The sequence below is a fragment of the Streptomyces sp. NPDC001108 genome (genome assembly GCF_053598535.1).
On record NZ_JBSFKL010000011.1, the window covers coordinates 1 to 229,276 of the forward strand.

At 72.0% G+C, this 229,276-nt stretch carries 202 protein-coding genes, 5 tRNA genes and 3 pseudogenes (1 of these 210 cut by a window edge); 140 read left to right on the top strand and 70 right to left on the bottom strand.

Annotated elements, in window-relative coordinates; all coding sequences use genetic code 11:
* The 3 genes and pseudogenes from ACWC97_RS23410 to ACWC97_RS23420 all read left to right on the top strand — a co-directional run.
* Window positions 1-132, top strand: a pseudogene (locus tag ACWC97_RS23410) (ketol-acid reductoisomerase); the annotation flags it as partial.
* Between the two features lie 272 nt (window positions 133-404).
* Window positions 405-1,997, top strand: a complete 1,593-nt coding sequence (gene serA, locus ACWC97_RS23415) for a phosphoglycerate dehydrogenase (protein WP_352276172.1) — start codon at window positions 405-407, stop codon at window positions 1,995-1,997.
* A gap of 78 nt (window positions 1,998-2,075) precedes the next feature.
* Window positions 2,076-2,705, top strand: a complete 630-nt coding sequence (locus tag ACWC97_RS23420; RefSeq protein ID WP_352276173.1) for a TetR/AcrR family transcriptional regulator — start codon at window positions 2,076-2,078, stop codon at window positions 2,703-2,705.
* 6 nt (window positions 2,706-2,711) lie between these two features.
* On the opposite strand, the pseudogene ACWC97_RS23425 reads toward ACWC97_RS23420, so the two are convergent.
* Window positions 2,712-2,921: pseudogene (locus ACWC97_RS23425) on the bottom strand (nuclear transport factor 2 family protein); the annotation flags it as partial.
* Window positions 2,922-3,012: 91 nt separating this feature from the next.
* Here ACWC97_RS23425 and ACWC97_RS23430 point away from each other — a divergent pair.
* Window positions 3,013-3,930, top strand: coding sequence for a LysR family transcriptional regulator (locus ACWC97_RS23430; protein WP_450651380.1), 918 nt, complete (start codon window positions 3,013-3,015; stop codon window positions 3,928-3,930).
* On the opposite strand, the gene ACWC97_RS23435 is transcribed toward ACWC97_RS23430, so the two are convergent.
* A complete protein-coding gene (locus tag ACWC97_RS23435; RefSeq protein WP_352276176.1) occupies window positions 3,905-5,047 on the bottom strand; it encodes a PucR family transcriptional regulator in 1,143 nt (380 codons plus the stop codon). The two genes, ACWC97_RS23430 and ACWC97_RS23435, sit on opposite strands and share 26 nt — an antisense overlap.
* A gap of 179 nt (window positions 5,048-5,226) precedes the next feature.
* On the opposite strand from ACWC97_RS23435, the gene ACWC97_RS23440 reads away from it, so the two are divergent.
* Window positions 5,227-6,153, top strand: a complete 927-nt coding sequence (locus tag ACWC97_RS23440; RefSeq protein WP_352276178.1) for a proline dehydrogenase family protein — start codon at window positions 5,227-5,229, stop codon at window positions 6,151-6,153.
* Between the two features lie 47 nt (window positions 6,154-6,200).
* Window positions 6,201-7,832, top strand: coding sequence for an L-glutamate gamma-semialdehyde dehydrogenase (gene pruA, locus ACWC97_RS23445; protein ID WP_352276180.1), 1,632 nt, complete (start codon window positions 6,201-6,203; stop codon window positions 7,830-7,832).
* 112 nt (window positions 7,833-7,944) lie between these two features.
* On the opposite strand, the gene ACWC97_RS23450 is transcribed toward pruA, so the two are convergent.
* Entirely contained in the window at window positions 7,945-8,673 is a 729-nt protein-coding gene (locus ACWC97_RS23450) for a nitroreductase family protein (RefSeq protein WP_352276181.1), read from the bottom strand.
* Between the two features lie 486 nt (window positions 8,674-9,159).
* Between ACWC97_RS23450 and ACWC97_RS23455 the strand changes: the two genes are divergently transcribed.
* A complete protein-coding gene (locus ACWC97_RS23455) occupies window positions 9,160-9,288 on the top strand; it encodes a hypothetical protein (protein WP_352276183.1) in 129 nt (42 codons plus the stop codon).
* A 13-nt stretch (window positions 9,289-9,301) separates the two neighbouring features.
* On the opposite strand, the gene ACWC97_RS23460 is transcribed toward ACWC97_RS23455, so the two are convergent.
* Window positions 9,302-10,864, bottom strand: a complete 1,563-nt coding sequence (locus ACWC97_RS23460; RefSeq protein ID WP_450651381.1) for a purple acid phosphatase family protein — start codon at window positions 10,862-10,864, stop codon at window positions 9,302-9,304.
* Between the two features lie 128 nt (window positions 10,865-10,992).
* Here ACWC97_RS23460 and ACWC97_RS23465 point away from each other — a divergent pair, with 128 nt between their 5' ends.
* The 8 genes from ACWC97_RS23465 (at window position 10,993) to cimA (ending at window position 20,900) form a co-directional block, all read left to right on the top strand.
* On the top strand, window positions 10,993-12,033 hold the full coding sequence (locus tag ACWC97_RS23465; protein ID WP_352276187.1) for a 3-isopropylmalate dehydrogenase: 1,041 nt from the start codon (window positions 10,993-10,995) through the stop codon (window positions 12,031-12,033).
* Window positions 12,034-12,274: 241 nt separating this feature from the next.
* Window positions 12,275-13,363 (top strand): branched-chain amino acid aminotransferase, encoded by a 1,089-nt coding sequence (locus tag ACWC97_RS23470; protein WP_450651384.1) that lies wholly within the window; start codon window positions 12,275-12,277, stop codon window positions 13,361-13,363.
* Window positions 13,364-13,543: 180 nt separating this feature from the next.
* Window positions 13,544-14,224 carry an urease subunit gamma gene (gene ureA, locus ACWC97_RS23475; protein WP_450651386.1) on the top strand — a complete coding sequence of 227 codons (681 nt, stop codon included), beginning with the start codon at window positions 13,544-13,546 and terminating at the stop codon, window positions 14,222-14,224.
* Window positions 14,221-15,909, top strand: a complete 1,689-nt coding sequence (locus ACWC97_RS23480) for an urease subunit alpha (protein ID WP_385211761.1) — start codon at window positions 14,221-14,223, stop codon at window positions 15,907-15,909. Before ureA ends, ACWC97_RS23480 begins: the two co-directional genes overlap by 4 nt.
* Before the next feature lie 47 nt (window positions 15,910-15,956).
* Window positions 15,957-16,958 (top strand): agmatine deiminase family protein, encoded by a 1,002-nt coding sequence (locus ACWC97_RS23485; RefSeq protein WP_450651538.1) that lies wholly within the window; start codon window positions 15,957-15,959, stop codon window positions 16,956-16,958.
* A 4-nt stretch (window positions 16,959-16,962) separates the two neighbouring features.
* Complete coding sequence (locus ACWC97_RS23490; RefSeq protein ID WP_352276194.1) at window positions 16,963-17,568, top strand: TetR/AcrR family transcriptional regulator; 606 nt, start codon at window positions 16,963-16,965, stop codon at window positions 17,566-17,568.
* A 110-nt stretch (window positions 17,569-17,678) separates the two neighbouring features.
* Window positions 17,679-19,013, top strand: a complete 1,335-nt coding sequence (locus ACWC97_RS23495; protein WP_352276196.1) for an MFS transporter — start codon at window positions 17,679-17,681, stop codon at window positions 19,011-19,013.
* A gap of 279 nt (window positions 19,014-19,292) precedes the next feature.
* Window positions 19,293-20,900, top strand: a complete 1,608-nt coding sequence (gene cimA / locus ACWC97_RS23500) for a citramalate synthase (protein ID WP_352276198.1) — start codon at window positions 19,293-19,295, stop codon at window positions 20,898-20,900.
* A 52-nt stretch (window positions 20,901-20,952) separates the two neighbouring features.
* Here cimA and ACWC97_RS23505 read toward each other — a convergent pair whose 3' ends face one another.
* Window positions 20,953-21,867: a GNAT family N-acetyltransferase gene (locus tag ACWC97_RS23505; RefSeq protein ID WP_352276200.1), complete on the bottom strand. Its 915-nt coding sequence runs from the start codon at window positions 21,865-21,867 to the stop codon at window positions 20,953-20,955.
* Window positions 21,868-22,195: 328 nt separating this feature from the next.
* Here ACWC97_RS23505 and ACWC97_RS23510 point away from each other — a divergent pair, with 328 nt between their 5' ends.
* Together ACWC97_RS23510 and ACWC97_RS23515 are read left to right on the top strand one after the other, a co-directional pair.
* Window positions 22,196-24,820 (top strand): SpoIIE family protein phosphatase, encoded by a 2,625-nt coding sequence (locus ACWC97_RS23510; protein WP_450651540.1) that lies wholly within the window; start codon window positions 22,196-22,198, stop codon window positions 24,818-24,820.
* A gap of 96 nt (window positions 24,821-24,916) precedes the next feature.
* On the top strand, window positions 24,917-25,933 hold the full coding sequence (locus ACWC97_RS23515; protein WP_450651390.1) for an NAD(P)/FAD-dependent oxidoreductase: 1,017 nt from the start codon (window positions 24,917-24,919) through the stop codon (window positions 25,931-25,933).
* Between the two features lie 82 nt (window positions 25,934-26,015).
* On the opposite strand, the gene ACWC97_RS23520 is transcribed toward ACWC97_RS23515, so the two are convergent.
* Complete coding sequence (locus ACWC97_RS23520) at window positions 26,016-26,633, bottom strand: YceI family protein (RefSeq protein WP_450651392.1); 618 nt, start codon at window positions 26,631-26,633, stop codon at window positions 26,016-26,018.
* A gap of 295 nt (window positions 26,634-26,928) precedes the next feature.
* Between ACWC97_RS23520 and ACWC97_RS23525 the strand changes: the two genes are divergently transcribed.
* Window positions 26,929-27,453, top strand: coding sequence for a hypothetical protein (locus ACWC97_RS23525; protein ID WP_352276206.1), 525 nt, complete (start codon window positions 26,929-26,931; stop codon window positions 27,451-27,453).
* Between the two features lie 253 nt (window positions 27,454-27,706).
* Here ACWC97_RS23525 and ACWC97_RS23530 read toward each other — a convergent pair whose 3' ends face one another.
* Window positions 27,707-30,559 carry a BTAD domain-containing putative transcriptional regulator gene (locus tag ACWC97_RS23530; RefSeq protein ID WP_450651394.1) on the bottom strand — a complete coding sequence of 951 codons (2,853 nt, stop codon included), beginning with the start codon at window positions 30,557-30,559 and terminating at the stop codon, window positions 27,707-27,709.
* A gap of 195 nt (window positions 30,560-30,754) precedes the next feature.
* On the bottom strand, window positions 30,755-31,132 hold the full coding sequence (locus ACWC97_RS23535) for a peptidoglycan-binding domain-containing protein (protein WP_450651396.1): 378 nt from the start codon (window positions 31,130-31,132) through the stop codon (window positions 30,755-30,757).
* A gap of 201 nt (window positions 31,133-31,333) precedes the next feature.
* Between ACWC97_RS23535 and ACWC97_RS23540 the strand changes: the two genes are divergently transcribed.
* From ACWC97_RS23540 to ACWC97_RS23550, 3 genes are read left to right on the top strand one after another with little or no spacing between them, the layout of a single operon-like run.
* A complete protein-coding gene (locus ACWC97_RS23540) occupies window positions 31,334-32,107 on the top strand; it encodes a methyltransferase domain-containing protein (RefSeq protein ID WP_450651398.1) in 774 nt (257 codons plus the stop codon).
* On the top strand, window positions 32,107-32,787 hold the full coding sequence (locus ACWC97_RS23545) for a hypothetical protein (RefSeq protein ID WP_450651400.1): 681 nt from the start codon (window positions 32,107-32,109) through the stop codon (window positions 32,785-32,787). The genes ACWC97_RS23540 and ACWC97_RS23545 overlap by 1 nt, the downstream gene beginning before the upstream one ends.
* Window positions 32,788-32,834: 47 nt before the next feature.
* Window positions 32,835-33,341 carry a GNAT family N-acetyltransferase gene (locus ACWC97_RS23550; protein WP_450651542.1) on the top strand — a complete coding sequence of 169 codons (507 nt, stop codon included), beginning with the start codon at window positions 32,835-32,837 and terminating at the stop codon, window positions 33,339-33,341.
* Window positions 33,342-33,516: 175 nt separating this feature from the next.
* On the opposite strand, the gene ACWC97_RS23555 is transcribed toward ACWC97_RS23550, so the two are convergent.
* Window positions 33,517-34,272: an SDR family NAD(P)-dependent oxidoreductase gene (locus ACWC97_RS23555; RefSeq protein ID WP_352276215.1), complete on the bottom strand. Its 756-nt coding sequence runs from the start codon at window positions 34,270-34,272 to the stop codon at window positions 33,517-33,519.
* 123 nt (window positions 34,273-34,395) lie between these two features.
* Here ACWC97_RS23555 and ACWC97_RS23560 point away from each other — a divergent pair, with 123 nt between their 5' ends.
* Complete coding sequence (locus ACWC97_RS23560) at window positions 34,396-34,830, top strand: Rrf2 family transcriptional regulator (protein ID WP_352276217.1); 435 nt, start codon at window positions 34,396-34,398, stop codon at window positions 34,828-34,830.
* Window positions 34,831-35,101: 271 nt separating this feature from the next.
* Here the strand turns inward: ACWC97_RS23560 and ACWC97_RS23565 are convergent, their stop codons facing one another.
* Window positions 35,102-35,764, bottom strand: coding sequence for a DUF4232 domain-containing protein (locus ACWC97_RS23565; RefSeq protein WP_352276218.1), 663 nt, complete (start codon window positions 35,762-35,764; stop codon window positions 35,102-35,104).
* A 142-nt stretch (window positions 35,765-35,906) separates the two neighbouring features.
* Entirely contained in the window at window positions 35,907-36,080 is a 174-nt protein-coding gene (locus ACWC97_RS23570) for a hypothetical protein (protein ID WP_450651403.1), read from the bottom strand.
* 85 nt (window positions 36,081-36,165) lie between these two features.
* Here ACWC97_RS23570 and ACWC97_RS23575 point away from each other — a divergent pair, with 85 nt between their 5' ends.
* Window positions 36,166-36,762, top strand: coding sequence for a hypothetical protein (locus tag ACWC97_RS23575; protein WP_450651405.1), 597 nt, complete (start codon window positions 36,166-36,168; stop codon window positions 36,760-36,762).
* Window positions 36,763-36,789: 27 nt separating this feature from the next.
* On the opposite strand, the gene ACWC97_RS23580 is transcribed toward ACWC97_RS23575, so the two are convergent.
* Window positions 36,790-38,943 (bottom strand): eCIS core domain-containing protein, encoded by a 2,154-nt coding sequence (locus ACWC97_RS23580; protein WP_450651407.1) that lies wholly within the window; start codon window positions 38,941-38,943, stop codon window positions 36,790-36,792.
* Window positions 38,944-39,095: 152 nt separating this feature from the next.
* Entirely contained in the window at window positions 39,096-40,325 is a 1,230-nt protein-coding gene (locus ACWC97_RS23585) for a glycoside hydrolase family 64 protein (protein WP_450651408.1), read from the bottom strand.
* Window positions 40,326-40,534: 209 nt separating this feature from the next.
* On the opposite strand from ACWC97_RS23585, the gene ACWC97_RS23590 reads away from it, so the two are divergent.
* Window positions 40,535-41,884: a protein kinase domain-containing protein gene (locus ACWC97_RS23590; protein ID WP_450651410.1), complete on the top strand. Its 1,350-nt coding sequence runs from the start codon at window positions 40,535-40,537 to the stop codon at window positions 41,882-41,884.
* A 26-nt stretch (window positions 41,885-41,910) separates the two neighbouring features.
* Here the strand turns inward: ACWC97_RS23590 and ACWC97_RS23595 are convergent, their stop codons facing one another.
* From ACWC97_RS23595 to ACWC97_RS23605, 3 genes are all read right to left on the bottom strand, one after another.
* A complete protein-coding gene (locus ACWC97_RS23595; protein ID WP_450651412.1) occupies window positions 41,911-42,702 on the bottom strand; it encodes a hypothetical protein in 792 nt (263 codons plus the stop codon).
* Between the two features lie 201 nt (window positions 42,703-42,903).
* On the bottom strand, window positions 42,904-43,167 hold the full coding sequence (locus tag ACWC97_RS23600) for a DUF397 domain-containing protein (RefSeq protein WP_450651414.1): 264 nt from the start codon (window positions 43,165-43,167) through the stop codon (window positions 42,904-42,906).
* Window positions 43,164-43,991: a helix-turn-helix domain-containing protein gene (locus ACWC97_RS23605; RefSeq protein ID WP_450651416.1), complete on the bottom strand. Its 828-nt coding sequence runs from the start codon at window positions 43,989-43,991 to the stop codon at window positions 43,164-43,166. Before ACWC97_RS23605 ends, ACWC97_RS23600 begins: the two co-directional genes overlap by 4 nt.
* A gap of 111 nt (window positions 43,992-44,102) precedes the next feature.
* On the opposite strand from ACWC97_RS23605, the gene ACWC97_RS23610 reads away from it, so the two are divergent.
* A complete protein-coding gene (locus ACWC97_RS23610; protein WP_450651418.1) occupies window positions 44,103-44,537 on the top strand; it encodes an ATP-binding protein in 435 nt (144 codons plus the stop codon).
* A gap of 158 nt (window positions 44,538-44,695) precedes the next feature.
* Here ACWC97_RS23610 and ACWC97_RS23615 read toward each other — a convergent pair whose 3' ends face one another.
* On the bottom strand, window positions 44,696-45,310 hold the full coding sequence (locus tag ACWC97_RS23615) for a TetR/AcrR family transcriptional regulator (protein WP_450651419.1): 615 nt from the start codon (window positions 45,308-45,310) through the stop codon (window positions 44,696-44,698).
* Between the two features lie 105 nt (window positions 45,311-45,415).
* Between ACWC97_RS23615 and ACWC97_RS23620 the strand changes: the two genes are divergently transcribed.
* Complete coding sequence (locus ACWC97_RS23620; RefSeq protein ID WP_450651421.1) at window positions 45,416-46,297, top strand: SDR family oxidoreductase; 882 nt, start codon at window positions 45,416-45,418, stop codon at window positions 46,295-46,297.
* A gap of 127 nt (window positions 46,298-46,424) precedes the next feature.
* Window positions 46,425-47,000 carry a hypothetical protein gene (locus ACWC97_RS23625; RefSeq protein WP_450651423.1) on the top strand — a complete coding sequence of 192 codons (576 nt, stop codon included), beginning with the start codon at window positions 46,425-46,427 and terminating at the stop codon, window positions 46,998-47,000.
* Window positions 47,001-47,039: 39 nt separating this feature from the next.
* Here ACWC97_RS23625 and ACWC97_RS23630 read toward each other — a convergent pair whose 3' ends face one another.
* Complete coding sequence (locus ACWC97_RS23630) at window positions 47,040-47,657, bottom strand: DUF5701 family protein (protein WP_450651544.1); 618 nt, start codon at window positions 47,655-47,657, stop codon at window positions 47,040-47,042.
* 308 nt (window positions 47,658-47,965) lie between these two features.
* Here ACWC97_RS23630 and ACWC97_RS23635 point away from each other — a divergent pair, with 308 nt between their 5' ends.
* Complete coding sequence (locus ACWC97_RS23635) at window positions 47,966-48,838, top strand: MBL fold metallo-hydrolase (RefSeq protein WP_385211811.1); 873 nt, start codon at window positions 47,966-47,968, stop codon at window positions 48,836-48,838.
* Window positions 48,839-48,898: 60 nt separating this feature from the next.
* On the opposite strand, the gene ACWC97_RS23640 is transcribed toward ACWC97_RS23635, so the two are convergent.
* Both ACWC97_RS23640 and ACWC97_RS23645 read right to left on the bottom strand, forming a co-directional pair.
* Complete coding sequence (locus tag ACWC97_RS23640; protein WP_450651425.1) at window positions 48,899-50,113, bottom strand: glycosyltransferase; 1,215 nt, start codon at window positions 50,111-50,113, stop codon at window positions 48,899-48,901.
* The gene (locus ACWC97_RS23645; RefSeq protein WP_450651427.1) at window positions 50,110-50,910 is read right to left on the bottom strand and encodes a MerR family transcriptional regulator; all 801 of its coding nucleotides are present in this window, start codon (window positions 50,908-50,910) and stop codon (window positions 50,110-50,112) included. The genes ACWC97_RS23640 and ACWC97_RS23645 overlap by 4 nt, the downstream gene beginning before the upstream one ends.
* Window positions 50,911-51,136: 226 nt before the next feature.
* Here ACWC97_RS23645 and ACWC97_RS23650 point away from each other — a divergent pair, with 226 nt between their 5' ends.
* The 3 genes from ACWC97_RS23650 (at window position 51,137) to ACWC97_RS23660 (ending at window position 57,122) form a co-directional block, all read left to right on the top strand.
* Window positions 51,137-55,021 (top strand): endo-alpha-N-acetylgalactosaminidase family protein, encoded by a 3,885-nt coding sequence (locus tag ACWC97_RS23650; protein WP_450651429.1) that lies wholly within the window; start codon window positions 51,137-51,139, stop codon window positions 55,019-55,021.
* A gap of 251 nt (window positions 55,022-55,272) precedes the next feature.
* Window positions 55,273-56,856 (top strand): acyl-CoA carboxylase subunit beta, encoded by a 1,584-nt coding sequence (locus tag ACWC97_RS23655; protein ID WP_352276243.1) that lies wholly within the window; start codon window positions 55,273-55,275, stop codon window positions 56,854-56,856.
* Window positions 56,857-56,915: 59 nt separating this feature from the next.
* Window positions 56,916-57,122, top strand: coding sequence for an acyl-CoA carboxylase subunit epsilon (locus ACWC97_RS23660; RefSeq protein ID WP_352276245.1), 207 nt, complete (start codon window positions 56,916-56,918; stop codon window positions 57,120-57,122).
* A gap of 90 nt (window positions 57,123-57,212) precedes the next feature.
* On the opposite strand, the gene ACWC97_RS23665 is transcribed toward ACWC97_RS23660, so the two are convergent.
* The 8 genes from ACWC97_RS23665 to ACWC97_RS23700 form a co-directional block, all read right to left on the bottom strand.
* Window positions 57,213-57,794: a GTP-binding protein gene (locus ACWC97_RS23665; protein ID WP_014048542.1), complete on the bottom strand. Its 582-nt coding sequence runs from the start codon at window positions 57,792-57,794 to the stop codon at window positions 57,213-57,215.
* Window positions 57,775-58,380: a DUF742 domain-containing protein gene (locus ACWC97_RS23670; RefSeq protein ID WP_352276247.1), complete on the bottom strand. Its 606-nt coding sequence runs from the start codon at window positions 58,378-58,380 to the stop codon at window positions 57,775-57,777. Before ACWC97_RS23670 ends, ACWC97_RS23665 begins: the two co-directional genes overlap by 20 nt.
* Before the next feature lie 89 nt (window positions 58,381-58,469).
* The gene (locus ACWC97_RS23675; protein ID WP_006127847.1) at window positions 58,470-58,883 is read right to left on the bottom strand and encodes a roadblock/LC7 domain-containing protein; all 414 of its coding nucleotides are present in this window, start codon (window positions 58,881-58,883) and stop codon (window positions 58,470-58,472) included.
* A gap of 10 nt (window positions 58,884-58,893) precedes the next feature.
* A complete protein-coding gene (locus tag ACWC97_RS23680) occupies window positions 58,894-62,163 on the bottom strand; it encodes a nitrate- and nitrite sensing domain-containing protein (RefSeq protein ID WP_450651433.1) in 3,270 nt (1,089 codons plus the stop codon).
* A gap of 348 nt (window positions 62,164-62,511) precedes the next feature.
* Window positions 62,512-63,093 carry a GTP-binding protein gene (locus ACWC97_RS23685; protein ID WP_072487286.1) on the bottom strand — a complete coding sequence of 194 codons (582 nt, stop codon included), beginning with the start codon at window positions 63,091-63,093 and terminating at the stop codon, window positions 62,512-62,514.
* The gene (locus ACWC97_RS23690) at window positions 63,074-63,481 is read right to left on the bottom strand and encodes a DUF742 domain-containing protein (protein WP_352276250.1); all 408 of its coding nucleotides are present in this window, start codon (window positions 63,479-63,481) and stop codon (window positions 63,074-63,076) included. The genes ACWC97_RS23685 and ACWC97_RS23690 overlap by 20 nt, the downstream gene beginning before the upstream one ends.
* A 133-nt stretch (window positions 63,482-63,614) precedes the next feature.
* Window positions 63,615-64,028, bottom strand: coding sequence for a roadblock/LC7 domain-containing protein (locus tag ACWC97_RS23695; RefSeq protein ID WP_259934900.1), 414 nt, complete (start codon window positions 64,026-64,028; stop codon window positions 63,615-63,617).
* Between the two features lie 9 nt (window positions 64,029-64,037).
* Complete coding sequence (locus ACWC97_RS23700) at window positions 64,038-67,802, bottom strand: nitrate- and nitrite sensing domain-containing protein (RefSeq protein ID WP_450651435.1); 3,765 nt, start codon at window positions 67,800-67,802, stop codon at window positions 64,038-64,040.
* 585 nt (window positions 67,803-68,387) lie between these two features.
* On the opposite strand from ACWC97_RS23700, the gene ACWC97_RS23705 reads away from it, so the two are divergent.
* From ACWC97_RS23705 to ACWC97_RS23745, 9 genes are all read left to right on the top strand, one after another.
* Entirely contained in the window at window positions 68,388-68,576 is a 189-nt protein-coding gene (locus tag ACWC97_RS23705) for a hypothetical protein (protein WP_352276465.1), read from the top strand.
* Window positions 68,577-68,718: 142 nt separating this feature from the next.
* A complete protein-coding gene (locus ACWC97_RS23710) occupies window positions 68,719-69,495 on the top strand; it encodes a fumarylacetoacetate hydrolase family protein (protein WP_352276253.1) in 777 nt (258 codons plus the stop codon).
* Complete coding sequence (gene gltX, locus ACWC97_RS23715) at window positions 69,488-70,960, top strand: glutamate--tRNA ligase (RefSeq protein ID WP_352276255.1); 1,473 nt, start codon at window positions 69,488-69,490, stop codon at window positions 70,958-70,960. The genes ACWC97_RS23710 and gltX overlap by 8 nt, the downstream gene beginning before the upstream one ends.
* A 169-nt stretch (window positions 70,961-71,129) precedes the next feature.
* Window positions 71,130-71,849, top strand: a complete 720-nt coding sequence (locus tag ACWC97_RS23720; RefSeq protein WP_450651437.1) for an HAD family hydrolase — start codon at window positions 71,130-71,132, stop codon at window positions 71,847-71,849.
* 87 nt (window positions 71,850-71,936) lie between these two features.
* Window positions 71,937-72,008 (top strand) — tRNA-Gln (locus ACWC97_RS23725).
* Window positions 72,009-72,034: 26 nt separating this feature from the next.
* Window positions 72,035-72,107: transfer RNA gene (locus tag ACWC97_RS23730), tRNA-Glu, on the top strand.
* Window positions 72,108-72,167: 60 nt separating this feature from the next.
* A tRNA-Glu gene (locus tag ACWC97_RS23735) sits at window positions 72,168-72,240 on the top strand.
* A gap of 12 nt (window positions 72,241-72,252) precedes the next feature.
* A tRNA-Gln gene (locus ACWC97_RS23740) sits at window positions 72,253-72,324 on the top strand.
* Between the two features lie 26 nt (window positions 72,325-72,350).
* Window positions 72,351-72,423: transfer RNA gene (locus tag ACWC97_RS23745), tRNA-Glu, on the top strand.
* Between the two features lie 78 nt (window positions 72,424-72,501).
* Here the strand turns inward: ACWC97_RS23745 and ACWC97_RS23750 are convergent.
* Complete coding sequence (locus ACWC97_RS23750) at window positions 72,502-73,143, bottom strand: MerR family transcriptional regulator (RefSeq protein WP_352276259.1); 642 nt, start codon at window positions 73,141-73,143, stop codon at window positions 72,502-72,504.
* 90 nt (window positions 73,144-73,233) lie between these two features.
* Here ACWC97_RS23750 and ACWC97_RS23755 point away from each other — a divergent pair, with 90 nt between their 5' ends.
* Window positions 73,234-73,731 carry a DUF4188 domain-containing protein gene (locus ACWC97_RS23755; protein WP_385211838.1) on the top strand — a complete coding sequence of 166 codons (498 nt, stop codon included), beginning with the start codon at window positions 73,234-73,236 and terminating at the stop codon, window positions 73,729-73,731.
* Between the two features lie 73 nt (window positions 73,732-73,804).
* Here ACWC97_RS23755 and ndgR read toward each other — a convergent pair whose 3' ends face one another.
* Window positions 73,805-74,521, bottom strand: a complete 717-nt coding sequence (ndgR, locus tag ACWC97_RS23760) for an IclR family transcriptional regulator NdgR (protein ID WP_030928691.1) — start codon at window positions 74,519-74,521, stop codon at window positions 73,805-73,807.
* Window positions 74,522-74,695: 174 nt separating this feature from the next.
* Here ndgR and leuC point away from each other — a divergent pair, with 174 nt between their 5' ends.
* The 4 genes from leuC to ACWC97_RS23780 all read left to right on the top strand — a co-directional run bounded on the left by leuC (window position 74,696) and on the right by ACWC97_RS23780 (window position 77,860).
* Window positions 74,696-76,120: a 3-isopropylmalate dehydratase large subunit gene (gene leuC / locus ACWC97_RS23765; protein WP_385211840.1), complete on the top strand. Its 1,425-nt coding sequence runs from the start codon at window positions 74,696-74,698 to the stop codon at window positions 76,118-76,120.
* Between the two features lie 5 nt (window positions 76,121-76,125).
* A complete protein-coding gene (leuD, locus tag ACWC97_RS23770) occupies window positions 76,126-76,719 on the top strand; it encodes a 3-isopropylmalate dehydratase small subunit (protein ID WP_450651440.1) in 594 nt (197 codons plus the stop codon).
* A 104-nt stretch (window positions 76,720-76,823) separates the two neighbouring features.
* Entirely contained in the window at window positions 76,824-77,051 is a 228-nt protein-coding gene (locus ACWC97_RS23775; protein ID WP_352276266.1) for an SCO5555 family protein, read from the top strand.
* 143 nt (window positions 77,052-77,194) lie between these two features.
* Window positions 77,195-77,860, top strand: a complete 666-nt coding sequence (locus tag ACWC97_RS23780; RefSeq protein ID WP_352276268.1) for an HU family DNA-binding protein — start codon at window positions 77,195-77,197, stop codon at window positions 77,858-77,860.
* A gap of 152 nt (window positions 77,861-78,012) precedes the next feature.
* On the opposite strand, the gene ACWC97_RS23785 is transcribed toward ACWC97_RS23780, so the two are convergent.
* Window positions 78,013-78,216, bottom strand: a complete 204-nt coding sequence (locus ACWC97_RS23785; RefSeq protein WP_352276269.1) for a hypothetical protein — start codon at window positions 78,214-78,216, stop codon at window positions 78,013-78,015.
* Between the two features lie 10 nt (window positions 78,217-78,226).
* Complete coding sequence (gene cofC / locus ACWC97_RS23790; protein WP_352276270.1) at window positions 78,227-78,844, bottom strand: 2-phospho-L-lactate guanylyltransferase; 618 nt, start codon at window positions 78,842-78,844, stop codon at window positions 78,227-78,229.
* A 252-nt stretch (window positions 78,845-79,096) separates the two neighbouring features.
* Here cofC and ACWC97_RS23795 point away from each other — a divergent pair, with 252 nt between their 5' ends.
* The 3 genes from ACWC97_RS23795 (at window position 79,097) to ACWC97_RS23805 (ending at window position 82,132) form a co-directional block, all read left to right on the top strand.
* On the top strand, window positions 79,097-79,849 hold the full coding sequence (locus ACWC97_RS23795) for a lysophospholipid acyltransferase family protein (RefSeq protein WP_352276271.1): 753 nt from the start codon (window positions 79,097-79,099) through the stop codon (window positions 79,847-79,849).
* Window positions 79,846-80,856, top strand: a complete 1,011-nt coding sequence (locus tag ACWC97_RS23800; protein ID WP_385211846.1) for an NAD(P)H-dependent glycerol-3-phosphate dehydrogenase — start codon at window positions 79,846-79,848, stop codon at window positions 80,854-80,856. Before ACWC97_RS23795 ends, ACWC97_RS23800 begins: the two co-directional genes overlap by 4 nt.
* 118 nt (window positions 80,857-80,974) lie before the next feature.
* Window positions 80,975-82,132, top strand: coding sequence for a D-alanine--D-alanine ligase family protein (locus ACWC97_RS23805; protein WP_450651444.1), 1,158 nt, complete (start codon window positions 80,975-80,977; stop codon window positions 82,130-82,132).
* Window positions 82,133-82,178: 46 nt separating this feature from the next.
* Here the strand turns inward: ACWC97_RS23805 and ACWC97_RS23810 are convergent, their stop codons facing one another.
* Window positions 82,179-82,664: a DUF3515 domain-containing protein gene (locus tag ACWC97_RS23810; protein ID WP_392280285.1), complete on the bottom strand. Its 486-nt coding sequence runs from the start codon at window positions 82,662-82,664 to the stop codon at window positions 82,179-82,181.
* Window positions 82,665-82,684: 20 nt separating this feature from the next.
* Window positions 82,685-82,918, bottom strand: coding sequence for an Lrp/AsnC family transcriptional regulator (locus tag ACWC97_RS23815; RefSeq protein ID WP_352276276.1), 234 nt, complete (start codon window positions 82,916-82,918; stop codon window positions 82,685-82,687).
* Window positions 82,919-83,238: 320 nt separating this feature from the next.
* On the opposite strand from ACWC97_RS23815, the gene ACWC97_RS23820 reads away from it, so the two are divergent.
* Entirely contained in the window at window positions 83,239-84,207 is a 969-nt protein-coding gene (locus tag ACWC97_RS23820) for a thiamine-phosphate kinase (RefSeq protein WP_352276277.1), read from the top strand.
* A 10-nt stretch (window positions 84,208-84,217) separates the two neighbouring features.
* Window positions 84,218-85,033 (top strand): bifunctional hydroxymethylpyrimidine kinase/phosphomethylpyrimidine kinase, encoded by an 816-nt coding sequence (thiD, locus tag ACWC97_RS23825; protein ID WP_352276279.1) that lies wholly within the window; start codon window positions 84,218-84,220, stop codon window positions 85,031-85,033.
* A 74-nt stretch (window positions 85,034-85,107) separates the two neighbouring features.
* Here thiD and rpmB read toward each other — a convergent pair whose 3' ends face one another.
* Window positions 85,108-85,293, bottom strand: a complete 186-nt coding sequence (gene rpmB, locus ACWC97_RS23830; RefSeq protein ID WP_030928661.1) for a 50S ribosomal protein L28 — start codon at window positions 85,291-85,293, stop codon at window positions 85,108-85,110.
* A gap of 258 nt (window positions 85,294-85,551) precedes the next feature.
* Between rpmB and ACWC97_RS23835 the strand changes: the two genes are divergently transcribed.
* The 9 genes from ACWC97_RS23835 to mutM all read left to right on the top strand — a co-directional run bounded on the left by ACWC97_RS23835 (window position 85,552) and on the right by mutM (window position 94,695).
* Window positions 85,552-87,171: a DAK2 domain-containing protein gene (locus tag ACWC97_RS23835; protein ID WP_450651447.1), complete on the top strand. Its 1,620-nt coding sequence runs from the start codon at window positions 85,552-85,554 to the stop codon at window positions 87,169-87,171.
* A gap of 84 nt (window positions 87,172-87,255) precedes the next feature.
* Entirely contained in the window at window positions 87,256-89,472 is a 2,217-nt protein-coding gene (gene recG, locus ACWC97_RS23840) for an ATP-dependent DNA helicase RecG (protein ID WP_450651449.1), read from the top strand.
* A gap of 109 nt (window positions 89,473-89,581) precedes the next feature.
* The gene (rsmD, locus tag ACWC97_RS23845; protein WP_352276284.1) at window positions 89,582-90,166 is read left to right on the top strand and encodes a 16S rRNA (guanine(966)-N(2))-methyltransferase RsmD; all 585 of its coding nucleotides are present in this window, start codon (window positions 89,582-89,584) and stop codon (window positions 90,164-90,166) included.
* A gap of 26 nt (window positions 90,167-90,192) precedes the next feature.
* Complete coding sequence (gene coaD, locus ACWC97_RS23850) at window positions 90,193-90,675, top strand: pantetheine-phosphate adenylyltransferase (protein WP_352276468.1); 483 nt, start codon at window positions 90,193-90,195, stop codon at window positions 90,673-90,675.
* 96 nt (window positions 90,676-90,771) lie between these two features.
* On the top strand, window positions 90,772-91,878 hold the full coding sequence (locus ACWC97_RS23855; RefSeq protein ID WP_450651451.1) for an ATP synthase F0 subunit B: 1,107 nt from the start codon (window positions 90,772-90,774) through the stop codon (window positions 91,876-91,878).
* Window positions 91,879-92,028: 150 nt separating this feature from the next.
* A complete protein-coding gene (locus ACWC97_RS23860) occupies window positions 92,029-92,700 on the top strand; it encodes a YceD family protein (RefSeq protein ID WP_352276287.1) in 672 nt (223 codons plus the stop codon).
* Between the two features lie 2 nt (window positions 92,701-92,702).
* Window positions 92,703-92,876, top strand: a complete 174-nt coding sequence (rpmF, locus tag ACWC97_RS23865; protein WP_003965982.1) for a 50S ribosomal protein L32 — start codon at window positions 92,703-92,705, stop codon at window positions 92,874-92,876.
* 19 nt (window positions 92,877-92,895) lie between these two features.
* Window positions 92,896-93,717, top strand: a complete 822-nt coding sequence (rnc, locus tag ACWC97_RS23870) for a ribonuclease III (RefSeq protein WP_352276289.1) — start codon at window positions 92,896-92,898, stop codon at window positions 93,715-93,717.
* 129 nt (window positions 93,718-93,846) lie between these two features.
* Window positions 93,847-94,695, top strand: a complete 849-nt coding sequence (gene mutM / locus ACWC97_RS23875; RefSeq protein ID WP_352276290.1) for a bifunctional DNA-formamidopyrimidine glycosylase/DNA-(apurinic or apyrimidinic site) lyase — start codon at window positions 93,847-93,849, stop codon at window positions 94,693-94,695.
* An 18-nt stretch (window positions 94,696-94,713) separates the two neighbouring features.
* Here the strand turns inward: mutM and arr are convergent, their stop codons facing one another.
* A complete protein-coding gene (gene arr, locus ACWC97_RS23880; protein WP_352276292.1) occupies window positions 94,714-95,124 on the bottom strand; it encodes an NAD(+)--rifampin ADP-ribosyltransferase in 411 nt (136 codons plus the stop codon).
* Between the two features lie 67 nt (window positions 95,125-95,191).
* Window positions 95,192-96,079: a CAP domain-containing protein gene (locus tag ACWC97_RS23885; RefSeq protein ID WP_450651454.1), complete on the bottom strand. Its 888-nt coding sequence runs from the start codon at window positions 96,077-96,079 to the stop codon at window positions 95,192-95,194.
* A 144-nt stretch (window positions 96,080-96,223) separates the two neighbouring features.
* Between ACWC97_RS23885 and ACWC97_RS23890 the strand changes: the two genes are divergently transcribed.
* The 4 genes from ACWC97_RS23890 to ACWC97_RS23905 all read left to right on the top strand — a co-directional run bounded on the left by ACWC97_RS23890 (window position 96,224) and on the right by ACWC97_RS23905 (window position 102,562).
* Window positions 96,224-96,505, top strand: coding sequence for an acylphosphatase (locus tag ACWC97_RS23890; RefSeq protein ID WP_385211868.1), 282 nt, complete (start codon window positions 96,224-96,226; stop codon window positions 96,503-96,505).
* A gap of 435 nt (window positions 96,506-96,940) precedes the next feature.
* On the top strand, window positions 96,941-97,153 hold the full coding sequence (locus ACWC97_RS23895; RefSeq protein WP_352276296.1) for a hypothetical protein: 213 nt from the start codon (window positions 96,941-96,943) through the stop codon (window positions 97,151-97,153).
* A gap of 345 nt (window positions 97,154-97,498) precedes the next feature.
* Window positions 97,499-101,068 carry a chromosome segregation protein SMC gene (gene smc / locus ACWC97_RS23900; RefSeq protein WP_450651457.1) on the top strand — a complete coding sequence of 1,190 codons (3,570 nt, stop codon included), beginning with the start codon at window positions 97,499-97,501 and terminating at the stop codon, window positions 101,066-101,068.
* 81 nt (window positions 101,069-101,149) lie between these two features.
* Entirely contained in the window at window positions 101,150-102,562 is a 1,413-nt protein-coding gene (locus ACWC97_RS23905; RefSeq protein WP_352276299.1) for a sugar porter family MFS transporter, read from the top strand.
* A 16-nt stretch (window positions 102,563-102,578) separates the two neighbouring features.
* Here ACWC97_RS23905 and ACWC97_RS23910 read toward each other — a convergent pair whose 3' ends face one another.
* Together ACWC97_RS23910 and ACWC97_RS23915 are read right to left on the bottom strand one after the other, a co-directional pair.
* Complete coding sequence (locus ACWC97_RS23910; protein WP_352276300.1) at window positions 102,579-103,544, bottom strand: LLM class flavin-dependent oxidoreductase; 966 nt, start codon at window positions 103,542-103,544, stop codon at window positions 102,579-102,581.
* Window positions 103,545-103,600: 56 nt separating this feature from the next.
* A complete protein-coding gene (locus tag ACWC97_RS23915) occupies window positions 103,601-105,013 on the bottom strand; it encodes a purine-cytosine permease family protein (protein ID WP_450651460.1) in 1,413 nt (470 codons plus the stop codon).
* Window positions 105,014-105,122: 109 nt separating this feature from the next.
* Here ACWC97_RS23915 and ftsY point away from each other — a divergent pair, with 109 nt between their 5' ends.
* Window positions 105,123-106,334 (top strand): signal recognition particle-docking protein FtsY, encoded by a 1,212-nt coding sequence (ftsY, locus tag ACWC97_RS23920; protein ID WP_352276303.1) that lies wholly within the window; start codon window positions 105,123-105,125, stop codon window positions 106,332-106,334.
* 102 nt (window positions 106,335-106,436) lie between these two features.
* Here the strand turns inward: ftsY and ACWC97_RS23925 are convergent, their stop codons facing one another.
* Window positions 106,437-107,096 (bottom strand): bifunctional DNA primase/polymerase, encoded by a 660-nt coding sequence (locus ACWC97_RS23925; protein WP_450651462.1) that lies wholly within the window; start codon window positions 107,094-107,096, stop codon window positions 106,437-106,439.
* Window positions 107,097-107,531: 435 nt separating this feature from the next.
* Here ACWC97_RS23925 and nsdA point away from each other — a divergent pair, with 435 nt between their 5' ends.
* The 6 genes from nsdA to ftsH all read left to right on the top strand — a co-directional run bounded on the left by nsdA (window position 107,532) and on the right by ftsH (window position 117,369).
* Window positions 107,532-109,007 carry a transcriptional repressor NsdA gene (gene nsdA / locus ACWC97_RS23930; RefSeq protein WP_352276307.1) on the top strand — a complete coding sequence of 492 codons (1,476 nt, stop codon included), beginning with the start codon at window positions 107,532-107,534 and terminating at the stop codon, window positions 109,005-109,007.
* Window positions 109,008-109,332: 325 nt separating this feature from the next.
* Window positions 109,333-110,685, top strand: coding sequence for an ammonium transporter (locus ACWC97_RS23935; RefSeq protein ID WP_352276308.1), 1,353 nt, complete (start codon window positions 109,333-109,335; stop codon window positions 110,683-110,685).
* The gene (locus ACWC97_RS23940; protein ID WP_352276309.1) at window positions 110,682-111,020 is read left to right on the top strand and encodes a P-II family nitrogen regulator; all 339 of its coding nucleotides are present in this window, start codon (window positions 110,682-110,684) and stop codon (window positions 111,018-111,020) included. Before ACWC97_RS23935 ends, ACWC97_RS23940 begins: the two co-directional genes overlap by 4 nt.
* A 130-nt stretch (window positions 111,021-111,150) precedes the next feature.
* Window positions 111,151-113,607, top strand: coding sequence for a [protein-PII] uridylyltransferase (locus ACWC97_RS23945; RefSeq protein ID WP_450651465.1), 2,457 nt, complete (start codon window positions 111,151-111,153; stop codon window positions 113,605-113,607).
* Between the two features lie 107 nt (window positions 113,608-113,714).
* Window positions 113,715-115,262 (top strand): signal recognition particle protein, encoded by a 1,548-nt coding sequence (gene ffh / locus ACWC97_RS23950; protein WP_352276312.1) that lies wholly within the window; start codon window positions 113,715-113,717, stop codon window positions 115,260-115,262.
* A 193-nt stretch (window positions 115,263-115,455) separates the two neighbouring features.
* Window positions 115,456-117,369, top strand: a complete 1,914-nt coding sequence (ftsH, locus tag ACWC97_RS23955; protein WP_352276314.1) for an ATP-dependent zinc metalloprotease FtsH — start codon at window positions 115,456-115,458, stop codon at window positions 117,367-117,369.
* Between the two features lie 28 nt (window positions 117,370-117,397).
* On the opposite strand, the gene ACWC97_RS23960 is transcribed toward ftsH, so the two are convergent.
* Window positions 117,398-118,228, bottom strand: coding sequence for a class I SAM-dependent methyltransferase (locus ACWC97_RS23960; RefSeq protein WP_450651467.1), 831 nt, complete (start codon window positions 118,226-118,228; stop codon window positions 117,398-117,400).
* 488 nt (window positions 118,229-118,716) lie between these two features.
* On the opposite strand from ACWC97_RS23960, the gene ACWC97_RS23965 reads away from it, so the two are divergent.
* The 18 genes from ACWC97_RS23965 (at window position 118,717) to ACWC97_RS24050 (ending at window position 132,768) form a co-directional block, all read left to right on the top strand.
* Window positions 118,717-119,310 (top strand): hypothetical protein, encoded by a 594-nt coding sequence (locus tag ACWC97_RS23965; RefSeq protein ID WP_352276316.1) that lies wholly within the window; start codon window positions 118,717-118,719, stop codon window positions 119,308-119,310.
* A gap of 157 nt (window positions 119,311-119,467) precedes the next feature.
* On the top strand, window positions 119,468-119,896 hold the full coding sequence (gene rpsP / locus ACWC97_RS23970) for a 30S ribosomal protein S16 (protein ID WP_352276318.1): 429 nt from the start codon (window positions 119,468-119,470) through the stop codon (window positions 119,894-119,896).
* A 2-nt stretch (window positions 119,897-119,898) separates the two neighbouring features.
* On the top strand, window positions 119,899-120,138 hold the full coding sequence (locus tag ACWC97_RS23975) for an RNA-binding protein (protein ID WP_005311361.1): 240 nt from the start codon (window positions 119,899-119,901) through the stop codon (window positions 120,136-120,138).
* Window positions 120,139-120,217: 79 nt separating this feature from the next.
* A complete protein-coding gene (gene rimM, locus ACWC97_RS23980; protein WP_352276320.1) occupies window positions 120,218-120,796 on the top strand; it encodes a ribosome maturation factor RimM in 579 nt (192 codons plus the stop codon).
* A complete protein-coding gene (trmD, locus tag ACWC97_RS23985; RefSeq protein ID WP_352276322.1) occupies window positions 120,796-121,617 on the top strand; it encodes a tRNA (guanosine(37)-N1)-methyltransferase TrmD in 822 nt (273 codons plus the stop codon). The genes rimM and trmD overlap by 1 nt, the downstream gene beginning before the upstream one ends.
* Window positions 121,618-121,778: 161 nt before the next feature.
* Window positions 121,779-122,129: a 50S ribosomal protein L19 gene (rplS, locus tag ACWC97_RS23990; RefSeq protein ID WP_352276324.1), complete on the top strand. Its 351-nt coding sequence runs from the start codon at window positions 121,779-121,781 to the stop codon at window positions 122,127-122,129.
* Between the two features lie 45 nt (window positions 122,130-122,174).
* Complete coding sequence (gene lepB / locus ACWC97_RS23995; RefSeq protein WP_450651470.1) at window positions 122,175-122,918, top strand: signal peptidase I; 744 nt, start codon at window positions 122,175-122,177, stop codon at window positions 122,916-122,918.
* Window positions 122,911-123,978 carry a signal peptidase I gene (gene lepB, locus ACWC97_RS24000; RefSeq protein ID WP_450651472.1) on the top strand — a complete coding sequence of 356 codons (1,068 nt, stop codon included), beginning with the start codon at window positions 122,911-122,913 and terminating at the stop codon, window positions 123,976-123,978. Before lepB (ACWC97_RS23995) ends, lepB (ACWC97_RS24000) begins: the two co-directional genes overlap by 8 nt.
* Window positions 123,872-124,786, top strand: a complete 915-nt coding sequence (gene lepB / locus ACWC97_RS24005) for a signal peptidase I (RefSeq protein ID WP_450651547.1) — start codon at window positions 123,872-123,874, stop codon at window positions 124,784-124,786. Before lepB (ACWC97_RS24000) ends, lepB (ACWC97_RS24005) begins: the two co-directional genes overlap by 107 nt.
* Before the next feature lie 320 nt (window positions 124,787-125,106).
* Window positions 125,107-126,021: a signal peptidase I gene (gene lepB / locus ACWC97_RS24010; RefSeq protein WP_450651549.1), complete on the top strand. Its 915-nt coding sequence runs from the start codon at window positions 125,107-125,109 to the stop codon at window positions 126,019-126,021.
* A 43-nt stretch (window positions 126,022-126,064) separates the two neighbouring features.
* On the top strand, window positions 126,065-126,814 hold the full coding sequence (lepB, locus tag ACWC97_RS24015; protein WP_352276329.1) for a signal peptidase I: 750 nt from the start codon (window positions 126,065-126,067) through the stop codon (window positions 126,812-126,814).
* On the top strand, window positions 126,804-127,292 hold the full coding sequence (locus ACWC97_RS24020; protein ID WP_352276331.1) for an NUDIX hydrolase: 489 nt from the start codon (window positions 126,804-126,806) through the stop codon (window positions 127,290-127,292). Before lepB (ACWC97_RS24015) ends, ACWC97_RS24020 begins: the two co-directional genes overlap by 11 nt.
* Before the next feature lie 55 nt (window positions 127,293-127,347).
* Window positions 127,348-127,656: a DUF2469 domain-containing protein gene (locus ACWC97_RS24025; RefSeq protein ID WP_003965949.1), complete on the top strand. Its 309-nt coding sequence runs from the start codon at window positions 127,348-127,350 to the stop codon at window positions 127,654-127,656.
* Between the two features lie 138 nt (window positions 127,657-127,794).
* A complete protein-coding gene (locus ACWC97_RS24030; RefSeq protein WP_352276332.1) occupies window positions 127,795-128,154 on the top strand; it encodes a YraN family protein in 360 nt (119 codons plus the stop codon).
* Window position 128,155: 1 nt separating this feature from the next.
* Window positions 128,156-129,781 carry a YifB family Mg chelatase-like AAA ATPase gene (locus ACWC97_RS24035; RefSeq protein ID WP_392280303.1) on the top strand — a complete coding sequence of 542 codons (1,626 nt, stop codon included), beginning with the start codon at window positions 128,156-128,158 and terminating at the stop codon, window positions 129,779-129,781.
* Complete coding sequence (dprA, locus tag ACWC97_RS24040; RefSeq protein WP_450651475.1) at window positions 129,778-131,007, top strand: DNA-processing protein DprA; 1,230 nt, start codon at window positions 129,778-129,780, stop codon at window positions 131,005-131,007. Before ACWC97_RS24035 ends, dprA begins: the two co-directional genes overlap by 4 nt.
* A 251-nt stretch (window positions 131,008-131,258) precedes the next feature.
* Entirely contained in the window at window positions 131,259-132,095 is an 837-nt protein-coding gene (gene whiG, locus ACWC97_RS24045; RefSeq protein WP_352276351.1) for an RNA polymerase sigma factor WhiG, read from the top strand.
* A gap of 106 nt (window positions 132,096-132,201) precedes the next feature.
* Window positions 132,202-132,768, top strand: a complete 567-nt coding sequence (locus ACWC97_RS24050; RefSeq protein WP_392280365.1) for a TetR/AcrR family transcriptional regulator — start codon at window positions 132,202-132,204, stop codon at window positions 132,766-132,768.
* Between the two features lie 41 nt (window positions 132,769-132,809).
* On the opposite strand, the gene ACWC97_RS24055 is transcribed toward ACWC97_RS24050, so the two are convergent.
* Entirely contained in the window at window positions 132,810-133,421 is a 612-nt protein-coding gene (locus ACWC97_RS24055) for a murein hydrolase activator EnvC family protein (RefSeq protein WP_450651477.1), read from the bottom strand.
* Between the two features lie 381 nt (window positions 133,422-133,802).
* On the opposite strand from ACWC97_RS24055, the gene rpsB reads away from it, so the two are divergent.
* The 9 genes from rpsB to ACWC97_RS24100 all read left to right on the top strand — a co-directional run bounded on the left by rpsB (window position 133,803) and on the right by ACWC97_RS24100 (window position 143,721).
* The gene (gene rpsB, locus ACWC97_RS24060; RefSeq protein WP_352276353.1) at window positions 133,803-134,699 is read left to right on the top strand and encodes a 30S ribosomal protein S2; all 897 of its coding nucleotides are present in this window, start codon (window positions 133,803-133,805) and stop codon (window positions 134,697-134,699) included.
* A gap of 99 nt (window positions 134,700-134,798) precedes the next feature.
* Window positions 134,799-135,635: a translation elongation factor Ts gene (tsf, locus tag ACWC97_RS24065; protein ID WP_352276354.1), complete on the top strand. Its 837-nt coding sequence runs from the start codon at window positions 134,799-134,801 to the stop codon at window positions 135,633-135,635.
* Window positions 135,636-135,796: 161 nt separating this feature from the next.
* On the top strand, window positions 135,797-136,576 hold the full coding sequence (pyrH, locus tag ACWC97_RS24070; protein ID WP_352276355.1) for a UMP kinase: 780 nt from the start codon (window positions 135,797-135,799) through the stop codon (window positions 136,574-136,576).
* Window positions 136,577-136,752: 176 nt separating this feature from the next.
* A complete protein-coding gene (frr, locus tag ACWC97_RS24075) occupies window positions 136,753-137,310 on the top strand; it encodes a ribosome recycling factor (RefSeq protein ID WP_352276476.1) in 558 nt (185 codons plus the stop codon).
* Entirely contained in the window at window positions 137,310-138,365 is a 1,056-nt protein-coding gene (locus ACWC97_RS24080) for a phosphatidate cytidylyltransferase (RefSeq protein ID WP_450651479.1), read from the top strand. The genes frr and ACWC97_RS24080 overlap by 1 nt, the downstream gene beginning before the upstream one ends.
* A gap of 95 nt (window positions 138,366-138,460) precedes the next feature.
* Window positions 138,461-139,567, top strand: a complete 1,107-nt coding sequence (gene rlmN / locus ACWC97_RS24085) for a 23S rRNA (adenine(2503)-C(2))-methyltransferase RlmN (protein WP_352276357.1) — start codon at window positions 138,461-138,463, stop codon at window positions 139,565-139,567.
* Between the two features lie 287 nt (window positions 139,568-139,854).
* Complete coding sequence (locus ACWC97_RS24090) at window positions 139,855-140,964, top strand: thiamine ABC transporter substrate-binding protein (RefSeq protein WP_450651481.1); 1,110 nt, start codon at window positions 139,855-139,857, stop codon at window positions 140,962-140,964.
* 95 nt (window positions 140,965-141,059) lie between these two features.
* Window positions 141,060-142,673 carry an ABC transporter permease gene (locus ACWC97_RS24095; RefSeq protein ID WP_385212034.1) on the top strand — a complete coding sequence of 538 codons (1,614 nt, stop codon included), beginning with the start codon at window positions 141,060-141,062 and terminating at the stop codon, window positions 142,671-142,673.
* Window positions 142,674-142,695: 22 nt separating this feature from the next.
* Window positions 142,696-143,721 carry an ABC transporter ATP-binding protein gene (locus ACWC97_RS24100; protein ID WP_352276359.1) on the top strand — a complete coding sequence of 342 codons (1,026 nt, stop codon included), beginning with the start codon at window positions 142,696-142,698 and terminating at the stop codon, window positions 143,719-143,721.
* Window positions 143,722-143,854: 133 nt separating this feature from the next.
* On the opposite strand, the gene ACWC97_RS24105 is transcribed toward ACWC97_RS24100, so the two are convergent.
* From ACWC97_RS24105 to ACWC97_RS24120, 4 genes are all read right to left on the bottom strand, one after another.
* Window positions 143,855-145,042 (bottom strand): hypothetical protein, encoded by a 1,188-nt coding sequence (locus tag ACWC97_RS24105; RefSeq protein WP_450651483.1) that lies wholly within the window; start codon window positions 145,040-145,042, stop codon window positions 143,855-143,857.
* Entirely contained in the window at window positions 145,024-145,761 is a 738-nt protein-coding gene (locus tag ACWC97_RS24110; protein WP_450651485.1) for an ABC transporter ATP-binding protein, read from the bottom strand. Before ACWC97_RS24110 ends, ACWC97_RS24105 begins: the two co-directional genes overlap by 19 nt.
* A gap of 218 nt (window positions 145,762-145,979) precedes the next feature.
* Window positions 145,980-147,359, bottom strand: coding sequence for an aspartate aminotransferase family protein (locus tag ACWC97_RS24115; protein ID WP_352276364.1), 1,380 nt, complete (start codon window positions 147,357-147,359; stop codon window positions 145,980-145,982).
* Entirely contained in the window at window positions 147,344-147,850 is a 507-nt protein-coding gene (locus ACWC97_RS24120) for an Lrp/AsnC family transcriptional regulator (protein ID WP_352276365.1), read from the bottom strand. Before ACWC97_RS24120 ends, ACWC97_RS24115 begins: the two co-directional genes overlap by 16 nt.
* 160 nt (window positions 147,851-148,010) lie before the next feature.
* On the opposite strand from ACWC97_RS24120, the gene ACWC97_RS24125 reads away from it, so the two are divergent.
* From ACWC97_RS24125 to ACWC97_RS24135, 3 genes are all read left to right on the top strand, one after another.
* Complete coding sequence (locus ACWC97_RS24125; protein WP_352276367.1) at window positions 148,011-149,450, top strand: gamma-aminobutyraldehyde dehydrogenase; 1,440 nt, start codon at window positions 148,011-148,013, stop codon at window positions 149,448-149,450.
* A 211-nt stretch (window positions 149,451-149,661) separates the two neighbouring features.
* A complete protein-coding gene (locus ACWC97_RS24130; RefSeq protein ID WP_385212159.1) occupies window positions 149,662-150,825 on the top strand; it encodes a polyamine ABC transporter substrate-binding protein in 1,164 nt (387 codons plus the stop codon).
* Window positions 150,826-150,922: 97 nt separating this feature from the next.
* On the top strand, window positions 150,923-151,486 hold the full coding sequence (locus tag ACWC97_RS24135) for a hypothetical protein (RefSeq protein ID WP_450651488.1): 564 nt from the start codon (window positions 150,923-150,925) through the stop codon (window positions 151,484-151,486).
* A 58-nt stretch (window positions 151,487-151,544) separates the two neighbouring features.
* Here the strand turns inward: ACWC97_RS24135 and ACWC97_RS24140 are convergent, their stop codons facing one another.
* The 5 genes and pseudogenes from ACWC97_RS24140 to ACWC97_RS24160 all read right to left on the bottom strand — a co-directional run bounded on the left by ACWC97_RS24140 (window position 151,545) and on the right by ACWC97_RS24160 (window position 156,665).
* Window positions 151,545-152,738 carry a serine hydrolase domain-containing protein gene (locus tag ACWC97_RS24140; RefSeq protein ID WP_450651490.1) on the bottom strand — a complete coding sequence of 398 codons (1,194 nt, stop codon included), beginning with the start codon at window positions 152,736-152,738 and terminating at the stop codon, window positions 151,545-151,547.
* Window positions 152,739-152,811: 73 nt separating this feature from the next.
* Window positions 152,812-153,551 (bottom strand): annotated as a pseudogene (locus ACWC97_RS24145) (response regulator).
* Window positions 153,548-154,807, bottom strand: coding sequence for a sensor histidine kinase (locus ACWC97_RS24150; RefSeq protein ID WP_450651492.1), 1,260 nt, complete (start codon window positions 154,805-154,807; stop codon window positions 153,548-153,550). The pseudogene ACWC97_RS24145 and the gene ACWC97_RS24150 overlap by 4 nt, the downstream one beginning before the upstream one ends.
* Entirely contained in the window at window positions 154,804-155,508 is a 705-nt protein-coding gene (locus tag ACWC97_RS24155; protein WP_385212048.1) for a glycerophosphodiester phosphodiesterase, read from the bottom strand. The genes ACWC97_RS24150 and ACWC97_RS24155 overlap by 4 nt, the downstream gene beginning before the upstream one ends.
* A 128-nt stretch (window positions 155,509-155,636) precedes the next feature.
* Entirely contained in the window at window positions 155,637-156,665 is a 1,029-nt protein-coding gene (locus tag ACWC97_RS24160; protein ID WP_352276374.1) for an adenosine deaminase, read from the bottom strand.
* 132 nt (window positions 156,666-156,797) lie between these two features.
* Between ACWC97_RS24160 and ACWC97_RS24165 the strand changes: the two genes are divergently transcribed.
* Window positions 156,798-157,511 (top strand): DUF4190 domain-containing protein, encoded by a 714-nt coding sequence (locus ACWC97_RS24165; RefSeq protein WP_352276376.1) that lies wholly within the window; start codon window positions 156,798-156,800, stop codon window positions 157,509-157,511.
* A gap of 95 nt (window positions 157,512-157,606) precedes the next feature.
* Here the strand turns inward: ACWC97_RS24165 and ACWC97_RS24170 are convergent, their stop codons facing one another.
* Window positions 157,607-158,149 (bottom strand): NADAR family protein, encoded by a 543-nt coding sequence (locus ACWC97_RS24170; RefSeq protein ID WP_392280369.1) that lies wholly within the window; start codon window positions 158,147-158,149, stop codon window positions 157,607-157,609.
* A gap of 215 nt (window positions 158,150-158,364) precedes the next feature.
* On the opposite strand from ACWC97_RS24170, the gene ACWC97_RS24175 reads away from it, so the two are divergent.
* The 8 genes from ACWC97_RS24175 (at window position 158,365) to ACWC97_RS24210 (ending at window position 168,295) form a co-directional block, all read left to right on the top strand.
* Window positions 158,365-159,879 carry a gamma-aminobutyraldehyde dehydrogenase gene (locus ACWC97_RS24175; protein WP_352276379.1) on the top strand — a complete coding sequence of 505 codons (1,515 nt, stop codon included), beginning with the start codon at window positions 158,365-158,367 and terminating at the stop codon, window positions 159,877-159,879.
* Between the two features lie 41 nt (window positions 159,880-159,920).
* Complete coding sequence (locus tag ACWC97_RS24180; RefSeq protein WP_352276380.1) at window positions 159,921-161,171, top strand: ABC transporter substrate-binding protein; 1,251 nt, start codon at window positions 159,921-159,923, stop codon at window positions 161,169-161,171.
* 144 nt (window positions 161,172-161,315) lie between these two features.
* Window positions 161,316-162,467, top strand: coding sequence for an ABC transporter ATP-binding protein (locus tag ACWC97_RS24185; protein ID WP_352276382.1), 1,152 nt, complete (start codon window positions 161,316-161,318; stop codon window positions 162,465-162,467).
* On the top strand, window positions 162,464-163,390 hold the full coding sequence (locus ACWC97_RS24190) for an ABC transporter permease (RefSeq protein WP_385212058.1): 927 nt from the start codon (window positions 162,464-162,466) through the stop codon (window positions 163,388-163,390). The genes ACWC97_RS24185 and ACWC97_RS24190 overlap by 4 nt, the downstream gene beginning before the upstream one ends.
* Window positions 163,390-164,190, top strand: coding sequence for an ABC transporter permease (locus ACWC97_RS24195; RefSeq protein WP_352276383.1), 801 nt, complete (start codon window positions 163,390-163,392; stop codon window positions 164,188-164,190). The genes ACWC97_RS24190 and ACWC97_RS24195 overlap by 1 nt, the downstream gene beginning before the upstream one ends.
* 24 nt (window positions 164,191-164,214) lie before the next feature.
* Window positions 164,215-165,630 (top strand): NAD(P)/FAD-dependent oxidoreductase, encoded by a 1,416-nt coding sequence (locus ACWC97_RS24200; RefSeq protein WP_450651496.1) that lies wholly within the window; start codon window positions 164,215-164,217, stop codon window positions 165,628-165,630.
* 250 nt (window positions 165,631-165,880) lie between these two features.
* On the top strand, window positions 165,881-166,333 hold the full coding sequence (locus tag ACWC97_RS24205) for a hypothetical protein (protein WP_450651498.1): 453 nt from the start codon (window positions 165,881-165,883) through the stop codon (window positions 166,331-166,333).
* Window positions 166,334-166,471: 138 nt separating this feature from the next.
* On the top strand, window positions 166,472-168,295 hold the full coding sequence (locus tag ACWC97_RS24210) for a chitinase (protein WP_450651500.1): 1,824 nt from the start codon (window positions 166,472-166,474) through the stop codon (window positions 168,293-168,295).
* On the opposite strand, the gene ACWC97_RS24215 is transcribed toward ACWC97_RS24210, so the two are convergent.
* Both ACWC97_RS24215 and gabT read right to left on the bottom strand, forming a co-directional pair.
* On the bottom strand, window positions 168,280-168,936 hold the full coding sequence (locus ACWC97_RS24215) for a phosphatase PAP2 family protein (RefSeq protein ID WP_450651502.1): 657 nt from the start codon (window positions 168,934-168,936) through the stop codon (window positions 168,280-168,282). The genes ACWC97_RS24210 and ACWC97_RS24215 overlap by 16 nt on opposite strands.
* Window positions 168,937-169,229: 293 nt before the next feature.
* Window positions 169,230-170,570 carry a 4-aminobutyrate--2-oxoglutarate transaminase gene (gabT, locus tag ACWC97_RS24220; protein WP_352276391.1) on the bottom strand — a complete coding sequence of 447 codons (1,341 nt, stop codon included), beginning with the start codon at window positions 170,568-170,570 and terminating at the stop codon, window positions 169,230-169,232.
* 262 nt (window positions 170,571-170,832) lie between these two features.
* Between gabT and ACWC97_RS24225 the strand changes: the two genes are divergently transcribed.
* The 9 genes from ACWC97_RS24225 to ACWC97_RS24265 all read left to right on the top strand — a co-directional run bounded on the left by ACWC97_RS24225 (window position 170,833) and on the right by ACWC97_RS24265 (window position 183,995).
* Window positions 170,833-173,178 carry an ATP/GTP-binding protein gene (locus ACWC97_RS24225; RefSeq protein ID WP_450651504.1) on the top strand — a complete coding sequence of 782 codons (2,346 nt, stop codon included), beginning with the start codon at window positions 170,833-170,835 and terminating at the stop codon, window positions 173,176-173,178.
* A gap of 108 nt (window positions 173,179-173,286) precedes the next feature.
* On the top strand, window positions 173,287-174,855 hold the full coding sequence (locus ACWC97_RS24230; protein WP_385212074.1) for a PucR family transcriptional regulator: 1,569 nt from the start codon (window positions 173,287-173,289) through the stop codon (window positions 174,853-174,855).
* A gap of 141 nt (window positions 174,856-174,996) precedes the next feature.
* Complete coding sequence (locus ACWC97_RS24235; protein WP_352276397.1) at window positions 174,997-176,442, top strand: aldehyde dehydrogenase family protein; 1,446 nt, start codon at window positions 174,997-174,999, stop codon at window positions 176,440-176,442.
* A 237-nt stretch (window positions 176,443-176,679) separates the two neighbouring features.
* Window positions 176,680-177,942, top strand: a complete 1,263-nt coding sequence (gene dxr / locus ACWC97_RS24240) for a 1-deoxy-D-xylulose-5-phosphate reductoisomerase (protein WP_352276399.1) — start codon at window positions 176,680-176,682, stop codon at window positions 177,940-177,942.
* Complete coding sequence (locus ACWC97_RS24245; protein ID WP_352276400.1) at window positions 177,939-179,249, top strand: M50 family metallopeptidase; 1,311 nt, start codon at window positions 177,939-177,941, stop codon at window positions 179,247-179,249. Before dxr ends, ACWC97_RS24245 begins: the two co-directional genes overlap by 4 nt.
* A 181-nt stretch (window positions 179,250-179,430) precedes the next feature.
* Window positions 179,431-180,585 carry a flavodoxin-dependent (E)-4-hydroxy-3-methylbut-2-enyl-diphosphate synthase gene (gene ispG, locus ACWC97_RS24250; protein WP_352276401.1) on the top strand — a complete coding sequence of 385 codons (1,155 nt, stop codon included), beginning with the start codon at window positions 179,431-179,433 and terminating at the stop codon, window positions 180,583-180,585.
* A 155-nt stretch (window positions 180,586-180,740) separates the two neighbouring features.
* Window positions 180,741-181,586, top strand: coding sequence for a GNAT family N-acetyltransferase (locus ACWC97_RS24255; protein WP_385212081.1), 846 nt, complete (start codon window positions 180,741-180,743; stop codon window positions 181,584-181,586).
* 64 nt (window positions 181,587-181,650) lie between these two features.
* Window positions 181,651-182,220: a GNAT family N-acetyltransferase gene (locus tag ACWC97_RS24260; protein ID WP_352276403.1), complete on the top strand. Its 570-nt coding sequence runs from the start codon at window positions 181,651-181,653 to the stop codon at window positions 182,218-182,220.
* 80 nt (window positions 182,221-182,300) lie between these two features.
* Complete coding sequence (locus ACWC97_RS24265) at window positions 182,301-183,995, top strand: proline--tRNA ligase (RefSeq protein WP_450651508.1); 1,695 nt, start codon at window positions 182,301-182,303, stop codon at window positions 183,993-183,995.
* 61 nt (window positions 183,996-184,056) lie between these two features.
* On the opposite strand, the gene ACWC97_RS24270 is transcribed toward ACWC97_RS24265, so the two are convergent.
* Genes ACWC97_RS24270 through ACWC97_RS24280 form a run of 3 tightly spaced genes read right to left on the bottom strand, consistent with a single transcriptional unit; the run spans window position 184,057 to window position 186,033 of the window.
* Entirely contained in the window at window positions 184,057-184,962 is a 906-nt protein-coding gene (locus ACWC97_RS24270) for an aminoglycoside phosphotransferase family protein (protein WP_450651510.1), read from the bottom strand.
* A 28-nt stretch (window positions 184,963-184,990) separates the two neighbouring features.
* Window positions 184,991-185,506, bottom strand: coding sequence for a ferritin-like domain-containing protein (locus tag ACWC97_RS24275; RefSeq protein WP_352276406.1), 516 nt, complete (start codon window positions 185,504-185,506; stop codon window positions 184,991-184,993).
* On the bottom strand, window positions 185,503-186,033 hold the full coding sequence (locus tag ACWC97_RS24280; RefSeq protein WP_352276407.1) for a hypothetical protein: 531 nt from the start codon (window positions 186,031-186,033) through the stop codon (window positions 185,503-185,505). Before ACWC97_RS24280 ends, ACWC97_RS24275 begins: the two co-directional genes overlap by 4 nt.
* Before the next feature lie 176 nt (window positions 186,034-186,209).
* On the opposite strand from ACWC97_RS24280, the gene rimP reads away from it, so the two are divergent.
* The 9 genes from rimP (at window position 186,210) to ACWC97_RS24325 (ending at window position 198,010) form a co-directional block, all read left to right on the top strand.
* Complete coding sequence (gene rimP / locus ACWC97_RS24285; protein ID WP_352276409.1) at window positions 186,210-186,707, top strand: ribosome maturation factor RimP; 498 nt, start codon at window positions 186,210-186,212, stop codon at window positions 186,705-186,707.
* A 2-nt stretch (window positions 186,708-186,709) separates the two neighbouring features.
* Window positions 186,710-187,750 (top strand): transcription termination factor NusA, encoded by a 1,041-nt coding sequence (nusA, locus tag ACWC97_RS24290; protein ID WP_352276410.1) that lies wholly within the window; start codon window positions 186,710-186,712, stop codon window positions 187,748-187,750.
* Window positions 187,751-187,864: 114 nt separating this feature from the next.
* Window positions 187,865-188,143, top strand: a complete 279-nt coding sequence (locus ACWC97_RS24295; protein WP_352276412.1) for a YlxR family protein — start codon at window positions 187,865-187,867, stop codon at window positions 188,141-188,143.
* Between the two features lie 148 nt (window positions 188,144-188,291).
* Window positions 188,292-191,336 carry a translation initiation factor IF-2 gene (gene infB, locus ACWC97_RS24300; RefSeq protein WP_352276414.1) on the top strand — a complete coding sequence of 1,015 codons (3,045 nt, stop codon included), beginning with the start codon at window positions 188,292-188,294 and terminating at the stop codon, window positions 191,334-191,336.
* Between the two features lie 168 nt (window positions 191,337-191,504).
* Window positions 191,505-191,801, top strand: a complete 297-nt coding sequence (locus ACWC97_RS24305; RefSeq protein WP_352276416.1) for a DUF503 domain-containing protein — start codon at window positions 191,505-191,507, stop codon at window positions 191,799-191,801.
* A gap of 25 nt (window positions 191,802-191,826) precedes the next feature.
* Complete coding sequence (rbfA, locus tag ACWC97_RS24310) at window positions 191,827-192,279, top strand: 30S ribosome-binding factor RbfA (RefSeq protein WP_352276418.1); 453 nt, start codon at window positions 191,827-191,829, stop codon at window positions 192,277-192,279.
* Complete coding sequence (truB, locus tag ACWC97_RS24315) at window positions 192,276-193,172, top strand: tRNA pseudouridine(55) synthase TruB (RefSeq protein WP_352276420.1); 897 nt, start codon at window positions 192,276-192,278, stop codon at window positions 193,170-193,172. Before rbfA ends, truB begins: the two co-directional genes overlap by 4 nt.
* A gap of 198 nt (window positions 193,173-193,370) precedes the next feature.
* Window positions 193,371-197,015, top strand: coding sequence for a trypsin-like peptidase domain-containing protein (locus tag ACWC97_RS24320; RefSeq protein ID WP_450651514.1), 3,645 nt, complete (start codon window positions 193,371-193,373; stop codon window positions 197,013-197,015).
* 41 nt (window positions 197,016-197,056) lie between these two features.
* Complete coding sequence (locus ACWC97_RS24325) at window positions 197,057-198,010, top strand: bifunctional riboflavin kinase/FAD synthetase (RefSeq protein ID WP_450651516.1); 954 nt, start codon at window positions 197,057-197,059, stop codon at window positions 198,008-198,010.
* Between the two features lie 48 nt (window positions 198,011-198,058).
* Here ACWC97_RS24325 and ACWC97_RS24330 read toward each other — a convergent pair whose 3' ends face one another.
* The 9 genes from ACWC97_RS24330 to eccE all read right to left on the bottom strand — a co-directional run bounded on the left by ACWC97_RS24330 (window position 198,059) and on the right by eccE (window position 209,464).
* Window positions 198,059-199,051, bottom strand: a complete 993-nt coding sequence (locus ACWC97_RS24330; RefSeq protein ID WP_450651518.1) for an oligopeptide/dipeptide ABC transporter ATP-binding protein — start codon at window positions 199,049-199,051, stop codon at window positions 198,059-198,061.
* Window positions 199,048-200,076 (bottom strand): ABC transporter ATP-binding protein, encoded by a 1,029-nt coding sequence (locus tag ACWC97_RS24335; RefSeq protein WP_352276426.1) that lies wholly within the window; start codon window positions 200,074-200,076, stop codon window positions 199,048-199,050. The genes ACWC97_RS24330 and ACWC97_RS24335 overlap by 4 nt, the downstream gene beginning before the upstream one ends.
* Complete coding sequence (locus ACWC97_RS24340; protein WP_385212108.1) at window positions 200,073-201,026, bottom strand: ABC transporter permease; 954 nt, start codon at window positions 201,024-201,026, stop codon at window positions 200,073-200,075. Before ACWC97_RS24340 ends, ACWC97_RS24335 begins: the two co-directional genes overlap by 4 nt.
* Complete coding sequence (locus ACWC97_RS24345) at window positions 201,023-202,108, bottom strand: ABC transporter permease (protein ID WP_352276428.1); 1,086 nt, start codon at window positions 202,106-202,108, stop codon at window positions 201,023-201,025. The genes ACWC97_RS24340 and ACWC97_RS24345 overlap by 4 nt, the downstream gene beginning before the upstream one ends.
* A gap of 90 nt (window positions 202,109-202,198) precedes the next feature.
* Window positions 202,199-204,070 carry an ABC transporter substrate-binding protein gene (locus tag ACWC97_RS24350; RefSeq protein WP_450651520.1) on the bottom strand — a complete coding sequence of 624 codons (1,872 nt, stop codon included), beginning with the start codon at window positions 204,068-204,070 and terminating at the stop codon, window positions 202,199-202,201.
* A 198-nt stretch (window positions 204,071-204,268) separates the two neighbouring features.
* The gene (locus ACWC97_RS24355) at window positions 204,269-206,737 is read right to left on the bottom strand and encodes an SCO5717 family growth-regulating ATPase (RefSeq protein ID WP_450651522.1); all 2,469 of its coding nucleotides are present in this window, start codon (window positions 206,735-206,737) and stop codon (window positions 204,269-204,271) included.
* Window positions 206,738-207,100: 363 nt separating this feature from the next.
* Window positions 207,101-207,334, bottom strand: a complete 234-nt coding sequence (locus ACWC97_RS24360; protein ID WP_352276432.1) for a DUF397 domain-containing protein — start codon at window positions 207,332-207,334, stop codon at window positions 207,101-207,103.
* 85 nt (window positions 207,335-207,419) lie between these two features.
* Complete coding sequence (locus tag ACWC97_RS24365) at window positions 207,420-208,130, bottom strand: hypothetical protein (protein ID WP_352276433.1); 711 nt, start codon at window positions 208,128-208,130, stop codon at window positions 207,420-207,422.
* Window positions 208,127-209,464: a type VII secretion protein EccE gene (eccE, locus tag ACWC97_RS24370; protein WP_450651524.1), complete on the bottom strand. Its 1,338-nt coding sequence runs from the start codon at window positions 209,462-209,464 to the stop codon at window positions 208,127-208,129. Before eccE ends, ACWC97_RS24365 begins: the two co-directional genes overlap by 4 nt.
* A 184-nt stretch (window positions 209,465-209,648) precedes the next feature.
* On the opposite strand from eccE, the gene eccB reads away from it, so the two are divergent.
* Together eccB and mycP are read left to right on the top strand one after the other, a co-directional pair.
* Window positions 209,649-211,175: a type VII secretion protein EccB gene (eccB, locus tag ACWC97_RS24375; RefSeq protein WP_450651526.1), complete on the top strand. Its 1,527-nt coding sequence runs from the start codon at window positions 209,649-209,651 to the stop codon at window positions 211,173-211,175.
* 13 nt (window positions 211,176-211,188) lie between these two features.
* Window positions 211,189-212,457, top strand: a complete 1,269-nt coding sequence (gene mycP, locus ACWC97_RS24380) for a type VII secretion-associated serine protease mycosin (RefSeq protein WP_450651528.1) — start codon at window positions 211,189-211,191, stop codon at window positions 212,455-212,457.
* 262 nt (window positions 212,458-212,719) lie between these two features.
* Here mycP and ACWC97_RS24385 read toward each other — a convergent pair whose 3' ends face one another.
* A complete protein-coding gene (locus tag ACWC97_RS24385) occupies window positions 212,720-212,917 on the bottom strand; it encodes a hypothetical protein (RefSeq protein WP_450651530.1) in 198 nt (65 codons plus the stop codon).
* Window positions 212,918-213,116: 199 nt separating this feature from the next.
* Here ACWC97_RS24385 and ACWC97_RS24390 point away from each other — a divergent pair, with 199 nt between their 5' ends.
* Window positions 213,117-213,476 (top strand): WXG100 family type VII secretion target, encoded by a 360-nt coding sequence (locus ACWC97_RS24390; protein WP_352276443.1) that lies wholly within the window; start codon window positions 213,117-213,119, stop codon window positions 213,474-213,476.
* Between the two features lie 68 nt (window positions 213,477-213,544).
* Complete coding sequence (locus ACWC97_RS24395) at window positions 213,545-213,844, top strand: WXG100 family type VII secretion target (RefSeq protein ID WP_352276445.1); 300 nt, start codon at window positions 213,545-213,547, stop codon at window positions 213,842-213,844.
* Window positions 213,845-213,907: 63 nt separating this feature from the next.
* Here ACWC97_RS24395 and eccCa read toward each other — a convergent pair whose 3' ends face one another.
* Window positions 213,908-217,882 carry a type VII secretion protein EccCa gene (eccCa, locus tag ACWC97_RS24400; RefSeq protein WP_450651532.1) on the bottom strand — a complete coding sequence of 1,325 codons (3,975 nt, stop codon included), beginning with the start codon at window positions 217,880-217,882 and terminating at the stop codon, window positions 213,908-213,910.
* 284 nt (window positions 217,883-218,166) lie between these two features.
* Between eccCa and eccD the strand changes: the two genes are divergently transcribed.
* From eccD to ACWC97_RS24430, 6 genes are all read left to right on the top strand, one after another.
* Entirely contained in the window at window positions 218,167-219,675 is a 1,509-nt protein-coding gene (eccD, locus tag ACWC97_RS24405; protein WP_450651534.1) for a type VII secretion integral membrane protein EccD, read from the top strand.
* Between the two features lie 203 nt (window positions 219,676-219,878).
* Complete coding sequence (rpsO, locus tag ACWC97_RS24410; protein ID WP_352276449.1) at window positions 219,879-220,166, top strand: 30S ribosomal protein S15; 288 nt, start codon at window positions 219,879-219,881, stop codon at window positions 220,164-220,166.
* A gap of 332 nt (window positions 220,167-220,498) precedes the next feature.
* Window positions 220,499-222,712, top strand: a complete 2,214-nt coding sequence (locus ACWC97_RS24415; protein ID WP_352276450.1) for a polyribonucleotide nucleotidyltransferase — start codon at window positions 220,499-220,501, stop codon at window positions 222,710-222,712.
* Complete coding sequence (locus tag ACWC97_RS24420; RefSeq protein WP_352276452.1) at window positions 222,709-224,088, top strand: M16 family metallopeptidase; 1,380 nt, start codon at window positions 222,709-222,711, stop codon at window positions 224,086-224,088. Before ACWC97_RS24415 ends, ACWC97_RS24420 begins: the two co-directional genes overlap by 4 nt.
* Before the next feature lie 54 nt (window positions 224,089-224,142).
* The gene (gene dapB, locus ACWC97_RS24425; protein WP_385212131.1) at window positions 224,143-224,895 is read left to right on the top strand and encodes a 4-hydroxy-tetrahydrodipicolinate reductase; all 753 of its coding nucleotides are present in this window, start codon (window positions 224,143-224,145) and stop codon (window positions 224,893-224,895) included.
* A gap of 12 nt (window positions 224,896-224,907) precedes the next feature.
* On the top strand, window positions 224,908-225,369 hold the full coding sequence (locus ACWC97_RS24430; RefSeq protein WP_352276454.1) for a tetratricopeptide repeat protein: 462 nt from the start codon (window positions 224,908-224,910) through the stop codon (window positions 225,367-225,369).
* Between the two features lie 40 nt (window positions 225,370-225,409).
* On the opposite strand, the gene ACWC97_RS24435 is transcribed toward ACWC97_RS24430, so the two are convergent.
* Both ACWC97_RS24435 and ACWC97_RS24440 read right to left on the bottom strand, forming a co-directional pair.
* Window positions 225,410-225,961: a hypothetical protein gene (locus ACWC97_RS24435; protein WP_352276455.1), complete on the bottom strand. Its 552-nt coding sequence runs from the start codon at window positions 225,959-225,961 to the stop codon at window positions 225,410-225,412.
* Window positions 225,962-226,054: 93 nt separating this feature from the next.
* Window positions 226,055-226,294, bottom strand: a complete 240-nt coding sequence (locus ACWC97_RS24440) for a hypothetical protein (protein WP_352276456.1) — start codon at window positions 226,292-226,294, stop codon at window positions 226,055-226,057.
* 185 nt (window positions 226,295-226,479) lie between these two features.
* On the opposite strand from ACWC97_RS24440, the gene thyX reads away from it, so the two are divergent.
* The 3 genes from thyX to ACWC97_RS24455 all read left to right on the top strand — a co-directional run.
* Window positions 226,480-227,217, top strand: a complete 738-nt coding sequence (thyX, locus tag ACWC97_RS24445; protein WP_352276458.1) for an FAD-dependent thymidylate synthase — start codon at window positions 226,480-226,482, stop codon at window positions 227,215-227,217.
* 149 nt (window positions 227,218-227,366) lie between these two features.
* On the top strand, window positions 227,367-228,266 hold the full coding sequence (dapA, locus tag ACWC97_RS24450) for a 4-hydroxy-tetrahydrodipicolinate synthase (protein ID WP_352276460.1): 900 nt from the start codon (window positions 227,367-227,369) through the stop codon (window positions 228,264-228,266).
* Between the two features lie 128 nt (window positions 228,267-228,394).
* On the top strand, window positions 228,395-229,276 hold the 5' portion of the coding sequence (locus ACWC97_RS24455; protein ID WP_352276461.1) for a ribonuclease J. Its footprint extends 804 nt past the window's final position; only the first 882 of its 1,686 coding nucleotides appear in the window; the start codon lies at window positions 228,395-228,397; its stop codon lies beyond the right edge, outside the window.

Here is a 229,276-nt window from a genome sequence, read left to right on the forward strand (position 1 = left end):
TGGATGGCCGAGTACCACAACGGCCTGCCCAAGTACAACGAGTACAAGAAGGCCGACAGCGACCACCTCCTGGAGACCACCGGCCGCGAGCTGCGCAAGCTCATGAGCTGGGTCAACGACGAGGACGCGTAGCACCCACGCCCCGGGGGCGGGCCCACCCGCCCGCCCCCGGGGCGTTCTCGTTCCCCACCGCTGGAAGTCGCGGCGTCGTACGTGTGTACAAGTCGTCCACCCCCGTGTGGGTGATCCTTCCAACGGGGCGCAATGTGCGCCCTGCTGCATGACTACACTGCTCCACACATACACGCGTCAGGCCCACAGTGTCGTGCGTCTTCCACGCGGCAAGCCCCTCCACGCCTGCGGCCGTCGGGACGGCCGTCCGCACTGGACCTGTGAGGACTCACGTGAGCTCGAAACCTGTCGTACTCATCGCTGAAGAGCTGTCGCCCGCCACGGTGGACGCGCTGGGACCCGATTTCGACATCCGGCACTGCAACGGCGCGGACCGCGCCGAGCTCCTCCCCGCGATCGCCGACGTCGACGCCATCCTGGTGCGTTCCGCGACCAAGGTCGACGCCGAGGCCATCGCCGCCGCCAAGAAGCTGAAGGTCGTCGCCCGCGCCGGTGTCGGTCTCGACAACGTCGACGTCTCCGCCGCCACCAAGGCCGGCGTGATGGTCGTGAACGCCCCGACCTCCAACATCGTCACCGCCGCCGAACTGGCGTGCGGTCTGCTGGTCGCCACCGCGCGCAACATCCCGCAGGCCAACACCGCGCTCAAGAACGGCGAGTGGAAGCGGTCCAAGTACACCGGCGTCGAGCTGAGCGAGAAGACCCTCGGTGTCGTCGGCCTCGGCCGCATCGGCGTCCTGGTCGCCCAGCGCATGTCGGCCTTCGGCATGAAGATCGTCGCGTACGACCCCTACGTGCAGCCCGCGCGGGCCGCGCAGATGGGCGTCAAGCTCCTCTCGCTCGACGAGCTGCTCCAGGTCGCCGACTTCATCACCGTGCACCTGCCCAAGACCCCCGAGACGATCGGCCTGATCGGCGACGAGGCGCTGCACAAGGTGAAGCCCTCCGTCCGTATCGTCAACGCCGCGCGCGGCGGCATCGTCGACGAGGCGGCGCTCGCCTCCGCCCTCAAGGAGGGCCGGGTCGCCGGCGCCGGGCTCGACGTGTACGCCAAGGAGCCCTGCACGGACTCCCCGCTCTTCGAGTTCGACCAGGTCGTCTGCACCCCGCACCTCGGCGCCTCCACCGACGAGGCCCAGGAGAAGGCGGGCATCGCCGTCGCCAAGTCCGTGCGCCTGGCCCTCGCCGGTGAGCTGGTGCCGGACGCGGTCAACGTCCAGGGCGGTGTGATCGCCGAGGACGTGCGCCCGGGGCTGCCGCTCGCCGAGAAGCTCGGCCGCATCTTCACCGCCCTCGCGGGCGAGGTCGCCGTCCGTCTCGACGTCGAGGTCTACGGCGAGATCACCCAGCACGACGTCAAGGTGCTCGAACTCTCCGCGCTCAAGGGCGTCTTCGAGGACGTGGTCGACGAGACCGTGTCCTATGTGAACGCCCCGCTCTTCGCGCAGGAGCGCGGTGTCGAGGTGCGCCTCACCACCAGCTCCGAGTCGCCGGAGCACCGCAACGTGGTCACCGTCCGCGGCACGCTCTCGGGCGGCGAGGAGGTCTCGGTCTCCGGCACGCTGGCCGGCCCCAAGCACCTCCAGAAGATCGTCGCCGTCGGCGAGTACGACGTGGACCTGGCCCTGGCCGACCACATGGTCGTGCTGCGCTACGAGGACCGCCCCGGTGTCGTCGGCACCGTCGGCCGCATCCTCGGCGAGGCCGGTCTGAACATCGCGGGCATGCAGGTCTCCCGGACCGGCGCGGGCGGCGAGGCGCTGGTCGTCCTCACCGTCGACGACGACGTCCCGGCCTCGGTGCTCGCCGAGATCTCCACGGAGATCGGCGCCGCCTCGGCCCGCACGGTGAACCTCACCGACTGACGGCCGTACCGCCGTCGCGTACCCGGAATCTAGACGTACGTCTTACACGTACGTCTGGACGCCGGGTACGCTGCTGTCATGGGACACCGTGAGGATCTGCTCGAAGGCGCCAAGCGCTGCCTGCTGGAGAAGGGGTACGCCCGGACGACGGCGCGGGACATCGTCGCCGCCTCCGGCACCAACCTCGCCTCCATCGGCTACCACTACGGCTCCAAGGAGGCGCTGCTCAACCTCGCCTTCCTCCAGGTGACGGAGGAGTGGGGCGACCTCCTCACCTCGCCGGAGGAGGGGGCGGAGGGTGCGGACGGCGGCGGGCCCCCGGCGCCGCTCGACCAGTTCCGCGACACCTGGCAGCGGGTGATCGCCAGCTACCCGGAGGCCCGGTCGGTCTGGCAGCTCCAGATGGAGGTCGTCTCCCGGCTGGAGAAGGACCCCGGACTGCGGGAGGCCCTGCTGGGCCCGCAGCGCGCGGGTCGGGACGGGCTCGCCGAGAACATGCTCGGCATCGACCCGGAGAAGGACCCGGAGCGGGCGAGGACGGCCGGGCTGTTCTGCCAGGCGCTGCTCATCGGCGTGATGGTCCAGTGGATGATGGACGAGGAGTCCGCCCCCTCCGCCCAGGACCTGACGGACGGCCTGAAGGTCGTGCTGGAGGGCCGCGCGGATCAGGAATGCGCCGGCCCCGGTGCGGGGCACGACGCCCCCTAGCTTCTGTCAGTGGTGCCGGTGGTACGCCTCGTTGGCGATGCGCCATTCGCCGTCCGGGCCGTGGACCAGCAGAAAGACATCGGTGAAGGTGTCCGCGCCGTGGTGGAGCGTCATCGTCGCGGTCGCCACGGAGCCGTGGACGTCGACGGCGCCGATGCGGCGGGTGCGGGCCGGTTCGTCCGGCGCCGGGTGGCCCGGGAAGAGGGCGCGGTACTCCCGCCGGCCTGCTGCGCACCGCTCCCTGCCGCAAGCGCAGATCTCGCATAAATGCCATGCGGCGCTCGCATGCCCGACACATACTGGGCCCATGGATCTGACGGTGTGGCGGACCTTTGTGACGGTGTGCCGGCTCGGTTCGCTCTCGGCGGCGGCCGCCGAACTCCACCACACGCAGTCCGCCGTGTCCCGGCAGATCTCCGGCCTCGAACGCCAGGTCGGCGCGAGTCTGATGGAGCGTCATGCGCGCGGGGTGCGTCCGACGGCGGCCGGTGAGGCGTTCCTGCGCCATGCCCGGGCCACGCTCAACGAGGCCGACCGCGCCGTGCGCGCCGCCCGGGACGCCGGGCACGGATCCGCCGCCCGGCCGCTGACCGTCGGCGCGACCCCGTCACTGGCCGCGGGGGTCGTTCCCGAGGCGGTCCGGGGGCTGCTGGAGTCCGGGGGGCCGCTCGCCTGGAGCCTCCTGCCGGGGCTGAGCGCGGACCTCTGCGCCCGTGTGCTCGACGGGGACCTCGACGTGGCCGTCGTCACCGACGCGCCGCCGGGGCTCCCCGACGACCGGCGGATCGAGCGGCGGCTCCTCGGTGTGGACGACATGGTCGTCGCCCTGCCCGCCGGACACCCGCGGGCCGGGGCGGATCCGGTACCCGTACGGGCGCTGGCCGGGGAGACCTGGGTGGAGGACAACGAGGGGGCGGCGGCGCTGCTGCGGCTCCACGCGGCCCGCGCGGGGGCCGACGCCCGCATCGATCTCGCCGCCGCCGATTTCCCCGGCAAGCTCGCCCTGGTCGCCGCCGGTCACGCCATCGCGCTGATCCCCGGGGTGCTGACGCGGGCGCTGCGCGCCGATGTCGCCACCGCCGCGCTGGTCGACCCGCCGACCCGGGGCGTCTACACGGTCACCCCGCGCCACGACCCGCACCCGGCCGCCGCGCCGCTCCTGGACCAGCTCGCCCTCGCCTTCGCGGCGGCCCGCCGGGTCAGGCTCCCAGCCGGGCGCTCTTGAGGGCCATGTGCAGCAGCAGCCGGTCCTCGCCGTCGTTCAGGTCGAGGCCGGTGAGCTGCTGGATGCGGGAGAGGCGGTAGTAGAGCGTCTGGCGGTGGACGCCGAGCGCGGCGGCCGTCCGGGACGCCTGGCCCGCGCGGTCGAGGAACACCTCGGCGGTGTGGGCCAGGTCCTTGTGCGCCGGGGCGAGCAGGGCGCGTACGGCGGGGTCCGCGCCGGTGTCGGCGGGGAGCGTGGTCAGCAGCCGGTACGGTCCGATCGCCGACCACTCGACGACCTCGCCGAACCGTTCCTCGGCCGCGGCCGCACGGGCCGCCGCCACCGCCTCGTACCAGGCCGGGGCCAGCTCCGCGAGGCCCCGGCGGGGCACCGCGATGCCGGCGGTGACCGGCCGTCCCGCGACCGCGCGCAGCCGGTCGGCGGCGGCGAACGCCGGGTCGAGCACCCCCGAGGAGCGCAGCCGCACCAGCGCGGCCAGCGCGTGCGGCGGGCCCGTCCCGACGACCGGGGCGAGCGCGGCGGCCGACGGCACCGTCCGTACCGAGGGTGGGTCCTGCGGCCAGGGCGTCACACAGACCACCGTGTGCAGCCCGTGCGCGTCCGGGCCGAGCGCCTCGGCGAGCGCGGCCGCCGCCATGTCGCGCTGCCAGCCCCGTCCGGCGGTCAGCAGCGCGCCGAACTCCCGGGACGGGTCGCTGCCCGCCCGCTCCTCCTCGGCCAGCAGCGCACCGATCCTGGCCGCCACCTCCATCGCCGCGGCCAGCCGCTCGTCGGTCGGCCCGGGGTGCCCGTCCAGCAGCCACACGTAGCCGAGCACCGCTCCCCGGTGGCGCGCCGGAAGGCAGATCCGGTCCCGGAAGACCCCGGCCTCCGGGGCGGCGGGGATGCGGACGGGGCCGGTGGCGCGGGTGATGCCGAACCCCTCGAACCAGGCGCGGACGGCCGGGGTGGAGCGGCGGGTCAGGATCGAGCGGGTGCGGACCGGGTCCATCGCGCTGTCGTCGTCGCTGTCGTGGGCACCGAAGGCGACCAGGCCGAAATCCCGGTTCTCCAGCGTCGCGGGGGCGCCGAGCAGCCCGGAGATCTCGTCGACCAGCTCCTGGTAATCGCCCTTCACCCGGCCATTCTCGCACCCCTTCAGACATATGTCTGAGAACGGGGGAGCGGATGCGTGACAGCTGTCGATGGCACACGATCGGAGCGATCCTTAGATTTCACGGTGGTTCTCCGTGCTGTACCGGTCTGTCACCCCTCGACCGATATGGCCTTCGTCCGTACTTTCCGTGGAGGTGCCCCGTGCTGGCTCCCGTGATTCTCGCCGCGTCCCGCAGCGACAAGATGCGCCGATTCATCTCGGCCGCACCCGGCACCAAGCAGGTCGTCGACCGGTTCATCGCCGGCGAGACCGTCGACCAGGTCGTGCCCGTCATCGAGGACGCCGCCGCCAAGGGCCTCGAAGTCACCCTCGACGTGGTCGGCGAGGACATCACCACCCCGGAGCAGGCCGCCGCCGCCCGCGACGCCTACCTCGAACTGATCGAGCGGCTCAAGGAGCTGGGCCTGGGCACCCGGGCCGAGATGTCCGTGAAGCTCTCCATGTTCGGCCAGTCGCTGGACGGGGGCCACGAGCTGGCGCTCGCCAACGTCCGCCCGGTCGTCGAGGCCGCCGCCGCGATCGGCACCACGGTCACCCTGGACGCCGAGGACCACACCACCCTCGACTCGATGTTCGCCATCCACGAGGAGCTGCGGAAGGACTTCCCGCAGACCGGCTGCGTGATCCAGGCCTACCTGTTCCGCACCGAGGACGACGCCCGCCGCCTGGCCGCCGCCGGCAGCCGCGTCCGCATCGTGAAGGGCGCCTACAAGGAGCCCGCCTCCGTCGCGTACCAGGACAAGGCCGAGATCGACAAGGCGTACGTCCGGATCCTGCGCACCCTCATGGACGGCGAGGGCTACCCGATGATCGGGTCGCACGACCCGCGCCTGATCGCCATCGCCCAGGAGCTGGGCCGCCGCGCCGGGCGCAAGCTGGACGAGTACGAGTTCCAGATGCTCTACGGCATCCGCAGCGAGGAGCACCTGCGGCTCGCCGCCGAGGGCCACCGGATGCGCGTCTACACCGCGTACGGCACCGACTGGTACGGCTACTTCATGCGCCGTCTCGCGGAGAAGCCGGCGAACCTGCTGTTCTTCGGCCGTTCCGTCCTGACCAAGGGCTGAGCCCTCCCCCTCCCCTCCACCTCTCTACCCAAGGAGCAACGGAAACCATGGACGCTGTGACCCAGGTCCCCGCGCCGGTCAACGAGCCGGTCCACTCCTACGCCCCGGGCTCCCCGGAGCGTGCCCGCCTGGAGGAGAAGCTCAAGGAGCTGAGCCAGAACCCGATCGAGCTGCCGATGACCATCGGCGGCGAGAAGCGGATGGGCGGCGGCGAGCGCTTCGACGTCGTGCAGCCGCACAACCACAAGGCCGTCATCGGCACGTACGCCAACGCCACGGAGCAGGACGCCAAGGACGCGGTCGACGCCGCGCTCGCCGCCGCCCCGGCCTGGCGCGCGATGTCCTTCGACGACCGTGCCGCGATCATCCTGCGCGCCGCCGAGCTGCTGTCCGGCCCGTGGCGCGAGACGATGGCCGCCTCCACCATGCTCGGCCAGTCGAAGACGGCCCAGCAGGCCGAGATCGACACCCCCTGCGAGCTCGTCGACTTCTGGCGCTTCAACGTGCACTACGCGCGCCAGATCCTGGCCGAGCAGCCGCCGGCCAACTCGACCGGCGTGTGGAACCGCATGGACCACCGCCCGCTGGAGGGCTTCGTCTACGCGATCACGCCGTTCAACTTCACGGCCATCGCGGGCAACCTGCCCACCGCCCCCGCCCTCATGGGCAACGTCGTGGTGTGGAAGCCGTCCCCGACCCAGACCCACGCCGCGGTGCTGCTGATGCAGCTCCTCGAGGAGGCCGGTCTGCCCAAGGGCGTCATCAACCTGGTGACCGGCGACGGCCTCGCCGTCTCCGAGGTCGCGCTGAACCACCGCGACCTGGCCGGGATCCACTTCACCGGCTCGACCCCCACCTTCCAGCACCTGTGGAAGACGGTCGGCAACAACATCGCCAACTACCGCACCTACCCGCGGCTCGTCGGCGAGACCGGTGGCAAGGACTTCGTCGTCGCCCACCCGTCGGCCGACCGGGCCGTCCTGAAGACCGCGCTGACCCGTGGCTCCTTCGAGTTCCAGGGCCAGAAGTGCTCGGCCTCCTCGCGGGCGTACATCCCGGCCTCCATCTGGAACTCCGGTTTCAAGGAGACCTTCGCCGCCGAGGTCGACTCGATCACCATGGGCGACGTCACCGACCTGTCGAACTTCATCGGCGCCGTCATCGACGACCGTTCGTTCGCCAAGAACAAGGCCGCGATCGACCGGGCCAAGGCCGACCCGAGCTGCACGATCGTCGCGGGCGGCACGTACGACGACTCGGTGGGCTACTTCGTCCGCCCGACCGTCATCGAGTGCACCGACCCGGAGAACGAGGTCTTCACGACCGAGTACTTCGGCCCGATCCTCGCCGTGCACGTCTACGAGGACGACAAGTACGACGAGATGCTGGAGCAGATGGAGTCGGTCTCCGACTACGCGCTGACCGGTTCCGTCATCGCCAACGACCGCGCCGCCGCCGCGCACACGATGGAGAAGCTGCGGTACGCCGCGGGCAACTTCTACATCAACGACAAGTCGACCGGTGCCGTCGTCGGCCAGCAGCCCTTCGGTGGCGGCCGGGCCTCGGGCACCAACGACAAGGCGGGCGCCCCGCAGAACCTCCAGCGCTGGACCCTGACCCGGGCCATCAAGGAGACCCTGGTCCCGCCGACCGACTACACCTACCCCCACCAGGGCTGACACCCCACGGGGCGCCCCACCCCGGCGCCCCTCCCGTGAACTCCGCCTCCCGCCCGGTTCCCCTGCCGGCCGGGAGGCGGTTTCCATGTCCGGGCCCGTGCGGGCCCCGGTCTCAGATCTCCACGAGCACCTGGTCGAGCGACTTGCGGACCAGGCCGGGCACCTCGCAGTCCTCGGCCGGGTAGCCGATCGGGATCACCGCGAACGCCTTCTCGTTCTCCGGGCGGCCGAGCACCTCGCGCAGGAAGCGCATCGGGCTCGGGGTGTGGATCAGCGCCGCCAGCCCCGACTGGTGCAGGGCGCTCAGCAACATGCCGACCGCGATCCCGACCGACTCGTCGACGTAGTAGTGCTTGTGCCGGGTGCCGTCCTCGCCGACCCAGTACCGCTGCTGGAACACCACGAGCAGTGCCGGGGCGTCGGTCATGTGGGTCTTGACCGCGTCGGTGCCCAGCGGGCGCAGCGCGGCCAGCCACTCCTCGCCGAGCCGCCCGTCGTAGCTGATCCGCTCCTCGTTCTCGGCCGCCTCCCGGATGCGCCGGCGCACCTCGGGGTCCTTGACCAGGACGAAGGTCCACGGCTGCTGGTGGGCGCCGGACGGCGCGGTCGCGGCGCAGGCGATCGCGTCCCGGACGGCCTGCTCGGGCACGGGGTCGGGGGAGAAGCTGCGCACGGTCCTGCGCTCGTCCATCCGCCGCCGCAGCCGGGCGGCGGTGGCGAGGGACTCGTCGGCCGCCATCCGCTCGGGGCGGTAGGGGACCGGCTCGTAGGGTGCGCCGTGGATGGGCGTCCACTGCGGGGGTGCGGCGGTGGCGGCCGTGGCGGCCGTGGTGTCGGACATGGCGGCAGTGTGGCGGATCATGACTGGTCCGGACCAGGGTGCGACGGACCGGAGGCCGGGCTTCCGGGGGTGTCGCGGTGCCGGGAACGTCATGCGGCGGGCATATTGCCGGGTTCCTGCCGGTCAACTGCCTGCTGCGTGGAGGCCGACCCCGTCACCCCCGTTGAGCAGGGACGATGTCGATTCCTCCGGGCGATCGGGCGGCCGGTGGGAGAGGTTCGGGCCGCGCGCCCGTCTCAGATAGTAGGAAGTCCGAGTAACTGTGGAGACAGACCGGCCCGGCTGCCCTAGCTTTGTAGAAGCCGAACGTCACGCTCGATCCAGCGACTGGCGGTCGTGAGCGCGCGCCTCGCGCAGGCAACCCCTGCGGCGCGTGTTCCCCGCCCTTCCGGCGCCTCGAAATCCTGATCTCGAAATCAGCTTCACGATCTTCGATCCTCGATCTTCGATCTCGAAATCCCCGTGATCTCAAGGAGTCGATCCATCATGGTCCAGACCACCCTCCGCCGTGTCCGCCGTTCCCACCGCCCGACCGAGTCGGAGCGCCGGAACGCCGCCGCCGCCCTCCAGCGCGCCCTCGACCGCAGGGACAACGGCGGCTCCACCGGACACTGACGACCGGCCCCGGTCAGCCCCGGGCGATCTCGAAGTGGTCGATGCGCTCGCCCGACTCGGCGAGCGCCGACACCTCCATCCGGGGGTGGCGGCCGGGTTCGACCGCCACGGCCAGGAACGAGAACCCGGTGTAGCGCACCCGGGACCACTCCACGGTCTCGGCCGCCCTCCCGCCTCCCCTGACCGTGTGGAACGTGTCCACGCTCTCCCGCTCGGCGGGGTGGCCCTCGTAGCTGTCCGGAACCGCGAAACGCATCAGCGCCCTTCCCCCGCCGCCCGCGGTGACGTACACGATGCCGTCCCGGGCCGGGTCGACGCGTTCGCCGATCGGCACCGTGCGCCGGACGGCGCCGTTCAGGATCGCGTCGGTACGTTCGTAGACGTGGTTGTGGCCGTTGACGACCAGGTCCACCCGGTGCTTCTCGAAGAGCGGTACCCAGGCGTCGCGCACCCCGCCGTCGGAGGCGTGCACGCTGGACGTCGAGAAGGCGCAGTGGTGGAAGAAGACCACGACGAAGTCGATGTCGTGGTGGGCCCGCAGCTCCCCCAGGCGCCGGTCCAGCCAGCGGGTCTGACGGCCGTCGCTGATCCCGAAGTTGGCCGGGATCTCGTACGAGACGTCATTGGCGTCCAGCGCGACGACGGCCACGTTCCCGTGGACGAAGGAGTAGGCGCCGGGCAGGTTCACCGGGTCCGGGCCGTTGCCGGGCAGTGACCAGCGGGCGTTCTGGCCGCCGTAGCCGTCCGGTGAGTACCACGCCTCCATGTCGTGGTTGCCGGTGGTGACCATCCACGGCACCGTCTTGGCCACCGTCTCGGTCTGCGCCAGGTACTGGTCCCAGGTGCGGGCGTCGTAGCCGTCGATGGGGCGCCCCGAACCGAACGGGTCCGCGTAGCAGAGGTCGCCCGCGTGCAGGTGGAAGGCCGGGCCCTGACCGAGGATCAGCTGGTCGTTGCCGAGCGCGTCGTAGCTGACGCCCTGGTCGCCGAAGGCGGTGAAGGTGAAGGGCTCCGCACGCTCGGGCGCGGTGGTGAAGGTGCCGAGCGTGCCCAGGTTGCGGGCGTCTGCGGGGTCGAAGCCTTCGTGTCCGACCCCGTAGTAGTACGTGGTGCCCGGCCGCAGCCGCTCCAGGCGCGCGTGCAGATAGAACTGCTCGGCCGCGGCGATCTTCCCGCCGTTCAGCTCCGGGGTGGTCAGATGGCGGACCTCGGCGTCGATCCGGCGGCTCAGCGCCCACGGCTGGAGGCCGATGCGCAGAAAGGGCCGCTCCACCGCGAACGGGACCTGCCAGCCGACCGACATCCGCGTCCTCGGGTCGGCGCCGTACGCCAGATGCCGGCCGAACGGGGCCACCAGCGAACCGTCCACCCGGGTGGAGGCGCGGGGCGCGGTGAGCACGGTGGGGGCGGCCTGGGCGGGCCGGGCTGCGAGCCCGGCGCCGGTGACGGCGGCGGTCGCCACGCCCGCGCGGAGCGCGCCGCGCCGGGTCGGCCGGGTGCGCAGGTACGCGTGCTGCTCGGCCATGCTCATCCGGGCGGCGAGCTTCTCGGGGATTCCGAAACGGGGGATGTCCATGGAACAGAACATCCGCCCGTCGGCCGACGCTGTCCGGCCGTCCGGGCGAACGGCACACGTACGGCCCATCTGTGTCCGCATGGTGGACGCTACATGTCATGGAGTGGGACGAGCAGTAGGGTGCGTCCATGTCTTCCAGCATCAATCTCGCAGTGATCCCCGGTGACGGTATCGGCCAGGAGGTCGTGGCCCAGGGACTCAAGGTCCTCCGCGCCGCCCTCCCGCAGGACGTGAAGCTGGAGACCAAGGAGTACGACCTCGGCGCCCGGCGCTGGCACCGCACCGGTGAGACCCTCCCGGACGCGGAGCTCGAAGCCCTCAAGGGCCACGACGCCATCCTGCTCGGCGCGATCGGCGACCCCTCCGTGCCGTCCGGCGTCCTGGAGCGCGGGCTCCTGCTGAAGCTGCGGTTCGCCTTCGACCACTTCATCAACCTGCGTCCCTCCAAGCTCTTCCCGAACACCGCGAGCCCGCTGGCCGGTCGCCCGGACATCGACTTCGTCGTCGTCCGCGAGGGCACCGAGGGCCCGTACACCGGCAACGGCGGCTCGCTGCGCACCGGCACCCCCGCCGAGGTCGCCACCGAGGTCAGCGTGAACACGGCGTACGGCGTCGAGCGGGTCGTCCGCGACGCCTTCGCGCGGGCGAACGCCCGCCCGCGCAAGAAGCTGACGCTGGTCCACAAGAACAACGTCCTGGTCTACGCGGGCCACCTCTGGAAGAACACCTTCGACCGGATCGCGGCCGAGTACCCCGAGGTCACCACCGACTACCTGCACGTCGACGCCGCGACGATCTTCTTCGTCACCCAGCCGGAGCGCTTCGACGTCATCGTCACCGACAACCTCTTCGGCGACATCCTCACCGACCTCGCCGCCGCCGTGACCGGCGGTATCGGTCTGGCCGCCTCCGGCAACATCAACCCGACGGGCGCCTTCCCGTCGATGTTCGAGCCCGTCCACGGCTCCGCGCCCGACATCGCGGGCCAGGGCAAGGCCGACCCGACCGCCACGGTCCTCTCCGTCGCCCTCCTGCTGCGCCACCTCGGCCACGAGTCCGCGGCCGCGCGCATCGAGGACGCCGTCTCCGCCGATCTCGCGGAGCGCGACGGTTCGAACCGCACGACCGAACAGATCGGCGACGCGCTCGCGGTACGCGTAGCGGGCTGACCCGACGACTCCACTTCGAAGCCGCCGGGTAGCAGCCGCACCCGGCGGCTTCACCTGCGCCGTTCCGGGTGCCACCATCGACCACCGGACCGTGTTTCCGTCATGCTTTCCGCACGGCCGCCCGGGAGCGATAATCGAACGGGGCCGCGCCTCGAACGAAAGCTCGGGCGTCCTCGCACCCGCCCGGCGGGAGCGGCGTGAACGCGGTCCAGCCCATACAACCGGTGAAGGACACGCACTCATGACGACGCCCACGATCGAGCTCAAGCCCTCCTCGAACCCCCTGTCCGAAGCGGAGCGCGAGGCCAGCATGGTCAACCCCGGTTTCGGCCGCCGTTTCACCGACCACATGGTGACGATCCGCTGGACCGAGGGGCGCGGCTGGCACGACGGCGAGCTCGTCCCCTACGGCCCGCTGTCGCTCGACCCGGCCACCACCGTCTTCCACTACGCCCAGGAGATCTTCGAGGGCCTCAAGGCGTACCGCCGCCCCGACGGCAGCGTCGCCACCTTCCGCCCCGAGGCCAACGCCAAGCGCTTCCAGGCGTCCGCCCGCCGGCTGGCCATGCCGGAGCTGCCCGTCGAGACCTTCATCGAGGCCTGTGACGCGCTGGTCCAGCAGGACAAGGCATGGGTGCCCGCGCACGGCGGCGAGGAGTCCCTCTACCTGCGCCCGTTCATGATCGCGACCGAGGTCGGCCTCGGGGTGAAGCCCGCCAACGAGTACCTGTTCGCGGTGATCGCCTCGCCCGCGGGCGCCTACTTCCCCGGTGGTGTGAAGCCGGTCTCCATCTGGCTCTCCGAGGACCGGGTGCGCGCCGTTCCCGGCGGCATGGGCGACGCCAAGACCGGCGGCAACTACGCCGCGTCCCTGCTCGCCCAGGCCGAGGCCGCCGAGAAGGGCTGCGACCAGGTCGCCTACCTCGACGCGATCGAGCACAAGTGGGTCGAGGAGCTCGGCGGGATGAACCTGTACTTCGTGTACGGGAACAAGATCGTCACCCCGGCGCTGACCGGCTCGCTGCTCGCCGGAGTCACCCGCGACTCGCTGCTCCAGGTCGCCCGCGACCTCGGCTACGAGTCCGAGGAGGGCCGCGTCTCCATCGACCAGTGGCGCGAGGACAGTGCGAACGGCAGCCTCACCGAGGTCTTCGCCTGCGGCACCGCCGCCGTCATCACCCCCGTCGGCACCGTCAAGTGCACGGGCGCCGAGTGGGTCCAGGGCGACGGCACGCCCGGCGAGGTCACGATGAAGCTGCGCGAGCGGCTGCTCGACATCCAGCGCGGCACCGTCGAGGACACCCACGGCTGGATGCACCCCCTGGGCTGACCGTCCCGATCCCGGGCCCGGTCCGGGGCTTACGTGTGAAAGCCGCGCCAGGCGTCCCAGCCGGCGCGGCTTCCGCATGCCCGGGGGAGGGTCGGGCATCCGGAGTAGGGCCTCTCACATTTTTAGAGTGGCGCTCTAACCTTGAGTTAGAGTGACGCTCTAACCGAGAGGCGGGGAGACATGAGACTGACTCCGACGGAACGTGACCGGCTGCTGCTGTTCAGCGCCGCCGAGCTGGCCCGTGCCCGCCGCGCCCGCGGGCTCCGGCTCAATGTCCCCGAGGCCACCGCCCTGATCGCGGACACCGTCTGCGAGGCGGCCCGCGACGGGCTCCGGCTGGCCGAGGCGATCGAGGCGGCCCGCTCGGTGCTCGGCCCCGACGACGTGCTGCCGGGCGTCGCCGACGTCGTCACCGAGGTCCATGTGGAGGCCGTCTTCGACGACGGCTCGCGGCTCGCCGTGGTGTCCCGGCCGCTCGGCGACGGGCTGGGCGACGAGGCCCCCGGGGCCGTCCTGCCCGGACCGGCCGTGCCCGAGCCGGAGCCCGCGGTACGGCTGACCGTCCGCAACACCGCGGCCGTGCCGGTCTCGGTGACCTCGCACTTCCACTTCTTCGAGGCCAACCCCCGGCTCGACTTCGCCCGCGCCGACGCCTACGGGATGCGGCTCTGCGTCCCCGCCGGGTCCTCCGTGCGGTTCGGGCCGGGCGAGAGCGTCGAGGTCGGGCTCGTACCGATCGGCGGCGAGCGGATCGCGATCGGCTTCGCCGGACTGGTGGACGGGCCGCTGGACGCGCCCGGCGCACGCGAGGAGGCGCTGCGGCGCGCGGCCGCCTGTGGATACCTGGGAGCTGAACGATGAGCATCGACCCGTACGAGTACGCCTCCGTCCACGGACCGCGCGCCGGTGACCGGGTGAGGCTCGGCGACTCCGGGCTGACCGTCCGCGTCGAGTCCGACGCCCAGGCGTACGGCGAGGAGTTCCTCGCGGGCTTCGGCAAGACCGCCCGCGACGGCCTCCACCTCAAGGCCGCCGCGGTCCGCGACACCTGCGACGTCGTCATCAGCAACGTCCTGGTCATCGACGCCGTGCAGGGCATCCGCAAGGTGTCGATCGGCATCCGCGAGGGCCGGATCGCCGCGATCGGCCGGGCCGGGAACCCGGACACCCTGGACGGTGTCGACGTGGTCGTCGGCACCGGCACCACCATCGTCTCCGGCGAGGGCATGATCGCCACGGCGGGCGCCGTCGACACCCATGTCCACCTGCTCTCGCCGCGGATCATGGAGGCGTCGCTCGCCTCCGGCGTCACCACGATCATCGGCCAGGAGTTCGGCCCGGTCTGGGGCGTCGGCGTCAACTCGCCCTGGGCGCTGCGCCACGCCTTCAACGCCTTCGACGCCTGGCCGGTCAACATCGGCTTCCTGGGCCGGGGCTCGTCCTCCCACCAGGCTCCGCTGGTCGAGGCGCTGGCGGAGGGCGGGGCCTGCGGTTTCAAGGTCCACGAGGACATGGGCGCCCACACCCGCGCCCTGGACACCGCGCTGCGGGTCGCCGAGGAGCACGACGTCCAGGTCGCCCTGCACAGCGACGGGCTGAACGAGTGCCTGTCGGTCGAGGACACCCTCCGCGTCCTGGAGGGCCGTACGATCCACGCCTTCCACATCGAGGGCTGCGGCGGCGGGCACGTCCCCAACGTCCTGAAGATGGCGGGCGTGGCCAACGTCATCGGCTCGTCCACCAACCCGACGCTGCCCTTCGGCCGGGACGCGGTCGCCGAGCACTACGGGATGATCGTCTCCGTACACGACCTCAAGACCGACCTGCCCGGCGACGCCGCGATGGCCCGTGACCGCATCCGCGCCGGGACGATGGGCGCCGAGGACGTCCTGCACGACCTGGGCGCCATCGGCATCACCTCCTCCGACGCGCAGGGCATGGGCCGGGCCGGTGAGACGGTGCGCCGCACCTTCGCGATGGCCGGGAAGATGAAGGCGGAGCTGGGCCCGATGGAGGGCGACGGTCCGGGCGACGACAACGCCCGGGTGCTGCGCTACATCGCCAAGCTGACCATCAACCCCGCCATCGCCCACGGCCTCTCCCACGAGGTCGGCTCCATCGAGACCGGCAAGCTGGCCGACATCGTGCTGTGGCGGCCCGAGTTCTTCGGCGCCAAGCCGCAGCTGGTCCTGAAGGCCGGCTTCCCCGCGTACGGGGTCACCGGTGACCCCAACGCCGCCACCGACACCTGCGAACCCCTGGTCCTCGGGCCGCAGTTCGGGGCGCACGGGGCCACCGCCGCCGACCTCTCCGTGGCCTTCGTCTCGCAGGCGGCGGCCCAGCTCGGCGCCGACGGGATGCCCACCCGGCGCCGCCGCGTCGGCGTGCGCGGCACCCGCGGCATCGGACCCGGCGACCTGGTCCACAACTCCCGCACCGGGGAGGTCGCCGTGGACGCCCGCAGCGGCCTGGTCACCCTGGACGGCGACCCGCTGCGCTCCGAGCCGGCCGACTCCGTCTCCCTCAACCGCCTCTACTTCCTCTGACACCTCCGCCGAACCGCAGACCCCAAGGACCCGCAGTGACCTTCCGCATGCCCCCCGAGTGGGCCCCGCACGAACGCACCTGGATGGCCTGGCCCGGCCCCAACCCGACCTTCGAGTCCGAGGCCGAACTGGCCGCCGCCCGGGACGCCTGGGCCGCCGTCGCCCGCGCCGTGCGCCGCTTCGAGCCGGTCACCGTGGTCGTCGGCCCCGGCCAGGAGGACGGCGCCCGCGCCCTGCTCGGCCCGGACGTGGAGATCGCCGTACGCCCCCTGGACGACGCCTGGATGCGGGACATCGGCCCCACCTTCGTCACCGACGGGACGCGACTGGCCGCCGTCGACTGGACGTTCAACGGCTGGGGCGCCCAGGGCTGGGCCCGCTGGGAGCACGACCAGCACATCGCCCGCGCCGTCGCCGAGCTCGCCGACGTCCCCGTGCACAGCTCCCGGCTGGTCAACGAGGGCGGCGCGATCCACGTGGACGGCGAGGGCACCGTCCTGCTCACCGAGACCGTCCAGCTCGGCAAGGAACGCAACCCCGACTGGACCCGCGAGCAGGTCGAGTCCGAGATCCACGCCCGCCTCGGCACCGAGAAGGCGATCTGGCTGCCGCGCGGCCTGGCCGGCGACTACGGCGACTACGGCACCCTCGGCCACGTCGACATCGTCGCCGCCTTCGCCCGCCCCGGCACCGTCGTCGTCCACGTCCAGCCCGACCCGGCCCACCCCGACCACGAGGTCACCCGGGAGACCGTGCGCATCCTGCGCGGGGCCACCGACGCCCGGGGCCGCTCGCTGGAGGTCGTCGAGGTCAAGGCGCCCACCGTGCTCAAGGAGGACGGGGAGTGGGTCGACTACTCCTACATCAACCACTACCTCTGCAACGGCGGCGTGGTCCTCTGCGCCTTCGACGACCCGCGCGACCAGGAAGCGGCCGCCGTCTTCGGCGAGCTCTTCCCCGACCGCACGGTCACCCTCGTCGACGCGCGTACGATCTTCGCCGGCGGTGGAGGCATCCACTGCATCACCCAGCAGCAGCCGAAGGTCTGACACCGTGCCCCCCGAGCCCCGCCGCCGCAACACCGCCCCGCCCCGCGAGGAACTGCTGGCCGCCGCCATGGCGACCATCGCCGAACGCGGACTGGACGGCCTCACGATGGCCGGGCTCGGGCGCGAGGTCAGGATGAGCAGCGGACACCTCCTCTACTACTTCCGGACCAAGGACGAGCTGCTGCTCCAGACCCTGGAGTGGAGCGAGGAGCGGCTCGGGGCCCGGCGGCGCGCCCTGCTGTCCGGACCGGGTACCGCCCGCGAACAGCTCGACGGGTACATCGGCCTCTACCTCCCCGACGGCCCCGGCGACCCGCACTGGACGCTCTGGCTGGAGGTGTGGAACCGCTCGCGGAACGCGGACGACGACGCCCGCGCCCGGCAGGCCGCCATCGAGGAGGCATGGCAGCGCGACCTGGTGGAGCTGCTGGCGCGGGGCACGGCGGCCGGGGAGTTCCGCCCGGTCGACGCCGGTCGGTTCGCGGCCCGGCTGCGCGCCCTGCTCGACGGCTTCAGCGTGCATGTCGCGGTCGGCCTCCCCGGCACCGGACGGGACCAGGTCCTCGACCGGGTCGGGGAGTTCGTCGAGGAGTCGCTGCTCGCCCGGTGAGGCCCGCGACGCGCCCCGCACCGCCGTGAACGAAACGTACACAAGTACGCCCGATCGTTGCTGGGTGCGCCCTTGTTCCCCTCCCGGTGGTTCGGGCACGGTGGCGGACCATGGGACGAGAGCAGTGGAAGAAAATCTGGGTCGGCTCGGCCGGGAACATGGTCGAGTGGTTCGACTGGTTCGTGTACGCGACCTTCGCGGTCTACTTCGCGGATTCGTTCTTCCCCGAAGGCAATGAGACCGCCAACCTCATGAACACCATGGGCATCTTCGCCGTGGGCTTCTTCATGCGACCGGTCGGCGGCTGGCTGCTCGGCCGGATCGGCGACCGCCGTGGCCGGAAGGCGGCGCTCACCCTCACCGTCACCCTCATGTCGGCCTCCGCGATCCTGATCGCCGCCGCCCCGACCTACGACGTCGCCGGGTACGGCGGTGTCGCCGTCCTGCTGGTCGCCCGGCTGCTCCAGGGCCTCTCGGTCGGCGGCGAGTACGCGGCCAGCGCCACCTACCTCACCGAGGCATCGGCCCCCGACCGGCGCGGCTTCGCCTCCAGCTTCCAGTACGTCTCCATGACCGCCGGGCAGCTCGTCGGTCTCGGCCTCCAGATCGTCCTGCAGCGCAACATGTCCGAGGCGGCCCTGCACAGCTGGGGCTGGCGCATCCCGTTCATCATCGGCGCGCTCGGCGCCGCGATCGTCTTCTACCTGCGCCGCAACATGCTGGAGACCGAGGTCTACGCGGAGTCCGGCGCCGCCGAGCAGCAGGACCGGGGCACCCTGAAGGCGCTGTGGCAGCACAGGCGCGAGGCGTTCCTCGTGATGGCGCTGACCATGGGCGGCACCGTCGCGTACTACACGTACACCACGTACCTCACCAAGTTCCTCTCCACGAGCGCCGGCATGGCGAAGTCCACCGCCTCGCTCGTGAGCTTCTGCGCCCTGTTCGTCTTCATGTGCGTCCAGCCGCTCGCCGGGATGCTCTCCGACCGGATCGGCCGCCGCCCGCTGCTCATCACCTTCGCGGTCGGCTCCACCTTCCTGACCGTGCCGATCATGACGATGCTCAAGCACGCGGGCACCTTCTGGCCCGCCTTCGGACTGGCGCTGCTCGCCCTGCTCGTCGTCACCGGCTACACCTCGATCAACGCCTGTGTGAAGGCGGAGCTCTTCCCGACCGGCGTCCGCGCCCTGGGCGTCGCCCTCCCGTACGCCCTGGCCAACGCGCTCTTCGGCGGCACCGCCGAGTACGTGGCGCTCTGGTTCAAGAAGGCGGGCGTCGAGTCCGGCTTCTACTGGTACGTGGCCGGCTGCGCGGCGGTCTCCCTGGTCGTCTACCTGACCATGCGGGAGACCCGCGACATCGACCTGGGCCGGATCGGCACCGGGGACGAGGAACGGAGCGCCGCGGCGCGGCCCGGTGCGGCCGACGTCACGCCCGCATCCTGAGACGGAGGGGGGCACGGCCGCGGCCCTGTGCAAGACTGCGACCGTGCCCTCGTACGCCATGATTATCGGCAGCAGGCGCGCCGGTCCGCAGTGACCGTCCCGCATCACCATGTGCGGCACGGCCATCGTGCCCCAGACCCGCGCGCAGACCTCTCGCACCCGCGAGGGGTTTTTTCGTTTTCCGGCCTCACCCCGGCCGGGGCGGGACGCGCGCGGGATGATGGGGGCAAGTGGAGCCCGATCTTCCGGATCCGCTCATCCGACAGGAGTCAGACCAGCATGACCACCAAGGCCAACGCCACCGACGACAGTTTCCACGTCTTCGACACCACGCTGCGCGACGGGGCACAGCGTGAGGGCATCAACCTGACGGTCGCGGACAAGCTCACCATCGCCCGCCACCTGGACGACTTCGGCGTGGGCTTCATCGAGGGCGGCTGGCCCGGTGCCAACCCCCGCGACACCGAGTTCTTCGCCCGCGCCCGGCAGGAGATCGACTTCAAGAACGCCCAACTGGTCGCCTTCGGCGCGACCCGGCGGGCCGGGGCCAGGGCCGCCGACGACCCGCAGGTCAAGGCGTTGCTGGCGTCCGGCGCCCCGGTGATCACCCTGGTCGCCAAGTCGCACGACCGCCATGTCGAACTCGCGCTGCGCACCACCCTGGAGGAGAACCTGGAGATGGTCGTCGACACCGTCTCCCACCTCCGCGAGCAGGGCCGCCGGGTCTTCGTGGACTGCGAGCACTTCTTCGACGGCTACCGCGCCAACCCCGAGTACGCCAAGGCCGTCGTCCGCGCCGCCTCCGAGGCCGGAGCCGACGTCGTCATCCTCTGCGACACCAACGGCGGGATGCTCCCCGCCCAGATCCAGGCCGTCGTCTCCACGGTGCTCGCCGACACCGGCGCCCGGCTCGGCATCCACGCCCAGGACGACACCGGCTGCGCGGTCGCCAACACCCTGGCCGCCGTGGACGCGGGCGCCACCCACGTCCAGTGCACCGCCAACGGCTACGGCGAACGCGTCGGCAACGCCAACCTCTTCCCGGTCGTCGCCGCGCTGGAGCTCAAGTACGGCAGATCCGTGCTCCCCGAGGGCGCCCTCGCCGACATGACCCGCGTCTCGCACGCCATCGCCGAGGTCGTCAACCTGACCCCCTCCACCCACCAGCCCTACGTCGGCGTCTCGGCCTTCGCCCACAAGGCCGGGCTGCACGCCTCCGCGATCAAGGTCGACCCCGACCTCTACCAGCACATCGACCCCGCCCTGGTCGGCAACACCATGCGGATGCTGGTCTCCGACATGGCGGGCCGCGCCTCCATCGAACTCAAGGGCAAGGAGCTGGGCTTCGACCTCGGCGGCGACCGCGAACTCGTCGGCCGGATCGTCGAGCGGGTCAAGGAGCGCGAACTCAAGGGCTACACCTACGAGGCCGCCGACGCCTCCTTCGAACTGCTGCTGCGCGCCGAGGTCGAGGGCCGGGTGCGCCGCTACTTCCGTACCGAGTCCTGGCGGGCCATCGTCGAGACCCGCCCCGACGGCACGCACGCCAACGAGGCGACCGTGAAGCTCTGGGCCAGGAGCGAGCGGATCGTCGCCACCGCCGAGGGCAACGGACCGGTCAACGCGCTGGACCGGGCGCTGCGGGTCGCCCTGGAGCGGATCTACCCGCAGCTCGCCAAGTTGGAGCTGATCGACTACAAGGTCCGCATCGTGGAGGGCCGCACCGGCACCGAGTCCACCACCCGCGTCCTGATCACCACCGGCGACGGCGAGGGCGAGTGGTCCACGGTCGGCGTCGCGGACAACGTCATCGCCGCCTCCTGGCAGGCGCTGGAGGACGCCTGCACCTACGGTCTGCTGCGGGCCGGGGTCGAGCCCACGGAGTGACCGTTCCCGTGCCGGCGGGCCCGTCGCGGGGCCGCCGGCACGGGAGGCGCGGTCAGCCGGCCGAGCGGGGCAGGGCCAGGGAGCGGTTCTCCTCGACGACCCGGTACCCCGTGCGCGTGTACAGGTTCATGGCCACCTCGTTGCCGCCCCACACGCTGAACATCAGCGTCGACTCGCCGGTCGCGAGCGTCGCCAGCTCGCCCGCCACCATCGCGGCCCGGCCGAACCCCCGGCCCCGGTGCTTCTCGTCGACGAAGAGCGAGTAGCCGTACGTCACCCCCGGCAGGTAGCCGTGTTTCAGCCAGCCGGTGCCGATGGGCTCGCCCGCCGCCTCCAGCACCAGGAACGTGTTGTCGGGCGTGTCCAGGCCCTCGGGAAGCAGTTGCGCGAAGTCGCGGTCGGACTTCTTCCGGGCCTCCTCCGGCGTCAGGGCCCCGGACCGGGCGATGTCGCCCGCGTACTCGGCCTTCTCGGCGGTGACCCACGCGGGGTACTCGGCCGCGGTCATCGGCCGGGCGGTGAAGCCCTCGACGGCCTCCGGTGGGGAGTCGATCCGCCGCGCCCGGAGCTGGCCGCGTACGCCGTAGTCGTCGAACAGGCCGTCGTGCGCCCCGGAGAGCCGGACCCGTATCTGCTCCGCGCCGCGCTCCGCGCACCACGCCTCGGCCCACTCCAGGGCGGCCCGCTCATGGCCCCGGCCGGTGTGGGCCGCCTCGACGCGGAGGTCGCCGATGCGGCCGTCGACCGCGCCGTTCTCCTCCGCCACGTGCACGGCGACGTACCCCACCCGGGTCCCGTCGGCCGTGATCCCGGCGACGGTCCAGTCATCGGCCCGCCGGAGCGTCCCGTCGAGCATGCCCTCCGTGGCGGGGCCGTCCAGCCCGGCCGCGGTGTACGCGGCGCGCAGCCGCCGCTCGCAGTCCTGTCGCCACCGTGTCGTGTCGTCGAGAAGATCGAATTCCGTCATCCGGCCACCCTAAGCGGGGCGTTGGGCCGGTCCAAGGCGGTTGTTCCCGGGCGGCGCCACCCCTGGTCCCGGACGCCGGGGGCCGGGCCGCCGCTCCCCGGAATGCCCGGACCGGCCGGTCACCGCCTCTCGGGGAGCCGCGATCCGTGTTAGACCTGACTATATGGCTGTTATCGGCCGATTCCGGGCGCGACTACGACGTCACTCCCGGCGATCAGATCGGCACGATGAAGGGCGTCCGGGCCGCAGTGGGCCCGCGCCGACCGCCCGGGACACACCCCACCGGTCCCCGGGCGGTGGCCTGCGTTCCCTGTTCAGCGTGCGCACCCTGTCCGGCCAGGTCTTCCTCTGCGTCCTCGGTCTCGTGCTGCTGCTCGTCGCGGCGGGGGCGGTCGCGCTGGTGGTGCAGGGCCGCCGCGACAGCATGTCCGACGCCAAGGACCGCACCCTGAGCGTCGCCTCCGCCCTCGCCCACTCGCCGGGCATGGTGGAGGCGCTGGACAGCGCGCACCCCACGGCCCGGCTCCAGCCCCGCACTCAGGCGATCCGCCGTGATACCGACGTGTCGTACGTCGTCGTGACGAGTCCGGTCGGCGTGCGCTACACCCACCCCGACCCGTCGCTGATCGGGCAGCGCATCAAGGACATTCCCCAGCAGGCCCTCACCGGCCCCGGGTACACCTGGACCGTCGCCGCGAGCCACGGCCCGGCGGTCAACTCCCTGGTGCCGGTCCGAAGGCCCGACGGTTCACTGGCGGGTCTGGTCTCCGTGGGCATCACCGTCGAATCGGTGAACAGCCTCGCGGACCGTTCCCTCCTGCTCGCCGCGGCCGCCGCGGCGGGCGCCCTCGCCATCACCACGGGCGGCGCGGCGCTCCTCAGCCGCCGACTGCGGCGGCAGACCCACGGGCTCGGCCCGGCCGAGATGACCCGGATGTACGAACACCACGACGCGGTCCTGCACGCGGTCCGCGAGGGCGTCCTCATCGTCGACGCCGACCGGCGCCTCACCCTCGCCAACGACGAGGCGCGCCGCCTGCTCGACCTGCCCGAGGACGCCGAGGGCCGGCCGGTGGGCACGCTCGGGCTGGCCCCGGAGACCGCGCGGCTGCTGGTCTCCGGCCGCACCGTCAGCGACGAGGTGCTCCGGGCCGGCAACCGGCTGCTGGCCGTCAACCTCCGCCCGACCGACGCCCGGGGAGGCCCGCCCGGCACGGTGGTCACCCTGCGCGACACCACCGAACTCCGCGCGGTCACCGGGGAGGCCGAACTCGCCACCGAACGGCTGCTGCTCCTCTACGAGGCCGGGGCCCGCGTCGGCACCACGCTGGACGTCACCCGGACCGCCCAGGAGCTGGCGGACGTCGCCACCCCCGGATTCGCCGACGCCACCTCCGTCGACATCGCCGACCCGGTGCGCCGGGGCGACGAACCGGTCACCCCGCACGGCGCCACCCTGGAGATGCGCCGCGCCGTCGTCACCTCCGTGACGGCCGAGAACCCGCTGTACCCGGTCGGCCACGTCGTGGGCTTCGTCCCCACCCGGACCCGCGCCATGCGCGCCCACCACGAGGACGCCGACCTCTCCGGCGAGTTCGCCCGGCTGGGCCTGCGGAACTGGGACCCCGAGGTGGCCGAACGGATCAGGGCCCAGGGCTTCCACTCGATGCTGTCGGTGCCGCTGCACGCGCGCGGCACCGTGCTGGGCATGGTCAACTTCTGGCGGGCGGGCGATTCGCCGCCCTTCGACGACGCCGACCTGTCCTTCGCGGAGGAGCTGGTCGCCCGCGCCGCCGTCGGGGTGGACAACGCCCGCCGCTACACCCGGGAGCACGCCCTCGCCGTGACGCTCCAGCGCAGTCTGCTGCCGCGCGGGCTGCCCCAGCAGAGCGCCCTGGACGTCGCCTACCGCTATCTGCCGGCCCACGAGGGCGTCGGCGGCGACTGGTTCGACGTGATCCCGCTCTCCGGCGCCCGGGTCGCCCTGGTCGTCGGCGACGTGGTCGGACACGGACTGCACGCCGCCGCCACCATGGGGCGGCTGCGCACCAGCGTCCACAACTTCTCCTCGCTGGACCCGGCGCCCGACGAGCTGCTCTGGCACCTGGACGAGCTGGTCGCCCGGATCGACCGGGACGAGATCGAGGACGGCGACGCCGAGATCGTCGGGGCCACCTGCCTGTACGCGATCTACGACGCCGTCACCGGGAACTGCTCGGTGGCCCGGGCCGGCCACCCCGGGCCCGCACTGGTCCTGCCGGACGGCACCGTCGAGTTCCCCGAGGTCCCCACCGGGCTCCCGCTCGGCATCGGCGGCATGCCCTTCGAGGCCACCGATTTCCATGTGCCCGAGGGGAGCCGGCTGGTGCTGTACACGGACGGGCTCGTCGAGCGGCGCGGCCGGGACATCGACGTCGGCATCGACCGGCTGCGCGAGGCGCTCACCGGGCCCGACCGGACACCGGAGGAGACCTGCGACGCCGTGCTCGACGCGCTGCTGGGCGAGCGGCCGGACGACGACGTCGCGCTGCTCGTGGCCCGCACCCGCACCCTCGACCCCGAACAGGTCGCGCAGTGGGCCGTGGCCACCGACCCGGCGGCCGTCGCCGGGGTCCGCAAGAACGTCGCCCAGTGGCTCACCGAGCGGGGACTGGAGGAGGAGGCGTTCGCCACCGAGCTGATCCTCAGCGAACTGGTCACCAACGCGGTCCGCTACGGCACCGCCCCCATCGGCGTCCGCCTGCTGTACGACCGCAACCTCATCTGCGAGGTCTCCGACAGCAGCAGCACCGCCCCGCACCTGCGGTACGCGGCGAGCACCGACGAAGGCGGCCGGGGCCTCTTCCTCGTCGCCCAGATGGCCGAACGCTGGGGCACCCGCTATACGGAGACGGGCAAGGTCATCTGGTCCGAGCAGACGGTCGGCGAGACGGAGGAGGAGCCCGCTCCCTGAGGGGCACCCCTGGGCGGTATTTGCCGGTACGGCAACCATTCTTGCTGAAATGGTGTGGCCTCATGGACGCTCTCCCGTGAAAGGGAGGTGCTCCTGATGAACGGAACGAGCGAGAACGGCGGCCCGCGGAACGGCGGGGCGGAGAGCGGCGCTGGTGCGGACCGGCGCTACGACGTGGTGGTGATCGGAGGCGGCGCCGCCGGGCTGAGCGGGGCGGTGACCCTGGCCAGGGCGCGCCGCTCGGTGCTGGTGCTCGACGCGGGCGAGCCGCGCAACGCCCCGGCCGCGCACATGCACGGCTACCTGGGGTACGACGGCCGCCCGCCCGCCCGGCTGCTGTCCGACGGCCGCGAGGAGGTGGCCCGGTACGGGGGCGAGGTGGTCCGGGGCGCGGTGGCCGCCGTCGAACGGCTCCCCGGCGACGAGGGCTTCCGCGTCGTGCGGGAGGACGGGGCGGCCGTGGTGGCGCGCGCCTTGCTGCTGGCCACCGGGCTGGTGGACGGGCTGCCCGAGGTGCCGGGACTGGCCGAGCGCTGGGGGCGCGAGGTGCTGCACTGCCCGTACTGCCACGGCTGGGAGGTCTGCTCCCGGCCGGTCGGCGTCCTGTCCACCGGCCCGCTCGCGGTGCACCAGGCGCTGATGTGGCGCCAGTGGACCGACGACGTCACGCTCTTCCGCCACACCGGTCCGGCCCCCACCGACGCGGAGTACGAACAGCTCGCGGCGCGCGGCATCCCCGTGGTCGACGGCGAGGTCACCGGCCTGGAGGTGGCCGATGACCGGCTCACCGGGGTGCGGCTGGCCGACGGCCGGCTGATGGAGCGCGAGGCGGTCGTGGTGCAGCCGCGCTTCACCGCCCGTACGGAGGGGCTGGCCGGTCTGGGTCTCGACGTGACCGCGGTGGTGGTGGGTGGCGCCACGGTGGGGAGCCAGGTCGCCACCGGCCCGGCCGGGGCCACCGAGGTGCCCCGCGTCCGGGTGGCCGGAAACGCCGCGGACCCGAAGGCGACGGTCGTCGTGGCGGCGGCGGCCGGAGTGCAGGCCGCCACCGCGCTCAACGCGGACCTGACCGACGACGACGTACGCCGCGCGGTCGCCGCCCGCCGGGCCTGAGCGGAGCCCGGCGGACGGGGACCGCGCGGTGGGGGGGGCCGGGCCGGGGCCGGCGGGGGAGGGCTTCAGGCCCGGGGCGGCCTCAGGCCTGGGGCGCGGTGGCCTTGATCGCGGAGATGTCGAAGTTCAGCTTGACCTTGTCGCTGACCATCACGCCGCCGGTCTCCAGCGCCGCGTTCCAGGTCAGGCCCCAGTCGGAGCGCAGGATGGTCGCGCTGCCCTCGAAGCCGACGCGCTCGTTGCCGTAGACGTCGGTGGCGGAGCCGTTGAACTCCAGGTCGATGGAGAGGGGGCGCGTGACGTCCTTGATCGTCAGGTCGCCGGTGACCCGGTAGTCGTCGCCGCCGAGCAGTTCGGCGCTGGTCGAGCGGAACGTCATGAGCGGGAACTTCTCGGCGTCGAAGAAGTCGCCGCTGACCAGGTGGCCGTCGCGGTCGGCGATGCCGGTGTCGACGCTGGCGATCCGGACGTCGATGGACGCGGTGGAGTTCGACGGGTTGGCGCCGTCCAGCTTCAGGACACCCTCGTGGTCGCCGAACGAGCCGCGCACATTGGTCACCATCGCGTGGCGCACGGTGAAGCCGATGCTGCTGTGGGCCGGGTCGATCGTGTAGTCACCGCTGAGGGCGGCCAGGGCCGGGTCCACGGCGGCGGGGGTGGCGGCGGGGGTGTCGTTGTTCTTGCGGTTGAACAGAGCCATGGCTCCTCCTCGGGGACGTGATGCGACGGACGGGACATGAGCGGTCCGGCGCGGTTGTTGTTTAACCTTCAACGAGATTGACTGTAGCCGAATCTAGTTAAAGATTCAACAGATGCTCCCCGGTCGTCCTCCGAATGGGCGTACCGGAGGGGGCGGAGGAGGGGGGTGGGGCGTGAACGGTGGCCGAACGTCCCGCCAATTGGCCCCTGTTGAAGGCGCCTCCCTCTGGCGGACGCGCGTAGAACTCGGGCAGTATCTCCCTGGCCTTACTTGTCATGAGCAGGAGGATCCCCCCATGTCGTCCGCAATGAGACTGCGCCCCGCCCTGACCGCGCTCGCCCTGGTGCTCGGAGTGCTCTTCGCCCCGGGCTTCGGTGTGATCGGCGGAGCCGCCCCCCAGGCCCACGCCGTCACCAAGCTCACCCACGCCCAGGCCACCGCCCGCTTCAGCTCCTCCGGGGTCACCTGGTCGTCGTCCGGCGGCTGCTCCGACCGCAACGTCGCCACCTGCACGTCCTTCGACCAGCTCAACCTGCCCACCGCCCAGGGCGCCCAGACCCTCAAGAGCGCCACGGGCTGCGCGCTGAACATCACCGGCGGCACCGAGACCGGCCACGCCAGCGGCACGTACTCGCACTGGAACGGCTACAAGCTCGACTTCGCCAAGTCGACCTGCCTCACCAACTACGTCCACAACACGTTCACCTACATCGGCGTCCGCGGCGACGGAGCCCCCCAGTACCAGGCGGGCTCCGGCAACGTCTACGCAGACGAGGGCAACCACTGGGACGTGACGTACTACAACTGCGGCGGCTGCTGACCCCCGCACCGCGCACACCCCGTACGTGCCTCCGCCCCGGCCCCCACCGGAGCGGAGGCATTCGCGCGCGTCGACACGCCCTGACCGGCCGACGGCTGCGTCACGGGCACGTTGGCGGCACGTTGCGGCGCCGTTGGGACCCCGCGGGAGTCTCTTCCCGTGACGGAAACCCCTCCTGTCGTACGGGGGGAACACGGGGGAGACACGGGGGGTCCGGCACTTCCCGCAGCGGCGGCACGGGGGATACGGCCGCCTACTGCGGGGGCGTGGGCGCGGGCAGGGCCGGCAAACCGGCCAGGCCCGCGCGACTCGCCTCGATGTGCTGCGCCATGCCGTGGCGCAGTCCCAGCTCCAGACACTGCTCCCAGCACGACCGGGCGTCGCCCCACTCGCCGAAGTGCTGGTACGTACCGGCCATGAAGGCCAGGCAGTCGGCGGTGCCGCCGAGGTCGTCCATCCGCCGCCGGATGGCCAGGGCCTCCCGCTGCGCCTCCAGCGCCCCCTCCCGGTCGCCGAGCTGACGCCGTACGTCGCCGAGGTTGGTGAGCGTGGTGGCCAGGAAGACGCCGTGCCGCTGCTCGCGCAGCGCCGCCACGACCTTCTCGTAGTTCGCCACGGCGTCCGCGTGCTCGCCGACCATCGCCTGGGCGTCCGCGATCCGGCTCAGGGCCAGCGCCTCGCTGCGGGGGCTGCTGGTACGGCGGTACAGCTCGTGCGACCGCTCGGCGTGCACCAGCCCCTGCCGGGCGTCCCCGAGCTGGACGTACAGCGACGCCATGTTGCCGAGGATCGACGCCTGGGCCAGAACGTCACCGGTGTCGGTGAAGAACGCCAGGGCCAGGGTCAGATGCTCCAGGCACGCCTCGTTGCGGTACGCCATGCCGTGCGCGACGGCGGTCCTGCGGTGCAGCCACGCCTGCCCGAGCGTGTCCCCGTGCGCCACCGCGATCTCCATCGCCTGGCGCAGGCAGGCGTCCCACTCACCGGTCCACCAGTGGGTCGTCGCGTAGCCGAAGAGCCCGGCGGCCAGACGCCAGGCAAGGTCGGAGCGGCCCGCCTCCCCGGCCCGGGTGAGGGCCTCCCGGATCGCGGGCAGCTCCCGCTTGGTCCACTCGATGGCGTCCGCGTCCTCCGCGAAGACCGGCAGGGCGGGCCCCGCCGGCGCGTCGAGCGGCGGCGGGGACTGCGTCTCGTGACTGGCCACGGCACAGGCCGTACTGACGGCTCGCGCGTACCAGACGAGCATCCGGACGGTGGCCGCCTCCCGGCCGTCCGCGGGCTCCTCCTCCGCCGCGCGCTGGGCCGCGTACTCGCCCAGCAGGTCGTGGAGCGCGTACCGGCCGGGGGCGGGGCTGTGCACGAGGTTCGCGTCGACCAGCAGTTCCAGGGCGGTCGACGCGTCGTACTCGTCCGCACCCAGCAGGGCCGCGGCGGACTGGGTGGTGAACAGGTGCGGCTTCCACAGACCGAGCAGCCGGAAGGCGCGCGCCGCCTCGCGCTCCGCGGCGTTGCCGCTGTCCCGGATCGCCTGGTAGCTCATGTCGAAGGTGTGCCGCACGGCGACCGCGCCCATCGACAGCGCCTGGAGCCGCCCCCGGTCCGGGGCGAGACGCTCGGCCAGCAGGGCCAGCGGCCACGACGGACGCGAGGAGAGCCGCCCGCCGACGATCCGCAACGCCAGCGGCAGCCCGCCGCAGGCGGCCAGGATGTCGGCCAGGGCCGCCGGTTCGTGCGCGATCCGGTCCGCGCCGCAGAGCCGGGACAGCAGGGTGAGCTGCTCCTCGGGGCCGAGCGGGTGCAGCGCCATCATCTCGACCCCGGGCAGCTCGGCCAGGAGCTGGCGGCTGGTGATCAGGGCCGCGCCCGGCCCCTGCGGCGGGAGCAGCGGGGTCACCTGGGCGGCGTCCCGCGCGTTGTCCAGGACCAGGAGGACGCGGCGGTCCGCGATCGCCGACCGGAACAGCGCCGCCCGGTCGTCCGTGTCGTCCGGCAACGAGGCCGGGCGCGCGCCGAGATCGTCCAGGAACCGGGCGAGCAGATCGTGCGCACTGCGCGGGCCCCCGCCACTGAACCCCCTGAGGTCGGCGTAGAGCGTGCCGTCCGGGAAGTCCTCCTGGACCAGGCGGGCCACCCGGACGGCGAGGGCGGTCTTCCCGATGCCGCCCATCCCCGAGATCACCACCGGCCGCAGCGGCGCCCCGACCTCGCGCCGCAGCGCCGCCACCGCCGCCGCCGTCTCCTCCTCCCGGCCGGTGAACTCCGGCACGGAGGACGGGAGCTGGTACGGCGGACGGGGCGCCGGGGCCGGCACCGGCGGGTCCGGGGGCTGCTCCCCGTCCAGCAGCTCCTGGTACGCCCGGCGGACGGCGGGACCGGGCTCCGTACCGAGCTCGTCCACCAGCGACCGGCGCAGCGCGTGGAAGACCTCGAACGCCTCGGCCTGGCGCCCGGTGCGGTGCAGGGCGAGCATGAGCTGGCGGTGGAGCTCCTCGCGCAGCGGGTTCTCGGCGGCGATAACGGCCAGGTCGGTGAGGATCTCGCCGTGGTTCCCGAGGTGGAGTTCGGCGTCGAAGGCCCACTCCCGCACCTGGAGGCGGAGCTGGTCGAGCTGGTGGATCCGCAGGCTCGGGCCCGGCTGGTCGCGGTACGGGACGAGGTCGGCGAGCGGCGCGCCGCGCCACAGGGCCAGCGCCGCCCGGCTCTCCGCGAGGACCGTCGCCCAGTCGCCCGCCTGATGGGCGAGGCAGGCGGCGCGCACCCGCGTCTCGAACACCTCGACGTCCAGAGCGCCCTCGGCCACCAGGAGTTGGTAGCCCGGAGCCACGGTCAGCAGCCGCTCCTCCCCGGCCGGGGCCAGCAGCCTGCGCAGCCGGGTCGCGTGGTTGGCGAAGGACGCCTCGACGCTGGAGGGCAGCTCGTCGCCCCACATGGCTTCCTTCAGCGCGTCCTTGGACACCACCCGGTTCGCCTGGAGCAGCAGCGCCGCCAGCAGCACCCGGACCTTGAGCCCGGACACCGGCCGCAGCGCCGTGCCGTCGTGCGCCACCAACGGTCCCAGCAGCCCGAACCTCATCATGTCGTCCCCCAGGGCGCCAACGGTCGGCATCCGTGCTGCGGAGGCGAGGAACGGAGGACCGGCTGGGGCACATCGTAATCCGAACGGGGGACACAAGATCAACAGGCGGCCGGGTGCGGACGGATGGGCGCGGCCGGCTCACCGGGCGGGGGCGGACGGCTGCCCCGCCGTCCGCCCCCGCCGCAGGCCCGCCCGGCGGTCCTCACCGGCGGGCTCCCGGGCTGCTCAGTGGTTGCTCGGGATGTAGGCGTTGCAGCCGTACCCGTCCTTGGTCGCGATCAGGAGGGCGTCACCGGTGTTGGGGCCGACGATGCCGTCCACGGGCAGGTGCTCCCACGACTGGAAGGCCCGGATGGCCCCGTTGGTGTCGGGGCCGAAGGAGCCGTCCACCGCGACGGTGTGGTAGCCGGTCGAGAACGAGAGGTCGTTGACCAGCTGCTGCACGCACTTGACGCCGTTGTACGTGTTCGTTTGGCCGTAGCCGATCCACGGGGCCCCGACAGCGGCGTGGGCGCCCGCCCCCCACCCGCCGACGGCGAGACAGACGGCGGCGGCGACGGTCGTTCCGGCCTTCGCCCCGACCTTTGCGATACGTGACTTCATCTCTGCTGAACTCCGGCTCTCTCGGCTGGCGTTACGGTGCTTGACGGCCCTCACCCTGATCGATCCCCGCAATCCCGACCCAACGCGGAACCAACACCCCGGGCCCCACCCACCCGGCGAAACGGGAGGTCCCGCGTGGAACGGGCCCGCGAGACGAGACGCGCCTGCCGGGGCGGACAGAGGGATGCTTGACTGCCCCGTATGGCATCGACCCTCGGCACATCCCGACCCGACCAGGCCGCCTACATGCTGCGGGCCGCCGCCTCCGGAGCCGGCCGTGCGTACAAGCGGGAACTGCTGGACCTGCTGGACGTCCGTACCGGCCAGACCGCCCTGGACGTGGGGTGCGGCCCGGGAACGGACCTGCCGGCGCTGGCCGAACGCGTCGGGGACGACGGCACGGTGATCGGCGTGGACCGCGACCCGGACATGCTGGCCCGCGCCCGGGAACGTACGAAGGACCTGCGCCGGGTGGAGATCCGCGAGGCCGACGCGCACGCCCTGCCCGTCGAACCGGGCACGGTGGACCGGGCCAGGATCGACCGGGTCCTGATGCACGTCGCCGAACCCGCCGATGTGCTCGCCCAACTCCGTCGCGCCACCCGGCCCGGCGCCCGGATCGCCCTGGCCGAACCCGACTGGGACACATTGATCGTCGACGCCGAGGACCTGGAGACGAGCCGCGCCTTCACCCGCTGGACCACGACGGAGGTCGTGCGCCACGCGACGATCGGCCGCGGCCTCGCCCGCCTCGCCGAACAGGCGGGCTTCCACGTCGAGACGGTCCTCGCCACCGCACCGGTCTTCCGCGACTTCCAGGACGCGGACCACACCCTGGGCCTGGGCCGCAACATGCAGAACGCCATCGACGCCGGTCATGTCGACCGCGACCGGGGCCACCGCTGGTTCGCCGGTCTGTCCCAGGGGCCGTTCTTCGCGTCGTTCACCCTCGTCGGCGTGGTCTGTTCCCGGTGATGTCCCTGGTGGGCCGGGTCGCCCGCGCGCTGGGGATCCTGGTGTTCCTGGCGGGGGCGGCGAGCGCGGCGTCCGCCGTCCTTCCCCAGCGGGCGGGGATGTCGGAGCTCCTGAGCGATGCGCGGTCGGGCCGGACGTCCTCGATCCATCTCGTCGACGTGTCCCTGGGGGAGGGACAGGCCCGGTGGGGCGACGGGTTCCTGGAGAGCAAGACGTACACGTTCCGGCCCGACACCCTGCCGGGAGAGGACGCCGAGGACGCTTTCCAGCGGATGGTCCGGGAACGGCTCGGGGACGAGGCGCCGAAGGACCTGACGTTCGACGACAAGGACCCGCTGGCCCCCCTGGGCGGTCTGTCGACCCTGGTCCCCCTGCTCTACTGGCGCGTCATCGAGGCCGCCTGGCTCAAGTGGGCGTCCCTGGCCGTCTTCGCCGCGAGCGTGACCGCGATGCTCACCCGGGAGATGAGGCGCACCCCCAGCGCCGGATACTGGCTGATCTCCGCCTTCATCGGCCCGGGCACGCCGGCCTACCTCTGGACGGAACCTCACTCGCTCCGCCCGCCCGTCGCACATGTGGGGCGTGACTCCGCGACCTCGGGCTGGGGCGTCGTCCTCCGCTCGGCCTGCTGGTCCGGGGCGGTGCTCCTGTCGGTGTCGTCGGCGCTGTCGCTGCGTTAGGGGTCGGTTCCGGCGAGTGGGTGGCCCGTAGAGTCCCGGGTGTGGATGTGTTGCGTGGTGCTTCCGTGGTTCTCCGGCCCGCCGTACGTGCGGACGCCCCTGCCCTGGCCGCCATCCGGGCCACGCCCGAGGTCCGGATGCGGTGGCGGGGCGGCGAGGACCTGGAGGCCGAGGTCCTGACCGGGCTCGACGACCCCGGCACGCACTGCCTGGCCGTCGATCACGGGGGCCGGGTCGTCGGCATGATCCAGTGGTACGCGGAGGAGGACGCCGAGTACCGCCACGCGGGCATCGACCTCTTCCTCGATCCCTCGGTGCACGGCCGCGGCCTGGGCGCCGACGCCGTACGGACACTGGCCCGCCATCTCGTCGACGACCACGGCTTCCACCGCCTCGTCATCGACCCGGCGGCCGACAACACGGCGGCGATCCGCTGCTACACCAAGGTCGGCTTCCGCCCGGTCGGCGTCATGCGCCAGTACGAGCGCGGCGCGGACGGCATCTGGCACGACGGCCTCCTGATGGACCTCCTGGCCGCCGAACTGATCCGCTGATCCGGGTGCGTGTGGGTGAGCCCGGTCCTGGTTCGGGCGCGCGTTGCGGATTCCATGAGCTCGTAACACGATCGCGATCCGGGCTTCTTGAGGCGTGTCCACGCACACGCGGAGCGTTGGCGGTGCGCGCCCCGAAGCCGCGATGTCCTTCGGGGCACGCGGCAGGGGTTCGGGTTCAGGCGTTGTAGCCGCCGTGGGCGTCCAGTACCGCGCCCGTGACGTACGACGCGGCGGGGCTCGCCAGGAAGGCGATCGCCGCGGCGATTTCGGCGGGGTGCCCCATGCGTTGCAGGGACAGCGAGCTGAGCAGGGCCTTGAGGGTGTCGGGGTCCGGCGGTTGCATGCCGCTGTCCATCAGCCCGGCTTCCACGACGTTGGCCGTGATGTCGCGGGGCCCGAGGTCCCGTGCGACCCCCATGGTGTACCTCTCGATGCCTGACTTGGTCGCCGAGTAGTCGGCAACGCCCGGGACGCCGACCCGGGAGCCCAGTCCGGAACTCACCGTGATGATGCGGCCGCCCGTGCGCAGCACTCGGGAGGCAGCCCGGATGACGGCGATCACGCCGAGGTAGTTGGTGGCGTGCATCCGGTCCAGTGCGGCGGTGTCGGCGTCCGGGTCGTCCACCGTGCGGCCCTGCTCCACCGAGATCGCCGCGTTGTTGACGAGGATGTCCAGGCCGCCGAAGTGCGCGACCACATCGTCGATCAGCGCCGGCGCCCGGGTCGTGTCCGCCTGGTCGGACTTGAAGGCGACGGCCTCGGCTCCCTTGCCGTGCACCTCGTCGACGACGGCCTGCGCCTGCTTCTCGGAGCTGACGTAGGTGAAGGCGACGTCGGCGCCCTGCTCGGCCAGCAGCCGTACGGTCGCGGCTCCCAGTCCGCGCGATCCCCCGGTGACCAGGGCGACCTTGCCCGTGAGTGGCTTGCTCATTCTTCTCACCTCACTGATTGACCCTTTCCGGCAGTCGCAACGTTAATTGTTACGACAGCTCGTTGCAACCTTCACTGTTACGACTGCCGTATCATGAAGCGTTGTGGCCGAGAGGAGGAGCCCATGAGCGCAAACAGCAGGCTGACCATCGCCGCCCACGCGCTGGCCTGGATCGGTCTCTACCAGCGCCAGGGCCATGAGGTCGCCACCTCCGAGCAGATCGCGACCAGCGCGAACACCAACCCCGTGGTGATCAGACGGCTGCTCGGCGAGCTGCGCAGGGCCGGGCTCGTGGAGTCCCGGCGGGGCGTAGGCGCAGGCTGGTCGCTGGCACGCGAACTGAAGTCGATCACCCTGCTCGACGTGTACGAGGCAGTGGAACCCGGCCCGCTGTTCGCAATGCACCGCACCACCCCGGACCAGGGATGCGTGGTGGGTCACGGCATCCAGCCGGCAATGCAGAGCATCTACGAGGGCATCGAGGAGACCCTGAGACACGAGCTGTCCCGCGTCACGCTCGAGAACGTACTCCAGGACGTACTCGCGGCACCTCGCTAAGAACTCGTAACACGATCTTGCTGGCGTGCAGCGGCCTGGCCAGGGCAGCTGAGTAGGTCGCTGCTTCCTGTGCCAAGGTCGTCCATGGGCTTCGCCGGAGTCATGCCGGGACGAAGCTCGGCCACCAGGGTGGGACGTTGGCCGGGCAAAGCGGGGCGGGGTAGGAGTCCGGCACGCCGAGCCATGTGACAAGGAAGGGGCCTGCCCCGCTACGCGGTGCAGGCCCCGGACCGGAAGGCCAGAGTCCTCTCCCCGAAGGAGAGGAAGCACGTCACTGCTTGCCGAAGCCGACGGGGTCGACCGTGACGCCCTGGCCGGACTCCGAGCCGTCCGTCACCGGGAGGCTGAGGCCGATCCGGAGCGTCTTGGAGTGCGTCTCGTTCGGCGGGGTCACGACGATGGAGACGATCCGGAGGCCGGTGCCGCCCGTGTCGTTGCGCGGGGTGTGGAGCGTGAAGCGGGTGGTCTCGCCGCCGCCGAGGACGACCTCCTGCGGGGTGTTCGCGCTGCGGTCCGCGCTGAAGGTGTCGCCGTCCGACGTATTCAGGTCGACGCCGGGGAAGCCCTTGAGCGAGCAGGCGTCGCTGTTGTTCTTGAGGCTGACCAGGACGTCGCCCTCGCCCATGCCGTGGGCGGCGGTGAAGGTGAGATTGGCCGTCTTGCAGGGGCCGGTGTTGATCTGGCCGCCGCCGCTGCCCTTGTCGCTGCCGTTGCCGGAGTCGCCACCCGTGCTGCCGCCGTCCGTGGCGGTGCCGCCGTTGCCGCCGGTGCTGCCCGAGGAGCCCGCGCCGTTCTCGGCTGCGGGGGAGGAGGCGCTGTCCTGCGACGGAGCGGCGTCGATGTCGCCTTCCTGGCAGGCCGTCAGGGTCAGGCCCGCGAGGACGGCCACGGTGGCGAGGGTCAGCTTCTTCGTCAGCTTCGGCTGGACGTGCATCGAGACTTCCTTGCTGTGGTGTGGGACGGTGGTGCGCTGCTGATCATTAAGACACGGCCTGCGTCTGCCCCGTTTCGATCCCACGCTGTTGGGACGTGTCCCTGACAGACCTGTTACACGCGGGCCCGGCACGCGGACCGCCTCACTCGACCCGCCGTACGCAACCGCTGCGGCGCCGCGCGGATCTGGGCGACGACGTGCGCCGGGACGCGCCGGTGCCGCTCCCGGCTCCCGTGTACGCGTGCCCCTCGACCTCGACAGTGAACCCCTCCGCCCGGAACAGGAAGTCGAGGAGCACCTGCCGCGCGTCGGCCATGTCCACCCGGCCCGGTTTTCCGGGCACAGCTCGACGAACCCGCACCGACTCCCGCCCCGGCCCCTCTTTTTTGTAACCTGCGCGCATGGTCAAGACGTCCGGGGTGAGGCTCGGTTCCCGGGCCGCGCGTCTGTTGGCCCGGCTCGGGTGCGCCGAGATCCGTCCAGGGCTGACGGAGCGGGAGTTGGCCGGTATCGAAACGCGGTTCGGGTTCGCTTTCGCCGACGACCACCGCGCGTTTCTCGCGGTGGGGCTGCCCACGGGGGAAGGGTGGCCCGACTGGCGTCATGGCAATGCCGCCCTGCTCCGTTCCTGGCTCGACAGGCCGGTGGAGGACGTGCTGTTCGCGGTGGCGGAGGCGGATTTCTGGCATCCGGGTTGGGGTACGCGCCCTGCCCGGCAGGCGGATGCCGTGGTCGGCGCGAGGGCGCACTTGGCGTCGGTGCCACAACTGGTTCCGGTCCGCTCCCACCGCTATCTGCCGGCCGGCCGGGAAACATGGGCTCACCCGGTGTTGTCGATCCGGGGCGCCGACATCATTTCCTACGGGTACGACCTGGTCGATTACGTGCGCCAGGAGTTCGGCGGCCCGCAGGACGGAACCGAAGAGGAGCGGCCGGTCGCTGACGTCACAGCGGCCTTCTGGGCGGACTTCCTGTCCTGGTCGAACCAGGAAAGGTAAGCGCATCAGGGCTCGGGCCCCGCGGGTTCAGGACGTGAGGTTCGGGTCGTAGGCCAGTGCCTGGAGCTTGTTCTGGCTGTCCACCGTGATGCCGGACCTCTTGATGGCGGCGTCGAACTGGACGCGCCCGAAGGCCGATGTCGCGGGGTGGCCCTGGATGGCCACCACCAGCTTCATCCCCTCCTCGGCGTTCACCAGGAACCTGCGGATCTCCTTGAAGCCGGGCGACTGCTTCTTCGCGTCGCCGTCCACCGTCGCCGCGTTCTTGTTGAGGTGGGACAGCCCGCCCAGCCTGTCCTTCTTCTTGGTGGCCACGGCCAGGAGTTCGGTGTGCATGGCGCTCAGGCTGACCGGGGTGGACAGCAGGTTCGTCACGATGTTGGCGGGAGGCAGCGGTACCGGCACGGTTCCGGCCGGGGTCGTGGTGGCGTGCGGCTGGTCCCGGACGTCCTGGGGCTCCGGCTGGTACATGGCCGCCGAGATCGAGGGCGCCCCGCCGACCGTCAGGAGGCCCGCCGTCGTGACGGCGGCCGTGTCGATGAACCCCGCCAGCGTCCCGGAGTGCTGCCTGACGAGGGTGTTCGTGCCGGGGGCGGCGAGGGGATACGTGTGCTGGGCGAGCGAGGCCATGTCCATGACCGCCTGTTCGGCCGCGGCCTGGCTCGGGAGCAGGTTCCGGTAGTGGGCCCCGTAGGTGAGCATCAGGTTCGGGAAGTCGGCCTGGTTGGGCTCGACGACCTGCCCCTCCCACTTCACGGGAACCCAGCGGCGGAATTCCACGGTCTGCCGCACGAGTTCCTGGGCGAGGGTCAGCGCGGGGTCCAGCGGCGAGGCGATGGTGTTCATCACCGCCACGGCGCCGGGCGCGATGACGCCGGCGTTCACCAGGTCCTCTCCCGTCCGGGTGTAGGTGTCCGAGGAGTAGGTGACCGCCACGTTGTAGTAGAAGGCGTGACCGCTGTGCATCAGCTTCTCGGGGACGGCCTCCCAGCCGCGCATCAGCCCCTGGTTGAAGTTCTTGTTCTCCTGCGGGGCGATGTTGCCGTGGACGTCGGCGTCCTGGCCCTCCATGAGGGTGTGCTCGACGAGATGGCCGCCGTCGTACGTGTTTCCCAGCGGCGGCCGGTTGAAGATGGCCCGTTCCATGACGCCGAAGTGCCCGTACGGGCCGATCACGCTGTTGTCCCGGTTGCTGCCGTCCGCCTTGGAGACGGACTGCGGGTCGATCTCCGCCCGCACCGTGCCCGCCCGGTGGAAGCTGCCCGGGTAGTCCTGGGGGGAGACGTTGAGCAGCGGGCCGAACGTGTAGTTCTCCGGCAGTTGCGCGGTCGCGAAGAAGGGGGCGAACACGGCGCTGAGGCTCCGGTGCGGCGGGGCGGCGTTCTGTTCCTTCGGGTTGTTCGCGGTGATGGCCGACTTGCGCTGCACCGTGGTCTCTCCAGGGGTGTGCGCGGTCGTCGTCGCGGTGCCGTGGACGTCCTCGGCGGCCCGTCCTCCGTCGCCCGAGGGTGACGGAGCCCGCATCACCCGGGTGGCGTTGGCCTCCGCCTCCCGCTCGAAACGGTCGGACGGGTCGGAGATCCGCAGTCCGCCGCCGTCGTCCGTCCCGGCGACCGGGCCGGTGCGCTGCTGGATGACGTGGGTGAGCTCGTGGGCGAGGGTGTGCTTGTCGGCGCCGCCCGTGCCGATGACGATGTGGTTCCCCGAGGTGTAGGCGCGGGCGCCGACCTCGGTGGCCGACCGCGCGGCGGCGGCTCCGGTGTGCACCCGGACGTCGGAGAAATCGGCCTCCAGCCGCGCCTCCATCTCGCTCCTGAGCGGCGCGGCGAGGGGCCGCCCGGCACCGCCGAGCACCTCGTGGACGGCGGAGCGCTGCACGGGGGCCGGGCCGTCACCGGCCCGCGTACGGTCGCACCCGGCGTCGCGCCCGTGCGCGTCATGGCCGTGTGTCTCGTGCCCGTGTGTCTCGTGCCCGTGCGCGCCGTGCTCACGCGCGGCCTCTTCGAGCAGCCGGGCCAGGGCCGCGTTCCCGATGCTGCGCTGCAGGGCGGCGAGCGAACCCGGCGGCACACGGTCCGCCTCGTACGCGGCCGGGGCGGCCGCGGCGGAAACGGCGGGGACGGACATGGCCTGCCGCGGCTTCGCCGTGGCCGGACTCGTGCCGGACTCGTGCGCGCGCATGGGACGGGCCCCTCTCCGAAGGTTCCGGGCTTGCCTACCCACCCTGGATACGCAAGCCCGGAACGTGTCGGCAAGAGCCCGCGGGGCAGTGTTCGCGGCCCGGCCGGGCAAGCCGCGACGGGCTCGCGCCCGGCCGCCCCCGCCCCGCCGGATCAGGCCCCCACGCTCACCGTGAACCGGCGCGGGTTGCCGTCGTTGGCGGCGCCCGACACATCGGGCTGTCCGTCCGGGCGGACGTCGTCGTACGGGAAGGCGTAGCCGATCGGGGTGTTGGCGTGCACGACGCGGGACCAGTGATTGGTGACCGGGTCCCGGTAGTAGTCGGCGGGGGAGGTGCCGTTGGGCTGATCGGGGTGGGTGAGCATCAGGGAGCGGTTGAAACCTGAGGCGATCCGGGCCAGCAGGGCCTTCTTGTCGTCGGAGTCGGCCGGGTTGTTGGTGAACGGGCCGTGGTTGCAGGTGAAGACGTCCTTCGAGGTCGGCTTGGGGAAGGTGTGCCCTCCGTCGAAGGTCAGCACGTCGCCGCCCACCCGGCCGGTGCGCACACCGCGCCCGCCCTGGAGGTCGATACGCAGATCGGTGGAGCGGTACTTCTCCCAGACCCGGTCGATGTACGAGGTGAACGCATCGCGGAACGGCATCTCGTCCGGCCGGTCGAAGTACGGCGCCATCAGGTTCTGCGGGGAGATCACCCGTAGCACGTTCCCGTCCCCGCCCCGGATCACCAGCTTGTCCCAGGGCTGGCCGTCTGCGGCGGCCTGGGCGGTGAGGCCGTCCGCGATGCGCTGCACCGCGCCGTCCGGGAGCGGGGCCACGGTGTGTGTCGCGTCGCCCTCCAGGGTCAGCCCGATGGGCAGCGCGGTCACCAGGTCCACATAGCTGATGTTCGCGTACAACTGCTGCGGGTTGAACGTGAACTCGCAGAAGGACCAGGTCTTCCCGTAGTTGACGTCCGTGGGGGTCGCGAAGGCCGGCTCGACGAGCCCGGGGCCCGGGTTCAGATAGAACGTGAGGGTGTCGTCGCGTACGAAGTAGACGCGGGCGCCGTACATCTGGGGCAGCGTCACCATCACCGGCGCGGCGCCCGCCGCGTTCAGCGGGATGGCGCAGTCCACCGGCAGCGGGGTCTGCGGGGCGGCCGGCGAGTCCGGCCGGTACGGGGTCCCGTCGGCCCGCAGCAGGATCCAGCGGTCGGTGCCCTGCTCGTGGCCGGTGACGTACGCGTTGACCCTGCCCGGCAACGAACGGTTGACCAGGGCGAGTTCACAGGTTGCAGGAGCGGCCTCGGCGCTCGGGGCCAGCGAGCCGCCCCAGGCCGGGTACGTGAGCGCGGTCGCGGCGGCGGTGGCGCCGCCCTTCAGGAAAAGCCTGCGTGAGATCACGGGGACTCCTGGGGTGTGGGGGGGAGTCTCCACTGTCGTGAGGGCCGATCCCGCCGTCAAGACTTATGACTGAGAGCGCTCTCAAGCGGGTGAACTTTTCACATCTCCAAGTCATCCGTGGAGCGGCGTGTGTCACCCGACCCGCTCGGTTCGAACGGATGTGGGTGATCCGTACCGCCGGTCCACTCCGACCTGCGAGCATCTGCGGAATGAGAGAGCTGCTGCCCGCCGACCCCCGGAAGGTCGGCCCGTACCGGCTGCTGGCGCGGCTGGGCGCCGGTGGAATGGGCGAGGTGTTCCTCGGGCGCTCGCCCGGTGGGCGGACCGTCGCGGTGAAGGTCGTACGCCGACCGCTCGCCGAGGACGTGCACTTCCGGCGGCGGTTCGGCCGTGAGGTGGCCGCCGCCCGCCGCGTCGGGGGCTTCTACACCGCGCAGGTCGTCGACGCGGACACCGAGGCCGACCAGCCGTGGCTGGTCACGTCCTACATCCCCGGCCCGTCGCTCCGCGAGGCGGTCACCGAATGCGGCCCCTTCTCGGCGCAGGCGGTCGCGGCGCTCGGCGCGGGCCTCGCCGAGGGGCTGAACGCGATCCACGCCTGCGGAGTGGTCCACCGCGACCTCAAGCCCGGCAACGTGCTCCTCGCCGACGACGGGCCGCGCGTCATCGACTTCGGCATCGCCCGCGCCCTGGACGAGACGTCCGAGCTCACCCGGTCCGGCACGATCGGCACCCCCGCCTACATGTCCCCCGAGCAGGTCCGGGGCGAGGAGGCCGGCCCGGCCAGCGACGTCTTCTGCCTGGCGGCCGTGCTGGCCTACGCCGCCACCGGGGAAGCCCCGTTCGGGGGCGGCCGCAAGGAGGCGGTGATGTACCGCGTCGTCCACGGCGAGCCGGACCTCTCGGCCGTACCGGCGGACCTCCGCCCGCTCGTCGCGGCCGCCCTCGCCAAGGCGCCCGGCGACCGGCCCGGCGTCGGCGAGGTCCTCGAACGCTGCGCCGCCCTGGCCGGACCGGACGGCCTCCGCCTCCCGGACGCGGTGGCCGGGATGGTCGACGAGCGGACGGTGCGGACGATGCGAGCGGTCCGTACGGCACCCACGCTACGGGCGGACGCGCCCCCCACCCGCGAGCCGTCCCCGCCACCCGTCCCCGCACCGGCCCCCGTGCCGGGACCGGCGCCGCGACCCGGCCCGGCGGCCTTCCCGGACCGGGCCGCGCCCCGCAAGCCGTTGCAGGTGAGGGCCACCGCGCAGGAGTCCGCGCGGGGGTATACCTCCGTGGCCCTGCCCCGGCAGCTCTCGATGCCGGGGCCGTCGACGCGGCTGAGGATCGTGCGCTGGCGCACCTGGGTGGGCGGCGAGGTCGCGGCGGACGAGCCGCTCTTCGACGTCGTCTGGCCCGGGGGAGAGGTCGTGATCACCGCCCCGGTCGGCGGCACGCTCCTCACCATCCACCTGGGCAACGACGCCACGGCCCGGGTCGGCGCCGTCGTCGCGGCGATCGGCGAGCGCGGGACGAAGGCCCCGCCCGGGGCATGGAGAGTCGGACAGCCGTAGAGAAACGGGGGCGTGAGGCGGGCCGTCTACCGCACGGCCACGTAGTCCCCGGCCGACGACTTCGCCCCGGAGGTGGAGTTCCCGTAGTACGTCCACCGCCAGGTCCCGGGCACGGTGGCCTTCACCGTGGTCTTGAGCCCACCGGTCCTGCTCGACGTCGACTTCTTCACCGTCGTGTACGAGGAGGCGCCGGCCGCCTTGAACTGGAGGCTGACCGTTCGGCCCGCGTATCCCTGGTAGGTGTGGGTGTCCCAGTTCGCCCGGGTGACCCGCCCGGTCACGGTGATCGTCCTCCCCTTCGCGACCGGCTCCGGCGAGGCGTTGACGGTGACGCGGGTGGCCCGCTTGAGCTGCAACGGAAGGTTCTTGTCGTCGACGTCCAGGCCGTCATGGGGGAGGAAGACGCGAGCGGCGGTCCGCCAGGTACCGGCGTCCTCGTTCCCGAAGTCGACGAACCGGGGGTCGATGTACAGCCACTCCTCGAAGTCGCAGATCCCCTTGGCGCGGTCCACCACCTTGCAGTCGCTGCCGATGATCATGCTGTGCATGGTGTCCATGTTGCTGAGCTTGCCCCGGTAGGGAAACACCATCGGCCCGGAGTCGTACTTCAGCGTGGTCGTCATCCGGAAGGTCGCATGCACCTCGACCTCTTCCTTGACTCCGACCACGATCGGCTTCCCGCCGTTCACCGAGACCCGGGAGAAGGCGACCCCGCCCTCCGCCGCTCCGGCGGGCACTGCCGTCACCGAGGTGAACACGGCCACCGCACCTCCGGCCAGCGCCGCTCTCCACATCGCTCTGCTCAAGGCCCTGTTCATCGTCGAGCCCGCTCCTTCCCCTGCGCCGGAGGCATGCCCTCGCGGCTGACTAGGAGACGGGGGAGGGGTGTGGGGGGTTGTACGTGGGGCGGCAAGGATCCGATCGCCGGAGCGCGGCCAGGCAGGCGGGTGGCATGCCGAGGGCCTCGGGCCCGTGCAGGGGGCCGAGGCCGCTGGTTCTTCGGGTGGTGCCGGGAGTCGTCAGATCGTGGCGTTGAGGAAGGCGGTCCAGGCGGCCGGAGGGACGGTCAGGACGGGGCCTTCGGTGACCTTGGAGTCACGGATGTGGACGGCGGCGGGGTGCGCGGACACCTCCACGCAGGCGCCGCCCTGGCTGCCGCTGTAGCTGGACTTGCGCCAGTCGTAGGCGATCTCCACGCAGTTGCCGCCCTGGGGGCCGCTGTAGCTCGACTTGAACCAGGCAAGAGTGGCGGAGCGGGGAGCCGGGTGTGCTGCGAGGGTCATGTCTCTCCAAGCATTTCGTCCATGAGACGGGCGCTCGCGTCGACGGAGAGCGCCTGCGAACGCAGCATCCCACACTTCTGCAGAAGCACACTGACCTGATCAGGGTCCTCGTGCAAGTAGCTGGTGAGCTGGCCCTCGACATAGGCCAGATGGTCGTGCTCGGGGGTCTCCAGCAGGATCATCGGGCCGTCGAGCGCCGCGTGCTTCGGAAGCTCTATCGGCATGATCTGGAGGCTCAGGAAGGGGAGTTCCATGAGCCGACGCAGATGGCGGATCTGGTTCCGCATCATGGCGGGGTCGCCGAGCCGGCTGCGGAGAACGCTCTCCTCCAGGATGAAGTGGAGGATGGGGCGCGGCTTGCGTTCGAGGAGCCGCTGCCGGTCCATCCGGGCCGCCACCCAGCTCTCCCGCTCGTCCTCGTCCAGGGGCGGGTACTGGCACTCGAAGACGAAGCGGGCGTACTCCTCGGTCTGGAGCAGCCCCGGCACCACCTGGTTCTCGTACCAGATCAGCGTCAGCGCATCCTGCTCGTAGTCCAGGAAATCGTGGATGAAGACCGGCAAACGGTCCCTGCTCGGCATCGACTGCGCCAGGGTCTGGAACGTCCTCTTCGTGCCGAGGAACTTGTCGAGCACGACCGCCAGGTCCATCTGGAGCGGCCGACGCCCCTGCTCGACCGACGAGAGCGTGTCCACGCTCACGCCGCACATTCCGGCCAGAGTCACCTGCGTCAGATTGAGATCGTTGCGGTGATCGGCCACCAGGTTGCCGATCATGGTCCAGGTGGTGAGCTGCTTGCTCTTCCGTGGCTTTGGTGTATGCATGAACTCCCTCTCCCCGTACGAAACCCCGATTGATCAGTCAGAGGTCGTACAGATGAGATGTACGACCTTGCGCACTGCTCAACACCAGTGACTTTGTGTGATGTTGGCGGGGTGAACGAGGCTACCCAACTCCCCCACTTCCGCGAGGCGTTCCACCGGAGGGAACGCCGATCCGTGCCGCTCGTAAGGCAGTTCGTACGCGATGCGCTGCTCGACTGGGAGTGCGAGGAGCGCGCCGACGATGTGTTGCTCTGCGTGAGCGAACTGGTCACCAACGCCCTGCTGCACGGGGTTCCACCCGGCCGGGGCTACCGACTCCAGCTCCGCCTGGACCCGGCCGACGGCATCCTGCGCGCCGAGGTCCACGACAGCGGCGACAAGGAGGTCACGCTCCCCGACTCCTGGGCGCCCTCCGACGCGGAGTCGGGGCGCGGGCTGCTCCTGGTCGCGGCACTCGCCGACAAGTGGGGCGTGGGGGAGCGGAACCCGGGCAAGGTGGTCTGGTGCGAGTTCGCGGTACGCGCACCGGACCGGGTGCCGGTGTAGCCCCCGGCCGCTTCGGGACCGGTCCGCCGGGGCCGGTCCTTCCGGGAGGACGGCCGGAATGCGCCGGAGACACGCCGTAGGCACCTGTCCGGCCATCGCCGTGGCCGGACTTCGTTCCTTGTCCGCGGCGCCTCCCCGGGTGACCGACGTGCAGATGGTCAAGGGTTCTGGTCGCGGTCCTGTTCCGCCTTTGTGCTCCGGCTCGGCGCCTGGGCCAGCATGCCGTCCATGGTCAGTGCCACGAGCCGGTCCGCCTGCTCGGGGGGCATGTGATCGCGGGTCCAGGCGGCGGCGTTCATCAGGGCGAAGATGTCGGCGCCGGTCACGTCCCGGCGGAGGGTCCCGGCTGCCCGGGCGCCGGCGATCAACTGATCACTAATCTCCGTCATGCGCACACAAGAGGCATGGAGTTCGGACTCCTCATCACCCAGGCCGTCGGCCAGTACGGCGGCCAGCCCCTGGTAGGCGGCGGCGTGCTCGACCACCGCGTACACCCACCGGATGAGCGCTTGCGTGGGCGGGGAGTCGGTGAGCAGTTCCTTCCCGTGCTCGAAAAGTGCCTGATTGCGTTCGCGCAGCAGTGAGCAGACGAGGGCGCGGCGGGTGGGGAAATGACCGTACAGCGTGCCGATCGCGACGCCGGCCCGCCGGGCGATGCTCTCCAGCGCCGCGTCCGTGCCCTCTTGGCGGAAGACCGCGTCGGCCTCTGCCAGGAGACGATCGCGATTGCGCCGAGCGTCGGCACGCGGTCGGCGGCGCGGGGGCTCGGTCATCTTCTTCACTCCTTGCTCATTCGAGGGCGCCTCAGGTTAACTCATCTCGAGGGCCCCTCAGGTTAGTTGCTCCGGGGGCCGCCGTACCCGTTCGAGGGGGACTTCGTGATCTTGGTGACGGGAGCCACCGGCTCCATCGGCAGGTCCTTGGTGCGCCAGTTGCGTCAAGCCGGTGTTGCGTTTCGTGCGCTGGTCCGTGACGAAAGCAGGGGGCGGGTGCTGGGGTGCGATTTCGTCGTCGGCGACTTCGACGACCCGAACTCGATTGCCGCAGCACTCGACGGCGTGGACCAGTTGTTCCTCAACAGTGCCGGCGCCCAGCCGCTGGACGGGGAGCAGCCGATGGTCCGTCAGCAGAAGACGGTGATCGACGCAGCGCGCCGGGCCGGCGTCACACACGTGGTGAAAGTGTCGGTCTGGCACGCTCGGCAGGCGGCGAAGCTCTCCCAGGGCGCGCACTGGGAGATCGAGGAGTACCTGAAGGCGTCTGGCCTTGCCTGGTCGCTGCTGCAGCCCGCCGGCTTCATGCAGAACTTCATCGCGCCGGAAGCATTCACGCGTGAGGGAAGCCTGATCAGCAGCTACGGCAGCACCCCCGTCGCCCACATCGACTGCCACGATGTCGCTGCCTGCGCGGCCGACCTGCTGGCAGGGTCGCTGGGCGAGGAGAAGACTTTCGTCCTCACCGGCCCGGAGGCGCTCACCGATGCCGAGATCGCCCACAAGATTTCGTCCGCGCTGGGTCGGACCGTGGGGCGCGCGGAACTGCCCCCTGATTCGCTGGCCGCCGCCATGAGGTCCCAGGGCCTGCCGCGCTGGTTTGCCCAGGATCTCGCCTTCCTGGTCAAGGAAGTCGCCTCCGGATCCCAGGCCGAGACCACGACCACGGTCCGCGACATCACCGGTCGGCCAGCTCGCACGTTCGACGACTTCCTGGCAGCCAACCTGCAGTCCTTGCGGGCCGTCGCTGTTCCACCGACACCCTGAGTGCCCCGACCCAGCGATTCCGGACGCAACTCGTGTCCTGCGTGTTCCGGTCGGCCTCCTCCCCGGTCCGCCGCCCCTGCGGAGAAGTGCCGCGACGGATCCCTGCTGGTCATGCCAGTGTGAGGGCATGACAAGGACCGGGATAACGGACGTGTTCGCGACGGGACGCCGGGGCGGGAGCCTCTACGCGTACCGGGTGCGGGGGCGCGGGCGCGGTGCCGTGGTTCTGTGGGTCGGTGGGCGGGGCGACGAGCCCGACCGGGTGCTCACGCTGCCGGAAGCGGGCCGTCTGCACGTGCCGGTGTTCGCGACGGTTCGGCAGGCGGGGATGTACGCGCGCCGACGAGGCCGGGAACTCGTCACCCCTGAGGCCGACACGTTGGAACTCTCCCGCGTCCAGCACTGGCTGGAGGATCCGGTGCGCCGGAAGGTCCCGTCGGGCGCGCTGCTGGAGGCTTGGAACTTCTTCGACGATCTGGCCCGGGGGCTCGACGCGGTCCATCGGCTGCCGCGGCGGGGACCGGTGCGGAACAGCGCGTACATGAAGCTGTTCGAGGGCGAGTGCGCCGCGTGGACCACTGGTGAACGGCGCGCGGTACTGGAATTGACCAGGGCCGGGACGGAGCTGTGGAACTCCTGCCCGGTGATCGCCCGTCCCCGCTCCGGGACCGTCCCGGGGCGAGAGGCCGCGGGCGCCCCATGACAGGGGAGCCCGCACGCCTCCACGCCCCGGTGCCCCGGCCTACTGGCGGCCGGTCGCGGAGGCGAAGCCGAGCCAGGTGTGCCGGTTGCCCGCCCAGCACCAGCCGACCTTCGGGGCGTTGCGGCGCTCGCGGCCGTCCCGCCCGGTGCCGTTGCTGATCCAGATCGCCGGAGTACGGGCGTCCAGGGCTCCGTTCGCCTTGCGCAGCCGGGAGCCGATCGTCATGAAGCAGTGATTGCGCTCCAGGGCGGCGGGCTGTTGCAGCACCCAGTGGATGCCCTCGGTGTGCGTCAGCGGGGTGCGGGCCCGTTCGGTGAGGGCGGGCAGGGCCTCGTCCGGGCTCCAGTCGGCCATCTCGTCGCCCCGGTCGACGCCGGTGACGAGATAGAGCGGCGCGTCGGGCAGGACGACCGTGTCGATCGGGGTGAAGAGGTCGACGTCGGCCATGTCGACGACCACGAACCCCGGCTTGTCGTCGCGGCGGAGCAGCGGCGCGAGGGCGGAAGCGGGGGCCCGGTCCGGGTGGACGGCGAGCAGGGCGCCCTCGGCGGCCGGGTCCGCCGCACCGGCCTCGGCGAAGGCGCGCAGCTCGGCGGCGGACAGCCCGGCGATCCCGGGCACCCCCAGCTCGATCAGGCGCTCGGCCTGCGCGCCCAGATCCGGAAGCTCGGTGCGGAACGCGGAAGTGGCGGCGGAGGTGGCGGAGGTGGTGGCGGAGGTGGTGGCTACGGCTTCGGACACGATGCTCCCCGGGGTGGCGACGTGGACGGCCCAGGGTGAACGGGGCGGCCCGCCGGAATGTTCCCGTTCCCGGCTCCGAAGCCGTTTCCTTCCGTGGGGTGCGGCGCGCCCGACCCGGATGCGCCCTTCCACGCGCGGGCGGGCGTCGGCTATGCCTGGGTCCGGAGGTCCGGCCGGGCCTCGGTACGGGGACCCGAGCACGTGGACATGCGAGGAGCACCGCCGTGGACGACTGGTACGTGGACGAGCGCTGCACCAACTGCGACGTCGCCCGACAGTTCGCGCCCGAACTGTTCGTGGAGGAGGACCTGCGGTCGAAGGTGGTGCGCCAGCCGGAGAACGAGGAGGAGGCACGGCGCTTGCACGCGGCCGCCTTCGCCTGCCACACCCGCTCGATCCGGCCCGGCTCCCGGAAGCTGGACCCGGTGCTCGATCCGTTCCCGATGGCGCTCGACGACGGCGTACTGATCTGCGGCCACAACTCCACGCACACCGCCGGGGCCAACGCGTACCTGCTCCGGCGGCCCTCCGGTACGTCGATGATGATCGACACCCCGCGCTGGAGCCCCGCCCTCGCGGACCGGTACGCGGCGGTCGCCGGGCCCGTCACCGACGTACTGCTGACCCACCGCGACCACGCCGCGCACGGGCGGCGCTACGCCGACCACTACGGGGCCCGGCTCTGGATCCACGAGGGCGACCTGGACGCCGCGCCGGACGCGGACCAGGTGATCCGGGGGCTCGACCCGGTGGAGGTCGCCGAGGGCGTCACCGTCCATCCGCTGCCCGGCCACACCGAGGGCAGCGTGCTCTACCTCGCCGACGACCGGTACTGCTTCAGCGGCGACAGCTTCCACTGGTCGCGCACCACCCGGGACCTGGAAGTCGTGGCCCCGGTGACCTGGTACTCCATCGAGGAACAGGCCGCCTCCCTGGCCCGGACGGCGGGGAAGCTGACCTTCGAATGGGTGCTGCCCGGCCACGGCGACCGCAAGCGGCTGGACGCCGAGGAGATGTCCCGGCGGCTGCTCGCCCTCACCGAACGCGCGGCGCTGCTGCGGCCCGAGCCGGTCGACTTCACGGCCGTCCGCTGGTGACGTGGCGACGGCCGTACGGGCCCGGGTTCCGGTGGGACCGGGCCCGGCGGACGGGCGGTGTCATCCACCGGTCAGCCGCTCGACGGCCCTGAGCGTCCGGCCCGCCCCGTCCTCGGCCGCCAGCCGTTTCGCCGCCTCCTCGGCGGCCCGGCCGTGTGCCCGCCGGCCCACGGCCCGGCCGAGCGAGTCGGCGAGGCGTTCGACGGTGAGGGACCGGAAGGGGATCGGGTCGGGGGCGGCGCCGAGTGCGGCGAGCCGCCCCGCCCAGAACGGCTGGTCCGCGGTGACCGGCACGGTGACCGCGGGCACCCCGGCCCGTAGCGCGGCGGCCGAGGTGCCGGCCCCGCCGTGGTGGACCACCGCGGCCAGCCGCGGGAACAACAGGGCGTGCGGCACGTGCCCGATGGTGAGCACGTCGTCCCCGTCGGCGGCGAGCCCGGCGCTGCCGGCCTGGAGGATTCCCCGCAGCCCGGCCCGGCGCAGGGCCCGCACGGCGATCCCGCTCAGCCGTTCCCCGTCGCCGGACGCCATGCTCCCGAAGCCGATGAGGACGGGCCGGTCCCCGGCGGACAGGAAGTCCTCGACCTCGGCGGGGAGCCGTGCGGCCGGGTCGTGGTGGGGCCACCAGTTGCCGACGACCTCCAGGCCGGGGCGCCAGTCGGAGGGGCGGGGCACCAGGGTGGGGCTGAAGCCGTGAAGGACGGGCCAGTTGTCCCGTTCCCGCCGTCGACGCGTCCCGGCGGCGGAGGCCGGGGGCAGGTCGAGGCGGTGGCGCAGCTTCGCGACCGCCTCTTCGTGGACGCGGTCGGCCATCCGCAGGGCGAAGCGCCCGGCCGCCCGGTTGCCGAGACGTCCCAGCGGGCGGGCGCCCGGCACGAGCGGGGGGAAGTCGCCGGTCGGCGCGGTGGGCTGGAGGTACACACCGACGCCCGGTATGCCCAGGGCCTCGGTGAGGTGCCAGCCGAGCGGGGCCGTGGTGGCCGACAGCAGGAGCAGGTCCGTGCCGTCGTCCACCGCGTCGGCGAAGCCCTGGCCCAGTTCGGCGAGGAACGCGGCGGCGGCGCGCATCAGCGCGCGGTTGCCGGTGCCCCCGCCCCGCATCCGCGCGTCGGCGGGCAGTCGGCGGAACTCCAGCCCCGCGTCGCGCACGAGGGGCGCGAAGGCGTCCGTGGCGGCGAGGGCGACCTCGTGCCCGTCCCGGCGCAGCGCGGCGCCGAGGCCCGTGTAGGGCGCGACGTCGCCGTGCGATCCGGCCGTGGCGATCAGGATTCTCATGGGTGTTCCTCGGGTTCGGGGCCGCCATCCGCGTGGCGGGCCGCGTTGGCGTGGACCGCCCGGCACAGGTACGCGGCCAGACCAGGGCGTTGCTGGGACGGCGGTACGACCAGGGCGAACGCGCGCGGATCGGCGACGAAGTCGTCCGCGATGCGCACATGCATGGCGGGCGGGCAGGCGGTGAACCAGCGCGCGATGTGCAGGCGGTGCTCCTCGGCGAGCTCCATGGCCCGCCCGCCGTCGCCCGGCTCCCCGTCGTCGAAGGCCGCGAGCAGTTCCGCGCGCCAGGCGGCGGCCTCCTCCATGAGCCGGCGCCAGTCCTCCTTCGTGTGCGCGGCGGCGCGCGCCATCGCCCCGCGCCGCCCCTCCGATCCCGCCCACTTCAGCTCGGCCTCGGTGGCGTAACTCAGGTCGAAGGCGACCTCGCCGAAGACCTCGAACCGTTCCTGAGGGGTCAGGGACACCCCGGTCCGCTGGACCTCTATCGCCCGTTCCGCCACCTCGGCCAGCCGTTGCAGCCTGGCGATCTCCTCGGTCAGCTGCCGCTGCCGGTCCCGGAGCCGCTCCAGGGCGTTCACCTGCGGATCCTCGAGGATCGTGGCTATCTCGTCGAGGGGGAAGCCGAGCTCCCGGTAGAAGAGGATCTGCTGGAGACGGACCAGGTCGGCCTCACCGTAGAGCCGGTATCCGGCGCGGCTGCGGTCACTGGGCGAGAGCAGCCCCGCCTTGTCGTAGTGGTGCAGCGTCCGCACCGTCACCCCGGCGAAGGCCGAGACCTGTCCCACGGAGTACCCCATCCACCTGCCCTTTCGTCGGAACCCAGCCTCAAGCCTGACGTAGGGGGAGGGTCAACCCGCGCTCCGGCGGACAGAGGAGCTGTCCCCGTCGGCAGTGGTGCGGCGGCGCGTCAGAACCCTTGCGCACAAGCCCACTTGGACTTACGCAACGCGGTTGTTGGACTGCCGCGTCCGGAGTCGTCGCAGGTCGTTGACGGTGTCCCGGAGTGGGGACTACGCAGTGCACATGTCGTCTCCAAGATTCACTTCGGCGGGTGCCGCAGCCGCCGCCACAGCCGTCGTCCTGGCCCTGGCGGGGGCGGCGCTCCCCGCCTCGGCCGCCGTCCCCGCGTCCGGTCCGTCCGCCGCGACCGCGCCGTCCGTGCCCGCCGACGCCCCCGTCATCCGGTCCGCGCAGCTCGCGGTCGCCGTGGCCGAGGACTTCCCCCGGGTCCTCGCGTACACCGACCGGGCCGGCGGCGGGCGGCTGTTCGGCAGCACGCGCCCGGTCACCTCCGTGACCCTCAACGGCACCGCGTACCCGGTGACACTGAAGGGCGCCCCCCGGATCACCGCCTCGGCCGCCCGCTACACCCTGACCTTCACCGGACTGCCCGGCGTCGAGATCGACGCCTCGCTCTCGGTCGCCGGACGCGCCACCACCTTCAAGGTCACGGCCGTCCGCGACACCGGGGCGTTCCGCGTCTCCACCATCGACATACCCGGCCACGACCTGGTCTCCGTCGGCTCCACCGACCCCGGCGCCGCGACCGCCTTCACCACCCTCGACAACGACTCGACGCGGACCGCCGACGTCTTCGGCAAGGTCACCGCCGCCACCCCGGCCGACAAGGCCCCGGCCGGTGCCACGTACGCCCTCGTCAACACCTCCACGCTCGCCGCCGCCGTCGAGTCCAACTCCTCCTACGACAAGCCCTCCGGCGCCACCAACGGCGACGACGCCCGGTTCTGGCACCAGGCCCGCACCGCCGACGACGGCGGCGTCCGGGTCGGCGTCTGGTCCGGCCAGTGGACCTACCGGGGCGACGGGGCGTCCGAGCCGGAGAGCGGCGACGACCTCCCCTGGGCCAAGGTCGTCGTCACCCCCGACGCCAACGGCGACAAGGCCGTGGACTGGCAGGACGGGGCCGTCGCCTTCCGCTCCATCGGCGTGACGGCGCCCGGCAGCGCATCCACCCCCGACCGGGTCGTCACCCACATCCCGTTCAACTTCGCCAGCCAGGCGACCCACCCCTTCCTGCGCACCCTCGACGACGTCAAGCGGGTCTCCCTCGCCACCGACGGCCTTGGCCAGCTCGCCGTCCTCAAGGGGTACGCCTCCGAGGGCCACGACTCCGCCCACCCCGACTACGGCGGCGACTACAACAAGCGCGCCGGCGGGCTCAAGGACCTCAACACCCTGCTCAAGGACGGCAAGAAGTGGGGCGCCACCTTCGGCGTCCACGTCAACGCCACCGAGGCGTACCCCGAGGCCAGGGAGTTCGACGAGAAGCTCGTCGACAGGACCAAGCCCGGCTGGAACTGGCTCGGCCAGAGCTACTACATCGACCAGCGCCGCGACATCAACAGCGGCGACCTCGCCCGGCGCTTCCAGCAACTCCGCGACGAGACCGACCGCAACCTGGACTTCCTCTACATTGACGTCTACTACACGCACGGCTGGATCGCCGACAAGACGCTCAGGGCCGTCCAGAAGCAGGGCTGGAACGTCGGCAGCGAGTGGTCCGACAAGTTCGAACGCGGCACCCTCTGGTCGCACTGGGCCAACGACCTCGACTACGGCGGCGCCACCAACAAGGGCCTCAACTCGAAGATCATCCGCTTCATCCGCAACGGCGAGCGGGACACCTGGAACAACGACCCGGTCCTCGGCCAGACCGCCATCGCCGAGTTCGAGGGCTGGACCGGCGAGACCGACTGGAACGCCTTCTACGACAACATCTGGCAGCGCAACCTGCCCGCCAAGTACCTCCAGCAGCAGCGCATCACCCGCTGGGACGGCAACGACATCACCCTCACCGGCGGCGTCCGGGGCACCGTCGAGGACGGGAAGCGGACCTTCTACGACCACGGCCGCAAGGTCCTCAGCGGCACCGACTACCTGCTGCCCTGGGACGGCGGGAAGAAGTTGTACCACTACAACAAGTCCGGCGGGACCACCACCTGGTCCGTCCCGTCGAACGGCACGTACACCGTCTACGCGCTCACCGACAACGGCCGGGTGAAATCCGGCACCGTCAAGCCCGTCGACGGGAAGGTCACCCTGACCGCGAAGGCCGGACAGCCCTACGTCCTCTACCCCCGGCAGGCGCCCAAGGCCGCCGACCCGAAGTGGGGCGAGGGCACCCCGGTCGCCGACCCCGGCTTCAACGACAAGGCGCTCACCGCCTGGACGAGGACCGGCACCGTCGGCCGCGACACCGACAGCCGGGGCCGCAACAGCGCCGCCCTCACCGGCAGCGCCCCCGCCGCCCTCGCGCAGCGCGTCGACGGGCTCGTCCCCGGCAAGCGCTACACCGCCTCCGCGCTCATCGAGGTGCAGCCCGGGAAGACCCGGCACACCACGCTCTCGATCGGCGGGAAGTCCGTCGCCGTGGACCGCTCCACCGTGAAGGACCAGGTCGCCGCCTCCGACTGGCACGGCAGCTATTTCCAGCGCGCCAAGGTCAACTTCACCGCACCCGCCACCGGCCGCGCCACTCTGCGCATCGAGGCGGCCGGCGGCAGCGCGGCGACCGTACGGGCCGACGACGTCCGGATCGTCGCCAACGCCCCGAAGACCGCGCCGGGCACCGTCGTCCACGAGGACTTCGAGGACGTCGACCAGGGCTGGGGCCCCTTCCTCAAGGGCGACGCGGGCGGCTCCACCGACCCCCGCACCGTCATCTCCCAGCTGCACGCCCCGTACACCCAGGCCGGGTGGAACGGAAAGCTGGTCGACGACGTGATCGGCGGCAAGGAGTCCCTCAAGTCCCACGAGGAGAACGCCGGGCTCGTCTACCGCACCGCCCCGTGGACCGTGCCCATGACCGACGGGCACCGATACAAGATCGCGTACGACTACCAGTCCAGCCACGCCGGCGCCTACGAGTGGGTCGACGGCTACGACCGGATCACCGCGGACGGCAAGCCCGACTCCGTCGAGACCCGGACCACCCCGATCGGGCAGCAGCGCACCACCGGCCGCTTCACCGAGACCCTCACCGCGGGCTGCGGCGACACCTGGACCGGGCTGCGCAAGCGCGGCGACGCCCCGGACGGGGCCGACTTCGTCCTCGACTCCTTCACCGTGACCGACCTCGGCCCGGCCCCCGACTCCGAGCGGGCCGCCTGCGGCACCCTCACCGTCGACCCCGGCGCCGAGACCCTCGAACCGGGCCGGGCCAACACCGTCGAGGCGTCCTTCACCAACCACGAGGCGACCGCCGCCACCGGCGTCGAGCTCGCCCTGACCGTCCCCGAGGGCTGGACGGCCGAACCCTCCGGCCCGGTCTCCTTCGACTCCGTCGCGGCCGGAGCCAGGGCCACCGGCACCTGGCGGGTCACCCCGCCCGCGGACGCCGAGTACCGGACGTACGAGCTGGCCGCCTCGGTTGGGTACGCGGTCGGCGGCGCCCGGCGCACGCTCGGCGCACAGACCGCCGTTCGCACCCTGCCCCCGCCGCCCACCACCGACAGCTGGGCCGGCGACCTGGACTGGACGGCGGCCGAGAACGGCTGGGGCCCGGTCGAGCGGAACCTCTCCAACGGCGAGACCGGCGCCGGTGACGGCACCCCGCTCACCATCGGCGGCACCGTCTACGCCAAGGGGCTGGGCACCCACGCCCCGGCGAAGATCCGCTACTACCTCGGCGGGAACTGCACCTCCTTCACCGCCCGGGTGGGGGTGGACGACGTACAGAAGAGTGCCGGGAGCGTACAGTTCTCCGTCCTGGCCGACGGCGCCGAGAAGGTGAGGTCGCCGGTGCTCAGGGCGGCCGACAGCGCCTGGACGCTGGAGGCCGACGTCACCGGGGCCGGCTACGTCGACCTGGTCGTCGGCGACGGCGGCGACGGCAACGGGAACGACCACGCGGACTGGGGCGACGCCCGCTTCCACTGCGCCCGCTGAGCGACCGGGCGGGGGGTCCGCACCACGGTCCGAAGGTGCGGACCCCCCAACCGGAGCACACCCCGGGGCTGACGGCGGACGCCACCCCACTGCCCCCGCGCTTTGTCGGACCCGCACAAAGAAGGACCTGTACTGGCTGGTAGTTCGCCTGCACGTCGTCCGGGCTATGTGGACCCTCGCCAGGAATCGGGGCAGGAGACTGTACGGAGTCGACGGCAGGATTTACTTGCCGGGGTTCGTAGGGTCGGTACATGACCGTTGTGGACGAAACCCCGGGTGAGCCGAGCGACACCCGTGGCCGGGTGGCCGAACTGCTGGCACTGCGTGAGCAGGCCCGGCGCGGACCGAGTGACCGGGCGACCGAGGCGCAGCACGCCAAGGGTAAGCTGACCGCGCGCGAGCGCATCGCACTGCTCCTGGACGAGGGTTCGTTCAAGGAGGTCGAGCAGCTGCGCCGGCACCGGGCGACCGGCTTCGGCCTGGAGGCGAAGAAGCCGTACACGGACGGTGTGGTCACCGGCTGGGGAACGGTCGAGGGCCGGACGGTCTTCGTGTACGCGCACGACTTCCGGATCTTCGGCGGTGCGCTGGGCGAGGCCCACGCCACGAAGATCCACAAGATCATGGACATGGCCATCGCGGCGGGTGCCCCGCTGGTCTCGCTGAACGACGGCGCCGGCGCCCGTATCCAGGAGGGCGTCAGCGCGCTCGCCGGCTACGGCGGGATCTTCCAGCGCAACACGAGGGCCTCGGGCGTCATCCCGCAGATCAGCGTGATGCTCGGCCCGTGCGCGGGCGGCGCGGCCTACAGCCCCGCCCTGACCGACTTCGTGTTCATGGTCCGCGAGACCTCGCAGATGTTCATCACCGGCCCGGACGTCGTCAAGGCGGTCACCGGCGAGGAGATCACCCAGAACGGGCTCGGCGGCGCCGACGTCCACGCGGAGACCTCGGGCGTCGCGCACTTCGCGTACGACGACGAGGAGACCTGCATCGCCGAGGTCCGCTACCTCCTGTCGATGCTCCCGCAGAACAACCGCGAGAACCCGCCCGTCGTCCCCTCCGAGGACCCGGCGGACCGGCGCGGCGACGTCCTGCTGGACCTGGTCCCGGCCGACGGCAACCGCCCGTACGACATGCACAAGGTCATCGAGGAGCTCGTCGACGACGGCGACTACCTGGAGGTCCACGAACGCTGGGCGCGCAACATCGTCTGCGCCCTGGCCCGCCTCGACGGCCAGGTCGTCGGCATCGTCGCCAACCAGCCGCAGTCGCTGGCCGGCGTCCTGGACATCGAGGCCTCCGAGAAGGCGGCCCGCTTCGTCCAGATGTGTGACGCCTTCAACATCCCCATCATCACTCTTTTGGACGTACCCGGCTTCCTGCCCGGCGTCGACCAGGAGCACGGTGGAATCATTCGGCACGGTGCGAAGCTCCTCTACGCGTACTGCAACGCCACGGTGCCGAGGATCTCGCTGATCCTGCGCAAGGCGTACGGCGGTGCGTACATCGTCATGGACAGCCAGTCCATCGGTGCCGACCTCACCTACGCCTGGCCCACCAACGAGATCGCGGTGATGGGCGCCGAGGGCGCCGCCAACGTCATCTTCCGCCGGCAGATCGCCGAGGCGGAGGACCCGGAAGCCATGCGCAAGCGCATGGTCAAGGAGTACAAGGCGGAACTCATGCATCCGTACTACGCGGCCGAACGCGGACTGGTCGACGACGTCATCGACCCCGCCGAGACCCGCGAGGTCCTGATCGCCTCGCTCGCCATGCTCCGCAACAAGCACGCCGACCTGCCGTCCCGCAAGCACGGCAACCCCCCGCAGTAGGCCGCCGCCGCACCCCGCGCGACCACCTGCTGCCCCTGCCGAGAAGACGGAGAGACCACATGAGCACTGCCGCCGATTCCGTGCTGCGAGTCGAGAAGGGGCTCGCCGAGCCCGAGGAGCTGGCCGCGATAACCGCGGTCCTGCTCGCCCGCGCCGCCGCCCGCCCCGTCGAGCCCGCCGCCGCCCACCGGGGCCGCAACACCGCCGTGTGGCGCCGCCTGGAGCGCACGCCGGGCTTCCGCGCCCCGCACTCCTGGCAGCACTGACCCGAGCGCGCGCAGCGCATACGGAAGGGCCCGCATCCCCTCGGGGGTGCGGGCCCTTCCGTATGGTGTCTTTCCCCGTCGGTGGATCCGCTAGCGGAGCCGTGCCATGAGCGCGTGCTCGACGAGCGTGATCAGCGCGCTCTTGGCGTCCGCGCGGTGGCGGGCGTCCGTCGTCAGGATCGGCGTGTCCGGGCCGATCTGAAGGGCCTCGCGGACTTCGTCGGGGGTGTAGGGCTGGTGTCCGTCGAAGCCGTTGAGGGCGATGACGAAGGGGAGTCCGCTGTTCTCGAAGTAGTCGACGGCGGGGAAGCAGTCGGCGAGGCGGCGGGTGTCGACGAGGACGACGGCGCCGATGGCGCCGCGGACGAGGTCGTCCCACATGAACCAGAAGCGGTCCTGCCCGGGTGTACCGAAGAGGTACAGGATCAGGTCCTGGTCCAGGGTGATACGGCCGAAGTCCATCGCGACCGTGGTGGTCGTCTTGTCCCCGGTGTGCGTCAGGTCGTCGATGCCCGCCGAGGCGGACGTCATCACGGCTTCGGTACGCAGCGGATTGATCTCCGAGACGGCACCGACGAACGTGGTCTTACCCACGCCGAAGCCCCCTGCCACCACGATCTTCGCCGAGGTAGTGGAGCGGGCTGCTCCGCCGCTAGAGCTTGCGAAGTCCACTGAGCACCCTTTCGAGCAGTGTCACATCTGGCTGGCCGCCGGCGGACTCGTCGCCGCCGGGCTGATGGATAGCGACGAGTCCGGCCTCGGCCAGGTCGGCGACGAGGATCCGGGCAACGCCGAGGGGTATCGAGAGCAGCGCCGAAATCTCGGCGACCGACTTGATCTCGAAGCACAGCCGGCAGATCCGCTGGTGCTCGGGCAACTGCCCGTGCAGCCGGGACGGATCGGCCGTGGTACTGACCAACGCCTCAATGGCGAGTTGGTAGCGCGGGCGGGTCCGGCCGCCGGTCATGGCGTACGGACGAACCAGCGGGTTGTGCGCCGACGGCGCGGCGGGCTCGGGACTCCGCCCCGGCGCCGCCGGCTGGACGCGGGGCGCCCGGGGTGCGTCGTAGTGGTGCGGACGCTGTACGGACCAGCCGGCATCCTCCGGGGCGCCCTGCTGCCCCTGCTGGTGGAGCCGGAAAGGAGGCCGGGCATCCGGTCCGCCGGGAGTGGAGGGGAAGTCGAACCGGTTGTCCCCGTGCTCACCCGGTACCCGTCGGCCACCGTCGTACGGGTGCCCTTCCTGGGGTGCGTCCACGATTCCTCCTCCGACTACCGGTCCCGATCCCAGCGGGTCCGCGCCACCGCACCTTATGGCCCAGTGGCGCGAAACGCACTGTCTGTCTATTAGTTAAGAAGACTTCCCTGGAGCTCGGCGCGGAGGTCCGGAGTGAGGACACTGCCCGCGCGGTCGACGAGAAGAGCCATTTCGTACCCGACCAGACCGATATCGGCGTCCGGATGTGCGAGAACGGCAAGGGAGGAACCATCGGAAATGGACATGATGAAGAGGAAGCCGCGCTCCATCTCCACAACCGTCTGATTCACGGCGCCGCCCTCGAAGATGCGGGAGGCGCCCGCGGTCAGCGAGGTCAGCCCGGAGGCGACGGCGGCGAGCTGGTCGGCGCGGTCACGGGGGAATCCTTCGGACATGGCCAGCAGGAGTCCGTCGGCGGAGACCACCACCGTGTGCGACACCCCGGGGGTGTTGTCCACGAAGTTGGTGATCAACCAGTTCAGATTCTGCGCCGCCTGGCTCATCGGGCTCACACTAACGCTCCTGGTCGTAGGTATTACTGTCGTCCGAACCCGCGCTGCGTCCCCGGAGTACGCCCCGCCGCAGGTTGCTCAACCTGCCGCGGATGTCCTCGGGGGCGCGGGAAACCTGAGGGCCGTCCTGCACGGTCTGCTCCGCCGTGCCTTCGACCAGATTGGCCTTGGGCACCCGCCGGGGAAGACCGGACGGGGTGATCCCGCCCGCCTTCGGCTCCCGGAGCTGCTCGGCCCGCTCCCAGCGCTCGTCGTTGGCCGAGTGCCAGTCGTCGGAGCCGTTTCCGTCCTGCTGCGCGGGCGACGGCTGCTGCGGCAACTCCTGCTGCTGCTGCGGCGGCTGCTGCGCGGCGGCGGGCCGGCTGTTGCCCCGGCCGGTGGGCTGCCAGTGCTGCTGGCCACCCCGGCGCGGCAGACCGGCTTCGGTGAGCTCGTGGCCGGAGTTGGGCGTGGGCCCCGAACGGTCGAAGCCTACGCGTTCCTGCGGCTCGGCGGGGGCAGACGGGACGGATGGTTCCGCTTCCGCCGGGGCCGATGGCTCGTACCCGTCCTGGTAGCCGCCCTGATCCGGCCATTCGCCCTGCTGGGGGCCGGAACCGAACTGCCCGTCGTAACCGGTGCCCGGAAGTTCCGCGGCCGGACGGCCCGACTCCGCGGGGACGGCGGCCGGACCGGTGCCGTACGCGGCGTAGCCGCTCCCGTACGGGGCCTGTCCGTACTGCTGCTGTTCCTGCCCGTACTGCTCCCGGCCGAACTGCTCCTGCCCGTACCGGCCCTGGCCGTACTGCTCCGGCTGCTGCGGGTGGCCGTCGTATCCGGCCCCGGCGTACGGGTCCCCGGCGTACGGCTGCGCGCCCTCGGCGGCGTACGGCTGCTGGTCCTGCGCGGCGTAGGGCTGCTGGTCCCCGTACGGCTGCTGCGGGGCGAACCGCTCGTACTCGCCGGAGACCTGCGCCCCCAGCGCCGCCCGGCGCTCCTCGCGGATCAGCGAACGGCCCACCGGGTCCAGCGTCGTGCCCGCCGGGGACTGCTCGTAGCGGGAGTCGTCGAAGCCCAGCTCCGCCGCGGTGCGCTGGTGCGCCTGGGGCTGCTGTTCGAGGCCCTGCTGCTCCGGGATGATCGAGGAGACGGTGAAGTCGTCGCCCCCGGCCTGAGGTTCGCCCCCGCCGCCGTGGGTGATCGCCTCCGGCAGCATGACCAGCGAGGTGGTCCCGGCCTGCTCGCCCGAGGGACGGAGCTGGACCCGGATGCCGTGCCGGTCGGCCAGGCGGCCGACCACGAACAGGCCCATCCGCTGCGACACCGAGGCGTCCACGGTCGGCGGGTTGGCCAGCCGGTGGTTGATGTCGGCGAAGTCCTCCGGGGTGAGACCGATGCCCTTGTCGTGGATCTCGATCATCATGCGGCCGTCGGGCAGCCTGGTCGCGTTCACCCGCACCTTGGTCTGCGGGGAGGAGAACGTGGTGGCGTTCTCCAGCAGCTCGGCCAGCAGGTGCACCAGGTCGGTGACCGCCTGGCCGTGGATCTCGGTCTCGGAGATGCCGGACAGCTCGATGCGGTCGTAGGACTCCACCTCGGAGGCGGCCGCGCGGACCACGTCGACCAGCGGCACCGGCTGGTTCCAGCGGCTGCCGGGCTCCTCGCCCGCGAGGACGAGGAGGTTCTCGCCGTTGCGGCGCATGCGGGTGGCGAGGTGGTCGAGCTTGAAGAGCGAGGCCAGCTGGTCCGGGTCGGCCTCGTTGTTCTCCAGGTCGGTGATGAGGGTCAGCTGGCCCTCGATCAGCGACTGGTTGCGGCGCGACAGGTTGGTGAAGATCGCGTTGACGTTGCCCCGGAGCATGGCCTGCTCGGCGGCGAGCCGGACCGCCTCGCGGTGCACCTGGTCGAAGGCGCGGGCGACCTCGCCGATCTCGTCCCGGCTGTGGATCGGGATCGGCTGGACCCGGGTGTCGACCCGGCCCGGCTCGGTCCGGGAGAGCTGGTCGACCAGCATCGGCAGCCGCTGCTCGGCGATGCCGAACGCGGCCGTACGCAGCCGGCGCATCGAACGGCTCATCTGGCGGGCCATGAGACCGGCCAGCACGAACGCGGCCAGCAGGGCGACGATCACCACGCCGGCGTTGACGAAGGCGTCGGTCCGGGCGCGGGAGGAGATGTCCGCTGCCTCCTTCACCGCCTTGTCGACGAGCTCGTTCTCGACCGTGGTGTAGCCGTCGAACTTGGCGGTGGCGGCGGCCATCCAGCTCTCCGGGGTGATCCCCTTCGCGGCCAGCTTCCCGGTCGACCTGCCCTGGGAGATCTGTTCGGCCATGCCGTCGAAGACCGAGCCGTCGATGCTGGGCGGCGCCACGAACGGCACCCCGGTGGCCGCGGCCTGCTCCTTGGCCTTCTTCAGCTTGGCGTCGCTCTCCTCGGCCTTGGCGGACAGCACCTGCTTCAGCCGGGCCGCGTCCTCCTCCGTGGCGCCGGAGGTGAACTCGCCGAGGGCCACCTTCTCCAGGTAGTTGTACGAACCGAACGCCTTGACCTGGGCGTCGAACGTGGCGCGCTGCTGGCTCGGACGGACCAGCAGATGCATGCCGATGGAGCGCTGAAGCGATTCTGCGGCCTTGGCCAGCTCCAGCGCGTAGACCGAACGGCCGTAGCTGGTGATGTTGCCGGTGCCCAGCCCCAGCTCGTTGCTGAACTCCATCAGCGAGTGCTGGACCTTGACGTAGCCCTCTTCGGTCTTCACCGGGTCCAGGGCCTCGGCGAAGGCGGCCTTGCGCAGCTCGGGGAGGGTGGGCTCCTCCAGCCGGAAGAGCCTCAGGCGCCGCTCCAGGCCCTTCGTCCTCGGCATGTCCTTGACGGCTTCGTTGAACTTGCCCGCCGCGTTGTCCGTCGTGGTCCGGACCTCGGTGATGACGGCGGCGTCCCGCTTGTTCGACAGCAGCGGCTGGGCGGAGAGGTCGCGCTCGTTGAGCAGGGCCTGGCCGTACTCGGCGGCGGCGCGCACGACCAGCGCCGTCTTCTCCGCGTTCTCGGCCTCGTGCCAGGTGTCGATCGACCCCTTCACCTGGAAACCGCCCATGACCAGGCCGACCAGGACGGGGATCAGGAGGATCGCGTTCAGCCGGGTGGGCACCCGCCAGTTGCGCGGGGACAGCCTCGTGGAACCGCCCGGGGGCGGTTCGGCGTCCGACGCATCGACGGACGACGCCGCGGCGCGCGACGGAGGGGTGAAATTGCCCCGCTCCCGCTGCGCCGTGGAGCCCGCGTTGCTTCGCCTCACTCGACCAACAACCTCTCGGCGTCGGCACCTACGCTGTGCCGTGTTTCGTTCAGGGCCGTATTACTTGGAAGTTCGTCGAATTCCAGCATGGGGACGGGTCGCGTTCCAAACAGTCGGAACCTGTCATTCCGAGTGGCGCAGACCTCAGATAAATAGGGCATAAGGAATGAGCCCCACCAAAAGGCAGGGCTCGGGTGAGCGCTGTGACACCGAACGGATGCGTCGGGTGTCGACCGCGGGGCAATTCTCTGTCGAAACGTTATCAATCACGGGGGTGGAGCGTGTCAAAGGACACAGTCCACCCCCGCCCGACTACGGCAACTACCGTACGGAAATACCGACTTGTGCCTACTTGAGCCGTGCCATGAGCGCGTGCTCGACGAGCGTGATCAGACCGCTCTTGGCGTCCGCGCGGTGGCGGGCGTCCGTCGTGATGATCGGGGTGTCGGGACCGATCTGGAGCGCCTCGCGGACTTCGTCGGGGGTGTAGGGCTGGTGTCCGTCGAAGCCGTTGAGGGCGATGACGAAGGGGAGTCCGCTGTTCTCGAAGTAGTCGACGGCGGGGAAGCAGTCGGCGAGGCGGCGGGTGTCGACGAGGACGACGGCGCCGATGGCGCCGCGGACGAGGTCGTCCCACATGAACCAGAAGCGGTCCTGACCGGGCGTACCGAAGAGGTACAGGATCAGGTCCTGGTCGAGCGTGATACGGCCGAAGTCCATCGCGACCGTGGTGGTCGTCTTGCCACCGGTGTGCGTCAGGTCGTCGATGCCCGCGGACGCGGAGGTCATCACGGCCTCCGTGCGCAACGGGTTGATCTCCGAGACGGCACCGACGAACGTGGTCTTACCCACGCCGAAGCCCCCTGCCACCACGATCTTCGCCGAGGTGGTGGCCCGGGCAGCGCCGCCGCTAGAGCTTGCGAAGTCCACTGAGCACCCTTTCGAGCAGTGTCACATCCGGCGCGCCGCCGGCCTCTCCATTGCCCGGCTGGTGGATGGCCACCATGCCGGCTTCCGCCAGGTCCGCGACGAGGATCCGGGCCACACCGAGCGGCATCGACAGCAGCGCCGAGACCTCGGCCACCGACTTGACCTCGCGGCAGAGGTGGCAGATCCGCTGGTGCTCGGGGAGCAGCGTCGCCATGTGCGCGGGGTCGGCCGTGGTGGAGACCAGTGCCTCTATGGCGAGCTGGTAGCGCGGCCGGGTCCGGCCACCGGTCATGGCGTACGGGCGGACCAGTGGCTGGTCGCCTTCACCGTCGTACGACGCGTGATGCAGTGCGCCGTACGGATCGGGTGAGGCGGGTGGCGGGGTCATGAATCCTCCGGGCGTGACAGCAGTGCGTCGGCGTGCCGTCGGGTGGGGCCGGTGGGGGGCTCTGCACGGCCTGACGGGCGAGGGTTGAGGGCGTTACCTGGGGCAATCGAGTCTGTCGTCGATCCAAGGACGCCTAGTGAAGCAGGCTCCCCTGGAGTTCGGCACGGAGGTCGGGGGTGAGAACACTGCCCGCGCGGTCGACCAGCAGGGCCATCTCGTACCCGACCAGACCTATGTCGGCGTCCGGGTGGGCGAGAACGGCCAGGGAGGAACCGTCCGAGATGGACATCAGGAAGAGGAACCCGCGCTCCATCTCCACCACCGTCTGGCTCACGGCGCCGCCCTCGAAGATGCGGGAGGCGCCCGCGGTCAGCGAGGTCAGCCCGGAGGCGACGGCGGCGAGCTGGTCGGCGCGGTCACGGGGGAATCCTTCGGACATGGCCAGCAGGAGTCCGTCGGCGGAGACCACCACCGTGTGCGACACCCCGGGGGTGTTGTCCACGAAGTTGGTGATCAACCAGTTCAGATTCTGCGCGGCCTGACTCATCGGGCTCAACTAACGCTCCTGCTGGTGAGTGGGGCCGAGTGGGAAACTGCCGGTCGACTGGCTGTTGGCCTGCCGCCCCTGCTGGATGCCCCGGCGGAGATTGGTCAACCGCCCGCGCACGTCGTCGGGGGCGCGTGACACCTGCGGACCGGACTGATGGTTCTGCTGCTGAGCGGTTCCCGGCACCAGGTTGGCGCGGGGCACTCGACGCGGCAGTCCGGAAGTGGTGATTCCGCCTGCCGCGGGCTTCTTGACCCGCTCCGCCTGCCGTACGAGTTCGTCGTTGGGCGAGGGGCGCCAGGAACTTGCGGGGGTGCTGCCCGTGTCGCCACCACCGGCCGGGGCACCGGGAGTCGGGGACTCCGGGGCCTGCCGGCGGGGGAGGGACGCGGGCTCCTGCGGCTCGGCGGCGGGCGGCTGCTGACCGCCGTGCTGCTGGCCGCCCTGCTGGTTCTGCTGCGGGCCGTGGAACCAGTTGGTCTCCAGGGTGTCGTACAGCGGCGTACGACCGTCCCCGGGGCCTGCGGCGGGCAGCGCCTCGGGCTGCGGCTGCTGGGGCGGCACCGGGCGGTACGGGCCGTCACCGGCCGGCGGGCGCGGTGCGCCGAAGTCGTTGCCCGGGGTCTGCTGGGCCGGGGCGGGGAAGCCCTGGTCCTGCGCCCGGACGGGCTGCGGCTGCCCGAAGTCCGGGCGGGCGAACTGCGCGGTGCTCGCCGGGTCCTGGGCCGGGAAGTCCTGCGGGGCCTGGGCCTGCGGGACGTGCGGCTGCGGAGCCGGGGCGGAGAAGTCCGGGCGGGCGAACTCGGCGGTGGCGCCGGGGCCCTGCTGCTCGTCCAGCGACGGACGCGGAGCGAACTGCGGGTCCACCGGCCGCTGGAACTGTCCGGTGTCCGGGCGCTGGAACTGGCCGGTGGCCTCGGGCTCCTCGTGGCCGCGCGGGGCGTCCAGCGCTCCACGCGCCGGGTCCTCGGCACCCCAACTGGTGGTCTGCGGACGCTGCGGTACGGGGTAGCCGCCGGTCGCCGGCCCCTGGGAGGGGGCACCGGGCAGCTCGGCGCGCGGACCGCCGACGGGCGGCAGCTGGCGCTCGGGGCCGCCCTGGCCGGGCTGCTGGAAGCCGCCGGGACCGGCGGGGTTCTGCCGGGCCTGCTGCGGCTGCGACTGCCAGGCGGCGCCGTCGTTCTGGCGGTCCTGGACCTGACGCTTCTCGCTGAACAGGTCCGGGCGGCCGCCCGGCTCCTGACGGCCCGGACCGTCGCCCTGACCGCGGGCACCGAGCCGGGCGCCGTTGCCGAAGGCGCCCGCGAGACCGCCGCCGTGGCGCTGCGGCTCGGGACGGGACGCGTCCTGGGGGCCGGTCCCGGCCGCGGGGAACCCGGCGTCCTGCCGGCCCTGCGGCTGGCGCGGACCACCGTCGCGGGAGGGCAGCGCGGCACGGGGCGCGGAGCCCGCGCCGACCTGGCCGCGCGCTCCGGCCTGGCCCGGGGCCAGACGGCCCGCCGGGCCCGCGGGAGCGGCGCCGAGACCGGGGCGCGAGCCACCGGCCGCACCCGCCTGGCCGCCGCCGAGCAGACCGCCCGGAGCACCGGCCTGCTGGCCCGGGGCCGGCTTGGGCGCGGGCTGCTTGCCGCCGTGCGCGACGTCGACGGGCAGCATGACCAGCGCGGTCGTACCGCCGGAGTCGGAGGGCCGCAGCTGGATCCGGATGCCGTGACGCAGCGAGAGGCGGCCGACCACGAACAGACCCATGCGGCGGGAGACCGAGACGTCCACGGTGGGCGGCGAGGCGAGCCGCTCGTTGATCGCGGCCAGGTCCTCCGGCGAGAGTCCGATACCGGTGTCGTGGATCTCGACCAGCACGCGGCCGTCGGGCAGCGCGTGACCCGTGACCCGCACCTTGGTCTGCGGCGAGGAGAACGACGTGGCGTTCTCCAGCAGCTCGGCGAGCAGGTGGACGAGGTCGTTGACGACCCGGCCGGCGACCTCGGTGGCGGGCACCGCGGCCAGTTCGATGCGCTCGTACTGCTCCACCTCGGAGGCGGCGGCACGGAGCACGTCGACCAGCGGGACGGGGCGGGTCCACCGGCGGCCCGGCTCCTCGCCCGCGAGGACGAGGAGGTTCTCGCCGTTCCGGCGCATACGGGTCGCGAGGTGGTCGAGCTTGAAGAGCGAGGAGAGCTGGTCCGGGTCGGCCTCGCGCGACTCCAGCTCGGAGATGAGCGAGAGCTGGCGCTGGATGAGGCCCTGGCTGCGGCGCGAGAGGTTGGTGAACATCGCGTTGACGTTGCCCCGGAGGAGGGCCTGCTCGGCGGCGAGGCGGACGGCCTCGCGGTGCACGTCGTCGAAGGCCGCGGCCACCTGGCCGATCTCGTCCCGGGAGTGCACACCGACCGACTCGACCGAGGTGTCCACGTCCTGCGGGTCGGTCTCGGAGAGCTGCTTGACGAGCTCGGGCAGCCGGTCCTGGGCGACCCGGGTGGCGGTGTCCTGGAGGCGGCGCAGCGAACGGATCATCGACCGGGCGACGACGAAGGCCCCGACCAGCGAGACACCGAGGACGAGCAGGATGAGCGCACCGCTGATGATGGCTTCGCGCTTCGACTCGTTGCGGAGCTCGCGGGCCTTGCCCTCCATGTCACCGAGGAGGGTCTCCTCGATGGTCGTCATCGCCCCGATCTTGGTGGAGCTCTGGTCGTACCAGTCGAGGTAGGAGCGGCGCGCGGTGCCCTCCATGCCCGTGGGGCTGTCCAGCACCTTCTTCGCGTAGGTGGTGGCGGCCTTGATCTCCGGGTTGCCCTCGTCGAGCGTGGCGGTCAGCTCGTCGGCGTCGTTGCCGGTGGCCGCGTACACGGACTTGAAGGAGCTGAGCGCCGACTGCTCCTTGCCGAGCGCGGACTTGCCGAACTGCTTGTCGTTCGGGTCGAGGTGCGGCTGCTTGTCGTTGCCGCCGGGCAGGGCCGCGGCGATGATCGCCCGCTGGACCGAGGCGTACTCCTTGGCGGAGGAGAAGGCCGCCAGGGCACGCGTCCGCTTGATCATCTCCGAGTTGCTGGTCGCCTGCGCCATGTCCTGGGAGAGGCTCAGCAGCGAGGAGATGAGCTGGCTGTACTGGTCGACGGTCTGGAGGCTCGGGGAGCCCTTGGCGTACGCCGTCTTGCGGATGTCGCGGATGTTGGCCAGCTGGCGCGCGATCTGGGCGGCGCTGGCGGAGATGCCTTCGAGCGCCTCGTCGCCGGAGGGGTCGCCGATGTCGTTGGTGGCGTCGAGGAAGGCCGTCTTCGCCCGGTCGGTCTTCTTCCGGGGGTCGGTGACCTTGAAGTCGTCGGCCTTCACGCCGTTGGACAGCGGACCGGCCGAGCGGTCGCGCTCGTCCTGGAGCGCCTGGGCCAGCGCGGTCGCCTGCGTCGTCAGCCTGGTCAGCAGCTGCATGTGGTCCAGCTGCTGGATGTCGTTCATCGACTCGTTGATCCGCAGACCGCCGAGCGCGGTCGCGGCGACCACGGGGAGGGCGAGCAGGGAGACCAGACGGGTGCTGATGCGCCAGTTGCGCAGCGCGACGCGCGAGCCGCTGCCGACGGGGGCCTGGGCCTTGGGCGAGGAGACCGCGTCGGTGTCGTCGCTCTCCGCGGCGGGGCGCTGATCGCGGTCGCCGCCGTCGGGGGTCCCGGCCGGCCCGGCGTTCTGGGCGTGCTGTGCCGAGGGACCGCGGTCGGTCCCGCCGTGCGGCTCCTGCTCCGCCGCAGCGCTGCCATCCCTCTTGAAACGTCCCTGCACTAGCGTCGCAACCTCTGGACCAGGCGTCCCGCCCGCGCGATGCGGTGGGACGGTGTCGGCGTTGTGGGGCGTCCGTACCTGCCCCATGGTGGTCGTGAGTGACCGGCGCCCTCTTCCCCTTTCCGCCGCCACTCGGCGCTCTGTCGCGCCCCCTGCGCGCCGGTTTGAAACCCGCGGCGGTGCGTGGAATTCCAGCACAGTGCCGGACCTCCAACAAGGGCCTGGTGTCTCACAGTGACATGAGTGACGCTTTGTGATTGGCGAGTGACAAGCCGTGGAGCTTGATCATGCATAAAACGGTCAATAAGGAGCGAATTTTTAAGTTTCGACTTGTGTCCCAGTCGCCATGGTCGGGAGTGGAATAGATGATTCAGTGGCGGAATGTCCCTTTCTGTTGGCGTGATCGACCGCCGGGAATGGGTGGATTGTCCGCCCGGTCGTGAGCAAACTCACACAATGATCGTTGTCTCTTCCGGGCATCCGCCGGGAATTGGATGTTTAGCCTGACGCTTTACTGGGATGGCACAACCGACCATCGGCGCCCCCTCGCGGGCGGCGCCCGTACCGACAGGGTCCGAACGGCAGATGAAGACGACGATGACGTTCCGCAACATTGCCAACCCCCGCCGCACCACGCTGGCGCACCTCAAGGACGCCGGCGAGCTGCGGGCGCCGGAGCGGCCGGAACACGCCGTCGAGCTGCCGGGCCAGACCGCCAACCCGCGCCGCACCATCCTCATGGAGGCCCCGGTCGCCGCCGCGCCCGTCGAGTAGCGCGGACCCCGCCCTTCCCGGCCGTCCCCCTCGCCGTGCCCGCGTCCGCCCCGCTCGAAATCGGGGCAATCCCCGCCGGGCAACGCGTTAGCCTGGAGCGTCAGTCTTCAGCCAGCAAGCGAGTGAGGGGCGACAGCATCCCGTGCGCATCGCCAGGTTCTCCATCGACGGCAATGTCGCGTTCGGCGCCGTCGAGGGCGAGGGGCCCGATGGCCTCGTCCTCGACATCATCAAGGGCATCCCGTACGCCGAGTTCGAGCTCTCCGGCACCAAGGTCCCGCTGAGCAAGGTCCGCCTCCTGCCGCCCGTGCTCCCCAACAAGGTCGTGGCCATCGGCCGCAACTACGCGGAGCACGCCGCGGAGCTCGGCAATGAGGTGCCCGAGGTCCCCGTCGCCTTCTTCAAGCCCACCACCTCGGTGATCGGCTCCGGCGACGCGATCGAGTACCCCTCCTTCTCGAACGAGCTGCACCACGAGGCCGAACTGGCCGTGGTCATCGGCCGCATGTGCCGGGAGGTCCCGCGCGAGCGCGTGAAGGACGTCATCCTCGGTTACACCTGCGCCAACGACGTCACCGCCCGTGACGTCCAGAAGCGCGAGAAGCAGTGGGCCAGGGCCAAGGGCTTCGACACCTCCTGCCCGCTCGGCCCCTGGGTGGAGACCGACCTCGACCCCAGTGACGTCACCATCCAGGCGACGGTCAACGGCGAGCAACGCCAACTGGGCCGCACGAGCGACATGATCCGCTCGGTCGAGGACCTGGTCGTCCACATCACGGAAGCCATGACGCTGCTCCCGGGCGACGTGATCCTCACCGGCACCCCCGCAGGGGTCGGACCCCTCCATGTCGGCGACGAGGTCGCCGTCACCATCGAAGGCATCGGCACTCTCACCAACAAGGTGATCAAGCGTGGCTAACGCACCTGTACGCGTCCGTTTCTGTCCCTCGCCGACCGGCAACCCCCACGTGGGCCTGGTCCGCACCGCCCTGTTCAACTGGGCCTTCGCCCGGCACCACGGCGGCACCCTGGTCTTCCGCATCGAGGACACGGACGCCGCCCGTGACTCCGAGGAGTCGTACAACCAGCTCCTGGACTCCATGCGCTGGCTCGGCTTCGACTGGGACGAGGGCCCCGAGGTCGGCGGCCCGCACGCCCCGTACCGCCAGTCGCAGCGGATGGACATCTACAAGGACGTCGCCGACAAGCTGCTCGCCGGCGGGTACGCGTACCACTGCTACTGCACCACCGAGGAGCTCGACACCCGCCGCGACGCCGCCCGCGCCGCCGGGAAGCCGTCCGGCTACGACGGCCACTGCCGCGAGCTGAGCGCCGAGCAGATCGCCGCGTACGAGGCCGAGGGCCGCACCTCCATCGTCCGCTTCCGGATGCCCGACGAGCCGCTCACCTTCACCGACCTGGTCCGCGGCGAGCTGACCTTTCAGCCGGAGAACGTGCCGGACTACGGCATCGTCCGCGCCAACGGAGCCCCGCTCTACACGCTCGTCAACCCGGTCGACGACGCCCTGATGGAGATCACCCACGTCCTGCGCGGCGAGGACCTGCTCTCCTCCACCCCGCGCCAGCTCGCCCTCTACAAGGCGCTCATCGAGCTGGGCATCGCCAAGGACACCCCCGCCTTCGGCCACCTGCCGTACGTGATGGGCGAGGGCAACAAGAAGCTCTCCAAGCGCGACCCGCAGGCCTCGCTCAACCTCTACCGCGAGCGCGGCTTCGTGCCCGAGGGGCTGCTGAACTACCTCTCCCTGCTGGGCTGGTCGATCGCCGAGGACCGGGACATCTTCTCCGTCGAGGAGATGGTGGCCGCCTTCGACATCAAGGACGTCAACGCCAACCCGGCGCGCTTCGACCTGAAGAAGTGCGAGCACGTCAACGCCGAGCACATCCGCCGGATGGACGTGAAGGCGTTCACCGAGGCGTGCGGCCCCTGGTTGCAGGCCCCGTTCGCCCCCTGGGCCCCGGAGAACTTCGACGCGGCGCGGTTCGCGGAGATCGCCCCGCACGCCCAGACCCGGGTCACGGTCCTCTCGGACATCACGGCCAACGTCGACTTCCTCTTCCTGGACGAGCCGGCGACGGACGAGGCGTCCTGGAACAAGGCGATGAAGGAGGGCTCCGACGCCCTCCTGGTCACCGCCCGCGCCAAGCTGGCCGGCGCCGAGTGGAACGCGGACGCCCTGAAGAACGCCATCCTCGTCGCGGGCGAGGAGCACGGCCTGAAGCTCGGCAAGGCCCAGGCCCCGGTCCGGGTCGCGGTCACCGGCCGCACGATCGGCCTGCCGCTCTTCGAGTCCCTGGAGATCCTGGGCCGAGAGAAGACCCTGGCCCGCATCGACGCGGCCCTGGCCAAGCTCGCCGCGTAAGGATTCCCGGCCATGCCCCGAGGGGGCGGCCCCGGTTCACCCCGGGACCGCCCCCTCGCGGCGTTCCGGGGCGGCCGGGAAGCCCCGGAACGCCGGGCGGCACCGGAGGCCGGCGATCCGCCCCGGCGGAGCCCTCCCGCGTCCGGTGCGGGACCGCTAGCCTGGCCGCATGGTCATCCGAGCCGTGCTCTGGGACATCGACGACACGATCTTCGACTACACCCGGGCCGACCACGTCGGCCTGCGCAGTCAGCTCGAACAGGAGGGCCTGCCCGACGGATACGTCACCGTCGAGCAGGCCCTCCTGGCCTGGCGGACGATCACCGAGGCGCAGTGGGCCCGGTTCGCCGCCGGGGAGGTCGGCTTCCACGAGCAGCGCCGGGACCGGGTCAGGGAGTTCGTCTCGCGGCCGCTGACGGACCCGGAGGCCGACGAGTGGTTCGCCCGGCACGCGAGCCACTACGAGGCCGCCTGGGAGCTCTTCCCGGACGTGCTGCCCGTGCTGGACCTGCTGGCCGACGGGTACCGGCACGCGGTGCTCTCGAACTCCAGCATCCTCAACCAGGACCACAAGCTGCGCGTGCTCGGCGTGCGGGACCGCTTCGAGGCCGTGGTGTGCGCCGTGGAGCTCGGCATCTCCAAGCCCGAGGCCGGCGCCTTCCACGCCGCCTGCGAGGAGCTGGGCCTCGAACCGGGGGAGGTCGCGTACGTCGGCGACGAGCCGGACATCGACGCCGCCGGGGCGGTCGCCGCCGGGCTGCGGGGCATCTGGCTGGACCGGAAGGAGCGGGGCGGACGGCCCGAACTCCTCCGTATCGAGCGGCTCGACCAGCTGCCCCGGCTGCTGCTCGCCGATACCCGTTTTGGAGCGCCGGACACCTTCGGGTAATGTTCTTTCTGCGCCGCCCGGGCGGGACGAAAAGTCCGAACGGGAAGCGCAGCAGGAACAAAGACCCCGCAAGGGGTTGCGTTCCAGTGGGCTATGGTGTAATTGGCAACACTACGGTTTCTGGTACCGTCATTCTAGGTTCGAGTCCTGGTAGCCCAGCGCAGAAATGCAACAAGTAGTAACAAGCCCCCGTTGTGTAGCGGCCTAGCACGCTGCCCTCTCACGGCAGTAGCGCCGGTTCGAATCCGGTCGGGGGTACAGATCCTTCCCGCGAGATCACCTGGGTCGCACCCACGATCTCGATGCAGGATCGCTAGGGCCCCCGTTGTGTAGCGGCCTAGCACGCTGCCCTCTCACGGCAGTAGCGCCGGTTCGAATCCGGTCGGGGGTACTGGTAACACCATGGGCTATGGTGTAATTGGCAACACTACGGTTTCTGGTACCGTCATTCTAGGTTCGAGTCCTGGTAGCCCAGCGCAGAAATGCAACAAGTAGTAACAAGCCCCCGTTGTGTAGCGGCCTAGCACGCTGCCCTCTCACGGCAGTAGCGCCGGTTCGAATCCGGTCGGGGGTACAACAGAGAAACAGTCAAAGGCCCTTCGCTTCGGCGGAGGGCCTTTCTGCTGCGCCGGGCGCCGGGGCGCCCGGCCGGTCAGAGGCCGTAGCGCCGGGCCGACTCCTCCTCCTGCGCCATCCTGCGCAGCGCCATCAGCAGCGGCTCGTACAGCACGATCGAGGCGACCGCCGCCTCCACCTGCTCCGCCTCCGTCGGATACGTCTCCATCATGTCCAGGTCCTGGACGGCGACTTGGTGCATCAGGCGGGCGTGCTCGGTGAGGTAGTCCACGTCACAGGGGTAGCCGAGGCGGATCAGGGTCGCCACTGAGGACACCAGGGCGCGGTACGCGGGGGAGAGGGTGCCGATCTCCTGCGAGGTGGCCCAGCCGAGCCCCTCCAGGAGCTGCTCCACGGCCTTGCGGGCGGCCACCGTCTCCGGGGCCTCCTCGTCGGCGTCCGGGCCGTTCGGGAGCGCCCAGAGTGCCGCGCCCAGCCTGATCGTCCGGCCCAGGGAGTCGTCGTCGACATGGGAGAGGACCTCGCGCGCCGTGGCCACCGGGAGGCGCCCCACCTGGATCAGGGCCCGTACGAGGCGCAGCCGGCGCAGATGGCTCTCGTCGTACTCGGCCTGCGTGGCGGTGATCCGGAGGCCGGGGTGCACCAGCCCCTCCCGCAGGTAGTACTTGATCGTCGCGGTGCTGACCCCGCTCCGTTCGCTCAGTTCCGAGAGCCGCATGTGCCGTGCCTTCCCTTGCGCCATCCCTTGGGCAGTGGCACTATCCAATCATTGGATAGCGTCACTCTCCAACGAAGCAGGGGGCTGATCGTGTTCACGAAACCGATTGCGGGACGGACCACCGCCGCGGCCGAGGGGGAGGTGGTGGTGCTGCTGATAGGGATGCGGATCAACCACTTCCGGGGCGTGCGCCACTGGGTGCCGGTGTTCGCCGCGATGGTGCGCATGCTGCGGGAGTTGGGGCGGAACAAGGAGCGCGGGCTCCTGGGGTACACGCTGCTGACCGGCTCGCCGCGGACGTACTACGTCGTCCAGTACTGGGAGTCGAAGGAGAAGCTGTACGCGTACGCGAGCGCGCCGGACATGTTCCACCGGCGGGCGTGGGCGGCGATGAACCGCAAGGAGCACAAGTCCCGGCAGCACGTGGGGCTCTGGCACGAGACGTACATAGTCCCCGAGGGCGGCTACGAGGCGATCTACGCGGACATGCCCGCGTACGGCCTCGCGCGGGCGACGGGGGTGCTGCCGATCGAGGGGCGGGGGCGCAGGGCCGCGGACCGGCTCGCGCACCGCTCGGGCGCGAAGTAGCAAGAAGGGGCGGGCGCCGGGAAGAAGGCCGCCACGACGCTGGGGCGGCCGGGGAAGGGGAGGGCGCGGCGGGTCAGCCGTTGCGGCGCAGGGCCTCGCTGAGCCGGGCCGCCGAGTCGATGACCGCCTGGGCGTGCATCCGGCCCGGGTGCCGCGTCAGCCGCTCGATCGGTCCGGAGACCGAGACGGCGGCGACCACCCGGTTGGACGGGCCGCGCACCGGCGCCGAGACGGAGGCCACGCCCGGCTCGCGCTCGCCGATCGACTGGGCCCAGCCGCGGCGCCGTACGCCCGAGAGGGCCGTGGCCGTGAAGCGGGCGCCCTGGAGGCCGCGGTGCAGGCGCTCCGGCTCCTCCCAGGCCATCAGGATCTGGGCCGAGGAGCCGGCCTTCATGGTGAGCGTGGAGCCGACCGGCACCGTGTCCCGCAGACCGGACAGCCGCTCCGCCGCCGCCACGCAGATGCGCATGTCACCCTGTCTGCGGTAGAGCTGCGCGCTCTCGCCGGTGATGTCGCGGAGGTGGGTGAGCACCGGGCCCGCCGTGGCCAGCAGGCGGTCCTCGCCCGCCGCCGCCGCGAGCTCCGCCAGCCTGGGGCCGAGGATGAACCGGCCCTGCATGTCCCTGGCCACCATCCGGTGGTGTTCCAGCGCCACCGCCAGCCGGTGGGCCGTGGGCCGGGCCAGCCCCGTCGCCGCGACCAGCCCGGCGAGAGTGGCCGGACCGGACTCCAGGGCGCTCAATACCAGAGCTGCCTTGTCGAGAACGCCTACGCCGCTAGAGTTGTCCATACGACGATACTCCCGTCTCACTCTGTGAAACGCAAGTTCAATTATCGGCGGAAGTTGCGAACCTGGGGAAGCGGCCGCACAACGGCCCGCAGCCGTCGCCCCGCCCGGGGGGCCGGACGGTGGCGCACCGAATCTCTAGTTGAGCCGGCGAAGACGCCGGCCGGAGGGAAAGCGATGGGTAGGACACTCGCGGAGAAGGTCTGGGACGACCATGTCGTCCGGCGCGCCGAAGGCGAGCCCGATCTCCTCTTCATCGATCTGCACCTGCTGCACGAGGTGACCAGCCCCCAGGCCTTCGACGGCCTCCGGCAGGCCGGACGGCCGGTGCGGCGCCTCGACCTCACCATCGCCACCGAGGACCACAACACCCCGACCATCGACATCGACAAGCCGATCGCCGACCCGGTCTCCCGCGCCCAGTTGGAGACCCTGCGCAAGAACTGCGCGGAGTTCGGCGTGCGGCTGCACCCGCTGGGCGACGTCGAGCAGGGCGTCGTGCACGTGGTCGGCCCGCAGCTGGGGCTGACCCAGCCCGGCACCACCGTCGTCTGCGGCGACTCCCACACGTCCACGCACGGCGCCTTCGGCGCGCTGGCGTTCGGCATCGGCACCAGCCAGGTCGAGCACGTGCTGGCCACCCAGACGCTGCCGCTGGCCCGCCCGAAGACCATGGCGATCACCGTCGACGGCGAGCTGCCCGACGGCGTCTCGGCCAAGGACCTGATCCTCGCGGTCATCGCCCGGATCGGCACCGGCGGCGGCCAGGGCTACATCCTGGAGTACCGGGGCGCGGCCATCGAGAAGCTCTCGATGGAGGCCCGGATGACCGTCTGCAACATGTCGATCGAGGCCGGCGCCCGCGCGGGCATGATCGCCCCGGACGAGACCACCTTCGCCTACCTGAAGGACCGGGACCACGCCCCGCGGGGCGAGGACTGGGACGCCGCCGTCGCGTACTGGAAGACGCTGCGCACCGACGACGACGCGGTCTTCGACGCCGAGGTCGTCATCGACGCCGCAGAGCTGGCCCCGTTCGTCACCTGGGGCACCAACCCCGGCCAGGGCGCCCCGCTGTCGGCCAACGTCCCCGACCCCGCTTCGTACGAGGACGCCTCGGAGCGCACCGCCGCCGAAAAGGCCCTGGAGTACATGGGGTTGACCGCCGGGCAGCCGCTGCGCGAGATCGCCGTGGACACCGTCTTCGTAGGCTCCTGCACCAACGGCCGGATCGAGGACCTGCGCAACGCGGCCGCCGTCGTGGAGGGCCGCAAAGTCGCCGACGGGGTACGGATGCTGGTCGTCCCGGGCTCCGTCCGGGTCGCCCTCCAGGCCGTCGAGGAGGGCCTGGACAAGGTCTTCACCGCCGCGGGCGCCGAATGGCGGCACGCCGGCTGCTCGATGTGCCTCGGCATGAACCCGGACCAGCTGGCCCCCGGCGAGCGCTCCGCCTCCACCTCGAACCGCAACTTCGAGGGCCGGCAGGGCAAGGGCGGCCGCACCCACCTGGTCTCCCCGCAGGTGGCCGCCGCCACCGCCGTGCTGGGCCACCTGGCCTCGCCCGCCGACCTGTCCGACGTCCGCACCCCCGCCGGAGTCTGAGAACCATGGAAGCTTTCACCACGCACACCGGCCGGGCCGTCCCGCTGCGCCGCAGCAACGTCGACACCGACCAGATCATCCCCGCCCACTGGCTGAAAAAGGTCACCCGGGACGGCTTCGAGGACGGACTCTTCGAGGCCTGGCGCAAGGACCCGGACTTCGTCCTCAACCACCCCGAGCGGGCGGGTGCGACGGTCCTGGTCGCCGGGCCCGACTTCGGCACCGGCTCGTCCCGCGAGCACGCCGTGTGGGCGCTGCAGAACTACGGCTTCAAGGCCGTGATCTCCTCCCGGTTCGCCGACATCTTCCGCGGCAACTCGCTGAAGAACGGGCTGCTGACCGTGGTCCTGGACCAGTCGGTGGTGGACGCGCTCTGGGAGCTGACCGAGGCCGATCCCACGGCCGGGATCACCGTCGACCTGGAGGCCCGCCAGGTCCGCGCGGAGGGCGTCACCGTCGACTTCGAGCTCGACGAGAACTCCCGCTGGCGACTGCTGAACGGCCTGGACGACATCAGCCTCACCCTTCAGAACGAAGCGGACATCGCGGCTTACGAGGCGGCCAGGCCGACCTTCAAACCGCGTACAATTCAAGCCTGAGCAGCACGTTTCCCGGACTGCGCCCCCTGCCATCTGGTAGGGGGCGCAGTCGCTTGTTGAGACCCTGTCGGGCGACAACTCGCCCCAGATGGCACAATCGGTGCATGGGACGCGACAGCCAACTCAAGCTTTACGGCCAAGTCGCCGACCGATTGAAGGAAGCGCACACAGTCGTGCGTGAACTGCAAGTCCCGGAGGGCGTACGGATGGCGCTCTCCCGGAAGCTGTTGGCCATCACGGCCGCGGCTAAGCACGATCTCCCGGGCGCGGCAAGGCGTCTGGACCGGTTGATGAAGGACCTCGATGAGGGCCGATTCCCCGAAGGTGACTGACTCTGCGGAACTGCGCAGCAGTCGACTTCGTTGCGGCACTAGGGTGATTAGCCCGTTTCGTGTTTGATTTGCGGTATATATCTGCCTAACGTGCGAAAACGCTTGAACACATTCGTTCTGGCAATGTCTCCGAAGGGGAAGACGTGAACAAGGCGCAGCTCGTAGAAGCGATTGCCGACAAGCTCGGAGGCCGTCAGCAGGCCGCCGACGCCGTCGACGCGGTGCTCGACGCGATGGTCCGTGCGGTTGTCGCGGGTGACCGGGTCTCGGTCACCGGCTTCGGCTCGTTCGAGAAGGTCGACCGCCCGGCCCGCTACGCCCGTAACCCGCAGACGGGTGAGCGCGTGCGGGTCAAGAAGACCTCGGTCCCCCGCTTCCGCGCGGGTCAGGGCTTCAAGGACCTGGTGAGCGGCTCGAAGAAGCTCCCCAAGAACGACGTGGCCGTCAAGAAGGCGCCCAAGGGCAGCCTCTCGGGCGGTTCTTCCACGCGTACGACCGCCAAGGCCGCGGCCAAGAAGGCCACCGCCAAGAAGGCCACGGCGAAGAAGGCGACGGCGAAGAAGGCCACCACCGCGGCGAAGACCACGGCGGCGAAGAAGACCACCGCCAAGAAGACCACGGCCGCCGCGGCGAAGAAGGCGACGGCGAAGAAGACCACCGCTGCCGCGGCGAAGAAGGCCACGACCGCGAAGAAGGCCGTCGCCGCCAAGACCGCCCCCGCCAAGAAGGCGACGGCGAAGAAGGCGCCCGCGAAGAAGACCACCGCGCGCAAGACCACGGCGAAGAAGGCCACCGCGCGCAAGAAGTGAGGCCGAGCAGCGCACGGTCTTTCTCACACGCGCCGGGCCGGGTTCCCTTCGGGGAGCCCGGCCCGCGGGCCGTTACGGGGGTGCGGGGCACGGGCCGCAGGGCCCCCGGTCTCCGGCCGCCAAAGCCGCGGCCTGTGCTCGGAAGGCCGCGCTCAGAAGGTCTGCAGCGTCACCAGGGTGATCCGCAGGGCCGCGCCCTCGCCGGTGCCCTCGATGCGCACCCGCTGCCCCGGACGCAGCAGCCTCAGCCCGCCGGCGTCGAAGGCGCGGGCGTCGAAGTCCACCGGCGTGCCGTCGTCGAGCAGCACGCTGCCGCAACGGGTCTCGGGGTCGTAGGTGTACGAGGTGGCCTGCATGGGCGCCAGCCTAACGGTCCGGGGCGGCGGCCGCCGCTGACCGGTGCTCCGCCGTGTACGCCCCCACCCCCAGTGCCGTCGCGGCCCGCAGATCGTCGCCGGTGTCCACGTCCTGGCGCACCGAATCGATGCCCGGCAGGTCGATTTCCACCGCCCCGGAGCCCAGATGGCGGGCGCGTGACGGGCCGCCGAAAGCCGGGCGCAATTCCACCCCGGGGGCGGCCGAAAGAAATGTTGTCCCGATTCCTGCCGCATCGGTCACAAATGCGCGGGGGAATTTCGCGGAAAAATCGAGGACCCGGGCCAATTCATCGGCGCGCAGCGCGGGCAGGTCCGCGTTGAGTGCGGCGACCGCGGCCCGGGGCCGGCCGGCCCGTACGGTCCGCTCGCCGTGCGCGAGCGCGGCGTTGAGCCCGCGGCCGGGGACGTCGGGGACGACCCGCGCCCCGAGCGCGGTGAGCGCGGTCCCGGCCCGGGGATCGTCCGTGACCACCACCACATCCAGCACCGCCGGGCAGGACAGCGCGGCGGCCACGGTGTCCCGGGCGAAGGCGAGGGCGAGTCGGGGGCGCAGCACCGGTCCGACCGCGGCGGCCAGCCTGCTCTTGGCCAGGGCCAGCGGCTTCAACGGGACGACCAGGGACCAGGACCCGGTCGGGTCGGTGTTCGTGGCGATCTCCCCCTCGGTGGGCTTCGCCGCCTATTCTCGCCTGCCGACGCGGGAACGCGGAGGAGCGGGGAGTCGGTCCGCACCCGGGGAGGCGGTCCGGAAAGCGGGGCGTACGGTGTTCTCGACAGAGCAGGGGCCTGGGGCGAGACTTGACCCTCGGTAGCCAGGCAGAGATCAAGTTCTTGGAAGTCCCTAGAGGAAGGTGTCCGAGTGTCCCGCCGCAGAATCGGCTTCTGGTACCGCCTGGCGGCGGTCATCGCAAAACCGCCGCTGGTGGTTCTGTTCAAGCGTGACTGGCGGGGGACGGAACACATTCCGGCCGACGGCGGATTCATCACCGCGGTCAACCACAACTCCTATCTGGACCCGCTTTCCTACGGCCACTTCCAGTACAACACCGGCCGGGTGCCCCGGCTCCTCGCCAAGGCCGGCCTTTTCAAGACCCCCTTTGTCGGAATGATGCTGCGCGGCACCGGACAGATCCCGGTGTACCGCGAGTCGACCAACGCGCTGGACGCCTTCCGGGCGGCCGTCGACGCCATCGAGCGCGGCGAGTGCGTCGCCTTCTACCCCGAGGGCACGCTCACCCGCGACCCCGACATGTGGCCGATGGCCGGCAAGACCGGCGCCGCCCGCGTCGCGCTGATGACGAAGGCCCCGGTCATCCCCGTCGCGCAGTGGGGCGCCAACCTGGCCATGCCCCCGTACGCCAAGGAGCACAAGCTCCGGCTGTTCCCCCGCAAGACCCTTCAGGTGCAGGCCGGACCGCCCGTGGACCTCTCCCGGTTCTACGACGAGGAGCCCACGCCCGAGGTCCTGCGGGAGGCGACCGAGGTCATCATGGCCGCGATCACCGAGCAACTGGAGATCGTGCGGGGCGAGAAGGCCCCCGAGCACCCCTACGACCACCGCAAGGCCCGCGCGGAGCAGCGGCGCAAGGCCGAAGGAGAGGGACGCAAGTGACGCAGCCCGTGAAGGCCGCCGTCTTCGGAACCGGTTCCTGGGGTACCGCCTTCGGCATGGTCCTCGCCGACGCCGGCTGCGAGGTCACCCTCTGGGGCCGCCGCGCCGAGCTCGCCGAGGCCGTCAACACGACCCGGACCAACCCGGACTACCTGCCGGGGATCGAGCTCCCGGCCTCGGTCCGGGCCACCACGGACGCCGTCGAGGCGCTGGACGGCGCCGACTTCGTCGTGTTCGTGGTGCCCTCGCAGACGCTGCGCGCCAACCTCGCCGAGTGGTCCCGGCACATCGCCCCCGACACCGTGCTCGTCTCCATGATGAAGGGCGTCGAACTCGGCACCGCGAAGCGGATGAGCGAGGTCATCGAGGAGGTCGCCGGGATCCCCTCGGACCGGATCGCCGTCATCACCGGCCCCAACCTCGCCCGGGAGGTCGCCGAACGCCGCCCCGCGGCCGCCGTCGTCGCCTGCCCGGACGAGGCCGTCGCCCAGCGTCTCCAGGCCGCCTGCCACACCTCCTACTTCCGCCCGTACACCAACACCGACGTGGTCGGCTGCGAACTCGGCGGCGCGGTGAAGAACGTGATCGGTCTCGCGGTCGGCATCGCCGACGGCATGGGCCTCGGCGACAACGCCAAGGGCTCGCTGATCACCCGGGGCCTCGCCGAGACGACCCGGCTCGGCCTCGCCATGGGCGCCGACCCGCTGACCTTCTCCGGACTCGCGGGCCTGGGCGACCTGGTGGCCACCTGCTCCTCCCCGCTCTCGCGCAACCACACCTTCGGCACCAACCTGGGCAAGGGCATGACGCTCCAGGAGACCATCGCCGTCACCAAGCAGACCGCCGAGGGCGTCAAGTCCTGCCAGTCGGTGCTCGATCTGGCCCGGCGGCACGGCGTCGACATGCCGATCACCGAGACGGTCGTCGGTATCGTCCACGAGGGCAAACCCCCGATGGTCGCGCTGGGCGAGCTGATGTCGCGCAGCGCCAAGCCCGAGCGGCGCTGAGCCGTCCGGCCCCGGATCGGGCCGGACACGACCGGAGCGGTGAACGTCCGGGGCCACCGCTCCGGGCCGACCCGGCGACGCTGACGCGCGAGGTACCAGCAGGTACGCTCAACCCGATATGAGCAGCGAGAACCTCCCCCAGAGCCCGGAGCGGCAGCTCCGCAAGCCGCGCGTGGCCGTCGTGTTCGGCGGCCGCAGTTCCGAACACGGCATCTCCGTCGTCACGGCCGGCGCCGTCCTGAACGCCATCGACCGGACCAAGTACGACGTCCTGCCGATCGGTATCACGGCCGACGGACGCTGGGCGCTCACCGCCGACGAGCCCGAACGCATGGCCATCACGGACCGGACGATGCCGGACGTGGCCCAGCTCGCCGACTCCGCCGAGGGGGTCGTGGCGCTCTCCGCCGACCCCCGCAGCCGCGAGGTGACGTACACCGAGCCCGGCTCCGTCCCCAAGGCGCTCGGCGAGGTCGACGTCGTCTTCCCCGTACTGCACGGCCCGTACGGGGAGGACGGCACGCTCCAGGGCCTGCTCGAACTCTCCGGTGTGCCCTACGTCGGCGCCGGCGTGCTCGCCTCGGCCGTCGGCCAGGACAAGGAGTACATGAAGCGGGTCTTCACCTCCTTCGGACTGCCGGTCGGCCCCTACCTGGTGGTCCGGCCCCGCGAGTGGGAGAACGACCCCTCCGGTGCCCGCAGGCGCATCATGGACTTCGCCGGTGAGCACGGCTGGCCGCTCTTCGTGAAGCCCGCGCGGGCCGGTTCGTCGATCGGCATCACCAATGTCGACGACCCGGCCGGGCTCGACGAGGCGATCGAGGAGGCCCGCCGCCACGACCCCAAGTTCCTGATCGAGTCGCTGCTGCGGGGCCGCGAGATCGAGTGCGGGGTGCTGGAGTTCGAGGACGGGCCGCGCGCCAGCGTGCCCGCCGAGATCCCGCCGGTGACCTCGCACGAGTTCTACGACTTCGAGGCCAAGTACATCGACTCGGCCCCCGGCCTCGTGCCCGCCCCGCTCACCGAGGAGCAGACCGCCGAGGTCCAGCGGCTCGCGATCGAAGCCTTCGAGGCCACCTCCTGCGAGGGGCTGGTCCGGGCCGACTTCTTCCTCACCGAGGACGGCACGTTCGTGATCAACGAGGTCAACACCCTGCCCGGCTTCACCCCGATCTCCATGTACCCGCGGATGTGGCAGGAGAGCGGCGTGAGCTACCAGGAGCTGGTGGACCGGCTGATCCAGGCCGCGCTGCGCCGCCCGACCGGCCTGCGCTGACCTTCCCGGGGCGGGGTCCGGCGCTGTTGCGGCGCCGGACCCCGCCCTACAGCCCGGGAACCGTCCTGCTGATGGGCGCGCCGAACGCGGCCAGCGGGCTCGCGTCGTGCGCGTACGCCGCCGAGAGCGTGACCTCCACGTACGCCTTGCGGTAGGTCGTCGTGAACCGCGGGCCACCGTCCTTCGACCGCTCCAGCAGCCAGTTGACGCCGTTCGCCTCGGTGCCCTTCGCCATGGGGTCGTCCATCTTCGCGGGCCGGGGGACGCCGCAGCGCAGTACGATCTCCCCGTCCCCCCATTCGGCGGTCAGTTCGGACTTCGGTCCGGCGTCACCGCGGTCGAGTCCGGCAACGGTCCTCGGCAGCTCCTCGTGGAGTGCGCGGCAGTACGCCGCGGCCTGCGCGGAGGGTGTGGGAACCGTGATCGACCCCGCGGCGTCCGTCGAGGAACAGCCCGCCGCGGCCAGCAGCGAAGCGGCCACGGCCAGGCCGGGGAGCACGGGACGGCGGAGGAACCGGCGCGATGAGGTCACCGGCCCAGCGTAGACGGGGACTACAGATGGACGACCGGGCAGGTCAGGGTTCGGGTGATGCCCTCCACCTGCTGGACCTTGGCGACCACCATGCGGCCCAGCTCGTCGACCGTGTCGGCCTTGGCGCGGACGATCACGTCGTAGGGGCCGGTGACGTCCTCTGCCTGCATCACTCCCGGAACTCGGGAGATGGTCTCGGCGACGGTCGACGCCTTGCCCACCTCGGTCTGAATAAGGATGTACGCCTGTACCACGGAACCTCCAGGGCGGCCACGAGGATCATGCGGGGGAAGAAAGGGACGCCACGTTATCGCGTCACCGCGTGCCACGGGGAGACCTGGGATGCGTTGACGTCCACCGCGTGGCGCGTACCGCACACAGGTTGACGTGTCTTCCGACACTACCGACAGCAGGGACGGTCCGCGACCGCTGGCACGGCGGTCCGGAAGGGGCACGGGGATGACCAGGGCGGGCGGGGCGGACCGCTCCCGGCGGCGGCCGGCCGCGCCCCGGCACCCCGGCCGCCGAAGCAGCCGGACGAGGGTCCGGCGCTACAGATGAGAGGTGAGACTCGGTGAAGGGAACCGTGGGCGAGTTGGGGGAGTTCGGGCTCATCAGGGAGCTCACGTCCCGGCTCACCACCACTCCGGCGGTACGGCTCGGCCCCGGCGACGACGCCGCGGTCGTGACCGCTCCCGACCGCAGGGTCGTGGCCAGTACGGACATCCTGTTGGAGGGGCGGCACTTCCGCCGCGACTGGTCGACCGCGTACGACGTCGGCCGCAAGGCCGCCGCCCAGAACCTCGCCGACATCGCCGCCATGGGCGCGGTGCCCACCGCGCTGCTGCTCGGCCTGGTCGTCCCGGCCGAACTCCCGGTCACCTGGGCCGGGGAGCTGATGGACGGCATCCGCGACGAGTGCCAGGTCGCGGGCGCGGCCGTGGTCGGCGGGGACGTGGTGCGGGGCGACACGATCACCGTCTCGATCACCGCGCTGGGCGACCTGCGCAACCACGAACCGGTCACCCGGGCCGGCGCCCAGCCCGGCGACGTCGTCGCCGTCACCGGCTGGCTCGGCTGGTCCGCCGCCGGGTACGCCGTCCTCTCCCGGGGCTTCCGCTCGCCGCGCGCCTTCGTCGAGGCCCACCGCCGCCCCGAACCGCCCTACCACGCGGGCCCCGCGGCCGCCGGGCTCGGCGCCACCGCCATGACGGACGTGAGCGACGGGCTCGTCGCCGACCTCGGGCACATCGCCGAGGCCAGCAAGGTCCGGATCGACCTGAGGGCCGGGCTCATCGACATCCCCTCCCAGATGTCCGACATCGGGCAGGCCGTCGGCGTCGACCCGCTCCAGTGGGTACTGACCGGCGGCGAGGACCACGCGATCGTCGCCACCTTCCCGCCGGACGTGAAGCTGCCCGCCCGCTGGAAGGTGATCGGCGAGGTCCTCAATCCCTCCGCGCTGCCGCAGGTCACGGTCGACGGGGCACCGTGGACCAGCAAGGGCTGGGACCACTTCGGGGACATCGAGGACGCCCAGTAGATTGCGGCGTATGCCGATACCCGCACCCGCCGCCGCACCCGCCCGAGTACTCACCGTCGCCGGATCGGACTCCGGCGGCGGTGCGGGCATCCAGGCCGACCTGAAGACCATGCTGGCCCACGGGGTGCACGGGATGAGCGTGCTCACCGCCGTCACCGCCCAGAACTCGCTGGGGGTCCAGGGCGCCTGGGAACTGCCGGCCGAGGCGGTCCGCGCCCAGTACCGCAGCGTGGTCGACGACATCGGGGTGCAGGCGGTCAAGACCGGGATGCTCTCCTCGGCCCTCCTGGTGGAGACGGTGGCCGAACTGCTCGCCGGTACCGCCGCCCCGGCCGTCGTCGACCCGGTCGGCGTCTCCAAGCACGGCGACCCGCTGCTCGCCGCCGAGGCCCTCGACTCCGTACGGACGAAACTCCTGCCGGTCGCCACCGTCGCCACCCCGAACCTGGACGAGGTGACCCAGCTCACCGGGGTCCGGGTGACGGACGGGCCCGGGATGCTCCGGGCCGCGGCCGCCCTGCTGGAGTTCGGGCCGCGCTGGGTCGTCGTCAAGGGCGGGCACCTCCCCGGCGACCCCGTGGACCTGCTCACCGACGGCACCGAGGAGCACTGGCTGCCCGCCCCCCGGCACGACAACCGCCACACCCACGGCACCGGCTGCACCCTCGCCTCCGCGATCGCCTGCGGACTGGCCCTGGGACAGGACGTGCCCACGGCGGTACGGGGAGCGAAGGGCTACGTCACCGGGGCCATCGCGGCGGGCTTCCCGCTCGGCGCCGGGATCGGCCCGGTCGACCACGGCTGGCGCACCCGCCAGGGCTCCTGAGCACAGCAAAAAGCCGGTCCACCAAGGTGGACCGGCTTTTCGGGCAACCGGAAGGCTGCGCTACGACGGGAACGTCAGCGCGCGACCTTGCCGGCCTTGATGCACGAGGTGCAGACGTTGAGCCGCTTCGGCGTCCGACCGACCACGGCACGCACGCGCTGGATGTTGGGGTTCCAGCGACGGGACGTACGGCGGTGCGAGTGCGAAATGTTGTTGCCGAAGCCCGGCCCCTTGCCGCAGACGTCGCAGTTGGCAGCCACGGGTCACTCCAAAGACTTCAGATGCACTTACAGTGAAATCCGGCGCGCCGGAATCAGGTGACTGAAGTGGCGGTACCGGAGGGATGGCCCGATTTTCATCGGGCAACCGAAGCAGCATACAACGGCCGCTTCGGTAGAACGAAACTACCACGGGTTCCACCCCGACCGTCCCGACCCCTGTCCCCGCCCCGCCCCGGACCCGGGGCTACGCTGCCATCCAGCCGGCCGCCCACGGCCGCACCAGAGGAGGACCGACAGGTGCCGCAGACCGCCGACGACATGGACGCCGTCGCGGTGCGTACCTGGTGCTCCCTGGCGCTGGAGGCGCTGGGCCGGGAGCGCGCGGCGATCGACGCGATCAACGTGTACCCGGTCGCCGACGGCGACACCGGCACCAATCTCTACCTCACCGTGGAATCCGCCGCCGGGGCCGTCGAAGCGGTCTTCGCCGCCCACGAGACCGGCGCCACCGCCCCCGACACCGCCGACGCGGTACGGGCCATGGCGCACGGCGCCCTGATCGGCGCCCGCGGCAACTCCGGCACGATCCTCGCCCAACTGCTGCGCGGGATGGCCGGCGAACTGGCCCTCGGCCATGACGCCGACCACCTGCGGCGGGCCCTCGCGGTCGCCGCCGCGGCGGCCCGGCAGGCCGTCGCCCACCCCGTCGAGGGCACCGTCCTGACGGTGGCCGCCGCGGCCGCCGACGCCGCCGGCCGCACCGGGGACGCCGCCCGGCCCGCCGAGGTCGCCCGCGCCGCGTACGACGGGGCGTGCACCGCCCTGGAGGCCACCCCCGGACAGCTCGCCGCCCTCGGCCGGGCCGGTGTCGTGGACGCCGGGGGGCGCGGGCTGGTGGCGGTGCTCGGGGCGCTCGTCGAGGCGGTCGGCGGGCGGGTCCCGGCGGTGGCGGCGGAACCGGTCCGCCGGGTCCCCGCGGTGCCGGAGACGGGCGACTGCGCGGCGGTGGACGGGCCCGCCTTCGAGGTGATCTACCTGCTGGAGGCGTCGGACGAGGCGGTGGACCGGCTGCGGGACCGGCTCGACGGCCTCGGTGACTCGCTCGTGGTGGTGGGCGGCGACGGACTGTGGAACGTCCATGTGCACGTCGACGACGCGGGCGCGGCCGTGGAGGCCGGGGTCGAGGCGGGACGCCCGTACCGCATCCGGATCACCCACTTCGGCGCGGACCGGACCCGGCCCCACGCCGAGCCCGTGCAGCGCGCCGTCGTCGCGGTCGTCCCCGGCGAGGGGCTCCGCGGGCTGTGCGAGGAGGCCGGGGCCACGACCGTGCTGGCCCGCCCGGGCGAGCCCCCGGCCAGCGGCGAACTGGTCGACGCGATCCGCCGGGCGCACGCCCGCGAGGTGGTCCTGCTGCCCAACGACGCCGAGCTGCGCCACACCGCCGCCGCGGCCGCCGAGCAGGCCCGTACGGAGGGGATCCGGGTCGCCCTCGTCCCCACCCGGGCCGCCGTCCAGGGCATCGCGGCGCTCGCCGTCCACGAACCGGGCCGCAGCTTCGACGAGGACGTGGTGGCGATGACCGCCGCCGCCGGAGCCACCCGCTACGCCGAACTCGCCGTCGCCGAACGGCAGTCCTGGACCATGGCGGGCATCTGCCAGGCCGGCGACGTACTCGGCCTGATCGACGGCGACGTCGCCGTCATCGGCGAGGACGTGGTCCGGACCGCCCGCGCCGTACTGGACCGGATGCTGGCGGCCGGCGGCGAACTGGTCACCCTGGTGCTGGGCGAGGACGCCCCCGTCGGCCTCGCGGAGGCGCTGGAGGAGCACGTGCGCGAGGGTTATCTGGCGGTCGACACGATGGTCTACCCGGGCGGCCACCGGAGCGCTCCGCTCCTCATCGGGGTCGAGTAGGGCCGCCCCGCGGCCCGGCGGGCGGTACGGGATTCCCGGGCCGCGGTGGTGCCCGCCGGACGATTGTCGGTGCCGTGGTGTGCAATGGACGGCGTGTCTGCGTTCGACGAACCTCTCAAGAAGCTGCTCGGCGGCGCCACCGCCAAGGTGATGGCCGAACACCTCGACCTGCACACGGTCGGTGATCTGCTCCACCACTACCCGCGGCGGTACGAGGAGCGCGGCCGGCTCACGGCCCTGTCCGACCTCCCCCTGGACGAGCACGTGACGGTGGTCGCGCAGGTTGCCGACGCCCGCGTCCTGACGTTCAACGGCGGCCGCGGCAGACGCCTCGAAGTCACCCTCACCGACGGCCATGGCCGCCTCCAGCTGGTCTTCTTCGGCCATGGCGTCCACAAGCCGCACAAGGAGCTGCTGCCGGGCAGGCGGGCGATGTTCGCGGGCAAGGTCTCCGTCTTCAACCGGAAGATGCAGCTGGCCCACCCCACGTACCAGCTGCTGGACGCGGAAGGGGCCGAGGGCGCCGGGGACAGCGAGGCGGTGGACGCCTTCGCCGGGCGGCTGCTGCCGATCTACCCCGCCTGCAAGCAGATCGACTCGTGGCGGATCGCCAAGGCGGTCGACACGGTGCTGCCGCGTGCCGGGGAGGCCGTCGACCCGCTGCCGGCGGGGCTGCGCGAGGGCCGGGGCCTCACCGCCCTGCCCGAGGCGCTCCAGAAGGTCCACCGCCCGCGGACCAAGGCGGACATCGCCGAGGCCCGGGACCGGCTCAAGTGGGACGAGGCATTCGTCCTCCAGGTCGCGCTGGCCCGCCGCAGATACGCCGACACACAGCTCCCGGCGGCGCCCCGCAGGCCCGTCCCGGACGGGCTGCTCGACGCCTTCGACGCCAGGCTGCCCTTCACCCTCACCGAGGGGCAGCGGAAGGTCTCCGCCGAGATCTTCGACGACCTGGCCACCGACCACCCGATGCACCGGCTCCTCCAGGGCGAGGTCGGCTCCGGCAAGACCATGGTCGCCCTGCGCGCCATGCTCGGCGTCGTCGACGCGGGCGGCCAGGCCGCCATGCTGGCCCCCACCGAGGTGCTCGCCCAGCAGCACCACCGGTCCGTCACGGAGATGATGGGCGACCTGGCCGAGGGCGGGCTCCTCGGCGGCAGCGAGCAGGGCACGAAGGTGGTGCTGCTCACCGGCTCGATGGGCGCCGCCGCCCGCCGCCAGGCCCTGCTCGACCTGGTCACCGGCGAGGCCGGGATCGTGATCGGCACCCACGCCCTGATCGAGGACAAGGTCAAGTTCCACGACCTGGGCCTGGTCGTCGTCGACGAGCAGCACCGCTTCGGCGTGGAGCAGCGCGACGCCCTGCGCTCCAAGGGCAAGCAGCCGCCGCACCTGCTGGTCATGACCGCCACCCCCATCCCCCGTACGGTCGCCATGACCGTCTTCGGCGACCTGGAGACCTCCGTCCTGGACCAGCTCCCGGCCGGCCGCTCGCCGATCGCCAGCCACGTGGTCCCCGCCAAGGACAAGCCGCACTTCCTCACCCGCGCCTGGGACCGGGTGCGGGAGGAGGTCGAGGGCGGCCACCAGGCGTACGTGGTCTGCCCCCGCATCGGCGACGACGCCGAGGACGAGGCGGCGGGGAAGAAGGCGAAGAGGAAGACCGCCGAGGACGAGGGCGAGAAGCGTCCGCCGCTGGCCGTGCTGGAGATCGCCGAGCAGCTCGCCAAGGGCCCGCTGGCCGGACTCCGCGTCGAGGTGCTGCACGGCAGGATGAACCCGGAGGACAAGGACGACGTCATGCGCCGCTTCGCCGCGGGCGAGGTCGACGTCCTGGTCGCCACCACCGTCATCGAGGTCGGCGTCAACGTCCCCAACGCCACCGCCATGGTGATCATGGACGCCGACCGGTTCGGCGTCTCCCAGCTGCACCAGCTGCGCGGCCGGGTCGGGCGGGGCTCGGCCCCCGGGCTCTGCCTGCTGGTCAGCGAGGCCCACGAGGCGTCCCCGGCCCGCGCCCGGCTCTCCGCCGTCGCCGCCACCCTCGACGGCTTCGAGCTCTCCCGGATCGACCTCGAACAGCGCCGCGAGGGCGACGTCCTCGGCCAGGCCCAGTCCGGGGTCCGCTCCTCGCTGCGGATGCTCGCCGTCATCGACGACGAGGAGGTCATCGCCGCCGCCCGCGAGGAGGCGGTCGCGATCGTCGCCGCCGACCCGGACCTGTCCGGTCTGCCCGAGCTGCGGACCGCGCTGGACGCCCTGCTGGACAAGGAGCGCGAGCAGTACCTCGACAAGGGGTGAGGCCCCCCAGGCACCGGGTGCGCGGGCCCGACCGGCCGCCACGCCATATCGTGGGGGCACGGCGCCGCGGCACCCCGCGGGCCGCCCACGACCCGAGGACCAGACACCCATGACCCGCGTGATCGCCGGCACGGCCGGCGGACGCCGCCTGGCCGTGCCGCCCGGCACCGGCACCCGTCCCACCTCCGACCGGGCGCGCGAGGGCCTCTTCTCCACCTGGGAGGCGCTGCTCGGCACCCTGGAGGGCATCCGGATCGCCGATCTGTACGCGGGCTCCGGCGCCGTCGGCCTGGAGGCACTCTCCCGGGGCGCGGCCCACGCCCTGCTCGTCGAGGCCGACGCCAGGGCCGTGAGGACCGTCCGCGACAACGTCCGGACCCTCGGCCTCCCCGGCGCCGAGGTCCGCACCGGCAAAGCGGAGCAGATCGTGACGGGCCCGGCACCGGCCGAGCCGTACGACGTGGTCTTCCTGGACCCGCCGTACGCCGTCACCGACGACGATCTTGCCGAGATACTGCTCACACTCCGTGCTCAGGGCTGGCTCACCGGCGACGCGCTCGTCACCGTGGAACGCAGCACCAGAGGCGGGGAATTCGGCTGGCCCGAGGGGTTCGAACCACTGCGGGCCCGCCGATACGGCGAGGGCACGCTTTGGTACGGTCGCGCCGCCTCTACGTGCGAAGACGCACGATGACCGGACCGGAGAGGGAGGGAATCACATTGCGCCGCGCCGTCTGTCCGGGGTCCTTCGACCCCATCACCAACGGGCACCTCGACATCATCGGCCGTGCCTCGAAGCTGTACGACGTCGTACATGTCGCGGTGATGATCAACCAGTCCAAGCAGGGGCTGTTCACCGTCGAGGAACGGATCGACCTGATCGAGCAGGCCACCGCCGAGTTCGGCAACGTCCGGGTCGAGTCCTTCCACGGCCTCCTGGTCGACTTCTGCAAGCAGCGCGACATCCCGGCGATCGTGAAGGGCCTGCGGGCCGTCAGCGACTTCGACTACGAACTCCAGATGGCCCAGATGAACAACGGCCTGTCCGGCGTCGAGACGCTCTTCGTGCCGACCAACCCCACCTACAGCTTCCTGTCGTCCTCCCTGGTCAAGGAGGTCGCCACCTGGGGCGGCGACGTCTCCCACCTGCTCCCGCCGGTGGTCCAGGAGGCCCTCGCCGAGCGCCTCGCCGGGAACCGGTGAACTGACGATCCGTCAGCAGGTGTCGGACGGGCGCCGGCTGGCCGTACAGTCGGTCCCGTCCGTCTCCAATCGGCTGTAGAGAGTGGCGAGCACACGGTGGACGTGCAGAAGAAGCTCGACGAGATCGTCGAAGTCGTCGGGAGCGCCCGGTCGATGCCCATGTCGGCTTCGTGCGTGGTCAACCGCGCCGACCTCCTGGCGATGCTCGAAGAGGTGCGCGAGGCCCTGCCCGGCTCGCTCGCCCACGCCCAGGAGCTCATCGGCGGCCAGGAGCAGCTGGCCGAGCGGGCCCGCCAGGAGGCCGAGCGGATCATCGAGTCCGCCCGCGCCGAGCGCACCTCGCTGATCGCCGGCACCGAGATCGCCCGGCAGTCCCAGAGCGAGGCCGACCGGATCCTGGAGGAGGCCCGCCGGGAGGCCGCCGAGGTCAAGGCCGAGGCCGACGAGTACGTCGACAGCAAGCTCGCCAACTTCGAGGTCGTCCTCACTAAGACCATCGGCTCCGTCGACCGGGGCCGCGAGAAGCTCCTCGGCCGCGGCACCCCCTTCGACGAGCAGGGCTACGAGGACCCGGACTTCGCCGAGGCCCCCGAGCGCTCCACCGACCCGGCCACGCTCCAGCGCCGGGCCGACGAGTACGTCGACACCAAGCTCGGCGCCTTCGAGGCGGTGCTGGCCAAGACCCTGGAGGCGGTCGGCCGGGGCCGGCAGAAGCTGCACGGCCGGATCCCCACCGACGATCTGGGCGCGCACGTGGCCGCCCAGGACGCGGCGGGCGGCCGGCCGCGCATGAGCGACGAGGACCACTGGGCCGGGCTCGCCGAGCTCGCCACCCCGGAGCCCGCGCCGGTGCACCAGCAGCCCCCGCAGCAGTTCCCCGCTCAGGCCCAGCCGACCTACGCGGAGAGTCCCCGGCCCGCCTACGCGGAGAGCTACGGCTACCAGGAGCAGCAGCCCCAGCAGGACGCCTACGGCTACCCGCAGCAGCCGGACCCGTACGCCGCCTACCAGCAGCAGGGCTACGACCAGGGCCAGGGTAAGGCCCAGATGCCGGCCGCCCAGGGCTACGACGGCTGGCAGCAGCCCGTACAGCCCCAGCAGGGCCTTCCCGAGCAGCCCGGGAGCGCCCTCGACGAGACCAGCCTCTTCGACACCAGCATGATCGACCTGGACCAGCTCCGCCGCTACGAACAGGGGCGCTGACCGGACGGGCCCGCGGGGGCGAACGGCCCGGATTGGGAGCTGGGCGGCGCGTCCAGTATCCTGGCTCTTCGGTCGCGTGTATGTCCGCGATCCCGGCTGCCCGCCTTCGGCTCCGAAGCCGGTCGGCCCTCCCCACGATGTGCGCTGCACATGATCGCGAAAGCAGGAACAGCCCTGAACGGCCACCTCGACCACCGAAACCCCCTCGTGTTCGACACGCACGAGCTGGGGCGGCGTCCCGGTAGCCTCCAGCGGCTCTCCCGCACGGTGGACGCACCCGGTCCGCCCGCGGTCCTCGGCATCGACGGGGTCATCGGCGTGCCCGAGGGCGCGCCCGTGGAGCTGGACCTCCGCCTCGAATCGGTCATGGAAGGGGTGCTTGTCACAGGCACCGCCCGTGCGTCCGCCGAGGGGGAGTGCGTAAGGTGTCTGGAGCCGCTGCGCCTTGAGGTCGTGGCGGACTTCCAGGAGATGTTCTCGTACCCTGACGCCGATGACCGTGGCCGCCCGAAGGCGGAACCGGCCGACGACGCCGAGGACGACGAGGACAGGCTCTTCGTCGAGGACGGCTTGTTCGACCTCGAACCAGTGCTGCGTGACGCGGTGGTGCTCGCACTGCCGATGCAGCCGGTGTGCCGGGAGTCCTGTGCCGGTCTGTGCTCCGAGTGCGGAGTCAGGCTGGACGAGAACCCCGGTCATCACCACGACGCCGTCGACATCCGTTGGGCGGCATTGCAAGGACTCGCCGACACCGTTCAGGACGGCGAGAAGGACAACATGGGCGGCGCCGAAGCGGGCGTCGACGAGAAGCAGGAGAAGTAGCCGTGGCTGTTCCGAAGCGGAAGATGTCGCGCAGCAACACGCGCCACCGCCGGTCGCAGTGGAAGGCTGCGGTCCCCACCCTGGTTTCGTGCGAGCGTTGCCAGGAGCCGAAGCTGCAGCACATCGCGTGCCCCAGCTGCGGCACGTACAACAAGCGCCAGGTCCTCGAAGTCTGAGCGGCTGGTGAGAGGCCCGATGTCTGAGTTGTCCCACGCCAAGAAGAAGGCAGACAACGTCAACACAGCCTCGTCCCACACGCTTCTGGAAGGGCGGCTCGGGTATCGACTCGAGACCGCCCTTCTGGTGCGTGCGCTGACCCATCGCTCGTACGCGTACGAGAACGGCGGTCTGCCCACCAACGAGCGGCTCGAATTCCTCGGGGACTCGGTGCTCGGCCTGGTGGTCACGGACACGCTGTACCGCACCCACCCCGACCTGCCCGAAGGCCAGCTGGCCAAGTTGCGGGCCGCGGTGGTCAACTCGCGTGCGCTTGCGGAAGTGGGCCGCGGCCTCGAACTCGGCTCCTTCATCCGGCTCGGCCGGGGCGAAGAGGGCACGGGTGGCCGGGACAAGGCGTCCATCCTCGCCGACACCCTTGAAGCGGTGATCGGCGCGGTCTATCTCGACCAGGGCCTCAGCGCGGCCTCGGAGCTGGTCCACCGGCTCTTCGACCCGCTGATCGACAGGTCCTCCAACCTCGGTGCCGGCCTGGACTGGAAGACCAGTCTCCAGGAGCTCACCGCCGGCGAGAGCCTCGGCGTCCCCGAGTACGTCGTCACGGAGACCGGCCCGGACCACGAGAAGACCTTTACTGCTGCTGCTCGCGTCGGTGGTGTCTCGTACGGCACCGGCACCGGCCGTAGCAAGAAGGAAGCGGAGCAGCAGGCGGCGGAGTCCGCCTGGCGCGGGATCAGCGCAGCCGCGGAGGAGCGGGCGGCAGCGGCGAAGGCCGCCGCCGACGGAGGCGCCACCGACGCCCCCGCGGACCCGCCGTCCACGGACGCGGCTCCCGCCTGAGGCGAGGCAACCCCCGGTGCCCGGTGCACCGGGGGTTTTGTCCTGCCCGAACCGGATCCCTGAACCGGTTTCCCGAACCGGATCCCTGAATCGGATCAGCACCCACCCCTCTTTCCCAGGAGCGTCACCGTGCCCGAGCTGCCCGAGGTCGAAGTCGTACGGCGTGGTCTGGAGCGCTGGACCGCCGGCCGCACCGTCGCCGGGGCCGAGGTGCTGCACCCGCGCGCGGTCCGCCGCCATCCGGGCGGCGGGGCGGACTTCGCGGCCCGGCTCACCGGCGCCCGCTTCGGTACGGCGATGCGGCGCGGCAAATACCTCTGGATCCCGCTGGACGACGCGGCCGGCTCGCTCCTGGGCCATCTCGGCATGAGCGGCCAGCTGCTCGTGCAGCCCGAGGACGCGCCGGACGAGAAGCACCTGCGGGTCCGGGTCCGGTTCGACGACGCCCTCGGCACCGAGCTCCGCTTCGTCGACCAGCGGACCTTCGGCGGGCTCTCGCTCCACGACAACACCCCCGACGGTCTCCCCGAGGCCATCGCGCACATCGCCCGCGACCCCCTGGACCCGGCCTTCGACGACGCCGCCTTCCACACGGCCCTGCGGCTGCGCCGCACCACGGTCAAGCGGGCCCTGCTCGACCAGTCGCTGATCAGCGGCGTCGGCAACATCTACGCGGACGAGGCGCTCTGGCGCAGCCGGCTGCACTTCGACCGGCCGACCGCGAACCTCACCCGCCCCCGGTCCGCCGAGCTGCTCGGCCATGTCCGCGACGTGATGAACGCCGCACTCGACCAGGGCGGCACCAGCTTCGACAGCCTCTACGTCAATGTGAACGGCGAGTCCGGCTACTTCGACCGCTCCCTCGACGCCTACGGCCGGGAGGACGAACCCTGCCGCCGCTGCGGGACCCCGATCCGGCGCGTCGCCTTCATGAACCGGTCGTCCCACTTCTGCCCGAAGTGCCAGCGCCCGCGGTGAGGCCACCGGGGGCGGTCCTCAGTTGAGGATCTCGCCCCTTCCGTCCGCGCGGATCGCGGCGAGCCGGTCCCGCCAGGCTCGGAGCGCCTCGGGGGTCAGCCGCGTCCAGTCGCCGACCTCGGCGACGATCCGGAGCGGGTCCCTGCTGCGGTAGGAGCGGGTGGGGTTGCCGGGGAACTTCTTGTCGGTGACGTTGGGGTCGTTCTCGAACTCCCCGGTCGGCTCGACGAGGTAGACGCGGGGCTCGCCGTCACCGGCGGCGAGCTCGGCCGCCAGACCGGCACCGTCGCGGAGCGCCGTGAAGTAGACGTGGTTCATGACGACGTCCGGCCGGTAGTTGGAGCGGAAGCCCGAGGTCAGGAAGTCCCCGGTACGCAGGTCCGCCTTCGTGCCGTGGAAGAACGGCCCCGTGTCCAGTATTTCGCCCATCGCGACAGGCTACCGACCCGGGGCCGGGGCGCGCGGGGAGTTCCGGGCAGCCCTGCCCGGCTCCGCGTCAGAAGCCGAATTCCTGGGTCCACCAGGGGCCGCCGGAGCCGTGGTGGACACCGAGGCCGAAGGTCTTGTAGTCGCAGTTCAGGATGTTGGCGCGGTGGCCCGGGCTGTCCATCCAGGCGGCCATCACGGCCCGCGCGTCCGCCTGGCCGCGGGCGATGTTCTCGGCGGCCAGGCCCTGGACACCGGCCTTCGAGGCGCGGTCCCAGGGGGAGCGGCCGTCCGGGTCGGTGTGGTCGAAGAAGCCGCGGGCGGCCATGTCCTCGCTGTAGTCCTGCGCCAGCGAGGTGAGCGGGGAGCTGGCGGTCAGCGGGGAGCAGCCGACCTTCGCGCGCTCCTGGTTCACCAGGGCGAGTACGGCGGCTTGCGCGTCGGTGACGGCGGAGCCCCGGGCGGCGGCGGTGGTCCTCGGCGCGGCGGGAGCCTTGGTGGCGGCCGGGGCGGTGCTGTGGGCGGCGGTCCTGGACGGAGTCGGCTTCGTGGCCGGGGCGGACGGCTTCTTCCGTTCGGCGGCGGGCGGCTTCGAGGCGGACGGGGTGGCGGTGGGCGATCCGGCCGGGGACGGGCTCCGGTGCGGGCCACCGGCCCGGCCCGTGCCCCGGTCGGCGGCGGTGGCGCCCCGGCCGGCCTCGGCCTGTCCGTCGGGGGAGCTGTCGGCGCGCACCCGGTCGGCGGCGCCGCCGCCGATCGTGAGGGTGTCGCCGCCGGGTATCAGCCCCGTGGTCATCGCCACGGCCCCCACCGCGAGCGCCGCGGAGACGCCGACCATTCCGGTGCGGACGGCCGAGCCGGACCGCTTCCCGCGGTGCCCGACCGGCCTTCGGGCCGCACCCGGGGCCTCGTGGTCGTCGGTGGCCGGAGTGACGGCGGAGCGACGATGGCGTCCCATCTGCTGAGCCCTTCTGACGGTCCGGACGTCATTCCGACGCCACCGGTCTTAACCCGTTCGGGTGAGTCTATTGGGTGGGGACTGTACGCCATGGCCATACGGAGGGATGTGCTCCGGGCGCGGTCGGCCGGTTAGCGTTCGGGCATGGACGAAGACGTACGGCTGACCGCCTGGGTGCGCGGCCGGGTGCAACGGGTCGGATTCCGCTGGTTCACCAGGGAGAACGCGCTGGAGATCGGTGGTCTCACCGGCTTCGCGCTCAATCTCGACGATGGCCGGGTGCAGGTCGTCGCCGAAGGGCGGCGGGAGAGCTGCGAGCGGCTGCTGGACTGGCTGCGCTCGGCCGACACACCCGGACGTGTGGACGGGGTCACTGAGATATGGGACACGCCGCGCGGAGGTTACGAGGGCTTCGCCATCCGCTGAGCCCGGCCCGTCCGGGGGCGCGGGGCGCCCGATGTTCGGACCGTGTTCGATTGCGGTCGAAGGGTCACCGGGGTGCCCTGCATTCCCGTACACATGAAATGACCTGCGGAATGTCCGGATGGTTGCCAGGAATGAGCGGACGTGCCAGGCTGCCGCAATAGGAATGATCTCCGCGCCCCGTCGGGCCCCGCCGGAGAGACGCGCCGCATGATCGTCGGGCCGCGCGCCGCGGGATGCCCCCTCTGTCGGGCGTGATCGTGTTGACCGTCAAACTTTTTGGTGAGACTCTGAAATCCCCGCGCACCTTAGCTGTTTGGCAGAGCTGTTCGGCAGCAGGACAGCAGTGACGACAGAGCACTGCCGAGCACCGCGGGTGCGATTCCCTCACGACCCACACCGCATCGGTCGGTCACTCAGTGTGGAGGACCATCCATCATGGCAAAGGCGCTTCTCGGTTACGTCGGCGGTTCCGACCCGCGACTCCTCGCCGAGATGCGACGGCTCCAACAGCGTGTCCAGGACCTGGAATCCGAGCTCGTACGGATCCAGGACGAGAACGACGCGCTGACCGCCGCCGCACAGCACCAAGAGTCGCTGCTCGACAGCATCGACATCGACGTACCTCAGGCGGAGCCGGCGCTGACCTGACCGATGGGCCCTCGTGGCCGGTCGGGTCCGTATGCGTCAGCCGCCGGGGATCATCACCCGGATCGTCGCCGGAATCACCGTCGGATCATTGAAGATCACTGCTCTTGATCTGTCACTTCCGTGACATGTGTTGATCCGGCCTGCGCAGCTGCACCAGAACCACCGTGCGGAGTACCGCACAAGTTTTACCAAGGGGCGCTTCGGCGTCCCTTTTTCTTTTCCGTCCGCGCCATTTCCGCCCGGACCTGCACGGAACCCGCCCCCCGGCGTACCCCTTCCCTTAACGTCTGATGTGCCCTGCACCTTCATGGGTGAAACCGAGAGTGAAAGGTAGAGTCCGGCGGCGTGCACCTCAAGGCCCTGACCCTGCGTGGTTTCAAGTCGTTCGCCTCCGCCACGACGCTCCGGTTCGAACCCGGTATCACCTGTGTCGTCGGCCCCAATGGCTCCGGCAAATCCAATGTGGTGGACGCGCTCTCCTGGGTCATGGGGGAACAGGGGGCCAAATCCCTGCGCGGCGGCAAGATGGAGGACGTCATCTTCGCCGGCACCACCGGGCGCCCGCCGCTCGGCCGGGCCGAGGTGTCGCTGACCATCGACAACTCCGACGGCGCGCTGCCCATCGAGTACGCCGAGGTGACGATCACCCGGATCATGTTCCGCAACGGCGGCAGCGAGTACCAGATCAACGGCGACACCTGCCGCCTCCTGGACATCCAGGAGCTTCTCTCCGACTCCGGCATCGGCCGCGAGATGCATGTCATCGTCGGCCAGGGCCAGCTCGACTCCGTGCTCCACGCCGACCCGGCCGGCCGCCGCGCCTTCATCGAGGAGGCCGCGGGCGTCCTCAAGCACCGCAAGCGCAAGGAGAAGGCGCTGCGGAAGCTGGACGCGATGGGCGCCAACCTCGCCCGCGTCCAGGATCTCACCGATGAGCTGCGACGGCAGCTGAAGCCGCTCGGCAGACAGGCCGCCGTGGCGCGCCGGGCCGCCGTCATCCAGGCCGACCTGCGCGACGCCAGACTGCGGCTGCTCGCCGACGACCTGGTCACGCTCCGCACGGCGCTGCGCGACGAGATCGCCGACGAGGCCGCGCTCAAGCAGCGCCGCGAGGCCGCCGAGACGGAGCTGAGAGCGGCGCTCGGCCGCGAGGCGGAGCTGGAGGATGAGGTGCGGCGCCTCGCCCCCCGGCTCCAGCGGGCCCAGCAGACCTGGTACGAGCTCTCCCAGCTGGCCGAGCGGGTCCGCGGCACGGTCTCGCTGGCCGACGCCCGGGTCACGAGCGCCGCCGCACCGGTGGAGGAGGAGCGGCGCGGCCGCGACCCCGAGGACATGGAGCGGGAGGCCGCCCGGATCCGTGAGCAGGAGGCGGAGCTGACGGCCGCGCTCACCGCCGCCGAGCACGCCCTCGAGGACACCTCGGCCCACCGTGCCGAGCTGGAACGGGAACTGGCGGCAGAGGAGCGCCGCCTCAAGGACGCCGCCCGCGCCATCGCGGACCGCCGCGAGGGGCTCGCCCGGCTGACCGGCCAGGTCAACGCGGCCCGGGGCCGGGCCGCTTCGGCGCAGGCCGAGATCGACCGGCTGGCCGCCGCCCGGGACGAGGCGCGGGAGCGGGCGGTCGCCGCCCAGGAGGAGTACGAGCAGCTGAAGGCCGAGGTGGCCGGGCTGGACGCCGGGGACGAGGAGCTCGGCGAACAGTACGAGACCGCCCGCCAGGAGCTGGCCCGGGCGGAGGCGGAGCTCACCGCGGCCCGGGAGACGGCCACCGCCGAGGAGCGGAGGCGGGCGGCGGTGGCGGCCCGGCACGACGCGCTGGCCCTCGGGCTGCGCCGCAAGGACGGTACGGGCGCGCTGCTCGGGGCGCGGGACCGGCCGGCCGGGCTGCTCGGTCCGGCAGCGGAACTGCTGACCGTGGCGACGGGGTACGAGGTGGCGGTCGCGGCGGCGCTCGGCGCCGCGGCCGACGCGGTCGCGGCGACGGACCCGGCCTCGGCGGCGGAGGCCATCCGGCTGCTGCGCAAGCAGGACGCGGGGCGGGCCGCGCTGCTGCTGGGCGGGGTCCGCGCCGGGGCGCCGCGACAGGTGGCCCCGGCCGTCCGCGTGGACGCGGGGCCGCCCGCCGTGGCCGATCTGGTCGGCGGTCCCGCCGAACTGGTGGACGCCGTACGCGTACTGGTGCGGGACATGGTGGTCGTCGCCACCCTGGAGGACGCCGAGGATCTCGTCGAGGCCCGTCCGGAACTGACGGCCGTGACCGCCGAGGGCGACATCCTCTCCGCCCACTTCGCGCACGGCGGCTCCGCCGGTGCGCCCAGCCTCCTCGAAGTGCAGGCGTCGGTCGACGAGGCCGCCGCCCAGTTGGAGGAGCTGGCCGTGCGGTGCGCGGAGTCCGCCGAGGCGCAGCAGGCCGCCGGGGAGCGGCGCCGGGCCGCGGCCGGGCTCGTCGACGAGCTGGGGGAGCGGCGCCGGGCCGCCGAGCGGGAGAAGTCGGGGGTCGCCCAGCAGCTGGGGCGGCTGGCCGGGCAGGCCCGGGGCGCTGCGGGCGAGGCCGAGCGGACGACCGCCTCCGCCGCCCGCGCCCAGGAAGCCCTGGACCGGGCGGTCGAGGAGGCCGAGGAGCTGGCCGAGCGGCTGCTGGTCGCCGAGGAGGTCCCCGTGGCGGATGAGCCGGACACCGCCGTACGGGACCGGCTCGCTGCCGACGGCGCCAACGCCCGCCAGACCGAGATGGAGGCCCGCCTCCAGGCCCGTACCCACGAGGAGCGGGTCAAGGCGCTCGCGGGCCGGGCGGACGCCCTCGACCGGGGCGCCCGGGCCGAACGGGAGGCCCGGGCCCGCGCCGAGCGCCGCCGGGCCCGCCGCCGCCACGAGGCCCGGGTGGCCGCCGCGGTGGCCTCCGGCGCCCGCCAGCTCCTCGCCCACGTCGAGGTCTCCGTCGTCCGGGCCGAGCGGGAGCGGGCCGCGGCCGAGGCGGCGAAGGGGGAGCGGGAGCGGGAGCTGGCGGCGGAGCGGGGCCGGGGCCGCGAGCTCAAGAGCGAGCTGGACCGGCTCACCGACTCCGTGCACCGGGGCGAGGTGCTCGGCGCCGAGAAGCGGCTGCGGATCGAGCAGCTGGAGACGAAGGCGCTGGAGGAGCTGGGCGTCGAGCCCGCCGGGCTGACCGCCGAGTACGGTCCCGACCAGCCCGTACCGCCGTCCCCGGCGGCGGAGGGCGAGGAGCTGCCCGAGGACCCGGAGCATCCGCGCAACCGGCCGGTCCCCTTCGTCCGGGCCGAGCAGGAGAAGCGGCTCAAGTCGGCCGAACGGGCGTACCAGCAGCTCGGAAAGGTGAATCCGCTCGCCCTGGAGGAGTTCTCGGCGCTGGAGGAGCGGCACAAGTTCCTCTCCGAGCAGTTGGAGGACCTGAAGAAGACCCGGGCCGATCTGGTCCAGGTCATCAAGGAGGTCGACCAGCGGGTCGAGCAGGTGTTCACGGAGGCGTACCGGGACACCGCCCGGGAGTTCGAGGGTGTCTTCTCTCGGCTCTTCCCGGGCGGCGAGGGCCGGCTCGTCCTGACCGACCCGGAGAACATGCTCGCGACCGGGGTGGACGTCGAGGCGCGGCCGCCCGGCAAGAAGGTCAAGCGGCTCTCGCTGCTCTCCGGCGGGGAGCGCTCGCTGACCGCGGTGGCGCTGCTGGTCTCCATCTTCAAGGCCCGGCCGAGCCCGTTCTACGTGATGGACGAGGTGGAGGCGGCGCTCGACGACACCAACCTCCAGCGGCTGATCCGGATCATGGAGGAGCTCCAGGAGAGCTCGCAGCTCATTGTGATCACGCATCAGAAGCGGACGATGGAGGTCGCCGACGCGCTGTACGGCGTGTCGATGCAGGGCGACGGCGTCTCCAAGGTGATCAGCCAGCGGCTGCGCTGAGCCGGGGCCCGGCGTCCACCGCCCGAGTGGTGGCCGCCGGAAAGATGTGCGCCACTGGGGGATGACCCGTCAGGAGCAGATGTGACCAGTACAGCGCAGGGACCGGCGGCCGGGGCGAGCCAGCCCGACCACCTCGGCCACGTCATCTTCATCACCGCGGCCGCCGCCATGGGCGGCTTCCTGTTCGGCTACGACAGCTCGGTCATCAACGGTGCCGTCGAGGCCATCCGCAGCCGCTACGACATCGGCTCCGCCACCCTCGCCCAGGTCATCGCCATCGCCCTGATCGGCTGTGCGATCGGCGCGGCCACCGCCGGCCGGATCGCCGACCGCATCGGCCGCATCCAGTGCATGCGGATCGCCGCCGGGCTCTTCTCCGTCAGCGCGGTCGGTTCGGCCCTGCCGTTCGCCCTCTGGGACCTGGCGATGTGGCGCATCATCGGAGGCTTCGCCATCGGGATGGCCTCGGTGATCGGCCCCGCCTACATCGCGGAGGTCTCGCCGCCCGCCTACCGGGGCCGGCTCGGCTCCTTCCAGCAGGCGGCGATCGTCATCGGCATCGCCATCTCCCAGCTGGTCAACTACGGCATCCTGCAACTCGCCGACGGCGACCAGCGCGGCCGGATCGGCGGTCTGGAGGCGTGGCAGTGGATGCTCGGCGTGATGGTCGTCCCGGCCCTCCTGTATGGGCTGCTCTCCTTCGCGATCCCCGAGTCGCCCCGGTTCCTGATCTCGGTCGGCCGCACGGACCGGGCCCGCAGGATCCTCGCCGAGGTCGAGGGCAGGGGCGTCGACCTCGACGCCCGGGTGGCCGAGATCGAGACCGCCATGCACCGCGAGCACAAGTCCACCTTCCGGGACCTGCTCGGCGGCCGCTTCGGCTTCCTGCCGATCGTCTGGATCGGAATCGGCCTCTCGGTCTTCCAGCAACTCGTCGGCATCAACGTGGCGTTCTACTACTCGGCGACGCTCTGGCAGTCCGTCGGCATCGACCCGACCGAGTCCTTCTTCTACTCGTTCACCACGTCCATCATCAACATCATCGGTACGGTCATCGCGATGGTGCTGGTCGACCGGGTGGGCCGCAAACCGCTCGCCCTCGCGGGCTCCACCGGCATGGCCGTCGCCCTCGCCTTCGAGGCGTGGGCCTTCTCCTCGAAGCTGGTCGACGGCAAACTGCCCAGCCCGCAGGGGGCGGTCGCGCTCGTCGCGGCCCATGTCTTCGTGCTCTTCTTCGCCCTGTCGTGGGGCGTCGTCGTCTGGGTCTTCCTCGGCGAGATGTTCCCGAACCGGATCCGCGCCGCCGCGCTCGGCGTCGCCGCCTCCGCCCAGTGGCTCGCCAACTGGGCGATCACCGCGAGCTTCCCGAGCCTGTCCGAGTGGAACCTCTCGGCCACGTACATCATCTACGCCTGCTTCGCCACGCTCTCCATCCCCTTCGTGCTCCTCTTCGTCAGGGAGACCAAGGGCAAGGCGCTGGAGGAGATGGGCTGAGCGCCGCGCGGGCCCCTCAGTGCCCGAGCGCCGTGCAGAACAGCCGCAGGCTGCGCCACCCCTCCTCGACCGGCATCCCGCCGCACAGCGGATGCAGCACCAGGCTGTCCAGCTCGCCGGCCGCCGCCGAGCACTCCTCGGGGGTCAGGACCCGGTAGACCCCCTCGGCCCGCAGCTCCGCCACCGTCGTCGCCGCCGAACGCACCGCCGAGCGGATGTCCTTGGACTGCCAGGAGGCGTAGGTGCGCGCCTCGTGCAGGAAGTGCTCGCCGTACACGGCCCAGGTCCGGTCCGGATCCTCGGAGACGTGCAGCAGCGGTGTCTCGGCGGACGGCATCATGCAGAAGCCGTCCGTCCCGAACGCGGCGCGCCGCTCGTGGTAGTACGCCTCCAGCTCCGGCAGGTGCGCGCTCGGGAAGAACGGCAGCCCGAGCCGGGCCGCCCGCCGCGCCGCCGCCCGCGAACTGCCGCCCACCAGCAGCAACGGGTGCGGCTGGGTGTACGGGCGCGGCGTGACCCGCACGGTCCGCCCCCGGTACGGGAACGGCTCGCCGGTCCACGCCTGGAGCAGCGTCTCCAGCAGCTCGTCCTGGAGCCGGCCGCGCCGGCCCCACTCGACGCCCGCCTGCTCGTACTCCTCGGGCCGGTAGCCGATCCCGGCCACCGTCACCAGCCGGCCGGCGCTCAGCAGATCCAGTACGGCGATGTCCTCGGCCAGCCGCAGCGGATCGTGCAGCGGGCCGATGATCGCCGAGACCGTGACCGCTATCCGGGAGGTGGCGCCGAAGACGGCGCCCGCGAAGACGAAGGGGGAGGGCAGCCAGGAGTTGGTGGTGCCGTGGTGCTCCTCGGTCTGCACGGTGTCGACGCCGTGCCCGTCGGCGTACGCGGCCATCTCCAGCGCGGCGCGGTAGCGGGCCGAGAGCGGCTCGGGGGCGGCGTCGGGATCGACGAGATTGAACCGGACCACTGTGAAGGCCATGAGACGTGTCCCCATCGTCGGCGGGCGCGGCGAACGGGACAGTAACTGACAAGGCGTCAGATGTGTAGGGGTGCGTCCTCGGTCCTTCCGCCGTCGGCCCGTGGCTGACCGGCGGGGCGCGGCAGTACGGCGTACAGGGTGGCGGAGACCGTGATCGCGGCCGCCCAGCCGAGCCCCAGGCGCCCGGCCCAGGTGGTGGCGAGCGGGCCGCTGAACCACTGCACCCGGGTGAGCAGCAGCCCTGCCACCAGGCCGGCGGACCAGGCGGCCACGGCCGGTACGGCGAAGCCCCGGGTGTACCAGTAGGCGCTGGACGGGGTGGTGTCCAGGAGCGCCGCCGGGTCGTACACCCGGCCCCGCAGCAGGTCCACGGCGAAGACGCCGATCCAGGCGGAGAACGTCACGGCGAGCAGCGTCAGGAAGGAGACGAACGCGTCCAGGAAACCGGCCGCCGTGAACATCAGCCAGACCCCCAGACCCAGGCTGATCAGGGCGTTCATCCCGACCGCCCGGGCGCGCGGGACCCGGAACCCCAGCGTCTGTGCGGTGAACCCGGCCGAGTAGAGCGACATCGCGTTGATCAGCACCATTCCGGCCATGACGAACAGCAGATACGGCACCGCCAGCCACCCCGGCAGCAGTGGGCCGATGAACGCGACCGGATCGCGGGCGGCGGCCAGCCCCGGTTCGGCGACCGCCATCACCGCCCCCATCGCCACCATCGGCAGATAGACGAGGGCGGCACCGGCCACGGTCGCCCCGGTCATCGCCCAGCCGGACGCCGTACGCGGCAGGTAGCGGGCGAAGTCCGGGCTCGACGGGGCCCAGCTGATCCCGCCCGCCGCCAGCGTGCCGACCCCCGCGACCACCATCGCCGCCGGACCGGCCGGCCGGGCGAGCACGGCGTGCCAGTCCGTCGTACCGGCCAGATGGACCAGCACGAGCACGCTGACGCCGCCGAAGAGATACGCCGACCAGGTGCAGCACACCCGCAGCGCCCCCATGCCCAGCCCCGACACCAGCCAGCTGCACCCCACGAAGGCGAGCAGGACCACCAGGGTGGTGCGCCGGCCGGCCGGGACGCCGAGGAGCCGGTCCAGCACCGCCAGCGCCGCGTAGCTGCCGGTGACCGCGTTCACCGTCTCCCAGCCCCAGCGGGCCACCCAGGTCAGCGCGCCGGGCAGCAGATTGCCGCGCTGTCCGAAGACGGCCCGGGAGAGCGCCATGCCCGGAGCCCCGCCCCGGCTGCCCGCGACCGAGACCAGGCCGACCAGCCCGAAGCCGAGCACCGAGGCCAGCGCCGCGACCGCCAGCACCTGCCAGAGGTTCAGCCGGTCGAGGACGACGAGCCCCGCGCCGATGGTGAGGAGGAGCACGGTCAGATTCGCGCCGACCCAGGTGGGGAAGAGGGTCCGGACCCGGCCGGTGCGCTCGCCGTCGGGGACGGGTTCCAGGCCGCGGGTCTCCACGGGCAGGATCGTACCTTTCCGCCCAAAGAGTGCATAACGATCGGGTGGGTGTCCGAGCGATCCTTCGGGACGGTCCCGCCGGTCGGACGTGACTGATACTGGGTGGGTTATGGAATTCGTCATCCTTGCTGTAGTCATCGCCCTGGTCGCGGTCGGCGTGATCAGCGGGCTCGTGGTCAGCGGCCGCAAGAAGAAGCAGCTGCCCCCGGCGCCGTCGAGCACGCCGACCATCACACCTCCCGCCGAGCCCCATGTCGGCGAGGAGGCCGAGACGCCGCGCGAGGAACCGCGCCGCACCATCGAGGAGGTCGGCCCGCCGGAGGCCGCGGCCCCCGTCGAGGAGGCCCCCGAGGCCGTCGAGCCGGAGGCGCCCGCCGCCCCGGCCATCGAGGTGCCCGAGCCCACCGCCGGCCGGCTGGTACGGCTGCGCGCCCGGCTCGCCCGCTCGCAGAACTCCCTCGGCAAGGGGCTGCTCACGCTCCTGTCCCGGGACAACCTCGACGAGGACACCTGGGAGGAGATCGAGGACACCCTCCTCACCGCCGACGTCGGCGTCGCCCCCACCCAGGAGCTGGTGGAGCGGCTCCGCGAGCGCGTCCGGGTGCTCGGCACCCGTACCCCCGAAGGGCTGCGCGCGCTGCTGCGCGAGGAGCTCCTCACCCTGCTCGGCACCGACTTCGACCGCCAGGTCAAGACGGAGAGCGGTCTCGACACCCCCGGCGTCGTGATGGTCGTCGGCGTCAACGGCACCGGCAAGACCACCACCACCGGCAAGCTGGCCCGGGTGCTCGTCGCCGACGGCCGCAGCGTCGTGCTCGGCGCGGCCGACACCTTCCGCGCCGCCGCCGCCGACCAGCTCCAGACCTGGGGCGAGCGCGTCGGCGCCCGCACCGTACGCGGCCCCGAGGGCGGCGACCCCGCCTCGATCGCCTTCGACGCGGTCAAGGAGGGCATCGCCGAGGGGGCCGACGTGGTCCTCATCGACACCGCCGGGCGGCTGCACACCAAGACCGGCCTCATGGACGAGCTCGGCAAGGTCAAGCGAGTGGTCGAGAAGCACGGTCCGCTCGACGAGATCCTGCTCGTCCTCGACGCCACGACCGGGCAGAACGGCCTGGTGCAGGCCCGGGTCTTCGCCGAGGTCGTGGACATCACCGGCATCGTGCTCACCAAGCTGGACGGCACCGCCAAGGGCGGCATCGTCGTCGCCGTCCAGCGCGAGCTGGGCGTGCCGGTCAAGCTGGTCGGTCTCGGCGAGGGCCCGGACGACCTGGCCCCCTTCGAGCCGGAGGCGTTCGTCGACGCCCTGATCGGCGACTGACCCCGTCCTCACCCGCCCGAGGGACACGTCCGGGAGCCCGACCGCACGGCAGTGCAGCGGTCGGGCTCCCGGCGTCGAGGGGGCCGGCCCGGTGGCCCCGGGTCAGCCGCAGAGGGGGGCGCGGTGGCAGCTGTACGCCAGGGTGCCGAGCAGCAGCCGGGCCTGTGGCGGGGCGGCCGCCGTGTCCAGCACCGGGGGGCGCAGCCAGCGGACCGGGCCCAGGCCGCCCTCGTCGGAGGGCGGGGCCGTGATGTGGCAGCCGGGCCCGAGCGCCTTCAGGTCCAGCCCGGCGTCGTCCCAGCCCATCCGGTACAGCAGCTGGGGGAGTTCGGCGGCGGCCCCGGGGGCCACGAAGAACCGCGCCCGCCCGGCCGGGGTCACCGCGACCGGGCCGAGCGGCAGCCCCATCCGCTCCATCCGCACCAGCGCCCGGCGCCCGGCCGCCTCCGCGACGTCCAGCACGTCGAACGTACGGCCCACCGGCAGCAGCATCGTGGCGCCCGGCACCCGGGCCCACGCACGGGCCGCCGCGTCGAGCGTGGTGCCCGCGGGGATCTCGGGGGCGCGGTCCAGCGGATGGTCGCCGGGGGAGGGGCAGCCGGCCTCGCCGCAGGAGCAGCGGCCCGCCGCGGCCCGCGCCCCCGGAACGACCGCCCAGCCCCACAGCCCGGTGTACTCGGCCAGTGCCGTGCACTCGGCGGCACGGCCGCGACGCCGTGAGCCGGTGCGGATCTCGCGGATGCCGCCGATCGTGAAGCCCATACCCCCTCCAACGGGTCCGACTCGCCGGTGGTTACGACGGCCACGGCACGGCCGGGGCGCGCCGCGCGGCCCCGCCGTCGTCGTCGGTCCGGAGTGCGCCCGGTGGCATCCGGGAGCGCGCGATTCCGCCCGCGCCCCGGTCCGCATCACCGCGCCCCCTGGTGATCGTGTGCGTCAAGTGAATCGCGCCCGATGCGGGTGGTGTTCATTCGAAGGGGTGGCGAATGGTGGCGATTCCGTAATCCCTCTCGCCCAGGGGGTGATCGTAGGATTACCGTCGGTACACGAACCATGGAAGTATGTGCGCCCACGGGTATGCCGGAGGCAAGTCGACTACTCGTTCGCTGGCGCATTCTCTCCGTAGCGGCGCCATCGGCTCAGGACATTCTGGTAGTGGTTCGCGCGACAGGTATCCAGCGGGATGGGGGCGTTCCAGTGAGTGGCAGCGGCGCAGGCGTTTCGAGTGCCGGAAAGCGCCCCAACGCACAACTGAGCTCGTGGTTCGTGCGCAGCGGCTGGTCCAAGGGAGAGCTGGCCCGCCAGGTGAACCGCCGGGCGCGCCAGATGGGCGCCCACCACATCAGCACCGACACCTCCCGGGTACGGCGCTGGCTCGACGGAGAGAACCCGCGCGAGCCGATCCCGCGCATCCTCTCCGAGCTCTTCTCGGAACGCTTCGGTTCCGTCGTCGCCGTCGAGGACCTGGGGCTGCGCTCCGCGCACCAGTCACCCTCGGTCGCCGGGGTCGACCTGCCCTGGGCGGGCCCGCAGACCGTCGCCCTGCTCAGCGAGTTCTCCCGCAGCGACCTGATGCTCGCCCGGCGCGGATTCCTGGGCTCCTCGCTCGCCCTGGCCGCCGGGCCCGCGCTGATCGAGCCCATGCAGCGCTGGCTGGTGCCCGTCCCCGCCTCCGCCCGGACCGCACCGGAGCCCGCGGCCCCGTCCCACCGCCCGTCCCGGCTCTCCGGCCCCGAGCTCGACCTGCTGGAGTCCACCACCGCGATGTTCCGCCAGTGGGACGCGCAGTGCGGTGGCGGTCTGCGCCGCAAGGCCGTCGTCGGACAGCTCCACGAGGTCACCGACCTGCTCCAGGAGCCGCAGCCGGAGGCCACCGCCAAGCGGCTCTTCCGGTGCGCCGCCGAGCTGGCCGAGCTGGCCGGCTGGATGAGCTACGACGTGGGGCTCCAGCCCACCGCCCAGAAGTACTTCGTGCTCGCCCTGCACGCCGCCAAGGAGGCCGGTGACAAGCCGCTGGGCTCGTACATCCTCTCCAGCATGAGCCGCCAGATGATCCACCTCGGGCGCCCCGACGACGCCCTGGAGCTGATCCATCTCGCGCAGTACGGCGGCCGGGACTGCGCCACCCCGCGCACCCAGGCCATGCTGTATGCGATGGAGGCCCGCGCGTACGCCAACATGGGCCAGCCCAGCAAGTGCCGCCGGGCCGTCCGGATGGCCGAGGACACCTTCCTCGACGTCGGACTCGACGGCGAGCCCGAGCCCGACTGGATCCGCTTCTTCTCCGAGGCCGAGCTCAACGGCGAGAACTCCCACTCCTACCGCGACCTCGCCTACGTGGCGGGCCGCAGCCCCACGTACGCCTCGCTCGCCGAGCCCCTGATGGAGAAGGCCGTCCAGCTCTTCGAGGAGGACGACGAACACCAGCGGTCGTACGCGCTCAACCTGATCGGCCTCGCCACCGTCCACCTCCTCAAGCGCGAGCCGGAGCAGTCCACCGTCCTGGCCGAGCGGGCCCTGAAGGTCGCCCGGAAGGTCCGCTCCGAGCGGGTCAACACCCGCCTCCGCAAGACCGTCGACACCGCCGCCCGCGACTTCGGGGACATCCCCGAGGTCGCCCGGCTCACCGACCTGCTCACCGAACAGCTGCCGGAGACCGCGGAAGCGGTCTAGCCACTCCGAGCGGCACCCCGACCCCGGCCACGCCGGCCACCCCGTACCGACCGACTTCGGCTCCCCCCATTGCCAGGTCAGCGGGTGGCCGACGTGGCCGGTCCGCGTCCGCGTACCCCTCGGTGCCCCCGTCAACTCCCGGTTCATGACGGCGTAACACGCCGGACCTCTTCGTCACCGCCGCGAAACACCGTGCGGCATCGGTGGAAACCGCGCTGGGCGAATCTCGTGGCCACAACCGGCCCGCACCCTTCCCCAGTGGTCCCGCACGTGGTGCCGCTCCCCACCGCCCGCACGCGGCCGCTTCGACGACGAGGAGACGCCGATGCCCCCAGGCATCACGACGCTTGCCGCAGACACCCCGACGCTGTCTGCCGCCAACACCGGGTTCATGCTGATCTGCTCCGCCCTGGTGATGCTCATGACCCCCGCCCTGGCCTTCTTCTACGGCGGCATGGTCCGGGTCAAGAGCACCCTCAACATGCTGATGATGAGCTTCATCAGCCTCGGGATCGTCACGGTCTTGTGGGTGCTCTACGGATTCGGCCTCGCCTTCGGCACCGACGTCGGCTCCGTCGTCGGCTGGAGCTCCGACTACCTCGGACTCAGCGGCATCGGCGTCACCCAGCTCTGGGACGGCTACACCATCCCGGTCTACGTCTTCGCCGTCTTCCAGCTGATGTTCGCCGTACTCACCCCGGCCCTGATCAGCGGCGCCCTCGCCGACCGGGTGAAGTTCACCGCCTGGGCCCTGTTCATCACCCTCTGGGCCACCGTCGTCTACTTCCCCGTCGCCCACTGGGTCTGGGGCACGGGCGGCTGGCTGTACGAGATGGGGGTCATCGACTTCGCGGGCGGCACGGCCGTCCACATCAACGCCGGGGCCGCGGCGCTCGGCGTGATCCTGGTCATCGGCAAGCGGGTCGGCTTCAAGAAGGACCCGATGCGCCCGCACAGCCTGCCGCTCGTCATGCTCGGCGCCGGGCTGCTCTGGTTCGGCTGGTTCGGCTTCAACGCCGGCTCCTGGCTCGGCAACGACGACGGCGTCGGAGCGGTGATGTTCGTCAACACCCAGGTCGCCACCGGTGCCGCGATGCTCGCCTGGCTCGGCTACGAGAAGCTCCGCCACGGTTCCTTCACCACCCTCGGCGCGGCCTCCGGCGCGGTCGCCGGACTCGTCGCGATCACCCCGTCCGGCGGCGCGGTCAGCCCGCTCGGCGCGATCGCGGTCGGAGCGGTCGCCGGGGTGCTCTGCGCCATGGCCGTCGGCCTGAAGTACCGCTTCGGCTACGACGACTCGCTGGACGTGGTCGGCGTCCACCTGGTCGGCGGGATCGTCGGCTCCCTGCTCGTCGGATTCCTCGCCACCGGCGGAGTCCAGTCGGACGCCAAGGGCCTCTTCTACGGCGGCGGCCTCGACCAGCTCGGCAAGCAGACCGTCGGCGTCCTCGCCGTCCTCGCGTACTCCCTGGTCGTCTCGGCGGCCCTGGCCCTCCTGCTGGACCGGACGATCGGCATGCGGGTCACCGAGGACGACGAGGTCTCCGGCATCGACCGGGTCGAACACGCCGAGACCGCCTACGACCACAGCGGAGCGGGCGGCGGCTCCGCCCCGCGCACCACGGCGGACCCCGCCCCCGGCACCCCGGCGGCGAAGACGGAGAAGGTGGACGCATGAGACTCATCACCGCGGTCGTGAAGCCCCACCGGCTCGACGCGATCAAGGAGGCACTCCAGGACTTCGGCGTCCAGGGCCTCACGGTCACCGAAGCGAGCGGATACGGCCGCCAGCGCGGCCACACCGAGGTCTACCGGGGCGCCGAGTACACCGTCGACCTCGTCCCCAAGATCCGCATCGAGGTCCTGGCCGAGGACGCGGACGCCGAACAGCTCATCGACGTCGTCGTCGAGGCCGCCCGCACCGGCAAGATCGGCGACGGCAAGGTCTGGAGCGTGCCGGTGGAGACCGCCGTACGGGTCCGGACCGGCGAACGCGGCCCGGACGCCCTCTGACCGGGGCCGGCCCGGACCCGTACGGCCCGCGGCGGCCTCCCCCTGGGCCCCGCGGGCCGGACGTCCCGGGCCGGCTTCCTCCGCCGGCCCCCGGGCCCCGTACGACAACCCCCAGACGAAAGGCAGCCGGGTGACGAGCACCGAACCGACCACCGGACCGGCGGACCCGGAGCCCGGCGGCTACCCGGCGGCCCGGCTGCGCCTCCTCCAGGGCACCGGGCCGGCCGGGCCGCCGCGCCGCGCCGCGCTCGCCGCGCTCACCGACGACTGGCTCACCGCCCTGTTCACCGCCGCCGCCCGGCACACCGGCGTCCACGGCGCCGCCCTCGTCGCCGTCGGCGGCTACGGCCGCGGCGAACTCTCCCCGCGCAGCGACCTCGACCTGCTGCTCCTGCACGACGGCAAGGCCGGCCCCACCGCCGTCGCCGCGCTCGCCGACCACCTCTGGTACCCCGTCTGGGACCTGGGCATCGCCCTCGACCACTCCGTACGCACCCCCGCCGAGGCCCGCCGGGCGGCCGGTGCCGACCTCAGGGTCCAGCTCGGGCTGCTCGACGCCCGGCCCGTCGCCGGGGACGCCGCACTCGCCGCCGCGCTGCGCACCGCCGTCCTCGCCGACTGGCGCGCCCAGGCCCCCGCCCGGCTGCCCGCCCTCGACGCGCTCTGCCGCGAGCGCGCCGCACGCCTGGGCGAGCTGCGTTTCCTCCTCGAACCCGACCTCAAGGAGGCCCACGGCGGACTGCGTGACACCACCGCGCTGCGCGCCGTCGCCGCCTCCTGGATCGCCGACGCGCCCCGCGAGGGGCTCGCCGAAGCCCGCCGCGTCCTGCTCGACACCCGCGACGCCCTCCACCTCACCACCGGCCGCGCCACCGACCGGCTCGCCCTCCAGGAACAGGACCAGGTCGCCGCCGCCCTCGGCCTGCCCGACGCGGACGCCCTGCTCCGCCGGGTCTACGGGGCCGCCCGCACCGTCGCGTACGCCGCCGACGTCACCTGGCGCGAGGTCGGGCGGGTGCTGCGCGCCCGGTCCGCCCGGCCCCGGCTGCGCGCCGTGCTGGGCGGCGGACGCATCACCGCCGAGCCCCGCACCCCGCTCGCCGAGGGCGTCGTCGAGGCCGGCGGCGAGGCGGTCCTCGCCCGCACCGCACGCCCCGAACACGACCCGGTGCTCCCGCTGCGCGCCGCCGCCGCGGCCGCCCGGGCCGGACTGCCGCTCTCCCGGCACGCGGTGCGCAGACTCGCCACCGCCGGGCGCCCGCTGCCGGTGCCCTGGCCCGCCGAGGCCCGCGAGCAACTCGTCACCCTGCTCGGCGCGGGCGCCGCCACCGTCCAGGTCTGGGAGGCGCTGGAGGCCGAGGGACTGATCACCCGGTCCCTCCCGGCCTGGGAGCACGTCCACTGCCGGCCCCAGCGCAACCCCGTCCACACCTGGACCGTCGACCGCCACCTCGTCGAGACCGCCGTGCGCGCCTCGGCCCTCACCCGGCGCGTCCACCGCCCCGACCTCCTCCTGATCGCGGCCCTCCTCCACGACATCGGCAAGGGGACGCCCGGCGACCACGCCGTGACCGGCGCGGCCGTCGCCCGGGACACCGCCGTCCGGATCGGCCTCGACCGGCACGACGCGGACCTCGTCGCCACCCTCGTCCGCCACCACCTGCTCCTCGTCGAGACCGCCACCCGGCGCGACCTGGACGACCCGGCGACCGTCCGCCTCGTCGCGGACGCGGTCGGCGGCGTCACCGCGCTGGAGCTGCTGCACGCGCTCACCGAGGCCGACGCCCTCGCCACCGGGCCCGCCGCCTGGTCCGCCTGGCGCGCCTCGCTCGTCGCCGACCTGGTGGAACGCGTCGCCGCCGTACTCGCCGGGCGCGCCCCCGAGGAGCCGGAACCGGCCGCCCCCGGCGCCGAGCAGGAACGCCTCGCCGTCGAGGCCCTGCGTACCGGAGGCCCGGTCCTCGCCCTGCACACCCGCACCGGACCCCCCGGACCGGAGGACGGCCCCGAGCCCGTCGGCGCGGAACTCCACATCGCGCTGCCCGACCGGCCCGGGGTGCTGCCCGCCGCGGCGGGCGTCCTCGCCCTGCACCGCCTCACCGTGCGCTCCGCCGAACTGCGCACCCTGGAACTCCCCGGCGGGCTCGGCGGCTTCGGCGAGGTGCTGCTGCTCGGCTGGCGGGTGGCGGCCGAGTACGGCCCGCTGCCCCGGGCCGACCGGCTCCGCGCCGACCTCGTCCGCGCGCTGGACGGCACCCTGGACGTCACGGCCCGACTCGCCGAACGCGAGGCCGCCGCCCGGCCCCGCCGAGGTGTCCAGGCCCCGCCGCCGAGGGTGACCGTCGCGGAGGGCGGCTCCCGGCGGGCGACGGTGATCGAGGTGCGCGCCCAGGACGCCCCGGGCCTGCTGCACCGGATCGGCCGGGCGCTCGAAGGCCATGGGGTACGGGTGCGCAGCGCGCACGTGTCGACGCTGGGCGCCAACGCGGTGGACGCCTTCTACGTCACCGACCCGGACGGGAAGCCGCTGCCCGGGGAGCGGGCGACGGCGGTGGCCGGCACGGTCGAGGCCGCGCTGCGGGCCTGAGCGGCCGCGCCGCGGAATTCCCGGGCAGGGGTCGTCGTCACGGCCGGGCCGGATACCCTGGGGTACCGAATCCACTTTGCCCCCGACCCTGAGGACCGACGAGCGCCGTGTTCGATACTCTCTCCGACCGCCTTGCCGCGACTTTCAAGAACCTCAGGGGCAAGGGCCGCTTGTCCGAGGCGGACATCGACGCCACGGCTCGCGAGATCCGTATCGCCCTGCTCGAAGCGGACGTCGCGCTTCCGGTCGTCCGTGCCTTCATCGCCAGCGTCAAGGAGCGGGCGCGCGGCGCCGAGGTCTCCCAGGCGCTGAACCCGGCGCAGCAGGTCGTGAAGATCGTCAACGAGGAGCTCGTCGGCATCCTCGGCGGCGAGACCCGACGGCTGCGGTTCGCCAAGAACCCGCCCACCGTCATCATGCTCGCCGGTCTCCAGGGTGCCGGTAAGACCACCCTCGCCGGAAAGCTCGGCCTCTGGCTGAAGGGCCAGGGCCACTCCCCGCTGCTCGTCGCCTGCGACCTCCAGCGCCCCAACGCCGTCAACCAGCTCAGCGTCGTGGCCGACCGCGCCGGTGTCGCGGTGTACGCCCCCGAGCCGGGCAACGGTGTCGGCGACCCGGTCCAGGTCGCCAAGGACTCGATCGAGCACGCGCGGTCCAAGCAGTACGACGTGGTGATCGTCGACACCGCCGGCCGCCTCGGCATCGACCAAGAGCTGATGCAGCAGGCCGCGGACATCCGCGACGCCGTCAGCCCGGACGAGATCCTCTTCGTCGTCGACGCGATGATCGGTCAGGACGCGGTCAACACCGCGGAGTCCTTCCGCGACGGCGTCGGCTTCGACGGCGTGGTGCTCTCCAAGCTCGACGGCGACGCCCGCGGTGGCGCGGCCCTGTCGATCGCCCACGTCACGGGCAAGCAGATCATGTTCGCGTCGAACGGTGAGAAGCTCGAGGACTTTGACGCCTTCCACCCCGACCGCATGGCGTCCCGCATCCTCGACATGGGTGACCTGCTCACCCTGATCGAGCAGGCGGAGAAGACCTTCAGCCAGGAAGAGGCCGCCAAGATGGCCTCCAAGCTGGCGTCCAGCAAGGGCAAGGACTTCACGCTCGACGACTTCCTGGCCCAGATGGAGCAGGTCAGGAAGATGGGCTCCATCTCCAAGCTGCTCGGGATGCTGCCCGGCATGGGGCAGATCAAGGATCAGATCAACAACATCGACGAGCGCGACGTGGACCGCACCGCCGCGATCATCAAGTCGATGACCCCGAAGGAGCGCGCCGAGCCGACGATCATCAACGGTTCGCGCCGGGCCCGTATCGCCAAGGGCTCCGGTGTCGACGTCAGCGCCGTCAAGAACCTGATCGAGCGGTTCCTCGACGCGCGCAAGATGATGTCGAAGATGGCCCAGGGCGGCGGCATGCCGGGAATCCCCGGGATGCCGGGCATGGGCGGTGGCCCCGGCCGGCAGAAGAAGCAGGTCAAGCAGGCCAAGGGCAAGCGCAAGAGCGGCAACCCGATGAAGCGCAAGGCCGAGGAGCAGGCCGCGGCGGCCCGCCGGGCCCAGGCGGCGCAGGGCGGCGCGCTCGGACTGCCCGCGCCGGAGGACAAGAACTTCGAGCTCCCGGACGAGTTCAAGAAGTTCATGGGCTGACCCGCCCGCACTCCGGGCCGGTGACGGCCCGACGGTGTCCCGAGGGGGCGCCCGCCACCCCGGCGGGCGCCCCCTCGGCGCGTACGGCCCCGTGCCCCGTCCCTCCAAGAGCCCAGCGGGACACCCCTTCGGAGGGCTCTGCCCGCATTCCTCACTTAATGTCGCATCAACGGCTGTCGGCAGAGGAGTGCGCGTGACCAACCCCGTACCTCCCCGCGACCGGACCGACCAGCCCTGGCGCTCCGAGGGCGCCCCGCCGCCCCCGTCGCCCGGCCGGAAGATGCCGGGCGGCTGGAGCGGGCTGCTGCTCACCGCGCTCGCCGTCTACCTGGTCGCCAACCTGGTGCTCTCCTTCTTCAACGGGAAGGAGGAGCGAACGGTCTCGTACACCGAGTTCAGCAAGCAGGTCACCTCGGGCAACGTCGAGAAGATCTACTCCAAGGGCGACGCCATCGAGGGGCGGCTCAAGAAGGAGGCGAAGGTCCCGGGGAGCGACAAGAAGTACACCAACTTCGTCACCCAGCGCCCCGCCTTCGCGGACGACAACCTCTGGGCCGAACTGGTCAAGGACAACGTCACGGTCACCGCCGAACCCGTCGTCCAGCAGCGCAGCTTCCTCGCCAACCTGCTGATCTCGCTCGCGCCCATGCTGCTCCTCATCGCGCTCTGGGTGTTCATCGCCCGGCGGATGGCCAGGGGCATGGGCGGCGGGATGGGCGGCTTCGGCCGCAAGCCCCCGCCCAAGCCCGTCGAACTGGAGGGCGCCAGGCGCACCACCTTCGAGGACGTGGCCGGGATCGACGAGGTCGAGGGCGAACTCAACGACGTCGTGGACTTCTTGAAGAATCCGCAGGCGTACCGCCGCATGGGTGCCCGGATGCCCGGCGGGGTGCTGCTCGCCGGGCCGCCCGGTACCGGGAAGACCCTGCTGGCGCGGGCCGTCGCGGGCGAGGCGGGGGTGCCGTTCTTCTCGGCGTCGGCCTCCGAGTTCATCGAGATGATCGTCGGCGTCGGCGCCGGCCGGGTCCGGGAACTCTTCGCGGAGGCCCGCAAGGTCGCCCCGGCCATCATCTTCATCGACGAGATCGACACCATCGGCCGGGCCCGCAGCGCCGGCTCCGGCATGGGCGGCCACGACGAGCGCGAGCAGACGCTCAACCAGATCCTCACCGAGATGGACGGCTTCTCCGGCTCGGAGGGCGTCGTCGTGCTCGCCGCCACCAACCGCGCCGACGTGCTCGACCCGGCGCTCACCCGGCCCGGCCGATTCGACCGGATCGTGCAGGTCAGCCCGCCGGACCGGAGCGGCCGGGAGGCGATCCTGGAGATCCACACCCGGCAGATCCCGCTGGCCCCCGACGTCGACCTGGCCCAGGTCGCCGGGACCACCCCCGGGATGACCGGCGCGGACCTGGCCAACCTGGCCAACGAGGCCGCGCTGCTGGCGGTCAAGCGACACCAGTCCGCGGTCACCCAGCCCGACTTCTCCGACGCCCTGGAGAAGGTCCAGCTCGGCGCCGAACGCTCCCTGGTCATGTCCGACGAGGAGCGCCGCCGGACCGCGTACCACGAGAGCGGCCACGCGCTGCTCGGCATGGTCCAGCCCGGCGCCGACCCGGTCCGCAAGGTGACGATCGTGCCGCGCGGCCGGGCGCTGGGCGTCACGCTCTCCACCCCGGACGCCGACAAGTACGCGTACACCGAGGAGTACCTGCGCGGCCGGATCGTCGGGGCGCTCGGCGGGATGGCGGCCGAGCAGGTGGTCTTCGGCGTGATCACCACCGGCGCCGAGAGCGACCTGGAGCAGGTCACCAACCTGGCCCGGGGGATGGTCGGCCGCTGGGGCATGAGCCACAGGGTGGGCAGGCTGACGGCGATCCCGGCCGACGCCCAGCAGGCGTACGGCCTGTCGGCGGCGCCCGCCACCCTCGACGCGGTCGACGACGAGATGCGGCGGATCGTCGACGAGTGCTACGAGGTGGCCTGCCGGCTCCTGCGGGAGAACCGCGAGCGGCTGGACGCCCTCTCCGCCGCGCTGCTGGAGCACGAGACCCTCGACGAGGACGCGGCGTACCGGGCGGCCGGGATCACCCGGCTGGCCAAGTGACGGGAGGCCCGCGCGGTCCGCGCGGGCCTCAGACGGCGCACACCAGATAGCGGAAGACGTTCGGCAGCCACACCGTGCCGTCCCCGCGCCGGTGCGGCCGCAGCGCCCGCGCGGCCTCCCGTTCCACCCGGGCCCTCCCCGTCGCCCGCACCGCCGCGTCCAGCAGCCCGGTGCAGGTCAGCGCCCGCACCGCACTCCCCAGGTCCGGATAGGCGAACGGGCAGGCCACCCGGCCCGAACCGTTCGGATTCAGTCCGGCCCGCACGGCCAGCTCCTCCAGGTCGTCCCGCCCGGAGAGCCGCCCCGCCACTCGCAGCACGGGCGCCGCCGCACACCGCTCCGGCGGACCCCAGCCGGTGAGCACCACCGTGCCGCCCCGCGCGGCCAGCCCCGCCGCCGACCGCACCGCGGCCGCCAGCTCCGCACCGCCCTCGGAGGCGCAGCCGGCCGGGGCGAACGCGGTGACCAGGTCGTACGGCACCCCGTCGGACGGCCGGGCCAGCGCCAGCCGTTCCGGATCGCCGTCCACGCCGGTGACCCGCGCCCCGCGCGCCGCCGCCAGCAGCAGCGCCGGGCCCGTCGCGTGGCCGAGGGAGAGCAGCCGGGTGCCGGTGCCCACGTCCAGGCGCTCGTACACCGCTTCGTACAGCGGCGTGAGCATCCGCTCCTGGAGTCCGTCCCGGTCGGGTTCCCGGTCCCGCTCGCGATCCCGCTCCCGGTCGTCCCGTTGACGGTCCTGCCGTTCCCGGCCCCGATCGGGGCCGGGGTCCCGCTTCCCGTCCCGGGCGTGGCCGCCCGGCCTCGGGTGTCGTGCGGGTGCCTCCGTGCGGCTGCGGTGCCGGACGAGCGTACGTGTCATGGAAAGCGCCCCAATCCGCCGGTTCCCGGCCGTGTTCCGATCGGTACTCCCCGAGTACGTGCTCCGGGCACGTGATGCCCCCCGCGCGCGCATGCCCGCCCCCGCCCGCGACGCGCGCTCCGCGCCTCGCCCCAGTCTCACCCGACACGCCGGACCGGGCACGTCGAGCGCCCGGCGCCCCGGCGACGGCGGCACGGGCCGGTGTCAGGTCCATACCGCGCGCCCGGTATCGTCGCCCCCGGTGGCAGCCGCCCACCGGCGCCGGGGCCCGCCGCGATCGAGCCGCCCGCCCCCGCCGCCCGGCCCGGATCCGCGGGTCCGGCGTACGCGCGCTACGTACCACCTTGAGGCGAGCTGCGCGGCTTCTCCGCAGTTCTGCGCACCCGCCCTCGTCGGGACGCATCACTGAGCAACTGACTGGTACGTGCAAATTATTTGGGATGGCCCGGAATCGGAACACCGGGGCACTCGTGCTCGTTGGTCACGACGTGAGCACGACACCACCTGTACTTGCCGCAGAGCTGGCACAGGCGTGGGCCGACATTCAGCGGTACCACCCCGAGCTGCCTGATCTGGCCGCGCCCGAGTCCCTGATCGGAGAATCCTCGTCCGCCTGTGGCGCCGAGCTCTCCTTCGAACGACTGCTCCACGAGGCAGTCCATGGCATCGCCGCCGCGCGAGGCGTCCGCGACACCTCGCGCGCGGGCCGCTACCACAACCGCAGATTCCTCGCGATCGCCGAGGAGCTGGGCCTCGACCACGTCGAGGAGCCCCACCCCAGCAGCGGCTTCTCGCTGGTCGCCCTGAACCCCGAGGCCAAGCGCCGGTACCGGCCGACGATCGAGCGGCTGCAGCGCGCCCTCAAGGCGCACACGGTCGCCACCGCCGCCGACACCAAGCGTTCCTTCCGCGGGCCGGCCGCCCGGCACGGCTCCTCCGGCGGGGGTGTCCGGGTCAAGGCCGTGTGCGACTGCGGACGCAACGTCCGGGTCGTGCCGTCGGTCCTGGCGCAGGCGCCGATCGTCTGCGGAGGTTGCGGCAAGCCCTTCCGTATCCCGGAAGCCGCGGTCGCGGTGGGGTGACCCGATGCGGTGTGGCACAATGGCTAGCTGTACTCGACAGTCGCACAGGACCCCTCTCTCCTCCGGCTGACGCGTCCATCGGGCACCCGAGTACCGCAACCCCACGTGGCATCTTCGTTGTGCCCAACCACGTCATAGACCAGGAGACACCACTCCCGTGGCAGTCAAGATCAAGCTGAAGCGTCTGGGCAAGATCCGTTCGCCTCACTACCGCATCGTCGTCGCCGACTCCCGTACCCGCCGTGACGGCCGGGCCATCGAGGAGATCGGTCTGTACCACCCGGTGCAGAACCCCTCGCGCATCGAGGTCAACTCGGAGCGTGCGCAGTACTGGCTGTCCGTCGGCGCCCAGCCGACCGAGCCGGTCCTCGCGATCCTGAAGCTCACCGGTGACTGGCAGGCGCACAAGGGCCTCCCGGCCCCCGCGCCGCTGCTGCAGCCCGAGCCGAAGGCCGACAAGCGGGCCCTCTTCGAGAGCCTGGGCGACGGCGAGGAGGCCAAGGGCGAGGCCATCACGCAGAAGGCGAAGAAGTCCGACAAGAAGGCTGACGAGGCTGCCGACGCGGCCGAGTCGACCGAGGCCTGAGCATGCTCGAGGAGGCTCTCGAGCACCTCGTGAAAGGCATTGTCGACAACCCCGACGATGTGCAGGTCGCCTCACGCAACCTGCGCCGCGGCCGCGTGCTGGAGGTCCGGGTCCACCCCGACGACCTCGGCAAGGTGATCGGCCGTAACGGCCGCACCGCCCGCGCGCTGCGTACCGTCGTGGGCGCCATCGGCGGCCGTGGCATCCGCGTCGACCTCGTCGATGTGGACCAGGTTCGCTGACAGAGTTGAACACCGGCACGGGCCGGGGAGGGCCATGAGCCCGCCCCGGCCCGTCGTCGTATGACAGGAGAGACACAAGGTGCAGTTGGTAGTCGCGCGGATCGGCCGTGCCCACGGCATCAAGGGCGAGGTCACCGTCGAGGTCCGTACGGACGAGCCGGAGCTGCGGCTCGCCCCCGGGGCCGTGCTCGCCACCGAACCGGCGGCCACCGGACCGCTGACGATCGAGACCGGACGCGTGCACAGCGGGCGGCTGCTGCTGCGCTTCGAGGGCGTGCGCGACCGTACGGCCGCCGAGGCCCTGCGCAACACGCTCCTGATCGCCGAGGTCGACCCGGCCGAACTCCCGGAGGACCCGGAGGAGTTCTACGACCACCAGCTCATGGACCTCGACGTGGTCCTGGCCGACGGCACCGGGATCGGCCGGATCACCGAGATCACGCACCTGCCCTCGCAGGACCTCTTCATCGTCGAGCGGCCGGACGGCAGCGAGGTGATGATCCCGTTCGTCGAGGAGATCGTCACCGAGATCGACCTGGACGAGCAGCGCGCGGTGATCGATCCGCCGCCCGGTCTGATCGACGCCGACCAGGCCGTGGTCGCCTCCGCCCGGGACGAGGCGGGCGACGGCGCCCCGGCCGAGGGGGAGGACCGCTGATGCGGCTCGACGTCGTCACGATCTTCCCGGAGTACCTGGACCCGCTGAACGTCTCCCTGGTCGGCAAGGCCCGCGCGAGCGGCCGCCTCGGCGTCCACGTGCACGACCTGCGCTCCTGGACCCACGACCGGCATCACACGGTCGACGACACCCCGGCCGGCGGCGGACCCGGCATGGTCATGAAGACCGAGCCCTGGGGCGAGGCGCTGGACGACGTGCTGGCGGACGGCTACGAGGCCGGGGCGCACTCCCCGGTGCTGGTGGTACCCACGCCCAGCGGCCGCCCCTTCACCCAGGAACTCGCCGTCGAACTCTCCGAGCGCCCGTGGCTGATCTTCACCCCGGCCCGTTACGAGGGCATCGACCGGCGGGTGACGGAGGAGTACGCCACCCGGATGCCGGTCGTCGAGGTCTCCATCGGCGACTACGTGCTGGCCGGCGGGGAGGCCGCGGTCCTGGTCGTCACCGAGGCGGTGGCCCGGCTGCTGCCCGGCGTGCTCGGCAACGCCGAATCGCACCGGGACGACTCCTTCGCCCCCGGCGCCATGGCCAACCTGCTGGAGGGGCCGGTCTACACCAAGCCGCCGGTGTGGCGTGGCAGGGAGATCCCCGAGGTGCTGCTCAGCGGCCACCACGGGAAGATCGCCCGCTGGCGGCGGGACGAGGCGTTCCGCCGTACCGCCCTCCACCGGCCCGATCTGATCGAGCGCTGCGACGCCGCGGGCTTCGACAAGAAGGACCGCGAGATGCTCTCCATCCTCGGCTGGTCGCCCGCCCCGGACGGCCGATTTTGGCGCAGGCCCGAGGCCGTGGAAGAATAGGCCGCTGCTGTACGTCCGGCGTGCGCCCCTGCCACAGGGGGAACCCCGACCATCCCCACGCGAGCGGGGATGGTCCCGACGCCCGTCCGACGCGATCAGCACCTCCGTTCCTCCCTAGTTCCCGTCGATGACCTGTGGCATCGGCGAAGAAAGCAGACAACATGGCTTCCCTGCTCGACGACGTCAATGCCGCGTCGCTGCGTACCGACGTCCCGTCGTTCCGCCCCGGTGACACCGTCAACGTCCACGTCCGCGTGATCGAGGGCAACCGCTCCCGTATCCAGCAGTTCAAGGGCGTAGTCATCCGCCGCCAGGGTGCGGGCGTCAGCGAGACCTTCACGGTCCGCAAGGTCTCCTTCAGCGTCGGCGTCGAGCGCACCTTCCCGGTGCACAGCCCGATCTTCGAGAAGATCGAGCTCGTCACCCGCGGTGACGTCCGTCGCGCCAAGCTGTACTACCTCCGTGAGCTGCGCGGCAAGGCCGCGAAGATCAAGGAGAAGCGCGACAACTGAGCTGCCTCCCTGGTCCACAGGATGGCCGGATAGGCTCTGGCCCCGATGGACACGGAAGCTGAGCTCTCGGAGCGCGATCCCTCCTCCGCACCCACGACGGTGCCGGGGGAGGGATCGCGCTCCTTGCGTATTCCGGACCGGCCCGACGGTCCGACGAACTGGACCTGGCGGCGGACCGCCCTCCTCGGGGCCGTCTGCGCGGTCTTCGTGCTGCTCCTGAGCAATTACGTGGTGCAGCCGTATCAGATCCCCAGCGGCTCGATGGAACCGACGCTGGAGGTGGGGGACCGGGTGCTGGTCAACAAGCTGGCGTACCGTTCCGGCTCCGGGCCGCACCGCGGTGACGTGGTGGTCTTCGACGGCACCGGATCGTTCGTGCAGGAGCCCCCGGAGGAGAACCCCGTCGCCGCCCTGGTGCACTCGGCGGCCGCCTCCCTCGGGCTGGCCGGGCCCGAAGAGACCGACTACGTGAAACGCGTGGTGGGCGTGGGCGGTGACCGGGTGGTCTGCTGCGACAGGAAGGGCCGCATCGAGGTGAACGGGCGGCCGGTCACCGAGGACTACCTGTACCCGGGGGACGCGGCCTCCCGGGTGCGCTTCGACATCGTCGTCCCCGACGGCACCCTCTGGATGATGGGCGACCACCGCAGCAACTCCCGTGACTCCCGCGACCACCTCGGGGAACCGGGCGGCGGGATGGTCCCGGTCGACAGGGTGATCGGCCGGGTGGACTGGATCGGCTGGCCGCTCGGTCGGCTGGGCTCGCTGCCGGGCGCGGGCCATGGGTAGCCGCGGCCGCGGCCGGAGCGGGGGCGGCCCGGAGGACGACGGTCCGCCGGCCGCGCGCACGCCACGCACCCGGGTGGAGCGGCGGAAGCTGGCGCGCCGGGTCAAATGGCGGCGGCGGGGCTCCGCCGCCCGGGAGATCCCGCTGCTCGCCATGGTGGCGGTGCTGATCGCACTCGTCCTCAAGACCTTCCTGGTACAGGCGTTCGTGATCCCCTCGGGATCGATGGAGCAGACCATCAGGATCGGCGACCGGGTGCTGGTGGACAAGCTGACGCCGTGGTTCGGTTCCCGGCCCGAGCGCGGCGACGTCGTCGTCTTCCGCGACCCCGGGGGCTGGCTGAGGAAGGAGAGCGGCGCCAAGAAGGAGTCGCCGGTCGTCGTGAAGCAGGTCAAGGAGGTCCTGACCTTCATCGGGCTGCTGCCCTCGGACGACGAGCAGGACCTGATCAAGCGGGTCGTCGGGGTCGGCGGCGACACGGTGAAGTGCTGCGGCAAGGACGGCCGGATCACCGTCAACGGCGTACCGCTGGACGAGCCCTACCTCTACCCGGGGAATCCGCCCTCCCTCATCAAATTCGAGGTAAAGGTTCCTGAGGGCCGGATCTTCGTGATGGGCGACCACCGATCGGATTCGGCCGACTCCCGCTACCACCTGGACGACCCGGGACACGGCACGGTCTCCGAGGAGCAGGTCGTGGGGCGCGCCATGGTGATCGCCTGGCCGGTCGGCCACTGGCGAGAACTGGACGAACCGGGGACCTTCTCACAGGTTCCGCGGGCACGCGCCGGAACGACCGGCGCACCAGGCCCGTCGCATACGGTGGCGTCCCCCGATCTCAACGGATTGGCTCCTCTCCCGAGCCCTGCGGAACTTCCGCTCGTTATGGGAGTGGTGGGCCTGCACCGGCTAGGGAGCAGGCGGTGGCACGGAGTAAGGAGTGGATGTGGGGGATTTGGCCGTCGGCGCACGATCCGGACACGAGGAACCCGAGGACCGGCCGGGCCGTTCGGGCAACGCCGAGTCCGCCGGGGCGGCGGGTCACGCGGGGATCGACGGTGAGACTCCGGACGGCGGCGGGGCGGTGAAGAAGCCGCGCTCCTTCTGGAAGGAGCTGCCCCTGCTCGTCGTCATCGCGCTCGTTCTCGCGTTGCTGATCAAGACGTTCCTGGTGCAGGCGTTCTCGATTCCCTCGGATTCGATGCAGAACACCCTCCAGCGGGGCGACCGGGTGCTGGTGGACAAGCTGACGCCGTGGTTCGGTTCGGAGCCCGAGCGCGGCGAGGTCGTCGTCTTCCACGACCCGGGCGGCTGGCTGGACGACACCCCCGAGGTCCACCCGAACGCGGTCCAGAAGTTCCTCAGCTTCATCGGCCTCATGCCCTCCGCCGAGGAGAAGGACCTGATCAAGCGGGTCATCGCGATCGGCGGCGACACGGTGGAGTGCAAGGAGAACGGCCCCGTCGTGGTCAACGGCAAGGCCCTGGACGAGAAGTCCTTCATCTTCCCCGGGAACACGCCCTGCAACGACGATCCGTTCGGCCCGATCAAGGTGCCCGAGGGCCGGATCTGGGTGATGGGCGATCACCGCCAGGACTCCCGCGACTCCCGCTACCACCAGGAGCTGCCGGGCAACGGCACGGTCTCCAACGACGAGGTCGTCGGCCGCGCCTTCGTCGTGGCCTGGCCGATCAACCGCTGGGCGACGCTGCCCATCCCGAAGACCTTCGACCAGCCGGGTCTGAACGCGGCGCTGGGAGCGGCCCCCGGAGTGCTGGGTCTCGCCGGTGCCGTGCCGTTCGTCCTGTGGCGGCGCAGGCGGGCCGTCCTGGCCGGCCGGCACACCACCCCGGCAGGCAGCACGCCGTGATCCGTCGCGCCGTGCCGGGCCCGCGGACCCGGCGGGCTGTGCCACGGCCCGGGTCCGCGATATGAAGGACACCGGTGCTCCGGAACGGCGCACCGGGTGATACGGATGAACCGCCCTCCGGTTGTTCGGCGAGTACGCCGAACAACCGGAGGGCGGTTGCCGTGCGGCGTGCCCCGGACTCCGGGGACCCGTCCACGGCGATGCGGCCGGGAACGAGCAGCGGCACTGCGGAACTCCCGTTCGTTGTTCGGGGCAGTGGGCCTGAACGGACAGGGCCCCGGAGCAGGCGGGGCGCAGAGTGAGGACTGGATGTGAGTGACGTGGCTGCCGGTGCACGATCTGGACATGGAGAGCCCGCGGAGAGGCCCGGCCCGCCCGCCGACGCCGTCCCCGGACCGCCGGAGCAGGCGGCGGACCCGGCCGCACCCGGGGCGGAGCGACCCGAGGACGGGGACCTCGACGGCGAGGGGACGGGGAAGCCGCAGCGGCCGTTCTGGAAGGAGCTGCCGCTGCTCATCGTGGTCGCCCTGGTCCTGGCCCTGTTGATCAAGACGTTCCTGGTGCAGGCGTTCTCGATTCCCTCGGATTCGATGCAGAACACCCTTCAGCGGGGTGACCGGGTGCTGGTGGACAAGCTGACGCCGTGGTTCGGTTCGGAGCCCGAGCGCGGCGAGGTCGTCGTCTTCCACGACCCGGAGAACTGGCTGGCCGGCGAGCCGACCCCCGAGTCGAACGTGGTGCAGGACGTGCTGAGCTTCATCGGCCTGATGCCCTCCTCCAAGGAGAAGGACCTGATCAAGCGGGTCATCGCGGTCGGCGGCGACACCGTGCAGTGCGCGAAGGGCGGCCCGGTCAAGGTCAACGGGAAGGCGCTCGACGAGCCGTACATCTTCCCGGGCAACTCGGCCTGCGACGACAAGCCCTTCGGACCGTTCACGGTGCCCGACGGCAAGATCTGGGTGATGGGCGACCACCGGCAGAACTCCTGGGACTCGCGCTACCACATCGACGAGAAGACCAAGGGCTTCGTGCCCGTCGACGAGGTCGTGGGCCGGGCCGTCGTCGTCGCCTGGCCGATCAACCGCTGGTCGACGCTGCCCGTCCCGGACACCTTCGACCAGCCGGGGCTGAGCGCCGCCGCGGCCGTGGCCCCCGGCGCGATCGGCCTGGCCGGGGCGGTTCCGCTGGTGCTGTGGCGCCGCCGCAGGCTGACCGGTGGGCGTACCGCCGGGTAGGGTGCCGACTCGGATCGGCGATCGCCGAGGCGGGGAGGCTGGGATGAGCGGTCAAGGACGTACGGGCGACGGCCGGAGCCGGCTCGGCGGTGTGCTGTCGGGTCTGGCCGTGGCCGTCGGCTGCGTGCTCTTCCTGGGCGGGTTCGCCTGGGGCGCCGTGGTGTACGAGCCGTACACGGTGCCGACCCAGTCCATGACCCCCACCGTGAACGCGGGCGACCGGGTGCTCGCGGAACGGATCGACGGCGGTGAGGTGCGCCGCGGCGACGTGGTGGTCTTCACCGATCCCGCCTGGGGCGACATGCCGATGGTGAAGCGGGTCGTCGGGATCGGCGGCGACCGGATCTCCTGCTGCGGCAAGGACGGCCGGCTCCGGATCAACGGCCGGCCCCTCGAAGAACCGTATCTGCGGTACAAAGAGCGGGCCTCGGTCGAGGACTTCACGGCCGAGGTGCCCGAGGGACAGCTCTTCCTGCTGGGCGACGACCGGACCGCCTCGCTGGACTCCCGGGTCCACCTGGAGGACGCGGGGAAGGGCTCGGTCCCCCGCTCCGAGGTGCGGGCCCGGGTGGACGCCATCGCCTGGCCGATGAACGGCATGGTGGACCGGCCGAGCGCCTTCGCCGGTCTTCCCGGCGGGATCTCCTCGCCCGGACCGCTCCGGACCCAGCTCTGGGCCGTTGCCGTGGGCGTGGTGCTCATCCTGGGCGGCGCGGCGTACGGGCCGGTCGAGACGCTGCTCACCCGCTCGGCGCGGAACGGGCGGGAGAGGCGGCCCGCCGATGCGCACTGAACGACGCAAGGTCGCCCGCGTGGTGCTCCTGGACCCCGACGACCGCATCCTCCTGCTGCACGGCTTCGAGCCGGACGACCCGCGGCGCGACTGGTGGTTCACCCCCGGCGGCGGTCTGGAGGGCGACGAGACCCGGGAGCAGGCCGCCCTGCGCGAACTCGCCGAGGAGACCGGGATCACCGCGGTCGAGCTGGGCCCGCTGCTCTGGCGGCGGATGTGCTCGTTCCCGTTCGACGGCCGCCGCTGGGAGCAGGACGAGTGGTACTACCTGGCCCGCACGGACCGGACCGACACCGACACCAGCGGACAGACCGGTCTGGAGCGGCGCAGCGTCTCGGGGCTGAGATGGTGGACCTCCGCCGAACTGTCGGCGGCGCGTGAGACGGTGTACCCGACCAGGCTCGCCGGGCTGCTGCGCACGCTGCTCGACGAGGGTCCCCCGCGAACGCCACTGGTTCTCGACCCCGAAATCGCTTAGAGGCCGGGGGCCTGGCGCACAATGGGGGGACGCACGGCTGAAGGGGAACATGCCAATGAGCGCCGAGGACCTCGAGAAGTACGAGACCGAGATGGAGCTGAAGCTCTACCGGGAGTACCGCGACGTCGTCGGTCTGTTCAAATACGTGATCGAGACCGAGCGGCGCTTCTACCTCACCAACGACTACGAGATGCAGGTGCATTCGGTCCAGGGCGAGGTGTTCTTCGAGGTGTCGATGGCGGACGCCTGGGTCTGGGACATGTACCGGCCCGCGCGGTTCGTCAAGCAGGTACGGGTGCTGACGTTCAAGGACGTCAACATCGAGGAGCTCAACAAGAGCGATCTTGAGCTTCCGGGCGGCTGATCCCGCCTGATCCCGCCTCAAAAAGGGGACTGATTCCCTCTTCCGGGTGGCCGGGTTGTCCACAATCCCGGAGTTGTCCACCAAGATCCACAAGCCGGGGCCGAAGGCGTCAGAGTCGGTCCCGGAGGTGGTGCCGAAATGAACGCACGGGGGGCACTCGGGCGGTACGGCGAGGATCTGGCGGCGCGGCTGCTGGCCGAGGCCGGCATGTCCGTACTGGAACGGAACTGGCGCTGTCGCGCCGGTGAGGTCGACATCGTCGCGATGGACGGCGACGCGCTCGTTCTCTGCGAGGTGAAGACCCGCAGGGCGGGCGCGTTCGAGCATCCGATGGCGGCCGTCACGCCGGTGAAGGCGGAGCGGCTGCGGAGGCTGGCCGGCATCTGGCTGGACCGGCACGGCGGCCCGCCGCCCGGCGGGGTCCGGATCGACCTGGTCGGGATCGTGCTGCCCAGGCGCGGGGCGCCCGTCGCGGAGCATGCGCGGGGGGTGGCCTGAGATGGGGTTCGCACGGGCCTGTTCGGTGGCGCTCGTCGGCGTCGAGGGCGTGGTGGTGGAGGTCCAGGCGGACCTGGAGGCGGGGGTGGCTGCGTTCACCCTGGTCGGGCTGCCGGACAAGAGCCTGGTGGAGAGCCGGGACCGGGTCAGGGCCGCGGTGGCGAACTCGGGGGCCGAGTGGCCGCAGAAGAAGCTCACGGTGGGCCTGTCGCCCGCCTCCGTGCCCAAGAGTGGTTCGGGCTTCGACCTCGCCGTCGCCTGCGCGGTGCTCGGGGCTGCCGAGCGGATCGACCCGGCGTCGATCGCCGATGTGGTGATGATCGGTGAGCTGGGACTCGACGGGCGGGTCAGGCCGGTACGCGGGGTGCTCCCGGCCGTGCTCGCCGCCGCGGAGGCCGGGTACCGGCAGGTCGTCGTGCCCGAGCAGACGGCGGGGGAGGCCGCGCTCGTCCCCGGGGTTTCCGTCCTCGGGGTACGGAGCCTGCGGCAGCTGATCGCGGTGCTCTGCGAGGAGCCCGTCCCCGACGAGCCGGAGCCTCGCGAGGAGGGCCGGCCCGACACCATGCTGGCCGGGCTGATGGTGCCCGGCGAGGGCGTCGGCACCGGGCTCGCCCGCACCGCCGGGCAGGGCGGGGGAAGCGCGCCGGACCTGGCGGACGTGGCGGGGCAGCCGCTGGCCCGCATGGCCCTGGAGGTCGCGGCGGCCGGAGGCCATCATCTGCTGCTCTCGGGGCCGCCGGGCGCGGGCAAGACCATGCTGGCCGAACGGCTTCCCGCGATCCTGCCCCCGCTGACCAGGCAGGAGTCCCTGGAGGTGACGGCGGTCCACTCGGTGGCGGGCATCCTTCCGCCGGGCGAGCCCCTGGTCGCCCGGCCGCCCTACTGCGCGCCCCACCACTCGGCGACCATGCAGTCGCTGGTCGGCGGGGGCAATGGGCTGCCGAGGCCCGGCGCGGTCTCGCTGGCCCACCGTGGAGTCCTCTTTCTCGACGAGGCACCGGAGTTCTCGGTCCGGGTACTGGACGCGCTGCGCCAGCCGCTGGAGTCGGGCCATGTCGTGGTGGCGCGCAGCGCCGGGGTGGTGCGGCTGCCCGCCAGGTTCCAGATGGTGCTGGCCGCCAACCCGTGCCCGTGCGGACGGCACCGCCTCAACGGGGAGGGCTGCGAATGCTCGTCGGCCACGGTCAGGCGCTATCAGTCGAGACTCTCCGGGCCGCTGCTCGACCGGCTGGATCTGCGGGTCACCGTCGCCCCGGTCCGGCGCGAGGACCTGATCGGCCAGGGTGGCCGGGGCGAGCCGACCGCCCTCGTCGCGGCCCGGGTCCGGGAGGCCAGGGCGCGGGCCGCGAAGCGGTTGGCGGGGACGGGCCGGTCGACCAACAGCGAGGTGTCCGGCCATGAGCTGCGTACCGGCCTGGCCGCCGCCCCGGGCGCGCTCGCCGAGGCCGAGCGGGACCTGGCCCGGGGCATGCTCACCGCCCGGGGGCTGGACCGGGTGCTCAGGGTGGCGTGGACCGTCGCGGACCTGCGCGGGGCCGAGCGCCCGGAGGCGTCCGACGTCGCGCAGGCACTGGAGTTGCGCACCGGTGTTCCGAGGGGCGCCCGGACGCGCGCCGGAGCGTCATGAACCGGGCGGTGGCGAAGGAGCCGGAGGAGGGCGGCCGGGGGCCGGGAGCGACGGTCGGACCGGGCGGGGCGGTGAGCGCCGAGGAGAGGCTGGCGCGGGCGGCTCTGACCCGCATCGTCGAGCCCGGGGACGAGCGCGGCGGGCGCTGGCTGCGCGAGTACGGTGCCGTCGAACTGGTGCGGCGCCTCACCGGCACGGACGGCTCGGCGGAACGGCTCGGCGGCATGACCCCGAAACGGCTCGCCGGGTACCGGCTGCGGGCGGAGAGGGCCGAGCCGGAACGGGACCTCGCGGCGATCGCCGCCCGCGGCGGACGGTTCGTCTGCCCCGGGGACCGGGAGTGGCCCAGCCAACTGGACGACCTCGGGGACGCCCGGCCGACCGGACTGTGGGTGCGCGGCCCCCGTGACCTGCGGCTCTGGGCACTGCGCTCGGTGGCCGTGGTCGGCGCACGGGCCTGCACGCCCTACGGATCGCACATGGCGGCCGGTCTCGGCGCGGGACTCGCCGAGCTGGGCTGGGTGGTCGTGTCAGGCGCCGCCTTCGGGGTCGACGGAGCGGCACATCGCGGCGCGCTCGCCGTGGGCGGGGCGACGGCGGCGGTCCTGGCCTGCGGGGTGGACGTCCCCTACCCCCGGGGACACGCCGAGCTGATCGGGCGTATCGCGGAACAGGGGCTCGTCATCGGAGAGTTGCCCCCGTCCGATCATCCGACCCGCGGCAGATTCATCCAGCGCAACCGGGTCATCGCGGCGTTGACGCGCGGCACGGTCGTCGTCGAGGCGGAGTACCGCAGCGGTTCGCTGGTCACCGCCCGCTGCGCGCAACGGCTCGGCCGCCTGTCGATGGGGGTGCCCGGCCCCGTGACCAGCGGCCTCTCGGCAGGGGTGCACGAGCTGCTGCGCGGCGAGGCGGTCCTGGTGACCGATGCCTCGGAAGTCGTCGAACTGGTCGGGGACATGGGGGAGCTGGCACCGGCCAGAACCGGCCCCGTACACCCCCGGGACCTGCTGGACCCGGTCACCGCCCGCGTCCTGGACGCGCTGCCGGGGCGGGGCGCGGCCGACGGACGCGAGGTGGCGCGCGCCGCCGGGACCAGCGCCGACGAAGCGCTCGGCCGACTGTACGAACTGCACTCACTGGGGTTCGTCGAACGGGATGGCGAGGGATGGCGGTTGGCGCCGCCGGCGACTCGCCGTGACGACGCGCGGCGGGGCGGTGCTTGACCTGGGGCATTCGGGTGAAAAGGTGATGCCGATGACCTCGGTGGATCCCTCGGAGACGCCTCCGGGGCCGACGCGCGCCGCGACGGCCCCGGATCCCATTCATGTCGGAATTCATGGCGGATCGGCCGGATTCGCGGAGCGCCGATCCCTTATCCTGCGCGGACCGCTACCTCACGGTCACGCTACGCTCACGAGGACCCCGACTCAGACATACGTCCCAGCACCCACAGCAGAACGGCTCAAGGCACCACATGCCCCAGCACACCTCCGGGTCTGACCGCGCGGCAGTACCACCGGCTGCGCGTGGCACTGTGCGCCCCCCTGCGCCCTCCTCGCTCGACGAGCTGTGGCGTTCGTACAAGTCCACCGGCGACGAGCGGCTGCGGGAGCAGTTGATCCTGCACTACTCGCCGCTGGTGAAGTACGTCGCGGGCCGGGTGAGCGTGGGCCTGCCGTCCAATGTCGAGCAGGCGGACTTCGTCTCCTCGGGGGTCTTCGGACTGATCGACGCGATCGAGAAGTTCGACATCGAGCGTGCGATCAAGTTCGAGACGTACGCCATCACCCGCATCCGCGGCGCGATGATCGACGAACTGCGGGCGCTGGACTGGATCCCGCGCTCGGTGCGGCAGAAGGCGCGGGCGGTGGAGCGTGCCTACGCGACGCTGGAGGCGCAGTTGCGGCGCACCCCCTCCGAGGCGGAGGTGGCCGCCGAGATGGGGATCGCCCTGGAGGAACTGCATGCTGTTTTCAGCCAGTTGTCGCTGGCCAACGTGGTCGCCCTGGAGGAGCTGCTGCACGTCGGCGGCGAGGGCGGCGACCGGCTCAGCCTCATGGACACGCTGGAGGACACCACCGCCGACGACCCGGTCGAGGTGGCCGAGGACCGCGAGCTCAGACGGCTGCTCGCACGCGCCATCAACACCCTCCCGGAGCGTGAGAAGACCGTCGTGACGCTCTACTACTACGAGGGCCTCACCCTCGCCGAGATCGGCAACGTCCTCGGGGTGACCGAGAGCAGGGTCAGCCAGATCCACACCAAATCGGTGCTGCAACTCCGCGCGAAACTGGCCGACGCCGGGCGCTGAACCGCATCCGCCGCAGCGTGGCTTCGGCCACGCGCCAGGGCCGTACGCTCCCTCTCGAACACCCTCGCCGTAGAGTGGACACGTGCCCAGGATTCGAGCGGCCTCGGTGGCCGAGCACCGGACGATGCAGCGCGGCGCCCTCCTGGACGCCGCCCGCACCCTGCTGTCCGAGGGCGGCACGGAGGCGCTGACCTTCCCCGCCCTCGCCGAGCGCACGGGCCTGGCCCGGTCCTCGGTGTACGAGTACTTCCGCTCCCGTGCGGCCGTCGTCGAAGAGCTCTGCGCCGTGGACTTCCCGGTCTGGGCGGCCGAGGTCGAGCACGCGATGGAGCAGGCCACGACGCCCGAGGAGAAGATCGAGGCCTATGTGCGCCGCCAGCTCGACCTGGTCGGCGACCGGCGCCACCGGGCGGTCGTCGCCATCTCCGCGAGCGAGCTGGACGCCGGGGCGCGGGAGAAGATCAGGGCCGCCCACGGCGGGCTGATCGCCATGATCGTCGAGGCGCTCGGCGCGCTCGGCCACAGCCGTCCGAGGCTGGCGGCGATGCTGCTCCAGGGCTCGGTGGACGCCGCGGTGCGGCGGATCGAGCTGGCGGCGGCCGAGGAGCCGTCCGCGATCGCGGACACCGCCGTCGCCATGATCCTCCACGGCGTACGGGGCGCACAGGGCTGACCTGGCGCGGCCTTTGGGGTGCCGCCCCGGGGCCTCCCTCCCTACCGCTCGGGTTCGGGGACGCCGAACACCGGGAGCAGCCGGGACGGTCCTCCGCGCAGCAGCCGGGGCGGCAGCAGTGACATCGGGTCCAGGTAGGTGTCGCCGCGCCGCAGTCCCCAGTGCAGACAGCCCGAGGCGCAGTGGAACGGCCCCGCCTCCAGGGCGGCCACCTCCTGCCCCGCCACCACCTCGCCGCCCTCGGGAACCACCGCCCGCACCGGCTCGTACGTGGTCCGCAGCGGCGGATCACCACTGCCGGACACCTCGATCACCAGCACTCCCCGCCCCGCCACACGCCCCGCGAACGCCACCTTTCCCGGTGCCGCGGCGAGCACCCGCGCCCCCGGAGCGGCGGCGAGGTCGACACCGCGATGGCCGCGCGCGTAGGGGCCGGCCGGGGGTTCCCAGCCCCGTACGACCGAGGGCCGCCCGGCCAGCGGCCAGCTCCGCGCACCGTCGGCCCCCGTGCCCGGGGAGGGAGCCGGCGCCGGCTGCGGAGCCGGTGGGCGCACGGAATCGGGTGCGCGCGGCGGGGCGCCTGCCGTGGCGGCCGACGGGCCGCACACCACCGCGAGCAGCCCCGCCACCGCGGCCACCAGCACCCCGCGCACCCGTCTCCGCCCGGCCCCGGTCCGGAGAAGGGCAGCAGCCGGTGCGGACCGGGCATCCGGTACGGACGGGGCCCCCGGGGCCTTCGGATCAGTCGTGCATCGCATGGCGGAACCGTCCCGCGATCCACCGATCCGCGGGGATCTTGGCCTGGATCTGTGGACGACGGACCCGTTGTGGACAGCGCCGTCACCCGGCACCCGGACCGTCCCGTACACTTCATACGGCGATCCGGGCCACCGGGTCGACTTCGCACGCCCCGCCACCTCCCTCTTCGCGGATGGTGGCCGCGCTCCTCGGTCCTTCGGGCACGGCGCGTCGGGGCGTCAGGCGCGACAGCAATCCTGCGGTCGCGACAACCGAGCACCTCAAGGAGTACGGCCATGGCCGTCGTCACGATGCGGGAGCTGCTGGAGAGCGGCGTCCACTTCGGTCACCAGACCCGTCGCTGGAACCCGAAGATGAAGCGCTTCATCTTCACCGAGCGCAACGGCATCTACATCATCGACCTGCTCCAGTCGCTGTCGTACATCGACCGCGCCTACGAGTTCGTCAAGGAGACCGTCGCCCACGGCGGCTCCATCATGTTCGTGGGTACCAAGAAGCAGGCCCAGGAGGCCATCGCCGAGCAGGCGACCCGCGTCGGCATGCCGTACGTCAACCAGCGCTGGCTGGGTGGCATGCTCACCAACTTCTCCACCGTCTACAAGCGCCTTCAGCGTCTGAAGGAGCTCGAGCTCATCGACTTCGAGGACGTGGCCGCCTCCGGCCTCACCAAGAAGGAGCTCCTGGTCCTCTCCCGCGAGAAGGCCAAGCTGGAGAAGACCCTCGGTGGTATCCGCGAGATGCAGAAGGTGCCGAGCGCCGTCTGGATCGTCGACACCAAGAAGGAGCACATCGCCGTCGGTGAGGCGCGCAAGCTCCACATCCCGGTCGTCGCGATCCTCGACACCAACTGCGACCCCGACGAGGTCGACTACAAGATTCCGGGCAACGACGACGCGATCCGCTCCGTCACCCTGCTCACCCGCGTGATCGCCGACGCCGTCGCCGAGGGCCTCATCGCCCGTTCCGGTGCCGCCACCGGTGACTCGAAGCCGGGCGAGAAGGCCGCCGGCGAGCCGCTCGCCGAGTGGGAGCGCGACCTGCTCGAGGGCGACAAGAAGGCCGACGCCGAGGTGCAGTCCTCCGCCGAGACCGAGAAGGCCGCCGAGGCTGAGAAGACCGAGGCCCCGGCCGTCGAGGCCGAGGCTCCGGCCGCGGACGCCGAGCAGGCCTGACACCCGTCACGGCTGCGGACGGCGGGGGCGGGTGCCACAAGCACCGCCCCCGCCGTCCACCCGTAGATCTTTCAGACTTCGAGAGAGAAACACAGACTCATGGCGAACTACACCGCCGCTGACGTCAAGAAGCTCCGCGAGCTGACCGGCGCCGGCATGATGGACTGCAAGAAGGCGCTCGACGAGGCCGAGGGCAACGTCGACAAGGCCGTCGAGGCGCTCCGCATCAAGGGCCAGAAGGGCGTCGCCAAGCGCGAGGGCCGTTCTGCCGAGAACGGCGCCGTCGTCTCCCTCATCTCCGAGGACCAGACGTCCGGCGTTCTGCTGGAGCTCAAGTGCGAGACGGACTTCGTCGCCAAGGGCGAGAAGTTCCAGAGCGTCGCGAACACCCTCGCCGCGCACGTCGCCGCGACCTCCCCGGCCGACCTGGAGGCGCTGCTCGCCTCCGAGATCGAGGCCGGCAAGACCGTCCAGGCGTACGTCGACGAGGCCAACGCCAACCTCGGCGAGAAGATCGTCCTGGACCGCTTCGCGCAGTTCACCGGCGCGTACGTCTCCGCGTACATGCACCGCACCATGCCCGACCTGCCGCCGCAGATCGGTGTCCTGGTCGAGCTGGACAAGGCCGACGCCGACCTGGCCAAGGGCATCGCGCAGCACATCGCCGCGTTCGCCCCGAAGTACCTGTCCCGCGAGGACGTCCCGGCCGAGGTCGTCGAGGCCGAGCGCCGCGTCGCCGAGGAGACCACCCGCGCCGAGGGCAAGCCGGAGGCCGCGCTCCCGAAGATCGTCGAGGGTCGCGTCAACGGCTTCTTCAAGGAGGCCACCCTCCTGGGCCAGCCGTACGCGCTGGACAACAAGAAGTCCGTTCAGAAGGTCCTGGACGAGGCCGGTGTCACCCTGAAGCGCTTCACGCGCATCAAGGTCGGCATCTGAGTCCGTCCGCGAACAACGGTGGACCCCGCGATAGGGTCTAGTGCAGTCGTCGGCCGCACTCACGCCGTACGACCGCAGATCTGACGAGGAGGCCATTGCCGCTGAGGGACACCAGACCCACCGGCAATGGCCTTCTTCGTATGTGCACGAGGAGAATCTCCATGAACAAGGGCGCGGACGCCGCCACAGGCGACCACAAGCGCGAGGACGGCAAGGCGGCCGGACGCTTCATGCTGAAGCTGTCCGGAGAGGCATTCGCCGGCGGCGGGGGCCTCGGCGTCGACCCCGACGTCGTACACGCCATCGCCAGGGAAATCGCGGCGGTCGTCCGCGACGGCGCGGAAATCGCGGTCGTCATCGGCGGCGGCAACTTCTTCCGCGGTGCCGAGCTCCAGCAGCGCGGTATGGACCGGGCCCGTTCCGACTACATGGGCATGCTCGGCACGGTCATGAACTGCCTGGCCCTCCAGGACTTCCTGGAGAAGGAGGGCATCGACTCCCGCGTCCAGACCGCCATCACCATGGGGCAGGTCGCGGAGCCGTACATCCCGCTGCGCGCCGTTCGCCACCTGGAGAAGGGGCGCGTCGTCATCTTCGGCGCCGGTATGGGAATGCCGTACTTCTCCACCGACACCACCGCCGCCCAGCGCGCCCTGGAGATCGACGCAGAGGCACTCCTGATGGGCAAGAACGGGGTGGACGGGGTCTACGACTCCGACCCGAAGCGCAACCCCGACGCGGTGAAGTTCGACGCACTTGAGTACGGCGAGGTTCTCGCCCGCGATCTCAAGGTCGCCGACGCCACCGCCATCACGCTCTGCCGTGACAACGACCTGCCGATCCTCGTCTTCGAGCTCACCGCCACCGGCAATATCGCCCGCGCGGTCAAGGGTGAGAAGATCGGCACGCTCGTGAGTGACCGGAGCACCCGGCTCGGATGACCCCGGGCGCCTCCCCGGCGTACGGCGGGGAGATACGGGCCGCCCTGGAATCCACCGGGACCGGTCCGGAGGATGGACAACGGCCTGCCGGTCGGACACCGTGCAGGTGAGGACGCGACGCAGGACCCGCCGGGCCCGAGTACGACGGGCCCACTCAAGACACGCAGGAGCACGTGGTGATCGAAGAAATCCTCCTTGAGGCCGAGGAGAAGATGGAGAAGGCCGTCGTCGTCGCGAAGGAGGACTTCGCCGCGATCCGCACCGGCCGCGCGCACCCGGCGATGTTCAACAAGATCGTCGCCGACTACTACGGCGCGCTGACCCCGATCAACCAGCTGGCCTCGTTCTCGGTTCCCGAGCCGCGCATGGCCGTCGTGACGCCGTTCGACAAGAGCGCGCTGCGCAACATCGAGCAGGCCATCCGCGACTCCGACCTCGGCGTCAACCCGAGCAACGACGGCAACATCATCCGGGTGACCTTCCCGGAGCTCACCGAGGAGCGCCGCCGCGACTACATCAAGGTCGCCAAGGGCAAGGCCGAGGACTCCAAGATCTCCATCCGCGCGGTGCGCCGCAAGGCCAAGGAGAACCTGGACAAGCTGGTCAAGGACAAGGAGTCGGGCGAGGACGAGGTCCGTCGTGCCGAGAAGGAGCTCGACGACACCACCGCGAAGTACGTCGCGCAGGTCGACGAGCTGCTGAAGCACAAGGAAGCCGAGCTGCTCGAAGTCTGATGAACGACTCTTCCCGGGGCGTCCCGCAGGCGGTCGGCCACTGGGGCGCGCCCGAGATGCGGGCCGCTCCGGTGGGTCCTGCTTACGATGTGCGTGTGCCGGACGTTCCCGGCGCAGGCAGAGACGCCGACGACCGTGATGACCGGGACCAGGGGGCCGGACGCCTGAGCGGCGGCCCCCTGTTCCGTGACGAGATCCCGCAGGAGCCCATGTCCACCGCGCCGCCGTCCCCGCAGAAGAAGCGTGCGGGCCGTGATCTGCGAGCTGCCATAGGGGTCGGTGTGGGGCTCGGCGCCGTCATCGTCGCCTCGCTCTTCATCGTGAAGGCCGTCTTCGTCGCCGTCATCGTCCTCGCCGTCGTGGTGGGGCTGTGGGAGCTGACCTCCCGGCTCCAGGAGCGCAAGGGCATCCGGGCGCCGCTGATCCCGCTGGCGGTGGGCGGCGCGGCGATGGTGGTGGCCGGTTACGTGAAGGGCGCCGAAGGCGCCTGGGTGGCGACGGCGCTGACCGCGCTGGCGGTGCTGGTCTGGCGGATGGCCCAGCCGCCCGCGGACTACCTCAGGGACGTCACGGCCGGTGTCTTCGCCGCGTTCTACGTGCCGTTCCTCGCCACTTTCGTTGCCATGCTCCTGACCGCCGACGACGGACCGCAGCGGGTGCTCACCTTCCTGCTGCTGACCGTGGTCAGCGACACCGGCGCGTACGCCGTCGGCTGGCGGTTCGGGAAGAACAAGCTCGCGCCGCGCATCAGCCCCGGAAAGACCCGGGAGGGCCTGTTCGGGGCCGTCGCCTTCGCGATGGTCGCCGGGGCGCTGTGCATGCAGTTCCTGATCGACGGCGGGTCCTGGTGGCAGGGGCTCCTGCTCGGGCTCGCGGTCGCGGCCAGTGCCACCCTGGGCGACCTGGGCGAGTCGATGATCAAGCGGGACCTCGGGATCAAGGACATGGGCACGCTGCTGCCGGGGCACGGCGGCATCATGGACCGGCTGGACTCGCTGCTGCCGACCGCGCCGGTGGTCTGGCTGCTGCTGGTGCTGTTCGTCGGCTCCGCCTGATCAACACCCCCGCTGACCTGCTATTTCACCGGTGAGGGCCCGCTGTCCACAGGACGGCGGGCCCTCACCGTTCTGTCTGCGACACTGGAAGAACCATGCCTAAGCCCGGAGAACTCACTTTCGTCGCGCCCCGCGGAGCCAAGAAGCCGCCGCGGCACCTCGCCGACCTCACGCCCGCCGAGCGCAGGGAGGCCGTCGCCGCGATCGGCGAGAAGCCGTTCCGCGCCCAGCAGCTCTCGCAGCACTACTTCGCGCGGTACACGCACGACCCCGCCGGGTGGACCAACATCCCCGCCGGTTCGCGGGAGAAGCTCGCCGAGGCGATGTTCCCCGACCTGATGTCGGTGGTCCGCCACATCAGCTGCGACGACGACACCACCCGCAAGACGCTCTGGAAGCTCCACGACGGGACGCTCGTGGAGTCCGTCCTGATGCGCTACCCCGAGCGCGTGACGATGTGCATCTCCTCGCAGGCGGGCTGCGGGATGAACTGCCCGTTCTGTGCGACCGGGCAGGCCGGGCTCGACCGCAATCTGTCCACCGCCGAGATCGTCCACCAGATCGTCGACGGCATGCGGGCGCTGCGGGACGGGGAGGTCCCCGGCGGTCCGGCCCGGCTCTCCAACATCGTCTTCATGGGCATGGGCGAGCCGCTCGCCAACTACAACCGGGTGGTCGGCGCGATCCGTCGGCTGACCGACCCGGAGCCGGACGGACTGGGGCTCTCGCAGCGGGGGATCACGGTCTCCACCGTGGGCCTGGTGCCGGCGATGCTCCGCTTCGCCGACGAGGGCTTCAAGTGCCGGCTCGCCGTGTCGCTGCACGCGCCGGACGACGAGCTGCGCGACACCCTCGTGCCGGTGAACACCCGCTGGAAGGTGGCCGAGGTGCTGGACGCCGCGTGGGAGTACGCGGAGAAGTCCGGCCGTCGCATCTCCATCGAGTACGCGCTCATCCGGGACATCAACGACCAGGCGTGGCGCGGCGACCGGCTGGGCCGGCTGCTCAAGGGCAAGCGCGTACACGTCAACCTGATTCCGCTGAACCCCACGCCCGGCTCCAAGTGGACCGCCTCGCGGCCCGAGGACGAGCGGGCCTTCGTCGAGGCGATCGCCGCCCACGGGGTGCCGGTGACCGTACGGGACACCCGGGGCCAGGAGATCGACGGGGCCTGCGGGCAGCTGGCGGCGTCCGAGCGCTGAATGCGCCGGGGTGTCCGGTCCGGTGGGGGACGGCCGGAACGGACACCCCCCGGGGTGGCCGTCGGGGCCCGTGTACTCTGTGCCCGAAATCAACTTCATATTCCGACAGGGGAGCGCCACAGCGCTGAGAGTGCGGCACCGAGGACAGGTCGGCCGCAGACCCTCTGAACCTCGCCCGGGTCATTCCGGGTAGGAAGTTCGGTCATCAACTCATGCTGTTGCGCCCTGCCCGCTTTCCGCGGGTGGGGCCGCGTCTCTTCCTGGCCAAAACCCAGGAGGAATTCACAATGAGCACCACACGCAGGACCGGCCGGCTCGCGGTCTCGGCCCTCGCCGCCGCGGTCGGCGTCACCGCACTCGCCGGATGCGCAGGTTCCGACGACACGTCCGCCGGCTCCGGCGGCACCAAGGGCCCCGGCTCCAAGACCGTGACGCTGGTCAGCCACGACTCCTTCAACGCCTCCAAGGAGGTCCTGGCGGAGTTCACCAAGGAGACCGGCTACACCGTCAAGGTACTGAAGAGCGGGGACGCGGGCGTCGCGCTCAACCAGGAGATCCTGACCAAGGGCTCGCCCCGTGGCGACGTGTTCTTCGGCGTCGACAACACCCTGCTCTCCCGCGCCCTCGACAGCGGGCTCTTCACCCCGTACGAGGCCAAGGGCCTCGACCGGGTCGCGAAGGACACCGTGCTCGACGCCGAGCACCGGGTCACCCCGGTCGACACCGGCGACATCTGCGTCAACTACGACAAGAAGTACTTCGCCGACAGGAAGCTCGCACCGCCGGCCAGCTTCGACGACCTGGCGAAGCCCGCGTACAAGAACCTGCTGGTCACCGAGAACGCCGCGACCTCGTCGCCCGGTCTCGGCTTCCTGCTCGGCACCGTCGCGGCCTACGGCGAGGACGGCTACCAGGACTACTGGAAGAAGCTCAAGGCCAACGGCGTCAAGGTCGTCGACGGCTGGGAGCAGGCGTACAACGAGGAGTTCTCCGGTTCGGCGGGCGGCAAGAAGGCCAAGGCCGACCGGCCCCTCGTCGTCTCGTACGCCTCCAGCCCGCCCGTCGAGGTGCTGTACGCGAAGCCGCAGCCGGCCCAGGCCCCGACCGGCGTGGTCACCGGCGCCTGCTTCCGGCAGATCGAGTTCGCCGGGCTGCTGGACGGGGCGCCGAACGAGAAGGGCGGCAAGGCCCTGCTGGACTTCCTGATCAGCAAGAGGTTCCAGGAGGACATGCCGCTCAACATGTTCGTGAACCCGGTCTCCGGGGACGCGAAGCTGCCGGAGCTGTTCACGAAGTTCGGCGCCACGGTGGACCGGCCCGGGACCGTCGCCCCGGAACTGATCGCCAAGAACCGTGAGCAGTGGGTCCAGTCGTGGTCCTCGCTCGTCGTGAAGTAACGAGGACCGCGGGACGCGGGCCGGGACCGGGCGGCGGAGCCGTGCGCCAGGCCCGCGGTCCGGCCCTGCGGCGGGGCGCGACGCGGTTCGGTCTGATGGCCGTGCCCGTCGCGTTCTTCGCGCTGTTCTTCGCCTACCCGGTCGCCGCGATCGTCGGCCGGGGGCTGAAGGCGGACGGCGTCTGGCAGTTCGGGCGGATCGGCGAGGTGCTGGGCCGGCCGGAGATCCGCGAGGTGCTCTGGTTCACCTGCTGGCAGGCGCTCGCATCGACCGCCCTGACCCTGCTGATCGCGCTGCCCGGCGCCTATGTCTTCGCCCGCTTCGACTTCCCCGGCAAGCAACTGCTGCGGGCGGTCGTCACGGTGCCGTTCGTGCTGCCGACCGTCGTCGTCGGGACCGCCTTCCTGGCCCTGCTCGGGCGCGGCGGATTCCTCGACGAACTCTGGGGCGTACGGCTCGACACCACCGTCTGGGCGATCCTGCTCGCCCATGTCTTCTTCAACTACGCGGTGGTCGTCCGCACGGTCGGGGGGCTGTGGGCCCAGCTCGATCCCCGGCAGGAGGAGGCCGCCAGGGTGCTGGGCGCCGGACGGTTCGCCGCCTGGCGCCGGGTCACGCTGCCCGCGCTGGCCCCCGCCGTGGCCGCCGCCGCGCTGATGGTCTTCCTCTTCACCTTCACCTCCTTCGGTGTCGTGCAGATCCTCGGCGGTCCCGGCTTCGCCACCCTGGAGGTGGAGATCTACCGGCAGACCGCGCAGCTCCTCGCCCTGCCGACCGCCGCCGTGCTGACCCTGGTGCAGTTCGCCGCGGTCGGTGCGATCCTCGCCGTGCACGCCTGGACCGTCCGGCGCAGGGAGAGAGCTCTGCGCCTGGTCGACCCGGCGCGCACGGCGCACAGGCCGCGCGGTGCCGGGCAGTGGGCGCTGCTGGGCGGGGTGCTGCTGACCGTACTGCTGCTGATCCTGCTGCCCCTCGGGGTGCTCGTGGAGCGCTCCGTGAACACCGGGGACGGCCATGGGCTCGACTACTACCGGGCTCTGGGATCGGCGGACGCGAGCGGCGGTACCTTCCTGGTCGCGCCGCTCGAAGCGGTCGCCAACTCCCTCCAGTACGCCTTGGTCGCCACGGCCATCGCGGTGGTGATCGGCGGGCTCGCCGCCGCGGCGCTGACCCGTCGGGCGGGCCGGCTGGCGCGCGGATTCGACGCGCTGCTGATGCTGCCGCTCGGGGTCTCCGCGGTCACCGTCGGCTTCGGCTTCCTGATCACCCTGGACGAGCCGCCGCTGGACCTGCGGACCTCCTGGATCCTGGTGCCGCTCGCCCAGGCGCTGGTCGGGGTGCCCTTCGTCGTACGGACGATGCTGCCGGTGCTGCGCGCGGTGGACGGGCGGTTGCGGGAGGCGGCGGCGGTGCTCGGGGCCTCGCCGCTGCGGGCCTGGCGGGAGGTCGATCTGCCGCTGGTACGGCGGGCGCTGCTGGTCGCGGCCGGTTTCGCCTTCGCCGTCTCGCTCGGCGAGTTCGGCGCGACGGTGTTCATCGCACGGCCCGACCGGCCGACGCTGCCGGTCGCCGTGGCTCGGTTGCTTGGGCGGGCCGGGGAGCTGAACTACGGCCAGGCGATGGCGCTCAGCACCCTATTGATGGTGGTCTGCGCCGTCTCGCTGCTGCTGCTCGAACGGGTCCGTACGGACCGGACCGGGGAGTTCTAGAGATGTCCGGGGAGTTCTGGAAATGCTGACACTGGAATCGGCCACCGTCCGCTTCGGCGGGCGGGCGGCGCTCGACGCGGTGGACCTGGCGGTCGCCGAGCACGAGATCGTCACCGTGCTGGGGCCGAGCGGAAGCGGCAAGTCCACCCTGCTGCGGGTGGTCGCCGGGCTCCAGCGCCTGGACGGCGGCCGGGTGCTGCTGGACGGTGCGGACCAGTCCGGGGTGCCGGTGCACCGGCGCGGCCTCGGCCTGATGTTCCAGGACCATCAGCTCTTCCCGCACCGGGACGTCGGCGCCAACGTCGCCTTCGGGCTGCGGATGCGCGGAGCCTCCCGCCGCGACCAGGAACGCCGGGTCGGTGAACTCCTCGACCTGGTGGGCCTGCCCGGGGCCGAGCGGCGCGCCGTCGCCACGCTCTCCGGCGGCGAGCAGCAGCGCGTCGCCCTCGCGCGGGCCCTCGCCCCGCGCCCCAAGCTGCTGATGCTGGACGAGCCGCTGGGCCAGCTCGACCGGGGGCTGCGCGAACGGCTCGTCGTCGAACTGCGTGCGCTCTTCCGGAAGCTGGGCACGACCGTGCTCGCCGTCACGCACGACCAGGGCGAGGCGTTCGCGCTGGCCGACCGGACGGTGGTGATGCGCGAGGGCCGGATCGCCCAGGTGGGCACCGCGCTGGAGGTGTGGCGGCGGCCCGTCTCCGCCTTCGTGGCCGGTTTTCTCGGCTTCGACAACGTGGTGGCGGCGACGGTGACCGGTGGGGTCGCCGACACGGTGTGGGGCAAGGTGCCGGTGCCGGAGGACTCGCCGCAGGGGGCGTGCGAGCTGCTGGTACGGCCGGCCGGGGTACGGATCGGCTCCCCGGAGCAGGGGCTGCGCTGCGTGGCCGGCGGGCGGACGTTCCGCGGCAGCCGGGTCATGGTGCGGCTGACCCCGCCGACCGGCCCGGAGCTGGAGGCGGAGTGCGCGCCCCGGGACGCCCCCGAGGAAGGGGCGGCGGTCGGCGTCGGATTCGACGCGGCGGAGGTCGTCGTCCTGGAGCCCGCCCGCTGATCCGGCCCCGGGGCGTGGGCCGTCCCTTCCGGACCGTGCCGGACTCGCGATCCGGCCCGCCCGGAAGAACGGTCGGGAGGAAACGGCCCGGAGGAAACGGTTCGGCCCGGAGGAATTGGCCTGCGGGTTCGGCTCAGGCGGACAGCGGGAGCGCGGCCAGCTCGGCGACCAGCCAGGTCAGCGGGGCGAAGACCAGCAGCAGGGCGGTGGCGCGCAGCGCGGTCGCGGCGCGCAGGGCCGAGGCGGGGGCCCCGAGCCGCAGCAGCGCGCGTGCCGTCCGCGCCCGGTCCTGCCGGGCCTCCAGCGCCGAGGTCAGCAGGGTCGCCGTCGTACAGCCGAGCACCAGCACTCCGCCCAGTGCCGCCAGCGGGCCGGGCGGACCGGTCCCGGTCCCGTACAGCGCGTAACCGGCGACCGCGGTGGCGAGCACCGCGCACACCACGCCGAGCGGACGCCCGATCCGGCGCGCCTCGTCCATCAGCACCCGGCCCGCCAGCAGCCGTACGGCGCCGGGGCGCACCGCCTGGAGCAGCCGTCCGCAGAGATGGGCCAGGCCCGGTCCCGCCACGGCCAGCCCGATGGCCGCCAGCGTCCAGCCCGCCAGCACCCCGGCCGGGGTGGCTTCCGTCCGGCCGGGCAGCGGGAGCACGCCGCGCCCGCCGCCGCGCGCCATGTACGCCTCGATGGCGAGACCGGCCGAGGCCAGCGCCACACCCCACGGCAGCCCCGCCGGGGGTGCCGCCGGGTCGGGCGGTTCCGGTTCGGTCAGGACGTCCGGGTCGGGGACCTTGGGGGAGACCGGCGCGGGGGTCCGCTCGGCGCGCAGCGCGTAGGCGCTCAGCCCGGCCGCGCTCACCGGGACCAGGGCCAGCAGCACCAGCGCGGCGGCGAGTGGCAGCGGGGCACCGGCGTCGAGCAGCCCGGCCGCCGCGCCGTCGAACGGAAGTCCGGACAGGTCGCCGCGGAGATGCAGGAAGAAGAGCAGCGCCAGGGCGGAGCCGAGGGTGCAGGAGACGGCGGTGGAGACCGCGCCGAGCACGGCGAGCCGGACCGGCCCGAGGCCCACGGCGGAGAGTCCGGAGCGGGGCCGGGTGCTCGGGTCGGTGCGGGTGACAGCGACCGCGAACTGCACGGCGGCGGCGAGCGGCACCAGGCACCACAGCAGGCGCGGCACGGCCGCGTCGGCGTGCTCCGGATGCGCGGCGGCGTGGCTGAGCGTGCACAGCAGCAGGAAGCCGACCCCGGCGGAGGCGGCGGCGACCAGCAGCCGCCGCAGCAGGACCAGCGGGTGGGAGCCCCGGGCTAGACGGAGAGCGAGCACGCCGGCCGGCCTTCGGTGTCGGAGCTGTCGGGCAGGGCGACGGTGGCGACCCGGCGGCCGTCCAGCAGCGGGATCGCGCGGTCGGCGAGGGCGGCGATCTCCGCGTCGTGGGTGGCGAGCACGATCGTGATGCCGTGCGAGCGGGCCGCGCTGGTGAGGGTGCGCAGGACGTGGGTGCGGTCGTCGCGGTGCAGGGTCGCGGTGGGCTCGTCGGCGAAGATCACGGTGGGGGCACCGGCGAGGGCGCGGGCCACGGCGATCCGCTGGCGCTGGTTCTGGAGCAGGGTGTGCGGCCGCTGCCGGGCGCAGCCGCCGATGTCGAGCCGTTCCAGCCATTCCAGGGCGGTCCTCTTCGCCTCGCGGCGCGGGGTGCCGCGCAGCAGCAGCGGGAGGGCGGTGTTCTCCCAGGTGTTCAGCTCGGGCACCAGCTGCGGCTCGGGGGCGATCCAGCCGAAGCGGTCGCGGCGCAGCCGCTCGCGCAGCCGGGGGCCCATGGTGTGGACGGGCACGCTGTTGAACCACACCTCGCCCTGCTCGGGCACCAGCTGACCGGACAGACAGTGCAGCAGGGTGGTCTTTCCGCAGCCCCGGGGGCCGGTCACGGCAAGGATCTCGCCGTCGCGGACCCCGATGGAGACGCCGCCGAGGGCGGGCGATCCGTTGTGGGAGTGGTGCAGGGAACGCGCCCAGATCACATCGTTGTCCGGCGGGGCCACCATGGCGTACACCTCGGTTCAGATCGAAATTCCCGTCCCTCGTACGGGGGAACGAAAACAAGGCCGATCGGTCACCGGCACCGTAAGGATTCGAACCGCGGTGAGCGCACAGCACACGGCCCGGATGCGTCCCTCCCACTCGATTGGGCGCATCCGGGCCGTAGGGACCGTGCGTGGGCGACGGCCGGCGATCCGTGGTCGGCCGGCCGTCGCGGAGGTGGTTACAGCTTGGTCCAGGCCTCCGTGAGGACGTTGCGCAGGATGCCCTCGATCTCGTCGAACGTCGACTGGTCGGAGATCAGCGGCGGCGCGAGCTGGACGACCGGGTCGCCACGGTCGTCGGCCCGGCAGTACAGGCCGTTCTCGTACAGTGCCTTGGAGAGGAAGCCGTACAGGACGCGCTCGGTCTCCTCGTCGGTGAAGGTCTCCTTGGTGGCCTTGTCCTTCACCAGCTCGATGCCGTAGAAGAAGCCGTTGCCGCGGACGTCGCCGACGATCGGCAGGTCGAGGAGCTTCTGCAGCGTGGTGAAGAAGGCGTTCTCGTTGTCCAGCACGTGCTGGTTGAGGCCCTCGCGCTCGAAGATGTCGAGGTTGGCGAGGCCGACCGCCGCGGAGACCGGGTGGCCACCGAAGGTGTAGCCGTGCAGGAAGGTGTTGCCACCCTCGTAGAACGGCGCGGCGACGCGGTCGGAGACGATGCAGGCACCGATGGGGGAGTAGCCCGAGGTCATGCCCTTGGCGCAGGTGATCATGTCCGGCACGTAGCCGAACTTGTCACAGGCGAACATCGTGCCGAGGCGGCCGAAGGCGCAGATGACCTCGTCGGAGACGAGCAGCACGTCGTACTTGTCACAGATCTCGCGGACCCGCTGGAAGTACCCGGGCGGCGGCGGGAAGCAGCCACCGGCGTTCTGCACCGGCTCCAGGAAGACCGCGGCGACGGTCTCCGGGCCCTCGAAGAGGATCTCCTGCTCGATCTGGTCGGCGGCCCAGCGGCCGAAGGCCTCGGGGTCGTCGCCGTGGATCGGGGCGCGGTAGATGTTGGTGTTCGGCACCTTGTGGGCACCGGGGACCAGCGGCTCGAAGGGGGCCTTCAGGGCCGGCAGACCGGTGATGGACAGGGCGCCCTGCGGGGTGCCGTGGTAGGCGACCGCGCGGGAGATGACCTTGTACTTGGTCGGCTTGCCCTGCAGCTTGAAGTACTGCTTGGCCAGCTTCCAGGCGGTCTCCACGGCCTCGCCGCCACCGGTGGTGAAGAAGACCTTGTTGAGGTCGCCCGGCGCGTAGTCGGCGAGGCGCTCCGCCAGCTCGACGGCCTTCGGGTGGGCGTAGGACCACACCGGGAAGAAGGCCAGCTCCTGGCCCTGCTTGTACGCCGTCTCGGCGAGCTCGTGACGGCCGTGACCGGCGTTGACCACGAACAGGCCGGACAGGCCGTCCAGGTAGCGCTTGCCCTGGTCGTCGTAGATGTAGGTGCCCTCACCACGGACGATGGTGGGAACGGGCGCGGTCTCGTAGTCCGACATGCGGGTGAAGTGCATCCACAGGTGGTCGTACGCGGTTCGGCTGAGGTCCTTGCTCACGGCTATCGGGTTCCCCACATATAGGTCTGCTTCTTGAGCTTCAGGTAAACAAAGCTCTCGGTGGAGCGCACACCGGGCAGGGCCCGGATGCGTTTGTTGATCGTGTCCAGCAGGTGGTCGTCGTCCTCGCAGACGATCTCCACCATCAGGTCGAAGGAGCCCGCGGTCATCACCACGTACTCGCACTCGGCCATGGCCGAGAGTGCCTCGGCGACGGGGTCGAGGTCGCCCTCGACATTGATGCCGACCATCGCCTGGCGCCGGAACCCCACGGTGAGGGGATCGGTGACGGCGACGATCTGCATCACGCCCTGATCCAGCAGCTTCTGGACGCGCTGCCGCACGGCTGCCTCGGAAAGGCCGACGGCCTTGCCTATGGCGGCGTACGGGCGGCGCCCGTCCTCCTGGAGCTGCTCGATGATGGCGAGGGAGACGGCATCGACCGCTGGTGACGATCCGTTCCCGGTCCTGGAGTCTGCGCTGCGACTGGCCACGCATCCACTGTGCACGGGACTCGTCCGTCTGGCAACCCCAGATCGATGAAATCCGTTGTTTGAGGGTCTCGATCTCACTGAATCCGAAGTTCGCGGCGGGTAGGCATGTCGAAAGCGACACCCGAACCACTACGCTGGGGATCTCACCCATTGACGTGTGACAGGAGGGGTGGTTGTGACCACCGAGGTGCGCCGTCTGCGCAACTACATCAACGGAGAGTTCCGGGACGCCGCTGACGGGCGGACCATCGACGTGGTCAACCCGGTGACGGAAGAGGTCTACGCGACCTCGCCGCTCTCCGGCCAGGCCGATGTCGACGCCGCGATGGAAGCCGCCGCGGCCGCGTTCCCCGCCTGGCGCGACGCCACGCCCGCCGAGCGCCAGAAGGCCCTGCTGAAGATCGCGGACGCCTTCGAGGAGCGCGCCGAGGACCTGATCGCCGCCGAGTCGGAGAACACCGGCAAGCCGATCGAGCTCACCCGGGTCGAAGAGGTCCCCCCGATGGTGGACCAGATCCGCTTCTTCGCGGGCGCCGCCCGGCTCCTGGAGGGCCGCTCCGCCGGTGAGTACATGGAGGGTCTGACCTCCATCGTCCGGCGCGAGCCGGTCGGCGTCTGCGCGCAGGTCGCGCCGTGGAACTACCCGATGATGATGGCGGTCTGGAAGTTCGCCCCGGCGCTCGCCGCGGGCAACACCGTCGTCATCAAGCCGTCCGACACCACGCCGGCGTCGACGGTGCTGATCGCCGAGATCATCGGCCAGATCCTGCCCAAGGGCGTCTTCAACGTCATCTGCGGCGACCGGGACACCGGCCGCGCGATGGTCGAGCACCGGACCCCGGCGATGGCCTCCATCACCGGCTCGGTACGGGCCGGCATGCAGGTCGCCGAGTCCGCCGCCAAGGACGTCAAGCGCGTCCACCTGGAGCTCGGCGGCAAGGCCCCGGTCGTCGTCTTCGAGGACGCCGACATCGCCACGGCCGTCGAGGGCATCGCCGGCGCGGGCTACTTCAACGCCGGCCAGGACTGCACCGCAGCGACCCGCGTCCTGGTCCACGAGTCCATCCACGACGAGTTCGTCGCCGAGCTCGCCAAGGCCGCCGCCGACACCAGGACCGGTCTGCCGGACGACGCGGACGTGGCGTACGGGCCGCTCAACAACGCCAACCAGCTGAAGCAGGTCAGCGGCTTCATCGAGCGTCTGCCCGCCCACGCCAAGGTCGAGGCGGGCGGCCACCGCGTCGGCGAGAAGGGCTACTTCTACGCCGCGACGGTCGTCTCCGGCCTCAAGCAGGACGACGAGATCATCCAGAACGAGGTCTTCGGCCCGGTCATCACCGTCCAGAAGTTCTCGGACGAGGCCCAGGCCCTGGAGTACGCCAACGGCGTCGAGTACGCCCTGGCCTCCTCGGTGTGGACCAAGGACCACGCCCGCGCCATGCGCATGTCCAAGAACCTCGACTTCGGCTGTGTGTGGATCAACACCCACATCCCGCTCGTCGCCGAGATGCCGCACGGCGGCTTCAAGAAGTCCGGCTACGGCAAGGACCTCTCCGCCTACGGCTTCGAGGACTACACCCGCATCAAGCACGTCATGACCTCCCTCGACGGCTGACGAGCGGACACGGCCGGCGAACAACCGGCAGTCACGGCCCCGGGCGCATGCCCGGGGCCGTTCCCGTTTCCGTTCCCGGGTACCGGCGGCGGACCTCGGACGGATCGACAGGGTGTGCGGCGGGTGCCGCCGCCGCTGGACGGTTGGTCCATTGCCCGTCCGGCGGCCCGCCCGGCATCCTTCGCTGGTGCGAGCAATTGCGAAGAACCCCATGTCCCGCCGCTCCCTGCTGCGCGCCCTCGGAGCCACGGCGGCCGGTACCGCGCTGGCCGGGTGCGGTGTGCCCGCCGCCTACGTGGCGCCCGGTGACCGCGCCGGGCGCGACACCTCGGCGAGCGACCACAGCCTGCACTTCGCGAACTGGCCGCTCTACATCGACACCGACGACGAGAACACGTCGAAGCGGCCCACCCTCGACGCCTTCTCCGAGCGGACCGGGATCTCCGTCACGTACACGGAGGAGATCAACGACAACGACGAGTTCTTCGGGAAGATCAGCCCGGCGCTGATGAACCACCAGCAGACCGGCCGCGATCTGATCGTGATCAGCGACTGGATGTCCGCCCGGTTCGTCCGGCTGGGCTGGGTGCAGGAGATGGACCGGGCGAAGCAGCCGAACGTCGCCAAGTACCTCGACCCGCAGCTGCGGTCGCCCGCCTTCGACAAGGGCCGCCTGTACAGCGTCCCCTGGCAGTCCGGGATCACCGGCATCGCGTACAACCGCAAGAAGCTCGGCCGCGAGATCAAGCACCTGAGCGATCTGTGGGCGGACGACCTGCGCGGCAAGGTGACGCTCATGTCCGGGCTCGACGAGTCCATCGCCCTGCTGATGCAGGGCAACGGCGTCGACGTCACCCGCTGGCAGCGGGACGACTTCTTCCTGGTGTGCGAGCAGATCGAGAAGCTGGTGAAGAAGCGGCACATCCGCCGCTTCACCGGCAACGACTACATCAAGGACCTGTCCACCGGCGACGTCCTGGCCTGCCAGGCCTACTCCGGCGACGTCATCCAGCTCCAGGCCGACAACCCCGAGATCGAGTTCGTGGTGCCCGAGGAGGGCGCCGAGCTCTGGGCGGAGTCGATGATGATCCCCAACCTCGCCCGCCACAAGCGCAACGCGGAGCGGATCATCGACTACTACTACGAGCCGGAGGTCGCCGCCGAACTGGCGACCTGGGTCAACTACGTCTGCCCGGTGCCCGCCGCCCGCGAGGTGCTCGCCTCCGCCAAGGACAAGGAGACCGCCGAACTCGCCGAGGACCCGCTGATCTTCCCCGACGACGACATGCGCAAGCGGCTCGCCATCGCCCGCGACGTCACCTCCGAGGAGCGCACCGAGTTCGCCAAGAAGTGGAACGGCATCGTCGGTCTCTGAGCGGCGGGGCCGGGCCGGGAGGCGCACCCCTCGGGTGTCCCGGGCCGGACCGGGGGCGGCCCTGGAGGGCCGTGAACACGGGCGTACGCTGCGGGACATGAGCGAGCGAAGAGCCCTGCTGAGGCGCATACGCGTGTGGTTGGCCGTCTTTGTCGTCTGTCTGATCTTGAGCGGGGTGACCGCCTTTCCGCTCGTGCACGAACTCCATTGGGCCGAGGACCTGTTGAGGTCCTCGGCCTCTCCCGTCCCGGAGCACTTCCCGGCACTGATGGAGTGGATCACCAAGGTCCGCACCGGTCTCGACGAGGCCGACGCGAAGTACCCCTTCGTGCTGTACGGCACCGACTGGCTCGCCTTCGCGCATCTCGTCATCGCGGTCGCCTTCTACGGCCCCTACCGCGACCCGGTCCGCAATATCTGGGTCATCGAGTTCGGCATGATCGCCTGCGCCGGGATCATCCCGCTCGCGCTGATCTGCGGCCCCATCCGCGCCATTCCCTTCTGGTGGTCCGTCATCGACATGTCGTTCGGCGTGTTCGGCGTGATCCCGCTGCTCGTGGTGCGCCGCATGATCAAGCGGCTGGAGTCGCTGGAGCGGATTGCGCTCCCCGGTCCGGCCGCCACGGCCACGCCGGCGGTACCGGCCGTCCCGGTCGACTGACCCGCCGGAACCCGGCCGGGGCCCCGGGCCCCGGCCGGCCGACCGGCGGGCCCGGTGCTCAGCCGGCCGACGGGGCGCCGAAGGCGGCGACCACGATGCCCAGCGCCGTCGGGTTCATCCCCTCGCCCTTCGCGTCCGTGGAGTTGACGCTGTAGACGAGCGTCCGGGAGAGGTCGCGGGTGGCCGCGATCACCGTGTTGTACCCCCAGCGGCCACCCGTCTTCCCCCAGACGTCACGCCCGCCCAGCCGCATCACCGACAGGCCCGCGCCGTACGCGGCGGGCTTGCCCGTGCCGTACTCGCGGACCGCGTCGCCGGGCAGCGTGAACATCGCCTCCAGCAGTGGACCGCGCACCACCCGGCCCCCGAACAGCGCCCGGGTGAACCGCTCCAGGTCCGCGGTGGTCGATATCAGGTCGCCCGCCGCCCACGCGTCCGTCACCCCCCACACCGTCACATCGCGCAGATCGCCCGCGCCGAAGACCTGGTACCCGTGGTTGTGCGGACCCCGGATCGTCGGGTCGGCCCCCGGGAAGTACGTGTCCCGCAGACGCAGCGGCTCAAGGATGCGGCGGGAGACCTGCGCGGCGTACGCCTCGCCCGTGACCCGCTCGATCAGCAGCCCCGCCACGGTGTAGCCGATGTTGTCGTAGTGCTGCTGGGTGCCGGGCGCGAAGTCCGGCTCGTGCGAGGTGGCCTCGCGCACGGTCCGCACCGGATCGCGCCGGTCGAAGCGGTGCGCGTACCAGTCCTCCAGCGTGCCGCCGTCCCCCACGGACGGGATGCCGCTCGTGTGGTCCAGGAGCTGGCGCACTGTCACCGCCCCGTACGTCGCCGGGATCAGGTCCGGCAGATACCGCCGCACCGGGGCGTCCAGCCCGATCCGCCCCTCCCCGGCCAGCTGCAGCACCACCGCGGCGGTGAAGACCTTGGTCACCGATCCGGCCCGGAAGCGCCCGCCCGGGTCCGCCGGCCGCCCGGAGGCCAGATCGTGGACACCGGCGCTGCCCCGCCAGGAGCCCCCGGTGCCCGAGACGCGGACCAGCGCGGCGGTCGCGTCGTCCCTCGGCAGCCCGGCGAGCGCGGACCGCAGCGCCCCGGCGTCCGGCGCCCGCCCGGTGACCGCCCGCTGTGCGGTGGCTCCTGCGGCGGGCGGGGCGCCGGGCGCCGCCAGGGCCGGGACGGCGGGGCCCGCCGCGATACCGAGAGCCAGCGCTGCCGCGACGGCGGTGCGGGACATGCGTGCGTTCATCTCCGGTGCCTCCTGGACGTGGAACCTCGACTGCTGTCGGATTCCATCCTGTTGAAGGCAGCCTCCGGGCGGATCACCCGACCGAGGGGTCATGGGAGGGAGACGCCCTCGCTCGCGCGGGGGAGGGGAGCGCCACGCCTCCCTCCCCCGGGGGACTCAGCCCGTCGAGGGAGTCACCAGACCGCACTCGTACGCGCAGATCACCGCCTGGACGCGGTCGCGCAGCCCCAGCTTCGACAGCACATTGCCGACATGGGTCTTCACCGTGTGCTCGCTGACCACCAGCGCCGCCGCGATCTCCGCGTTCGACAGCCCGCGGGCCAGGTGCAGCAACGTCTCGCGCTCCCGGCCGGTCAGCACCTCCAGCCGGGCCGAGGGCGCCGCGGCGGCCGGCCGCGCCGTGTACTCGGCGATCAGCCGCCGCGCCACCGACGGCGCGAGCAGCGACTCCCCGGCCGCCACCACCCGTACCGCGTGCACCAGGTCGTCCCGGCGGACGTCCTTGAGCAGGAAGCCGCTCGCACCCGCGCGCAGCGCCTCGAAGACGTAGTCGTCGGAGTCGAAGGTGGTCAGCATCACCGTCCGGCAGTCGGTCCCGGCGCTGAGGGCGCGGCAGGCCTCGATGCCGTCCGTGCCGGGCATCCGGATGTCGAGCAGCGCCACGTCGGGCGCCAGCCGCCGTACCGCCGCCACCGCCGCGTCCCCGTCGCCGACCTCGGCCACCACCTCGATGTCCGGCTGCGCGTCCAGGATCATCGCGAAGCCGCTGCGGACCAGCTCCTGGTCGTCGGCCACCACCACACGGATCGTCACCGTGCCTCTCCCCCCACTCGTTCGCTCCCGGCACCCGGGGCGGTCCACGGAATCGTCACCCGCAGCCGGAACCCGCGCCCGTCCGGGCCGGGGCCGGAGGCGGCCGTACCGCCGTGCGCGGTCGCCCGCTCCCGGATGCCGACCAGCCCGAGCCCGGCTCCGGGGCCGTCGCCGGGGCCCCGTCCGTCGTCGGTGACGGTGAGGACCAGCGCCTCGGTTCCGTGGTCCAGCAGGACATGGACCATGTCGGCGTCCGCGTGCTTGACCACGTTGGTCAGGGCCTCCTGCACGATCCGGTAGACGGTGGCGCCGACCGCCGGGCCGGGCTCCCGGGGATCGCCCGTCACCCGGTACGAGACGGCGAGTCCGCTGTCGCGCACCCGCTCCACCAGTCCGGGCAGCGCCGCCGTCCCGGGCTGCGGCGCGCGCGGCGCGTCCGGCGAGGCGTCCGGCTCCCGCAGCAGACCGAGCATCCGGCGTAGCTGCACCATCGCGTCCCGGCCCGTCTCCGAGATCGCCTCGAAGGCCGCCTCGGCGCGCTCGGGCGCCGTACGCACCGCGACCGGACCCGCTTCCGCCTGCACGATCATCAGGCTCACCGCATGGGACAGGATGTCGTGCATCTCCCGGGCGATCCGGGCCCGTTCGCGGGTCACGGCCCGCTCGGCCTCGATCCGGCGCGTCAGCTCCAGCTGCCGGGCCCGGTCCTCCACCGCGCGCAGATACGCCTGGCGCACCACCGTGAGCCGTCCGAAGACGTACGTCGCCGCGAACACGAACAGCGAGAAGAGCAGCTCCCGCAGGTCCTGGCCGTCCAGCCCCACCGAGACCAGCACGGCCACCGCCGTCAGCACCAGCACCCCGATCCGCTTCGGCGGCGGGGACAGCTCGGCCACGGTGTAGACGGCCACGATCCCGGTGTACGGGAGCGGCTGGCCCGGCCCGTCCAGCACGGTCTTGTACAGCGCTCCGGTCGCGAGCACCGTGAGCAGCACCAGGACCGGCGCCCGCCGGCGCAGGAGCAGCGGCACCGCCGTCAGCGTGGTCAGCCCGTACGCCGTCCAGGTCGCGGGCGGCAGGTCCGGGGCGCGCGGCACCACGAACGGCATCGTCATGACCGCCTGCACGAGCAGGACGACGAGCAGGTCGACGGTGCGGGGACCGAGGCGCCTGGCACCGGGACCCCTGGCGGGGTGCGGCCCCGGGGCCGCACCGTCCGCGGCCCGGACCGGCCCCGAGGGAACGCCCTCGGTCATATCGCCGTTTCCCCCGCCGGGCGGCCGAGGACCCCGCGCAGGACGTCGACCCGGTTGGTGGTGACCGAGTCGACGCCGTGCCGGACCAGACGGCGCATGGTCCGCCGGGTGTCGGCCGTCCAGGCGGAGACCAGCAGCCCGTCCCGGTGCGCCCGGTCCGTCAGCTCCCGGTCCACCAGCCCGAACCGGTAGTTCAGCCAGCGCGGCCGCACCGCGTCGAGCAGCACGGCGCGCGGTGGCGCGGCCGTCGACCAGGTCAGCGCGGTCTCGGCCCGCGGGTCGGCGGCCCGTACCCGGAGCATCGCGGCGGGGCCGGCGCAGTAGTAGACCCGCTCACCGGCCCCGGCCTCCCGGACCGCGCCGACGACCGCCGGGACCGAGGCGTCGGTGGAGCCCGGCAGGTCGATCATCAGCCGGTGCGCCCCCGCGGCGTCCAGCGCCTCGTGCAGCGTGGGCACACCGCCCCCGGTCAGCCCGGCGAGCTCCCGGTGGGTCAGCCGGTCGAGCCGGACGTCGTGCCCCCACAGCCGCTTCAGCGTGGCGTCGTGCAGCAGGACGGGCACGCCGTCGCGGGTGACCCGTACGTCGATCTCGACCGCGTCCGCGCCCCGGCCGAGCGCGGAACGGATCGAGGCGAGGGTGTTCTCCCGGACCCGGTACGGATCGCCGCGGTGGGCCACGGCGGTGACTGTGGTGACCATGAGGTCATTGTGACCGCCAGACCCCCTACCGCCCGGCCCCCTACCGCCCGGCCCCCTACCGCCCGGCCCCCGACCGGTCGACCCTCAGCCGCCCCGCCCCGCCCCGCCCCGCCGCGCCCGTCCGGTGTTCAGCCCCGCCGCAGCCAGTCCGCCGTGTACGTGTCGATCTCGGAGGCCAGCGCCCGCTTGCCGGCCGGGTCCAGGTAGGAGGCCTCGACCGCGTTCTTCGCCAGCTCCGCGAGGCCGCGCTCGTCCAGCGCGAGCAGCCGGGCCGCGACCGCGTACTCGTTGTTGAGGTCGGTCCCGAACATCGGCGGGTCGTCGCTGTTGATCGTGACCAGCACACCCGCGTCCACCATCGCGCGCACCGGGTGCCGCTCGATGTCCGGCACCGCGCGGGTCGCGACGTTCGACGTCGGGCAGACCTCCAGCGGGACGCGGTGCTCGGCGAGGTGGGCCAGCAGCTCCGGGTCCTGGACGGAGCTGGTGCCGTGGCCGATGCGCTCGGCGCGCAGGTGGGTCAGGGCGTCCCAGACGGTCTGCGGCCCGGTGGTCTCCCCGGCGTGCGGCACGGAGTGCAGGCCCGCGGCGATCGCCCGGTCGAAGTAGGGCTTGAACTGCGGGCGGTCCACGCCGATCTCCGGGCCGCCGAGCCCGAACGAGACCAGCCCCTCGGGCCGCAGGTCCACGGCGAGCCGGGCGGTCTCCTCCGCGGCCTCGTGCCCGGCCTCGCCCGGAATGTCGAAGCACCAGCGCAGCACCACCCCGAGCTCGGACTCGGCGGCCGTGCGGGCGTCCTCTATCGCCTCCATGAACGCCTGCTCGGGGATGCCGCGCCGGGTCGAGGAGTACGGCGTCACCGTCAGCTCCGCGTAGCGGATGTTCTGCCGCGCCATGTCACGGGCGACCTCGAAGGTCAGCAGCCGGACGTCCTCCGGCGTGCGGATCAGGTCCACGACGGAGAGATACACCTCGATGAAGTGCGCGAAGTCCGTGAACGTGAAGTAGTCGGCGAGCGCCTCGGGATCCGTGGGGACCTTGGAGTCGGCGTGCCGGGCGGCCAGTTCGGCGACGATACGGGGGGAGGCGGACCCGACATGGTGGACATGCAGCTCGGCCTTGGGCAGTCCCGCGATGAAGGGACGGAGATCGGACATCGGGTGCTCCGGGGCGTGGACGGCTCGGCTGCCGGGCTCGGTCGGCCGGGCAGGGGGACGGGGATCATCGTAGGCCGCGTCGGTCCGCCGGATCCGGGGCCGTAGCATGACGGGACACGATGGGGGAGGCACATGTCAGACAGCACAGAGCGGCCCGAGGGCGGGGGCGCGTCGAGCGACCCGTGGGCCCCGCCGGAGAACAGAGCCGCGCTGCCGGAGAACAAGGTGCAGTTGGAGAAGCCGGCCGCCGCGCACCAGCAGCCCGAGGCAGGGGACGGGGAGAGCCCCGCGCCGTCCGACGCACCGCCGGCGCCGGGATTCGGGGCTCCGGTGCCGACCGCCCCGGAGCCCGCCGCCGGTGACGTACCGCCGCCGCCGGTCGGACCGAACGGGCCGGGCCAGCAGATGCCGCCGTCCGCCGGACCGTACGGCTATCCCGCCCCGCAGCCCGCGCCGCCGTACGGCGGCTACCCCTCCTACCCCGGCTACGGCCAGACGGCCTGGGGCGTCGCGCCGCCCTCCAACGGCCTGGGCACCGCGGCCATGGTGCTGGGCATCCTGGCGGTCTGCCTGTTCTGCGTCTACGGCATTCCCAGCCTGATCCTGGGCACGCTCGCCCTGATCTTCGGCATCCTGGGGCGCAAGCGGGCACAGCGCGGTGAGGCGACCAACAGCGGCCAGGCGCTCACCGGGATCATCCTGGGGTCCATCGGCATCACCCTCGGCGTGGTGATCATCAGCTTCTTCGTCTGGATCATCGCCGCGAACATCGACGAGTACGAAGAGGACGGCACGTACAACGACGACCCGTTCGCCACCTCCCTGGTCGTCGACACCCACCGCTGACGGGCCCGGCCCTCGGCACCACACCGCACGCCCGCGGCCCGGCGGGGGACCGGAACCATGGTCCCCCGCCGGGCCGCGGGCATGTCCGGGCCCGCTCAGGCGGCCGCGCGCAGCTCCGCCCGCGCGTCCATCAGCGCGAAGCCCAGCAGGTTCAGCCCCCGCCAGCCCGCCGGGCTCGCCGCCCGCGGATCGTCCGCCGCCAGCCCGATGCCCCAGACCCGGTCCATCGGGCTCGCCTCGACCAGCACCCGCTCCCCGGTGTTCACCAGGAACTCCCGCAGTTCGGGATGGGCCCGGAACTTGTGCACGCTGCCGGCCGTCACGAGGGCGAACCGCTCGCGCTCCCATATCGCCTCGTCGAATCCGCGCACCAGCCGGCCCACTTTCTTGGCCTCGGCCGGACTTCTCGCCGCAACGGCGGCCGCCTCCGATTCCGCATCGCCGAACAGACGGGCCTTCGCGGCCATCATCCAGTGCTCGGCCGAGGCGTACCGCACACCGTCGACGGTGAAGGGCGAGGGCCACCACTGGCTCAGACAGCTCGCTCCGACCCGACCGTCGGGCCGGGGGCGGTGCCCCCAGAAGTGCAGGTACTTCACCTTCTCGCCGCGAGCGGTCCGGGCGAGGAGATCGACCATGTGTTCCATGGCATGCGATTCTGGCATCCGCCACTGACACTCCGTACGGGTAATTCCGCGCCGACGCGACACATGGTCAATAGATTCCGTCGCGTAACCAAAAGGCAACAACGGAATCACTTGTTGGGGTTACTCCCCTCTGTCAGGATCGGCACTCAAATCGAGCAGAAGCTACGCCGCCCCCGAATGAGGGGTCAGCGGCGGAGGAGAACGTCATGGGCAACGGCATCCAGGTGCGGGACCGCTTCGCGGACGGCGCACAGTACATCGGCGGAAAGCTGCGGTCCGGAACCTCGGGACACCACCACGACGTGGTGGACCCGGCGACGGGCGAGACCGTCTACACCTACGAGCTGGCCGGTACGGCCGACGTGGACGCCGCCGTGGCGGCCGCGAAGGAGGCGTTCCCCGGCTGGTCGGGCGCGACGCCCGCCGAGCGGGCCGAGGCGATGCACCGCTTCGCCGCCGTCCTCGCCGAGCAGGCCGAGGACTTCGCGCGGGTGGAGTCCCTCCAGTGCGGCAAGCCGATCAAGCTCTCCACCGAGTTCGACGTCCCGGGCACCATCGACAACACCTCCTTCTTCGCCGGGGCCGCCCGGCACCTGGAGGGCAAGTCGGCCGGTGAGTACGACGGCGACCACACCTCCTACGTGCGCCGCGAGGCGATCGGTGTCGTCGGCTCGATCGCGCCCTGGAACTACCCCCTCCAGATGGCCGCCTGGAAGGTCCTCCCTGCCGTCGCCGCGGGCAACACCATCGTGCTGAAGCCCGCCGAGATCACCCCTCTGACCTCGCTGATGTTCGCCCAGGCGGCCACCGAGGCGGGCATCCCCGACGGTGTGATCAACATCGTCACCGGCGCGGGCAAGGTGGCCGGTGAGCACCTGGTCGGCCACCCCGACGTGGTCATGACCTCCTTCACCGGCTCCACCGCCGTCGGCAAGCGGGTCGCGGAGATCGCCACCGCCACCGTCAAGCGCCTCCACCTGGAACTCGGCGGCAAGGCCCCCTTCGTGGTCTTCGACGACGCCGACCTCGAAGCCGCGGTCCACGGCGCCGTCGCCGGCGCGCTCATCAACACCGGCCAGGACTGCACCGCCGCCACCCGCGCCTACGTCCAGCGCCCGCTGTACGACGCCTTCGTGCAGGGCGTCGCGGAGCTCATGGAGACCGTCCGGCTCGGCGACCCCTCCGACCCGTCGACCGACCTCGGCCCGCTGATCAGCCACGCCCAGCGCGACCGGGTCGCCGGATTCGTCGAGCGCGCCCGCGCCTACGCCACCGTCGTCACCGGCGGGGAGGCACCCGGCGGCGAACTGGCGGCGGGCGCCTACTACCGGCCGACGCTGGTCGCCGGGGCCGCCCAGGACAGCGAGATCGTCCAGTCCGAGATCTTCGGCCCGGTCCTGGTCGTGCTGCCCTTCGACACCGACGACGAGGGCCTGCGGCTCGCCAACGACACCCCGTACGGCCTCGCCGCCTCGGCCTGGACCCGCGACCTGTACCGCGCCAACCGCGCCACCCGCGAGATCAAGGCCGGCTGCGTCTGGGTCAACGACCACATTCCGATCATCAGCGAGATGCCGCACGGCGGATACAAGGCCAGCGGCTTCGGCAAGGACATGTCGGCGTACTCCTTCGAGGAGTACACGCAGGTCAAGCACGTCATGTACGACAACACCGCGGTCGCCCGCAAGGACTGGCACCGCACGATCTTCGGGGACCGATAATCCGGCCGACCCCGGCCTTCACACCCGAAAGGGAAACGCGCATGGAGCAGTACGAGCCGGAGCGGCTCTCCGCGGCCCAGATCGCCGCGATGCGACGCAGTCTCACCAGTGGCCGGGGCGCCCTGACCCGCCGATCGCTCCTCCGCGCCTCCGGCATGGGGGCGCTGGCGATCGGCGGGCTGGGCACACTGAGCGCTTGCGGTATTCCGCCCGCGCAGCGGGAGGGCGACGCCGCCGCGGCCTCCGACGACCACTCGGCCCAGGAGAAGCAGGTCAACTTCTCCAACTGGACCGAGTACATGGACATCGGCGAGGACAAGAAGAGCCGGCCCACCCTGGAGGCGTTCACCAAGCGCACCGGGATCAGCGTCAAGTACACCGAGGACATCAACGACAACGTCGAGTTCTTCGGCAAGATCAAGCCGCAGATGGCGGCGGGCCAGGACACCGGCCGCGACCTGATCATCGTCACCGACTGGCTGGCCGCCCGCATCATCCGGCTCGGCTGGGCCCAGCGGCTCGACGCCTCGAACCTGCCGCACGCCTTCGCCAACCTCTCGGCCCAGTTCCGCACCCCGGACTGGGACCCCGGCCGCGCCTACTCGTACCCCTGGACCGGCATCCCCACCGTCATCGCCTACAACTCCAGGGCGACCGGCGGCCGCAAGGTCGACTCCGTCACCCAGCTCCTGGACGACCCCGCGCTCAAGGGGCGGGTCAGCTTCCTCTCCGAGATGCGCGACACCATCGGCATGACCCTGCTCGACCAGGGCAAGGACCCGGCCTCCTTCACCGACGCCGACTACGACGCCGCGATCAACCGGCTCCAGAAGGGCGTCGACAAGAAGCAGATACGCCGCTTCACCGGCAACGACTACACCGCCGACCTCGACAAGGGCGACATCGCCGCCTGCGTCGCCTGGGCCGGCGACATCATCCAGCTCCAGGCCGGGAACCCGGACATCAAGTACGCCATCCCGGCCGCCGGATACATCACCTCCAGCGACAACATGCTGGTCCCGGCCAAGGCACGGCACAAGACCAACGCCGAGAAGCTCATGGACTACTACTACGAGCCGCCGGTCGCCGCCCGCCTCGCCGCCTTCATCAACTTCGTCTGCCCGGTCGACGGCGTCCGCGACGAACTCGCCCGGATCGACGAGAAGATGGCCGCCAACACCCTGATCCTCCCGGACAGGGAAATGGCCGCCCGGTCGCACTCCTTCCGCTCCCTGAGCACCAAGGAAGAGACGGCGTACGAGGAGAAGTTCGCCAAGCTCATCGGCGCCTGACCGCACGGCCCGCCCCGGCCCGCTTTCTGCTCACCCCCACCGCACATCGATCCTCGGGATCTCTCCCGCACCCTTGATCGTCGCGATCTCCCGATCCCCCGATCTCCCCCAGATCCCCCTCTGACACCACTGGGACCGCGCTCCATGACACAGCAGCAGACCGGCGGCGACGTCCGCCTCACCGGGATCAGCAAGTCCTACGGCTCCTTCAACGCCGTCCAACCGCTCGACCTGACCGTTCCGCAGGGCTCCTTCTTCGCCCTGCTCGGCGCGTCCGGCTGCGGCAAGACCACCACCCTGCGGATGATCGCCGGCCTGGAGGAGGCCACCACCGGCACGGTCTTCCTCGGCGACACGGACATCACCGCCCTCCCGCCGTACAAACGGCCGGTCAACACGGTCTTCCAGAGCTACGCGCTCTTCCCGCACCTCGACATCGCGGAGAACGTCGCCTTCGGTCTGCGCCGGCGCGGCATCAAGTCGGTGAAGAAGCAGGTCGACGAGATGCTGGACCTCGTCCAGCTCGGCGACTTCGCCAAGCGCAAGCCGCACCAGCTCTCCGGTGGCCAGCAGCAGCGCGTCGCCGTCGCCCGCGCCCTGATCAACCACCCCCAGGTCCTGCTGCTCGACGAGCCGCTCGGCGCCCTCGACCTCAAGCTCCGCCGCCAGATGCAGCTGGAGCTCAAGCGCATCCAGACCGAGGTCGGCATCACCTTCATCCACGTCACCCACGACCAGGAGGAGGCCATGACCATGGCCGACACGGTCGCGGTGATGAACGGCGGCCGGGTCGAGCAGCTCGGCGCCCCCGCCGACCTGTACGAGAACCCGCGGACGACCTTCGTCGCCAACTTCCTCGGCACCTCCAACCTCATCGAGGCCGAGACCGTCTCCGCCGGCAGCGACGAGCTGGTCGTCTCCGCGGGCGGCGGGAAGCTCCGGCTGCCCGCCGGGCGATGTACGGCCCCGGTCAAGGACGGCGGCAAGCTGCTCGTCGGCATCCGCCCCGAGAAGATCTCGCTGATCCGCGCCGAGGACGCCGACACCGTCGCCGACGGCCGCAACCGGGTCACCGGCCGGATCGTCGACACCAGCTTCATCGGGGTGTCCACCCAGTACGTCGTGGAGAGCCCGGCCGGCAAGGCGCTCCAGGTCTACGAGCAGAACATCGAGCGCGACTCCCGGCTCGCGCCCGGCGCCGAGGTCGTGCTGCACTGGAACCCCGCGCACACCTTCGGACTGGACGCGGCCCAGGACATCGACGCCGGTGTGGAGACGGTGGAGGACGCGGCGTGACCGTCATCCAGGAGGCGCCACCGGCGCCCGTCACCGAACCGGAGATACGCAAGCCCTCCACCCGCAAGCGGCTCGTCCCCTACTGGCTGCTGCTCCCGGGCATCCTGTGGCTCGTCGTCTTCTTCGCGCTCCCGCTGGTCTACCAGGCCTCGACCTCCGTCCAGACCGGATCCCTGGAGAAGGGGTTCGAGGTCACCTGGCACTTCCAGACCTACTGGGACGCGCTCGCCGAGTACTACCCGCAGTTCCTGCGCTCCCTGATGTACGCCGGCACCGCCACCCTGCTGTGCCTGCTGCTCGGCTACCCGCTCGCCTACCTCATCGCCTTCAAGGCGGGCCGCTGGCGCAACGTCCTGCTGGTCCTGGTCATCGCCCCGTTCTTCACCAGCTTCCTGATCCGCACGCTCGCCTGGAAGACGATCCTCGCGGACGGCGGCGCGGTCGTGGACGTACTGAACACGCTGCATGTCCTGGACGTGACCAGCTGGCTGGGCTGGACCGAGTCCAACCGCGTGCTGGCCACTCCGATGGCGGTCGTCTGCGGCCTCACGTACAACTTCCTGCCGTTCATGATCCTGCCGCTCTACACCTCGCTGGAGCGGATCGACGGCAGGCTGCACGAGGCGGCCGGCGACCTGTACGCCACCCCCGCCACCACCTTCCGCAAGGTGACCTTCCCGCTCTCCATGCCGGGCGTCGTCTCCGGAACCCTGCTCACCTTCATCCCGGCCAGCGGTGACTACGTCAACGCGGAACTGCTGGGATCCACCGACACGAAGATGGTCGGCAGCGTCATCCAGACCCAGTTCCTGCGGGTCCTGGACTACCCGACGGCGGCCGCGCTCTCCTTCATCCTCATGGCGGCCGTCCTGATCATGGTCACCGTCTACATCCGCCGCTCCGGGACGGAGGACCTGGTCTGATGCCCGTACTGCGCTGGATTCGCCGGAACCTGATCGTCCTCGCGGGTCTGCTGACCCTCGCGTACATGATCCTTCCGAACGTCGTCGTCATGGTGTTCTCGTTCAACAAGCCGAACGGGCGCTTCAACTACGCCTGGCAGCGGTTCTCGCTGGACGCCTGGAAGGACCCCTGCGGCGTCGCCGACATGTGCGGCTCGCTCTCGCTCTCCCTCCAGATCGCGCTCTGGGCCACCATCGGCGCGACCGCGCTCGGCACGATGATCTCGTTCGCGCTGGTCCGCTACCGCTTCCGGGCGCGCGGCGCGATCAACTCGCTGATCTTCCTGCCGATGGCGATGCCCGAGGTCGTCATGGCCGCCTCGCTGCTCACGCTCTTCCTCAACATGGGCGCGCAGCTGGGCTTCTGGACGATCCTCATCGCGCACATCATGTTCTGCCTCAGCTTCGTCGTGACGGCGGTGAAGGCACGCGTGATGTCGATGGACCCGAGGCTGGAGGAGGCCGCCCGCGACCTGTACGCCGGCCCCGTGCAGACCTTCCTCCGGGTGACCCTGCCGATCGCCGCCCCCGGAATCGCGGCGGGAGCGCTGCTGGCCTTCGCGCTCTCCTTCGACGATTTCATCATCACCAATTTCAACGCGGGCTCCACCGTGACCTTCCCCATGTTCGTCTGGGGATCGGCACAGCGCGGCACGCCCGTGCAGATCAACGTCATCGGTACGGCGATGTTCGTCATCGCGGTGCTGGTGGTGGTCGTCGGTCAGCTCATCGCCAACCGGCGCAAGAACAGCACACGCTAGAAAGCTCTGAAGGAGTTGGAAACCATGGCCCCAGTTGCCATGCGTATCGCCGCCCAATCACTCTCCGACGCGAAGCCCGTGTCGTTCTGGCTGGACGACCCCGGCAAGCCCGAGGCACTGCCCGCGCTCACCGGGGACGAGCACTGCGACCTGCTGGTCGTCGGTGGCGGCTACAGCGGTCTGTGGACCGCGCTGATCGCCAAGGAGCGCGAGCCGGAGCGGGACGTCGTCCTGATCGAGGGGCACGAGGTGGGCTGGGCCGCCTCGGGCCGCAACGGCGGCTTCTGCGCCGCCTCCCTCACCCACGGCCTGCCCAACGGTGTGGAGCGCTGGCCGGACGAGATCCACAAGCTGGAGGAGCTCGGCGAGCGCAACCTCGACGCCATCGAGGACGCCGTCGCCCGCTACGGCATCGACTGCGAGTTCGAGCGCACCGGTGAGATCGACGTCGCCACCGAGCCCTACCAGCTCGAAGAGCTCCAAGAGTGGCACGAGGAGATGACGAAGCTCGGTTTCACCGGGACCGACTTCCTCGACGGCGACGCGCTGCGCGCCGAGGTCGACTCGCCGACCTTCCTGGGCGGTCTCTGGGACCGCCGGGGCGTGGCCATGCTCCACCCCGCCAAGCTGGCCTGGGGCCTGAAGCGGGCCTGCCTCGACCTGGGCGTGCGGATCTACGAGCACACCCGGGGCCTCGAACTCGCCCGGTCCTCCCGGGGGATGGCCGTCCGCACCCCGTACGGGCGGATCTTCGCCCGCCGGGTCGCGCTCGGCACGAACGTCTTCCCGTCGCTGGTCAAGCGGGTCCGCCCGTTCACCGTGCCGGTCTACGACTACGCGCTGATGACCGAGCCGCTCACCGCCGGCCAGCTCGCCTCCATCGGCTGGAAGAACCGGCAGGGCCTGGGCGACAGCGCCAACCAGTTCCACTACTTCCGGCTGTCGGCCGACAACCGGATCCTGTGGGGCGGGTACGACGCGATCTACCCCTACGGCGGCCGGGTGAGCGCCGAACTCGACCAGCGGCCGGAGACCTTCCTCAAGCTCGCGGCGCAGTTCTTCGACTGCTTCCCGCAGCTCGCCGGAGTCCGTTTCAGCCATGCCTGGGGCGGGGCGATCGACACCTGTTCGCGTTTTTCCGCGTTCTTCGGAACCGCCCATCAGGGGCAGGTCTCCTATGCCGCCGGATTCACCGGCCTGGGCGTCGGTTCCACGCGATTCGGGGCCGAGGTGATGCTCGACCTGCTGGCGGGCGAGCAGAACGAGCGGACCACGCTGGAAATGGTCCGCACCAAGCCCATGCCGTTCCCGCCCGAGCCGTTCGCCTGGGCCGGGATCGAGCTGACCAGGAAGTCCCTGGCCAGGGCCGACAACAACCAGGGCCGTCGCAACCTCTGGCTGAAGACGATGGACCGGCTGGGACTCGGCTTCGACAGCTGACCCCGGCATCACCGGTGACCCCGGGAACCAACGACCGACTCCGGGAATCACCTTCTGAATAACCCTCCGGGGTGTCTGAAAAAGGACCCTCCGGACCCCTGGCCCGGCCGCCCGCAGGCGGCCGGGCCGCTTTTTTCTGAATTTCTTTCCCGAAGCCGCGTCATAACCCGGCGACTCCGCTCTCTCACCCGTGTGTACGCGCCGGTAACCAAGGCCGGCGGGCACAGCAACACGGAAAAGGAGACAGGCCATGACCGGCACGGGGGTCGAAGCGGCAGTCGAATGGCTCGTATCGGTGGCGCCGGACCCGGACGCCTGCCGGTGGGTCTGGGAGCGCGACCCCCGAGGGGTCGCCCTCCTGCCCGCCGGGAAACGCTGGGACGTGCTGATCATCCCGGGGGAGCTGGGTCACCCCACCCTCGACGTCCTGACCCGGCTGATCGACCGGCCCGGCCCGGTGCTCGCCGGGTTCGGCGACACCCGGATGGGCTTCTTCGTGGCGCCGGGCACCGCCGGCCGCTGGGTCGGCACCGGGGTGCGCGGCGTGGGGCGGGGCACCTGGATCGTCGTACCCCACCCGGGCCGTCCCGCCCGGGACGGGGTGCGCTGGCTGATCCCGCCGGACGGCTCGGGAACCCTCACCGACGCGGCGCTGCTGGAGCTCGCGATGCACGAGGCGGCGGCCGGACGCGGAGGTCGCTGAGGGCCGTCGACGGCAGCGGGGGAGGCGCACGGGGCCGACCTGACGGAAGGTCCCGTGCTGCCAGAGGTCTTGACAACCTGATTGGTCTGGACCATGTTGTGGCCGCCGCACTCGATTCCCCCATGCACGGAGGCCGTTGTGGAACGTACGGGACCCCCCGCCCGCCTGACCGGTGTCGTGGCCGCCTTCTCGGCCGCCCTGCTCGCCGCCGGCGGGCTGACCGCACTCGCCCCGTCCGCCGCCGCGGCCGACGCCGAACTGGCCCGCAACGGCGGCTTCGAGGCGGGTCTGGACGGCTGGAGCTGCACCGCGGGCAGCGGAGCCGTCGTCAGCACCCCGGCACACGGCGGGACTTCGGCGCTGAAGGCCACCCCGGCCGGCGCCGACAACGCCAAGTGCTCCCAGACGGTGAACGTCCAGCCCGACTCCACGTACACGCTGAGCGCCTGGGTGCAGGGCTCGTACGTCTACCTCGGCGCGGAGTCCACCGGCACCACCGACGTCTCCACCTGGACCTCGTCCTCGTCCGACTGGAAGCAGCTCACCACCACGTTCAAGACCGGCCCGGCCACGAAGCAGGTCACCGTCTACACCCACGGCTGGTTCGGCACCCCCGCCTACTATGCCGACGACCTCTCCCTGACCGGCCCCGGCGGCGCCCCGGTCGAACTCCCGGCCGTCCCCACCGGGCTGAAGGCGGGGACCGCCACCGCCTCCACCGTCGACCTCTCCTGGACCGCCTCCCCGGGCGCCACCGGCTACAACGTCTACCGGGGCGGCACGAAAGTCCTCTCCGCCACCGGCACCTCCGCCACCGTGACCGGCCTCACCGCGTCGACCGCGTACAGCTTCCAGGTCGCCGCGGTCAACGCGGCGGGCGAGTCCGCCAAGTCGGCCGCCGTCCAGGCCACCACCACGGCGGGCGGCGGAGGCGGCGACGGCAAACTGCCCGCCCACGCGCTCGTCGGCTATCTCCACGCCAGCTTCGCCAACGGCTCCGGCTACACCCGGATGGCGGACGTGCCCGACTCCTGGGACGTCATCGACCTCGCCTTCGGCGAACCGACCTCGGTCACCTCCGGCGACATCCGCTTCTCCCTCTGCCCGGTCGCCGAGTGCCCGAACGTCGAGTCGGCGGCCGAGTTCAAGGCCGCCATCAAGGCCAAGCAGGCCAAGGGCAAGAAGGTGCTCATCTCCATCGGCGGCCAGAACGGCCAGGTGCAGCTCACCACCGCCGCCGCCCGGGACACCTTCGTCTCCTCGGTCAGCAGGATCATCGACGAGTACGGGCTGGACGGCCTCGACATCGACTTCGAGGGCCACTCCCTCTCGCTGAACACCGGGGACACCGACTTCCGGAACCCGACCACCCCGGTCGTCGTCAACCTGATCTCCGCGGTGAAGACCCTCAAGGCCAAGTACGGCGAGAAGTTCGTCCTGACGATGGCCCCGGAGACCTTCTTCGTCCAGCTCGGCTACCAGTACTACGGCTCGGGCCCCTGGGGCGGCCAGGACCCGCGGGCGGGCGCCTACCTCCCGGTCATCCACGCGCTGCGCGACGACCTCACCCTGCTGCACGTCCAGGACTACAACTCCGGCTCCATCATGGGCCTGGACAACCAGTACCACTCGATGGGCGGCGCCGACTTCCACATCGCCATGACCGACATGCTGCTCACCGGCTTCCCGGTGGCGGGCGACCAGAGCAAGGTCTTCCCGCCGCTCCGCCCCGAGCAGGTCGCCATCGGGCTGCCGGCCTCCACCCAGGCGGGCAACGGCCACACCTCGCCCGCCGAGGTCACCAAGGCGCTCAACTGCCTCACCAAGAAGACCGACTGCGGCTCCTACGCCACCCACGGCACCTGGCCCGCCCTGCGCGGACTGATGACCTGGTCGATCAACTGGGACCGGTTCAACAACGGGGAGTTCTCGAAGAACTTCGACGCCTACTTCAAGCGCTGAGGACTCCGTACCCCACCGGGACGCAGCGGCAGCAGCACCGCACCGAACAGGAGCCAGCTGCCCAGCACGTCCAGCGGCCAGTGGTAGCCGCGCAGCACCAGACCGATGCCCGTCGCCGTGGCCAGCAAGGCAGCGGCGACGGGCATCATCCACGACCACCACCGCCCCGGGTGCGCCGCCAGCACCGCCGCGGCCCCGTACGCCACCAGGGCCGTCGCCGCGTGACCGGACGGGTAGTAGCCGGTGGCCTCCGTCAGCGGCCCCGGGCGGGCGATCCACGCCTTCAGCGGTACGGCGAGCAGGGGCACGGCGGCCATCGCGAGCGCCGCGTACAGCGCCCGACGGCGCGCGCCGCGCACCAGGGCGAGGACGATCGCGCAGCCCAGCACCGGGAGCGCCACCTGCGTGTTGCCGAGATCGGCGAGGAGTTCGGTGAGCCCGGCCGGGCCGTGCCCGACGACGGCCCGGCCGGCCCGCTCGTCGAGCCGGCGCAGCGGGCCGTCGGCCGCGACCTGCCAGGTGACCAGTGCGAAGAGGGCGAGCGGGAGCAGCGCCCACAGCGCCGGGGAACGCGAAAAAGCCGGCCGCCCGGGAACCGGGGGGGTGGTTCCGGGGCGGCCGGTCGGACCGGTTTGCCGCACGCCCCGGGGGGTCTGGGGCGAGCGGCCATCCGATCGGTGAGGAGTTCCGGAGCCGGAGGCTCCACCGGCGTGCGCGAAGGCACGGCCGGAACGGTGCCGGGAACGGCCCGAACCGGCATCGCCCGAAGTCCCCTGCGGGCGGGGTGTCTCTCTCATCTGCGGAAACCGTACGGCAGCGGCAGAGGGACCGACAGCGGGAAACGTATCCCGCCATCGGCCCCGCACACCTTCTTCACAGGCCCTCACGCGGGCCCCGCGAGCGTGTGTTCCGGGGGTGCCGGAGCTCGCACAGGTCAGATCGTGGCGAACGCCTGCTCGATGACGTCGAGCGCCTCGTTCAGCAGGTCCTCACCGATCACCAGCGGCGGCAGGAAGCGCAGGACGTTGCCGTACGTGCCGCAGGTCAGGACCAGGACGCCCTCCGCGTGGCACGCCTTGGCGAGCTTGGCGGCGGCCTCCGGGTTCGGGTCCTTCGAGCCGGACTTCACCAGCTCGATCGCGATCATCGCGCCGCGGCCGCGGATGTCGCCGATCACGTCGCCGTTGGGCAGCTTCGCCTGCATCTCGGCGAGGCGGCCCTTCATGATCTCCTCGATGCGCTTGGCCTTGCCGTTCAGGTCCAGCTCGCGCATCGTCTCGATGGCGCCGAGGGCACCGGCGCAGGCGACCGGGTTGCCGCCGTAGGTGCCGCCGAGGCCGCCGGAGTGGGCGGAGTCCATGATCTCGGCGCGGCCGGTCACGGCGGAGAGCGGGAGGCCGCCCGCGATGCCCTTGGCGGTGGTGATCAGGTCCGGGACGATGCCCTCGTCCTCGCAGGCGAACCACTGGCCGGTGCGGCAGAAGCCGGACTGGATCTCGTCCGCGACGAAGACGATGCCGTTGTCCTTGGCGAACTGCGCGATGGCCGGGAGGAAGCCCTTGGCCGGCTCGATGAAGCCGCCCTCGCCGAGCACCGGCTCGATGATGATCGCGGCGACGTTCTCGGCGCCGATCTGCTTGTTGATCTGCTCGATGGCCTGGGCGGACGCCTCGGCACCGGCGTTCTCGGCACCGGTCGGCCAGCGGTAGCCGTACGCCACCGGCACCCGGTAGACCTCGGGCGCGAACGGGCCGAAGCCCTGCTTGTACGGCATGTTCTTGGCCGTCAGCGCCATGGTGAGGTTGGTGCGGCCGTGGTAGCCGTGGTCGAAGACGACGACCGCGGTGCGCTTGGTGTGGATGCGGGCGATCTTCACCGCGTTCTCGACGGCCTCGGCGCCCGAGTTGAACAGCGCGGACTTCTTCGGGTGGTCGCCCGGGGTCAGCTCGGCGAGCTGCTCGCAGACCTCGACGTAGCCCTCGTACGGCGTGACCATGAAGCAGGTGTGGGTGAAGTCGGCGAGCTGCGCGGAGGCGCGGCGCACCACGGCCTCGGCGGAGGCGCCGACCGAGGTCACGGCGATGCCGGAGCCGAGGTCGATCAGGCGGTTGCCGTCCACGTCCTCGATGATCCCGCCACCGGCACGGGCGGTGAACACCGGCAGGGTGGAGCCCACGCCGGCGGCCACCGTGTTCAGCCGGCGGGCCTGAAGCTCCACCGACTTCGGGCCGGGGATGGCCGTGACGACGCGTCGCTCCTGCGGGATTTCGGTCATGTGGGGCTCCTGGGGGGATGTTTCGGACGCTTCCCCTGCAGGCTAGGGGCGGGGCCGGGGGTGCGGCATGTTCCGTTCGGGAGTGGTGGTCGGGCGGGGTTGTCCGTGGTGGACATGGCGGGGCGGTGCGCGGGACCGGGACGCCGGTGCGTCCGGACCGGGGAGCCTGCTGAACCCGCCCTGTCCTCGCACTAGATTGAGGGCTTCGGGCATCCGTGCCCGGTCATCCGGTCGGCGCTGGTCAGGGGACGAGGGACAGCACATGGACACCGAGGGCACGCACGACGCACGTTCCACCCGCTCGGGTCATCCGGTGCCGCGCCCGGCCCCGCCGGGAGCGCCGCCCAGGCCCGGGCACGCGCCCACGGCCGGCCCCCCGGTCGACACCTGGCTGCGGACCCGGCGCGCGGCGGCCGAGCCCGGCCTGTGGCGGCTCGGCCACGCACCCAGGCCCGAGGCCGACCCGGACCGGGTGCCCGACCGGGCCCTGATCGGTGGGGCGGTGGTGGCCCTGCTGGCCGCCCTGCTGGTCTGGTCGCTGTGGCGCAACGGCTATGTGCCCCACAGCCGCATCCTGCTGGAACTGGTCACCCCGTCCGACTGGTGGGGGCTCGAACGCCCGATGGCGGCCGTCACCGCCCTGTCCGCCTACAACAGCCTGTTCGCGGTCCTGGTGATCTGGGGCTTCGGCCGGATCGGCAACTGGACCGGGGTGTTCCGCCGCTACGCCGCCGACCACCCCATGCCGGGCCGGGCGGTGCGGACCGGGCTGGCCGCGGCCGTCCTGATCCTCTGCTTCGTGAACGCCGACGGGCTGCTGCCCTTCGACGACCTCGTACTGGGGCTCACCCCTTACTCCTGGCTGTACCACGGCACCGCCCAGGAGATCGCGGACCGGGTCGAGACCTTCACGACCGTCTACCACCTGACGGGCGCCGCCGTGATCCTGCTGGTGATCGGACGGGCCGGGAACTGGCTCGGCGCCTTCCGCGAACTGCGCGGCGGCCGGGGGAGCGTCCCGGAGCAGCAGAAGGCCCCCGCCGCGGACCCGGCCGACTGGCCGCGGCTGCGCGCCGCGGGCCAGCAGGGCGCCGCCGACCGGCTGGTCGCCGAACAGCGCGCCGGACGCATGAACGATGTCGACTGGGTGCGCATCCGGCGCGCCTGGAGCAGCGTGGAGGCCGACCCCGCCCGGCTCGGCCCGTTCGTCGACTCCGTGCTCACCCGGGGCGCGGGGGCCTGCCCGCACCCCTCGGGCGCCCGGGACCTGCCGGCCCGCTCCGCCACCCACGACCTGCTCACCTCCCAGGTCCGGCTCGGCCGCTGCCCGGACCACGACCGCAACCCGGCCGCCCGGCGGGGCGCGGGCGCCGCCGTCGATCCGGCGGTGCTGGGCGCCTCCCTGCTGGCCGTCGGCCCCTTCGGCGCGGGCAAGACCCGGCACGTGGTGCGGCCCGTCGTGGAGTCGCTCGCCCTCCAGGCCCTCGCCGGGAAGGCCGTCGTCATCGCCGTCTGCGCGGCCGGCACCCCGCTCGGGGCCGACGAGAGCTACGACGTGGTCATCGCCCCGGGCGACCCGTCCCGCACCCGCGACCTGGACCTCTACAGCGGGACCGACGACGCCGACGAGGCCGCCGCCCTGCTCGCCGAGGCGCTCGCCGGGGACCTGCCCGACGTCGACGCCCGGCGGGCCGCCACCGCGCTCGCCCAGCTCCTCGGCCCGTACCGGGCGGCCCACGGCCACTTCCCCTCCGTCCAGGCGCTGCGCGAGCTCCTCGACAACGCGCCCGACGCCCTCGCCGGGCTCCGGGCCCGGCTCGACGCCGACACGGACCGCTCCTACCTCCGCGAGCTCGACGCCCGGGCCCGGCAGGCGGGCACCCCCGGCGACCCGGGCGTCCGGCTCGCCGACCGGCTCGCGGCCCTGGACCGGCCGGCCTTCGCCGGGTTCTTCGACCCCGAGGCCGCCGCCCGCCCCTTCTCGGCGCGCACTCTCGAACACCCGCTGCGGGTCCGCGTCGACCTCCCCGAACGCGCCCACCCCGAGGCCGCCCGGCTGCTCACCCGACTGGTGCTCGCCCAGTTCACCGCCGGGGCGGCGGCCCGCACGGACCGTTCCCTGTTCGCCTTCCTCGCCCTGGACGACGCCACCCACACCGTCACGACCGAGTCCGTACGGGCCGTGCAGCGGCTGCGGAGCCGCAACGCCGGAGTGCTGCTCACCCTGCGCGGACTGGACGACGTCCCCGAGGCCCTGCACACGGCACTGCTCGGCTCGGTCGGCTGCCACATGGCCTTCTCCGGCGTCACCACCTGGGACGGGCGGCTCTTCGCGCAGGCCTGGGGCACCGAGTGGGTGGAGACCACGGAGGTCGCCAAGCACACGGTCTTCGCCGACCAGCCGCTCACCCGGGCCGTGCACGCCCTGCGCAAGCTCGTCACCGGCAAGGCGGTCACCACCGACGCGGTGACCGTGCGCAAGGTCGAGCGGGAGCGCTGGTCGGCCTCCGAGCTGGCCCGCCAGGTCCCGGCAGGCCACGCCGTGCTCTCCCTGACGACCGTGGACGGGGAGCACGCGCCGCCGCTGCTGGTGGATCTGAACGGCTGACCGGGCACCCCGCTCGTGGTCGTGGAGAACCAGGCCAGTCTGGCAGAATTGGGGGTAGTCGTTCATACGGGACGGCGAAAACCGACACCACGAGGTCCCGCGGTCGCCATGCCCCTCACTCTCGCCTCGCTCGTCCAGCGCCCCGCGCTCAAACTGATCGTGCGCGCCGGGGCGGACCGGCTCGACGCGCCCGTGCGCTGGGCGCACGCCAGCGAGCTGACCGACCCGGTGCCGTACATGGAGGGCGGCGAGTTCCTGCTCGTCACCGCCACCAACCTGGACGCCGAGAACCCCGAGGCGATGCGGCGGTACGTGCGGCGGCTGGCCGCCGCCGGCGTCACCGGGCTGGGCTTCGCCGTCGGCGTCAACTACGACGAGGTGCCGCGGGCGCTGATCGACGCGGCCGAGGAGGCCGGGCTGCCGCTCCTCGAAGTGCCGCGCCGCACCCCCTTCATCGCGATCGCCAAGGCGGTCTCCTCGGCCATCGCGGAGGACCAGTACCGGGCCGTGACGGCGGGCTTCGAGGTCCAGCGCGAGCTGACCCGGGCGGCGCTCTCCGGCGACGGCCCCGGCGAGCTGCTCACCCGGCTCGCCGCCCACCTCGACGGCTGGGCCGCGCTGTACGACGCGGCGGGCCAGGTCGTCGCCTCCGCCCCCGAGTGGGCCGCCCGCCGCGCCGCCCGCCTCACCCCCGACGTGGAACGGCTGCGGGACCGCGCCGCCCCCGCCAGCATGGTCGTCGGCAGCGCCGAGGACCGGGTCGAGCTCCAGTCCCTGGGCACCGGCCGCCAGGTCCGCGGCGCGCTGGCCGTCGGCACCGGCGCGGCCCTCGGCACCGCCGGGCGGTACGCCGTCCATTCCGCCGTCGCCCTGCTCACCCTGACCACCGCCCGCTCCCGGTCCCTCCAGGGCGCCGAACAGCGCCTCGGCGCGGCGGTGCTGCGGATGCTGCTGGCCGGCGAGTCCGACCACGCCCGCGCCGTCGCCGGGGATCTGTACGGCGGGCTGCTCGACGCCCCGTTCCGGCTGCTCATCGCGGAGGGCGCCGAGCCGTCCGGGCCCGCGGCGCTCGCCGAGGCGATGGAGACGGCGGCCCTGCGGACCGGCGAGACCCTGCTCTCCGTCCCCGAGGGCAACCGGCTCGTCGTCCTCGCCGCCGACGGCGGCGCGGCGGTCACCGCCTGCGCCGCGTACACCGGCGCCCAGGAGGCCCGGACCTCCGGCGAGGGCGTCAAACCGGAGGAGGGCGCCGTCGTCGTGGGCCTCTCCGCCCCGGCGGGCCCGATCGCCGTCTCCGCCGCGTACAAACAGGCCGAGCAGGCCCTCTCGGTGGCCCGCCGCCGGGGCAGGGCCCTGGTCGAGCACGAGGAGCTGGCGGCCGGCTCGGTGCTGCCGCTGCTCGCGGACGACGCGGTGCGGGCCTTCGCCGACGGAATGCTCCGCTCCCTGCGCGAGCACGACGCCAAGGGGCGCGGCGACCTCGTGGCCTCGCTGCGCGCCTGGCTCGCCCACCACGGCCAGTGGGACGCCGCCGCGGCCGACCTGGGAGTGCACCGCCACACCCTGCGCTACCGGATGCGCCGGGTGGAGGAGATCCTGGGCCGCTCGCTGGACGACGCGGACGTCCGGATGGAGCTCTGGCTGGCCCTGAAGGCGACCAGTACCCCCGCCCCGTAGCCCGCGCCCGTACCCCGCCGCGTCCGACAATCCGTAGCGTCCCCGGAGCGTACTGCTCCACCCCGGACAAACGCCGAAACGGCCGCGCGGCCCTACGGTGGGGGCAAGACACCCCCACCGCTCCGAAGGGCCGGAACCTCCATGACTTCCACCCACGCCTTCTGGCTGGCCGGCCGCCAGGCCACCGGCGAGGACAGCTTCGACGTCACCAACTCCTGGGACGGCCGTCTCGTCGGCACCGTCAGCGTGCCGACCGACGCCCAGATCGAGGAGGCCGTCGCGGCCGCGCACGCCGTGCGCGAGGAGTTCGCCGCGACCCCGGCGCACGTCCGGGCCGCCGCACTCGACCACGTCGTGCGGCGTCTGGTGGAGCGCACCGAGGAGATCGCCCAGCTGATCTCCGCCGAGAACGGCAAGCCCATCAAGTGGGCCCGGGGCGAGGTCGGCCGCGCCGTATCCGTCTTCCGGTTCGCCGCCGAGGAGGCCCGCCGCTTCAACGGGGGCGACGCCCAGCGCCTGGACACCGACGCCGGTGGCACCGGCCGCCTCGGCCTGACCCGGCGCTTCCCGCGGGGCACGGTCCTCGGCATCGCGCCGTTCAACTTCCCGCTGAACCTGAGCGCCCACAAGGTCGCCCCGGCCATCGCCGTCGGCGCCCCGATCATCCTGAAGCCGGCCCCGGCCACCCCGATCTCCTCGCTGGTCCTGGGCGAGATCCTGGCCGAGACCGACCTGCCGGCCGGCTCCTGGTCCGTGCTCACGGTCCCCAACGACCGGATGCCCGCCCTGGTCCAGGACGAGCGGCTGCCCGTGATCTCCTTCACCGGCTCCGGCCCGGTCGGCTACTCGATCATGGAGTCGGTGCCGCGCAAGCACTGCACCCTGGAGCTGGGCGGCAACGCCGCCGCGGTCGTCCTCGGCGACTACGCCTCCGAGGAGGACCTGGACTGGGCCGCGACCCGGATCGCGACCTTCTCCAACTACCAGGGCGGCCAGTCCTGCATCTCCGTACAGCGGGTCATCGCGGACGCCGCGGTCTACGACCGGCTGCTCCCGAAGATCGTCGCCGCCGTCGAGGCCCAGGTCACCGGCGACCCGTCGGACCCGGCCACCGAGGTCGGCCCGCTGGTCAGCGAGGACGCCGCCAAGCGCGTCGAGTCCTGGGTGGACGAGGCCGTGCAGGCCGGCGCCAAGCTGCTCGCCGGCGGCAAGCGCGACGGTGCCACCTACGCGCCGACCGTGCTCACCGAGCTCCCGGACGGCGTCACCCTCGCCGCCGAGGAGGTCTTCGGACCGGTCCTGTCCGTCCAGAAGGTGGACGGCGAGGCCGAGGCGTTCGAGGCCGTCAACTCCTCCAAGTACGGCCTCCAGGCCGGTGTGTTCACCCACGACCTGCAGACCGCCTTCCGCGCCCACCGGGCCCTGGAGGTCGGCGGCGTGATCATCGGTGACGTCCCGTCCTACCGCGCCGACCAGATGGCGTACGGCGGCGCCAAGCAGTCCGGCGTCGGCCGCGAGGGCGTCCGCTACGCGATGGACGACTACACCTACGAGCGCGTGCTGGTCCTCACCGGCCTCGCCCTGTAGCCACGAACCGGACCGGCCCGACCGGCCCGCCCATGTCGCCTGTGTTTCCGCCTGGACAGCACGAGAGCAGGTGACACGAGACGGCCCGAACCCACTGTGCGGGGGTTCGGGCCGTCCCGCGTTTCCCCGGAACGGGGCCGTCCGGCGCCCTTCCGTGCCCCGACGCCCCTTCGCGCAAGGGCCTTTCGGGCCGTCTCCCGGGACGCACTGTCCGCGCACACAGGTGTTGCGGCAACAATGGGGGGCATGAGCGACAGCCCTGCCCCCCTCGCCGATCCGCATCTCGTCTTCGACGCGACGGAAGGCCGACGGGATCTCGTCATCCTCGGCTCCACCGGTTCCATCGGCACCCAGGCCATCGACCTGGTGCTGCGCAACCCCGACCGTTTCCGCGTCACCGCGCTCTCCGCCGCGGGCGGACGGGTCGCCCTCCTCGCCGAGCAGGCGCGGCGGCTGCGGGTGCGCACCGTGGCCGTCGCCGACCCCGCCGCCGTACCGGCCCTGCGCGAGGCGCTGAGCGAGCAGTACGGGACGGGCGAGCCGCTCCCCGAGATCCTGGCCGGACCCGACGCCGCCGCCGAACTGGCCGCGAGCGACTGCCACACCGTGCTCAACGGCATCACCGGCTCCATCGGCCTCGCCCCGACCCTCGCCGCGCTCGAAGCGGGCCGCACGCTCGCCCTGGCCAACAAGGAGTCGCTGATCGTCGGCGGCCCGCTGGTCAAGGCCCTGGCGAAGCCCGGCCAGATCATCCCGGTCGACTCCGAGCACGCCGCCCTCTTCCAGGCCCTCGGCGCCGGCACCCGCGCCGACGTGCGCAAGCTCGTGGTCACCGCCTCCGGCGGCCCCTTCCGCGGCCGCACCAGGAGCGAGCTGGCCGACGTCACCCGCGAACAGGCCCTCGCCCACCCGACCTGGGCCATGGGACCGGTCATCACCATCAACTCCGCGACCCTGGTCAACAAGGGACTGGAGGTCATCGAGGCGCACCTCCTCTACGACATCCCCTTCGACCGGATCGAGGTCGTGGTCCACCCCCAGTCCTACGTCCACTCCATGGTCGAGTTCACCGACGGCTCCACCCTCGCCCAGGCCACCCCGCCGGACATGCGGGGCCCGATCGCCATCGGTATCGGCTGGCCCGGCCGCGTCCCCGACGCCGCCCCCGCCTTCGACTGGTCCACGGCGTCCACCTGGGAGTTCTTCCCGCTGGACGGCGAGGCCTTCCCGTCGGTCGGCCTGGCCCGGCACGTCGGCACGCTCGGGGCGACCGCACCGGCCGTCTTCAACGCCGCCAACGAGGAATGCGTCGACGCCTTCCTCGCCGGACAGCTGCCGTTCAACGGAATCATGGATACGGTCACCGAGGTGGTGACCGAACACGGCACCCCCGCCACGGGAACTTCGCTCACGGTCGCGGACGTCCTCGAAGCGGAGACCTGGGCACGCGCCCGGGCCCGTGAACTCTCGGCGAAAGCGACAGCGGAGGCGCGCGCATGAGTCTGACGACGGTCCTGCTGACGATCCTCGGCATCGCCGTGTTCGTCCTCGGCCTGCTCTTCTCGATCGCCTGGCACGAGCTCGGCCACCTGTCGACCGCGAAGCTCTTCGGCATCCGCGTCCCCCAGTACATGGTCGGCTTCGGCCCCACCATCTGGTCGCGCAAGAAGGGCGACACCGAGTACGGCATCAAGGCCATCCCGGCCGGCGGCTACATCCGCATGATCGGCATGTTCCCGCCCGGGGCGGACGGCCGGCTGGAGGCGCGGTCCACCTCGCCCTGGCGCGGCATGATCGAGGACGCCAGGTCCGCCGCGTTCGAGGAGCTGGAACCGGGCGACGAGAAGCGCCTCTTCTACACGCGCAAGCCGTGGAAGCGCGTCATCGTGATGTTCGCCGGACCGTTCATGAACCTGGTCCTCGCCGTCGTGATCTTCCTCGGCGTCGCGATGACCTTCGGCTTCCAGACCCAGACCACCGAGGTGGCCGGCGTCCAGAAGTGCGTGATCGACCAGAGCGAGAACCGCGACACGTGCAAGAAGTCCGACCCGGTCTCGCCCGCCCAGGCGGCCGGGCTCCTGAAGGGCGACCGGATCGTCGCCTTCGACGGGCAGAAGGTCGACGACTGGGACGCGCTCTCCGCCAAGATCCGCGACACCATCGGCCCCGCCACCCTCACCGTCCTGCGCGACGGTCAGGAGAAGACCCTCCACGCCGTGCTGGCGAAGAACTCGGTGGCCAAGAAGGACTCCAGGGGCGAGGTGGTCCCCGGTGAGTTCGTGAAGGCCGGCTACCTCGGCTTCGCCGCCCAGACGGAGATCGTCCCGCTCTCCTTCGGCGACTCGGTCGTCCGCATGGGAGACATGGTCGAGAACGGCGTCGAGTCGATCATCGCCCTCCCGTCCAAGATCCCGGACCTGTGGAACGCGGCCTTCGGCGACGGCGAGCGCGCCGCGGACTCCCCGGTGGGCGTCGTCGGCGCGGCCAGGATCGGCGGCGAGGTGATGACGCTGGACGTACCGGCGGAGAACCAGGTCGCGATGATGCTGTTCCTGCTCGCCGGGTTCAACCTCTCGCTCTTTCTCTTCAACATGCTGCCGCTGCTGCCCCTGGACGGCGGGCACATCGCCGGAGCGCTCTGGGAGGCCCTGCGGCGCAATGTCGCCCGGGTCTTCAGGCGCCCCGACCCCGGCCCGTTCGACGTGGCCAAGCTGATGCCGGTCGCCTATGTCGTCGCCGGTGTCTTCATCTGCTTCACGCTGCTGGTGCTGGTCGCCGACATCGTGAACCCGGTCAAGATCTCCTGATCCCGGCCCCCTCCACGCGTCACGGACGACGGTTTCCCCGGCACACGGTGTGTGCCGGGGTCGTCACGGCTTCGCGGCACTCCCGTACAGGTGTGCTTCCGCCCTCCGCCGGTGCCGTAACCTCGAAGCTCAAAGCCCGCCGTCTCGGGACCTTGATCCACACCTTGGGGATGCTCAGCGCATGACTGCGATTTCTCTCGGAATTCCGTCCGTTCCGACCAAGCTCGCCGACCGGCGGGTCAGCCGCAAGATCCAGGTCGGGTCGGTGGCCGTGGGCGGGGACGCGCCGGTCTCGGTCCAGTCGATGACCACCACGCGCACCTCGGACATCGGCGCGACGCTCCAGCAGATCGCCGAGCTGACGGCCTCGGGCTGCCAGATCGTCCGCGTGGCGTGTCCGACGCAGGACGACGCGGACGCGCTGGCGACCATCGCCAAGAAGTCGCAGATCCCGGTGATCGCCGACATCCACTTCCAGCCGAAGTACGTCTTCGCCGCGATCGACGCGGGCTGCGCGGCGGTGCGCGTGAACCCCGGCAACATCAAGCAGTTCGACGACAAGGTCAAGGAGATCGCCCGGGCCGCCAACGACGCGGGCACCCCGATCCGCATCGGCGTGAACGCGGGCTCGCTGGACGCGCGGCTGCTCGCCAAGTACGGCAAGGCGACCCCCGAGGCCCTGGTCGAGTCGGCGCTCTGGGAGGCGTCCCTCTTCGAGGAGCACGGCTTCCGCGACATCAAGATCTCCGTGAAGCACAACGACCCGGTCGTGATGGTCAACGCGTACCGTCAGCTGGCCGAGCGCTGCGACTACCCGCTGCACCTCGGAGTGACCGAGGCCGGGCCGGCCTTCCAAGGGACGATCAAGTCCGCGGTGGCGTTCGGCGCGCTGCTGTCCGAGGGCATCGGCGACACGATCCGGGTCTCGCTCTCGGCACCGCCCGCCGAGGAGGTCAAGGTCGGCATCCAGATCCTGGAGTCGCTCAACCTGCGCCAGCGCCGGCTGGAGATCGTCTCCTGCCCGTCCTGCGGCCGGGCCCAGGTCGACGTCTACAAGCTGGCCGACGAGGTGACGGCGGGCCTGGAGGGCATGGAGGTCCCGCTCCGGGTCGCCGTGATGGGCTGCGTCGTCAACGGCCCCGGCGAGGCCCGCGAGGCCGACCTGGGCGTCGCCTCCGGCAACGGCAAGGGCCAGATCTTCGTGAAGGGCGAGGTCATCAAGACCGTGCCCGAGTCGAAGATCGTCGAGACGCTGATCGAAGAGGCCATGAAGATCGCCGAGCAGATGGAGAAGGACGGCATCGCCTCGGGCGAGCCCGAGGTCTCGGTGAGCTGACCCGCCGCCCCTGGCAGCCGCGCCCCGCCGGACGGACACCGACCGGCGGGGCGCCGCCATGAGTGAACCCGTCGCGGCCACCGCCCACCGGCGGCATCACTGGGCCACTTCGGTTAAAGTGCGGAAATCAGCAGACCATATGGTGAGGCCCCCTCGTGTTGACGCAGACCACCACCCGGGTCCTCGAACCCGGCGACCTCGGTGCCGCTCTCGCCGTCCTGGAGAGCGAGCCCGTCGCCAACGCCTTCGTCACGTCCCGGGTCCGGATCGCCGGTCTCGACCCCTGGCGCCTGGGCGGTGAGATGTGGGGCTGGTACGCCGACGGGCGGCTCCGCTCCCTCTGCTACTCCGGCGCCAACCTCGTCCCGATCTGCGCCACCCCCGAGGCCGTCCGCGCCTTCGCCGACCGGGCCCGCCGGACCGGCCGCCGCTGCTCCTCCATCGTCGGCCCCGCCGAGCCCACCGCCCAGCTCTGGCGGCTGCTCGAACCCGGCTGGGGCCCCGCCCGCGAGGTCCGCGCCCACCAGCCGCTGATGGTCACCGAGAGCCTCTCCGCCGACATCACCCCCGACCCGCACGTCCGACGCATCCGCAAGGACGAGATGGAACTGCTGATGCCGGCCTGCGTGGCGATGTTCACCGAGGAGGTCGGAGTCTCCCCGCTGGCGGGCGACGGCGGACTCCTCTACCAGGCCCGCGTCGCCGAACTCATCGGCGCCGGCCGTTCCTTCGCCCGGATCGAGGACGGCGAGGTCGTCTTCAAGGCGGAGATCGGCGCCGCCACCCCGCAGGCCTGCCAGATCCAGGGCGTCTGGGTCGCCCCCGAGCACCGCGGCCGCGGACTCTCCGAGACCGGCATGGCGGCGGTCCTGCGCTACGCCCTGGCCGATGTCGCCCCCGTCGTCAGCCTCTACGTCAACGACTACAACACCCCCGCGCGCCGGGCCTACGCCCGGGTCGGCTTCCGGGAGACCGGCGCGTTCATGAGCGTGCTCTTCTGAGCCCGGAGCGGGCCGCACCCCGGTCCCGTACCCCGCACCCCGCCCCGGCCAGTAGGGTCGCCACATGGCAGCACACTCCGAAGGCGGCCCCGGCGTCCGGATCGGGCCCGTGGACCTCGCCGCCCGCGTGGACGAGGCACTCGCCGTGCAGGCCGTCGCCTTCGGGCTCGGGCCGGAGGAGGTCGAGGTGCGCCGCCACATCGTCCTGAGACACCTCGACCACCCCGAGGCCCGCGCCCTCGGCGCCACCACCGCGGCCGGACGGCTCGTCGGCTTCACCTACGGCATGCCCAACGAGCGCGGCCAGTGGTGGTCCACCGTCGTCGAGCCCTACCTCCGCGACACCGGCCGCGCCCACTGGCTCGACGACGCCTTCGTCGTCACCGAACTCCACGTCCTGCCCGGCTTCCAGAACCTCGGCATCGGCCGCGCGCTGATCACCACCCTCACCGACGCCGTCGGCCACCCCCGCTCCATCCTCTCCGCCATCGACACCGACAGCCCCGCCCGCGGCCTGTACCGCAGCCTCGGCTACCAGGACCTGGCGCGGCAGGTGCTCTTCCCCAGCGCCGCCCAGCCCTACGCGGTCATGGGCGCCCCGCTCCCGCTGCGCCGCCGCCCCCGGGACGGGTGATCACGGGGGTTATGGATTTCCGCCCACCCGCACCGCCCGGCTAACCTCCTGCACATCACCCTTCCAAGCAGGAGTTCACCATGGCCCAGGTCCAGCGCATGTCCCGGTTGATGATCAAGACACTGCGCGACGACCCGGCCGACGCCGAGACGCTCAACCACAAGCTGCTCGTCCGGGCCGGATACGTACGTCGCACCGCGGCCGGAATCTGGACCTGGCTGCCGCTCGGCAAGAAGGTCCTGGAGAACATCACCCGCGTCGTACGCGAGGAGATGGACGCCATCGGCGGCCAGGAGGTGCTGCTCCCCGCCCTGCTGCCCAAGGAGCCGTACGAGGCGAGCGGCCGCTACGACGAGTACGGCGACCTGCTCTTCCGGCTCAAGGACCGCAAGGGCTCCGACTACCTCCTGGGCCCCACCCACGAGGAGATCTTCACCCAGGTCGTCAAGGACATGTGCTCGTCCTACAAGGACCTGCCCGTGATCCTCTACCAGATCCAGACCAAGTACCGCGACGAGGCCCGCCCCCGCGCCGGTGTGCTGCGCGGCCGCGAGTTCCAGATGAAGGACTCGTACTCCTTCGACACCACCGACGAGGGCCTGGCCGAGGCGTACCGGCTGCACCGCGGCGCCTACATCCGGATCTTCGAGCGGCTCGGCCTCGACCACCGCATCGTCTCCGCCGTCTCCGGCGCCATGGGCGGTTCGGCCTCCGAGGAGTTCCTCGCCCCCGCCCCGGCCGGTGAGGACACCTTCGTCGACTGCCCCGCCTGCGACTACGCCGCCAACACCGAGGCCGTGACCTTCAACGCCACCGCGGCGGACGGCTCGGCGCACGGCCCCGTCGAGGAGCTGGACACCCCCGACACCCCGACCATCGAGACGCTCGCCGAGCACCTCGGCGTCCCCGCCTCCGCCACCCTGAAGAACCTGCTGGTCAAGGTGGACGGCGAGATCGTGGCCGTGGGCGTGCCCGGCGACCGCGAGGTCGACCTCGGCAAGCTCGGCGAGCACCTGGCGCCCGCCGTCGTCGAGCTGGTCACCGCCGAGGACTTCGTGGGCCGTCCCGACTTGGTGCGCGGCTACGTCGGCCCGCAGGGCCTGGAGAAGGTCCGCTACATCGCCGACCCGCGCATCGCCCCCGGCACCGCCTGGATCACCGGCGCCAACCAGGAGGGCAAGCACGCGAAGAACGTCGTCGCGGGCCGGGACTTCGAGGTGTCCGACTACCTCGACGTGGTCGTCGTCGAGGCGGGCGACCCCTGCCCCAAGTGCGGCACCGGCCTCCAGGTCGACCGCGCCATCGAGATCGGCCACATCTTCCAGCTCGGCCGCAAGTACGCCGACATCTTCCAGCTCGACGTCCTCGGCCAGCAGGGCAAGCCGGTCCGGGTCACGATGGGCTCGTACGGCATCGGCGTCTCCCGCGCGGTGGCCGCCCTCGCCGAGCAGACCGCCGACGACAAAGGCCTGTGCTGGCCCCGCGAGGTCGCCCCGGCCGATGTGCACGTCGTCGCGGCGGGCAAGGCGCTCCAGACCGAGCTGTCGCTCGACGTCTCGGAGAAGCTGAGCGCGGCGGGGCTGCGGGTCCTGGTCGACGACCGCGCGGGCGTCTCGCCCGGCGTGAAGTTCACCGACGCGGAGCTCATCGGCGTCCCGAAGATCCTGGTCGCCGGCCGCCGCTCGGCCGAGGGCGTCGTGGAGCTGAAGGACCGCCGCACCGGCGAGCGCGAGGAGCTCACGGTCGACGAGGCGATCGCCCGTCTCTCCGCCTGAGCCCCCGGACACCCGGCAGGCCCCCGCGCACCTCGCGCGGGGGCCTGCCGCGTACGCGCCCTCAGAGCCAGCTCGCGAACTCCAGCGTCAGCTCGCCCTCCTGGCGGCGGCCCGCCGCCAGCGCCCGGGCGCCCGACTCCACCGCGCGGAACAGCGTCCAGCCGCGCAGCCGCTCCCGGTCCACCTCCAGCGAGTCGGCGAGCTTCCCGATCCGCCGCCGGGCCGTCACCGCCCCGTTCGACGAGGCGATCAGGTCCTCCACGCGGTCGCGCACCAGCCGGGCCAGGTCATAGGCGCGCTCACCGACCAGCGGTTCGGGGCCGACCGTCAGCCACGGCACCCGCTCACCGGCGAGCACCTTGCTCTGCCGGAAGTTGCCGTGCAGGAGCAGCAGCTCCGTGGCGCCGGCGACCAGCTCCTCGCGGACCGCGAGCGCGGCCGAGACCAGCGGCGCCAGCTCGGGCTGGGCGCCGGCCAGCGCCCGCATCGCCCCGACCTGCTCCCCGGTACGCCCGGCGACCGTCTCGAAGGTGTGCCCGGCCGGCGGCTCGACCCACAGCCGACGCACCGTCCCGGCCGCCTCCAGCAGCGCCTTCGCCTCCGGCAGGGAGCGCAGCGACACCTCGGGGTGCAGCCGCTCCAGCAGCAGCGCGCCCGGGGCGTCTGCCAGGAGCAGCACGGCGCCCCAGCCGTTCCAGTGGACCAGCGCGGCCCGTTCCCGCTCCGGGGCGGCCGCGGGCGGCGCGAGCTTCAGCGCGGCCGGAGTGCCGTCGGCGCAGGTCACCAGCAGGACCAGGCTGCTGCGGCCGCCCGGTGCGGCGACCCGTTCGACGGCCGGTGCGCGCCCGGTGGCGGCCAGCGCCTCCTCGGTCAGCGCGGGTAGCCGGCCCAGCCAGTCGGCGGCGGACGTGTCCTCGTGCGACTCGCCCAGCGCCCGGACCAGACGCTGCGGCGGTTCAAAACCCATACGTGCTGTGTTCCCCTTCAGAGCCTGCTCAGTGCGGAGCACCCGGCCCGTTCGTCACATCGGCCCCGTGCGGGGCCGTACGGGCCCCGGTCTGCGCGGAGGCCCCGGCCCGAGTGCCGGCGGTGTCCCGCTCGACGAGCCCGGGAAAGGGTACGCCGCCGCCCCGCCAGCGGACCGCGCGCACCGCGGCCTCGCGCAGCGCGTCGGCCGCCTCCCGCCGCAACGGTCCCTCGGCGGCCCGGACGAGGTCGGAGTACACCCCGGCGACGCGGTCCTCCAGCACGGCCGCCAGCCGGACCGCCGCGGCCGGGTCCGGCACGGCGAACGGCAGGGCGTACGCGGCGCGGGCCGCCTCCGGCTCACCGCCCAGCCCGCGCACCGTCCGCACCAGCGCGTCGCGGCGGGCCCGGTGCGCGTGGTACGCGGCCGTGGCCTCGGCCCGGCGGCCCCCGGCGACCCGGCCGCCGACCACCCCGTAGCCGTACACCGCCGCGTGCTCGGCGGCCAGGGCCGCCTGGGCGGCCCCCAGCGTCCCGGCGCTCATGCCGCGACCTCCTTGGCGATCCCGGTCAGCAGAAAGGCGTGGGCCGCGTCGGCCGCGGCGACCGACGCCAGCAGCCGGGCCAGTTCCGGCGGGGCGGCCGCCAGGGCCGTCAGCCGGGCGTCCGACGCCCGGCGCTCCGCCGCGGCGAGCTCCTTCAGGGCGGACCGGGCGCTGTCCGGGGCAGCCGACGGGGACGGCGCGGCCGTGCCCCCGCCCGCACCGGCCGGGGCCAGCGCCTCGGCATGGGCCCGTACCGCGTCCCGCAACGGCGCGAGGGCGGCGGCGGCCGACGGATGGGCCGCCGCCACCCGCTCGTACCGGCCGAGCAGCTCCAGGCTGGTCCGGGCCTCGGCGGTCCGGATCCGCCGCTCCGCCCGTACCGCGGCGGCCTGCTCGGCCGCGGTCGCCGGGCCGGACCGGCCGGAGCCCTCCTCGCGCCCGCCACCGCAGCCGGCCAGCACCGCCCCGAGGGCGGCCGCTCCCGTCGCGGTGAGCGCCCCCCTGCGCGTCGTCCCCGTGCGCCGCACTGTTCTCCTCCGGGCCTGTACGTGTCTTGACTGGTTCTGTCCTGAAGTGATCACCGCAGGCGAGCGTACCCGCGGCGGGGGAGTGGGCGGACGGCAACACCCCTCGGGACCGGATACCCTTTGACCTGACACACGACGATCCCCACAACAGCACACGCGGCCGAGGAGTCACCCGGATGAGCACCACCCAGAGCGAGAGGCTGCGAGGGCTGCTCGAACCGCTCGTCAGCGCCGAAGGACTCGATCTCGAGGAGATCGATCTGTCCCGGGCCGGCCGCCGCCGCGTACTGCGTATCGTCGTGGACTCCGAGCAGGGCGTCGAGCTGGACGCCTGTGCCGAGCTGAGCCGCGCGATCTCCGAGAGGCTCGACGAGACCGACGCGATGGGCGAGGACGAGTACGTCCTCGAAGTCAGTTCCCCCGGTGCCGACCGTCCGCTGACGGAGCACCGCCACTACGTACGTGCCACGGGCCGCCTGGCCAAGCTCCAGCTGCGCGAGGGTGGCGACCTGGTCGCCCGGATCCTCGCCGTGGACGAGGAGGGCCTCGACCTGGAGGTGCCGGGCGTCAAGGGGCGCAGGCCCACCTCCCGCCGGGTCGCCTTCGACGAGATCGCCAAGGCGCGCGTGGAGATCGAATTCAACCGCAAGGACAAGAAGGAAGAGGAGGCGTAGCCGTGGACATCGATGTGAAGCTCTTGAAGGGCTTGGCGCAGGACAAGGAGATCCCCTTCGACGTGCTCGTCGAGGCGATCGAGTCGGCCCTCCTCATCGCCTACCACCGGACCGACGGGAGCCACCGCCGTGCGCGGGTCGAGATCGACGAGCGCGGCCATGTGACGGTGTGGGCGAAGGAGGACCCGGCCGACCTGGAAGAGGGCCAGGAGCCCAAGGAGTTCGACGACACCCCGTCCGGGTTCGGGCGGATCGCCGCGACCACCGCCAAGCAGGTCATCCTCCAGCGGCTGCGCGACGCGGAGGACGACAAGACCTTCGGCGAGTACGCGGGCCACGAGGGCGATGTCGTCACCGGTGTCGTCCAGCAGGGCAAGGACCCGAAGAACGTCCTCGTCGACATCGGCAAGCTGGAGGCCATCCTGCCGGTGCAGGAGCAGGTCCCGGGCGAGGAGTACACCCACGGCCTGCGGCTGCGCACCTATGTCGTGCGGGTCGCCAAGGGCGTGCGCGGCCCGTCCGTGACGCTGTCGCGGACCCACCCCAGCCTGGTGAAGAAGCTCTTCGCGCTGGAGGTCCCGGAGATCGCCGACGGCTCCGTCGAGATCTGCGCGATCGCCCGCGAGGCCGGCCACCGCACCAAGATCGCGGTCCGGTCGACCCGCTCCGGGCTGAACGCCAAGGGCGCCTGCATCGGCCCGATGGGCGGCCGGGTGCGCAATGTGATGGCCGAGCTGCACGGCGAGAAGATCGACATCGTGGACTGGTCGGACGACCCGGCCGAGATGGTCGCCAACGCGCTGTCACCCGCGCGGGTGAGCGAGGTCGAGGTCGTCGACCTCGGTGCCCGCTCCGCCCGGGTCACCGTGCCCGACTACCAGCTGTCGCTGGCGATCGGCAAGGAGGGCCAGAACGCCCGCCTCGCCGCCCGGCTCACCGGCTGGCGGATCGACATCCGTCCGGACACCGAGACCGACGACGAGCGCGACGCGGCCGACCGGGAGCGTGCCGAGCGGGCCCGCGAGCGGTCCGAGCGCCGCTGACCCGGTCCGTCCGGCAGGGAATACGTCTCGGCACCGAGTCGCTGAGATCACGACAACATCCGTTCGATTCTTGCCCCAAAGGGGTGAGGTCGATGCGGGGAGGTAGACTTAGCCGTGTCTGGCCGAACGCGAGCCCGCGCTTGCCCTGAGCGAACCTGTGTGGGATGCCGGGAGCGGGCGGCCAAGAGCGAGCTGCTGCGCATCGTCGCGGACGGGGACACCTGTGTTCCCGATCCTCGCGGTACGCTGCCCGGCCGGGGTGCCTACGTACACCCCGCCTCCGTCTGTCTGGACCTGGCGGTTCGCCGCCGGTCCTTCCCCCGGGCCTTCAAGGCCAAGGGACCGTTCGACCCCGCCGAGGTACGGCGGTTCGTCGAACGGGGGACACCGTAAGAGAACGAACGGCACGGAACCCCGTGCGGTCAGGTACCTCGCGAGTTGGAAGTAGGTCGAGATTGCGATGAGCACTCGATGAGTACGCGATGAGTACGCCCATGAAGTAGCGACGGTCCGGCGGTAACCCGGACCTAAAAGGAGCGAAGTGGCTAAGGTCCGGGTATACGAACTCGCCAAGGAGTTCGGTGTGGAGAGCAAGGTCGTCATGGCCAAGCTCCAGGAACTCGGTGAATTCGTCCGTTCGGCGTCCTCGACGATCGAGGCGCCGGTTGTACGCAAGTTGACTGACGCACTGCAGGGGCCCGGCGGCAACGCCGGCAAGTCCGCTGCGAAGCCCGGCGCGCCCCGCAAGGCGACGCCGGCCAAGCCCTCGGCGCCCTCCCCGGCCGCCGCGGCACGTCCCGCTGCCCCGAAGCCCGGCGCACCGGCCCCCAAGCCGGCCGCCGCCGCCCCGGCGAGCAGCACCCCCGCGCCGTCCGCGGGCCCCCGTCCGGGTCCGCGTCCCGCGCCCAAGCCCGCCCCGGTGACCCCGGTCCCGGCCGCCGAGTTCTCGGCGCCGGCCCCGGCCCCGCAGCAGGCTCCGCGTCCCTCGGGCGCCACTCCTGGCCCGCGTCCCGCCCGTCCGGCCCCGGCCGGCGGTCAGCGTGACGGCGGTCAGCGTGATGGCGGCCAGCGCGGCGGCGACCGTCCGGCGCGCCCCGGTGGCCAGGGTGCTCCGCGCCCCGGCGCCCGTCCGGCGGGTCCCCGTCCGGGCAACAACCCCTTCACGTCCGGCGGCTCGACGGGCATGGCCCGTCCGCAGGCCCCCCGTCCCGGTGGCGCCCCGCGTCCCGGCGGTGGCCAGGACCGTCCCGCCCCGCGTCCGCAGGGCGGCCCCGGTGGCGCCCCGCGTCCCCAGGGTCAGGGCGGCGCCCGTCCGACCCCGGGTGGCATGCCGCGTCCGCAGGCGCCCCGTCCGGGTGCCCCCAGCGGTAACCGCCCGAACCCGGGCATGATGCCGCAGCGTCCCGCGGCCGGTCCGCGTCCCGGCGGCGGCCCCGGTGGCCGTGGTCCCGGTGGCGGCGGTCGTCCGGGTGGCGGCGGTGGCGGTCGTCCCGGCTTCGCCGGTCGTCCGGCCGGTCCCGGCGGCGGTGGCGGCGGCTTCGCCGGCCGTCCCGGTGGCGGCGGTGGCGGTGGCGGCGCGGGCCGTCCCGGTGGTGGCGGCGGCTTCGGCGGTCGTCCCGGCTTCGGTGGCCGTCCCGGCGGTCCCGGTGGCCGTGGTGGCACGCAGGGTGCGTTCGGCCGTCCCGGCGGTCCGGCGCGTCGTGGTCGCAAGTCGAAGCGGCAGAGGCGCCAGGAGTACGAGGCCATGCAGGCCCCGTCGGTGGGCGGCGTCATGCTGCCCCGCGGCAACGGGCAGTCCGTCCGTCTGTCGCGCGGTGCCTCCCTCACCGACTTCGCGGAGAAGATCAACGCCAACCCGGCGTCGCTCGTCGCCGTGATGATGAACCTCGGCGAGATGGTCACCGCCACGCAGTCCGTCTCCGACGACACGCTCCGGCTGCTCGCGGACGAGATGAACTACGTCCTGGAGATCGTCAGCCCGGAGGAGGAGGACCGCGAGCTGCTCGAGTCCTTCGACATCGAGTTCGGCGAGGACGAGGGCGGCGAAGAGGCCCTCATCCCGCGTCCGCCGGTCGTCACCGTCATGGGTCACGTCGACCACGGCAAGACCCGACTGCTGGACGCGATCCGCAAGACGAACGTCGTCGCGGGCGAGGCCGGCGGCATCACCCAGCACATCGGTGCCTACCAGGTCTCCGCCGAGGTCAACGGCGAGGACCGGAAGATCACCTTCATCGACACCCCGGGTCACGAGGCGTTCACCGCCATGCGTGCCCGTGGTGCGAAGTCCACCGACATCGCGATCCTCGTGGTGGCGGCGAACGACGGTGTGATGCCCCAGACGATCGAGGCGCTGAACCACGCCAAGGCGGCCGACGTGCCGATCGTGGTCGCGGTCAACAAGATCGACGTCGAGGGTGCCGACCCGACCAAGGTGCGCGGTCAGCTCACCGAGTTCGGTCTGGTGGCCGAGGAGTACGGCGGCGACACGATGTTCGTCGACATCTCCGCCAAGCAGAGCCTGAACATCGACCAGCTGCTGGAGGCCGTGGTTCTGACCGCGGACGCCTCGCTCGACCTGCGGGCCAACCCGGAGCAGGACGCGCAGGGCATCGCGATCGAGTCCCACCTCGACCGCGGCCGCGGTGCGGTCTCGACCGTCCTGGTCCAGCGAGGCACGCTGCGCATCGGTGACACCATGGTGGTCGGCGACGCGTACGGCCGTGTCCGGGCGATGCTCGACGACAACGGTCAGAACGTCGAGGAAGCGGGTCCGTCGACCCCCGTCCTCGTGCTCGGTCTCACCAACGTCCCGGGTGCCGGTGACAACTTCCTGGTGGTCGACGAGGACCGTACGGCCCGTCAGATCGCCGAGAAGCGTGCCGCCCGCGAGCGCAACGCCAACTTCGCCCGCAAGGGCGTCCGGTTCTCCCTGGAGAACCTGGACGAGGCGCTCAAGGCCGGTCTGGTCCAGGAGCTCAACCTCATCATCAAGGGCGACGCGTCCGGTTCGGTGGAGGCTCTCGAGTCCTCGCTGCTCCAGCTCGACGTCGGCGAAGAGGTGGACATCCGGGTCCTGCACCGCGGTGTGGGTGCGGTCACCGAGTCGGACATCGACCTGGCGACCGGCTCCGACGCCATCGTCATCGGCTTCAACGTCCGCGCTGCCGGGCGTGCCCAGCAGATGGCGGAGCGCGAGGGCGTCGACGTCCGCTACTACTCGGTGATCTACCAGGCCATCGAGGAGATCGAGGCGGCCCTCAAGGGCATGCTCAAGCCGGAGTACGAAGAGGTCGAGCTCGGTACGGCGGAGATCCGCGAGATCTTCCGCTCGTCCAAGCTGGGCAACATCGCCGGTGTGCTGGTCCGCTCCGGCGAGGTCAAGCGCAACACCAAGGCGCGCCTGCTGCGCGATGGCAAGGTCATCGCGGAGAACCTCACCATCTCCGGTCTGCGTCGCTTCAAGGACGACGTCACCGAGATCCGCGAGGGCTTCGAGGGTGGTATCAACCTCGGAAACTTCAACGACATCAAGGTCGACGACGTCATCGCGACCTACGAGATGCGCGAGAAGCCGCGAGGCTGATCCACGGGGAGACCCGGGGGTTCGCCCCCGGGTCCTTCCGCAACAGTCGGGGCCGGTCGACGGGTCGTATTTCCGTCGATCGGCCCCGGCCGTTCCGTGTACGGTTCTGGTGTCCCCGCCCAGCACGGGCGGGGCACGAACCCGAACCGGCGGGACATCCGGACATTCATGTATGTGGGGACACTGTCCTTCGATCTGCTTCTCGGCGACGTACGGTCGTTGAAGGAGAAGCGCTCCGTCGTCCGTCCGATCGTCGCCGAGCTCCAGCGGAAATTCGCGGTGAGCGCGGCGGAGGTGGGCGGTCAGGATCTCCATCGCAGGGCCCAGATCGGCCTTGCCGTGGTCTCCGGGAACACCGGACACCTCACAGATGTGCTGGACCGGTGCGAGCGGCTGGTGGCCGCTCGCCCCGAAGTGGAGCTGCTGTCCGTACGACGGCGGGTACACAGCGACGAAGACGATTGAGCAAGGCGAAGAAGGAGACGGACCAGTGGCCGACAACGCGCGGGCTAAGAAGCTGGCGGACCTCATCCAGGAGGTGGTCGCCCAGAAACTGCAGCGCGGCATCAAGGACCCGCGGCTGGGTACGCACGTGACCATCACGGACACCCGGGTCACCGGTGACCTGCGGGAGGCCACGGTCTTCTACACGGTCTACGGCGACGAGGAGGAGCGGGCGAGCGCCGCGGCCGGTCTGGAGAGCGCCAAGGGCATCCTCCGGTCGGCGGTCGGCGCCGCGGCGGGGACGAAGTTCACCCCCACGCTCGCCTTCGTCGCGGACGCCCTGCCGGACAACGCCAAGGCGATCGAGGACCTCCTCGACCGGGCGCGCGCCTCGGACGCCCGGGTGCGCGAGGCGTCCTCGGGCGCCAGCTACGCGGGCGGGGCCGACCCGTACCGCAAGGCGGACCACGAGAACGACGAGGACGCCGCCTCCGAATGACATCGCAGAACACGCCGGACGGCCTTGTCATCGTCGACAAGCCGTCCGGCTTCACTTCGCACGACGTCGTCGCCAAGATGCGCGGCATCGCCCGGACCCGGCGGGTCGGCCACGCCGGCACCCTGGACCCGATGGCGACGGGCGTCCTGGTGCTCGGCGTCGAGCGGGCCACCAAGCTGCTGGGCCACCTCGCCCTGACCGAGAAGGAGTACCTCGGTACGATCCGGCTCGGCCAGAACACCGTGACGGACGACGCCGAGGGCGAGATCACCTCGTCGACCGACGCCTCCGGGGTGACCCGCGAGGCGATCGACGCCGGGGTCGCCGCCCTGACCGGCCCGATCATGCAGGTGCCGTCCAAGGTCAGTGCCATCAAGATCGACGGCAAGCGGTCCTACGCGCGGGTGCGCGGCGGCGAGGAGTTCGAGATCCCGGCCCGCCCGGTGACGATCTCGTCCTTCCGGGTCTACGACGTCCGCCCCGAGACCGCCGAGGACGGCACCCCCGTCGTCGACCTGATCGTCTCGGTCGTCTGCTCCTCGGGCACGTACATCCGTGCCATCGCCCGGGACCTCGGTGCCGGGCTCGGCGTCGGCGGGCATCTGACCGCGCTGCGGCGCACCCGCGTCGGGCCGTACGGTCTCGACGCGGCGCGGACGCTCGACCAGCACCAGGAGGAGCTGACCGTGATGCCGGTGGCCGAGGCAGCCGCCTCGGCCTTCCCCCGCTGGGACGTGGACGAGAAGCGCGCCCGGCTGCTGCTGAACGGCGTACGGCTGGACATGCCGGCCTTCCCGCCGGGACCGGTCGGTGTCTTCGGGCCCGACGGGCGCTTCCTCGCCCTGGTGGAGGAGCAGAAGGGCAAGGCCAAGAGCCTCGCTGTCTTCGCCTGAGGACGGGACGGCCCTCCTGGGTGCACACTCCTGCCGCGGGGCGGGTGCGGGAACGATCCGCACCCGCCCCGCAGCCGTCCACCCGGCGCCGGTCATTCACCCGCCCGGGGCAGCGCTCGGAGTGAATCCAGGGTGCATACGGGGGCGTTTCTCCTCCGAGTGGCGTAGTCGCCGATCATCCGGGCCTAACGTCGGACCATGCGAAGCGGGGACCGGGCAGCGCTGGTACGTATCTGCGATCCGGGCGGCCGGCCGAGAGGCACCGGATTCGTCGCCGACGACCGGGGCACGGTGGTGACGAGCCACGAAGCCGTGACCGGCCTGGCCCGGCCGGTGCTCCACGGGCCGGACGGCCGCGGCCACACCGTGGGGCCCGGCGGCATCACCCCGCTGCCCGCCCTGGGCCTCGCGCTGCTGCGCACCCCGGGCCCCGGCGCGCTGGGCGCGGAGCCGGTCCCGATCGCCCGGCGGGACGGCATCGAGCCCGGTACGTACGTGACGATCGCCGCGCACGGCCGACGCGAGGCCCGGGTGCTCGGCACCGCCCCCGTGACGTACACCGCCGACGGCCGCCCCCACCGGATCGGCGCGGCGCTGGAGCTGGCGCTCGGGACGGACGGCCGGGACGCCGTGCGGACGGGGGGCGCGGCCGTCGGCGGGCCCGTCTTCGACCCGGAGAGCGGTGCGGTCATCGCCGTCCTGGGCGCCACGCTGCGCGCCGAGCACCCGGGCGCGGCCTTCGCCGTGCCGCTGTGGACGGCGGCGGGCGGCCACGGCCCGTTCGACGAGCTGCTGCGGCGCAACGCGTGCACCGTCCCCGGATACGGCCGGGACCTGAACCTGGCGGGCGCCCTGCATCTCACCGCGACCTCGCTCGGTTCGGCGGACGGGCCGGGCGGCGGCCCCGGTCCGGTCGAGCGCCCCGACGTCATCACCGAGTTCAACGCCTTCGCCGCCCCGGAGGACCGGACGGTGTCGGCGGTGGTCCTCGGCCTGGTCGGGGCGCCCGGCACCGGCCGCACCACGGAGCTGGCCGCGCTCACCGCGCGGCGGGCACGCGGCCCGGTGCCCGCCCCCACGCTCTGGCTGCGCGGCGCCGATCTGCTGGCCGACGACACCTCGGTCGCCGACGCCGTCGCCCGCGCGCTGCGCAGGGCCGGGCGGATCGTCTCCGCCGCCGGGGCCCCGGGCGACATGACGAGCGCCACCCCCGAGCGGGTGGCCCGGCTGGCCGAGGAGTCCGGCAGCCCGCTCCTCGTCGTGCTGGACGGGCCCGAGGAGATGCCGCCCGCCCTGGCCCTCGAACCGGCCCGCTGGACCACAGCCACGGTCGCCTGGCTGCGGGAGCACGGCGCGCGGCTGGTGATCGGCTGCGGGCCCGAGCACTGGGAGACGGCCGGGGCGCTCTGCCCGCCCGGCTCGCTGCACCGCCCCGCCCGCCCGGCAAAGCGGCTGCCGGACGCGGTCCCGCTGGGCGACCTCACCGCCGTCCAGGCGGAGCGGGCCAAGGAGCGGTACGGCATCCCGCCCGACGCCCTCGCCCCCGGCCACGACCGGCACCCGCTCACCCTGCGGCTGCTCGCCGAGGTGCGCGCCGCGCTCCCCGGGGACGTGGCCGGACAGCCCGACACCGAGGAGGTCTTCGCCGCCCACCTGGACCTGATGTGCCTGCGGATCGCCGTCCGCATCGCGGCGGCGGCCGGTCCGGCGCCGGGCGGGACGGCGGTCCGCAGGCTGGCGGCCCGGGTGGCGGGGCAGGTCCACGAGGCGGCGCGGCGCTGTCTGGGCCCCGGGCAGGGGGAGCTCGGCCGGGAGGTGTTCGAGGCGGTCTTCCCCTGGCGCACGGGCTGGGCCTCGGCCGTCCTCACCGAGGGCCTGATCGTCCCGGCGGGCACCGGCTACCGCTTCGCCCACGAGGAACTGGGCGACTGGGTGCAGGGCACCCACCTGGACGTGGACGCGGCGCTGCGCGCCCTGGTCCACCGATGGCACGCACCGGCCGGCCCGGCCGGGGAACCGGAACCCGACGCTACCGTGGCCGCCCGGCTCCGGGTACCGAGGCCGAGGCGCTCGGCCGCTCCACCCCCGCCGGAACGGGCCCCGGAGGCGGAGCCGGACGGGCCGCGCACCCTGCCCGTGCCGCGCCACCGCATCGGTCCGGTGGTCCAGGCCCTCCTGCTCATGGGCCGCCGCCAGGGGCCCGCCGCGCTCTCCCACCAGCTCGCCGATCTGATCGGCGCGCTGGACCGCCTCCCGGCCCGGGGCGTTCCGGAGCCGGAGCCGGATGCCGGCTCCCCGGAACGCGACGCCCGCTGGTGGGCGGTCCGGCTGATCCAGCAGACCCTGCTCCGGGTGCCCGACGCGCGGCCGTACCTCGGCGTGCTGCGGCTGCTGGCCGGCCGGGTGGTGCGCCGGGCGGCCACCGGAGGGCCGGGCGGGCCGGGGACGTACGCCGTGTTCGGGCCCTGGTTCTGGCGGGGGCTCAGGCTCGCGGAGAAGGACCGGCTCGACCTGTTCCGCCTCCTGCTGCCCGCCGACACTCCCGGCGGGGGCGGCGAGCGGTTCCTGGACGCCGTCGCGCGGCGGCTCGCCGAACGCCCCCGGGAGGTGCAGCCGCTGCTCTGCGGCTGGTTCACCGACGAGCGCCCGCTGGCCGCCGGGGCCGGGGACGCCCCGCGCCCGACCGTGGCCACCGCCGCCCAGGCACTCCTGCACACCCGCCGGGACCTGGCCGTCGACGATCTGGCCGACGCGCTCGTCGCGACCCCCCACCCCAGGGCCGCGGAGCTGCTCGCCGCCCTGGCCGAGGACGAGCCCGCCGCGCTGTGCCGGGCCGTCCACCGCTGGGCCCACGACGAGGAGCGCAGCGCCCGCCGTACCGCCGCCGCCTCCTACGCCCTGCTCGCCCAGGCGCACGCCACCCCGGGCACCGACCGGGAACTGCTGCGGGGCACGGCCCTCGCCCTGCTGGCCCGTCCCGCCGACGCCGCCCAGCACGGGGCCGCGCTCGCCCTGCTCGTCCAGGACCCCGACACCCGCGACCGGTACCTCCCGCAGGCGCTGCGGGCCTTCGTCGCGGGGGAGGCGGGGCCCGGCGCCGAGGCGCTCGCCACCGCGCTGCCCTCCCACCCGGAACAGGTCCTCGCGGCCTTCCGGGAGCGGCTGACCCGGCCGGACGAGGGGGCGGGCGAGGTGCTGTGGGCCCTCGCCGGGATCGACGCCCCCGCGCTCGCCCTGCACACCGCGGGGCTCGTCCGCGCCTATGTCGACAGCCACCCGCGGGACGCCGTGCACGCCGCCGGGTATGTGGACCGCAGGCTGGAGCGCGGCCCCGCCGCCCGCGCCCTGCTGCTGCCGCTGGTGACCGGGCTGCTGCGGGGCCGGCCGGTGCCGCCGCCGGTGCGGGCGTCGCTCGCCGGAGCGCTCGCCTCGCCCGGCAGCGCCGCCTCCGGGCCGTTGCGGGAGGAGCTGCTGGAGGTCCTCCTCGACTTCGAGCAGGAGGACCACCGCGACCCGGCCGTGCTCGACGCGCTGCTGTGCGCCGCCGCGACCGGCTCGGGCACCCGCGCCCCGGTCCGGACCCGCGCCCTGGTCCACCGCACCGGCACCCTGCTGTCCCGTACCCCCGAGGGCGCGGCCCGCTTCGAGGCCCGGCTGGTGGAGCTGGCCAGTGCCGTGCCCGGATTCGCCGGGCTGGTGACCGGCTGGCTGGCCGACGCGCCGGGGCAGTGGGAGTCCCTGATCGGGCCGGACGCACGGCGGGCGGTGGCGGGGGCGGGCGGGCCGAAGGCGATGCCGATGCAGGCCGCGCGGCGTGAGCATGGCAGTCTTAGACCTGCGTAAGGGACACCCACGTACACAGGTGAGGGCGAGGAGCGGTCAGAGTGCAGCGCTGGCGTGGCTTGGAGGACATCCCCGACGACTGGGGACGCAGCGTCGTCACCATCGGCTCCTACGACGGGGTGCACCGCGGACACCAGCTGATCATCGGGCGGGCCGTGGAGCGCGCCCGCGAGCTGGGCGTGCCCGCGGTCGTGGTCACCTTCGACCCGCACCCCAGCGAGGTCGTACGGCCCGGCAGCCATCCGCCGCTGCTCGCCCCGCACCACCGGCGCGCCGAGCTGATGGCGGAGCTGGGCGTGGACGCGATGCTCGTCCTGCCGTTCACCACCGCGTTCTCCCAGCTGGCGCCGGCCGACTTCATCGTGAAGGTGCTCGTCGACAAGTTGCACGCCCGGCTGGTCATCGAGGGACCGAACTTCCGGTTCGGCCACCGTGCCGCGGGCAATGTGGAGCTGCTCACCGAGTTCGGCGCGACGTACGACTACCGCGTCGAGGTCGTCGACCTGTACGTCAGCGGCGAGGCGGGCGGCGGCGAGCCGTTCTCCTCCACCCTGACCCGGCGCCTGGTCGCCGAGGGCGACGTCGCGGGCGCCGCCGAGATCCTGGGCCGCCCGCACCGGGTGGAGGGCGTCGTGGTGCGCGGGGCGCAGCGCGGCCGCGAGCTGGGCTTCCCGACCGCCAACGTGGAGACCCTGCCGCACACCGCGATCCCCGCCGACGGCGTCTACGCGGGCTGGCTGAACGTGGACGGCGAGGCGATGCCCGCCGCCATCTCGGTCGGCACCAACCTGCAGTTCGACGCCACGGAGCGGACGGTGGAGGCGTACGCGATCGACCGCGTCGGCCTCGACCTGTACGGGCTGCACGTCTCGGTGGACTTCCTCGCGTATGTGCGCGGGATGCTGAAGTTCGGCTCGGTCGACGAGCTGCTGGTGGCGATGGCCGCCGATGTGAAGCGGTGCAGCGAGCTGGTCGCCGCGTACGAACGGGGCTGAGAGCGCCGGGGCCGGGACCGTACGGAACGGTCCCGGCCCCCGCGCGTGCTACGCCCCGGTCCCCGTGGCGGCGGCCCAGTGGCAGGCCACCTGGGTCTGCCCGTCGCCGGTGAGCACCGGCAGGTCCTTCGTGCGGCAGTCCGCCGCGACGCCCGCGCGCTCGGCCTCGCCCGAGGCCAGCACCTGGCACCGGGCGTGGAAGCGGCAGCCGGACGGGACCTTGGACGGGTCCGGCGGCTCACCGGTCAGGATCACCGGTTCGTCCCCGGACTCCGGCAGCACCGACAGCAGCGCCCGGGTGTACGGGTGCCTGGGCGCGGTCAGTATCTCCTCGACCTTGCCGGTCTCCACGATCCGCCCGAGGTACATCACGGCGACCCGGTCCGCGATGTTCCACGCCAGTCCGAGGTCGTGCGTGACGACCAGCGCGGAGAGCCCCAGTTCGTCCCGGAGCCGCAGCATCAGGGCCAGGATCTCGCCGCGCACCGAGGCGTCCAGCGAGGCCACCGGCTCGTCGGCCACGATCAGCTCGGGCTCCAGCACCAGCGCGCCCGCGATGACCACCCGCTGGCGCTGCCCGCCGGACAGCTCGTGCGGGTACCGCAGGAAGAACCGTTCCGGCGGCCGGAGCCCCGACCGCGACAGCGCGTCGGCGACCGCCGCCCGCTCGTCGCCCGCGTATCCGTGGATGCGCAGCCCCTCGGCGACGGCGTCGTACACCGTGTGCCGGGGGTTGAGGGAGCCGCTGGGGTCCTGGAGCACCAGCTGGACCCGCTTGCGGTACTTCTTCAGCGCCCGGCTGCCGTAGTCGAGCGGTTCGCCGTCGAAGGTGACCCGGCCGGATGTCGGGGGGACCAGGCCCAGCAGCGAGCGCGCCAGTGTGGTCTTGCCGCAGCCGGACTCACCGACGAGGGCGACGATCTCGCCCGGCCGGATGTCCAGGTCGACACCGTCCACGGCCCGCGCCGGTGCGGCCCCGCGCCGGCCGGGGAAGGAGACCTTCAGCTCCTGGGCGCTGAGCAGGGGAGGGGTCGTGGTCATGTTGTGCTCCTTGCTTCCTCGGCGCCCGGCAGGGCCGCGGTCACGGCCTCCCCGGGCTCCACCAGCGCGCAGGCGACCCGCCGCTCCGCGCCCACGGTGAGCAGCTCCTGGTCCTCGCTGGCGCAGGACTCCACGGCCGCCGGGCAGCGCGGGTGGAAGGTGCAGCCGCCGGGCAGCGCCGCGGGGTCCGGCGGATCGCCGGGCAGCCCGCGGGGGGCGAACCGGGAGGCCGGGTCGCCGATGCGCGGGAACGCGCCGGACAGGGCCTTGGCGTACGGATGGTGCGCGTGCTCGTATACCTCGGCGGCCGGGCCCTCCTCGACGACCCGGCCCGCGTACATCACCGCGAGCCGGTCGCAGGTGTCCGAGAGCACCGCGAGGTCATGGCTGATCATGATCAGACCGAGGTCCTGCTCGGCCACCAGCCGCTCGATCAGCCGGAGGATCTGCGCCTGGATCATCACGTCGAGGGCCGTGGTCGGCTCGTCCGCGATGATCAGGCCCGGATCGCAGGCGAGCGCCATCGCGATCATCACGCGCTGCCGCTGTCCGCCGGAGAGCTCGTGCGGATAGGCGGAGGCCCGGGAGGCGGGGAGCCCCACGTGTTCCAGCAGTTCGCCGACCCGCTTCACCGCCCCTTCCGGTGTCGCGAGCTTGTGCAGCAGGATCGGTTCGGCGATCTGGTCGCCGATGCGGTGCACGGCGTTGAGCGAGTGCATCGCGCCCTGGAAGACGATCGAGGCGCCCGCCCAGCGGACCGCCCGGACCTGGCCCCACTTCATGGCGAGGACGTCCTCGCCGTTCAGCCGGATCTCGCCGGTGACCTTCGTGCCGGCGGGCAGCAGCCGCAGCAGCGCCAGCGCCAGCGTCGACTTCCCGCACCCGGACTCACCGGCGATGCCGAGCTTCTGCCCCGCGTCGACCGAGAGGTCCACCCCGCGGACGGCCCGTGCCCCGCCCGGGTACGTCACCGTCAGGTCCCGTACGTCGAGGAGCGGTGTCTTCTGGATGCTCGTCGTGCTCAACGGGCCACCCCCAGCTTGGGATTGAGGACGGACTCGACGGCGCGCCCGCACAGCGTGAACGCCAGGGCCACCAGCGCGATGGCGATGCCGGGCGGGGCCAGGTACCACCAGTCGCCCGCGCTCACCGCACCCGCGGAACGGGCGTCCTGGAGCATGCCGCCCCAGGAGGTGGAGGTCGGGTCGCTGAGGCCGAGGAAGGCGAGGGTCGCCTCGGTGAGGATCGCACTGGAGATCACCAGGGTGGTCTGGGCGAGCACCAGCGGCATCACGTTCGGCAGCACGTGCCGGACCATGACATGGCCGTGGCCGCCGCCCAGCGCGCGGGCCCGCTCGATGTACGGGCGGGACTCCACGGAGAGGGTCTGGGCCCGCACCAGCCGGGCCGTGGTCGGCCAGGTGGTGACGCCGATCGCGATGATGACCGTCCACATCGAACGGTCCATCACGGTGGCGAGCGCGATGGCCAGGACCAGGGTCGGCATCACCAGGAACCAGTCGGTGATCCGCATGAGGACCGTGGAGTACCAGCCGTGGAAGTGCCCCGCGACGATCCCGACGACCGTGCCGATGGCGACGCAGAGGAACGCCGCGAGCAGCCCCACGGTGAGCGAGATCCTGGCCCCCCACACCAGCAGCGCCAGCACGCTCCGGCCGTACTGGTCGGTGCCCAGCGGGAACGCGCCGCTGGGCGACTCCAGCGCACCACCGGGGGCGTTGGTCACGTTCTGCGCGTCGGCGCCCACCAGCTGCGGCGCGAACAGGGCGATCAGCGCGATCAGGACGAGCGCGCCCAGCCCCCACAGCCCGCTCCGGTGCTTGCGGTACTCCCGCCAGAAGCGGGCGGCGGACCGGCGCTTGCGGGCCCGGGCCAGGGCCCGCGCACTCTGCGCGGGCGCGGGCGCCGGCTCCGTGGGCGTCCCGGTGGACGTGGGCATGGATTCGGTCGTCATCGGCCCACCCGGGGATCGAGCAGCGGATAGAGCAGGTCGGCCAGGGTGTTCGCCAGGATCACCGCGGTGGCGAAGACGAAGAACAGCGCCTGGACGAGCGGGAGGTCGGGCACCCTGAGCGAGTCGTAGAACAGCCCGCCGAGCCCCGGCCAGGAGAACACCGTCTCCACCAGGATCTGCCCGGCCACCACATGCCCGAGGTTCACGAACATCAGCGTGAAGGTCGGCAGCATCGCGTTCGGCACGGCGTGCTTGCGCCGTACGGAGTCGTCCCGCAGCCCCTTCGCGCGGGCCGTCGTCAGATAGTCGCTGCCCATCTCGTCGAGCAGCGACGAGCGCATCACCAGCAGCGTCTGCGCGTAGCCGACCGCCACCAGCGTGATCACCGGCAGCACCAGGTGGTGCGCCACGTCCAGGATGTGGGCGAGGCCGGTCGCGCCGTCGGCGGAGGCCAGGCCGCCGGTCGGGAACAGACCGGGGATCGGGCCGATGCCCACCGAGAAGACGATGATCAGCAGCAGGCCCAGCCAGAACGACGGCACCGAGTAGAGCGTCAGCGCGAACGCGGTGTGGAAGCGGTCGCTCCGGGAGCCGTTGCGCCAGGCGGTACGGGTGCCGAGCCAGATGCCGAGCGCGGTGTACAGGAGGTACGAGGTACCGGTGAGGAGCAGGGTGGCCGGGAGCGCCGCGGTGATCTTGTCGATGACCGGCGTGTGGTACTGGAACGACGTCCCGAAGTCGCCGGTGAGCGCGTCGCCGACGTACGAGACGAACTGCCGCCACATCGGCAGGTCGAGGCCCAACTCGTGCCGCATGGCCTGGAGTTGTTCGGCGGAGGTGGGACGCCCGCCGGTCATCTGCTTCACCGGGTCGCTCGGGATGAGCCGGAAGAGGAAGAAGCTGGTGACCAGGACCGCGAAGAGCGAGACCGCCGCGCCGGCGATCTTGGTCACGACGTATCGGAGGTATGCCTTGGTGTTGCGCGCCCGTGGGCCGCGTGCGGGCGACGGACCGGACTGTGCCGGGCCCTCGGTCTCCGCATCCGCGTCCCGCACGAGCGCCGGAGTGCTGTCAGCTGTCATGGGGAACTCTCGTTACTCGTGCCGCACGTGCAGGGGCCGGCCGGTGAGGTGCATATTCCCCGGCCGGCCCCTCTTCACCCGATCAGGTGATTACTCGCGATCGTCCGCGGTGGTGCTGCGGCGCCGGGCGAGGAACAGCCCGCCACCGGCGAGCACCACGACCACCACGATGATGCCGATGACGACACCGGTCGAGCCCGACCCGCCGGAGCCGTCCGAACTGTCGCCGGACGCGGGAACCGCGGACCACCAGCTCCAGTAGCCGTCCTGGCCGTAGATGTTCCCGGCCGCCTCGGGCATGGTCGTGATCGACTTGATCTGGTCGGTGCGGTACGCCTCGACCGCGTTCGGGTACGCCATGACGCTCATGTACCCGGAGTCGTACAGCCACGACTGCATCTGGTTGACGAGGTCGGCGCGCTTCGCCGGGTCGTACTCGGCGAGCTGCTTCCTGTAGAGATCGTCGTAGGTCTTGTCGCAGATGAAGTTGTCGGTGGTGGCGCTGTCCTTCGCCTTGACGGGCAGGGCGGCGCAGGTGTGGATGCCGAGGACGAAGTCGGGGTCGGGATTGACCGACCAGCCGTCGAAGGCGAGGTCGTACTCACCGGCGTACCAGGGAACGGAGACGTCGTCCAGGCAGTCGACCTTCAGGCCGATGCCGAGCTTGCCCCACCACTCCTTGAGGTACTTGCTGACCGCACCGTCGTTCGGGTCCGTGGCGTGGCAGAGGATGCGCAGGTCGAGCGGCTTGCCGTCCTTGCCGACCCGCTTGCCGCCCTTGAGCTCGTAGCCGGCCTCGTCGAGCAGCTTGGCCGCCTTCGCCGGGTCGTAGGCGAGGCTCTGCTCGGCGGTCGGCTTCCACGCGTACGCGGTGAAGCGCGGCGGGATGTAGCCCTGGCCCTCGACGGCGTGGCCCTGGAAGACCTTGTCGATGATGGTCTGGCGGTCGACGGCGAGGAAGAGCGCCTGGCGCACCTTCTGGTCGTGCAGCGCCGGGTTGCCGTCGCCGAACTTCTTGCCGTCCTTGGTCTGCGCGCCCGGGTTGACGGCCAGCGAGTAGAAGCGGCGGCCCGGGCCCTCGTTGACCTTGATGTTCTTCTCGCCCTTGAGCGAGGCGGCCTGGGCGGGCGTCAGCGCGGGAGACCCGGCGACGAAGGAGACCTCGCCCTTGCGGAGCGCGGCGACGGCGGCGTCCTGGTCCTTGTACGTCTTGAAGACCAGCTCGTCGAACTTCGGCTTGCCGCGCCAGAAGTCCTTGTTGGCCTTGAGCTTCACGTACTGGTCGACCTTGAAGTCGGTCAGGATGAAGGGCCCGTTGCCGACCACCGGGAACGACGTGTCGTTGTTGAACTTGGAGAAGTCGCCGACCTTCTCCCAGACGTGCTTCGGCACGATCGGCACGTCGAGCGCGGCCATCGTGGCCTGCGGCTCCTTGAGCTCGACGACGAGCTGCGTGGGGCTCGGGGCGGTGACCTTCTTGAAGTTGGCGACGAAGTTGCCGTTGGCCTGGGCGGCGGCAGGGTCGGTCATCATCTTGTTGAAGGTCCAGGCCGCGTCCTCGGCGGTGGCCTGCTGCCCGTCCGACCACTTGGAGTCGGAGCGGATGGTGTACGTCCAGGTCAACTTGTCCGCGGACGGCTCCCACTTGGTGGCGAGGCCGGGGATCGCGTGGTTGTCCTTGGCGTCGTAGTTGGTGAGGAAGTCGTACATGAGCCGGCTGATGCTGGTGCTGAGCAGCTTCTGCGCCAGGAACGGGCTCATCGAGTCGACGCTCTGCGCGACGGCGACGGTCAGGGTCGACTTCCCGCTGTCGGCGGCCTGCGCCTGCTGCGGCTCGCCACCGAACGGCACACCCGGGACGACGGAGCCGGCGGCCAGCGCCAGAGCGGCGGCGCCGGAGGCCAGGAGAACACGCAGGCGGGAACGTGGCTGGATGGAGCGTGGTGGAACTCTTACGACCATGGTCAGGGACCTCGCGTCATGACTCGCACGGAGAAGGCGGGTTGATCTGTGGTTCGCCAGCTGGTGAAGCGAAGGTTTATCAGCGGTGGTCGAGCCACGTCAACGGTCGTCCAAACCGCGTGTGGTCTGCGGGAATACCCCAAAGGGCCCGCACCGTCCGGACGGTGCGGGCCCTCATTGGTTGAGACCTCTGCTGCCTTACTGCTGAGGCGCTGACGGCGGCTGCTGCTGCCATCCCGCGGGCGACTGCGGGGCGCCCGGGGCCTGCGGCGGCTGGTGCTGCCAGCCGTTCTGTCCCGCTCCGGGGGCGGGCTGCGGCGGGTACGGCTGCGCGGGCGGCTGACCGCCGTACGGCTGCTGCTGCGGGTACGGCTGGAGCTGCTGCCCCTGCTGCGGGGGGTACTGCTGCTGACCGGGCATCGGCGGGGCGAACTGCGGCGGCGGGGTGGAGCCGTTGGCCGTCCACAGCCCCTGCTGCTGCTGGGCCCGCGCGAAGTCCTCGGCGACCAGGGCGGAGAGGTGGAAGTACGCCTCGCGGGTCTTGGGGCGCATCATGTCGAGGTCGACCTCGGCGCCCGCCGCCAGGTGCTCGTCGAACGGGACGACGACCACGCCGCGGCAGCGGGTCTCGAAGTGCTGCACGATGTCGTCGACCTTGATCATCTTGCCGGTCTCGCGGACCCCCGAGATGACGGTGAGGGAACGCTGCACCAGCTCCGCGTATCCGTGCGCGGAGAGCCAGTCCAGCGTGGTGGAGGCGCTGGACGCGCCGTCGACCGAGGGGGTCGAGATGATGATCAACTGGTCGGCGAGGTCCAGCACTCCGCGCATCGCGCTGTAGAGCAGGCCGGTGCCCGAGTCGGTGAGGATGATCGGGTACTGCTTGCCCAGCACGTCGATCGCGCGCCGGTAGTCCTCGTCGTTGAAGGTCGTGGAGACCGCCGGGTCCACGTCGTTGGCGATGATCTCCAGACCGGAGGGCGCCTGCGAGGTGAACCTGCGGATGTCCATGTACGAGTTGAGGTACGGGATCGCCTGGACCAGGTCGCGGATGGTCGCCCCGGTCTCGCGGCGCACCCGGCGGCCGAGCGTGCCCGCGTCCGGGTTGGCGTCGATGGCGAGGATCTTGTCCTGACGCTCGGTGGCCAGCGTCGCGCCGAGGGCGGTGGTGGTCGTCGTCTTGCCGACGCCGCCCTTGAGGCTGATCACCGCGATCCGGTAGCAGGACAGCACCGGCGTACGGATCAGTTCGAGCTTGCGCAGGCGCTCGGCCTCCTCCTTCTTGCCACCCAGCTTGAAGCGGGACGCGGCGGAGGGGTTGCGGCTGCTCTTCGCCTTCTGTTTGCCGCGTACCAGCCGGTCGGAGGAGAGCTCCACGGCCGCCGTGTACCCGAGCGGGGCGCCGGGGACGGAGCGCTCGCGCTGGTCGTGGGTGACCGGGCTGGGCCAGGCGGCGCCGGTGCGCGGGTCGACGGGGGCGCCCGGCTGCTGCTGAGCCGGCTGCTGCTGGTGCGGCGGCTGGGCCGGCTGGGGCTGGGGGGTCGGCTGAGCCGACTGGGGCTGGGGCTGGGGCTGTTGGGCGGCCTGGGCGGGCTGCGGGGTGTGGGGCACCTGGGGCGGCAGTGGCGCGCCGGGCTGGGCGGGCCACTGGGGCTGGGCCTGCGCCTGCGGCTGGAGAGGCTGCTGCTGGGGGAAGCCGTAACCGCCCTGAGCGGGGTGCTGCTGCGCCGGTGCCTGCGGGGCCGGTGCCTGCGGCGCCGCCGGGGGAGCGGGCTGCTGGGGCTGCTGCTGGGGGAAGCCGTAGCCGCCGGGCACCTGCCCGGCCGGGGCCGAAGCGGGCCACTGCGGGGCGGACGGGGGCGCGGCGGGGTGCGGCGCGGCCGGCTGGAAGGCCGGCGGCAACGGCGGCAGCGCCCCGCCCTGCGGCGGAGGCGGCGCCCAGGGGCTGGGCGCGGCGGGCGCCGGGGCGCCCGGCAGCGCGCCCGAGGGCGGAGTGTCCTGGGGCGCCGCACCCGGGGCGGCGTCGGTGGGGACGGCGTCCCGCGGCTCCTCGGCCGGACCGCCCGCCGGGTCCGTACGGTCCTCGGGCGAGGAAGGCTCCTCGGCGCCACCGGCGGACCCGCCGGGGGCCTCCTCGACGTCGCCCGCCGGGGCCGACCCCGTCCCGGGGCCGTTCCCGTCGTCGCCCGCGGAGCCCGGACCGCTTCCGGCGCCGTCCTCGGCACCACCGCCGATCTGGGCGATCTGGCGCTTCAGCGCGGCGGGCGAGAAGCGCATCGTCGAACCGCTCTCGACGTCACCGCTCCCGAACGGGTCCGACACCGCACCGGAATCCGCCCTGCCGGAGTCCGCCGGAACGGCGGGCGCGGGCACGGCGGGCGCGGGCGGCGGAGGCGTGGCGTCGCCGCCCGCCGGGGCCGGGGCCGCCGGGACCGGCGGAGCGGGCACCCGCGCGGGCGGCGGGACCGGCGAACCGCCCGGCGGGGTGGGCGGCGCGAGGTGCGTCCCGACGCCCCCCGACGAGTCCCCCGGCGCGTTCTGCGTGTACCAGGCGGGCGGGGTGTAGTCGATGGTGAACTCACCCGTCACCTCGACGGGCTCCGCGTCGGACGACTCGTCGACGGGCTTGTTCCAGCCCCCGCGGATCTCGTCCCGATCGCCGCTCACTTTGCCTCCTGGTGTGGTCGAGCACCCTTGTGCCGTGGTGGGTGGGGGCGACCGTTTCCGTCTGCTTCCGTCTGCCTGACCGCCCGGCTCTCCCCCCGGGCCCGCATTGCCTGCCCGCAGGTTCGTGCCGCGCCCTGCCCCAGCCTAATCGCCAGGGGGCTCGCTCCGGCAGGCCGTTCCACAGGACAGGAACCGTCCAGTAGGTCACGTCATGGCCACAACTCTCCGGGGCGCGACGGAGCCTTCGGAACGAAGCGTGCGATTGCATGGCGAGAGCGGATCTACCCGTCAACTCGTCACTGGGCACAGGAAAAGGGGCATTCGCCCTGCCGGACGGATGCCCCCTCTCGAACCGGCCGCCACCTACGTGAGGTCGAACTCGCCGTCCCGCGCACCAAGCACGAAGGCACGCCACTCGGCCTCCGTGTACCGCAGCACGGTGTCCGGATCCAGCGAGGAGCGCATGGCGACCGCACCGCCGGGGAGATGGGCGATCTCGACCCGCTCCTCGACCTCCTCGGTCCCCGGTGCGCACAGCCACTCCACATCCGAGATGTCGAGGGCGTAGAGCTCGTCCTTCTCCTGCTGGGTGCCCATGTCGGCGTCCCTTTCGATCGAACCGTGTCGTTCTCTGGCCATCTTCCCCGGAGCCCGTGGTTCCGGGGCGGTGAATGGACAGTATTCAGTCCATCCGGCGAGCATCGCCCAGCAGTTGCGTCTCGACCTCCGTCGCGTCCGTCCGCACCCAGTGCCGTTCACCGCCCGCCACCCAGAGCGTGACGCCGTCCGACAGGGTCGGCAGTGCCTCGCTCTCGATACGGGAGAGCCCCAGGATCCCGCCGATCCGGCCGGCCTCCTCCGGCGAGACCCGCTGGACGCCCACGAGCGCCGAGGCCCGCATCAGGCGCGGCGCCACCGGACTCGGATAGGGCAGCAGTGTCAGCACCGACTGCCAGGGCGAGGACACCACCCGGCCGCGGGGCGGCCGCATCCCGCAGTCCCGCACCACCACCACCGGGCTGCTCACGGTCGCCCCGGTCGGTGGAACCCGGCCCACCTCGTGGAGGGAGACGCATGCGAGGCCGGCGCCCGCGGCCTGCGCCAGGCCCGTCCACGCCCGGGAGCGCCCGGTCTCGACCGCCACCCGCGCCCCGGTCGCCGCGGCGCGCAGCGCCAGGACCTGGGCCGTCCACAACCCGCCGACCAGCAGGACGTCGTACGGCGCCGGCCGGTGGAACCCGATCATCCGCGCGTGCCCCTCGGTATCGGTGCCGATGATCACGCCGTCGTCCCCGACCGGCAGCGACAGGGCGCCCAGGTGCTCCGCCGCCAGGGTGTGCCCCGCGTGGCGCGGACCGCGCAGCCCCCGTCCCGAGGGGATCCGGACCGTCATCGCGCACCTCCCAGCGGAAGCGTCGCCAGCACACCCGGCAGTTGTTCCCGGTCCAGGCGCACCAGGCCGACCTCGGCGTGCCGCGCGGCCTGCTCCAACGTCCTGCGCACCTGCACCAGTTCGGTGTCCGATCCGCCCGTGACCCGCACATGGCCGACGACCGACACCTCGCCCCGGTGCGCACCGCGCCGCACCGTCAGACCGAAGGCCGTCGCGTACGCCGGGACCGAGGTCAGCAGCGAGACGAGGAGGGGGAGCGGGGTCGCCCCCCGGCCCAACCCGGGCCAGCGGCCCACCACGTAGGCGGTGTGCCGGCGGTCGTCGCACCGCCAGACCCTCGCCGTTTCCGACGTCCGCCGTTGCGGGGCGGCGTCCGGCAGCCCGGCGCGGGCCGACAGCATCGGGCTGGCGCACGCGGACGTGGCCACGGCGGAGTGCAGCTCCTCCTGGTCCAGCACCACGGCCCGGAACCCGGCGCCGGTGATCCGGCTCGCCACATGGTCGGCGACCCGCACCAGGCAGCGCTGGGCCCCACCTACACCGCCCCCGCGCGCCTCGACCGCCTCCCGGCACAGTTCCGGATCCAGCTTCACGGCCACCCAGGTCATCCGCAGCGCGGGCGCCCCGATCCGTTCCTGGAGCGGGGCGTACGAGAGCCGCGCCGCCGACCGCTGCGGCAGATGCCGTGCCGGAGCGGGGCGCACCTGCTGCACGAGCTGCGCGGACTCCAGCACGATGTCGTCCACCGTCAGGGCGTCCCCCAGGAGAGAGAGCGGGAGCGCCCGCGCCCCGCGCGCCCGGTGCAGCGACTCGCCGTCGGCCTCGACCCGTACGACGGCCGTCAGGAACGTGCCGTCCCCGACCATGCCCACCGTGCGCCGGTTCCGGTCGACGTAGGCGTACGGGGCGAGGCCCGGAACGCTCTCCGCCACCGGGGCCAGCTGCGGCTCCGTGCCCGGGGCCGGCGCCGCCGTCCGCCTGCGCCCGCGAAGGGCGAGCGCCGTGGACAGCCAGTCCCGGACGGCCCGGCCCCGGCGGCGTACCACCGCGACCACCACCAGCAGACAGGCGGCCGGGACCGTGGCCGCCAGCCAGGGGCCACCGAGCGCGAGACCCGCCACGACGAGGGCCGCGGCGGCCTCGACGAGCACCATCCGTCGCAGTACGACGGCGGGGAGACCGGTCCGCGCGACCGACCGCAGGGCCGTCGTCGCGGGCGTGCTCGCCGACCGGCCGGACGGCGGGCCGGCCGAAGCGTTGCCCCGTTGCTGTCGGGAACAATCGGGCGCCCGGCGGGCCTCCCGCCCCGTGCTTCCACGCGTCGCCGCACCCATCGCCGCGTTGCCCCCTTGTGTTCAAATGCGCAGTTTTCTCACAGGCCCTGATCGGGCGATCACCCTACCCGGCGCTGCGGTGGCAGAGTGTCAACTGGCCTGATCCGGGCCATAGTCGGCGCTCTTGGGCCATGGCGGGTGTGGGAACCTTGTCGTTCACCGGGGAAGAGGGGGCGGCAGGCAGATGGCATCGCGGCGGGACGAACTCAACGCCTACACATTCGCGAAGCGGCGGCTGATCGCGCAGTTCCTGCAGCCCGGACCGAGCGGCTCGGAGGAGGGCGCCCCGCGCCCGCTGCGCGCGGTGCTGCCCGGTGCGGTCGTCGGCGTGGTCGTCATCGCGGCGTTCGGGGCCTGGGGCATGTTCAGACCGGTGGCGCCCCAGAACTGGGACACCCCCTACGAGAACGTCATCATCGCCAGCAGGTCCACCACCCGCTACGTGGTACTCAGGACCGACGGAAGGGCGCAGCTCCACCCGGTGCTGAACATGTCCTCCGCCAGACTGCTGCTCGAACCGGGCAAGGGCGACGTCATCAAGGTCGACGAGTCGGTTCTCGACAGCGGGAGGATCCCGCACGGCGCCACGCTCGGCATCCCGTACGCCCCCGACCGGCTGCCGGACGGGGACGAAGCCGGCGCGAAGAAGCGGTGGGCCGTCTGCGAGCGGCCCGGCGGGGGCGGCCGGGCCATCCAGAAGGCGGCGTTCGTCCTCGCCGAGCGCGACCGGGGCAGGGTCGAGGGCAAGGGCCGGCTCCGCGGCGGCGAGCTGATGTACGTCGAGGGGCCGGACCGGACCCGCTACCTCGTGGACGCCACCGGCAGGGCCTACGAGGTGAGGAAGGACGAACTGCTGCTGCGCACCCTGGTGGGCGACCGCCGCACCCCCCAACGTGTCTCCGCCGCCTGGCTGGCCACTCTGCACACCGGGGACGCGATCGACTTCCCGGTCCTCCCCGGGAACCCCGGATCCGACGCGGGAGTGCGGGGGGAGCTGCCCTCCGGGGCGAACAAGGTGGGCGTGGTCCTCGCGGCGACGTCCGGCACGAGGACCCAGCAGTACGTGGTCCTGCCCGGCCGGGTCGCCCCCGTCTCGGACTTCGTCGCGAAGCTCCTGCTCAGCAGCCGGCCTCTGGTCGACCTCGGCCAGAACGGCAGGGAGCGGCCGGTCAGCGCGGGAGCGTTCGAACCGGGCGAGCCGTTCGCCCGGAACCTGGACTGGCCCACGAGGAAGCCGAAGCCGGTGAACTCCGCAAGTGCCGCGGCCGGCAGCCGCAACACCGTGTGCAACGTGCTGCGCGGGGTCGACCGGAAGAACGGCGCCACCACCCTCGGCACCTGGGCGGGCCCGCGCTTTCCCGCGACACTCCCCACCGGTTCCAGCAGCGCCTACGTGACCCCCGGATCCGGCCAGCTCTTCCGGCAGTTCAAGGGCTCCGGTGCCGGCTCCGGGCCCCTCTTCCTGGTCACCGACACCGGCCTGCGGTACGCCATGCAGTCCAACGGGGACGGGGTGGAGGACGACTCCGGCATCGGTGAATCGGGCACGAAGGAGGAGCGGGCGCAGCGGCGGCAGGAGGCGCAGCAGGCGCAGAACCGGCTCGGATACAAGGACGTCGTGCCCGCACCCGTCCCGGCGGCCTGGTCCTCGTTCCTGCCCACCGGACCGCGGCTGTCGACCGGCGCGGCCCGCCAGCCGCAGGGTTCCTGAGGGGCGGGCACCCATGACGAAGCGCCCCTTGGCGTACCGGCGCCCCCTGACGGCGGCGGCCGCCACCGCCGCCCTCCTCCTCGTACTGCCGGCGTCGACCGCGGCGGCGGAGGACTCCTCCCGGTGCACCTTCCCCGCGAAGAAGTACGCGGGCCGCCCCTGGGCGCTGCAACGCGTCCTGCTGGACGAGTTGTGGAAGCAGTCCACCGGCAAGGGGGTCCGGGTGGCCGTCATCGACACCGGCGTGGACATCAGAAACCCACAACTCATGGGGGCGGTGGACGCACGGAGCGGCCACAACTTCCTGCCGCGGAACCTCAAGGACGAGAACGGCGGCAAGGCCGAGCGGGGCAGGGAGGACGGCACCACCGACCGGGTCGGGCACGGCACCAAGGTCGCCGGGATCATCGCGGCTCGCGCGGCGAAGGGCACCGGCTTCACCGGCCTGGCCCCGGACGCGACGATCATCCCGATCCAGCAGAACGACGCCGAGGGCGACGGAACGGCCGAGACACTGGCCGACGCCATCCGCTACGCCACCGACGTCGCCCACGCGGACGTCATCAACATCTCCCAGGACACGGCCAACGCCGTGGAGCCCGCGAGCGTACTGGAACAGGCGGTGGAAGCCGCCCTGGCCAAGGAGGTCGTGGTCGTCGCCTCGGCGGGCAACGACGGGCTCGGCGGCAACGTCAAGGAGACGTACCCGGCCTCGTACGAGGGCGTCCTGGCCGTGGCCGCGTCGGACCGCAACAACGAGCGGGCGCCCTTCTCCCAGTCCGGCGACTTCGTGGGTGTGGCCGCCCCCGGTGTGGACATCGTCTCGACGGTCCCCGGCGGCGGACACTGCGCCGACAACGGCACCAGCTTCTCGGCCCCGTACGTCGCCGGGGTCGCCGCCCTCATCAGGGCCAAGCACCGGGACTGGACGCGGAGACAGATCGTCGCCCAGATCCAGCAGACGGCGGAACGCTCGGTGGCGGGCCACGACCATTTGGTGGGCTGGGGCGTCGTCGACCCGGTGCGCGCCCTGACGGAGGACGAGAAGCCCATCGAGCGTCCGGTGGCGCACGAGGGAGTGAGCAGGGGCGAAGCGCCGGCACCGGCCGCACTCCCACTGGGTGAAACGGCGGACGAGCGCAATGCCCGCCTGGCGACCTACGTGGTGGTGGGCGCCGCCGTTCTGGTCGCCGCGGCAGCGGGCGTCGCCGTGGCCGAGCGCGACGCCCGTCGACGGGCCGCTCGATTTTCGGCTGGAAACAGTTCCATGGACGACACGTGACGACCAAGAAGGGCAGCCCTGCCGTAGCCAGTGGCTAAGGTGCACGGAAACGGGGCCGGTCACGGTTCACTCGAGTGCGAAAGCAACGAGTACCTGAGCCTGGGCGTGCACGCGGCGTCGGTCGGCTTCGACCATGTGGACGTGAGGTCAGGCGCCGTTTCCACGAGATCCAGGCACGCCTGGACGAGGTGCGGGAGAAGGCTGGCGGGGAGAGGTCCGGGAAGCCCGGGCAGCCACGCTCCGACAGCAGGTCCGGTTCCGCCTACGACGACTTGGGAGACGGCTGATGGGCGATGGCGAGCCGCCGGAGCCGACCCCCGGGGAACAGCGCGCGCAGGACGAGCAGCGTGTGCAGGGCGAGTTGATCGCCGCAGACGTCAACCGCCAGGTCCGGGGCGTCCTGGACGCGTTCGGTTCCGGCCGTTCCGGGACCTCGGGCCGGACGTCGTTCGAGGACCACGAGCTCAACACGCTGATCGACCTGATCAAGACGTCCGGTTCCCCCCCCGCCTCCCCGGCCGCCTCCGCGCCGGCTTCGGCGCAGCCCGGGGAGAAGGCCGTAGGCGCCGCACCTCCTGACCGGCCGTACGTCTCCATCCGTACCCACCGGCGAGCAGAGCCGGCGGGCCGAAACAGAGCACCAGGAAGGAAGCCGAACCATGGCCGACCAGAAACTCTCGGATGCCGCACTCCGCAAGCTGGAGGGCGAGCTCACCACGCGATTCGAGTCGGTGAAGGGCCAGTTGAAGACGTTGCAAGGAACGATCGACGGACTGGAAGGCCACTGGAAGGGCATCGGGGCCGGTGCCTTCAACGCGAAGCAGGAGGAGATCAACCGGCGCATGGCCAGCATCGCCCGTCGCCTCCTGAACTTCCAGGAAGCCATCGAGGCGGCGCGCACCATCTCCGGCAGCACCGAGGAAGAGGTCAAGCAGGCATTGCAGGGCGTCGACGTCGTCGGCGGCTACTCGGGCGACGCGGTAGCGGAGGCCAGGACCTCGAACCTCAACAACTTCTGACCCGGCCCACTCCGCGCCCGAAAAAAAGGGCGTCTTCACACCGATCCTTGATGAAACGGGAGGACCGCATGTCGAACAACGACGGCACGATGGTTGTGACTTACGCGAGCCTGGACCTCGCCGCCGGCGCCATCGACCGGCAGAGCAAGCAGCTGGAGGAGGACCTCGCGTCGATCAAGCGGATGATCGCCCATGTGTCCGAACTCTGGGTGGGCGAGGCCAAGAGCGCCTACGACGCCGCTCAGCGGGGCTGGGACAACGACGCCACGGCCATCCACAACGCCCTGAGCGAGATCTCGCGCAAGGTGCGCGAAGCCGGCGCCTCCTACCACGCCGGCGACAAGCGGGCGAGGGCCAACTTCGAGTAGGGCGCGGCAGAGCACAGGACCGGGGTGGGCACGCACGGGAGGTGCCCACCCCGGTTCGCGTCCCTACCGCTGCCCGCCGTCCACGAGCCCCGTCTGCACCAGCGGATTCCCGCGTCGACGGGTGACGAGGACGCCGCGCCCCGGGGGCATCGGACGCGGCCGTACGCTGCCGAGGACATCGCCCTCGGCGGGGTCGCCGGAGAGCATCAGACCCTGTGTGCCCAGCTCCATGACGCGCTGCAGGAACGACTCGTACAGGGCGCGTCCCGCCCCCGCCGTGGAGCGGGCGATGATGAACCGGACACCGACGTCCCGCGCGAACGGCAGCATCTCCGTGAGCTTGGCCAGCGGGTTGCCGCTGGACGTGGAGACCAGGTCGTAGTCGTCGACGACCACGTACACCGTCGGACCGCTCCACCAGCTGCGCGCGCGCAGTTCCTCCGCCGTGACGTCGGGCGACGGCGTACGGCGCCGCATCAGGTTGTACAGCGCGTCCACATGGTGCTCCATGTTGTTGGACATGGGCACGTACTCCGCCAGATGCGTCGCGGGGGTGGCGTCCAGGAGCGCTCGCCGGTTGTCGATGACGAAGAACTTGCAGCTGCTCCCGTCGTACCTCTCGGACAGCTGCTTGATGAGGAGCCGCAGCAGATTGGACTTGCCGGACTCGCTCTCGCCGAACACCAGGAAGAACGGATCGCGGTCGAAGTCGAGGAAGACCGGCTCCAGGCTGTTCTCGTCGATGCCGAACGCGACGCCCCGCTCCGGACGGGCGTGGCCCGCAGGCAGGGAGCCCGCCGGGAGTTCGCGGGGCAGCAGCCGGACCGCCGGGGCGGGCGCCGCGGTCCAGTGCCGGGCCACCTCCCGGTTCATGGCCGCCGTCGCCTCGGCGAGTTCGCTGTCGGAGTTGATGGAGTCGATCCGCGGCACGGCGGCCATGAAGTGCAGCTTCTCCGGGGTGAGGCCGCGGCCGGGCACACCGGCGGGCACATTGACCGCGGCCTTCCGGTCCAGTTCGGAGTCCATGACGTCCCCGAGCCGCAGTTCGAGCCGGTTCATCAGATGGTCCTTGAGGCCGGCCCGGACCTCCATGGACCGCGACGCCGTGACGACCAGGTGGATGCCGTACCCGAGGCCGCGCGCCGCGATGTCCAGCACCGCCGGCTCCAGGCCCTCGTAGTCGGTGCGGAAGCTTCCCCAGCCGTCGACGAGCAGGAACACGTCGCCCCACGGCTGGTCCGCGGCCGAGATGTCGCCGCGCGCCCGCAGCCTGCGGAAGGTGGCGATCGAGTCGACCCCGGCGCTGCGGAAGTACTCCTCGCGCCGCGCCATGATCCCGTACACCTCGGCGACCGTGCGCCGCACCCGCTCGGGGTCGAGCCGGGAGGCGACTCCGCCGACGTGCGGCAGACCGGAGACCGAGGCCATGGAACCGCCACCGAAGTCGAGCCCGTAGAACTGGACCTCCTGGGGCGTGTGGGTGAGCGCGAAGCCCGCGACGAGTGTCCGCAGCAGCGTGGACTTCCCGGACTGCGGGCCACCGATGATCTGCATGTGCCCCGCCGCACCGGAGAAGTCCCGGTAGAGGGTGTCGCGTCGCTGCTCGTACGGCTTGTCGACCACGCCGAGCGGTACGACGAGACGCCCCGAACCCTCGAACCCGGGCCGGGTCAGCCCGCGCCCCTCCACCGGGGCGAGGCCCGGGAGCAGGTCGTCCAGCGACGGCGGGTTGTCCAGCGGGGGCAGCCACACCTGGTGGGCCGGGGCCCCGCGCCCCTCCAGCCTGCGCACGATCACATCGAGCACCGTGTCCGCCAGGGCGTCGTCCTCCGACGTGCGCGGGTCGGGCACGGAGGCGCCCGGCAGCGGGTCCGGCCGCACGTACCGCACCGGCACCGGAGCCGCCGTGAACACCACCGGCCTGCGGTCCACCGGCAGCGGACCGGAGGACACGGCGGGCCGCCCGCCCGAGCGGTACACCTCGGAGACGTACGCGGCCTTGAAGCGCACCATCTCGTCCGTGCCGTGCTTCAGGTACCCGGACCCGGGCACATTGGGCAGGTGGTAGGCGTCCGGCACCCCCAGCGCCGCCCGCGACTCGCCCGCCGAGAACGTACGCAGACCGATCCGGTACGACAGACAGGTCTCCAGACCGCGCAGCCGCCCCTCCTCCAGGCGCTGCGAGGCCAGCAGCAGATGGACGCCCAGCGAACGGCCGATGCGGCCGATCTGCACGAACATCTCGATGAAGTCGGGCTTGGCGGTGAGCAGTTCGCTGAACTCGTCGATGACCAGGACGAGGGAGGGGATGGGTTCCAGCGGGGCGCCCGCAGCGCGCGCCTTCTCGTAGTCGTGGATGTTGGCGTGGTTGCCCGCGTCGCGCAGCATCTCCTGCCGGCGGTTGAGCTCACCGCTGATGGAGTCGCCCATGCGGTCGACCAGCGTCAGATCGTCCGCGAGGTTGGTGATCACGGCCGCGACGTGGGGCATCCGGGCCATACCGGCGAAGGTCGCGCCGCCCTTGAAGTCCGCGAGGACGAAGTTGAGCGTCTCCGAGGTGTGGGTGACGGCGAGGCCGAGCACGAGCGTGCGCAGCAGTTCGGACTTGCCGGAGCCGGTGGCGCCGACGCACAGGCCGTGCGGCCCCATGCCCTCCTGCGCCGCCTCCTTCAGGTCCAGCATCACGGGGCCGCCGTCCTCGCCGACCCCGATCGGGACACGCAGCCGCTCCGCCTGGGAACGGGCGCGCCAGGTCCTGCCGACGTCGATCGAGGCCGCGTCGCCGAGGTTCAGCAGATCGGTGAACTCGAGATTGGCGAGAAGTGGTTCGTCGTCCCCGCCGGAGGCCATGTGGAGCGGTGCCAGCTGCCGGGCCAGCGCCTCGGCGGCCTCCTGGCCGAGCAGGTCGGGGACGCCGTCGTAGACCAGCCCGTGCCCGGACTCCAGCCGGAGGAGATCGGGGCGGACCACGACGGACAGGCCCCCGCGCGCCCCGTCGGGCTCGCCCGGCGCGAGCTCGACGACCGTCACGCCTTGGAGGCCCTCGGCCGCGGCCAGCGCGGACACCGGCGACACGGACCGGCCGTCGAGCACGACGACGACATGCGGCCGGTCCATGAGCGGCCGGCCGTCGGGCTGGAAGCGGGGCCGCCCGTCGAGGCGGGGAGCGAGCATCTCCTCCAGCTCCCCGACGCTCGTGGTGATCAGACGGCGGACGCCGGCACCGTCGACGAGGCCCGGGGCCTGCGCGTGCGGAAGCCACTTCACCCACTCCCAGCGCGGGGCGGCGTCCGGGCCCGCCGCGACGGCGACGACCAGGTCCTCGGGGGAGTGCAGCGAGGCGAGCGAACCGACCATCGCGCGGGCGGTCGAACGGACGGACTCCGCCTCGCCGCTGATCGTCAGGTGGTAGAAGGCGCGCAGCGAGACCGCCATGGGCAGTCCGTCCAGGGTGCTGTGGACCGTCAGGAACTGCCGCATCGCCCCCGCGGTGAGCGGCTCCAGCTCGTCGACCGGCGCGGTGTCGGGCGCGACGAGCGGGGTGGCGAGCTCCTGACTGCCCAGCCCGATCCGTACCTGGGCGAAGTCGGGGTCGCCCGGGCGCCGCTCCCAGACCCGGCTGCCCTCGGCGACGAGCGCCCACAGCTGGTCCGGCGACGGGTGGAGGTAGAACTGCGCGTCGCGCTGGGTCCGGGCCGTGCTCAGCACGGTGCGTCTGGTCTGCGCCAGGTACTTCAGATAGTCGCGCCGCAGGTCGGCGAGGTGCCCCTGGGTCCCCCGCCGGAAGCGGACCATCATCGCGACCGCCATGGCGACGGTCGAGGCAACCATGATCGCGCCCATGATCCGCATGATCGGGTTCGGGGTCATGAAGAAGAAGACCACGGAACCGCCCATGCCGAGCATCGGCAGCAACTGCATCATCACCCCCTCCTGCTGCCCGCGCGGCAGCTCCGGAGGTGATTGCAACTGCACCTGCCCGTCCGGAACCCTGGAGGGCAGCGCCCGGGGCGGGCGCTTGACGACGATCTGGCTCACGGACCACCAATTCCCTGACCGGACAGAGCTGTTCATGTCGAGATCCCGCGGCGAAGGGCTCCGTCCGGAGAAGGAGTCCGCGGCGTACGGCGGGGCGCCGGGAGCGATAGGGTGTCGCAACGCGTGTAAGCATTCGCTAATTTCCGCAACGACCGCAAGGAATCGGCCGTTCGAGGCGCGAGGGTGCCCGGGTCACGGTGGGCCGCCGTGCGGCGCCGGAGGGGGACGACCCGGCGAGGCCCGCGACCCCGGTCGGTCGCGGAAGCGACGAGGGGGAACATCAGGTGACTGCGACGGCCCGGACGGCGGCCACCGGGCGGACGAGGCCCGCTTCCGGAACTCCGGGAGGCGACGGAACCGGCTTCTGCCGGGTCACGGTCGTCGCACCCGACGGCCGCGTCGACGTGGCACTGCCCGAGGACATCGCCATGGCCGACCTGTACCCGGAGATCCTCCGGCTGTCCGGGCAGAGCCCCGACCGGGGCGCCCCGGTCGGCTACCACCTGGTGCGCCGCGACGGCACCGTCCTCGACGGCGGGCGCACCCTGGCCGGCCAGCGCGTCCTCGACGGCGAACTGCTCTCCCTGCGCCCCTTCGCCGAGTCGCTGCCCCCCGCCGTCTTCGACGACGTCTCCGACGCGGTCGCCACCGCCGTAGCCCGTGACCGCACCCTCTGGGGCGACGGCCCCATGCGCGGTGCCGGACTCTTCGCGGGCTCGCTCCTGCTGGTCCTGCTCGCCTTCGTCCTGTGGAACTCCGGCCTCCGGCACGACATGCACGGGCTGCCGGGCGCCCTCGCCGGGGTCGTCGCCGTACTCGCCCTCGCGCTCGCCTGCGTACGCGCCCGGGTCTACGACGACCGGGGCTCGTGCACGGCGCTGGGGATCGGCGCCCTCGCGAACGTCGCGGTCTCCGGGGCCGGGCTGCTGCCGCTCGGCGAGGGGCAGGGCGTCGGCAGGCTCCAGTTCCTCCTCGCCTGCGCCGCCGTACTGGTGGCCGCGGTGGTCCTCATGATCGCCGCCCCGGGCGGGGACGGCCTCTTCGTCGCCTTCGTGTTCGCCGCCGCCGTCGGCGTGCCGGCGACCTTCGCCGCGACCGTCGCCGGCCTGGAGCCCGTCGAGACCGCGGCGGTGTGCGCCCCGTTCTCCGTGGGAGCCCTCGCCTTCCTGCCCGGTCTCTCCACCCGCTTCGCCCGCCTCCCCATCGGCTTCGAGCCGCCCCGCACCACCGTCGGCGACTACGGGACGTCCGAGCCGGCCCCGCAGGGCCCCGTCGACGCCGACCGCGTCGCCGCCCGGGCGCGGCGCGGCCACGAACTGCTCGTCGGCCTGGTCGGCGGCTGCGCGCTGGTGGCCGTGGGCGCCGTGGCCGTCCTCGGGTTCTCGGACGACGTCTGGGGGCAGCTCCTGGCGCTCGCCACCGGGATCGCCATGCTGATGCGCTCCCACCTGTTCCGCTACACGGTCCAGGTCGGCTGCGTGCTGGCGGCGGGGCTCGGCGCGCTCGTACTCCTGGGCCTCGGCCTGTCCCTCCACCCGCCGGTCGGAATCGTGCGGGACGCCGCCGCGGGGGACGGCTCCGCGCTCGACATCCGGACGGTCTGGCTCGCCGCCGCCGTCGCGGGCGCCGCCGCGCTGGTCACCGCCATCGGACTGATCGTCCCGCGCAAGGGGGTCACCCCGTTCTGGGGCCGCTTCCTGGAGATCGCGGAGGCGGCGGTGCTCCTGACCCTGATCCCGCTCTGCCTCGCCGTCCTCGACCTCTACCGCGCCGTCCGGGCCCTCACCGGCTGACCGGCCCCACCACCCGCCGCACCTGCACCGGCCGTACCGGCTCCGCCGGACTGGTACGCTGTGTGACGGCCGTTTGTGTACGCCCTCCCGGATCTTCCTGGGAGCTGCGCTCATCGGACCTTCGCTCCCGAGTCATGGAAGCCCCCCTGAGAACGGACCAGGGGCACTCGCGGGCGCATCGAACACCAAAAGAGGAGTACCGCGTGTCGCTCGACGCCGCTACGAAGAAGCAGATCATGGCCGAGTTCGCCACCAAGGAGGGTGACACCGGTTCCCCCGAGGTCCAGGTCGCGATGCTCTCCCGTCGCATCTCGGACCTGACGGAGCACCTGAAGGTCCACAAGCACGACCACCACTCCCGCCGTGGTCTGCTGATCCTGGTCGGCCAGCGCCGCCGCCTCCTGCAGTACCTGGCCAAGAAGGACATCCAGCGCTTCCGCGCCCTGGTCGAGCGCCTCGGCATCCGCCGCGGTGCGGCCGGCGCCAAGTAAGTCGCCGTGAAGGGAGCGGTTCCCACCACTGAGGGGGGCCGCTCCCTTTGCCGTACGCACGCTTGTGCGTGCACCGCACGGCACGTGACGGACGTGTCCGCCCGGCCGTGATGCCAAGCGGAACCGATTCTCAGTAATCTGGTCGGAGAACGACCGACAGACGAGCGAGAAGCAGACCTCCCCGCCGCCGGTCCTCGGTAGTGGCCCCCGGACTGAATCGACCCGGGTGCTTCGATCGAAGACCGGCCCGCCGATGGAGGGCTTCTCCGCAACCGTCCCCCCGCCACACGGGCTCGGGGACGCGAAGACGATATGTAACGGAGAAAACGCTAGTGGAGAACGAGACCCACTACGCCGAGGCCGTCATCGACAACGGCACCTTCGGCACCCGCACCATCCGCTTCGAGACGGGCCGGCTGGCCAAGCAGGCCGCCGGCTCCGCCGTCGCGTACCTGGACGACGACACGATGGTGCTGTCGGCCACGACCGCTTCGAAGCGGCCCAAGGACCAGCTCGACTTCTTCCCCCTCACGGTGGACGTCGAGGAGCGGCAGTACGCCGCCGGCAAGATCCCCGGCTCCTTCTTCCGCCGGGAGGGCCGCCCCTCCGAGGACGCGATCCTCACCTGCCGCCTGATCGACCGCCCGCTGCGCCCGTCCTTCAAGAAGGGCCTGCGCAACGAGATCCAGATCGTCGAGACGATCATGGCGCTCAACCCCGACCACCTGTACGACGTGGTCGCGATCAACGCCGCCTCCTGCTCCACGCAGCTGGCCGGCCTGCCCTTCTCCGGCCCGGTCGGCGGCACCCGTGTCGCCCTGATCAAGGGCCAGTGGGTCGCCTTCCCGACGCACACCGAGCTCGAGGACGCCGTCTTCGACATGGTCGTCGCCGGTCGCGTCCTGGAGGACGGCGACGTCGCGATCATGATGGTCGAGGCCGAGGCCACCGAGAAGACCATCCAGCTCGTCAAGGACGGCGCCGAGGCCCCGACCGAGGAGGTCGTCGCCGCCGGTCTGGAAGCCGCGAAGCCCTTCATCAAGGTCCTCTGCAAGGCCCAGTCGGACCTCGCCGCCAAGGCCGCCAAGCCCACCGGCGACTTCCCGGTCTTCCTGGACTACCAGGACGACGTCTTCGAGGCGCTCGCCGCCGCCGTGACGTCCGAGCTGGCCCAGGCGCTCACCATCGCGGGCAAGCAGGACCGCGAGGCCGAGCTGGACCGCGTCAAGGAGATCGCCGCCGAGAAGCTCCTCCCGGCCTTCGAGGGCCGCGAGAAGGAGATCTCCGCCGCCTACCGCGCGCTGACCAAGAAGCTGGTCCGCGAGCGCGTCATCAAGGACAAGGTCCGCATCGACGGCCGCGGCGTCACGGACATCCGTACGCTCGCCGCCGAGGTCGAGGCCATCCCGCGGGTGCACGGTTCCGCGCTGTTCGAGCGTGGCGAGACCCAGATCCTGGGCGTCACCACCCTCAACATGCTCCGCATGGAGCAGCAGCTGGACACCCTCTCCCCGGTGACCCGCAAGCGCTACATGCACAACTACAACTTCCCGCCGTACTCCGTCGGTGAGACCGGCCGCGTGGGCTCGCCCAAGCGCCGCGAGATCGGCCACGGCGCGCTCGCCGAGCGCGCCATCGTGCCGGTGCTGCCGTCGCGCGAGGAGTTCCCCTACGCGATCCGCCAGGTCTCCGAGGCGCTGGGCTCCAACGGCTCGACGTCCATGGGCTCGGTCTGCGCCTCCACCATGTCGCTGCTGAACGCCGGTGTGCCGCTCAAGGCCGCCGTCGCCGGTATCGCCATGGGCCTGATCTCCCAGGAGATCGACGGCAAGACCCACTACGTCGCCCTCACCGACATCCTCGGTGCGGAGGACGCCTTCGGCGACATGGACTTCAAGGTCGCCGGCACCAAGCAGTTCGTGACCGCGCTCCAGCTCGACACCAAGCTCGACGGCATCCCCGCCTCGGTCCTGGCCGCCGCGCTGAAGCAGGCCCGCGACGCGCGTCTGCACATCCTCGACGTGATGAACGAGGCGATCGACGTTCCGGACGAGATGTCCCCGAACGCCCCGCGGATCATCACCGTCAAGATCCCGGTGGACAAGATCGGTGAGGTCATCGGCCCCAAGGGCAAGATGATCAACCAGATCCAGGAGGACACCGGCGCCGACATCACGATCGAGGACGACGGCACCATCTACATCGGTGCCTCCGACGGCCCGGCCGCCGAGGCCGCCCGCGCCACGATCAACTCGATCGCCAACCCGACCATGCCGGAGGTCGGCGAGCGCTACCTGGGTACGGTCGTCAAGACCACCACCTTCGGTGCCTTCGTCTCCCTCATGCCGGGCAAGGACGGCCTGCTGCACATCTCGCAGATCCGCAAGCTCGCCGGTGGCAAGCGTGTGGAGAACGTCGAGGACGTGCTCGGTGTCGGGACCAAGGTCCAGGTCGAGATCGCCGAGATCGACTCGCGCGGCAAGCTCTCCCTGGTCCCGGTCATCGAGGGCGAGGACGACGAGAAGAAGGACGACGCCGCCAAGTGACGTCCCGTAGTTCCGTGACGACGGCCCGCGCCTCCTCTGGGGCGCGGGCCGTCGCCCGTACCCAAACGCTTCTCAAGGGCAGCAACGGCGCCGGAACGGTCCGCCGTACCGTGCTCCCCGGCGGCCTCCGGGTCGTCACCGAGACCCTGCCCTCCGTACGCTCCGCCACCTTCGGCATCTGGGCCAACGTCGGTTCCCGCGACGAGACCCCCTCGCTGAACGGCGCGACGCACTACCTCGAACACCTCCTCTTCAAGGGCACCGCCAAGCGCAGCGCCCTCGACATCTCCGCCGCGATCGACGCGGTCGGCGGCGAGATGAACGCCTTCACGGCGAAGGAGTACACCTGCTACTACGCGCGGGTTCTCGACACCGACCTGCCGCTGGCCATCGACGTCGTCTGCGACATGCTGACCGGCTCGCTGATCACCGCCGAGGACGTCGACGCGGAGCGCGGCGTCATCCTCGAGGAGATCGCGATGACCGAGGACGACCCGGGCGACTGCGTGCACGACCTGTTCGCGCACACCATGCTCGGCGACACCCCCCTCGGCCGCCCGGTCCTCGGCACCGTCGACACCGTCAACGCGCTCGACCGCGACCGCATCGCCCGCTTCTACCGGAAGCACTACGACCCCACGCACCTGGTCGTCGCCGCCGCCGGCAACATCGACCACGCCACGGTCGTACGCCAGGTCCGCCGGGCCTTCGAACGGGCGGGCGCGCTCTCCCGCACCGACGCCGTCCCGGTCGCCCCGCGCCAGGGCTCCCGCACCCTGCGCACCGCGGGCCGGATGGAGGTGCTGAACCGCAAGACGGAACAGGCCCACGTCGTCCTCGGCGTCCCCGGCCTGGCCCGCACCGACGACCGCCGCTGGGCCCTCGGCGTGCTCAACACGGCCCTCGGAGGCGGCATGAGCTCCCGCCTCTTCCAGGAGGTACGGGAGAAGCGCGGCCTCGCCTACAGCGTGTACTCGTACACCTCGGGCTTCGCCGACTGCGGCCTCTTCGGCGTGTACGCGGGCTGCCGGCCCAGCCAGGTCCACGACGTCCTGCGCATCTGCCGGGACGAGCTCGACCGGGTGGTCTCCGAGGGGCTCAGCGACGAGGAGATCGGCCGCGCGGTCGGCCAGCTCTCCGGCTCCACGGTGCTCGGCCTGGAGGATACCGGCGCGCTGATGAACCGCATCGGCAAGAGCGAGCTGTGCTGGGGGGACCAGATGTCGGTCGACGACATGCTGGCCCGGATAGCGCGGGTCACCCCCGACGACGTCCGCGCCGTCGCGGCGGAGGTGCTGGGGCGCCGCCCCTCCCTCTCCGTCATCGGCCCGCTCAAGGACAAGCAGGTCGCCCGCCTCGAAGAAGCGGTCTCCTGACCGCCGGGGCGGACCGCCCACCACCCGTCGACTCCCGTTAAGGAAGCAGAGCACATGAGCAAGCTGCGCGTGGCCGTTCTCGGCGCCAGGGGCCGGATCGGCTCCGAGGCGGTACGAGCCGTCGAGGCCGCCGACGACATGGAGCTGGTGGCCGCCCTCGGCCGGGGCGACTCGCTGGAGACCCTCACGGAATCCGGAGCCCAGGCCGTCGTCGAGCTCACCACCCCCGCGTCGGTGATGGACAACCTCGAATTCTGTGTCCGGCACGGCATCCACGCCGTCGTCGGCACCACGGGCTGGACCGACGAACGGCTCGCGCGGCTGAACGGATGGCTCGCCGCCTCCCCGGCGACCGGTGTGCTCATCGCGCCGAACTTCTCCATCGGCGCCGTCCTCACCATGAAGTTCGCGGAGCAGGCCGCCCGCTACTTCGAGTCCGTCGAGGTCATCGAGCTGCACCACCCCAACAAGGTCGACGCCCCCTCGGGCACCGCCACCCGCACCGCCCAGCTGATCGCCGGGGCCCGCCGCGCGGCCGGCCTCGGCGACCAGCCGGACGCCACCGCCACCGCCCTGGACGGTGCCCGCGGCGCCGACGTCGACGGCGTACCGGTCCATGCGGTCCGGCTCCGGGGCCTGCTCGCCCACCAGGAGGTGCTGCTCGGCGGGGAGGGCGAGACCCTCACCATCCGCCACGACTCCCTGCACCACAGCAGCTTCATGCCGGGCATCCTGCTCGGCACCCGCCGCGTGGTGACCACTCCCGGCCTCACGTTCGGCCTGGAACACTTCCTCGACCTGAACTGACTGAGCCCTGCCATGCGCGCAAAGATCACCTACTTCGTCACCGCCGCCGTCCTGGTCTTCTACTTCGTCCTGGTCGGCAGTCGCGGGTTCCTGCTCATCGAGCACGGCACCCCGCTGACGGTCACCTTCGGGGTCGCGGTGCTGATCCTGCCGGTGATCGGGGTCTGGTTCCTCTGGAAGAACACCCAGTTCGTCTCCCGGGCCAACGCGCTGGCCGCGCAGCTCGACGCGGAGGGCGGCCTGCCCGTCGACGAACTGGTCCGCACCGCGTCCGGCCGGATCGACCGCGATTCGGCCGACGCGGTCTTCGCCCGTCGCCGCGAGGAGACCGAGGACTCCCCGGACGACTGGCGCTGCTGGTTCCGCCTGGCCGTCGCCTACCAGGACGCCAGGGACACCCCGAGGGCCCGCAAGGCCATGCAGCGGGCCATCGCTCTGCACGGCACGGAGAAGGCCCGGCCCGGCACGCCCTGATCGGGCGGCGCGGGGCCGGGCCTTCCGGTCGTACGGGGCCTCAGGCCGGCCGGTACTCGTCCGCCCAGGCCTCGACCGTGTCCGCCGCCCGGTCGAAGGCCTCGGACCGGGTCAGGAAGTCGGCGTTGCTGTCGGTGAGCAGCGGCGGCACCGGCTCGCCCCCCTGGCGCACGAGGACCAGCGCCTGCCCCTGGACCGTCCGCGGGAAGCCGAGCCACTTGACCGGCTGCTGCACCGTGCGGACGGCGGTGACCCGGTTCCACGGCACGGTCACCGTGCTGAGGAAGCCGACCCGGCGCACGCCGTGGCGGCTGACCCAGGCACCCATCCGCAGCAGCCGCAGCGCACAGGCGATGATCACCAGAGCCAGCACCAGGCACACCGCCGCGCCCGGAAGCTCCGCGGCGAAGGCGATGATCATGCCTGCCAGCAGTACGAAGGACGCCAGCAGCAGCGCACCGGCCGCGGCCGCGACCCGCCAGGGACCGGGACGGTAGGGACGCCGCCAGCTGTCGTGGTCGTCGAACGGCAGCGCGATGTCCTCGGCCTGCGCGTCAAACGCGCGGTCGGCCGTCAGGAAGGGCAGGGGCACGTCTGATCCTCACTCACAAGCACACTCGATTGCTGTGCCCGGTGAGGCTACCGAGACGATCACGGCCGGACCACCCCAGGGGGCCCGTACGCGTCACCGCCCCTGGGCGGCCTCGGTCTGTTCCGTGTGCGTCGGCCCCTGGGCGGGGCTGAGCGCGGGCAGGCCGAGGACCACCGCCCCGACCAGACCGGCTATCACCGTCAACCCCACGAGGGAACGGGCGGTGAGCTGGGAGACACTGGGCCGCTCGCGCGGCGGCGGGGTCACATTACTGCGGAATCGGTCGCTCTCGGCCACGAACGAGAACGGAACGGATTCACGCCGGCGGAACATGAGGAGGATCTCCTTGAACTGTGCGGTGGATGCTGCTATTAGGTCAGACGAGCGAACGGGCTGATCGGTGCCCCGAATCGCCGATTTCGTGGAAGAAATCCCGGCACGGCCCTTCCGACCTGCTTGTCAGTGGCGGCCCGTAGAGTGGGCGCCGCCCGAGCGACGCGATTGGAAGGACCCCGCCGGTGACCGAGACCCCCGAGCCCGCAAAGCCCAGCTTCCGCAGTGATGTCACCGTCGAGCTGGTGAAACACGCCGCGGGCGACGCCGACGTCCTGTTCGCGGCCCGCGTCTCCACGGCCGGCGAGCAGTCCCTGGAGGAGGTCACCAAGGACCCGGAGCGCTCCAAGGGCCTCATCAACTTCCTGATGCGCGACCGCCACGGCAGCCCGTTCGAGCACAACTCGATGACCTTCTTCATCAGCGCCCCGATCTTCGTGTTCCGGGAGTTCATGCGCCACCGCGTCGGCTGGTCGTACAACGAGGAATCGGGCCGCTACCGGGAGCTCCAGCCGGTCTTCTACGTTCCCGACGCCTCCCGCCGGCTGGTCCAGCAGGGCCGCCCCGGCAAGTACGAGTTCGTCGAGGGCACCGCGGCCCAGCTGGAGCTCACCGGCCGGGTCATGGAGGACTCCTACCGCCAGGCGTACGAGGCGTACCAGGAGATGCTCGCCGCCGGAGTGGCCCGCGAGGTCGCCCGCTCCGTGCTCCCCGTCGGCCTCTTCTCCTCGATGTACGCCACGTGCAACGCCCGCTCGCTGATGCACTTCCTCGGCCTGCGCACCCAGCACGAGCTGGCCCAGGTGCCGTCCTTCCCGCAGCGCGAGATCGAGATGGTCGGCGAGCAGATGGAAGAGCACTGGGCCCGGCTGATGCCGCTCACCCACGCGGCCTTCAACAAGAACGGACGGGTCGCCCCGTAAGCGGTGTCCGTATTGCGGCGTTTCATGAAGTTCATCTAGGCTGATCAAACGGACCCGGCACTGCTTGAACCCCCGAGCAGGCAGTGCCGGGCTCCTTCTGGCTGCCCCGAGGGGGCAGTCCCGGCTGAGCAGCGAGTAGCGTGTTACCCATGGCTCCGATCTCCACTCCGCAGGCCCCCTTCGGGCGGGTCCTCACCGCTATGGTCACGCCCTTCACGGCGGACGGCGCACTCGACCTCGACGGCGCCCAGCGGCTCGCCACCCATCTCGTGGACGCAGGCAACGACGGCCTGGTCGTCAACGGCACCACCGGTGAGTCCCCGACCACCAGCGACGCGGAGAAGGACCAGCTCGTACGAGCGGTCCTGGAAGCCGTGGGGGACCGGGCCCATGTCATCGCCGGCATCGGCACCAACGACACCCGGCACAGCATCGAGCTCGCCCGCACCGCCGAGGGCTCCGGCGCCCACGGCCTCCTCGCGGTGACGCCCTACTACAACAAGCCGCCGCAGGAAGGGCTCCACCGCCACTTCTCGGCCATCGCGGACGCCACCGGCCTCCCGGTCATGCTCTACGACATCCCCGGCCGCAGCGGAGTGCCGATCGACACGGAGACGCTCGTACGCCTCTCCGAGCACCCGCGCATCGTCGCCAACAAGGACGCCAAGGGCGACCTCGGCCGCGCCAGCTGGGCCATCGCCCGCTCGGGCCTGGCCTGGTACTCCGGCGACGACATGCTCAACCTGCCGCTCCTCTCTGTCGGCGCCGTCGGCTTCGTCTCCGTGGTCGGCCACGTCGTCACCCCCGAGCTGCGCGCCCTGATCGAGGCGCACACCACCGGTGACGTCCAGAAGGCCACCGAGATCCACCAGAAGCTCCTCCCGGTCTTCACCGGCATGTTCCGGACCCAGGGTGTGATCACCACGAAGGCCGCGCTGGCCCTCCAGGGCCTCCCGGCGGGGCCGCTGCGCCTCCCTCTGGTGGAGCTCACCGAGCAGGAGACGGCCCAGCTCAAGGTCGATCTCGCGGCCGGTGGGGTAGAGCTGTAACCACTGACTTCACAACTGAATAAGCGAAGAACACCCGCAAGTACGACACCCAGACAACAGCAAGTGCACGAATGACATGCGCGCCACGTGCCCAAGCGGTACGTGGCGTGCGTGGTAAGGAGAGTCTTTTGAGTCATCCGCATCCCGAACTCGGCACCCCGCCGAAGCTCCCGAAGGGCGGACTGCGCGTCACCCCGCTCGGCGGCCTCGGTGAGATCGGCCGCAACATGACGGTCTTCGAGTACGGCGGCCGCCTGCTCATCGTCGACTGCGGCGTCCTCTTCCCCGAGGAGGAGCAGCCCGGCGTCGACCTGATCCTTCCGGACTTCTCGACGATCCGGGACCGCCTCGACGACATCGAGGGCATCGTCCTCACGCACGGCCACGAGGACCACATCGGCGGTGTCCCGTACCTGCTGCGCCTGAAGCCGGACATCCCGCTGATCGGTTCCAAGCTGACCCTCGCGCTCATCGAGGCGAAGCTCCAGGAGCACCGCATCCGTCCGTACACCCTTGAGGTGGCGGAGGGGCAGCGCGAGCGCATCGGCGTCTTCGACTGCGAGTTCATCGCGGTCAACCACTCGATCCCGGACGCGCTCGCGGTCGCCATCCGCACCCCCGCGGGCCTGGCCGTGGCGACCGGCGACTTCAAGATGGACCAGCTCCCGCTGGACGGCCGCCTCACCGACCTGCACGCCTTCGCCCGGCTGAGCGAGGAGGGCATCGACCTCCTCCTCTCCGACTCGACGAACGCGGAGGTCCCCGGCTTCGTACCGCCCGAGCGCGACATCTCCAACGTCCTGCGCACGGTCTTCGCCAACGCCCAGAAGCGCATCATCGTGGCGAGCTTCGCCAGCCACGTCCACCGCATCCAGCAGATCCTCGACGCGGCGCACGAGTACGGCCGCAGGGTCGCCTTCGTCGGCCGGTCCATGGTCCGCAACATGGGCATCGCCCGGGACCTGGGCTATCTGAACGTCCCGGCTGGGCTGATCGTCGACGTACGGACC

Coding starts and splice junctions, on each gene's coding strand:
- ACWC97_RS23420 (WP_352276173.1), top strand. CDS start 2,076: ATGGGACACCGTGAGGATCTGCTCGAAGGCGCCAAGCGCTGCCTGCTG.
- ACWC97_RS23430 (WP_450651380.1), top strand. CDS start 3,013: ATGGATCTGACGGTGTGGCGGACCTTTGTGACGGTGTGCCGGCTCGGT.
- pruA (WP_352276180.1), top strand. CDS start 6,201: ATGGACGCTGTGACCCAGGTCCCCGCGCCGGTCAACGAGCCGGTCCAC.
- ACWC97_RS23450 (WP_352276181.1), bottom strand. CDS start 8,673: ATGTCCGACACCACGGCCGCCACGGCCGCCACCGCCGCACCCCCGCAG.
- ACWC97_RS23455 (WP_352276183.1), top strand. CDS start 9,160: ATGGTCCAGACCACCCTCCGCCGTGTCCGCCGTTCCCACCGCCCGACC.
- ACWC97_RS23460 (WP_450651381.1), bottom strand. CDS start 10,864: ATGGACATCCCCCGTTTCGGAATCCCCGAGAAGCTCGCCGCCCGGATG.
- ACWC97_RS23465 (WP_352276187.1), top strand. CDS start 10,993: ATGTCTTCCAGCATCAATCTCGCAGTGATCCCCGGTGACGGTATCGGC.
- ACWC97_RS23470 (WP_450651384.1), top strand. CDS start 12,275: ATGACGACGCCCACGATCGAGCTCAAGCCCTCCTCGAACCCCCTGTCC.
- ureA (WP_450651386.1), top strand. CDS start 13,544: ATGAGACTGACTCCGACGGAACGTGACCGGCTGCTGCTGTTCAGCGCC.
- ACWC97_RS23480 (WP_385211761.1), top strand. CDS start 14,221: ATGAGCATCGACCCGTACGAGTACGCCTCCGTCCACGGACCGCGCGCC.
- ACWC97_RS23485 (WP_450651538.1), top strand. CDS start 15,957: ATGCCCCCCGAGTGGGCCCCGCACGAACGCACCTGGATGGCCTGGCCC.
- ACWC97_RS23495 (WP_352276196.1), top strand. CDS start 17,679: ATGGGACGAGAGCAGTGGAAGAAAATCTGGGTCGGCTCGGCCGGGAAC.
- cimA (WP_352276198.1), top strand. CDS start 19,293: ATGACCACCAAGGCCAACGCCACCGACGACAGTTTCCACGTCTTCGAC.
- ACWC97_RS23505 (WP_352276200.1), bottom strand. CDS start 21,867: ATGACGGAATTCGATCTTCTCGACGACACGACACGGTGGCGACAGGAC.
- ACWC97_RS23515 (WP_450651390.1), top strand. CDS start 24,917: ATGAACGGAACGAGCGAGAACGGCGGCCCGCGGAACGGCGGGGCGGAG.
- ACWC97_RS23520 (WP_450651392.1), bottom strand. CDS start 26,633: ATGGCTCTGTTCAACCGCAAGAACAACGACACCCCCGCCGCCACCCCC.
- ACWC97_RS23525 (WP_352276206.1), top strand. CDS start 26,929: ATGTCGTCCGCAATGAGACTGCGCCCCGCCCTGACCGCGCTCGCCCTG.
- ACWC97_RS23530 (WP_450651394.1), bottom strand. CDS start 30,559: ATGCCGACCGTTGGCGCCCTGGGGGACGACATGATGAGGTTCGGGCTG.
- ACWC97_RS23535 (WP_450651396.1), bottom strand. CDS start 31,132: ATGAAGTCACGTATCGCAAAGGTCGGGGCGAAGGCCGGAACGACCGTC.
- ACWC97_RS23540 (WP_450651398.1), top strand. CDS start 31,334: ATGGCATCGACCCTCGGCACATCCCGACCCGACCAGGCCGCCTACATG.
- ACWC97_RS23545 (WP_450651400.1), top strand. CDS start 32,107: ATGTCCCTGGTGGGCCGGGTCGCCCGCGCGCTGGGGATCCTGGTGTTC.
- ACWC97_RS23555 (WP_352276215.1), bottom strand. CDS start 34,272: ATGAGCAAGCCACTCACGGGCAAGGTCGCCCTGGTCACCGGGGGATCG.
- ACWC97_RS23560 (WP_352276217.1), top strand. CDS start 34,396: ATGAGCGCAAACAGCAGGCTGACCATCGCCGCCCACGCGCTGGCCTGG.
- ACWC97_RS23565 (WP_352276218.1), bottom strand. CDS start 35,764: ATGCACGTCCAGCCGAAGCTGACGAAGAAGCTGACCCTCGCCACCGTG.
- ACWC97_RS23570 (WP_450651403.1), bottom strand. CDS start 36,080: ATGGCCGACGCGCGGCAGGTGCTCCTCGACTTCCTGTTCCGGGCGGAG.
- ACWC97_RS23575 (WP_450651405.1), top strand. CDS start 36,166: ATGGTCAAGACGTCCGGGGTGAGGCTCGGTTCCCGGGCCGCGCGTCTG.
- ACWC97_RS23580 (WP_450651407.1), bottom strand. CDS start 38,943: ATGCGCGCGCACGAGTCCGGCACGAGTCCGGCCACGGCGAAGCCGCGG.
- ACWC97_RS23590 (WP_450651410.1), top strand. CDS start 40,535: ATGAGAGAGCTGCTGCCCGCCGACCCCCGGAAGGTCGGCCCGTACCGG.
- ACWC97_RS23595 (WP_450651412.1), bottom strand. CDS start 42,702: ATGAACAGGGCCTTGAGCAGAGCGATGTGGAGAGCGGCGCTGGCCGGA.
- ACWC97_RS23600 (WP_450651414.1), bottom strand. CDS start 43,167: ATGACCCTCGCAGCACACCCGGCTCCCCGCTCCGCCACTCTTGCCTGG.
- ACWC97_RS23605 (WP_450651416.1), bottom strand. CDS start 43,991: ATGCATACACCAAAGCCACGGAAGAGCAAGCAGCTCACCACCTGGACC.
- ACWC97_RS23615 (WP_450651419.1), bottom strand. CDS start 45,310: ATGACCGAGCCCCCGCGCCGCCGACCGCGTGCCGACGCTCGGCGCAAT.
- ACWC97_RS23625 (WP_450651423.1), top strand. CDS start 46,425: ATGACAAGGACCGGGATAACGGACGTGTTCGCGACGGGACGCCGGGGC.
- ACWC97_RS23640 (WP_450651425.1), bottom strand. CDS start 50,113: ATGAGAATCCTGATCGCCACGGCCGGATCGCACGGCGACGTCGCGCCC.
- ACWC97_RS23645 (WP_450651427.1), bottom strand. CDS start 50,910: ATGGGGTACTCCGTGGGACAGGTCTCGGCCTTCGCCGGGGTGACGGTG.
- ACWC97_RS23650 (WP_450651429.1), top strand. CDS start 51,137: ATGTCGTCTCCAAGATTCACTTCGGCGGGTGCCGCAGCCGCCGCCACA.
- ACWC97_RS23655 (WP_352276243.1), top strand. CDS start 55,273: ATGACCGTTGTGGACGAAACCCCGGGTGAGCCGAGCGACACCCGTGGC.
- ACWC97_RS23660 (WP_352276245.1), top strand. CDS start 56,916: ATGAGCACTGCCGCCGATTCCGTGCTGCGAGTCGAGAAGGGGCTCGCC.
- ACWC97_RS23675 (WP_006127847.1), bottom strand. CDS start 58,883: ATGAGCCAGGCGGCGCAGAATCTGAACTGGTTGATCACCAACTTCGTG.
- ACWC97_RS23690 (WP_352276250.1), bottom strand. CDS start 63,481: ATGACCCCGCCACCCGCCTCACCCGATCCGTACGGCGCACTGCATCAC.
- ACWC97_RS23695 (WP_259934900.1), bottom strand. CDS start 64,028: ATGAGTCAGGCCGCGCAGAATCTGAACTGGTTGATCACCAACTTCGTG.
- ACWC97_RS23705 (WP_352276465.1), top strand. CDS start 68,388: ATGAAGACGACGATGACGTTCCGCAACATTGCCAACCCCCGCCGCACC.
- ACWC97_RS23720 (WP_450651437.1), top strand. CDS start 71,130: ATGGTCATCCGAGCCGTGCTCTGGGACATCGACGACACGATCTTCGAC.
- ACWC97_RS23750 (WP_352276259.1), bottom strand. CDS start 73,143: ATGCGGCTCTCGGAACTGAGCGAACGGAGCGGGGTCAGCACCGCGACG.
- ndgR (WP_030928691.1), bottom strand. CDS start 74,521: ATGGACAACTCTAGCGGCGTAGGCGTTCTCGACAAGGCAGCTCTGGTA.
- leuC (WP_385211840.1), top strand. CDS start 74,696: ATGGGTAGGACACTCGCGGAGAAGGTCTGGGACGACCATGTCGTCCGG.
- leuD (WP_450651440.1), top strand. CDS start 76,126: ATGGAAGCTTTCACCACGCACACCGGCCGGGCCGTCCCGCTGCGCCGC.
- ACWC97_RS23775 (WP_352276266.1), top strand. CDS start 76,824: ATGGGACGCGACAGCCAACTCAAGCTTTACGGCCAAGTCGCCGACCGA.
- ACWC97_RS23785 (WP_352276269.1), bottom strand. CDS start 78,216: ATGCAGGCCACCTCGTACACCTACGACCCCGAGACCCGTTGCGGCAGC.
- ACWC97_RS23805 (WP_450651444.1), top strand. CDS start 80,975: ATGAGCAGCGAGAACCTCCCCCAGAGCCCGGAGCGGCAGCTCCGCAAG.
- thiD (WP_352276279.1), top strand. CDS start 84,218: ATGCCGATACCCGCACCCGCCGCCGCACCCGCCCGAGTACTCACCGTC.
- recG (WP_450651449.1), top strand. CDS start 87,256: ATGGACGGCGTGTCTGCGTTCGACGAACCTCTCAAGAAGCTGCTCGGC.
- rsmD (WP_352276284.1), top strand. CDS start 89,582: ATGACCCGCGTGATCGCCGGCACGGCCGGCGGACGCCGCCTGGCCGTG.
- ACWC97_RS23860 (WP_352276287.1), top strand. CDS start 92,029: ATGATCGCGAAAGCAGGAACAGCCCTGAACGGCCACCTCGACCACCGA.
- rnc (WP_352276289.1), top strand. CDS start 92,896: ATGTCTGAGTTGTCCCACGCCAAGAAGAAGGCAGACAACGTCAACACA.
- arr (WP_352276292.1), bottom strand. CDS start 95,124: ATGGGCGAAATACTGGACACGGGGCCGTTCTTCCACGGCACGAAGGCG.
- ACWC97_RS23885 (WP_450651454.1), bottom strand. CDS start 96,079: ATGGGACGCCATCGTCGCTCCGCCGTCACTCCGGCCACCGACGACCAC.
- ACWC97_RS23890 (WP_385211868.1), top strand. CDS start 96,224: ATGGACGAAGACGTACGGCTGACCGCCTGGGTGCGCGGCCGGGTGCAA.
- ACWC97_RS23895 (WP_352276296.1), top strand. CDS start 96,941: ATGGCAAAGGCGCTTCTCGGTTACGTCGGCGGTTCCGACCCGCGACTC.
- ACWC97_RS23910 (WP_352276300.1), bottom strand. CDS start 103,544: ATGGCCTTCACAGTGGTCCGGTTCAATCTCGTCGATCCCGACGCCGCC.
- ftsY (WP_352276303.1), top strand. CDS start 105,123: ATGGAATTCGTCATCCTTGCTGTAGTCATCGCCCTGGTCGCGGTCGGC.
- ACWC97_RS23925 (WP_450651462.1), bottom strand. CDS start 107,096: ATGGGCTTCACGATCGGCGGCATCCGCGAGATCCGCACCGGCTCACGG.
- ACWC97_RS23935 (WP_352276308.1), top strand. CDS start 109,333: ATGCCCCCAGGCATCACGACGCTTGCCGCAGACACCCCGACGCTGTCT.
- ACWC97_RS23940 (WP_352276309.1), top strand. CDS start 110,682: ATGAGACTCATCACCGCGGTCGTGAAGCCCCACCGGCTCGACGCGATC.
- ACWC97_RS23960 (WP_450651467.1), bottom strand. CDS start 118,228: ATGACACGTACGCTCGTCCGGCACCGCAGCCGCACGGAGGCACCCGCA.
- ACWC97_RS23975 (WP_005311361.1), top strand. CDS start 119,899: ATGCTCGAGGAGGCTCTCGAGCACCTCGTGAAAGGCATTGTCGACAAC.
- trmD (WP_352276322.1), top strand. CDS start 120,796: ATGCGGCTCGACGTCGTCACGATCTTCCCGGAGTACCTGGACCCGCTG.
- rplS (WP_352276324.1), top strand. CDS start 121,779: ATGGCTTCCCTGCTCGACGACGTCAATGCCGCGTCGCTGCGTACCGAC.
- lepB (WP_450651470.1), top strand. CDS start 122,175: ATGGACACGGAAGCTGAGCTCTCGGAGCGCGATCCCTCCTCCGCACCC.
- lepB (WP_450651472.1), top strand. CDS start 122,911: ATGGGTAGCCGCGGCCGCGGCCGGAGCGGGGGCGGCCCGGAGGACGAC.
- lepB (WP_352276329.1), top strand. CDS start 126,065: ATGAGCGGTCAAGGACGTACGGGCGACGGCCGGAGCCGGCTCGGCGGT.
- ACWC97_RS24020 (WP_352276331.1), top strand. CDS start 126,804: ATGCGCACTGAACGACGCAAGGTCGCCCGCGTGGTGCTCCTGGACCCC.
- ACWC97_RS24025 (WP_003965949.1), top strand. CDS start 127,348: ATGAGCGCCGAGGACCTCGAGAAGTACGAGACCGAGATGGAGCTGAAG.
- ACWC97_RS24030 (WP_352276332.1), top strand. CDS start 127,795: ATGAACGCACGGGGGGCACTCGGGCGGTACGGCGAGGATCTGGCGGCG.
- ACWC97_RS24035 (WP_392280303.1), top strand. CDS start 128,156: ATGGGGTTCGCACGGGCCTGTTCGGTGGCGCTCGTCGGCGTCGAGGGC.
- dprA (WP_450651475.1), top strand. CDS start 129,778: ATGAACCGGGCGGTGGCGAAGGAGCCGGAGGAGGGCGGCCGGGGGCCG.
- whiG (WP_352276351.1), top strand. CDS start 131,259: ATGCCCCAGCACACCTCCGGGTCTGACCGCGCGGCAGTACCACCGGCT.
- rpsB (WP_352276353.1), top strand. CDS start 133,803: ATGGCCGTCGTCACGATGCGGGAGCTGCTGGAGAGCGGCGTCCACTTC.
- tsf (WP_352276354.1), top strand. CDS start 134,799: ATGGCGAACTACACCGCCGCTGACGTCAAGAAGCTCCGCGAGCTGACC.
- pyrH (WP_352276355.1), top strand. CDS start 135,797: ATGAACAAGGGCGCGGACGCCGCCACAGGCGACCACAAGCGCGAGGAC.
- ACWC97_RS24080 (WP_450651479.1), top strand. CDS start 137,310: ATGAACGACTCTTCCCGGGGCGTCCCGCAGGCGGTCGGCCACTGGGGC.
- rlmN (WP_352276357.1), top strand. CDS start 138,461: ATGCCTAAGCCCGGAGAACTCACTTTCGTCGCGCCCCGCGGAGCCAAG.
- ACWC97_RS24090 (WP_450651481.1), top strand. CDS start 139,855: ATGAGCACCACACGCAGGACCGGCCGGCTCGCGGTCTCGGCCCTCGCC.
- ACWC97_RS24095 (WP_385212034.1), top strand. CDS start 141,060: ATGGCCGTGCCCGTCGCGTTCTTCGCGCTGTTCTTCGCCTACCCGGTC.
- ACWC97_RS24100 (WP_352276359.1), top strand. CDS start 142,696: ATGCTGACACTGGAATCGGCCACCGTCCGCTTCGGCGGGCGGGCGGCG.
- ACWC97_RS24110 (WP_450651485.1), bottom strand. CDS start 145,761: ATGGTGGCCCCGCCGGACAACGATGTGATCTGGGCGCGTTCCCTGCAC.
- ACWC97_RS24130 (WP_385212159.1), top strand. CDS start 149,662: ATGTCCCGCCGCTCCCTGCTGCGCGCCCTCGGAGCCACGGCGGCCGGT.
- ACWC97_RS24135 (WP_450651488.1), top strand. CDS start 150,923: ATGAGCGAGCGAAGAGCCCTGCTGAGGCGCATACGCGTGTGGTTGGCC.
- ACWC97_RS24140 (WP_450651490.1), bottom strand. CDS start 152,738: ATGAACGCACGCATGTCCCGCACCGCCGTCGCGGCAGCGCTGGCTCTC.
- ACWC97_RS24150 (WP_450651492.1), bottom strand. CDS start 154,807: ATGACCGAGGGCGTTCCCTCGGGGCCGGTCCGGGCCGCGGACGGTGCG.
- ACWC97_RS24155 (WP_385212048.1), bottom strand. CDS start 155,508: ATGGTCACCACAGTCACCGCCGTGGCCCACCGCGGCGATCCGTACCGG.
- ACWC97_RS24160 (WP_352276374.1), bottom strand. CDS start 156,665: ATGTCCGATCTCCGTCCCTTCATCGCGGGACTGCCCAAGGCCGAGCTG.
- ACWC97_RS24165 (WP_352276376.1), top strand. CDS start 156,798: ATGTCAGACAGCACAGAGCGGCCCGAGGGCGGGGGCGCGTCGAGCGAC.
- ACWC97_RS24170 (WP_392280369.1), bottom strand. CDS start 158,149: ATGGTCGATCTCCTCGCCCGGACCGCTCGCGGCGAGAAGGTGAAGTAC.
- ACWC97_RS24175 (WP_352276379.1), top strand. CDS start 158,365: ATGGGCAACGGCATCCAGGTGCGGGACCGCTTCGCGGACGGCGCACAG.
- ACWC97_RS24180 (WP_352276380.1), top strand. CDS start 159,921: ATGGAGCAGTACGAGCCGGAGCGGCTCTCCGCGGCCCAGATCGCCGCG.
- ACWC97_RS24185 (WP_352276382.1), top strand. CDS start 161,316: ATGACACAGCAGCAGACCGGCGGCGACGTCCGCCTCACCGGGATCAGC.
- ACWC97_RS24195 (WP_352276383.1), top strand. CDS start 163,390: ATGCCCGTACTGCGCTGGATTCGCCGGAACCTGATCGTCCTCGCGGGT.
- ACWC97_RS24200 (WP_450651496.1), top strand. CDS start 164,215: ATGGCCCCAGTTGCCATGCGTATCGCCGCCCAATCACTCTCCGACGCG.
- ACWC97_RS24205 (WP_450651498.1), top strand. CDS start 165,881: ATGACCGGCACGGGGGTCGAAGCGGCAGTCGAATGGCTCGTATCGGTG.
- gabT (WP_352276391.1), bottom strand. CDS start 170,570: ATGACCGAAATCCCGCAGGAGCGACGCGTCGTCACGGCCATCCCCGGC.
- ACWC97_RS24225 (WP_450651504.1), top strand. CDS start 170,833: ATGGACACCGAGGGCACGCACGACGCACGTTCCACCCGCTCGGGTCAT.
- ACWC97_RS24230 (WP_385212074.1), top strand. CDS start 173,287: ATGCCCCTCACTCTCGCCTCGCTCGTCCAGCGCCCCGCGCTCAAACTG.
- ACWC97_RS24235 (WP_352276397.1), top strand. CDS start 174,997: ATGACTTCCACCCACGCCTTCTGGCTGGCCGGCCGCCAGGCCACCGGC.
- dxr (WP_352276399.1), top strand. CDS start 176,680: ATGGGGGGCATGAGCGACAGCCCTGCCCCCCTCGCCGATCCGCATCTC.
- ACWC97_RS24245 (WP_352276400.1), top strand. CDS start 177,939: ATGAGTCTGACGACGGTCCTGCTGACGATCCTCGGCATCGCCGTGTTC.
- ispG (WP_352276401.1), top strand. CDS start 179,431: ATGACTGCGATTTCTCTCGGAATTCCGTCCGTTCCGACCAAGCTCGCC.
- ACWC97_RS24260 (WP_352276403.1), top strand. CDS start 181,651: ATGGCAGCACACTCCGAAGGCGGCCCCGGCGTCCGGATCGGGCCCGTG.
- ACWC97_RS24265 (WP_450651508.1), top strand. CDS start 182,301: ATGGCCCAGGTCCAGCGCATGTCCCGGTTGATGATCAAGACACTGCGC.
- ACWC97_RS24270 (WP_450651510.1), bottom strand. CDS start 184,962: ATGGGTTTTGAACCGCCGCAGCGTCTGGTCCGGGCGCTGGGCGAGTCG.
- ACWC97_RS24275 (WP_352276406.1), bottom strand. CDS start 185,506: ATGAGCGCCGGGACGCTGGGGGCCGCCCAGGCGGCCCTGGCCGCCGAG.
- rimP (WP_352276409.1), top strand. CDS start 186,210: ATGAGCACCACCCAGAGCGAGAGGCTGCGAGGGCTGCTCGAACCGCTC.
- ACWC97_RS24305 (WP_352276416.1), top strand. CDS start 191,505: ATGTATGTGGGGACACTGTCCTTCGATCTGCTTCTCGGCGACGTACGG.
- truB (WP_352276420.1), top strand. CDS start 192,276: ATGACATCGCAGAACACGCCGGACGGCCTTGTCATCGTCGACAAGCCG.
- ACWC97_RS24320 (WP_450651514.1), top strand. CDS start 193,371: ATGCGAAGCGGGGACCGGGCAGCGCTGGTACGTATCTGCGATCCGGGC.
- ACWC97_RS24330 (WP_450651518.1), bottom strand. CDS start 199,051: ATGACCACGACCCCTCCCCTGCTCAGCGCCCAGGAGCTGAAGGTCTCC.
- ACWC97_RS24340 (WP_385212108.1), bottom strand. CDS start 201,026: ATGACGACCGAATCCATGCCCACGTCCACCGGGACGCCCACGGAGCCG.
- ACWC97_RS24345 (WP_352276428.1), bottom strand. CDS start 202,108: ATGACAGCTGACAGCACTCCGGCGCTCGTGCGGGACGCGGATGCGGAG.
- ACWC97_RS24350 (WP_450651520.1), bottom strand. CDS start 204,070: ATGGTCGTAAGAGTTCCACCACGCTCCATCCAGCCACGTTCCCGCCTG.
- ACWC97_RS24360 (WP_352276432.1), bottom strand. CDS start 207,334: ATGGGCACCCAGCAGGAGAAGGACGAGCTCTACGCCCTCGACATCTCG.
- ACWC97_RS24365 (WP_352276433.1), bottom strand. CDS start 208,130: ATGACGGTCCGGATCCCCTCGGGACGGGGGCTGCGCGGTCCGCGCCAC.
- eccE (WP_450651524.1), bottom strand. CDS start 209,464: ATGGGTGCGGCGACGCGTGGAAGCACGGGGCGGGAGGCCCGCCGGGCG.
- eccB (WP_450651526.1), top strand. CDS start 209,649: ATGGCATCGCGGCGGGACGAACTCAACGCCTACACATTCGCGAAGCGG.
- mycP (WP_450651528.1), top strand. CDS start 211,189: ATGACGAAGCGCCCCTTGGCGTACCGGCGCCCCCTGACGGCGGCGGCC.
- ACWC97_RS24390 (WP_352276443.1), top strand. CDS start 213,117: ATGGCCGACCAGAAACTCTCGGATGCCGCACTCCGCAAGCTGGAGGGC.
- ACWC97_RS24395 (WP_352276445.1), top strand. CDS start 213,545: ATGTCGAACAACGACGGCACGATGGTTGTGACTTACGCGAGCCTGGAC.
- dapB (WP_385212131.1), top strand. CDS start 224,143: ATGAGCAAGCTGCGCGTGGCCGTTCTCGGCGCCAGGGGCCGGATCGGC.
- ACWC97_RS24430 (WP_352276454.1), top strand. CDS start 224,908: ATGCGCGCAAAGATCACCTACTTCGTCACCGCCGCCGTCCTGGTCTTC.
- ACWC97_RS24440 (WP_352276456.1), bottom strand. CDS start 226,294: ATGTTCCGCCGGCGTGAATCCGTTCCGTTCTCGTTCGTGGCCGAGAGC.
- dapA (WP_352276460.1), top strand. CDS start 227,367: ATGGCTCCGATCTCCACTCCGCAGGCCCCCTTCGGGCGGGTCCTCACC.